The sequence below is a fragment of the Cellulomonas fimi ATCC 484 genome, from assembly GCF_000212695.1.
GTDB lineage: Bacteria > Actinomycetota > Actinomycetes > Actinomycetales > Cellulomonadaceae > Cellulomonas > Cellulomonas fimi.
In genome coordinates this window covers 2174939-2405624 of record NC_015514.1, presented here as the reverse complement: position 1 = coordinate 2405624, position 230686 = coordinate 2174939, and the positions used below count along the sequence as shown (strand labels likewise).

Annotated in this window: 199 protein-coding genes, 4 tRNA genes and 2 riboswitches (2 of these 205 cut by a window edge); of the genes, 131 read left to right on the top strand and 72 right to left on the bottom strand. The window is 74.6% G+C overall.

Annotated features, from left to right (window positions below):
* A protein-coding gene (locus CELF_RS10950) for an Rv2175c family DNA-binding protein (protein WP_013771321.1) crosses the window boundary here: on the top strand, nucleotides 1–271 show its 3' portion. It extends 143 nt beyond the left edge of the window; 271 of the gene's 414 nt are visible here — the last part of the coding sequence; the start codon falls outside the window, past its left edge; it ends in the stop codon at nucleotides 269–271.
* 60 nt (nucleotides 272–331) lie between these two features.
* Here CELF_RS10950 and CELF_RS10945 read toward each other — a convergent pair whose 3' ends face one another.
* Nucleotides 332–1450, bottom strand: coding sequence for a polyprenyl synthetase family protein (locus tag CELF_RS10945; RefSeq protein WP_013771320.1), 1119 nt, complete (start codon nucleotides 1448–1450; stop codon nucleotides 332–334).
* A 9-nt stretch (nucleotides 1451–1459) separates the two neighbouring features.
* The gene (locus tag CELF_RS10940; protein ID WP_126297747.1) at nucleotides 1460–1984 is read right to left on the bottom strand and encodes a hypothetical protein; all 525 of its coding nucleotides are present in this window, start codon (nucleotides 1982–1984) and stop codon (nucleotides 1460–1462) included.
* Between the two features lie 156 nt (nucleotides 1985–2140).
* Here CELF_RS10940 and CELF_RS10935 point away from each other — a divergent pair, with 156 nt between their 5' ends.
* From CELF_RS10935 to CELF_RS10925, 3 genes are all read left to right on the top strand, one after another.
* Nucleotides 2141–3370: a DUF4192 domain-containing protein gene (locus CELF_RS10935; RefSeq protein WP_013771318.1), complete on the top strand. Its 1230-nt coding sequence runs from the start codon at nucleotides 2141–2143 to the stop codon at nucleotides 3368–3370.
* A gap of 135 nt (nucleotides 3371–3505) precedes the next feature.
* A complete protein-coding gene (locus CELF_RS10930; RefSeq protein WP_013771317.1) occupies nucleotides 3506–3904 on the top strand; it encodes a universal stress protein in 399 nt (132 codons plus the stop codon).
* 215 nt (nucleotides 3905–4119) lie between these two features.
* Nucleotides 4120–5736 carry an RNA polymerase sigma factor gene (locus tag CELF_RS10925; RefSeq protein ID WP_013771316.1) on the top strand — a complete coding sequence of 539 codons (1617 nt, stop codon included), beginning with the start codon at nucleotides 4120–4122 and terminating at the stop codon, nucleotides 5734–5736.
* Between the two features lie 306 nt (nucleotides 5737–6042).
* Here CELF_RS10925 and CELF_RS10920 read toward each other — a convergent pair whose 3' ends face one another.
* Nucleotides 6043–6252, bottom strand: coding sequence for a DUF7455 domain-containing protein (locus tag CELF_RS10920; protein WP_049791452.1), 210 nt, complete (start codon nucleotides 6250–6252; stop codon nucleotides 6043–6045).
* Between the two features lie 164 nt (nucleotides 6253–6416).
* Here CELF_RS10920 and CELF_RS10915 point away from each other — a divergent pair, with 164 nt between their 5' ends.
* The 3 genes from CELF_RS10915 (at nucleotide 6417) to CELF_RS10905 (ending at nucleotide 10596) form a co-directional block, all read left to right on the top strand.
* Nucleotides 6417–8555 carry a DNA gyrase/topoisomerase IV subunit B gene (locus CELF_RS10915; protein ID WP_013771314.1) on the top strand — a complete coding sequence of 713 codons (2139 nt, stop codon included), beginning with the start codon at nucleotides 6417–6419 and terminating at the stop codon, nucleotides 8553–8555.
* Nucleotides 8556–8696: 141 nt separating this feature from the next.
* Nucleotides 8697–9725, top strand: a complete 1029-nt coding sequence (locus CELF_RS10910; protein ID WP_013771313.1) for a GNAT family N-acetyltransferase — start codon at nucleotides 8697–8699, stop codon at nucleotides 9723–9725.
* 127 nt (nucleotides 9726–9852) lie between these two features.
* The gene (locus tag CELF_RS10905) at nucleotides 9853–10596 is read left to right on the top strand and encodes a lysoplasmalogenase (protein ID WP_013771312.1); all 744 of its coding nucleotides are present in this window, start codon (nucleotides 9853–9855) and stop codon (nucleotides 10594–10596) included.
* Nucleotides 10597–10670: 74 nt separating this feature from the next.
* Here the strand turns inward: CELF_RS10905 and CELF_RS10900 are convergent, their stop codons facing one another.
* Entirely contained in the window at nucleotides 10671–13145 is a 2475-nt protein-coding gene (locus tag CELF_RS10900; RefSeq protein ID WP_013771311.1) for a DNA gyrase/topoisomerase IV subunit A, read from the bottom strand.
* Nucleotides 13146–13265: 120 nt separating this feature from the next.
* Between CELF_RS10900 and CELF_RS10895 the strand changes: the two genes are divergently transcribed.
* From CELF_RS10895 to CELF_RS10880, 4 genes are all read left to right on the top strand, one after another.
* Nucleotides 13266–16010 carry a bifunctional acetate--CoA ligase family protein/GNAT family N-acetyltransferase gene (locus CELF_RS10895; protein WP_013771310.1) on the top strand — a complete coding sequence of 915 codons (2745 nt, stop codon included), beginning with the start codon at nucleotides 13266–13268 and terminating at the stop codon, nucleotides 16008–16010.
* 68 nt (nucleotides 16011–16078) lie between these two features.
* On the top strand, nucleotides 16079–16663 hold the full coding sequence (locus CELF_RS10890; protein WP_013771309.1) for a DUF5998 family protein: 585 nt from the start codon (nucleotides 16079–16081) through the stop codon (nucleotides 16661–16663).
* A complete protein-coding gene (locus CELF_RS10885) occupies nucleotides 16660–17847 on the top strand; it encodes an alkaline phosphatase family protein (protein WP_013771308.1) in 1188 nt (395 codons plus the stop codon). The genes CELF_RS10890 and CELF_RS10885 overlap by 4 nt, the downstream gene beginning before the upstream one ends.
* A gap of 2 nt (nucleotides 17848–17849) precedes the next feature.
* The gene (locus CELF_RS10880) at nucleotides 17850–18521 is read left to right on the top strand and encodes a thymidine kinase (RefSeq protein WP_013771307.1); all 672 of its coding nucleotides are present in this window, start codon (nucleotides 17850–17852) and stop codon (nucleotides 18519–18521) included.
* Here the strand turns inward: CELF_RS10880 and sepH are convergent, their stop codons facing one another.
* Nucleotides 18522–19583: a septation protein SepH gene (sepH, locus tag CELF_RS10875; protein ID WP_013771306.1), complete on the bottom strand. Its 1062-nt coding sequence runs from the start codon at nucleotides 19581–19583 to the stop codon at nucleotides 18522–18524.
* 122 nt (nucleotides 19584–19705) lie between these two features.
* Between sepH and CELF_RS10870 the strand changes: the two genes are divergently transcribed.
* The gene (locus CELF_RS10870) at nucleotides 19706–20569 is read left to right on the top strand and encodes an inositol monophosphatase family protein (RefSeq protein ID WP_049791451.1); all 864 of its coding nucleotides are present in this window, start codon (nucleotides 19706–19708) and stop codon (nucleotides 20567–20569) included.
* Between the two features lie 161 nt (nucleotides 20570–20730).
* Nucleotides 20731–21030 carry a DUF4193 domain-containing protein gene (locus CELF_RS10865; RefSeq protein WP_013771304.1) on the top strand — a complete coding sequence of 100 codons (300 nt, stop codon included), beginning with the start codon at nucleotides 20731–20733 and terminating at the stop codon, nucleotides 21028–21030.
* A gap of 62 nt (nucleotides 21031–21092) precedes the next feature.
* Here the strand turns inward: CELF_RS10865 and CELF_RS10860 are convergent, their stop codons facing one another.
* Nucleotides 21093–21575, bottom strand: coding sequence for a DUF3093 domain-containing protein (locus tag CELF_RS10860; RefSeq protein ID WP_013771303.1), 483 nt, complete (start codon nucleotides 21573–21575; stop codon nucleotides 21093–21095).
* Here CELF_RS10860 and dut point away from each other — a divergent pair.
* The 4 genes from dut to CELF_RS10840 all read left to right on the top strand — a co-directional run bounded on the left by dut (nucleotide 21574) and on the right by CELF_RS10840 (nucleotide 24027).
* The gene (gene dut, locus CELF_RS10855) at nucleotides 21574–22083 is read left to right on the top strand and encodes a dUTP diphosphatase (protein WP_049791450.1); all 510 of its coding nucleotides are present in this window, start codon (nucleotides 21574–21576) and stop codon (nucleotides 22081–22083) included. The genes CELF_RS10860 and dut overlap by 2 nt on opposite strands.
* 93 nt (nucleotides 22084–22176) lie before the next feature.
* Nucleotides 22177–22899 carry a DUF3710 domain-containing protein gene (locus CELF_RS10850; RefSeq protein ID WP_013771301.1) on the top strand — a complete coding sequence of 241 codons (723 nt, stop codon included), beginning with the start codon at nucleotides 22177–22179 and terminating at the stop codon, nucleotides 22897–22899.
* On the top strand, nucleotides 22896–23264 hold the full coding sequence (locus tag CELF_RS10845; RefSeq protein ID WP_013771300.1) for an OB-fold nucleic acid binding domain-containing protein: 369 nt from the start codon (nucleotides 22896–22898) through the stop codon (nucleotides 23262–23264). The genes CELF_RS10850 and CELF_RS10845 overlap by 4 nt, the downstream gene beginning before the upstream one ends.
* A gap of 1 nt (nucleotide 23265) precedes the next feature.
* A complete protein-coding gene (locus CELF_RS10840) occupies nucleotides 23266–24027 on the top strand; it encodes a DUF3159 domain-containing protein (RefSeq protein ID WP_013771299.1) in 762 nt (253 codons plus the stop codon).
* On the opposite strand, the gene CELF_RS10835 is transcribed toward CELF_RS10840, so the two are convergent.
* Both CELF_RS10835 and CELF_RS10830 read right to left on the bottom strand, forming a co-directional pair.
* A complete protein-coding gene (locus CELF_RS10835) occupies nucleotides 23960–24634 on the bottom strand; it encodes a potassium channel family protein (protein WP_013771298.1) in 675 nt (224 codons plus the stop codon). The two genes, CELF_RS10840 and CELF_RS10835, sit on opposite strands and share 68 nt — an antisense overlap.
* Nucleotides 24631–25281 carry a potassium channel family protein gene (locus CELF_RS10830; protein WP_013771297.1) on the bottom strand — a complete coding sequence of 217 codons (651 nt, stop codon included), beginning with the start codon at nucleotides 25279–25281 and terminating at the stop codon, nucleotides 24631–24633. The genes CELF_RS10835 and CELF_RS10830 overlap by 4 nt, the downstream gene beginning before the upstream one ends.
* Before the next feature lie 120 nt (nucleotides 25282–25401).
* On the opposite strand from CELF_RS10830, the gene CELF_RS10825 reads away from it, so the two are divergent.
* The 4 genes from CELF_RS10825 to CELF_RS10810 all read left to right on the top strand — a co-directional run bounded on the left by CELF_RS10825 (nucleotide 25402) and on the right by CELF_RS10810 (nucleotide 32039).
* Nucleotides 25402–27405 carry an APC family permease gene (locus CELF_RS10825; RefSeq protein ID WP_013771296.1) on the top strand — a complete coding sequence of 668 codons (2004 nt, stop codon included), beginning with the start codon at nucleotides 25402–25404 and terminating at the stop codon, nucleotides 27403–27405.
* Nucleotides 27395–28684, top strand: a complete 1290-nt coding sequence (locus tag CELF_RS10820; protein WP_013771295.1) for a class I SAM-dependent RNA methyltransferase — start codon at nucleotides 27395–27397, stop codon at nucleotides 28682–28684. The genes CELF_RS10825 and CELF_RS10820 overlap by 11 nt, the downstream gene beginning before the upstream one ends.
* Nucleotides 28685–28784: 100 nt before the next feature.
* Complete coding sequence (locus CELF_RS10815) at nucleotides 28785–28961, top strand: hypothetical protein (RefSeq protein ID WP_013771294.1); 177 nt, start codon at nucleotides 28785–28787, stop codon at nucleotides 28959–28961.
* Nucleotides 28962–29228: 267 nt separating this feature from the next.
* Nucleotides 29229–32039 carry an aconitate hydratase gene (locus CELF_RS10810; RefSeq protein WP_013771293.1) on the top strand — a complete coding sequence of 937 codons (2811 nt, stop codon included), beginning with the start codon at nucleotides 29229–29231 and terminating at the stop codon, nucleotides 32037–32039.
* Between the two features lie 103 nt (nucleotides 32040–32142).
* Here the strand turns inward: CELF_RS10810 and CELF_RS10805 are convergent, their stop codons facing one another.
* The 6 genes from CELF_RS10805 to CELF_RS10780 all read right to left on the bottom strand — a co-directional run bounded on the left by CELF_RS10805 (nucleotide 32143) and on the right by CELF_RS10780 (nucleotide 37349).
* Entirely contained in the window at nucleotides 32143–32571 is a 429-nt protein-coding gene (locus CELF_RS10805) for a DUF1801 domain-containing protein (RefSeq protein ID WP_013771292.1), read from the bottom strand.
* A gap of 31 nt (nucleotides 32572–32602) precedes the next feature.
* Nucleotides 32603–33499: an arginase family protein gene (locus CELF_RS10800; protein WP_013771291.1), complete on the bottom strand. Its 897-nt coding sequence runs from the start codon at nucleotides 33497–33499 to the stop codon at nucleotides 32603–32605.
* Nucleotides 33500–33582: 83 nt separating this feature from the next.
* Nucleotides 33583–34467, bottom strand: a complete 885-nt coding sequence (locus tag CELF_RS10795) for an aminoglycoside phosphotransferase family protein (protein WP_013771290.1) — start codon at nucleotides 34465–34467, stop codon at nucleotides 33583–33585.
* A gap of 58 nt (nucleotides 34468–34525) precedes the next feature.
* Nucleotides 34526–35206 carry an NUDIX hydrolase gene (locus tag CELF_RS10790; protein WP_013771289.1) on the bottom strand — a complete coding sequence of 227 codons (681 nt, stop codon included), beginning with the start codon at nucleotides 35204–35206 and terminating at the stop codon, nucleotides 34526–34528.
* A complete protein-coding gene (locus tag CELF_RS10785) occupies nucleotides 35203–35898 on the bottom strand; it encodes a type 1 glutamine amidotransferase (protein WP_232014227.1) in 696 nt (231 codons plus the stop codon). Before CELF_RS10785 ends, CELF_RS10790 begins: the two co-directional genes overlap by 4 nt.
* The gene (locus tag CELF_RS10780) at nucleotides 35895–37349 is read right to left on the bottom strand and encodes a GuaB1 family IMP dehydrogenase-related protein (protein ID WP_013771287.1); all 1455 of its coding nucleotides are present in this window, start codon (nucleotides 37347–37349) and stop codon (nucleotides 35895–35897) included. The genes CELF_RS10785 and CELF_RS10780 overlap by 4 nt, the downstream gene beginning before the upstream one ends.
* Nucleotides 37350–37581: 232 nt before the next feature.
* On the opposite strand from CELF_RS10780, the gene dxs reads away from it, so the two are divergent.
* The 3 genes from dxs to pflA all read left to right on the top strand — a co-directional run bounded on the left by dxs (nucleotide 37582) and on the right by pflA (nucleotide 42774).
* The gene (gene dxs / locus CELF_RS10775; RefSeq protein ID WP_013771286.1) at nucleotides 37582–39465 is read left to right on the top strand and encodes a 1-deoxy-D-xylulose-5-phosphate synthase; all 1884 of its coding nucleotides are present in this window, start codon (nucleotides 37582–37584) and stop codon (nucleotides 39463–39465) included.
* Nucleotides 39466–39565: 100 nt separating this feature from the next.
* Entirely contained in the window at nucleotides 39566–41839 is a 2274-nt protein-coding gene (gene pflB, locus CELF_RS10770; RefSeq protein WP_013771285.1) for a formate C-acetyltransferase, read from the top strand.
* A 47-nt stretch (nucleotides 41840–41886) separates the two neighbouring features.
* The gene (gene pflA, locus CELF_RS10765; RefSeq protein WP_013771284.1) at nucleotides 41887–42774 is read left to right on the top strand and encodes a pyruvate formate-lyase-activating protein; all 888 of its coding nucleotides are present in this window, start codon (nucleotides 41887–41889) and stop codon (nucleotides 42772–42774) included.
* 259 nt (nucleotides 42775–43033) lie between these two features.
* On the opposite strand, the gene CELF_RS10755 is transcribed toward pflA, so the two are convergent.
* The 6 genes from CELF_RS10755 to CELF_RS10730 form a co-directional block, all read right to left on the bottom strand.
* Complete coding sequence (locus CELF_RS10755; RefSeq protein ID WP_013771282.1) at nucleotides 43034–43699, bottom strand: maleylpyruvate isomerase N-terminal domain-containing protein; 666 nt, start codon at nucleotides 43697–43699, stop codon at nucleotides 43034–43036.
* A 109-nt stretch (nucleotides 43700–43808) separates the two neighbouring features.
* Nucleotides 43809–45938 carry a 3-hydroxyacyl-CoA dehydrogenase NAD-binding domain-containing protein gene (locus CELF_RS10750; RefSeq protein ID WP_013771281.1) on the bottom strand — a complete coding sequence of 710 codons (2130 nt, stop codon included), beginning with the start codon at nucleotides 45936–45938 and terminating at the stop codon, nucleotides 43809–43811.
* Complete coding sequence (locus CELF_RS10745) at nucleotides 45935–47173, bottom strand: thiolase family protein (protein WP_013771280.1); 1239 nt, start codon at nucleotides 47171–47173, stop codon at nucleotides 45935–45937. The genes CELF_RS10750 and CELF_RS10745 overlap by 4 nt, the downstream gene beginning before the upstream one ends.
* Nucleotides 47174–47308: 135 nt before the next feature.
* Nucleotides 47309–48583 carry an HRDC domain-containing protein gene (locus CELF_RS10740; RefSeq protein WP_013771279.1) on the bottom strand — a complete coding sequence of 425 codons (1275 nt, stop codon included), beginning with the start codon at nucleotides 48581–48583 and terminating at the stop codon, nucleotides 47309–47311.
* Nucleotides 48584–48670: 87 nt separating this feature from the next.
* Nucleotides 48671–49183 carry a helix-turn-helix transcriptional regulator gene (locus tag CELF_RS10735; protein WP_232014226.1) on the bottom strand — a complete coding sequence of 171 codons (513 nt, stop codon included), beginning with the start codon at nucleotides 49181–49183 and terminating at the stop codon, nucleotides 48671–48673.
* A 98-nt stretch (nucleotides 49184–49281) separates the two neighbouring features.
* Entirely contained in the window at nucleotides 49282–49866 is a 585-nt protein-coding gene (locus CELF_RS10730) for a DUF3000 domain-containing protein (protein ID WP_013771277.1), read from the bottom strand.
* A gap of 175 nt (nucleotides 49867–50041) precedes the next feature.
* Between CELF_RS10730 and gndA the strand changes: the two genes are divergently transcribed.
* Together gndA and CELF_RS10720 are read left to right on the top strand one after the other, a co-directional pair.
* Nucleotides 50042–51496 (top strand): NADP-dependent phosphogluconate dehydrogenase, encoded by a 1455-nt coding sequence (gene gndA / locus CELF_RS10725; RefSeq protein WP_013771276.1) that lies wholly within the window; start codon nucleotides 50042–50044, stop codon nucleotides 51494–51496.
* Nucleotides 51493–52782 carry a carboxylate--amine ligase gene (locus tag CELF_RS10720; protein ID WP_013771275.1) on the top strand — a complete coding sequence of 430 codons (1290 nt, stop codon included), beginning with the start codon at nucleotides 51493–51495 and terminating at the stop codon, nucleotides 52780–52782. Before gndA ends, CELF_RS10720 begins: the two co-directional genes overlap by 4 nt.
* A gap of 79 nt (nucleotides 52783–52861) precedes the next feature.
* Here CELF_RS10720 and CELF_RS10715 read toward each other — a convergent pair whose 3' ends face one another.
* The 7 genes from CELF_RS10715 to CELF_RS10685 all read right to left on the bottom strand — a co-directional run bounded on the left by CELF_RS10715 (nucleotide 52862) and on the right by CELF_RS10685 (nucleotide 60350).
* Nucleotides 52862–53347, bottom strand: a complete 486-nt coding sequence (locus tag CELF_RS10715; RefSeq protein ID WP_013771274.1) for a hypothetical protein — start codon at nucleotides 53345–53347, stop codon at nucleotides 52862–52864.
* Complete coding sequence (locus tag CELF_RS10710) at nucleotides 53344–54159, bottom strand: dihydrofolate reductase family protein (protein WP_126297738.1); 816 nt, start codon at nucleotides 54157–54159, stop codon at nucleotides 53344–53346. Before CELF_RS10710 ends, CELF_RS10715 begins: the two co-directional genes overlap by 4 nt.
* Nucleotides 54160–54231: 72 nt before the next feature.
* Nucleotides 54232–55512: a uroporphyrinogen-III C-methyltransferase gene (cobA, locus tag CELF_RS10705; protein WP_126297736.1), complete on the bottom strand. Its 1281-nt coding sequence runs from the start codon at nucleotides 55510–55512 to the stop codon at nucleotides 54232–54234.
* A gap of 35 nt (nucleotides 55513–55547) precedes the next feature.
* Nucleotides 55548–57023, bottom strand: coding sequence for a sulfate adenylyltransferase subunit 1 (locus tag CELF_RS10700; protein WP_013771271.1), 1476 nt, complete (start codon nucleotides 57021–57023; stop codon nucleotides 55548–55550).
* Complete coding sequence (gene cysD, locus CELF_RS10695) at nucleotides 57023–57979, bottom strand: sulfate adenylyltransferase subunit CysD (protein ID WP_013771270.1); 957 nt, start codon at nucleotides 57977–57979, stop codon at nucleotides 57023–57025. Before cysD ends, CELF_RS10700 begins: the two co-directional genes overlap by 1 nt.
* Nucleotides 57976–58695, bottom strand: a complete 720-nt coding sequence (locus tag CELF_RS10690; RefSeq protein ID WP_013771269.1) for a phosphoadenylyl-sulfate reductase — start codon at nucleotides 58693–58695, stop codon at nucleotides 57976–57978. The genes cysD and CELF_RS10690 overlap by 4 nt, the downstream gene beginning before the upstream one ends.
* The gene (locus CELF_RS10685) at nucleotides 58692–60350 is read right to left on the bottom strand and encodes a nitrite/sulfite reductase (protein ID WP_013771268.1); all 1659 of its coding nucleotides are present in this window, start codon (nucleotides 60348–60350) and stop codon (nucleotides 58692–58694) included. The genes CELF_RS10690 and CELF_RS10685 overlap by 4 nt, the downstream gene beginning before the upstream one ends.
* A gap of 380 nt (nucleotides 60351–60730) precedes the next feature.
* Between CELF_RS10685 and zapE the strand changes: the two genes are divergently transcribed.
* Nucleotides 60731–61807: a cell division protein ZapE gene (gene zapE / locus CELF_RS10680; RefSeq protein WP_013771267.1), complete on the top strand. Its 1077-nt coding sequence runs from the start codon at nucleotides 60731–60733 to the stop codon at nucleotides 61805–61807.
* Nucleotides 61808–61840: 33 nt separating this feature from the next.
* Here the strand turns inward: zapE and treZ are convergent, their stop codons facing one another.
* Genes treZ through glgX form a run of 3 tightly spaced genes read right to left on the bottom strand, consistent with a single transcriptional unit; the run spans nucleotide 61841 to nucleotide 68407 of the window.
* Nucleotides 61841–63634, bottom strand: a complete 1794-nt coding sequence (treZ, locus tag CELF_RS10675; protein ID WP_013771266.1) for a malto-oligosyltrehalose trehalohydrolase — start codon at nucleotides 63632–63634, stop codon at nucleotides 61841–61843.
* 1 nt (nucleotide 63635) lies between these two features.
* Nucleotides 63636–66158, bottom strand: coding sequence for a malto-oligosyltrehalose synthase (gene treY, locus CELF_RS10670; protein WP_013771265.1), 2523 nt, complete (start codon nucleotides 66156–66158; stop codon nucleotides 63636–63638).
* Nucleotides 66155–68407 (bottom strand): glycogen debranching protein GlgX, encoded by a 2253-nt coding sequence (gene glgX, locus CELF_RS10665; protein ID WP_013771264.1) that lies wholly within the window; start codon nucleotides 68405–68407, stop codon nucleotides 66155–66157. The genes treY and glgX overlap by 4 nt, the downstream gene beginning before the upstream one ends.
* A 196-nt stretch (nucleotides 68408–68603) precedes the next feature.
* Here glgX and CELF_RS10660 point away from each other — a divergent pair, with 196 nt between their 5' ends.
* Both CELF_RS10660 and CELF_RS10655 read left to right on the top strand, forming a co-directional pair.
* Entirely contained in the window at nucleotides 68604–69842 is a 1239-nt protein-coding gene (locus tag CELF_RS10660; RefSeq protein WP_013771263.1) for an NAD(P)/FAD-dependent oxidoreductase, read from the top strand.
* 51 nt (nucleotides 69843–69893) lie between these two features.
* Nucleotides 69894–70655, top strand: a complete 762-nt coding sequence (locus CELF_RS10655; RefSeq protein ID WP_013771262.1) for a deoxyribonuclease IV — start codon at nucleotides 69894–69896, stop codon at nucleotides 70653–70655.
* 76 nt (nucleotides 70656–70731) lie between these two features.
* Here the strand turns inward: CELF_RS10655 and CELF_RS10650 are convergent, their stop codons facing one another.
* Entirely contained in the window at nucleotides 70732–71280 is a 549-nt protein-coding gene (locus tag CELF_RS10650; RefSeq protein WP_013771261.1) for a hypothetical protein, read from the bottom strand.
* A 3-nt stretch (nucleotides 71281–71283) separates the two neighbouring features.
* The gene (locus tag CELF_RS10645; protein WP_232014224.1) at nucleotides 71284–71595 is read right to left on the bottom strand and encodes a hypothetical protein; all 312 of its coding nucleotides are present in this window, start codon (nucleotides 71593–71595) and stop codon (nucleotides 71284–71286) included.
* A gap of 95 nt (nucleotides 71596–71690) precedes the next feature.
* Here CELF_RS10645 and CELF_RS10640 point away from each other — a divergent pair, with 95 nt between their 5' ends.
* Nucleotides 71691–71846: a hypothetical protein gene (locus tag CELF_RS10640; protein WP_013771259.1), complete on the top strand. Its 156-nt coding sequence runs from the start codon at nucleotides 71691–71693 to the stop codon at nucleotides 71844–71846.
* Between the two features lie 7 nt (nucleotides 71847–71853).
* On the opposite strand, the gene CELF_RS10635 is transcribed toward CELF_RS10640, so the two are convergent.
* From CELF_RS10635 to CELF_RS10625, 3 genes are all read right to left on the bottom strand, one after another.
* Complete coding sequence (locus tag CELF_RS10635; RefSeq protein WP_232014223.1) at nucleotides 71854–72567, bottom strand: potassium channel family protein; 714 nt, start codon at nucleotides 72565–72567, stop codon at nucleotides 71854–71856.
* A gap of 59 nt (nucleotides 72568–72626) precedes the next feature.
* Nucleotides 72627–73004 (bottom strand): SHOCT domain-containing protein, encoded by a 378-nt coding sequence (locus tag CELF_RS10630; protein WP_013771257.1) that lies wholly within the window; start codon nucleotides 73002–73004, stop codon nucleotides 72627–72629.
* A gap of 104 nt (nucleotides 73005–73108) precedes the next feature.
* Complete coding sequence (locus CELF_RS10625) at nucleotides 73109–74008, bottom strand: alpha/beta fold hydrolase (protein WP_013771256.1); 900 nt, start codon at nucleotides 74006–74008, stop codon at nucleotides 73109–73111.
* 120 nt (nucleotides 74009–74128) lie between these two features.
* Here CELF_RS10625 and CELF_RS10620 point away from each other — a divergent pair, with 120 nt between their 5' ends.
* Nucleotides 74129–75721, top strand: a complete 1593-nt coding sequence (locus CELF_RS10620) for an MFS transporter (protein WP_013771255.1) — start codon at nucleotides 74129–74131, stop codon at nucleotides 75719–75721.
* 237 nt (nucleotides 75722–75958) lie between these two features.
* Here the strand turns inward: CELF_RS10620 and CELF_RS10615 are convergent, their stop codons facing one another.
* Nucleotides 75959–76279, bottom strand: a complete 321-nt coding sequence (locus CELF_RS10615; protein WP_013771254.1) for an SHOCT domain-containing protein — start codon at nucleotides 76277–76279, stop codon at nucleotides 75959–75961.
* 76 nt (nucleotides 76280–76355) lie between these two features.
* Nucleotides 76356–77321, bottom strand: a complete 966-nt coding sequence (locus tag CELF_RS21175; protein WP_013771253.1) for a DUF6325 family protein — start codon at nucleotides 77319–77321, stop codon at nucleotides 76356–76358.
* A 207-nt stretch (nucleotides 77322–77528) separates the two neighbouring features.
* Here CELF_RS21175 and CELF_RS10605 point away from each other — a divergent pair, with 207 nt between their 5' ends.
* Entirely contained in the window at nucleotides 77529–80174 is a 2646-nt protein-coding gene (locus tag CELF_RS10605) for a winged helix-turn-helix domain-containing protein (protein ID WP_041553444.1), read from the top strand.
* Nucleotides 80175–80216: 42 nt separating this feature from the next.
* Here the strand turns inward: CELF_RS10605 and CELF_RS10600 are convergent, their stop codons facing one another.
* The gene (locus CELF_RS10600; protein WP_126297733.1) at nucleotides 80217–80744 is read right to left on the bottom strand and encodes a hypothetical protein; all 528 of its coding nucleotides are present in this window, start codon (nucleotides 80742–80744) and stop codon (nucleotides 80217–80219) included.
* A 136-nt stretch (nucleotides 80745–80880) separates the two neighbouring features.
* Here CELF_RS10600 and CELF_RS10595 point away from each other — a divergent pair, with 136 nt between their 5' ends.
* On the top strand, nucleotides 80881–83721 hold the full coding sequence (locus CELF_RS10595) for a cation-translocating P-type ATPase (protein WP_013771250.1): 2841 nt from the start codon (nucleotides 80881–80883) through the stop codon (nucleotides 83719–83721).
* 6 nt (nucleotides 83722–83727) lie between these two features.
* On the opposite strand, the gene CELF_RS10590 is transcribed toward CELF_RS10595, so the two are convergent.
* A complete protein-coding gene (locus tag CELF_RS10590; RefSeq protein WP_269471689.1) occupies nucleotides 83728–84813 on the bottom strand; it encodes a carboxylate-amine ligase in 1086 nt (361 codons plus the stop codon).
* Between the two features lie 200 nt (nucleotides 84814–85013).
* Here CELF_RS10590 and CELF_RS10585 point away from each other — a divergent pair, with 200 nt between their 5' ends.
* Both CELF_RS10585 and CELF_RS20440 read left to right on the top strand, forming a co-directional pair.
* Nucleotides 85014–86039, top strand: a complete 1026-nt coding sequence (locus CELF_RS10585; RefSeq protein ID WP_013771248.1) for an iron-containing redox enzyme family protein — start codon at nucleotides 85014–85016, stop codon at nucleotides 86037–86039.
* Nucleotides 86036–86257, top strand: coding sequence for a CDGSH iron-sulfur domain-containing protein (locus tag CELF_RS20440; RefSeq protein ID WP_013771247.1), 222 nt, complete (start codon nucleotides 86036–86038; stop codon nucleotides 86255–86257). Before CELF_RS10585 ends, CELF_RS20440 begins: the two co-directional genes overlap by 4 nt.
* 93 nt (nucleotides 86258–86350) lie before the next feature.
* Here CELF_RS20440 and CELF_RS10575 read toward each other — a convergent pair whose 3' ends face one another.
* From CELF_RS10575 to CELF_RS10560, 4 genes are all read right to left on the bottom strand, one after another.
* Nucleotides 86351–87334, bottom strand: coding sequence for a glycosyltransferase family 2 protein (locus CELF_RS10575; protein ID WP_013771246.1), 984 nt, complete (start codon nucleotides 87332–87334; stop codon nucleotides 86351–86353).
* Nucleotides 87335–87450: 116 nt separating this feature from the next.
* Nucleotides 87451–89400: a PKD domain-containing protein gene (locus CELF_RS10570; protein WP_013771245.1), complete on the bottom strand. Its 1950-nt coding sequence runs from the start codon at nucleotides 89398–89400 to the stop codon at nucleotides 87451–87453.
* Between the two features lie 15 nt (nucleotides 89401–89415).
* Nucleotides 89416–89490: riboswitch (cyclic di-GMP riboswitch) on the bottom strand.
* A gap of 103 nt (nucleotides 89491–89593) precedes the next feature.
* Entirely contained in the window at nucleotides 89594–90532 is a 939-nt protein-coding gene (locus CELF_RS10565) for a hypothetical protein (protein WP_013771244.1), read from the bottom strand.
* Nucleotides 90533–90541: 9 nt separating this feature from the next.
* Entirely contained in the window at nucleotides 90542–91303 is a 762-nt protein-coding gene (locus CELF_RS10560) for a YqjF family protein (protein ID WP_013771243.1), read from the bottom strand.
* A 174-nt stretch (nucleotides 91304–91477) separates the two neighbouring features.
* Here CELF_RS10560 and CELF_RS10555 point away from each other — a divergent pair, with 174 nt between their 5' ends.
* Both CELF_RS10555 and CELF_RS10550 read left to right on the top strand, forming a co-directional pair.
* Nucleotides 91478–91909 carry a nuclear transport factor 2-like protein gene (locus tag CELF_RS10555; protein ID WP_013771242.1) on the top strand — a complete coding sequence of 144 codons (432 nt, stop codon included), beginning with the start codon at nucleotides 91478–91480 and terminating at the stop codon, nucleotides 91907–91909.
* Between the two features lie 82 nt (nucleotides 91910–91991).
* Nucleotides 91992–92678: a DUF6766 family protein gene (locus CELF_RS10550; protein ID WP_013771241.1), complete on the top strand. Its 687-nt coding sequence runs from the start codon at nucleotides 91992–91994 to the stop codon at nucleotides 92676–92678.
* A gap of 18 nt (nucleotides 92679–92696) precedes the next feature.
* Here CELF_RS10550 and CELF_RS10545 read toward each other — a convergent pair whose 3' ends face one another.
* Nucleotides 92697–93560: an NAD(P)H-hydrate dehydratase gene (locus CELF_RS10545; protein WP_013771240.1), complete on the bottom strand. Its 864-nt coding sequence runs from the start codon at nucleotides 93558–93560 to the stop codon at nucleotides 92697–92699.
* Complete coding sequence (locus CELF_RS10540) at nucleotides 93544–94290, bottom strand: histidine phosphatase family protein (RefSeq protein WP_041553441.1); 747 nt, start codon at nucleotides 94288–94290, stop codon at nucleotides 93544–93546. The genes CELF_RS10545 and CELF_RS10540 overlap by 17 nt, the downstream gene beginning before the upstream one ends.
* 184 nt (nucleotides 94291–94474) lie before the next feature.
* Between CELF_RS10540 and CELF_RS20435 the strand changes: the two genes are divergently transcribed.
* Both CELF_RS20435 and CELF_RS10530 read left to right on the top strand, forming a co-directional pair.
* Nucleotides 94475–95473: a hypothetical protein gene (locus CELF_RS20435; protein ID WP_013771238.1), complete on the top strand. Its 999-nt coding sequence runs from the start codon at nucleotides 94475–94477 to the stop codon at nucleotides 95471–95473.
* A 104-nt stretch (nucleotides 95474–95577) separates the two neighbouring features.
* A complete protein-coding gene (locus CELF_RS10530) occupies nucleotides 95578–96546 on the top strand; it encodes an aldo/keto reductase (protein ID WP_013771237.1) in 969 nt (322 codons plus the stop codon).
* A gap of 49 nt (nucleotides 96547–96595) precedes the next feature.
* Here CELF_RS10530 and CELF_RS10525 read toward each other — a convergent pair whose 3' ends face one another.
* Together CELF_RS10525 and CELF_RS10520 are read right to left on the bottom strand one after the other, a co-directional pair.
* The gene (locus tag CELF_RS10525; RefSeq protein ID WP_013771236.1) at nucleotides 96596–97885 is read right to left on the bottom strand and encodes an arginine deiminase; all 1290 of its coding nucleotides are present in this window, start codon (nucleotides 97883–97885) and stop codon (nucleotides 96596–96598) included.
* 89 nt (nucleotides 97886–97974) lie between these two features.
* On the bottom strand, nucleotides 97975–99459 hold the full coding sequence (locus CELF_RS10520) for a basic amino acid/polyamine antiporter (RefSeq protein ID WP_013771235.1): 1485 nt from the start codon (nucleotides 99457–99459) through the stop codon (nucleotides 97975–97977).
* A 178-nt stretch (nucleotides 99460–99637) separates the two neighbouring features.
* Between CELF_RS10520 and CELF_RS10515 the strand changes: the two genes are divergently transcribed.
* Both CELF_RS10515 and CELF_RS10510 read left to right on the top strand, forming a co-directional pair.
* Nucleotides 99638–100321: a response regulator transcription factor gene (locus CELF_RS10515; protein ID WP_013771234.1), complete on the top strand. Its 684-nt coding sequence runs from the start codon at nucleotides 99638–99640 to the stop codon at nucleotides 100319–100321.
* Nucleotides 100321–101472, top strand: a complete 1152-nt coding sequence (locus tag CELF_RS10510) for a sensor histidine kinase (RefSeq protein WP_013771233.1) — start codon at nucleotides 100321–100323, stop codon at nucleotides 101470–101472. The genes CELF_RS10515 and CELF_RS10510 overlap by 1 nt, the downstream gene beginning before the upstream one ends.
* A gap of 26 nt (nucleotides 101473–101498) precedes the next feature.
* Here the strand turns inward: CELF_RS10510 and CELF_RS10505 are convergent, their stop codons facing one another.
* The 8 genes from CELF_RS10505 to CELF_RS10470 all read right to left on the bottom strand — a co-directional run bounded on the left by CELF_RS10505 (nucleotide 101499) and on the right by CELF_RS10470 (nucleotide 110366).
* Nucleotides 101499–101930 carry an META domain-containing protein gene (locus CELF_RS10505; protein WP_013771232.1) on the bottom strand — a complete coding sequence of 144 codons (432 nt, stop codon included), beginning with the start codon at nucleotides 101928–101930 and terminating at the stop codon, nucleotides 101499–101501.
* Between the two features lie 98 nt (nucleotides 101931–102028).
* On the bottom strand, nucleotides 102029–102853 hold the full coding sequence (locus tag CELF_RS10500) for an HpcH/HpaI aldolase family protein (protein ID WP_013771231.1): 825 nt from the start codon (nucleotides 102851–102853) through the stop codon (nucleotides 102029–102031).
* Nucleotides 102838–103623 (bottom strand): fumarylacetoacetate hydrolase family protein, encoded by a 786-nt coding sequence (locus tag CELF_RS10495; protein ID WP_013771230.1) that lies wholly within the window; start codon nucleotides 103621–103623, stop codon nucleotides 102838–102840. Before CELF_RS10495 ends, CELF_RS10500 begins: the two co-directional genes overlap by 16 nt.
* 45 nt (nucleotides 103624–103668) lie before the next feature.
* On the bottom strand, nucleotides 103669–104775 hold the full coding sequence (gene hpaD, locus CELF_RS10490; RefSeq protein ID WP_013771229.1) for a 3,4-dihydroxyphenylacetate 2,3-dioxygenase: 1107 nt from the start codon (nucleotides 104773–104775) through the stop codon (nucleotides 103669–103671).
* A 1-nt stretch (nucleotide 104776) separates the two neighbouring features.
* Nucleotides 104777–106333 (bottom strand): aldehyde dehydrogenase, encoded by a 1557-nt coding sequence (locus CELF_RS10485; protein ID WP_013771228.1) that lies wholly within the window; start codon nucleotides 106331–106333, stop codon nucleotides 104777–104779.
* Between the two features lie 2 nt (nucleotides 106334–106335).
* Nucleotides 106336–107061 carry a GntR family transcriptional regulator gene (locus CELF_RS10480; RefSeq protein ID WP_013771227.1) on the bottom strand — a complete coding sequence of 242 codons (726 nt, stop codon included), beginning with the start codon at nucleotides 107059–107061 and terminating at the stop codon, nucleotides 106336–106338.
* On the bottom strand, nucleotides 107058–108557 hold the full coding sequence (locus CELF_RS10475) for a fumarylacetoacetate hydrolase family protein (protein WP_013771226.1): 1500 nt from the start codon (nucleotides 108555–108557) through the stop codon (nucleotides 107058–107060). Before CELF_RS10475 ends, CELF_RS10480 begins: the two co-directional genes overlap by 4 nt.
* 72 nt (nucleotides 108558–108629) lie before the next feature.
* The gene (locus CELF_RS10470) at nucleotides 108630–110366 is read right to left on the bottom strand and encodes a thiamine pyrophosphate-binding protein (RefSeq protein WP_013771225.1); all 1737 of its coding nucleotides are present in this window, start codon (nucleotides 110364–110366) and stop codon (nucleotides 108630–108632) included.
* A gap of 199 nt (nucleotides 110367–110565) precedes the next feature.
* On the opposite strand from CELF_RS10470, the gene CELF_RS10465 reads away from it, so the two are divergent.
* Nucleotides 110566–112467 (top strand): FAD-binding monooxygenase, encoded by a 1902-nt coding sequence (locus tag CELF_RS10465; RefSeq protein WP_013771224.1) that lies wholly within the window; start codon nucleotides 110566–110568, stop codon nucleotides 112465–112467.
* A 14-nt stretch (nucleotides 112468–112481) separates the two neighbouring features.
* Here the strand turns inward: CELF_RS10465 and CELF_RS10460 are convergent, their stop codons facing one another.
* Nucleotides 112482–113369, bottom strand: coding sequence for a phenylalanine 4-monooxygenase (locus CELF_RS10460; protein ID WP_013771223.1), 888 nt, complete (start codon nucleotides 113367–113369; stop codon nucleotides 112482–112484).
* A 91-nt stretch (nucleotides 113370–113460) separates the two neighbouring features.
* On the opposite strand from CELF_RS10460, the gene CELF_RS10455 reads away from it, so the two are divergent.
* From CELF_RS10455 to CELF_RS10440, 4 genes are all read left to right on the top strand, one after another.
* Nucleotides 113461–115170, top strand: coding sequence for a DUF885 domain-containing protein (locus tag CELF_RS10455; protein ID WP_041554136.1), 1710 nt, complete (start codon nucleotides 113461–113463; stop codon nucleotides 115168–115170).
* Nucleotides 115171–115230: 60 nt separating this feature from the next.
* The gene (locus tag CELF_RS10450; RefSeq protein WP_013771221.1) at nucleotides 115231–115749 is read left to right on the top strand and encodes a flavodoxin/nitric oxide synthase; all 519 of its coding nucleotides are present in this window, start codon (nucleotides 115231–115233) and stop codon (nucleotides 115747–115749) included.
* A 2354-nt stretch (nucleotides 115750–118103) separates the two neighbouring features.
* Nucleotides 118104–121676, top strand: a complete 3573-nt coding sequence (locus CELF_RS10445; protein WP_169317634.1) for a hypothetical protein — start codon at nucleotides 118104–118106, stop codon at nucleotides 121674–121676.
* Nucleotides 121677–121680: 4 nt separating this feature from the next.
* A complete protein-coding gene (locus CELF_RS10440; protein ID WP_013771218.1) occupies nucleotides 121681–122253 on the top strand; it encodes a hypothetical protein in 573 nt (190 codons plus the stop codon).
* A gap of 81 nt (nucleotides 122254–122334) precedes the next feature.
* On the opposite strand, the gene CELF_RS10435 is transcribed toward CELF_RS10440, so the two are convergent.
* Nucleotides 122335–123438, bottom strand: coding sequence for a HAMP domain-containing sensor histidine kinase (locus CELF_RS10435; RefSeq protein ID WP_013771217.1), 1104 nt, complete (start codon nucleotides 123436–123438; stop codon nucleotides 122335–122337).
* The gene (locus CELF_RS10430; protein WP_013771216.1) at nucleotides 123435–124157 is read right to left on the bottom strand and encodes a response regulator transcription factor; all 723 of its coding nucleotides are present in this window, start codon (nucleotides 124155–124157) and stop codon (nucleotides 123435–123437) included. The genes CELF_RS10435 and CELF_RS10430 overlap by 4 nt, the downstream gene beginning before the upstream one ends.
* Before the next feature lie 124 nt (nucleotides 124158–124281).
* Here CELF_RS10430 and CELF_RS10425 point away from each other — a divergent pair, with 124 nt between their 5' ends.
* Nucleotides 124282–124899 carry a DUF305 domain-containing protein gene (locus CELF_RS10425; protein WP_013771215.1) on the top strand — a complete coding sequence of 206 codons (618 nt, stop codon included), beginning with the start codon at nucleotides 124282–124284 and terminating at the stop codon, nucleotides 124897–124899.
* A gap of 73 nt (nucleotides 124900–124972) precedes the next feature.
* Here the strand turns inward: CELF_RS10425 and CELF_RS10420 are convergent, their stop codons facing one another.
* Nucleotides 124973–125764 carry a C40 family peptidase gene (locus tag CELF_RS10420; protein ID WP_013771214.1) on the bottom strand — a complete coding sequence of 264 codons (792 nt, stop codon included), beginning with the start codon at nucleotides 125762–125764 and terminating at the stop codon, nucleotides 124973–124975.
* Nucleotide 125765: 1 nt separating this feature from the next.
* A riboswitch (cyclic di-AMP (ydaO/yuaA leader) is annotated at nucleotides 125766–125924 on the bottom strand.
* A gap of 670 nt (nucleotides 125925–126594) precedes the next feature.
* On the opposite strand from CELF_RS10420, the gene CELF_RS10415 reads away from it, so the two are divergent.
* The 9 genes from CELF_RS10415 (at nucleotide 126595) to CELF_RS10375 (ending at nucleotide 138182) form a co-directional block, all read left to right on the top strand.
* Nucleotides 126595–127176 (top strand): TetR/AcrR family transcriptional regulator, encoded by a 582-nt coding sequence (locus CELF_RS10415; RefSeq protein ID WP_013771213.1) that lies wholly within the window; start codon nucleotides 126595–126597, stop codon nucleotides 127174–127176.
* Nucleotides 127177–127180: 4 nt separating this feature from the next.
* On the top strand, nucleotides 127181–127975 hold the full coding sequence (locus CELF_RS10410; RefSeq protein WP_013771212.1) for an ABC transporter ATP-binding protein: 795 nt from the start codon (nucleotides 127181–127183) through the stop codon (nucleotides 127973–127975).
* Nucleotides 127972–128739 (top strand): ABC transporter permease, encoded by a 768-nt coding sequence (locus tag CELF_RS10405; RefSeq protein WP_013771211.1) that lies wholly within the window; start codon nucleotides 127972–127974, stop codon nucleotides 128737–128739. Before CELF_RS10410 ends, CELF_RS10405 begins: the two co-directional genes overlap by 4 nt.
* Before the next feature lie 107 nt (nucleotides 128740–128846).
* Complete coding sequence (locus tag CELF_RS10400) at nucleotides 128847–130235, top strand: TrkH family potassium uptake protein (RefSeq protein WP_013771210.1); 1389 nt, start codon at nucleotides 128847–128849, stop codon at nucleotides 130233–130235.
* Nucleotides 130236–130358: 123 nt separating this feature from the next.
* Nucleotides 130359–131246 (top strand): NmrA family NAD(P)-binding protein, encoded by an 888-nt coding sequence (locus CELF_RS10395; protein WP_197722513.1) that lies wholly within the window; start codon nucleotides 130359–130361, stop codon nucleotides 131244–131246.
* A gap of 38 nt (nucleotides 131247–131284) precedes the next feature.
* Nucleotides 131285–131836 carry a TetR/AcrR family transcriptional regulator gene (locus tag CELF_RS10390; protein WP_197722512.1) on the top strand — a complete coding sequence of 184 codons (552 nt, stop codon included), beginning with the start codon at nucleotides 131285–131287 and terminating at the stop codon, nucleotides 131834–131836.
* A 251-nt stretch (nucleotides 131837–132087) separates the two neighbouring features.
* A complete protein-coding gene (locus CELF_RS10385) occupies nucleotides 132088–134835 on the top strand; it encodes a beta-glucosidase (protein WP_013771207.1) in 2748 nt (915 codons plus the stop codon).
* A gap of 414 nt (nucleotides 134836–135249) precedes the next feature.
* Nucleotides 135250–135675 carry a hypothetical protein gene (locus CELF_RS10380; protein WP_126297724.1) on the top strand — a complete coding sequence of 142 codons (426 nt, stop codon included), beginning with the start codon at nucleotides 135250–135252 and terminating at the stop codon, nucleotides 135673–135675.
* 95 nt (nucleotides 135676–135770) lie between these two features.
* Nucleotides 135771–138182, top strand: a complete 2412-nt coding sequence (locus CELF_RS10375) for a heavy metal translocating P-type ATPase (RefSeq protein WP_013771206.1) — start codon at nucleotides 135771–135773, stop codon at nucleotides 138180–138182.
* Between the two features lie 63 nt (nucleotides 138183–138245).
* On the opposite strand, the gene CELF_RS10370 is transcribed toward CELF_RS10375, so the two are convergent.
* From CELF_RS10370 to CELF_RS10355, 4 genes are all read right to left on the bottom strand, one after another.
* Entirely contained in the window at nucleotides 138246–138632 is a 387-nt protein-coding gene (locus CELF_RS10370; protein WP_013771205.1) for a four-helix bundle copper-binding protein, read from the bottom strand.
* A gap of 143 nt (nucleotides 138633–138775) precedes the next feature.
* Complete coding sequence (locus CELF_RS10365) at nucleotides 138776–139591, bottom strand: F510_1955 family glycosylhydrolase (RefSeq protein WP_232014220.1); 816 nt, start codon at nucleotides 139589–139591, stop codon at nucleotides 138776–138778.
* A 482-nt stretch (nucleotides 139592–140073) separates the two neighbouring features.
* Entirely contained in the window at nucleotides 140074–141510 is a 1437-nt protein-coding gene (locus tag CELF_RS10360) for a 4Fe-4S binding protein (RefSeq protein ID WP_013771203.1), read from the bottom strand.
* Nucleotides 141511–141534: 24 nt separating this feature from the next.
* Nucleotides 141535–141852: a hypothetical protein gene (locus CELF_RS10355; RefSeq protein WP_126297722.1), complete on the bottom strand. Its 318-nt coding sequence runs from the start codon at nucleotides 141850–141852 to the stop codon at nucleotides 141535–141537.
* A 985-nt stretch (nucleotides 141853–142837) separates the two neighbouring features.
* Here CELF_RS10355 and CELF_RS20645 point away from each other — a divergent pair.
* Nucleotides 142838–142981, top strand: a complete 144-nt coding sequence (locus CELF_RS20645; RefSeq protein WP_169317633.1) for a hypothetical protein — start codon at nucleotides 142838–142840, stop codon at nucleotides 142979–142981.
* Between the two features lie 175 nt (nucleotides 142982–143156).
* On the opposite strand, the gene CELF_RS10350 is transcribed toward CELF_RS20645, so the two are convergent.
* The 3 genes from CELF_RS10350 to CELF_RS10340 form a co-directional block, all read right to left on the bottom strand.
* Nucleotides 143157–143231 (bottom strand) — tRNA-Val (locus CELF_RS10350).
* A 16-nt stretch (nucleotides 143232–143247) separates the two neighbouring features.
* Nucleotides 143248–143318, bottom strand: a tRNA-Cys gene (locus CELF_RS10345).
* Nucleotides 143319–143373: 55 nt separating this feature from the next.
* Nucleotides 143374–143445 (bottom strand) — tRNA-Gly (locus CELF_RS10340).
* Between the two features lie 100 nt (nucleotides 143446–143545).
* On the opposite strand from CELF_RS10340, the gene CELF_RS10335 reads away from it, so the two are divergent.
* Both CELF_RS10335 and CELF_RS10330 read left to right on the top strand, forming a co-directional pair.
* Entirely contained in the window at nucleotides 143546–144712 is a 1167-nt protein-coding gene (locus CELF_RS10335) for a chorismate-binding protein (RefSeq protein ID WP_013771201.1), read from the top strand.
* A gap of 4 nt (nucleotides 144713–144716) precedes the next feature.
* The gene (locus CELF_RS10330) at nucleotides 144717–145580 is read left to right on the top strand and encodes an aminotransferase class IV (RefSeq protein ID WP_013771200.1); all 864 of its coding nucleotides are present in this window, start codon (nucleotides 144717–144719) and stop codon (nucleotides 145578–145580) included.
* Between the two features lie 87 nt (nucleotides 145581–145667).
* Here the strand turns inward: CELF_RS10330 and CELF_RS10325 are convergent, their stop codons facing one another.
* Complete coding sequence (locus CELF_RS10325) at nucleotides 145668–146096, bottom strand: SsgA family sporulation/cell division regulator (RefSeq protein ID WP_013771199.1); 429 nt, start codon at nucleotides 146094–146096, stop codon at nucleotides 145668–145670.
* A gap of 236 nt (nucleotides 146097–146332) precedes the next feature.
* On the opposite strand from CELF_RS10325, the gene CELF_RS10320 reads away from it, so the two are divergent.
* The 20 genes from CELF_RS10320 (at nucleotide 146333) to CELF_RS10225 (ending at nucleotide 166385) form a co-directional block, all read left to right on the top strand.
* Nucleotides 146333–146404 (top strand) — tRNA-Val (locus tag CELF_RS10320).
* Nucleotides 146405–146597: 193 nt separating this feature from the next.
* Entirely contained in the window at nucleotides 146598–148610 is a 2013-nt protein-coding gene (thrS, locus tag CELF_RS10315) for a threonine--tRNA ligase (RefSeq protein WP_013771198.1), read from the top strand.
* A 48-nt stretch (nucleotides 148611–148658) separates the two neighbouring features.
* On the top strand, nucleotides 148659–149270 hold the full coding sequence (locus CELF_RS10310) for an HIT family protein (RefSeq protein ID WP_049791561.1): 612 nt from the start codon (nucleotides 148659–148661) through the stop codon (nucleotides 149268–149270).
* Between the two features lie 7 nt (nucleotides 149271–149277).
* Nucleotides 149278–149889 carry a phosphatidylinositol phosphate synthase gene (gene pgsA, locus CELF_RS10305; protein WP_013771196.1) on the top strand — a complete coding sequence of 204 codons (612 nt, stop codon included), beginning with the start codon at nucleotides 149278–149280 and terminating at the stop codon, nucleotides 149887–149889.
* Nucleotides 149886–150851, top strand: coding sequence for a phosphatidylinositol mannoside acyltransferase (locus CELF_RS10300; RefSeq protein WP_013771195.1), 966 nt, complete (start codon nucleotides 149886–149888; stop codon nucleotides 150849–150851). The genes pgsA and CELF_RS10300 overlap by 4 nt, the downstream gene beginning before the upstream one ends.
* A 32-nt stretch (nucleotides 150852–150883) precedes the next feature.
* Nucleotides 150884–152077 (top strand): glycosyltransferase family 4 protein, encoded by a 1194-nt coding sequence (locus CELF_RS10295; protein ID WP_126298125.1) that lies wholly within the window; start codon nucleotides 150884–150886, stop codon nucleotides 152075–152077.
* Complete coding sequence (locus CELF_RS10290; RefSeq protein ID WP_013771193.1) at nucleotides 152074–152781, top strand: hypothetical protein; 708 nt, start codon at nucleotides 152074–152076, stop codon at nucleotides 152779–152781. Before CELF_RS10295 ends, CELF_RS10290 begins: the two co-directional genes overlap by 4 nt.
* A gap of 91 nt (nucleotides 152782–152872) precedes the next feature.
* The gene (pdxS, locus tag CELF_RS10285; protein WP_013771192.1) at nucleotides 152873–153805 is read left to right on the top strand and encodes a pyridoxal 5'-phosphate synthase lyase subunit PdxS; all 933 of its coding nucleotides are present in this window, start codon (nucleotides 152873–152875) and stop codon (nucleotides 153803–153805) included.
* Nucleotides 153802–154458 (top strand): NUDIX hydrolase, encoded by a 657-nt coding sequence (locus tag CELF_RS10280; RefSeq protein WP_013771191.1) that lies wholly within the window; start codon nucleotides 153802–153804, stop codon nucleotides 154456–154458. Before pdxS ends, CELF_RS10280 begins: the two co-directional genes overlap by 4 nt.
* Nucleotides 154459–154516: 58 nt before the next feature.
* Nucleotides 154517–155731: a pyridoxal phosphate-dependent aminotransferase gene (locus CELF_RS10275; protein ID WP_013771190.1), complete on the top strand. Its 1215-nt coding sequence runs from the start codon at nucleotides 154517–154519 to the stop codon at nucleotides 155729–155731.
* 11 nt (nucleotides 155732–155742) lie between these two features.
* Nucleotides 155743–156348 carry a pyridoxal 5'-phosphate synthase glutaminase subunit PdxT gene (pdxT, locus tag CELF_RS10270; RefSeq protein WP_013771189.1) on the top strand — a complete coding sequence of 202 codons (606 nt, stop codon included), beginning with the start codon at nucleotides 155743–155745 and terminating at the stop codon, nucleotides 156346–156348.
* 9 nt (nucleotides 156349–156357) lie between these two features.
* Nucleotides 156358–157113: a YebC/PmpR family DNA-binding transcriptional regulator gene (locus CELF_RS10265; RefSeq protein ID WP_013771188.1), complete on the top strand. Its 756-nt coding sequence runs from the start codon at nucleotides 156358–156360 to the stop codon at nucleotides 157111–157113.
* A 54-nt stretch (nucleotides 157114–157167) separates the two neighbouring features.
* On the top strand, nucleotides 157168–157734 hold the full coding sequence (ruvC, locus tag CELF_RS10260; protein ID WP_013771187.1) for a crossover junction endodeoxyribonuclease RuvC: 567 nt from the start codon (nucleotides 157168–157170) through the stop codon (nucleotides 157732–157734).
* Nucleotides 157735–157888: 154 nt separating this feature from the next.
* The gene (gene ruvA / locus CELF_RS10255) at nucleotides 157889–158503 is read left to right on the top strand and encodes a Holliday junction branch migration protein RuvA (protein WP_013771186.1); all 615 of its coding nucleotides are present in this window, start codon (nucleotides 157889–157891) and stop codon (nucleotides 158501–158503) included.
* Complete coding sequence (gene ruvB / locus CELF_RS10250) at nucleotides 158496–159563, top strand: Holliday junction branch migration DNA helicase RuvB (RefSeq protein WP_013771185.1); 1068 nt, start codon at nucleotides 158496–158498, stop codon at nucleotides 159561–159563. Before ruvA ends, ruvB begins: the two co-directional genes overlap by 8 nt.
* 177 nt (nucleotides 159564–159740) lie before the next feature.
* Entirely contained in the window at nucleotides 159741–160160 is a 420-nt protein-coding gene (yajC, locus tag CELF_RS10245) for a preprotein translocase subunit YajC (protein ID WP_013771184.1), read from the top strand.
* A gap of 84 nt (nucleotides 160161–160244) precedes the next feature.
* Nucleotides 160245–162188, top strand: coding sequence for a protein translocase subunit SecD (secD, locus tag CELF_RS10240; protein WP_013771183.1), 1944 nt, complete (start codon nucleotides 160245–160247; stop codon nucleotides 162186–162188).
* Nucleotides 162188–163282, top strand: a complete 1095-nt coding sequence (secF, locus tag CELF_RS10235; protein WP_013771182.1) for a protein translocase subunit SecF — start codon at nucleotides 162188–162190, stop codon at nucleotides 163280–163282. The genes secD and secF overlap by 1 nt, the downstream gene beginning before the upstream one ends.
* Complete coding sequence (locus tag CELF_RS10230) at nucleotides 163279–163866, top strand: adenine phosphoribosyltransferase (RefSeq protein WP_013771181.1); 588 nt, start codon at nucleotides 163279–163281, stop codon at nucleotides 163864–163866. The genes secF and CELF_RS10230 overlap by 4 nt, the downstream gene beginning before the upstream one ends.
* A gap of 185 nt (nucleotides 163867–164051) precedes the next feature.
* Nucleotides 164052–166385 (top strand): RelA/SpoT family protein, encoded by a 2334-nt coding sequence (locus CELF_RS10225; RefSeq protein WP_013771180.1) that lies wholly within the window; start codon nucleotides 164052–164054, stop codon nucleotides 166383–166385.
* 681 nt (nucleotides 166386–167066) lie between these two features.
* Here the strand turns inward: CELF_RS10225 and CELF_RS10220 are convergent.
* Together CELF_RS10220 and CELF_RS10215 are read right to left on the bottom strand one after the other, a co-directional pair.
* A complete protein-coding gene (locus tag CELF_RS10220) occupies nucleotides 167067–169001 on the bottom strand; it encodes a DUF349 domain-containing protein (RefSeq protein WP_013771179.1) in 1935 nt (644 codons plus the stop codon).
* Nucleotides 168998–169771 carry a peptidylprolyl isomerase gene (locus CELF_RS10215; protein WP_013771178.1) on the bottom strand — a complete coding sequence of 258 codons (774 nt, stop codon included), beginning with the start codon at nucleotides 169769–169771 and terminating at the stop codon, nucleotides 168998–169000. The genes CELF_RS10220 and CELF_RS10215 overlap by 4 nt, the downstream gene beginning before the upstream one ends.
* Nucleotides 169772–169923: 152 nt before the next feature.
* Here CELF_RS10215 and CELF_RS10210 point away from each other — a divergent pair, with 152 nt between their 5' ends.
* The 5 genes from CELF_RS10210 (at nucleotide 169924) to CELF_RS10190 (ending at nucleotide 175930) form a co-directional block, all read left to right on the top strand.
* Nucleotides 169924–170652, top strand: coding sequence for an MBL fold metallo-hydrolase (locus CELF_RS10210; protein WP_013771177.1), 729 nt, complete (start codon nucleotides 169924–169926; stop codon nucleotides 170650–170652).
* 96 nt (nucleotides 170653–170748) lie between these two features.
* Nucleotides 170749–172128, top strand: coding sequence for a histidine--tRNA ligase (gene hisS, locus CELF_RS10205; protein WP_013771176.1), 1380 nt, complete (start codon nucleotides 170749–170751; stop codon nucleotides 172126–172128).
* A gap of 63 nt (nucleotides 172129–172191) precedes the next feature.
* Nucleotides 172192–173259 carry an Rv2578c family radical SAM protein gene (locus CELF_RS10200; RefSeq protein ID WP_013771175.1) on the top strand — a complete coding sequence of 356 codons (1068 nt, stop codon included), beginning with the start codon at nucleotides 172192–172194 and terminating at the stop codon, nucleotides 173257–173259.
* Nucleotides 173260–173354: 95 nt separating this feature from the next.
* Entirely contained in the window at nucleotides 173355–175130 is a 1776-nt protein-coding gene (gene aspS, locus CELF_RS10195) for an aspartate--tRNA ligase (protein ID WP_013771174.1), read from the top strand.
* Entirely contained in the window at nucleotides 175127–175930 is an 804-nt protein-coding gene (locus CELF_RS10190; protein ID WP_013771173.1) for a GNAT family N-acetyltransferase, read from the top strand. Before aspS ends, CELF_RS10190 begins: the two co-directional genes overlap by 4 nt.
* A gap of 9 nt (nucleotides 175931–175939) precedes the next feature.
* On the opposite strand, the gene CELF_RS10185 is transcribed toward CELF_RS10190, so the two are convergent.
* Entirely contained in the window at nucleotides 175940–178177 is a 2238-nt protein-coding gene (locus CELF_RS10185) for an MMPL family transporter (protein WP_013771172.1), read from the bottom strand.
* Nucleotides 178178–178292: 115 nt separating this feature from the next.
* Here CELF_RS10185 and CELF_RS10180 point away from each other — a divergent pair, with 115 nt between their 5' ends.
* From CELF_RS10180 to nusB, 30 genes are all read left to right on the top strand, one after another.
* Complete coding sequence (locus CELF_RS10180; RefSeq protein WP_013771171.1) at nucleotides 178293–179669, top strand: replication-associated recombination protein A; 1377 nt, start codon at nucleotides 178293–178295, stop codon at nucleotides 179667–179669.
* A 230-nt stretch (nucleotides 179670–179899) separates the two neighbouring features.
* Complete coding sequence (gene rpsD, locus CELF_RS10175) at nucleotides 179900–180526, top strand: 30S ribosomal protein S4 (RefSeq protein WP_013771170.1); 627 nt, start codon at nucleotides 179900–179902, stop codon at nucleotides 180524–180526.
* Nucleotides 180527–180695: 169 nt separating this feature from the next.
* On the top strand, nucleotides 180696–181064 hold the full coding sequence (locus CELF_RS10170) for a DUF948 domain-containing protein (protein WP_013771169.1): 369 nt from the start codon (nucleotides 180696–180698) through the stop codon (nucleotides 181062–181064).
* Entirely contained in the window at nucleotides 181064–181441 is a 378-nt protein-coding gene (locus CELF_RS10165) for a hypothetical protein (RefSeq protein ID WP_013771168.1), read from the top strand. Before CELF_RS10170 ends, CELF_RS10165 begins: the two co-directional genes overlap by 1 nt.
* A gap of 102 nt (nucleotides 181442–181543) precedes the next feature.
* Nucleotides 181544–184222, top strand: coding sequence for an alanine--tRNA ligase (gene alaS, locus CELF_RS10160; protein ID WP_013771167.1), 2679 nt, complete (start codon nucleotides 181544–181546; stop codon nucleotides 184220–184222).
* A 1-nt stretch (nucleotide 184223) separates the two neighbouring features.
* Nucleotides 184224–184784 carry a Holliday junction resolvase RuvX gene (gene ruvX, locus CELF_RS10155; protein ID WP_013771166.1) on the top strand — a complete coding sequence of 187 codons (561 nt, stop codon included), beginning with the start codon at nucleotides 184224–184226 and terminating at the stop codon, nucleotides 184782–184784.
* Nucleotides 184785–184791: 7 nt separating this feature from the next.
* Nucleotides 184792–186000, top strand: coding sequence for an endolytic transglycosylase MltG (mltG, locus tag CELF_RS10150; protein WP_013771165.1), 1209 nt, complete (start codon nucleotides 184792–184794; stop codon nucleotides 185998–186000).
* Entirely contained in the window at nucleotides 185993–186856 is an 864-nt protein-coding gene (locus tag CELF_RS10145) for a shikimate dehydrogenase (protein WP_013771164.1), read from the top strand. Before mltG ends, CELF_RS10145 begins: the two co-directional genes overlap by 8 nt.
* Before the next feature lie 107 nt (nucleotides 186857–186963).
* Nucleotides 186964–188637, top strand: a complete 1674-nt coding sequence (locus CELF_RS10140) for a GspE/PulE family protein (protein WP_013771163.1) — start codon at nucleotides 186964–186966, stop codon at nucleotides 188635–188637.
* A gap of 214 nt (nucleotides 188638–188851) precedes the next feature.
* A complete protein-coding gene (locus CELF_RS10135; RefSeq protein ID WP_269471688.1) occupies nucleotides 188852–190495 on the top strand; it encodes a type IV pilus twitching motility protein PilT in 1644 nt (547 codons plus the stop codon).
* Nucleotides 190495–191727 carry a type II secretion system F family protein gene (locus CELF_RS10130; protein WP_013771161.1) on the top strand — a complete coding sequence of 411 codons (1233 nt, stop codon included), beginning with the start codon at nucleotides 190495–190497 and terminating at the stop codon, nucleotides 191725–191727. Before CELF_RS10135 ends, CELF_RS10130 begins: the two co-directional genes overlap by 1 nt.
* Before the next feature lie 155 nt (nucleotides 191728–191882).
* Entirely contained in the window at nucleotides 191883–192344 is a 462-nt protein-coding gene (locus tag CELF_RS10125; RefSeq protein WP_013771160.1) for a type II secretion system protein, read from the top strand.
* Nucleotides 192345–192457: 113 nt separating this feature from the next.
* On the top strand, nucleotides 192458–193537 hold the full coding sequence (locus tag CELF_RS10120; RefSeq protein ID WP_013771159.1) for a type II secretion system protein: 1080 nt from the start codon (nucleotides 192458–192460) through the stop codon (nucleotides 193535–193537).
* Nucleotides 193534–194274 carry a PulJ/GspJ family protein gene (locus CELF_RS10115; RefSeq protein WP_013771158.1) on the top strand — a complete coding sequence of 247 codons (741 nt, stop codon included), beginning with the start codon at nucleotides 193534–193536 and terminating at the stop codon, nucleotides 194272–194274. Before CELF_RS10120 ends, CELF_RS10115 begins: the two co-directional genes overlap by 4 nt.
* Nucleotides 194271–196217 carry a pilus assembly PilX family protein gene (locus CELF_RS10110; protein WP_013771157.1) on the top strand — a complete coding sequence of 649 codons (1947 nt, stop codon included), beginning with the start codon at nucleotides 194271–194273 and terminating at the stop codon, nucleotides 196215–196217. The genes CELF_RS10115 and CELF_RS10110 overlap by 4 nt, the downstream gene beginning before the upstream one ends.
* A 131-nt stretch (nucleotides 196218–196348) precedes the next feature.
* The gene (locus tag CELF_RS10105; RefSeq protein WP_013771156.1) at nucleotides 196349–198211 is read left to right on the top strand and encodes a prepilin-type N-terminal cleavage/methylation domain-containing protein; all 1863 of its coding nucleotides are present in this window, start codon (nucleotides 196349–196351) and stop codon (nucleotides 198209–198211) included.
* Nucleotides 198204–198866 carry a PulJ/GspJ family protein gene (locus CELF_RS10100; protein ID WP_013771155.1) on the top strand — a complete coding sequence of 221 codons (663 nt, stop codon included), beginning with the start codon at nucleotides 198204–198206 and terminating at the stop codon, nucleotides 198864–198866. The genes CELF_RS10105 and CELF_RS10100 overlap by 8 nt, the downstream gene beginning before the upstream one ends.
* 11 nt (nucleotides 198867–198877) lie before the next feature.
* Entirely contained in the window at nucleotides 198878–200416 is a 1539-nt protein-coding gene (locus tag CELF_RS10095; RefSeq protein ID WP_013771154.1) for a hypothetical protein, read from the top strand.
* A gap of 15 nt (nucleotides 200417–200431) precedes the next feature.
* Nucleotides 200432–201241: a prepilin peptidase gene (locus CELF_RS10090; protein WP_013771153.1), complete on the top strand. Its 810-nt coding sequence runs from the start codon at nucleotides 200432–200434 to the stop codon at nucleotides 201239–201241.
* A gap of 97 nt (nucleotides 201242–201338) precedes the next feature.
* On the top strand, nucleotides 201339–202403 hold the full coding sequence (gene pilM, locus CELF_RS10085; protein ID WP_013771152.1) for a type IV pilus assembly protein PilM: 1065 nt from the start codon (nucleotides 201339–201341) through the stop codon (nucleotides 202401–202403).
* Nucleotides 202400–203107: a PilN domain-containing protein gene (locus tag CELF_RS10080; RefSeq protein ID WP_013771151.1), complete on the top strand. Its 708-nt coding sequence runs from the start codon at nucleotides 202400–202402 to the stop codon at nucleotides 203105–203107. The genes pilM and CELF_RS10080 overlap by 4 nt, the downstream gene beginning before the upstream one ends.
* 1 nt (nucleotide 203108) lies before the next feature.
* Nucleotides 203109–203909 carry a hypothetical protein gene (locus CELF_RS10075; RefSeq protein ID WP_013771150.1) on the top strand — a complete coding sequence of 267 codons (801 nt, stop codon included), beginning with the start codon at nucleotides 203109–203111 and terminating at the stop codon, nucleotides 203907–203909.
* 87 nt (nucleotides 203910–203996) lie between these two features.
* Complete coding sequence (gene aroC, locus CELF_RS10070) at nucleotides 203997–205187, top strand: chorismate synthase (RefSeq protein WP_013771149.1); 1191 nt, start codon at nucleotides 203997–203999, stop codon at nucleotides 205185–205187.
* Nucleotides 205188–205193: 6 nt separating this feature from the next.
* Nucleotides 205194–205781, top strand: coding sequence for a shikimate kinase (locus tag CELF_RS10065; RefSeq protein WP_013771148.1), 588 nt, complete (start codon nucleotides 205194–205196; stop codon nucleotides 205779–205781).
* A 2-nt stretch (nucleotides 205782–205783) separates the two neighbouring features.
* Nucleotides 205784–206902: a 3-dehydroquinate synthase gene (gene aroB, locus CELF_RS10060; RefSeq protein ID WP_013771147.1), complete on the top strand. Its 1119-nt coding sequence runs from the start codon at nucleotides 205784–205786 to the stop codon at nucleotides 206900–206902.
* Nucleotides 206903–206951: 49 nt separating this feature from the next.
* Nucleotides 206952–207392, top strand: coding sequence for a type II 3-dehydroquinate dehydratase (locus CELF_RS10055; RefSeq protein WP_013771146.1), 441 nt, complete (start codon nucleotides 206952–206954; stop codon nucleotides 207390–207392).
* Between the two features lie 55 nt (nucleotides 207393–207447).
* Nucleotides 207448–208080 carry a hypothetical protein gene (locus tag CELF_RS10050; protein ID WP_013771145.1) on the top strand — a complete coding sequence of 211 codons (633 nt, stop codon included), beginning with the start codon at nucleotides 207448–207450 and terminating at the stop codon, nucleotides 208078–208080.
* Nucleotides 208081–208111: 31 nt separating this feature from the next.
* A complete protein-coding gene (locus tag CELF_RS20720) occupies nucleotides 208112–208633 on the top strand; it encodes a hypothetical protein (protein WP_013771144.1) in 522 nt (173 codons plus the stop codon).
* A 147-nt stretch (nucleotides 208634–208780) separates the two neighbouring features.
* Nucleotides 208781–209344, top strand: a complete 564-nt coding sequence (gene efp, locus CELF_RS10040; protein ID WP_013771143.1) for an elongation factor P — start codon at nucleotides 208781–208783, stop codon at nucleotides 209342–209344.
* 1 nt (nucleotide 209345) lies between these two features.
* Nucleotides 209346–209762: a transcription antitermination factor NusB gene (nusB, locus tag CELF_RS10035; RefSeq protein ID WP_013771142.1), complete on the top strand. Its 417-nt coding sequence runs from the start codon at nucleotides 209346–209348 to the stop codon at nucleotides 209760–209762.
* Nucleotides 209763–209855: 93 nt separating this feature from the next.
* Here nusB and CELF_RS10030 read toward each other — a convergent pair whose 3' ends face one another.
* The gene (locus tag CELF_RS10030; RefSeq protein WP_126297718.1) at nucleotides 209856–212102 is read right to left on the bottom strand and encodes a putative bifunctional diguanylate cyclase/phosphodiesterase; all 2247 of its coding nucleotides are present in this window, start codon (nucleotides 212100–212102) and stop codon (nucleotides 209856–209858) included.
* A gap of 126 nt (nucleotides 212103–212228) precedes the next feature.
* Entirely contained in the window at nucleotides 212229–213113 is an 885-nt protein-coding gene (legP, locus tag CELF_RS10025; RefSeq protein ID WP_013771140.1) for a Dot/Icm T4SS effector Zinc-dependent metalloprotease LegP, read from the bottom strand.
* Between the two features lie 99 nt (nucleotides 213114–213212).
* On the opposite strand from legP, the gene CELF_RS10020 reads away from it, so the two are divergent.
* The 17 genes from CELF_RS10020 to CELF_RS09940 form a co-directional block, all read left to right on the top strand.
* On the top strand, nucleotides 213213–213572 hold the full coding sequence (locus tag CELF_RS10020) for a hypothetical protein (protein WP_013771139.1): 360 nt from the start codon (nucleotides 213213–213215) through the stop codon (nucleotides 213570–213572).
* Between the two features lie 122 nt (nucleotides 213573–213694).
* Entirely contained in the window at nucleotides 213695–214276 is a 582-nt protein-coding gene (pyrR, locus tag CELF_RS10015; protein WP_013771138.1) for a bifunctional pyr operon transcriptional regulator/uracil phosphoribosyltransferase PyrR, read from the top strand.
* A complete protein-coding gene (locus CELF_RS10010) occupies nucleotides 214273–215268 on the top strand; it encodes an aspartate carbamoyltransferase catalytic subunit (RefSeq protein ID WP_013771137.1) in 996 nt (331 codons plus the stop codon). Before pyrR ends, CELF_RS10010 begins: the two co-directional genes overlap by 4 nt.
* Nucleotides 215265–216575 (top strand): dihydroorotase, encoded by a 1311-nt coding sequence (locus CELF_RS10005; protein ID WP_013771136.1) that lies wholly within the window; start codon nucleotides 215265–215267, stop codon nucleotides 216573–216575. The genes CELF_RS10010 and CELF_RS10005 overlap by 4 nt, the downstream gene beginning before the upstream one ends.
* Nucleotides 216575–217159 carry a PH-like domain-containing protein gene (locus CELF_RS10000; RefSeq protein WP_013771135.1) on the top strand — a complete coding sequence of 195 codons (585 nt, stop codon included), beginning with the start codon at nucleotides 216575–216577 and terminating at the stop codon, nucleotides 217157–217159. The genes CELF_RS10005 and CELF_RS10000 overlap by 1 nt, the downstream gene beginning before the upstream one ends.
* A complete protein-coding gene (carA, locus tag CELF_RS09995; protein WP_013771134.1) occupies nucleotides 217156–218349 on the top strand; it encodes a glutamine-hydrolyzing carbamoyl-phosphate synthase small subunit in 1194 nt (397 codons plus the stop codon). Before CELF_RS10000 ends, carA begins: the two co-directional genes overlap by 4 nt.
* Nucleotides 218349–221693 (top strand): carbamoyl-phosphate synthase large subunit, encoded by a 3345-nt coding sequence (gene carB / locus CELF_RS09990; protein ID WP_013771133.1) that lies wholly within the window; start codon nucleotides 218349–218351, stop codon nucleotides 221691–221693. The genes carA and carB overlap by 1 nt, the downstream gene beginning before the upstream one ends.
* Nucleotides 221690–222568 (top strand): orotidine-5'-phosphate decarboxylase, encoded by an 879-nt coding sequence (pyrF, locus tag CELF_RS09985; RefSeq protein ID WP_013771132.1) that lies wholly within the window; start codon nucleotides 221690–221692, stop codon nucleotides 222566–222568. The genes carB and pyrF overlap by 4 nt, the downstream gene beginning before the upstream one ends.
* A gap of 271 nt (nucleotides 222569–222839) precedes the next feature.
* Nucleotides 222840–223151 (top strand): integration host factor, actinobacterial type, encoded by a 312-nt coding sequence (gene mihF / locus CELF_RS09980; RefSeq protein WP_013771131.1) that lies wholly within the window; start codon nucleotides 222840–222842, stop codon nucleotides 223149–223151.
* 42 nt (nucleotides 223152–223193) lie between these two features.
* On the top strand, nucleotides 223194–223769 hold the full coding sequence (gmk, locus tag CELF_RS09975) for a guanylate kinase (RefSeq protein WP_013771130.1): 576 nt from the start codon (nucleotides 223194–223196) through the stop codon (nucleotides 223767–223769).
* A gap of 46 nt (nucleotides 223770–223815) precedes the next feature.
* On the top strand, nucleotides 223816–224079 hold the full coding sequence (gene rpoZ / locus CELF_RS09970; protein WP_013771129.1) for a DNA-directed RNA polymerase subunit omega: 264 nt from the start codon (nucleotides 223816–223818) through the stop codon (nucleotides 224077–224079).
* A gap of 11 nt (nucleotides 224080–224090) precedes the next feature.
* On the top strand, nucleotides 224091–225281 hold the full coding sequence (coaBC, locus tag CELF_RS09965; RefSeq protein WP_013771128.1) for a bifunctional phosphopantothenoylcysteine decarboxylase/phosphopantothenate--cysteine ligase CoaBC: 1191 nt from the start codon (nucleotides 224091–224093) through the stop codon (nucleotides 225279–225281).
* 43 nt (nucleotides 225282–225324) lie between these two features.
* Nucleotides 225325–226527, top strand: a complete 1203-nt coding sequence (gene metK / locus CELF_RS09960; protein ID WP_013771127.1) for a methionine adenosyltransferase — start codon at nucleotides 225325–225327, stop codon at nucleotides 226525–226527.
* A 51-nt stretch (nucleotides 226528–226578) separates the two neighbouring features.
* Nucleotides 226579–228678: a primosomal protein N' family DNA-binding protein gene (locus tag CELF_RS09955; RefSeq protein ID WP_013771126.1), complete on the top strand. Its 2100-nt coding sequence runs from the start codon at nucleotides 226579–226581 to the stop codon at nucleotides 228676–228678.
* Nucleotides 228675–229319, top strand: a complete 645-nt coding sequence (locus tag CELF_RS09950) for an HAD family hydrolase (RefSeq protein ID WP_013771125.1) — start codon at nucleotides 228675–228677, stop codon at nucleotides 229317–229319. The genes CELF_RS09955 and CELF_RS09950 overlap by 4 nt, the downstream gene beginning before the upstream one ends.
* Nucleotides 229320–229329: 10 nt before the next feature.
* The gene (gene fmt, locus CELF_RS09945; protein WP_013771124.1) at nucleotides 229330–230268 is read left to right on the top strand and encodes a methionyl-tRNA formyltransferase; all 939 of its coding nucleotides are present in this window, start codon (nucleotides 229330–229332) and stop codon (nucleotides 230266–230268) included.
* Nucleotides 230265–230686: the beginning of an RsmB/NOP family class I SAM-dependent RNA methyltransferase gene (locus tag CELF_RS09940; RefSeq protein ID WP_013771123.1), read on the top strand. 1285 nt of this gene lie beyond the right edge of the window; the window shows 422 of its 1707 coding nt (coding positions 1–422); it begins with the start codon at nucleotides 230265–230267; its stop codon lies beyond the right edge, outside the window. The genes fmt and CELF_RS09940 overlap by 4 nt, the downstream gene beginning before the upstream one ends.

Sequence of the window (230686 nt, the reverse complement as noted above, 5' to 3'; positions counted from 1 at the left end):
GCCGCCCGTCCTGTCGGTGCCCGCCCGCTTCCTCGTCCCCGCGCACCTCGCCGAGCCGTCGCAGGCGACGACCCCGCGTGAGGACGGCACGTCGACCGTGCTCGCGTCGCTGCACGGCACGCTCACCGTGCTCGCGGACGCCGGCTTCTCCGACGCCGAGGCGATCGCCTGGCTCTTCACGCCCGACGACTCGCTGCCCGGTGCGCCGGTGGACGCGCTGCGCGAGGGCCGCAAGACCGAGGTGCGCCGCCGGGCCCAGGCCGAGCTCTGAGCAGCGGCGTCGACGGCTGGACGGGCCGCTCTCGCGACGTCGCGTCCCGGCCCGACGCCGTCAGGCCCGGCGGTCGACCGCCGCGTGCGCGAGCTGCGCCAGCCGCCCGGCGGCGGGCTCCTGCCAGTCGAGCTCGGCCATGCGGGTGAACGCGCGGTCGGACAGCTCCGCGATGGTCTGCTCGACGTCCTCGACGGCCCCGGACGACGCGATCGCCCCGGCGAGGCGGTCGATCGTGCCCGCGCTCATGCCGCGGTCACCCAGGTTCTCGCGCAGGAGCCGCACCGTGGCGTCGTCGCCCGCGGCGCGCGCCCGGCGCAGCGTGCGCGCGACGAGGACCGTCCGCTTGCCCTCGCGCAGGTCGTCGCCGGCAGGCTTGCCGGTCGCGCCCGGGTCGCCGAACACGCCCAGCAGGTCGTCGCGCAGCTGGAACGCCTCGCCGAGCGGGAGCCCGACCTGCCGGCACGCGGCGAGGCTCTCGTCGTCGGCGTCCGCGAGCGCCGCGCCCAGGGTCAGCGGGTGCTCGACGCTGTAGCGGGCGGACTTCGCGCGGATCACCGCACGGGCACGGCTCTCGTCCGCGTCCGGGTCGTCGCCCCACGGCAGCGACTGGGCGAGCACGTCGAGGTACTGCCCGACCGTGACCTCGGTGCGCATGAGGTCGTAGACCGCGCGGGACCGTCGTGCCCGTGACGTGGGGGCGTCGGCGAGCGCGGACGCGAACTCCTGCTCGCTCGCGACCAGCGCGAGGTCGCCGAGGAGGATCGCGGCGGACATGCCGAACTGGCGCACGTCGCCGGAGAGCCCGCGCTCGACGTGCATGGCCTCGAACGCGCGGTGCGCCGACGGCATGCCGCGTCGCGTGTCGGACTCGTCCATGACGTCGTCGTGGAACAGCGCCGCGGCCTGGAACAGCTCGAGCGCGGCGCCGACGCGCACGACCGTCCCGGCCTCGGGCGTGCCGGGCACGCCCCCGTGCGCACGCCACGACCACCAGCAGAACGCCGCGCGCAGCCGCTTGCCGCCCGACAGCATCCGTGCGACCGCGTCGACGAGGGGGAGGGTGTCGTCGCCGGTGGGCTCGAGCTCCCTGCGGAGCCGCTCGACGTGGTCGGCGAGCACCGCGTCGACCTGGGTCCGGACGTCCTCGAGGTCGACGAGAGCGGGCTCGGCGGTCATGTCCGCAGCCTAGGCGGTCGCCGGGCGGACCCGACCGCCGAGGGTGAGCGTGCGCACCTCGTCGCGGTCCAGCACGCCGACGACGAGCAGCTCGCTGCCGTCACCGCGCGAGAACGTCGTCTGCGCGGCGAGGCCCGCCTCGGGGGCCGGTGGGGCGGCCTCGGCGAAGCCCGCCGCGAGCAGCGGCGCGCGCACCGCCTCCAGGAGGCCGGCGGCGTCCTGGGCCGTGCGCAGGTTGAGGCTGATCTCAAGCAGGTCGGTGCCCTCGACGGGGCGCGCGGACGAGACGAGCACCTCGGCGCCCGCGGGCAGCGGCACGAGGTCGGTCGGGAAGCCGTCGGCGAGCGCGCCGACCGCCGAGCCCGTGACCTCCTGCTCCGGCAGCAGGGACTCGGTCGGGGACGGCTGGGCCGACACCGACGCGGTGGCGGCGTCGGTCGGGTCGAGCGTCGCGGGTGCGCTCGTCGAGCAGGCGGTCGCGGCGCCGGTCACGGCGAGGGCGAGCAGCAGGGCGGACGTCGACGGGCGGGGCACCGGGCCAGGGTAGTCGGGGCGCCCCGGGGCGGGAGGGGGCACGCGCAGCGGGGGCGGCGACGCCGAGCCGTCCACATCCCCGCCCGGCGCGTGCGGCGCGCACAGCCCTCGGGTGCGGCCCGCCGGGCGGGGCGCTCCGTGCGGTGGGGTCCTCGCATGGACACCACCACCCTGCGCGTCAGCGAACCGCGCGAGCTGCTCGCCCTCGTCCCGCACCGGCTCGGGTTCCGGCCCCGGGAGAGCGTCGTGGCCGTCTCGCTGCGTCCGCCCCGCGGCACGGTCGGCCTCGTCGTGCGCGCGGACGTGGACGCCCTCGCCGACCCCGTCGAGGGCGGTGCGCGGGCGCGTGCGCTGGTCGCCCTCCTCGACGACGACGGGGCGCGGCGCGCGCTGCTCGTCGTCTACACGGACCACGACCCGCGGCTGGGCCCGGCGGCCGCAGGTGCGGCCGTGCACCGGGCGGTCGACGTCTTCCGTGAGGCCGCCGCCGTCGCCCTGGGCGAGGTGCACGTGTGGGTCGTCTGCGCGACGGGCTACCTCGCCCTGGACTGCGCGCAGGACTGCTGCCCGCCGGGTGGGCGTCCCCTGCGCGAGCTCGACGCCACGCAGACGGGCGCGCGCCTCGTCCTGGCCGGCTCCGCGGTGGCCGAGTCGCGCGACGCGCTCGCCCGGATCCCCCCGGCGGACGCCGAGCGGCGCCGCGGCACGGCCCGGTCACGGCGTCGGTGGGAGGGCAGGCACGCCGAGGCGCTCGCGGCCGGGCCCGAGGACGTCGCGCGCTGGCGCGCGGGCTGCGTGTCCGCCTGGCGGCGCGCGGTCGCGACCCAGGAGGCCGTGATCGCCCGTGAGGGCGCGACCGACGGTCGCGACGGGGACGCCGACGTGCCCGCCCCCGTGGGCGGCGAGAACGCGCGTGCGGCCGGACGGGGCGGTGCCGGCGCGGTCGTCGCCGCGCCCTGGGGGCACCTGGAGGCCGGGCTGCGCGACCGCCGCGTGCGCGACGCGGTGCTCGTCTCGTTCGTCGGGGGCGACGACGACCTCCCCGAGCGCAGCGTGCAGGTCGAGCCGCTCGCGCCCGCCGTGCACGCCGAGGTGGGTGCCGCCGTCGCCGCGATCGTCGACCCCGCGCGCTCGACGCCCCCGCCGCCGTCGCCGTGCGCAGGGGAGCGTGCGCTCGAGCAGGTCGTCGCGCACGGACGCACCGGTCACCAGGCGCCCGCCCTGACGCTGCTCGCCGTGCTGGCCTGGTGGCGCGGCGACGGTGCCCGTGCCGCGGTGCTGCTCGACCGCGCCCTCGAGGACGAGCCGCAGCACACGCTCGCCCTCCTCGTGCACGCCCTGCTCGCGGCAGCGGTCGCGCCGGGCTGGCTCCGTCGTGCGGGGTGAGGGCGCGTGTGCCCCGCGCACCGGCGAAACGGCAGGTGGGCGACGCGTGACCTCGTACGCGGGCCGGACCTCGGGTAGCGTCACCGCCACGGCGGATCACGACGGCGGGACCGCTGCGGACGAGGGAGGGGCCCCATGGGCGGCATCGTGGTCGGGTACCTGGCGACCCCCGAGGGTCGGGCGGCGCTGGACGCCGCGCTCGAGGAGGCGCGACGCCACGACACCCGGGTCGTCGTGGTCGTCAGCGCGCGCCCCGACGAGGCGGAGCAGGAGCGTGCCGCGACGCGTGACGCGCTCGCCCAGGTGGAGTCTGACCTCGCGGCCGAGGGCATCTCGCACGAGGTGCGGCTGCTCGAGGGCGGCGACGTCGCCGAGGACCTCATCGGGACCGCGGAGGAGACGGGCGCTCAGCTCGTGGTCATCGGTCTGCGGCGGCGCAGCCCGGTCGGCAAGCTCATCCTCGGCGCCAACGCGCAGCGCGTGCTGTTCGACGCGCCGTGCCCCGTCCTGACGGTGAAGCCCGCCGCGCTCTGACCGGCCTCGCGGGACGCCCGCACCCGGACCGCGCAGACCGCCGCCCCGGCGGGAATCCTCGACCCCTCTCGCGCGTTGGGTACGTGTCAGCCCCCCGTGCACGCGCCCACGACGGCGCCACACCCGCGCGGGCACCGCTCTCGTCGGTGTCCGCCGGTACAATATGGGTCTACCTCCCGGCTCGCTCCGGGTGTCTTGCTGCCGAAAGGTCGTTCGTGTCGTCCCAGACTCCGCACCCCGCGCTTCCGCGCGAGTTCGAGCACCCCGCCCTCCAGGACCTCGTCCTGCGTGGGCGGACACATGGCACCGTCGGTGCCGAGGAGCTGCGTTCGGCCTGCGAGCAGGCGGACGTGCAGGACGCCAAGCGTCTGCGGGCCGTCGTCCGCGGGCTCGCGACCGCCGGCATCGGCGTGCGTGAGCCGGCCGTCGCCGCGCCCACCCGGGCCGTCGCCGCGACGAGTGCCAAGCCGCGCACCTCCGCCAAGGCCGTCGTCGCCCGCGACGAGGCCGATGGCGACGCTCCCGCCGCGAAGAAGACGACGTCCGCGCGTGCGGCCGCCAAGCCGGCGGCGAAGGCCGCGGCGGGCACCAAGGCCACCGCGACCAAGGCTGCGCCGAAGGCCGCCGCGAAGGCCGCGCCCGCCAAGGCGTCGAAGGCGACCGCCAAGGACGAGGACGGCGGCGACGAGGACATCGAGGACGTCGACATCGAGGACGTCGAGATCGACGAGGCCGACGCCATCGAGGACGTCGAGGTCGAGGCCACGGCCGAGACCCCCGAGGAGTCCGAGGACGGCGACGAGGAGACCACCGAGGCCGCTCCCGCCGCGAAGGCGGAGGAGGAGTCCGAGGACTCCGGCGGCTTCGTCTACTCCGACGCGGACGACGACGACGCACCCGCGCAGCAGGTCGTCACGGCCGGCGCCACCGCCGACCCCGTCAAGGACTACCTCAAGCAGATCGGCAAGGTCGCGCTCCTCAACGCCGAGCAGGAGGTCGAGCTCGCCAAGCGGATCGAGGCCGGCCTGTTCGCCGAGGAGCGGCTCAACGCGGGCGTCGCGATGGAGCCCAAGCTGCGTCGTGAGCTCGAGTGGATCGCCGGTGACGGCCGGCGCGCGAAGAACCACCTGCTCGAGGCGAACCTCCGGCTGGTCGTGTCGCTCGCCAAGCGCTACACGGGCCGCGGGATGCTGTTCCTCGACCTGATCCAGGAGGGCAACCTCGGCCTGATCCGTGCGGTCGAGAAGTTCGACTACACCAAGGGCTACAAGTTCTCGACGTACGCCACCTGGTGGATCCGCCAGGCGATCACGCGCGCGATGGCCGACCAGGCCCGCACCATCCGCATCCCGGTGCACATGGTCGAGGTCATCAACAAGCTCGCCCGCGTCCAGCGGCAGATGCTCCAGGACCTGGGCCGTGAGCCCACGCCGGAGGAGCTCGCCAAGGAGCTCGACATGACCCCCGAGAAGGTCGTCGAGGTCCAGAAGTACGGCCGCGAGCCCATCTCGCTGCACACGCCGCTCGGTGAGGACGGCGACAGCGAGTTCGGCGACCTCATCGAGGACTCCGAGGCCGTCGTGCCCGCCGACGCGGTGAGCTTCACGCTCCTGCAGGAGCAGCTGCACCAGGTCCTCGACACGCTGTCCGAGCGGGAGGCGGGCGTCGTCTCGATGCGCTTCGGTCTCACCGACGGTCAGCCGAAGACGCTCGACGAGATCGGCAAGGTCTACGGCGTGACGCGCGAGCGCATCCGGCAGATCGAGTCCAAGACGATGTCGAAGCTGCGGCACCCGTCCCGCTCGCAGGTGCTGCGCGACTACCTCGACTGAGTCGCCCACGCACGGAGTCGCCCACGACGGAGCCCCGCCCGCGCTCGCAGCGCCGGCGGGGCTCCGTCGTCTCCGGGAGCGCGCGGCCGGGGGCCGGGGGCCGGTGCTGCCGGGGGCCGCGACGCCGCCGGCCGGCCGAGGATCGCGACGCCGCCCGGGCCACGACGCAGCGCCCGCACCCGCGCACGTGCCACGGACGCCGTCGGCACCCGCGCATGGTCGGCACCCGCGCACGTACGACGGACGCCGACGGGGCCCGGACCGTGATGGTCCGGGCCCCGTCGGGTCAGTCGGTGGGACGGCGGCTCAGCGAGCGGCACCGGTCCCGGCGCCGTGCTCGGCGAGGAGGCGGTCCGTCTCGTCGTGGACGTGCGTGGCGACGTCCGAGAACTTCGGTGCGTGCTCCCGGGCGTGGTGCGCGCAGAAGAGCAGCTCGCCCACGGGAAGCACCACGCGGACGTAGGCCTGCGCGCCGCATCGGTCGCAACGGTCGGCTGCGGTCAACGGCTCGGTCATGGTCCCTGTCACGTCTCCATACAACCATCCCCGCCCCGGATCCTTCCCACCGGGAGCGGGTGGTTCGCTCCCGGCGTACCGATACCGCCCGCCGGGGGCGCCGCCAGGGGCGCGTCCTGCGTGGTGCCGCAGACCTGTCAGGCGCCCCGGATACGATCCTCGGCGTGACGACGACTTCCCCGCAGTCCGGGTACACCGCCCGGCACCTGTCCGTGCTGGAGGGGCTCGAGGCCGTCCGCAAGCGCCCGGGCATGTACATCGGGACCACGGACAGCCGTGGCCTCATGCACTGCCTCTGGGAGATCATCGACAACTCCGTCGACGAGGCGCTCGCGGGCCACGGCGACCGCATCGACATCGTGCTGCACGCCGACACCTCGGTCGAGGTGCGCGACAACGGGCGCGGCATCCCGGTCGACGTCGAGCCCAAGACGGGCCTGACGGGCGTCGAGGTCGTGTTCACCAAGCTGCACGCCGGCGGCAAGTTCGGCGGCGGCTCCTACGGCGCGTCGGGCGGTCTGCACGGCGTCGGCGCCTCCGTCGTCAACGCGCTGTCGTCGCGGCTGGACGTCGAGGTCGACCGCAACGGCCGCACGCACCGCATGACCTTCCACCGCGGCGAGCCGGGCGTGTTCGACGACGCGGGCGGCGTGAGCCCGGAGGCGCCGTTCGAGCCGTTCGTGTCGGGCTCCGAGCTCGCGGTCGTCGGCAAGGTCGCCCGCGGGCGCACCGGCACGCGCGTGCGGTACTGGGCGGACCGGCAGATCTTCCCCAAGACGGCGGTGTTCTCCTACGACGAGCTGGTCACGCGCGCCCGTCAGACGAGCTTCCTGGTGCCCGGGCTGACGCTCACCGTGCGCGACGAGCGCGGGATCCCGGGCACCCCGGGCGCCGACGGTCCGCACGAGGAGACGTTCCACCACAGCGGCGGCGTCGTCGACTTCGTCGACCACCTCTCGCCCGACCCGGCGGTGACCGACACCTGGCACCTGACGGGCACGGGCACGTTCACCGAGACGGTGCCCGTGCTCGACGACCGCGGGCACATGACGCCGCAGGAGGTCGCCCGGACCTGCGAGGTCGACGTCGCGCTCCGCTGGGGCACCGGGTACGAGACCGAGGTGCGCAGCTTCGTCAACATCATCGCGACGCCCAAGGGCGGCACCCACCTCGCCGGGTTCGAGACGGGCCTGCTGCGCACGGTGCGCAAGGCCGTCGAGGCGAACGCACGAAGGCTCAAGATCAGCGCCAAGGACGCGGCGACGGAGCGGATCGAGAAGGAGGACGTGCTCGCGGGCCTGACCGCGGTCGTCACCGTCCGCCTCGCCGAGCCGCAGTTCGAGGGCCAGACCAAGGAGGTCCTCGGTACGGCGCCGGTCCGGGCGATCGTCGCCAAGGTGCTCGACACCGAGCTGGGCGGGATCTTCACGTCGACGAAGCGGGAGCACAAGGCGCACGCGGCGCTGCTGCTCGACAAGGTCGTGGGCGAGATGCGGGCGCGGCTGTCGGCGCGCAAGCAGAAGGAGATCTCGCGCCGCAAGAACGCGCTCGAGTCGTCCTCGCTGCCCGCCAAGCTCGCGGACTGCCGGATCGACGACGTCGACCGCAGCGAGCTGTTCATCGTCGAGGGGGACAGTGCGCTCGGCACCGCGAAGCTCGCGCGGAGCTCGGACTTCCAGGCGCTGCTGCCGATCCGCGGCAAGATCCTCAACGTCCAGAAGGCATCCGTCACGGACATGCTGAAGAACGTCGAGTGCGCGTCGATCATCCAGGTCATCGGTGCGGGGTCGGGGCGCACGTTCGAGCTCGAGGCCGCCCGCTACGGCAAGATCGTCATGATGACGGACGCCGACGTCGACGGCGCCCACATCCGGACCCTGCTGCTGACGCTGTTCTTCCGGTACATGCGCCCGCTCGTCGAGGCCGGCCGGGTGTACGCGGCCGTCCCACCCCTGCACCGCATCGAGCTGCTCGGCGGCAGCCGCAAGGGCGGCCCCGACGACCGGTACATCTACACGTACTCCGAGGCGGAGCTCGCGGCGACGCTCAAGCGGCTCGACCGCTCCGGCAAGCGGTACAAGGACGACATCCAGCGGTACAAGGGCCTCGGCGAGATGGATGCCGACCAGCTCGCGGAGACGACGATGGACCCGCGGCACCGCACCCTGCGCCGCGTCACGGTCGAGGCGGCCGCGCGGGCGGAGCAGATCTTCGAGCTGCTCATGGGCTCGGACGTCGCGCCGCGCAAGGACTTCATCGTCGCGGGCGCGCAGGCGCTCGACCGGTCCCGCATCGACGCCTGAGTCGGGCCGACAGGCTCGGCCGCTCCGCAGGTGCTCCCGTGGCACCGAGCGGAGACGCGTGCCGCGGCCGGCCCGTCGCCGCGGCACGCCGACGCCGGAATCGGCTTGCCGCGCCGGCCGGTGGGCGGTGAGGGTGGGCCGGTGACCGCCACCGACCTGCTCCCCATCGCCGTGCGCGCCGCCGCTCCGGCCCACGCCCCGCTGCCCGACCCCGCCCTCGGTCTGGCGTGGCGACCGCTCACCCGGTCCGACGCACCCGCGCTCGCCGAGCTCCTGAGCCGGACCGAGACGGCGGACGCGGTGCCGTACCGGACCGTTCTGGACGAGGTCGAGGAACGCCTCGACGCCGACTGGAAGGACCTCGCGCACAACTCGCTCGTCGGGCTCGACCCGCAGGGCGTCCCGCGCGCGTGGGTCGAGATCGACCAGCCCCCCGGCGACACGCGGACCGTGCGGGCGATGGTCGAGGGCGGTGTCGACCCGCAGTGGCGCGGGCGGGGGATCGGCCGGGCGGTCGTCGCGTGGTCGCACGCGCGGGCACGGCAGGTGCTCGCCGCCTCGGGCAAGGAGCTGCCGGCGCGCATCTCGACGTACCTGGCGGACCAGGTGGTCGACGGTGCGCGCCTCATGGCGCGCGCCGGCATGCGGCCCGCGCGGTACTACGCCGAGATGCGCCGCCCGCTCGACGCGCCGCTCCCCGACGCCCCGGCGCCGCAGGGGGTCCGGGTCGTCCCGTGGTCGGCCGAGCTCGACGAGGGCGCCCGGCTCGCGCACAACGCCGCCTTCGCCGACCACTGGGGCAGCGAGCCCCGCACGCCGCAGCAGTGGACGCACGGGCGCAGCATGTTCGCCCCGACGTGGAGCCTTCTGGCGCTCGACGACGACGACCGCGTCGTGGGGTACCTGCTGTCCGGGCGGTACGAGGCGGACTGGGAGGTCGTCGGCCACACCGCGGGGTACACCGAGCTGCTCGGCGTGGTGCGCGAGTGGCGCGGGCAGGGGCTCGCGTCGGCGCTGCTCGCCGCCGCGATGGCCGTGTACCGCGCGGACGGCATGCAGTTCGCGGAGCTCGGGGTGGACACGGCCAACCCGACGGGTGCGCACCGCCTGTACACGCAGCTGGGGTACGAGGTGTACGACAGCTCGACGATGTACGCGATCGACCTCTGACACGGACGGGGGAGGCGTCCGCGGGCGGCTCCCGCCGACGGCCCCTCGGCGGTTAGCATCGGCGCGGCCGGACGACGAGGTCCGGCGAGCGTCCCGGGCGCGCGGCACCCGGTCCGAGGAGGTGGCCGTGCACCGGTCGTTGTCCGCCCCAGCCCGTGCGTGGTGGGGCGGGTTCGTCGTCGTCGCGCTCGTCCTGCTGGTCGCGCTGGTCGTGGGCGCAGACCGCGTGGCGGACGTCGCGCAGTGGTGCGCGATGCCGGTGCTCGCCGCCGCGCTGCTCACCTCGACCCGGTGGCCGCGGGGCCGGCGGGTCACCTGGGCGCTGGTCGCGCTCGCCTGCTCGTGGCTCGGGGACACGCTGCCCGCGACGTCGCACGGCGACACCGCGTTCCTGCTCATGGTCGGCGGGTTCCTGCTCGCCCAGGTCGCCTACGCCGTCGCCTTCGCGCCCGACGTGCGCCGGTCGGTCGTGCACCGGCGTCCCGCGCTGCTCGTGCCGTACGGCGTCGCGCTGGTCGTCCTCGTCGGGCTCTGCGCACCGTCGGCGGGTGCGCTGCTCGTCCCCGTCGCCGTGTACGGGGGCGTCCTCGTCGCCATGGCCGTCCTGGCGACGGGGGTCAGCCGGCTCGCCGGCGCGGCGGGTGTCGTCTTCGTCGTGTCCGACGGGCTCATCGCGCTGGAGGCGTTCGTCCCCACCTGGCAGCTGCCCGGGCAGGACGTCGCGGTCATGACGACGTACCTCGTCGCACAGGCGCTGCTCGCGGTGGCGCTCGTCCGGCGCAACCGCGACGAGCGCCTGTCGCCGCCGCCGCCGGCGGTCGTCCGGTCGCCCGGCGCGCTGCCCGACAACGTGGTGGCGCTCGTCGTCTGACCCGCGCCGGCGCCTGGGCCGGGCACGCGTCGCACGACGCGGCGCGTGCCCGCGACCGGCGTGTGAGCCGACCGTCAGCCGACGGTGTGCACCGGCGCGGCCAGCGGGGTGCCCGAGCCGTCGCGGCGCGGGTCCGGCGTCGGCAGGTCGATCGGCTGCCCGCCCGACCCCGCCGCCCACGCGGGGCCGGCCCCGACCCAGGCGAGCAGGAGGGTGTCCTCGCCCTTGAGGAACCGGTGCGAGCGGACGCCGCCCGTCGCGCGGCCCTTGCCGGGGTAGGTCTCGAACGGGCTGACCTTCGCGTTGCCGGCCTGGGTCCCGGGCAGCGCGCTCGACGACCCCGAGACGGTGACGACCACCGCGTCGGCGACGGCGTCGGGCCGCACCGCCGCGAAGGCGACGACCCGCTGCCCGGCGGCGAGCTTGATCCCCGCCATGCCGCCCGCGGCGCGACCCTGGGGGCGCACGGCGGACGCGGGGAAGTGCAGCAGCGAGGAGTCGGAGCTCACGAGCACGAGCTCGTCGTCGTCCGCGACCGCGACGGCCCCGACGACGCTGTCGTCGTCCCGCAGCGCGATGACGACCCACTCGTCCCTGTTGCCCGGTGCGTCGCCGGGAGCGACGCGCTTCACGGTGCCCTGCGCGGTGGCCAGCGCGAGGGTCGGCGCGTCGTCCGCCAGCGACGCGAGCGCGACGACCCGCTCGCCGGGCTGCAGCGAGACGACCTCGCCGAGCGGTACGCCGCCGGACAGCGACGGGGGCCCGTCCGTGGGCGGCAGCGCGGGCAGGTCCAGCACCGACAGGCGCACCATGCGGCCGCGCGAGGTGACGGCACCGATGTCGGCGCGTGCCGTCGTCGCGACCGCCGACGCGAGGACGTCGTGCTTCGCCCGGCGCGCGTCGGCCGTCCGGCGCGGGGCGTCCCCGTCGGCGGTCCGGGCGAGCAGGCCCGTGCCGGACAGCAAGGCCCAGCACGGCGAGTCCTCGATCTCGAGCGGCGTCGCGGACGCGCGCGCCGCCGGGGCACCCGTGACCGACGAGCCCCCCGCCGACTCCAGCAGGATCGTGCGGCGCGGCGTGCCGTAGGTCGCGGCGACCTCCGCCATCTCGTCGGACACCAGGGTCCGCAGGCGGCGGTCGTCGGCGAGGATCGCCTCGAGCTCCGCGATCTCGGCGAGCAGCTGCTCCTTCTCGCGCTCGAGCTCGAGGCGGGAGAACTTGGTCAGGCGGCGCAGGCGCAGCTCGAGGATGTACTCGGCCTGCAGCTCGGACAGGTCGAACACGGTCTGCAGCCGCGTGCGGGCGCTCTCCGCGTCGTCCGACGTGCGGATGACCTGGATGACCTCGTCGATGTCGAGGATCGCGACCAGCAGGCCCTCGACGAGGTGCAGGCGTTCCTGGCGCTTGGTGAGGCGGTGCTGCGAGCGGCGGCGCACCACGGCGACGCGGTGGTCGACCCAGACCTGCAGCAGCTCGCGCAGGCCCAGGGTGCGCGGCTGGCCGTCGACGAGCGCGACGTTGTTGATCGAGAACGAGTCCTCGAGCGGCGTGTACCGGTAGAGCTGCTCGAGCACGGCCTCCGGGTGGAAGCCCGTCTTGACCTCGATGACGAGGCGCAGGCCGTGCTGGCGGTCGGTCAGGTCGACCGCGTCGGAGATGCCCGAGAGCTTCTTGCTCTGCACGCCCTCCTTGATCTTCTCGATGACCTTCTCGGGGCCGACCATGTACGGCAGCTCGGTGATGACGATGCCCTTGCGGCGCGGCGTCACGTTCTCGACGACCGCGGTCGCGCGCGTCTTGAACGCGCCGCGGCCCGTCCGGTAGGCGTCGCGCACGCCGTCGAGGCCGACGATCTTGCCGCCCGTCGGCAGGTCTGGGCCCGGCACGAACCGCATGAGCTCGTCGAGCGTCGCCTCCGGGTGCAGCACCAGGTGCCGCGCGGCCGCGACCACCTCGACGAGGTTGTGCGGCGCCATGTTGGTCGCCATGCCGACCGCGATGCCCGCGGCGCCGTTGACCAGCAGGTTCGGGATCGCGGCGGGCAGCACCTCGGGCTGGGTGAGCTTGTTGTCGTAGTTCGGGACGAAGTCGACGACGTCCTCGTCGAGGCCTGTCGTCATCGCGGTCGCCGACGGCGCAAGGCGGGCCTCGGTGTACCGCGGGGCGGCGGGCCCGTCGTCCAGCGAGCCGAAGTTGCCGTGCCCGTCGACGAGCGGCAGCCGCAGCGCGAACGACTGCGCGAGCCGGACCATCGCGTCGTAGATCGGCGCGTCGCCGTGGGGGTGCAGCTTGCCCATGACCTCGCCGACGACGCGCGCCGACTTCACGTACGGGCGGTCCGGACGCAGGCCCATGTCGGCCATCTGGAACAGGATGCGCCGCTGCACGGGCTTGAGGCCGTCGCGTGCGTCGGGCAGCGCGCGCGAGTAGATCACCGAGTACGCGTACTCGAGGAACGAGCCCTCCATCTCGGAGGCGACGTCGATGTCGACGATCTTCTCGACGAGGTCCTCGGGGGGTAGGTCGGGGGTCGCGGGGCGACGCGCCATGCGTTGGTGCTCCTCGGTCCGGTGGTGTGCGCCGACCATTGTCGCCCCTCGCGCGGGTCCCGACGGCCGCGGCGCGCGGACGAGCCCGGCGGCCGCGCGCACGGCGCTAGCCTGGCCCGCATGGCAGACGTCGACGAGGACGGCGCACCCGCCCGGGAGGCCCACGGCTACCCGGCCGCGTGGGAGGCCGACGTCGTCCTCGCCGACGGGTCGACCACGCACGTGCGCCCCATCCGCCCATCCGACGCCGGCGCGCTCCAGGCGTTCCACGTCGCGCAGTCGGAGCGGTCCACCTACCTGCGCTTCTTCGCGCACATGGAGCGGCTCCCGGAGCGCGAGCTGCACCGGCTGGTCACGGTCGACCACGTCGACCGGGTCGCGCTCGTGGCGGTCGCCGACGACCAGGACGGCGTCGAGCACATCATCGGCGTCGCGCGCTACGACCGGCTCGTCGGCGAGGCGCCCGAGGAGGCGGAGGTCGCGTTCAACGTGTCCGACGCGCACCAGGGCCGCGGCATCGGGTCGGTGCTGCTCGAGCACCTCGCCGCGGCTGCGCGCGAGCGGGGCGTCCGCCGCTTCGTCGCGGACGTCCTGCCGCAGAACGGCCGGATGATCGCGGTGTTCCGCGAGGCGGGGTACGCCGTGACGCAGCAGACCGAGGACGGCGTCGTCAGCGTCGGCTTCGACATCGACCCGACCGACCGGTCCCTGGCCGTCATGGCGGACCGCGAGCACCGCGCGGAGGCGCGGTCCGTGCAGGACCTGCTCGCGGCGCGCGACGTCCTGGTCGTCGGGCCGGGCCCGCAGGCGGCGGGCACGCTCGACGGGCGCCTGGCGGCACGCGTGACGGCCAACCTCGTCGCGGGCGGCGGCGTGCGGGTGCACGCGGTCGACGTCGACGTCGACCGCGCGCTGGGCGTCGACGTGCACGAGCGCCTCGCGCAGGTGCCCGGGCCCGTGCCGCTCGCGGTCGTCGCGGTGCCCGCGGCGCGCGCCGTGGACGTCGTGCGTGCGCTCGCCCCGCTCGGTGTGCGCGGCGTGGTGCTGCTCTCGACCGGGTTCGCGGAGACCGGCGAGGACGGGCTGGCGCGGCAGCGCGCCCTGCTGCGCACCGCGCACGCGGCAGGCATCCGGGTCGTCGGCCCGGCGTCGTTCGGCGTGCTCGCGTCCCTCGACGACGGGATGCTCAACGCGACGCTCGACGCCGACCCGCCGCCGCCCGGTCGCGTCGGCCTGTTCTGCCAGTCCGCGCCGCTCGCGGTCGCGCTGCTGCGGGCCGTGCAGCGCCGCGGGCTGGGGCTCGCGGAGTTCGTGTCCGCAGGGCACCGCGCCGACGTGTCGGGCAACGACCTCATGCAGTTCTGGGGCGAGGACGACGGCACCGACGTCGTCGGGCTGTACCTGGAGTCGATCGGCAACCCGCGCAAGTTCTCCCGCGTCGCGCGGCGCCTGGCGGCGGTCAAGCCCGTGGTCGTCGTGACCGCCGGGCGCTCCGGTCAGGTCGTGCCGCCCGGCCACGCGGTCCGGCCGACCCTCGCGCCGCCCCGCACGCTCGCGGAGGTCATGCGGCAGGCCGGCGTGATCCGCGTCGACAACACCCACCAGATGCTCGACGTCGTGCAGCTGCTCGCGCACCAGCCGCTGCCGTCCGGCCGGCGCGTGGCGATCCTCGCGTCGTCGGCGTCCGTCGCGGCGCTCGTCGCGGAGGCGGCGTCCGCGAGCGGCCTGGTGCTGTCCGGTCACGTCGCGCTGCTGGCGGAGGACGCGCCCGACGACGAGATCCGCGCGGTCGTGGACGCGGTCTACGGCGACCCGGAGACGGACGTCGTCGTCGTGGTGCGCATCCCGACGCTCGGCGCGGTGGGGGAGACGCTGCCGCGGGAGGTCGCGCTCGCCGCGGCCCGCACGGGCCGCACGACGGTCGCCTCGGTGCTGGGGCTGCACGGCGTCACCCCGGAGCTCACCGCGCACGACGACGCGGGGCGCGCGTGGACCGTGCCGGCGTACAGCACGCCCGAGGACGCCGCGCTCGCGCTCGGGCACGCGGCCCGCTACGCCCGCTGGCGCGCCGCGGACCGGGGCACGCCGCTGCACCCGTCGGGCGCCGACACGCGCGCGGCGCGCCGCCTGGTGACGGCGTGGCTCGCGGAGGCCGACGGGGAGGGCCGGGCCGCGGGCGTCGAGCTGGACCCGGGCCGCACCGCCGCCCTGCTCGCGGCGGTGGGGGTCGACGTGCTCCCGTCGTACCGCGTGCACGACGCCGACGAGGCGGTCGCCGTGGCGGACCGGATCGGGTGGCCCGTCGCGCTCAAGACGACGGTGCCCGCGCTGCGGCACCGCGCCGACCTGGGCGGCGTGCGGCTGGACGTCGCCGACGAGACGGAGCTGCGGGCCGACGTCGCGCAGGTCCTCGAGCTCGCGGCGGCGCACCACGGCGGCGACGGCGAGCCGCTGGAGGTCCAGGCGATGGCGCCGCACGGGTCGGCCTGCGTGATCCGGTCGAGCGAGGACCCGCTGTTCGGCCCGATCATCAGCTTCGGCCTCGCGGGCGACGCGTCGGACCTGCTCGGCGACGTGTCCTACGGCGTGCCGCCGCTGACGGACGTCGACGTCGCGGACCTCGTCCGCTCCGCGCGGGCCGCGCCGCGCCTGTTCGGCTACCGGGGCCTGCCGGCGCTCGACGTCGCGGCGCTCGAGGACGTCATCGCGCGCCTCGCGGTGCTCGCCGACGACCTGCCGGAGCTGCGGGCGCTCGAGCTCAACCCGGTCGTGGTGTCCGAGCGCGGCGCGGTGGTCCTCGGTGCTCGGGCGACGCTGGCGACCGCGAACCGCGCCGACGCGACCCGTCGCCTGCAGCGCACGTGAGCCTCGGGCGGCGCAGTCCCCGCCGGTCGGGGGAGGACGGCCGCACGCACGTGCGCGTCGGTGGGAAGATGGGGGCCGTGCCTGCAGTCTCTGACGACCTGCGCGACGACCTGCACCGCGCCGGCTACTACCCGGACCTCGTCGCTGACGTCCTCGACGTCGCGCTCGCCGACGAGCCCGTCCTCGCCCACCTCGTGCACCCCGAGACGACGTTCGACGCCTCCGAGGTGCGCCGTCACGTCACGGTCCTCGCGCTGACGCCGACGCGCCTCGTGGTCGCGCACGTCGACGACCAGGCCGCCGACTCCGAGAACCCGTCGCCCAGCGCGCAGGCGACCACCGAGGCCGTCCCGCTCGGCGAGCTCCGCTCGGTCGCCCTCACGCACGTGGTGCCACGCCCGCAGGAGCACCGGCCCGGCCGGCCCCCGGTCGAGCTCACGCTCGCGATCGGCTGGGGTGCCGTCTCGCGCGTCGACCTCGAGCCCGCGACGTGCGGCGACCCGCAGTGCGACGCCGACCACGGGCTCACCGGCACCCTCACGCCGGACGACGTGGTCGTGCGCGTGAGCGCCGCTGCCGAGGGCGAAGACTCGGTCCGGGCCGCGGCCGCGTTCGCGCGGCGCCTGTCCGCGGCGAGCGTGCGCGGACGATGACGGACGACGCGACGGGCGCGGGCGTCGCGCAGGTCGAGGCGCCCGCCGACGGCCTCGTCCTGCCGTGCGGCGGGCAGCCGTCGCTGACGTCGCTGCTGCCGGGGGTGGCCGGTGCGCTCGGCGCCCGCGAGCACGGCGAGGCGGCCCGTGCGCTGCTGGGCCTGCCGCGGGTCGAGCGCGCGTGCGTCGTCCTCGTCGACGGTCTCGGTCACCTCAACCTGTCGGAGCGGGCCGGGCACGCGCCGTTCCTGCGGGGGCTCGTGCGCGAGTCCGCCCCGCTCACGACGACGTTCCCGTCGACGACCGCGACCGCGCTCGGCAGCTTCGGCACGGGCCGCCCGCCCGGTGCGACGGCGATGCTCGGCTACACGGTGCGCGACCCCGCGAGCGGTCGGCTCGGCAACCTCGTGTCCTGGACGGACCTGCCGTCCGCGCGCGCGTGGCAGCCCGGCCCGACGGTCTTCGAGTCCCTCGTCGGCGAGGGCGTGCGCGTGACGAGCGTCGGCCCGGCGCGGTTCGCCGGCTCGGGACTGACGGAGGCCGCGCTGCGCGGTGCCTCCTACCGCGTGGCGGAGTCGCTCGGCGACCGGGTCGACGCGACCCTCGACTCCCTGCGCCGGCCCGGCCTGACCTACCTGTACTGGGGCGACGTGGACAAGGCGGGCCACCACCACGGCTGGGGGTCGCGGCAGTGGGGCGACGCGCTCGAGGCGCTCGACGCGGAGCTGTCCCGGCTGGCCCGGCGGCTGCCGCGCGGCACCCTGCTCGTCGTGACCGCGGACCACGGCATGGTCGACGTCGACCGGGCCGCGCGCTGGGACGTCGCGACCCACCCGGAGCTCCGGCGTGACGTGGCGCTCGTCGCGGGGGAGCCGCGCGCGTCGCACCTGCACCTGGACGACGGCGCCGACGCGGCCGCGGTGGCCGACCGGTGGCGGGCCGTGCTCGGCGACGCGGCGGTCGTCGCCACGCGTGACGACGCGGTCGCCCGCGGGTGGTTCGGCGACGTCGGCGACCACGCGGCGCGCGTGATCGGCGACGTGGTCGTCGCCATGACGGGCCGGGCGACGGTCGTGGACTCGGCGACCCAGACGCCCGCCTCGATGGACCTCGTGGGCGTGCACGGCTCGCTCACGCGGCACGAGATGCTCGTGCCCTTCCTCGTCGTGCTGGGAGGCGACTGACCGTGGCGGAGCTCGTCTTCTTCTCGGGCACGATGGACTGCGGCAAGTCCACGCTCGCGCTGCAGATGCACCACAACCACGCCGCGCGCGGCCGCGACGGCGTGCTGTTCACGCGCAACGACCGGGCCGGGGCGGCGACGATCTCCTCACGGCTCGGCCTCGTGCAGCAGGCGGCCGAGGTCGGCGACCGGACGGACTTCTGGTCCGAGGTCATCGAGCGCCGCACGCACGGGCGCCCGGTCGACTACCTCATCGGTGACGAGGCGCAGTTCTACACCGCCGCGCAGGTCGAGCAGCTCGCGCGCGTCGTCGACGAGCTCGAGGTCGACGTGTACGCGTTCGGCATCTCGACCGACTTCCGCGCCCGCCTGTTCCCGGGCTCGGCGCGGCTGGTCGAGCTCGCCGACCGGGTCGAGATCCTGCAGGTCAAGGCGCTGTGCTGGTGCGGTGCCCGCGCCACGCACAACGCGCGCACGGTCGGCGGCGTCATGGTCGTCGAGGGTGCGCAGGTGGTCGTGGGCGACGTCGAGGCCGGTGCCGACGAGGTCGGCTACGAGGTGCTGTGCCGCCGGCACCACATGCGCCGCATGACCGCCGCCACGGCGCGCGCGGCGTCCCCGACGGCCGCGACCCTGACGACGGCCGTGCAGGGCACGCTCGGCGTGCGCGCCTGACTACTCGGGCTTCGCGCCGAAGACGATCTCGTCCCAGCTCGGCACCTTCGCGCGGCCCTTGCGCGACCGTGGCCGCTCGGCCGCGGGCTCGTGCACGGGCTCGGCGGGGTCCGCCTGCTCGACCACGGGTTCCAGGGCCGGCTCGGGCACGACGTCCACGGACGCGCGCGCCGGAACGTGCTGCGGCCGGAGCACGACCGCCTCCGCCGCGGGGTCGGCGTCGAGCGGGTGCGCACCCGGCACGTCGTCGTCCGCGCGGCCGAAGTCGAAGGCGTGCGGCGGCCCGAAGCCCTCGAACTCCTCGTCGTCGCCCTCGAGGTCGAGGCTCTGCCGGACCCCGCGGCGCGTGCGCAGCTCGTCGAGGAGGTCGTGCGTCTGCTGCTGCGGGTCGGGCTCGGGCTCGGCGGGCTCCGCGCTCGCGGTCAGGTCGCCGTCGCGGAAGTCGAAGACCACGTCCCGCACGGCGGCGAGGTGGCGTCGCGCGACCGGCTCGTCGGGGAGCTCCGTCTCGGACAGCCAGCGGGCCTCGTCGTCGTCGGCGACGACCGTGCGCCGCGACGCGTCGAACGTCCAGCGCGCCTCCTGCGGCTGGTCGCCGACCGTGAAGCGGGCCAGCACGACCCACGGTCCGGACGCCTCCCGTGCGGAGTCCCACGCGAGCGAGGCCAGGTCCACGCCGCGCGCGGCCAGGCGGTCGGTCACGAGGTCGCCGAGCGTCGGCGCACCCGCGTCCCGGCCGACGCGCGTCGCGCGCGCCTGCTCGGCGACGTACTCGCGCTCGGCGAGCACGGGTCCCTCGTAGCGGCGCACGTGCTCCACGGGCAGCCCGGACGACTCCGCGACCTCCTGCGTCGTCGCACCCGCACGGATCCGTGCCTGGATCTCGCGCGGGCTCAGCGTCCCCGCGCTCTCGGCGCGCAGCTGCTCGAGCTGCGGCCGGTCCCTGCGCACGGCCGCGCGCAGCGGCTCGTCGATGCGCAGACGGAACCGTTCGCCCCCGGGTCCGACGAGGACGAGGTGCTCGCCGTCGTCGTGCAGACCCTCCAGCTCGAGCTCACCCATTCGACCTCCCGGTACCTCGGGAAGAGAGCCTGCCACCTCCGGGCGCCGGACGGGCGCATCCCGGTCGGTGAGCCGCGGCACGTCGTGGGCGGCGGGCGCGTCGCGCGGCGCGGCGGGGGAGGATGTCCTCCGTGGAGAACGCACCGGGCACGCCGCTGACCACCGCCGACGTCGAGACGCTCGTGGAGGTCGCCGAGCGGGCCGCCCGCGAGGCCGGCCGGCTCGTGCACGAGGGCCGCCCCGAGCGGGTCGCCGTGGCGGCCACGAAGACCAGCCCCGAGGACGTCGTCACCGCGATGGACCTCGCGTCGGAGGAGCTGCTGCGCCGGCGCCTCGCCGAGCTGCGGCCGCACGACGGGGTGCTCGGCGAGGAGGAGGGGTACGTCCCGGGGACGTCGGGCGTCACGTGGGTCGTGGATCCCATCGACGGCACGGTCAACTACCTGTACGGCAGGCCCGCGTACGCGGTCTCGGTCGCCGCGGTCGTCGGCCCCGCGGGCGCGCCGGACCCGGCGACGTGGACCGTCGTGGCGGGGTGCGTGCACGCGCCCGCCGACGGTCGGACGTTCCGCGCCGGGCGGGGGCTTGGCGCGACGCTGGACGGCCGCGCGCTGCAGATGGAGGAACCGCGTCCGCTTCCCGGTTGTCTGGTCGGTACCGGCTTCGGATACCGGGCCGAGCGACGCCGCGCGCAGGCACGTGTGCTCGCCGACCTGTTGCCCCGAGTACGTGATATCCGTCGCACCGGTTCGGCGGCCCTCGACCTGTGCAATCTGGCGGCCGGGCAGCTCGACCTCTACTACGAGCGAGGGCTGGGGGCGTGGGACCTCGCGGCGGGCCTGCTCGTCGCGCAGGAGGCGGGCGCGCTGGTCACCGGCCTGCGGGGCGCGGCACCCGGGACGGCCATGACGGTGGCCGGGTGGCCCGCCCGCGCGGCGGAGCTGGTGCGCCTCCTCGAGGACCTCGACGCCGACCAGGACGGGTGAAAACGCTCCCGCAAATGGCCTCCTCGAATGTGGGCACGTGTCCGTGTTCGCACTCGGGTCGGATGTGGTGCACAATCCTCCGCGCGTGGGAACAAAAAACCGCACCGGTGCATTGATCCCGCGTACGCGAATCCCACTGACGACGGAGTGTGACGCCACTCATGGCTACCGACTACGACGCCCCGCGCAAGACCGAGGAGGACCTGAGCGAGGACTCGCTCCAGGAGCTCCAGGCCCGGCGCTCCGACAAGAACTCGGGCGTGGTGGACGAGGACGAGACCGAGGCCGCGGAAGGCTTCGAGCTCCCGGGAGCGGACCTGTCCGGCGAAGAGCTCTCCGTCCGGGTGCTTCCCCGGCAGGCGGACGAGTTCACGTGCTCCCGCTGCTTCCTGGTGCACCACCGCAGCCAGCTCGCCTACGAGCGCGACGGGGCACCGGTGTGCTCCGAGTGCGCCGCCTGAGCCTGGTCTGACGAGACGACGGCCGGCCCCCTGCCCGCGGGCGGGAGGCCGGCCGACGTGCGTCAGCGGACGGTCGCGCCGGCCCGGATCGCCTGCGCGAGCTCGTGCGGCCGGCGGGTCGACACCAACCAGTAGGGCGTCGGGTCCTGCGGGTCGAGCAGCTCGACGCGGACCGCCGAGCGGATCCACCCGCGCAGGCACACGTGCGCCCGGGCGTCGAGGTCCGGTCCGAGCTCGCGGCGCAGCGCGTCGGCGTCGAGCTCGGTCACCGTGCCCAGCAGGGACAGGGGGATCCGGGCGGACCCGGCCCGCAGCGACCCGTCCGCGACGCGGACCGTCGGCGTGAGCGCGACCGTCACCGCCAGGCCCGCCCCGAGCGCCACGAGTCCCACGACCGCCGCCAGCGTCGCGTCGACCGGCAGCAGCACGACGCCCAGCATCAGGGTGAACACGACGAGCAGGACCCACCCCCACGGGCCGGGCCACAGGCGCTCGGACCAGCTCGACGCGGGCAGGACGGCCGGCGGGACGGCGGAGTCGGGCATGCCTCCAGCATCCCACCCGCCCGGGGTAGGGTCGGGCCCCGTGACCGCCGAACCCGTCGAGGTGCTCCTGCTCCGGCTCGACCCCGACCTGCCTGCCCCGGCGTACGCCCACCCGGGGGACGCCGGCGCCGACCTCGTCACGCGCGTCGACGTCGTCGTCCCGCCCCAGGGCCGCGTCACCGTCCCGACGGGCGTCGCGATCGCGCTCCCGGACGGCTACGCCGCGTTCGTGCACCCGCGCTCCGGGCTCGCCGCGCGGCACGGGCTGACGATCGTCAACGCGCCCGGCACGGTCGACGCCGGGTACCGGGGCGAGATCGCGGTGACGCTGCTCAACACCGACGTCGAGCACCCCGTCGAGCTGCACCGGGGGGACCGGGTCGCGCAGCTCGTGGTCCAGCGCGTCGAGCGCGCGCGGTTCGTCGAGGTCGCGACGCTGCCCGGCTCGCACCGGGGCGACGGCGGGTTCGGCTCCAGCGGCGGCTGGAAGGCGGCGCGCGAGGGCTGACGCCCGGCGACGCCGGCGACTAGGTCGCCGATCCGACGCAGGACTACTGTCGACAGGTACGGCGCGCACGGGCGCGTCGAGAGGGAGTGTGTCGTGGCTCTGTTCCGACGCGGCGGCAAGGACAGCGCCGCCGACGACGTCGTCGACGTCGAGGTCGCACCGCAGGAGGCCGCCGCGGCCTCCCCGTCCGCGGGCTCCTCGCGCAGCACCGGGCCGTGGGACGCCGAGGAGGTCACCGACGACATCCCGCGCGTGGACCTCGGCGCGATCCGCCTGCCCGGCCTGCCCGGCATGGAGCTGCGGATGGAGATCGACAAGTCGACCAACGTCGTGTCGGCGGCGTCCGTCCTGCTCGACGGGTCGTCGCTGCAGGTGCAGGCGTTCGCGGCGCCCCGCACGGAGGGCATCTGGGACGAGATCCGCGGCGAGATCGCGGAGTCGGTCACCGCGCAGGGCGGGTCCGTCGACGAGGTGCCCGGGCCGTTCGGCCGCGAGCTGCTCGCCCGGCTGCCCGTCCGCACGCCCGAGGGGCGCAGCGGCCACCGGCCCGCGCGCTTCATCGGCACCGACGGCCCGCGCTGGTTCCTGCGCGGCGTCATCACGGGCAAGGGTGCCGTCGAGCCGGCCGCGGCCGAGGCGCTCGAGCAGCTCTACGCGCGCATCGTCGTCGTGCGCGGCACCGAGGCCCGCCCGCCGCGCGACCTGCTCGCGCTGCGCCTGCCCGGACCCGCCCAGGCGCCCGCCGCCGCCCCTGCGCAGGAGACGCCGTCGTTCGACCCGCTGACCCGCGGACCGGAGATCACGGAGATCCGATGAGCATCAAGGAGCGGATGCGCAAGGTCGTCGCGTCCCAGGCGGAGATCGAGGCCGACGAGGAGCGCGCCGACGCGCTGCGGTCCGTCGGCTGCACGCCCGTCGAGAGCCTGGCGAACCGGTCGCGTGCGAGCGTGTCCGGCGTCATCCGGTCGGTCGTGCTGCGGCCCCGCGAGGGCGTGCCCGCGCTCGAGGCCGAGCTGTACGACGGCAGCGGGACGCTGGACCTCGTCTGGCTCGGTCGCCGCGAGATCGCCGGGATCGCGCCCGGACGTCGTCTGCGCATCGAGGGTCTCGTGTGCCTCGTCGACGGGCGCCGCACCGTGTTCAACCCCAAGTACGAGCTGCGGCCTCGTCCGGGGGAGTGACGTGACGGACGAGCCGCGGCGCGCGCCGCACCCCGAGCGACCCCTGGAAGCGATCGACGAGCTGGTCCCGCCCGAGGAGGGCGGCGCGCGCGGCATGCGGGCGATCGCGGCGGAGGAGTTCTCGGCGCTCGACGCGGTCGGCGGCGTGCGCGGGATCGTCGAGTCGATCGCGCCCGGCCTGCTCTTCGTCGTGGTCTACCTGGTCGCGGGGCAGCAGCTCGTGCCGGCGCTCGTCGCCGCGTCCGCGGCCGCACTGGTCGCGGTCGTCGCGCGGCTCGTCCAGCGCACGCCCGTCACGCAGGCGCTGTCCGGGGTCCTGGGCGTCGGGATCGGCGTGTTCTGGGCGTGGCGCACCGGCCAGGCGGAGGACTACTTCGCCTACGGGCTGTGGACAAACGTCGCGTACCTGGTCGGCACGCTCGCGTCGATCGTCGTCGGCTGGCCGGTCGTCGGCCTGCTCGTCGGGATGTTCGACAAGGACGGGCCCATCACCGGAGGGTCGTGGAGCGTCGTGACGGCGTGGCGCTCCGACCCGGCGCTGCGCCGCGTCTACGCGCTCGCCACGTGGCCGTGGGTCGCCGTGTTCGCACTGCGCCTCGCCGTGCAGGTGCCGCTGTACCTGTCCTCGGAGGTCGCGTGGCTGGGCACCGCCAAGCTCGTGATGGGCGTGCCGCTGTTCGCGGTCGCGCTGTGGGTCAGCTGGCTGACCGTCCGCGGGTCAGCAGCGTCTCGAGCGCCTTCTCGTCCGCGTCACGACCCGTGACGAACAGCAGCTCGTCGAGACCCTCGAGGGTGTCGTCCGGGCTGGGGGCGATCGGGCGCGCGTCGCGCACGATGCAGGCCAGGACCGTGTCGGCCGGCCAGTCGATCTGACCGACGCGCACGCCCGCGAGCGGGGAGCCCTCGGGCAGCGTGATCTCGAGGATGTCGGCGCGCGACTGGTGGAAGGTGAAGATCCGCACGAGGTCGCCGACCGTGACGGCCTCCTCGACCATGGCGGTCATGATGCGCGGCGTCGAGACGGCGACGTCCACGCCCCACGCCTCGTCGAACATCCACTCGTTCTTCGGGTTGTTCACGCGTGCGACGGTGCGCGGCACGCCGAACTCCGTCTTCGCGAGCAGCGAGATCACGAGGTTGGCCTTGTCGTCGCCCGTGGCGGCCACCACGACGTCGCACTCGTCGGCGCGCACCTCGCGCAGCGTGGGCAGCTCGCACGCGTCCGCGAGCAGCCAGTCCGCGTCGGCGACCTGCGCCACCCGCATGGCGGACGGCTGGCGGTCGATGAGCGTGACCTCGTGGTCGTGCCCGAGCAGCTCGCGGGCGATCGAGCGGCCGACCGAGCCGGCGCCGGCGATGACGACCCTCACTCGGTCACCACCGGTGCGTGCGTGAGGGTCCGCTCGACGAAGGCCGCGTCGTCGGCCCGGAACAGCGCGTGCACGATGTCGTTCTCCTGCAGGACGGTGTCGGACGTCGGCAGGACGCCGTCGCCGTAGCGGGTGAGGAAGGCGACGCGGACGCCCGCGGCCTCCTCGAGGGCGCGCAGGGGCTTGCCGAACCAGCCGGCGTGCACGTCGACCTGCGCGAGCTGGATCTGGCCCGAGGAGTCGCGGTACTCGTCCGTCGCGCCCATGGGCAGCAGGCGGCGCAGCACCTGGTGCGCGGTCCACCGCACGGTGGCGACGGTCGGGATGCCGAGGCGCTGGTAGATCTCGGCGCGGTGCGGGTCGTAGATCCGGGCGACGACGTTCTCGATCCCGAACGTCTCGCGCACGACGCGCGCCGCGAGGATGTTCGAGTTGTCGCCGTCGGACACCGCGGCGAACCCGAACGCGTCCTCGATGCCGGCCTGCGTCAGGGTGTCCCGGTCGAAGCCCATGCCGGTCACCTTGTTGCCGCCGAAGTCGGCGTCGAGCCGACGGAAGGCGTCGGCGTTCTGGTCGATGACGGCCACCGAGTGGCCGTGGCTCTCGAGGGACTGGGCGAGCGAGGCCCCGACCCGTCCGCAGCCCATGATCACGAAGTGCACAGGGCGTCACGCTATACCTGCCCGGGGCCTCGTGTGACGCGCCACGGGCGGCCCGGGACCTCCGAGTGGTGCCGCTCCCCGATCGCAGGCCTACGATCGACTCTCGTGTCGGACCTCGCGGATGCCGCCAAGCGACTCGTTCTCGGACGTCCCGTCCGGAGCGACCGGCTCGGCCACACGCTCCTGCCCAAGCGGATCGCCCTGCCGGTGTTCGCCTCGGACGCTCTGTCGTCCGTCGCGTACGCCCCCGACGAGATCCTCCTGACCCTGTCGCTCGCGGGTCTGTCGGCCCTCGTCATCTCGCCGTGGGTCGGCATCGCGGTCGTCGTCGTGATGATCACGGTCGTCGCCTCGTACCGGCAGAACGTGCACGCGTACCCCTCGGGCGGCGGTGGCTACGAGGTGGCGAACGTCAACCTCGGGCCGAACGCCGGGGTCACCGTGGCGAGCGCGCTGCTCGTCGACTACGTGCTCACGGTCGCCGTCTCGATCTCGTCGGGCGCGCAGTACGCGGCGACCGCCTTCCCGCCGCTGCGTGGCCACGAGGCCGCCTTCGCGATCGGGCTGGTCGTCCTGCTGACGGTGGCGAACCTGCGCGGGGTCAAGGAGTCGGGCCGCGCGTTCGCGGTCCCCGTGTACCTGTTCATGTTCGCGATCGGCTCGCTCGCGGTGGTCGGCGCCATCCGCTACTTCGCGGGCACGCTCCCGCTGTCCGAGAGCGCGGGCTTCGACGTCGCGGCCGAGGCGGGCTTCGACCAGGGGCTCACCGGCCTCGCCGGGTTCTTCCTCATCCTGCGCGCCTTCGCGTCGGGCTGTGCCGCCCTCACCGGCGTCGAGGCCATCAGCAACGGCGTGCCGGCGTTCAAGAAGCCGAAGTCGCGCAACGCGGCCACGACGCTCGCGCTGCTCGGTGGACTGTCGATCACGATGATCATGGGCATCCTGCTGCTCGCGCAGGCCACGCAGGTGCGCTTCGCGGAGGAGCCCGCGACGCAGCTCCTCGAGAACGGCGTGCCCGTCGGCGAGGACTACGTGCAGCACCCCGTGATCAGCCAGCTCGCCGACTCGGTGTTCCAGGGCGTGCCGGTGATGTTCGTCCTGGTGTCCGTCGTCACCGGTCTGATCCTGGTGCTCGCCGCCAACACGGCGTTCAACGGGTTCCCGGTGCTCGGCTCGATCCTCGCGCGCGACGGGTACCTGCCGCGCCAGCTGCACACGCGCGGCGACCGGCTCGCGTTCTCCAACGGCATCGTCACGCTCGCGGCCGCGGCCGTCGCGCTCATCTGGGCGTTCGACGCCGAGGTCACGCGGCTCATCCAGCTGTACATCGTCGGCGTCTTCGTGTCGTTCACCATCAGCCAGACGGGCATGGTGCGGCACTGGACGCGCGCGCTGCGCACCGAGCCGAACCCAGCGGCGCGGGCCCGGATGAAGCGCTCGCGGGTGATCAACACGATCGGCCTGGCGATGACGGCGACGGTGCTCGTCATCGTGCTCATCACGAAGTTCACGCACGGCGCGTGGATCGCGATCCTCGCGATGGTCGCCGTCTTCGTGCTCATGAAGGGCATCAGCCGGCACTACCAGCACGTGCGCGCCGAGCTCGCGCTCGGCGACGACGCCGAGGCCGCCCGTGCGCTGCCGAGCCGCGTGCACGCGATCGTGCTCGTCTCGCACCTGCACCGTCCGACGATGCGTGCGCTCGCGTACGCCCGCGCGTCGCGCCCGCAGCTGCTCGAGGCCGTCACCGTCGGCGTGGACCCGGAGGACGTCGACCGCCTGCGCGAGCAGTGGGAGGCGCTCAACCTGCCCGTGCCGCTGCGCGTGCTCGACTCGCCGTTCCGTGAGATCACCCGTCCGGTGCTCACCTACGTGCGCTCGATCCGCCGCGAGAGCCCGCGCGACCTCGTGGTCGTCTACATCCCGGAGTACGTCGTGGGCCACTGGTGGGAGCAGCTGCTGCACAACCAGAGCGCCCTGCGCCTCAAGGGACGCCTGCTGTTCACGCCGGGCGTCGTCGTCGCCTCGGTGCCGTGGCAGCTCGCGTCGTCGGAGGGGCAGACGGGCCTCGAGGAGCCGGTCCGGGGTACCGTGCCGCGTGGTTACTGAGCCCCCCGCGACGCCTCCTGCCCCTGCCGACCGTCCCGACCCGGACGCCCTCGTCGAGCTCGAGGTGGGTCCGGTGGCGCACGGCGGGCACTGCGTCGCGCGGCACGAGGGCCGTGTCGTGTTCGTGCGGCACACCCTGCCCGGCGAGCGTGTGCGGGCGCGGCTGACCGACGCGGGGGAGAGTGCCTCGTTCTGGCGTGCCGACGCCGTCGAGGTCCTCGAGGCGTCGCCCGACCGGGTCGCGTCGGCGTGGCCCGAGGCCGGCGCCGGTGGCGTCGGCGGCGGCGAGCTCGCGCACGTCGCCCTGCCCGCGCAGCGCCGGTGGAAGGAGGCGGTGCTCGCCGAGCAGCTCCGGCGGCTCGCACGCGACGAGCGTGCCGTCACGGTGCACGCCGCGCCCGGCGACGACGACCGGGGAGGCCTGCACTGGCGCACCCGGATCGACCTGGTCGCGGACGCCCGGGGCCGCGCGGGGATGCGCGGTCACCGCTCGCACGACGTGCGGGCGCTCGACGCGATGCCCCTGGCGACCGAGGCGATCGAGGCGCTGGGGCTCTTCGAGCGCCGCTGGTCCGGGGGTGCGCGGATCGAGGCCGTCGCGCCCGCCGCCGGCGACACCCCGCTCGTGCTCCAGGACGGCGCCCCGTTCGACCTGGGCCGCGGACGCACCGACAAGCGCCCGAACGCGCGCACGTCGGTGCGCGAGGAGGTGCGACGCGGCGACGTGACGTACACCTACCGGGTCGCCGCGGCCGGGTTCTGGCAGGTGCACCGCGAGGCGCCCGGGCTGCTGGTGGGTGCCGTGCTCGACGCGCTGGGCGACGTGGACGGAGCGGTCGTGCTCGACCTGTACGCGGGCGCGGGGCTCTTCACGCTGCCGCTCGCGGACGCGGTCGGCGACGGCGAGGTCGTGTCCGTGGAGGGCGACGCGCGCGCGGTGCGCGACGCCCGGCGCAACGTGCACGACCGCCCGAACGTCGAGCTGCACGCCGGTGACGTGGCGCGTGTGCTGACGGGCCGGCAGGACGCCGACTCGGACGTCGTGCACGCCGACGCCGTCGTGCTCGACCCGCCCCGCACGGGCGCCGGCCGGCGCGTGGTCGACGCGGTCGCTGCGCTGCGGCCCGAGCGGGTCGTCTACGTGGCGTGCGACCCCGCGGCGCTGGCCCGGGACGTCGCGCTGCTGGGCGAGGCGGGGTACGCGCTGGACGACGTGCAGGGGTACGACCTGTTCCCGCACACGCACCACCTGGAGGCGGTCGCGGTCTTCACCCGCTGACCGCCTCGCGCAGGCCGTGGCAGCGCGCGACGTGCGCCCTGACCAGCGTTAGCGTGGGTGGCAGCCGCACCGAGGGCGGGGCGGCGGAGGGGAGCGGACCGTGAGCGAGAAGGACGCGGCGCACCGGCTGGCCGAGGCGAGCAGGCTGGCGACGCAGGAGCTGCACAAGCAGGGCACGCCGGACTACGACCCGCGCGCGCACGAGCGTGCCGTGGAGGCCGAGCGCAAGGCGCTCGAGGCCCTCGAGGCGGAGAAGAAGGCGTCCGGGCCGAGCTGACCGGTCCCGGGCCGGGCCGCGCGTCCGGTACCGCCCACGACCCCCGCAGCCCCGCCGGGCGCGGGGGTCGTGCTGTGCCCGGCGGCTCTGCCGGGACGCGTGCCCGCCGGGACGCGTGCGCGGACGAGGGTGCGCGCACCGGTATCGAGCATGTATCTTGATGTCGAGATAATTTGCGACCCGGGCCGCCGTAGGCTGGGAGGTCGCACGTCCTGCGTCCGGGTGACCCCCATCCCCGGGCAGACTCGCCCAGCGAAGGAGCCCCACGTGAGCAGCGTCGACAGCTTCGGTTCGAAGGGAACGCTCGAGGTCGGTGACGCCTCGTACGAGGTGTTCCGGCTCTCGGCCGTCCCCGGGCTGGACCGCCTGCCGTTCAGCCTCAAGATCCTCGCGGAGAACCTGCTGCGCACCGAGGACGGTGCCAACATCACCGCGGACCACGTGCGCGCGCTCGCCGGCTGGGACCCGGCCGCGCAGCCCGACACCGAGATCCAGTTCACGCCCGCGCGCGTGATCATGCAGGACTTCACCGGCGTGCCGTGCGTCGTCGACCTCGCGACCATGCGCGAGGCCGTCGCCGAGCTCGGCGGCGACCCGTCCCGCATCAACCCGCTCGCCCCCGCCGAGATGGTCATCGACCACTCGGTGCAGATCGACGTCGCGGGCCGCCCCGACGCGTTCGAGCGCAACGTCGAGCTGGAGTACCAGCGCAACCGCGAGCGCTACCAGTTCCTGCGCTGGGGCCAGACCGCGTTCGACGACTTCAAGGTCGTCCCGCCCGGCACCGGGATCGTGCACCAGGTCAACATCGAGTACCTCGCCCGCGGCGTCATGGTGCGCGACGGCCGCGCGTACCCCGACACGTGCGTGGGCACCGACTCGCACACCACGATGGTCAACGGCCTCGGGGTGCTCGGCTGGGGCGTCGGCGGCATCGAGGCGGAGGCGGCCATGCTGGGCCAGCCGGTGTCGATGCTCATCCCGCGCGTCGTCGGCTTCAAGCTCACCGGGCAGATCCCGGCGGGCGTGACCGCGACCGACGTCGTGCTCACGATCACGCAGCAGCTGCGCCAGCACGGCGTCGTCGGCAAGTTCGTCGAGTTCTACGGCGAGGGCGTCGCGGCCGTGCCGCTCGCCAACCGCGCCACGATCGGCAACATGAGCCCCGAGTTCGGCTCGACCGTCGCGATCTTCCCGATCGACGGCGTGACCCTCGAGTACCTGCGCCTGACCGGCCGTTCGCAGGAGCAGCTCGCGCTCGTCGAGGCGTACGCCAAGGAGCAGGGCCTCTGGCACGACCCGTCGGCCGAGGGCTACACCGAGCCGGTGTACTCGGAGTACCTCGAGCTCGACCTGTCGACGGTCGTCCCGTCGATCGCGGGCCCCAAGCGCCCCCAGGACCGCATCGAGCTGTCCGAGGCCAAGGAGTCGTTCGCGGCGTCGATCCTCGACTACGTCGACCCGCACGAGGCCGCCGCGTTCACCGGGCTCGACGAGTCGGTCGAGGAGACGTTCCCGGCGTCCGACCCGATCGCGGCCAGCGCACACACCGACTCGTCCGACGCGCCCGCGGGCGCGCTGCACGGCGACTCGGCCCACCGCCCGCACAAGCGCGTCCCCGTGACGCTCGCGGACGGCACCCAGACCGAGCTCGACCACGGGCACGTCGTCATCGCGTCGATCACGTCCTGCACCAACACGTCGAACCCGTCGGTCATGCTCGCCGCGGCGCTGCTCGCGCGGAACGCGGTCGAGAAGGGCCTGTCGGCCAAGCCGTGGGTCAAGACGTCGATGGCGCCGGGCTCGCAGGTCGTCACGAACTACTACGAGAAGGCCGGGCTGTGGCCCGCGCTCGAGAAGCTCGGCTTCCACCTCGTCGGCTACGGCTGCGCGACGTGCATCGGCAACTCGGGCCCGCTGCCCGACGAGGTGTCCGCCACGGTCAACGAGCACGACCTGTCGGTCGTGTCGGTGCTGTCCGGCAACCGGAACTTCGAGGGGCGCATCAACCCCGACGTGAAGATGAACTACCTGGCCTCGCCGCCGCTGGTCATCGCCTACGCGCTCGCCGGGACGATGGACTTCGACTTCGAGAACGAGCCGCTGGGCACGACCGAGGCCGGCGAGCCGGTGTTCCTCGCGGACATCTGGCCCTCCCCGGCGGACGTGCAGGCCACGATCGACGCGTCGATCGACCGCCAGATGTTCACCGACGACTACGCGGACGTGTTCACGGGCGACGAGCGGTGGCGCTCGCTGCCCACCCCCGAGGGGAACACCTTCGAGTGGGACGCCGAGTCGACCTACGTGCGCAAGCCCCCGTACTTCGAGGGCATGGGCGCGACGCCCGAGCCCGTCACGGACATCACGGGTGCGCGCGTCCTCGCCAAGCTCGGCGACTCGGTCACGACCGACCACATCAGCCCTGCGGGCTCGATCAAGGCGGACAGCCCGGCCGGGAAGTACCTCGCGGAGCACGGCGTCGACCGTCGTGACTTCAACTCCTACGGCTCGCGCCGCGGGAACCACGAGGTCATGATCCGCGGCACCTTCGCCAACATCCGCCTGCGCAACCAGCTCGTGCCCGGAACCGAGGGCGGGTTCACCAAGAACCTGCTCACGGGCGAGGACACGACGATCTACGACGCGTCGGTCGCCTACCAGGAGGCCGGCGTCCCGCTCGTCGTGCTCGGCGGCAAGGAGTACGGCTCGGGCTCGTCGCGCGACTGGGCCGCGAAGGGCACGCGCCTGCTCGGCGTGCGCGCGGTCATCACCGAGTCCTTCGAGCGGATCCACCGCTCCAACCTCATCGGGATGGGCGTCCTGCCCCTGCAGTTCCCCGAGGGCGAGAACGCGGACTCGCTCGGGCTCGACGGCACCGAGACGTTCGACGTCGCGGGTGTCACGGAGCTCAACGAGGGCCGCACGCCCCGCACCGTGCACGTCACAGCGACCAAGGGCGACGGCTCGACGGTGGAGTTCGACGCGGTCGTGCGCATCGACACCCCCGGCGAGGCGGACTACTACCGCAACGGCGGCATCCTGCAGTACGTCCTGCGGCAGGTCGCGGGCGCCTGACGTCCCGCACGCACGACCGCGCCCGGCCCTCCTCGGGAGGCCGGGCGCGGTCGTCCGCGGACCGCCGTGCTGGGCCCGCTCGCGTCCCCCTGCGACGTCGGGGTCAGACCTGGCCGAAGCCGGGAGCGGTCACCGTCGCCCAGGACCGTCGCAGGATGCGCTCGAGGACCGCCAGGTCCACGCGGTCGAGGTCCTTGAGGTACAGGCAGCTGACGCTCGTGGTGTGCGGGCCGAGCGCCGCAAGGTCCTCGGCGTGCGCGTCGAAACCGTCGGCCAGGTAGACGGTCGTCGAGGCCGTGCGCGGCGAGAAGCCCGCGGCGGCCGCATCGCCCTCGCGTCCGCTCGCGTAGCGGTAGTGGTAGCTGCCGTAGCCGACGATGGACGGGCCCCACATCCGCGGCTGCTCACCCGTCACGCGGCCCAGCAGGTCGAGCAGGCGCTGCGCGTCGCGGCGACGGACCGCGTGCGGGACCGCGTCGACGAACGCGCGGACGTCGGCGTCGGTGGGCACCGTGCGCGGCTGGTCGGCCATGGCGTCAGTATCGCGGGGTCGCGTCGTCGTGTCAGCGGCCGGTGGTGAGGGCGTCGGCGATCAGCCGGACGAGCAGCGCGAGGTGCTCGCCGTCGGCGTCCCGGTCGGGGTTCGCCTCGGTCACGACGAGCCCCGCGAACCCCTCGCTGCGGACGAGGGCCGCGAGCAGGGTGCCGAGCGTGGCCGGGACGAGGCCACGGCCGTAGGTGGGGACGTCGGCGAGCGGCAACGCGAAGAAGTCGAGCACGTCGACGTCGAGGTGCACGAGGTACCCGTCGCGCCCCGCGACGGCGAGCGCCCGGGCGGCCGCCGCGACCGGGTCCGCGGTGACGGCGTCCGCCCGGACGCGCAGGGACGGCACGAGCCCGTGCACGTCCTCCTCGTCGTCGGACTGCCCGACGAACGCGAGGCGGTCCGCGGTGAGCAGCGGGCGGCGCGGGCCGAACCCGGCGAGCGCGGGGTGCACGCCGGGCAGGTCGAGCAGGTGCGCGACACCCGTCGAGTCCGCGATCGGCTCGTCCGCGGGGCCGGTCGGGACGTGCAGGTCCTGGCCACCGTCCACGTACACGAGCCCGAGGTCCCGCCCGGCGTCGACGGCCGCCGCGAGCACCGCCAGCGTGACCGTGCACTCACCCCCGACGACGACCGGCACGTGCCCCGCGTCGAGCACCGCCCGCGTCGCGGCGCGCGCCTCCTGCAGCACCTCGACGACGCGGTGCACGTCGTGCGGGACGGTGCGTCCCGGCGGGTCGTGCCGCCAGCGGGCGACCGCGGTGTCGCCGTGGTCCACGACGTCGCGACCCGCGGCGCGCAGCGTCGCGACGAGCCCGGCACGGCGCAGGGCCGCGGGGCCGCGCTCGAGACCGGGCGCGTGCGCGGCGACGCTCGACGGGACGCCGAGGAGGCCGAGGGGTGCGGTGGTCGGCATGCGCGCCACCGTACGGGTGGCGTCCGACACGCAGCCCCGCGACCCGGGCCCGCGCGCCCGCACGCGCGGACCGGTCGGCCGCGTCAGTCGCCGTCGAGCGCCTCGCTGACGGCGTGGCGGCCCACGGCCGCCAGGTGCGGGTGGTCCACCGGGTGCATCTGCAGGACGACACCCAGGTGCAGCGCCCATGCCCGCGCCCGCCGCCACACGGCGTCGTCCCACCCGCGCGCACGGTCGAGCCGGTCCCGCAGGTCGGCCCGCCCGTCGGCGTCGAACGTCAGCCACGCCGTCGCGAGGTCCGACGCCGGGTCGCCCGACGTCACGTCACCGAAGTCGATGACGGCGCGCAGCCGCCCGTCGTGGACGAGCAGGTTCGCGGGGTGCGGGTCGCCGTGCAGCCACAGCGCCGGCCCGTCCCACGCGGGGGCTGCGGCCAGCTCGGCGCGCAGCGCGAGCACCCGGTCCGCGTCGGGCAGCGCGAGGCGGTCGAGGCGCTCGCGCAGGACGGTCGCGTCGGGTGCCAGCGGGACGCCGCGGAAGGGGTTGTGGGGCGCGTCGGGGGGCGCCGGGCGGTGCAGCGCCACCAGGACGTCGGCGAGCTCCGGCACCCACGCGGCGCGCTCGCGCACGGGCGTGCGCCACGCCGGCGCGGCGTCGAACCACGGGACGACGCTCCACGCCCACGGGTAGCGCGTGGACGGGACGCCCGTGCGCACCGGCACGGGGGTCGCCACCGGCAGCAGCGGCGCGAGGACGGGCAGCCAGCGCTGCTCGTGCTCGACCAGCGGCGCGGACGCCGCGCGCACCGGGAACCGCAGGGCGAGGTCGTCACCGAGCCGCCACAGCACGTTGTCCCAGCCGGTGCCGGCCCACGTCAGGGGCAGGTCCGCGAGGTCCGGGTGCTGGTCGCGCACGAGCGTGCGGGCGAGGTGCTCGTCGACGTCGATCTCGGGGACGGGGTGGACCACGGGTGTCCTCTCGGCCGGCACGGGCAAGGGCTCGGAGCGGGCAGGCGGCTCGCGCCGGTCAGCGTGGCGGCTGGACCGTCCGGCGGTCGTCCCACGGGAGGCTCCAGCCGAGCGCGTCGAACATGCGGCCCAGGACGATACCGGTGAACCCCCAGACCACGAGGTCTCCGACGACGAACGCGGGCGTGCGCACGCGCACCCCGCCGCGCTCGTGGGCGACGCTCGCACGGTTCGCCGGGTCCAGCAGGTCGACGACCGGCACGCGCAGCACCTCGACCGTCTCCCGGTGGTCGACGGCCGCGACGTCGGACGGGCGCGTCCACCACGCGGGCACGGGAGTGACCAGGTGGTTGCTGACCGGGACCGCGAGCGGCGGCAGCGTGCCGAGCACCTCGACGCCCGTGGGGTCGAGCCCGGTCTCCTCGACCGCCTCGCGCACCGCGGCCGCCGCGGGGGAGACGTCGGACGGCTCGGTCCGGCCCCCGGGGAACGACACCTGCCCGGCGTGGTGCCCGAGCGTCGCCGCGCGGCGCTGGAGCAGCACGTCGAGGTCGGCGGCGACCGCGGGACGGCCCGTGCGTGCGGGTGCCGCGTCCAGCTCGCCGAACAGCACCAGCACGGCCGCCGGGCGTGCGTCGGCGACCGACGGCAGGACCCGCGACGGGTCGACCCGCCAGTCCAGCCCCGCGGCGCACAGCGCGCGCAGCGCCTCGCGTACGCCGTCCGCCGCGGACGTCATCCGCGGGCCCGCGCGAGCTCCCCGAAGGCCGCGAGCGCCTTCTCCGCGGCCGGCACGAGCGTCGGCAGGTGCCGCGCCCCGTCGGCGCGCACCGCCACGACCTCGTCCTCCGCGAGCCCGGCGGTCATGTCCGGCGTCGTGAGCCACAGCTCGAGCATCGACGCCGTGACCTCGGGGTGGAACTGGAGCCCGAGCGCGCTGCCCGCGCGGAACGCCTGCACGGGCGTCGCGGGCGTGGAGGCGAGCAGCGTCGCCCCCGACGGCAGGTCCACCGCGTCCGAGTGCCAGTGCAGGACCGTCGGGCGGGTGCCGAGCGGGCCGAGCACGGGGTCGTCGGCCACCACGTCGACCGGGGCGAAGCCGATCTCCGTGCCGTGCCGCCGGTGCAGCCGTGCCCCGAGCGCGAGCCCGAGCAGCTGCATGCCGAGGCACACGCCGAGGACCGGCACGTCGGCGTCGACCGCGTCCGCGAGCAGCCGCCGCTCCGCCGCGAGGCCGGGATGCCGCTCGTCGTCCGCGTCCATCGGCCCGCCCATGACGACGACGCCCGCGACGTCGTCGAGCGACGGCAGCCGCGGCTCGGCGACGTCGAGCACGGTGCGGACCTGCAGCGGCCCGTCGATCGCCGGCCCGATCAGCCCGGGGCCCTCGTGGGACGCGTGCGTCAGGACCAGGACGGGGCGCACCGTCACCACCCGTCCGGGAGCGGCCGACCCTCTTCGTAGCCGGCGGCGGACTGGATGCCGACGACCGCGCGCTCGGTGAGCTCCTCGAGGGAGGTCGCGCCCACGTACGTCGCGGCGGAGCGCACGCCCGCGGTGACGTGGTCGATGAGGTCCTCGACGCCCGGCCGGCGCGGGTCCAGGTACATGCGCGAGGAGGAGATGCCCTCCTCGTACAGGCCCTTGCGCGCACGCTCGAACGCCGAGCCGCCGCGGGTGCGGGCCGCGACCGCGCGGGCGGACGCCATGCCGAAGCTCTCCTTGTACAGGCGGCCCTCGCCGTCGGCGTGCAGGTCGCCGGGCGACTCGTGCGTCCCGGCGAACCAGGAGCCGATCATCACCTGCGTCGCGCCCGCGGCCAGCGCGAGCGCGACGTCGCGCGGGTGGCGCACGCCGCCGTCGGCCCACACGTGCCCGCCCAGGCGACGCGCCTCGGCGGCGCACTCGAGCACCGCGGAGAACTGCGGGCGTCCGACGGCGGTCATCATGCGCGTCGTGCACATGGCGCCGGGCCCGACGCCGACCTTGACGATGTCCGCGCCCGCCTCGATGAGGTCTCGCGTGCCCTCGGCCGTGACGACGTTGCCGGCGACGACGGGCACCTGCGGGTCGAGCGACCGGACGGCGCCGAGCGCGTCGAGCATCTTGCGCTGGTGGCCGTGCGCGGTGTCGACGACGAGCACGTCGACGCCCGCCTCGAGCAGCTCCGCGGTCTTGGCCTTGACGTCGCCGTTGATGCCCACGGCCGCGGCGACCCGCAGCCGGCCGGCCGCGTCGAGCGCGGGGGAGTAGATGGACGAGCGCAGGGCGCCGACGCGCGTGAGCACGCCGACGAGCAGGCCGTCGCGCACGACCGGGGAGAACCGGCGGCGCGACGCGTGCAGCTGCTCGAACGCGGCCTCGAGGCCGCGCGTGCCGCTCTGCTCGAGGACGGACAGGTCGACCGTCGTCGGGTGCGGCGTCATGACGTCCTCGACCTGCGTGAACCGGTCGACGCCCTGGCAGTCGGCCTCGGTCACGACGCCCACGGGGCGGCCGTCGGCGACGACCACGGCGGCGCCGTGCGACCGCTTGCCGATGAGCGTGAGGGCCGTGTGCACGGTGTCGTGCGGGGACACCTCGACGGCGCTCTCGACGACGGTGTGGCGCGCCTTGACGGAGGCGACGACGTCCGCGACCACGTCGGTCGGGATGTCCTGGGGGATGACGGCGATGCCGCCGCGACGGGCGACGGTCTCCGCCATCCGGCGGCCCGCGACGGCGGTCATGTTCGCCACGACGAGCGGGATGGTGGTGCCGGTGCCGTCGACGGGCGTGAGGTCGACGTCGAAGCGGGAGGTGACCTCGGAACGCGACGGGACGAGGAAGACGTCGCCGTAGGTGAGGTCGGAGGCCGGAGTCTGGCCGGGCAGGAAGCGCATGGGAGTTCCCCTTTCCGATCGATGGTACCGGGTGGGGCCCGGGCGGCCGGGTGCGGGCCCGGCACCTGCGAGGACGGGCCGCCGCTTCTTCACCGACCCTCCACGGCACCGCCCGCGCTCCACCCGGTCCGGAAGGGCACGTACCGGGCGCCTGGACCTAGAGTGTGCTGGCGAAGCCTTCGGCGTCCGCAGCGTGCGGCATCGTCGCCGCACCGGGAGGAGAGGCCGTTCCATGGCACTGCTGGACTCGATCACGTCCCCTGCGGACGTCCGGCGCCTGAGCCGCGCGCAGGTGGCCCGCCTCGCCGACGAGGTCCGCGCGTTCCTCGTCGAGTCGGTGTCCCGCACGGGCGGTCACCTGGGTCCGAACCTCGGCGTGGTCGAGCTCACCATCGCGCTGCACCGCGTGTTCGACTCGCCGCGCGACACGCTCGTGTTCGACACCGGGCACCAGTCCTACGTGCACAAGCTCCTCACGGGCCGCACGGACTTCACGCAGCTGCGCCGCCGCGGCGGCCTGTCCGGCTACCCGAGCCGTGCCGAGTCGGAGCACGACGTCGTCGAGAACTCGCACGCGTCGACCGCGCTGTCGTGGGCGGACGGCATCGCGAAGGCCAACCAGCTGCACGGCCGGGGCCACCGCACCGTCGTGGCGGTCATCGGCGACGGCGCCCTCACGGGTGGCATGGCGTGGGAGGCCCTCAACAACATCGCGGCGGGCCAGGACCGCCGTCTGGTCGTGGTCGTCAACGACAACGGCCGCTCGTACGCGCCGACCATCGGCGGCCTGGCGCGGCACCTGGACACGCTGCGCACGACGCAGGGCTACGAGAACGTCCTGTCCTGGGGCAAGCGCACGCTGCGCCGCAGCGGCCCGCCCGGGCGGTTCGCGTACGACGCGTTGCACGGCCTGAAGAAGGGCATCAAGGACGTCGTCGCGCCGCAGGGCATGTTCGAGGACCTGGGCCTGAAGTACGTCGGGCCGGTCGACGGGCACGACGAGCAGGCCGTCGAGCACGCGCTGCGCCGCGCCAAGGCGTTCGGCGGGCCCGTGATCGTGCACGTCATCACCGAGAAGGGCCGTGGGTACACCCCCGCGGAGCAGGACGTCGCCGACCGGTTCCACGCGGTCGGCCAGATCCACCCGGAGACGGGCCTGCCGCTCGCGCCGTCGCGGTTCGGCTGGACGAGCGTGTTCGCCGACGAGATCGTCCGGATCGGCCGGCGTCGCCAGGACGTCGTCGCGATCACCGCGGCGATGCTGCAGCCCGTGGGGCTCGCGCCGTTCGCCGCCGAGTTCCCCGAGCGCGTGTTCGACGTCGGGATCGCGGAGCAGCACGCGGCGACCTCCGCCGCGGGCATGGCGTACGGCGGGCTGCACCCCGTCGTCGCCGTCTACGCGACGTTCCTCAACCGCGCGTTCGACCAGGTGCTCATGGACGTCGCGCTGCACAAGGCGGGCGTGACGTTCGTGCTCGACCGCGCGGGTCTCACGGGCGACGACGGCGCGAGCCACAACGGCATGTGGGACATGGCGATGCTCGGCATCGTGCCGGGGCTGCGGCTGGCGGCGCCGCGCGACGAGCCGACGCTGCGCGAGGCGCTGCGGCAGGCCGTCGACGTCGACGACGCGCCCACGGTGGTGCGCTACCCCAAGGGTGCGATGGGGGACCCGGTCCCGGCGGTCGACGAGGTCGACGGCGTCGACGTGCTGGCCCGGCACGCGGGCCCGGACGACGCGCCGTCCGTGCTCGTGGTCGGCGTGGGGGCGATGGCCGGCACGGCGCTGGAGACCGCGGAGCTGCTCGCGGCGCACCGTCTGCGCGTCACGGTCGTCGACCCGCGCTGGGTCCTGCCCGTGCCCGCCGCGCTGACGAAGCTCGCGGGGGAGCACGACCACGTCGTCACGCTCGAGGACGGCCTCGTCGACGGCGGGATCGGCGCGCTCGTGGGGCAGCGGTGCGGCGAGGTGGGCGTGCACACGCCCGTGCAGTCGTTCGGCATCCCGCGCCGGTTCCTCGACCACGCGTCGCGCGACCAGCTCGTGGGGGAGCTGCGGCTGCGCCCGAACGACGTCGCGCGGGACGTCCTGACGGCGCTCGGCCGGGCAGGGTAGCGCACGTCACAACGGGGTCCGGGACCCCCAGGGCCAAGGTCCCAAGACATCCCATCACTGCCTCCGTAGGTTCGAAGTACCGACCCCCGGAGGAGCGAAGATGTCCACCACCGCAGTCCCCCCCACCTCCCACGACGAGGCCACCACCCCGGCCGCGTGGACAGGCTTCGTCACCGGTCCCTGGGCGGACCGGGTCGACGTGCGGGACTTCATCCAGCGCAACTACACGCCCTACGAGGGCGACAGCAGCTTCCTCGCGGGTGCGACGGCCCGCACCACCGGCATCTGGGACCGCCTGAGCGCGATGTTCCCCGAGGAGCGCGAGAAGGGCGTCTACGACGTCGACGCCAAGACGCCCTCGACGATCACGTCGCACGCGCCCGGCTACATCTCCCAGGACGACGAGCTCATCGTCGGCCTGCAGACCGACGCCCCGCTCAAGCGCGCGATCATGCCCAACGGCGGCTACCGGATGGTCGAGAAGTCCCTCGAGACCTACGGGTACGAGCCGGACCCGGTCGTCTCCGAGATCTTCAGCAAGTACCGCAAGACGCACAACGACGGCGTCTTCGACGTGTACCCGCCGGCCGTGCGCGCCGCGCGCAGCAGCCACATCATCACGGGCCTGCCGGACGCCTACGGCCGCGGCCGGATCATCGGCGACTACCGCCGCGTCGCCCTGTACGGCGTCGACGCGCTGATCGCCGCGAAGAAGCTCGAGCGTGCCGAGCTCGACATGGAGCGCTCCGTCGAGGACGTCATCCGCGACCGCGAGGAGCTCGCGGAGCAGATCCGCGCGCTCGGCGAGCTCAAGCAGATGGCCGCGTCCTACGGCTACGACATCTCCGGCCCGGCGACCAACGGCCGCGAGGCCGTGCAGTGGCTGTACTTCGGCTACCTCGCCGCGGTGAAGGAGCAGAACGGCGCGGCGATGTCCCTGGGCCGCACCTCGACGTTCCTCGACATCTACCTCGAGCGCGACCTCGCTGCCGGTGCGATCACCGAGGAGCAGGCGCAGGAGGTCATCGACGACTTCGTCATCAAGCTGCGGATCGTGCGCTTCCTGCGCACCCCGGAGTACGACGCCCTCTTCTCGGGCGACCCGACGTGGGTCACCGAGTCGATCGGCGGCATGGGCGAGGACGGCCGCACGCTCGTCACCAAGACGTCGTTCCGCTACCTGCAGACGCTCTACAACCTGGGCCCGGCGCCCGAGCCGAACATGACCGTGTTCTGGAGCGACAAGCTGCCCGAGGGCTTCAAGGCCTTCTGCGCGCAGGTGTCGATCGACACCTCGGCCGTGCAGTACGAGTCCGACGACCTCATCCGGGCCGACTGGGGCGACGACGCGGCCATCGCGTGCTGCGTGTCCCCGATGCGCGTCGGCAAGCAGATGCAGTTCTTCGGGGCCCGCGTGAACCTCGCCAAGGCCCTGCTCTACGCGATCAACGGCGGCCGCGACGAGGTCTCCGGCAAGCAGGTCGCGCCGGTCGCCGCGCCGGTCGAGGGCGAGTACCTCGACTACGACGACGTCATGGCGAAGTTCGACAAGACGATGGACTGGCTGGCCCAGACGTACGTCGACGCGCTGAACTGCGTGCACTACATGCACGACAAGTACGCGTACGAGCGCATCGAGATGGCGCTGCACGACCGCGAGATCCTGCGGACGCTGGCCTGCGGCATCGCCGGCCTGTCGGTCGTCGCGGACTCGCTGTCGGCGATCAAGTACGCCAAGGTCAAGGCGCTGCGCACGACGGACGGCCTCGTGACCGAGTACGCGATCGAGGGCGACTACCCGAGCTACGGCAACGACGACGACCGCGCCGACGACATCGCCGTGTGGATCGTCAACACGTTCATGGAGAAGATCCGCCAGTACCCGACGTACCGCAAGGCGCTGCACACGCAGTCCGTCCTGACGATCACGTCGAACGTCGTCTACGGCAAGGCCACGGGCTCGACCCCCGACGGCCGTCGTGCCGGCGAGCCGTTCGCCCCGGGCGCCAACCCGATGAACGGGCGCGACTCGCACGGCATGCTCGCCTCCGCGCTGTCGGTCGCGAAGCTGCCGTACGCGGAGGCGCAGGACGGCATCTCCCTCACCTCGTCGGTCGTGCCCTCGGGCCTGGGCCGCACGCGGGAGGAGCAGGTGACGAACCTGGTCGGTCTGCTCGACGCGTACACGCTGTCGAACGGCTACCACATGAACGTCAACGTCCTGAACCGGGAGACGCTGCTCGACGCGATGGAGCACCCGGAGAACTACCCGCAGCTCACCATCCGCGTCTCGGGCTACGCCGTGAACTTCGTGCGGCTGACCCGTGAGCAGCAGCTCGACGTCCTGTCCCGGACGTTCCACGGCGCGGTCTGACCGACGCCGCACCGACCAGACCGTCCCGGCACCGAAGGAGCACGACGATGACGACCCAGGCCGACGAGCGGACCGGCGCCCCCGTGGTGGCGCTCGGCACGCCGCTCGTCGGCGGGTCGCACGAGCGGGCCCACGGTGCCGGGACGGCCGGTCTGACCGAGGTGGAGGCGGAGCGGTCCGCGCGGCTCGCCGCCGTCCGGGCCGGCGACGTCGGCTCGGTCCACTCCTGGGAGCTCGTCACCGCGGTGGACGGTCCCGGGACGCGGCTCACGGTGTTCCTGTCGGGGTGCCCGCTGCGCTGCCTGTACTGCCACAACCCCGACACCATGGAGATGCGCCGCGGCACCGACGTGGCCGCCGACGACCTGCTCCGGCGCATCCAGCGCTACCGCGGCGTCATGAAGGCGACCGGCGGCGGCCTGACGATCTCCGGCGGCGAGCCCCTCATGCAGCCCGCGTACGTGCGGCGGCTGCTGCGCGGCGCCAAGGCGATGGATGTGCACACCGCGATCGACACGTCCGGCTTCCTCGGGGCGCAGCTCTCCGACGAGATGCTCGAGGACGTCGACCTCGTCCTGCTCGACGTGAAGTCGGGCATCCCCGAGACCTACAAGAAGGTCACCGGCCAGGACCTCGCGCCGACGCTCGCGTTCGGCCGCCGGCTCGCCGAGCACGGCACGCGCACCTGGATCCGGTTCGTGCTCGTCCCCGGCCTGACCGACGCGGTCGAGAACGTCGACGCCGTCGCCGACTACGTCGCCTCGCTGGGCGCGTGCGTCGAGCGCGTCGAGGTCCTGCCGTTCCACCAGATGGGCCAGGACAAGTGGGCCGAGCTGGGGATGCGCTACGAGCTCGACGGTGTCGAGCCGCCGTCGGCCGAGCTCGTCGAGCGGGTCCGCGGCCAGTTCCGCGACCGGGGCCTCACGACGTTCTGACGGGGGCCGTCGGGTCGTCCGGGAGGCGGGCACCCGCGAGGCGCGCGAGCAGGTGCGTGAGCTGCGCGCGCCCGTCGGACGTGAGCGCGGCGAGGAGGTCGTCCTGCGCCGCGAGGACCACCGGGTCCGGGAGCGTCGACCGGCTCGCCGCACGACGCCCGCCTGACGGGTGGCGCACCAGCGACCTCGTCGTGCCCGTCTGGCGCGTGGGCGCCGCCCCGGTGCCGGTGGCCGCGGCCCGTCGGTCCGCCACGCCGTCTCAGAAGGCGGCGATCGACTCCGGTGCGCGCTGCGGGCGCGACAGCGTGCGCACGACGGCGTCCTGGCCGTGCCGGCGCAGCGCGAGGTCGGTGAGCAGCCGGACGACGGGCGAGAGCGCCTCGGGGGCGAACTGCGGCGTCGTCAAGCCCACGCTCGACGCGAGGTCGTCGCTGTGCACGACGATCTCGAGCAGGCGGGTCACGACGAAGTCGTCGGCGCTCAGGGCGGCGCCCGTCCACGGCAGCACGACGGCGTCAGGGGCCGCCCCGAGGACGTCGTCGAGCCGGGTCAGCACGTCGCGCGCCGCGGCCGCTGCCGCCGTCGCGCCCGCGGCCGCCTCCTGCTCGGAGCGGTCGCGGACCCCGGTGTTCGCCGGCCCGTCGAGGTCCTGCTGGATCCACGCCGCACGCGCGTAGTGCTCGTCGACGGTGATCGGCGCGACGTCGGCCGCCGGTCCGGACAGCACCTCGACCAGCCGCCGCGGCTGGTTGACCAGGTGCCACGCGAGCGCGCCCACGCTCATGCCCGCGCAGGACGACTCGGCGTCCCAGGCGGCGGCGACCTCGGGTCGCTCGACGAGGTCGGCGAGCAGCCGGGTCGCGGGGACGACGGCGGACCGGTCGAGGGAGCCGGTGAAGGTCAGGGGCGGCAGCGTGAGCGTCACGTCGTCACCCTCCCGCATCGGCGTGACCAGGCGCAACGCGCCGGACCCGGGCCAGGGACGCGCGCGTGGTCGGCCGCCGGGGACGGGCGGCCGACCACGCGCGGGGGCGTCAGCGGGTCGGGACGTTCGCGACGCCGTCCGGCAGGAGCCGGCGGCCCAGGACCCTCTCGCTGTAGCCGGTGCGGTCCAGGTACGGGGTGAGGCCGCCCAGGTGGAAGCCCCAGCCCGCGCCGAGGATCATGCACAGGTCGATCTGCTGCGGCGTGGTGACGACGCCCTCGTCGAGCATGTGCCCGACCTCGACCGTGAGCGCGGTGAGCACCGCGTCGAGCACGCCCGCATCGTCGAGCGGCTGCGCCGCGACCTCGACCTCGCGGGCCGCGTCGAAGACCGCCTGGATGGCCGGGTCGACGGGCTTCGGGAGCCCCTTGGCGGGGGCGTCGAGCACGACCCGGGTGCCGTCCGCGACGAGCTTCTCGAGGCCCGGGGAGTGCGGGAACCGGTCGCCCAGGTCCTCGCGGAGCGAGGTGAGCACGTGCAGACCCACCGCCGGGCCGACGAGGTCGAAGAGCTCGAACGGCGGCATCGGCAGCCCGAGCGGGCGCAGGGCGCGGTCGGCCACCTCGACGGGCGTGCCGTGCTCGACGGCGTCGACGATCACGCCGAGCAGCAGCACGAGCAGCCGGTTGACGACGAAGCCGGGCCGGTCGGCGACGAGCACGGCGGTCTTGCGAAGCTTCGCGGCGACCGCGAACCCGGTGGCGAGCGGCTCGGCCGACGTGCGCTGCGCCTGGACGACCTCCACCAGCGGCATCGCCGCCACGGGGTTGAAGAAGTGCAGCCCGACGACCCGCTCGGGGTGCTGCAGGTCCGCGGCCATCGCGGTGACCGACAGCGCCGAGGTGTTGGTCGCGAGGACCGTGGTGGGGGACACGACGCCCTCGAGCTCGGCGAAGACGCGCTTCTTGAGGTCGAGGATCTCCGTGACGGCCTCGATGACGAGGTCGCACGACGCGAGGTCGCCGAGGTCCGTCGTGCCGGTGACCGAGCCGAGCAGGCGCGCGCCCGCAGGCTCGCTCATCCGGCCCGTGGACACCAGCCGCTCGACGGTCGAGCGGACCGCCGCGAGCCCCTTGCCCACGCGCTCGTCGTCGAGGTCCCGCATGACGACGGGCACCCCGAGCCGCTGCGCGAACAGCAGCGCGATCTGCGCCGCCATGAGCCCTGCACCCACGATCCCGACCCGGGTCACGGGCTGGGCGAGCGAGGCGTCGGGCGCACCGACGGGCTTCTTGCCGCCGGACACGAGCCCGAACGCGTAGACGCTGGCCCGCATCTCGTCGCTCATGATGAGGTCGGCGAGCGCCTCGTCCTCCGCGGCGAACGCCTCGTCGCGGGTCGCGGTGCGCGCGGCGGCGACGAGATCGAGCGCCCGGTAGGGCGCGGGCCGCGAGCCGTGCACGACCGCGTCGAGCCGCTGCCGCGCGGCGGCGACGACGCCCTCCCACACGGGCTGCGGGTCGAGCGGGCGGCGCTCCACGACCAGATCGCCGGACACGACGCGCGCGGCCCACCGGATCGACTCCTCCAGGAAGTCCGCCGGGTCGAGCACGACGTCCACGAGGCCGATCGCGGCGGCCTCCGCGGCGGCGTACGGCTTGTTCGCCGCGGGCCGCGTGAGGATGACGTCGAGCGCCTTCTCGACGCCGACGAGGCGCGGCACGACGTAGGCGCCGCCCCACCCCGGGACCAGCCCGAGCCCGGTCTCGGGCAGCGCGAGCGCGCGCACGTCGGACGCGACGGTGCGGTAGTCGCAGTTGAGCGCGAGCTCCAGGCCCCCGCCGAGCGCGACGCCGTTGACGAACGCGAACGTCGGCACGCCCATGTCGTGCAGCAGCACGTAGGCCGCGTGCCCGCCGCGCCCGAGGCCGAGAGCCGTGTCGCGGTCGGCGACGGTCGTCACCTGGGTCAGGTCGGCACCCGCCGCGAGGAAGTAGGGCTTGCCCGTGACGGCGACGGCCTGGACCTCGCCCGCCCGCACGCGCTCGCGGACGGTGCTGAGCGCGGCCGTCAGCTCGGCGATGCCGAGCGGCCCGAACGTGGTCGGCTTGGTGTGGTCGAGCCCGTTGTCGACCGTGACGAGCGCGAGCGTGCCCGCACGGCCCGGCAGGGCGACGTCACGGACGTGCGCGTGCGTGACGCGCTCCGGGCGGGGCTGCGGGGTGTCGGACGTGCTCACTGCTGGCTCCCGTCGGTCGTGCAGTCGGCGTGGTGCGGGTTCTCCCAGATCACGGTGCCGCCCTGGCCGAGCCCGACGCACATGGTCGTGACGCCGTAGCGGACCTCGGGGTGCTCCTCGAACTGGCGCGCGAGCTGCGTCATGAGGCGCACGCCCGACGACGCGAGCGGGTGGCCGACGGCGATCGCGCCGCCGTACGGGTTGACCCGCGGGTCGTCGTCGGCGATGCCGAACGCGTCGAGGAACGCGAGCACCTGGACCGCGAACGCCTCGTTGATCTCGAACAGCCCGATGTCGTCGATCGTCAGGCCGGCGCGGTCGAGCGCCTTGCGCGTGGCGGGCACGGGCCCGACGCCCATGATCTCGGGCTCGACGCCCGCGTAGGCGAAGGAGACGAGGCGCATGCGCACCGGCAGGCCGAGCTCGGCGGCGGTCTCCTCGGCGGCGAGCACGCACGACGCGGCGCCGTCCGTGAGCGGCGCGGACGTCGCGGCGGTGACGCGGCCACCCGGCCGGAACGGCGTCGGCAGGTCGGCGACGGCGTCGAGCGTGGTACCGGGTCGCGGTGGCTCGTCGGCGGTCGCGAGACCCCAGCCGCGCTCGGGGTCGCGCAGCGCGACGGGCACGAGGTCGGGGTCGATCCGCCCGGCGGCGAGGGCCGCGGCGTACTTCGCCTGGCTCGCGACGCCGTACGCGTCGGCGCGCTCGCGGGTCAGGGCGGGGAACCGGTCGTGCAGGTTCTCGGCCGTGACGCCCATGTTGAGCGCGTCGGGTGCGACGAGCCGCTCGGACAGGAACCGCGGGTTCGGGTCGGCCTCGAAGCCCATGGGGTGGTGGCCCATGTGCTCGACGCCGCCCGCGATCGCGACGTCCTGCGCGCCGACGCCGATGGTCGCGGCGACGTTGGTCACCGCCGTCATGGCGCCCGCGCACATCCGGTCGACGGCGTAGCCGGGCACGGTGCGGGGCAGGCCCGCGAGGACGCCCACGGTGCGGCCGAGCGTCAGGCCCTGGTCGCCCTGCTGGGTGGTCGCGGCGATCGCGACCTCGTCGACCCGCTCGGGCGACAGGTCGGGGTGGCGGCGCAGGAGCTCGCGGACGGTCTTGACGACGAGGTCGTCGGCGCGGGTGTGGGCGTAGAGCCCGTCCTTGCGCGCACGGCCGAACGGGGTGCGGACCCCGTCGACGAAGACGACGCGACGGGCGACGGGCGGTCGGGCGGATGCGGTCGGCATCGGGCCTCCAGGCAGGGACGACGGTGTCCGGTGTGGGGCCCACCGGTGCGGGCCCGCTCCAGCCGACCGTACCGGGACCAAGGTCCTACGTCAGCCGAAGTTACCGAACAGTAACACCGGCGCGTCGGGCCGACCTCAGCTGCGCGACAGCCCCGCGAACGCCGTCGCAAGCCGCTCCGCGAGAAGCCCGACCTGCCACTCGCGCGCGGCGCCCGCGGCGAGGAACTCGGCGATCCCGGCGGCGTCGAGGCGTGCCGGGGGAGCCCAGCAGAGGCGACGCAGCAGGTCCGGCTGCAGCAGGTTCTCCGCCGGGACGTCGTGCGTCGCCGAGAGCTCGGCGACCACGTCGCGCGCCGCCGCGAGACGGGCCGCGGCCGCCGGGTCCTTGTCCGCCCACGCGCGCGGCGGGGGAGGTGCGTCGCTGCGCGGGCCGCGCACCGAGGGCAGCTCCGCGTCCGGCAGCGCGAGCCCCCGGTCGATCGCCTGCTGCCACAGCGTCGCGCGGCGGCGGGTGCCCTTGCCCGAGAACGCCGGCAGGGCCGTGAGCTGCGGCACCGAGCGCGGCAGCGCCTGCGCGGCGGCGACGATCGCGGCGTCGGGCAGCACACGGCCGGGGGAGATGTCGCGCTGGCGGGCGTTCTGGTCGCGCGTCAGCCAGAGCTCGCGCACGACGGCGAGCCGGCGCGCGTCCTTGACCTGGTGCAAGCCCGAGACGCGGCGCCACGGGTCGACGCGCGGAGGCGGCGTGGGTGCGGTGCGCACCGCCTCGAACTCCTGCGCCGCCCACTCGGCCTTGCCGGCGACGGCGAGCCGCTCCGCGAGCACCTCGCGCAGCGGGACCAGGACCTCGACGTCGAGCGCCGCGTACCGCAGCCACTCCTGCGGCAGGGGGCGGGTCGACCAGTCGACGGCCGAGTGCTCCTTGGCCAGGCCAAGGCCGAGCGCATCCGCGACGACCGCGGCCAGGCCCACGCGCTCCATGCCCAGCAGCCGCGCCCCGAGCTCGGTGTCGAAGATGCGCGTCGGGCGCATGCCCTGCTCCGTGAGCCCCGGCAGGTCCTGCGACGCGGCGTGCAGCACCCACTCGACGCCGACGAGTGCCTCCGACAGCGCCGACAGGTCCGGCAGCGCCACCGGGTCGATCAGCGCGGTCCCCGCGCCCTCGCGGCGCAGCTGCACGAGGTAGGTGCGCTGGCCGTAGCGGTAGCCCGACGCGCGCTCGGCGTCGACGGCGACGGGACCCGTGCCGGCCCCGAAGGCGGCCACCACGCGCGCGAGCTCCTCGGGCGTGTCGACGACGTGCGGCACGCCGTCGGCCGGCTCGACCAGCGGCACGACGTCGGGGACCACCGGGGTCGGCGTGACGTCGTCCCCGGTGTCACGGGCGTCGTCGGCAACCTCGGAGTGCATGAGGTCAACCGTATGCGACGGCGTCCGTGCGGCCGTGCAGGCCGCGCGGGGTGCGGCGCACGTCACCCGGGCGGAGCCGGGGGTCGCTCAGTCGAGCACGCCGCCGCGGAACGAGATCGCCACGAGCTCCGCGCGGTCGCCGGTGCCGAGCTTGCGCGAGATGCGCGCGAGGTGGCTCTTGACGGTCAGCGCCGAGAGCCCGAGCTCCTCGCCGATGAGCCGGTTGCTGCGGCCGTCGGCCACGAGCTTGAGCACGCTGATCTCGCGCGCGGTGAGCTCGGGCAGCGTCGGCGGGGCGGGCGCCGGCGCCGGCTGGCGCGCCACGCTCGCGGCGGTCGTGCTCGCGACCGCGCCGCGCAGACCGCCCTGCAGGAGGACCGACAGCTCGCCGCGGCTCGCGCGGCGGGTCAGGACGACGACCCGCGGGGCGCCACGACGGCGCAGGTTCTGCACGAGGGCCACCCCGTCGCCGTCGGCGATCTCCGAGACGACGACGCACATCTGCTGGGTCGGGCTGGACAACCGCCGGGTCGCGGGCGCTGCCGTCCGCACGGCCGGCCGGCGGAGGGCGACGTCACGACGCAGGGGCTCGATGCTCACATGCCTTCCATCGGCAGGCGCCGTGGTGTTCTTGAGAGTCCCGGGCGTCCCGATCGTGTCGGACGTCCATCAAGGAGGGGGTGCGGCGAGCTCCCTGGTCAGCGGCGCGGGCCGAGCGGCACGACGCCCTCGGGCAGCGGCGGCAGGCCCGCCGCGGTGCACAGCAGCGTCGCCCACGCCCGCAGGTGCGGGCCCAGGTCCTCGCCCGCCGACGTCCACGACGCGCGGATCTCGAGCTCGGTCTGCTCCGCGCGGCGCTCCAGGGCGCCGAAGCTCTGCGACAGCACGCGCGTGACCGTGCCGCCCGCCGCGTGCGGCTCCAGGCCGGCCTGCTCGAGGGCGTCGGAGAACCACGACCACGCGACCTCTGCGAGCAGCGGGTCGGCGCCGACCTCGCTCTCCAGCGACGCCCGCACGAGCGTCACGAGGCGGAACGTGCCGTCCCACGCCTCCTGGCCCTCGGGGTCGTAGAGCACGACGAAACGCCCCGACGCGAGCTCTGCGGCCGCGACCGAGCGGCGAGCGCTGCGCACCTCGGCCGTCAGGGCCGCGGAGAACGGGGCGATCCGGGCGGGGCCGGGGACCTCGTCGAGCACGACCTCGGGCCGGACGGTCACGGTGCGCAGCGAGCGCAGCGCGCGGACGAACTCGGCCGGGACGTCCTCGGGGCCTGCGGGGGTCACGATCGGGAGCGTACGTGCGGGGGCGCCGTCTTGACGTCCGGCACGCCGCTCCCGGGTGAGCACTACGCCGCTAGGCTGACCGGGCACTCCCACCCGGACGTCGCGCCCCCGCTCCGCACCTCGTGCACCGGTCGTCGGCGCGGTCCGGCCGTCGACGACAAGGAGCACCTCACGCATGGCCGCGAACACCACGGCACCCGGCACGGCGGAGATCGGCGTCACCGGGCTGGCGGTGATGGGCAGGAACCTCGCGCGCAACTTCGCGCGGAACGGGTTCACGGTGGCGATCCACAACCGGTCGTTCGCCAAGACGCAGTCGTTGCTGGACGACCACGGCGACGAGGGCACGTTCGTCGCCTCCGAGTCGGTCGAGGACTTCGTGGCCTCGCTGGCGCGGCCGCGCAAGGTCGTGGTGATGGTCAAGGCCGGTGCGGCCACCGACGCGGTGATCGACGAGCTCGTGCCGCTGCTCGACGAGGGCGACATCGTCGTCGACGCGGGCAACGCCCACTTCCCCGACACGGTGCGCCGCGAGGCGGCGCTGCGCGCGAAGGGTCTGCACTTCGTCGGCACGGGCGTCTCGGGCGGCGAGGAGGGCGCGCTGCTGGGCCCGTCGATCATGCCGGGTGGGACCGCGGAGTCCTACGAGTGGCTGGGGCCGATCCTCGAGAAGATCTCGGCGAAGGTGGACGGGGTGCCGTGCTGCACCTACGTGGGTCCCGGGGGTGCGGGGCACTTCGTCAAGATGGTGCACAACGGCATCGAGTACGCCGACATGCAGCTCATCGCCGAGGCGTACGACCTGCTCAAGCAGGGGCTCGGGGCCTCCGCGGCCGAGATCGGGCAGATCTTCGCGGAGTGGAACACGGGCGACCTCGAGTCGTTCCTCATCGAGATCACCGCGGACGTGCTGCAGCACGTCGACGCGGCCACGGGCGCGGCGTTCGTCGACGTCGTCCTGGACCAGGCCGAGCAGAAGGGCACCGGCCGCTGGACGGTGCAGAACGCCCTCGACCTCGGTGTGCCGATCACGGGGATCGCGGAGGCGACGTTCGCCCGCGCCCTGTCGGGGTCGGTCCCGCAGCGCACGGCCGCGCTGGGCACGCTGCCCGCGCACACCACGCCGTGGGCGGTCGAGGACCGCGACGCGTTCGTCGAGGACGTCCGCCTGGCGCTGTACGCGTCGAAGGTCGTGGCGTACTCCCAGGGGTTCGACCAGATCGCCGCCGCGTCCGAGCAGTTCGGCTGGGACATCGACCGGGGCGCGATGGCGCGCATCTGGCGCGGTGGCTGCATCATCCGCGCGCGGTTCCTCAACCGGATCACGGAGGCGTACGAGCGCAACGCCGACCTGCCCCTGCTGCTGGCCGACGAGTACTTCACCGGCGCGGTCGGCAACGGCGTGCAGGCCTGGCGTCGCGTCGTGTCGGGAGCCGCGCTGCACGGGGTGCCGACCCCTGCGTTCGCCTCCTCGCTCGCCTACTACGACGGGGTCCGCGCCGAGCGGCTGCCCGCCGCGCTCATCCAGGCGCAGCGTGACTTCTTCGGTGCGCACACCTACCGGCGCACCGACCGCGAGGGCACGTTCCACACGACGTGGTCCACCGACCGCACCGAGCAGGACGCGTGAGCGACACCGCCCCGGCCCCCGCCGCCCCGGTCGCCCCCCGGGCCGGCGGGGTGGCCCCGCTCCAGCCCGTCATCCTCGGCGCCGACATCGGCGTCTACGCGCTCGCCCGCTCGTTCCACGAGGCCTACGGCGTGCGCTCGGTCGTCGTCGCCGGCGCCGCACTCGGACCCGTCGCGCACTCCCGGATCGTCGACCACGAGATCGTCGCCGACGGGCACGACCCCCGTCAGCTCGTCGACCGGCTGCTCGACGTCGCCCGGCGCATGCCCGACCGTCGCCTGCTGCTCATGGCGAACTCGGACTGGCTCGTCCGCGTCGTGGTGCAGCACCGCGCCGAGCTCGAGCCGTACTACGTCGTGCCCTTCCTGTCGGAGGGGCTGCTCGACCAGATCTCCGACAAGGCGACGTTCGCGGAGATCTGCGAGCGGCTCGACATCTCCGTCCCGCGCACGATCGTGCAGGACTTCACCGCGGCCCACGAGCCCGGCTGGGCGCCCGCCGCGGTCGACCTGGACTACCCGCTCATCGCCAAGGCGGCGAGCAGCGCGGACTACCAGGACGTCGAGTTCGAGGGCAAGAAGAAGGTCTTCGAGATCGCGACGCCCGACGAGCTCACGTGGCTGTGGTCCGCGCTGCGCGCAGCCGGCTTCCGCGGCCGGTTCGTCGTGCAGGAGCTCGTGCCCGGCGACGACACGCAGATGCGCTCCATCACCGCGTACGTCGACAGCCGCGGCGAGATCACGCTGCTGTGCAGCGCACACGTCCTGCTCGAGGAGCACACGCCCTCCGGCCTGGGCAACCCCGCAGCGATGATCACGTACCGCGACGACGCCATGCTCGAGCAGGCGCGCCGCTTCCTCACCTCGACGGGCTACCGCGGGTTCGCGAACTTCGACGTCAAGGTCGACCCGCGCACCGACCGGTTCCGGTTCTTCGAGGTCAACCCCCGGATCGGGCGCAACAACTACTACGTCACCGCGGCGGGCGCGAACCCCATGCGGTTCGTCGTGGAGGACCAGGTCGAGGGCCGGGCCGTCGAGCCCGTCGTCGTCGACCGTGAGGTGCTGTACTCGATCGTGCCGCACCGTCTGCTGCTGCGGTACGTCCGCGACCCGCAGCTCGCGCAGCGCGTCCGGCGGCTCGTGCGCGCCCGCGCCACGGCGCACCCGCTCGCGTACGGCAAGGACCTGTCGCCGCGGCGGCGGGCCTACGTGTGGGCCGCGAAGCTCAACCAGGTGCGCAAGTTCCGGCGCTGGTACCCCGCCGTCACCGAGACGGGGTTCTGACCCGGCGCGAGCCGCGCCGACGACGAGGGCCGGACCCCCAGCGGGGTCCGGCCCTCGTCGTGCGACGCGTGAAGGGCGCTCAGCCGAGCTCGCTCGTGCCGGCGTACAGGTGCAGCACCGGGACCCGCAGCTCGTCGCGCGCCCGCGACGCCCAGTCGCGGTGGAACGTGTCCTCGAGCGCGTGCGGGTAGGTCACGACGGCGACCTCGCGCACGCCGCCCGCGGCGACCGCCGACCGCAGCGCCGGGATCGGGTCGTCCTGCGTGACCTCGCCCGTGGCGCTGCGCCCGGCCGCCGTGAACTGCGCCAGGCTGCCCGTGAGCTGCTCGGCCGCGGTGGCCCGCGCCTCGTGCTCCGACGGCTCCTTGCCGCGCGCGCGGTCGAACGCCTGCCGCAGCTCGCCCATGCTGAGGTCGTCGATGATCGTCGACAGCAGCGGCCGCTCGGTGTCCGCCGGGACGAGGACGCGGTACGCGAGCTCCTCGTCGGGGTGCAGGGAGAGCAGGTGCTGGACGTCGGACGCGGTGAGGGTGTCCTCGACGAGGACCAGGATCGTGTCGGTCACGCGCCGAGCCTAACGACCTGCCAGCGGCCCAGCAGCACGCCGTCGGAGTGCAGGAGGTGCAGGGGTCGGACGGCACGCGCCGGGTCGAGCCAGTCGTGCCGGGCGACGATCCGGGGCGCGGGGCCGCCGACGAGCACCGGGCTCGACGTCGCGCACAGCTCGTCCACGAGGTCCGCCTCCAGGAGCTGGCCGAGCAGCGACGGGCCGCCCTCGGCGAGCACGTGCGACAGCCCGCGGGCGCCCAGGGCGGCGAGCGCGACGCGCAGGTCCACGACCCCCGGGGTGTCGGACTCGGTGACGATGACGCGCTCGGGGCCGACCCGGTCCCGGACCTGGTCGAGGCCGGGGGACTGCGACGTCGTGATCACGATCGGCGGTCGGGGTCCGTCGAGCAGCGCGCCGGGGAGGTCCGCACCCGCGGTCACGACGGCGAGCTCGATCTCCGGCGAACGACCCAGCGCGCGGCGTGCCTCCTCCAGGCCCGCGGGGACCTCCAGCGCGCTGTAGTGCTCGGCGCGCACCGTGCCGCCGCCCACGAGGACGACGTCGGCGAGCGCGCGCAGCACGCGGAACACGCGGTGGTCGGCAGGGTCGTTGATGCTGCCGCTGCGCCGGTCCGCACCGGTGGCGGCGCCGTCGAGCGAGCTCACCATGTTGGCGCGCACGTGCACGCCGCGCGGCGGGTCGACGGGCATCCGGTCGGTGAACAGGCCGAGCAGCTCGGCCTCGTCGGGACGGGGGTCGAGGCGCTCGCCGGCGTGCTCCACGGGCAGCAGGACGTCGAGCGGGGGCAGGTCGTCGGTCGTGGGCACGGCCCTCACGCTAGGCCACGTCGCCCGGCCGGGCGCGCCGGGGCGGTGTGGGGAACGGCACGTCGCTGCACGTCACGGCGTCGCGTCGGGTGCCTCCGCGGCTGCGGTGCCGGCGCGTGCGGGCGTGGCGGCGGGCTCGGCGGCCGGGCCGGTCCCGTGCGGGCCGAGGACGTCGGCGAGTGCCGCGACCTCGCCGACGACGACCACGGCCGGGTTGCCGACGCCGCGCTCGGCCGCGCGCTGCGCGATCGTCGCGAGCGTCGCCACCGTCGTGCGCTGCCCGGGCAGCGTGCCGTTCTCCACGACCGCGACCGGCGTCGCCGGGTCCTTGCCGTGCGCGACGAGCGCGGCGGCGTGCTCCGCGAGCCGCCCGACGCCCATGAGCAGCACGAGCGTGCCCTCGACCGCGGCGAGGCTCGACCAGTCGGGGGCGCTGTCGTGCGCCGACAGGATCGTCACCTGGCGGGACACGCCGCGCTGCGTGACGGGGATGCCCGCGACGCCCGGGACGGCGATCGCGCTGGTCACGCCGGGCACGACCTCGACGGGGACGCCGGCCTCGAGGCACGCGAGCACCTCTTCGCCGCCGCGGCCGAGCACGAAGGGGTCGCCACCCTTGAGACGCACGACGCGCAGGCCGCGCAGCGCACGCTCGACGAGCACCTCGTTGATCTGCTCCTGGGTGAGCGTGTGCGCGTGCGGCTGCTTGCCCGCCTCGACCACCTCCACGTCGGGGTCGAGCTCGTCGAGCAGGGTGCGTGGTGCGAGCCGGTCCACGACGACGACGTCGGCCTCGGCGAGCGCGCGGCGGCCGCGGGTCGTGACGAGCCCCGGGTCGCCCGGCCCGCCGCCGACGAGGGTCACGGTCCCGACCGCGGCGCGGCGGTGCCGGCGCAGCGGCAGGGCGCCGGTGTCGAGCAGCAGCGCGACGGCGTCCCGGACCGCCGTCGCGCGGCGCGGGTCGCCGCCCGCGGTCACGGCGACGGTCACGTCGTCGACGCGCGCGACCGCGGGCGTCCACGCGGTCGACCGTGCGCCGTCGCCCGCGTGCACGCACCACACGCGCAGCGCGTCCGCGTCCGCGGCGACGGCCGCGTCGACGTCGCGCTCGCCGGTGGCGGTGTGCACGAGCCAGGCGCCGTCGAGGTCGGTCGCGAGGTACTCCCTCGGCGCCCACCGCACGGCGTCCCGCGCGACCAGCTCCGCGAGGTCCTCGCACAGCCGCGGCGCCACGACCAGCACGTCCGCGCCGTCGGCGACGAGGCGGGCCGTCCGGCGGGCCGCGACGGGACCGCCGCCGACGACGACCACCCGTCGTCCCGTGAGGTCGAGGAGCAGCGGATGGCGAGGCATGGCGTCCAGTGTGCCCGTCCCGGTGGACGGTCCCGTCATATGCCGGCCCCGGCGAGCCAGTCGTCGTCGGCGGCGCTCGGCGGCGGGGTCGGCGTGAGCCGGTCCAGCAGCGTCGGACCGACCATGCCCGCGGCGAGCGTCGTGCCGTCGGCCGGGTCGACGACGAGGAAGCCGCCCGTGCTGCGGTGCGTCGCGTAGTCGTCGAGCGCGACCGGCTCCGCCAGGCGCAGCCGCACGCGGCCGATCGCGTTGAGCGTCAGGGCCCGGGGCGGGGTGTCGGACGACGTGTCGGTCGCGTCCACCGTGTGCAGCGTGTCGACGCCCTCCCACACCTCGACGGTCTGGGTGTCGACGTCGAGGCGCGCGTTGACCTCCCGCAGCAGCGCGCGCACGGTGCGCGTGCCGATGCGGACGAGGACCCGGGCCCCGAGCACGGACCGCCGCTCGGCGAGCCAGCAGACGGTGCCCTCGAGGTCGGCTCCGACGGTCACCTGCTCGCCCGTCGGCACCAGGACGTCGCCCCGGGCCACGTCGACGTCGTCCGCGAGCCGCAGGGTCACGGACTGCGGGGCGTGCGCCTCGGCGAGCGGCCCGTCGAACGTGTCGATCCCCGTGACGGTGCTCGTCTTGCCCGACGGCAGCACGGTGACCTGGTCGCCGACCCGCACGACCCCGGACGCGACCCGTCCCGCGTAGCCGCGGTAGTCGGGGTGCTCCGCGGTGCGCGGGCGGATGACGACCTGGACGGGGAAGCGGAACGACTCGGCGCGCGCGTCACGCCCCACGGGCACCTGCTCGAGGTGCTCGAGCAGCGTCGGCCCGTCGTACCACGGCGTGCGCCCCGAGCGGTCCACCACGTTGTCGCCGGCGAGCGCCGACAGCGGCACGGCCTGGACGTCGGGCAGCCCGATCGCGTCCGCGTACCGCGCGAAGTCGTCCGCGATGGTGCGGAACACGGTCTCGTCGAAGTCGACGAGGTCCATCTTGTTCACGGCGAGGACGACGTGCGGCACGCCGAGCAGCGCCGTGATCGTCGCGTGCCGGCGGGTCTGCTCGAGGACGCCCTTGCGCGCGTCGACCAGCACGATCGCGAGCTCGGCGGTCGAGGCGCCCGTGACCATGTTGCGCGTGTACTGCACGTGGCCGGGGGTGTCCGCGAGCACGAACGCCCGGCGTGCCGTCGAGAAGTACCGGTACGCGACGTCGATCGTGATGCCCTGCTCGCGCTCGGCACGCAGGCCGTCGGTGAGCAGCGCGAGGTCGACCGCGCCGACCTCGGACCCGCCGCGCGCGGCGGTGGCGCGCTCGACGGCGCTGAGCTGGTCGGCGAGGACCGACTTGGTGTCGTAGAGCAGGCGGCCGATGAGGGTGCTCTTGCCGTCGTCGACGGAGCCGGCGGTGGCCAGGCGCAGCAGCTCGCGCTGCGCGTGGTCGGTGTCGAGCGGGGCCTGGTCGGCCCGGGAGCCGGAGTCGGGGTCGGCGGGCAGGTCGGTGGTGGGGGTCGTCGTCATCAGAAGTAGCCCTCGCGCTTGCGGTCCTCCATGGCGGCCTCCGAGGCCCGGTCGTCCGCGCGGGTCGCCCCGCGCTCGGTGAGGCGGCTCACGGCCACCTCGGCGATGACGTCGGCGACCGTCGAGGCCGTCGACTCCACCGCGCCGGTGCAGCTCATGTCGCCGACCGTCCGGTAGCGCACGGTCCGTCGCTCGACGTGCTCCGCGTCGCGCGGGCCGCCCCAGTCGCCGGGGGCGAGCCACATGCCGTCGCGCAGGAACACCTCGCGCTCGTGCGCGTAGTAGATCGACGGCAGCTCGATGCGCTCGCGCTCGATGTAGCGCCACACGTCGAGCTCGGTCCAGTTGGACAGCGGGAACACGCGCACGTGCTCACCGGGCTTGTGCCGGCCGTTGTACAGGTCCCACAGCTCGGGGCGCTGGCGGCGCGGGTCCCACTGCCCGAACTCGTCGCGCAGGGAGAACATCCGCTCCTTCGCGCGCGCCTTCTCCTCGTCGCGCCGCCCGCCGCCGAACACGGCGTCGAACCGGTGCGCGGTGATCGCGTCGAGCAGGGGGATCGTCTGCAGCGGGTTGCGCGAGCCGTCGGGACGCTCGGCGACGCGGCCGTCGTCGATCGCGTCCTGCACGCTCGCCACGACGAGCCGCAGCCCGTGCCGCGCGACCGTCTCGTCACGGTAGGCGAGGACCTCGGGGAAGTTGTGCCCGGTGTCGACGTGCATGACCGTGAACGGCACCGGCGACGGCCAGAACGCCTTGCGCGCGAGGTGCAGCATGACGATCGAGTCCTTGCCGCCGGAGAACAGCAGCACGGGCCGCTCGAACTCGCCGGCGACCTCGCGCATCACGTGGATCGCCTCGGACTCCAGCGCGTCGAGCTGGGTGAGCCGCGGGCCGTCGGGGGTGGAAGGGGCAGGGTGCGTCGCCGCGGTGGGGGCCGTGGCCTGAGTCGTCATGTGTGCAGACCGCATTCCGTCTTGGAGGTACCGGACCAGCGTCCGGCCCGCGGGTCCTCGCCCGGGGCCGTCGCACGCGTGCAGGGGGCGCAGCCGATCGAGGTGTAGCCGATCTGCCGCAGGGGGTTGAGCACGACGTGGTGCTCGGCGACGTACGCCTCGAGGTCGTCCTGCGTCCACGCCGCGAGCGGGTTGAGCTTGACCTTGGACCGCCTGGCGTCCCACCCGACGACGGTGATGTCGGTGCGGGTCGGGGCGTCCTCGCGCCGCATGCCCGTGACCCAGGCGGTGTACGGCGCGAGGCCGCGCTCGAGCGGCTCGACCTTGCGCAGCGCGCAGCACAGGTTGGGGTCCCGCTCGTGCGGCCGCGGACCGTGCTCGGCGTCCTGCTCGGCGACCGTGCGCAGCGGCAGGACCGTGCGCAGCCGGATGTCGGTGAACTCGGCGTAGTAGTCGCGCGTGCCGAGCGTCTCGGCGAAGTGGTACCCGGTGTCGAGGAAGATCACCTCGACGCCGGGCACGGCCTTCGCGGCGAGGTCGACGAGCACCTCGTCGCCCATCGACGACGCGACGACGAGGTCGGTGCCGAACGTGCGGCCCGCCCACGCGAGGATCTCGGCCGGGTGCGCACCCTCGAGCTCCGCACCGGCGCGCTCCGCGAAGGCGCGCAGCTCGTCGGGGGAGAGGTCCGCGACCGCGGGGGTGGACGTGCTCATCGCAGGTCCTCCTCGGCCGCGCGGTGCACCCACTCGGCGAACAGCTCGCCCTCGAGACGCTGCTCGTCGAACCGGCGCGTCACGCGCTCCAGGTAGTCGGGCAGCTCGGAGGACGGCACGCGCAGGCCGCGCAGCGTCTTGCCCAGCCCGCTGGTGAGGCCGAGGCCGCCGCCGAGGTGGACCTGGTAGCCCTCCTCGCCCTGCGCGAGCGCGCCCTTGAGGCCGATGTCGGCGGTCTGGATGCGCGCGCACGAGTTGGGGCACCCGTTGACGTTGATCGTGATCGGCTGGTCGAACGTCGGCAGCCGGCGCTCGAGCTCGTCGACGATGTGCGCGGCGCGGGCCTTGGTCTCGACGATCGCGAGCTTGCAGAACTCGATGCCGGTGCAGGCGATGGTGCCGCGGCGGAACGGCGTGGCGGTGCGCACGCGCAGGCCCAGGGCCTCCAGGCCGTCGACGAGCGCGTCGACGCGGTCGGCGGGCACGTCCAGGACGACGAGCTTCTGCTCCGTGGTGAGCTGCAGCCGGTCGGAGCCCGCGGCCTCGACCAGGTCGGCGACGGCGTCGAGCATCGGACCCGAGACGCGGCCCACGGTCGGGGCCGCGCCGACGTAGAACCGGCCGTCCTTCTGCGGGTGCACGCCCACGTGGTCGCGCTGCCCGGTGGGCGGCGGGGGCGGCGCGGGGCCGTCGGCGAGCGCGTAGCCGAGGTACTCCTGCTCCAGGACCTGCCGGAACAGCTCGGTGCCCCAGTCGGCGAGCAGGAACTTCAGGCGCGCGCGGGTCCGCAGCCGCCGGTAGCCGTAGTCGCGGAAGATGCTGACGACGCCGACCCACACGTCCGGCACCTGCTCGAGCGTGACGAACGCGCCGAGCCGCTTGCCGAGCATGGGGTTGGTGGACAGCGCGCCGCCGACCCACAGGTCGAAGCCGGGCCCGAGCTCGGGGTGCTGCACGCCGACGAACGCGACGTCGTTGATCTCGTGCGCGACGTCCTGGTGCGGGGACCCGCTGACGGCGGTCTTGAACTTGCGCGGCAGGTTCGAGAACGACGGGTCGCCGATGTAGCGGCGGCGGATCTCCTCGATCGCCGGCGTGCCGTCGATGATCTCGTCGGCCGCGACGCCCGCGACGGGGGATCCGAGGATGACGCGCGGGACGTCGCCGCACGCCTCCTGCGTGGTGAGGCCGACGGACTCCAGCCGCCGCCAGATCTCGGGGACGTCCTCGATGCGGACCCAGTGCAGCTGGATGTTCTGGCGGTCGGTGATGTCGGCGGTGTCGCGCCCGAACTCGCGCGAGACGCCGGCGACGGTCCGCAGCTGCTCGAGCGTCAGGGTGCCGCCGTCGCAGCGCACGCGGAGCATGAAGTACGCGTCCTCGAGCTCGTGCGGCTCGAGGGTGGCGGTCCGGCCGCCGTCGATCCCCGGCTTGCGCTGCGTGTACAGGCCCCACCAGCGCATGCGTCCGCGCAGGTCGTCGCCGGGGATGGAGTCGAAGCCCTGCTGGGCGTAGATCGTCTCGATGCGGTGGCGGACGTTGAGGCCGTCGTCCTCCTGCTTGAGCTGCTCGTTGCCGTTCAGCGGCTCACGCTGGTCGAACGCCCACTGGCCCTCGAGGCGGGCGGCGGGCGGGGCGATCCTGGTCTGCGCCATCGGGCGCTACCTCCGGGGGATCATGGACGTGCGCTGCACCCACCGCCTGCGAGGGCGGGACCCGGGCGCAGACCGCGCGCCCGAGGTGGGGGGACGTGGGCGGGGTCAGTCGGTCCGCGGACAGCAGCAGCACATGCGCAGGTCCGCGACGGCGCACGAGCACCGACACCGGGAGGAGGACCACGCGATCACCCGACGAGGCTGTCAGACGTTCGGGTGACGCGGGAGAGCGCATCCGGATGATGAGACGCGTGCTCGCCATGTGGGACGGACGTCCAGTCCGGGTGTAGAGGGGCCGCCCAGGGCCTGCCCGCGCGGCCTCGCGTGACCGCGGTCACCCCGGGACGTACGTCCCGGGCCCCGGACGTAGGCTGCCCACCGTGACAGCCCCCGACCCCCGGCCCGCAGGGTCCGGCGACGCGCTGCCCGCACAGGCGCCCGGCTCGCTCACGGGGCGCCAGCCCGCCGTCCCGCCCGAGCGGCTGCTCGCGGAGCTCGTCCCGCCGCGGCACTTCGCCGGCGAGTCGTTCGACACCTACGTGCCCGACGCCGCGCACCCGTCGCAGCGCGCCGCGGTCGAGCGGCTGCGTGCCGTCGCGCGGGCCGTCACGTCCGGCGGCGCCCCCCGCGGGATCTTCCGCCGCTCCCGCCCGACGCCCGCGGCCGTGTACCTCGACGGCGGCTTCGGCGTCGGCAAGACCCACCTGCTCGCCTCGCTCGCGCACGCGGTCGGCACGCACGACGCCGCGTTCGGCACGTTCGTCGAGTACACCAACCTCGTCGGCGCCCTCGGGTTCCTGCCCACGGTGGAGGCGCTCGCCGCCAAGAAGCTCGTCTGCATCGACGAGTTCGAGCTCGACGACCCCGGCGACACCGTGCTCATGTCCCGCCTGCTGCGCGAGCTCGCCGACCGGGGCGTCGCTCTCGCGGCCACCTCCAACACGCTGCCCGAGTCGCTCGGCGAGGGACGGTTCGCCGCCGACGACTTCCTGCGGGAGATCCAGGCGCTCGCCGCCCGGTTCGAGGTCCTGCGCGTCGACGGCGACGACTACCGGCACCGCGCCGTCGTGACCGACGCCGAGGGCCTCGCCGACGCCGCCGTGCGGGCCGCGGTCGCGGGGGTGCGGGGCGCGACGCTCGACGCGTTCCCCGACCTGCTGGACCACCTCGCGCGCGTCCACCCCAGCCGGTACGGCGCGTTGCTCGACGGCGTCGAGCTGGTCGGCCTCACGGGCGTCGTGCCCGTGCCGACGCAGGACGTGGCGCTGCGGCTCGTCGTGCTCGTCGACCGGCTCTACGACCGCGACGTCCCCGTGCTGCTCGGCGGCGGGGGAGAGCACGACCTGTTCTCCGCCGACATGCTCACCGGCGGGTACCGCAAGAAGTACTACCGCGCGCTGTCGCGGCTGGGCGCGCTGGCCGCCGACGGCGCCGCGCGGGTCGTCGCCGCCGGCTGACCGCCGGGCCGGCCACCGGCCCGGACCCTGGCCTCAGGCGTCGGCGGACGCCGGCACCAGCGCGACGGTCGCGCCCGGACCGAGCACGACCCGCGGCTCCGCACCGGGCTCGACCCGCGCCGACCCCCACGCGGCGGCGACGTCGAGCGGTGCGCCCGCGGGCAGCGACGCCGAGCGCTCCTCGGCCGTGAGGTTGACGACGACGCGCGCCGCACCGCGGTGCAGCACGAGGACGCCGTGCCACGGTCCGTCGGCCTCGTCCGGGCCGTCCCACTCCAGGTCGGTGACCGCGAGGTCGCCCGACCCCAGGTCCGGCACGGAGCGGCGCAGCGCGACGAGCTCGCGGTACCAGGCGAGCAGCCGGGCGTGCCCGGGCGCCTCCCGCTCGGCCCGGTCCAGGACGGACCGGCGGAACGTCGCCTCGTCCTGCGGGTCGGGGACGTCGACGGGACCGCCGTACAGCTCGGTCCAGCCGTGCCCGCCGAACTCGCCGCGGCGCCCCTCGCTCACGGCCCGGCCCAGGTCCGGGTCCGGGAAGGACGTGAAGAACTGGAACGGCGTGCGGGTGCCCCACTCCTCGCCCTGGAAGAGCATCGGCGTGAACGGCGACAGCAGCAGCAGCGCCGCCTCGGCCGCGAGCGTGTCGGCGTCGAGGCGCTCCGACGGGCGGTCGCCGAGCGCACGGTTGCCGACCTGGTCGTGGTTCTGCGCGCACACGACGAAGCGGTGGCCGTCCGTGCCGCTCGGCACCGGCCGCCCCCACGTGCGGCCGCGGAACGTCGAGTACGTGCCGGCGTGCACGAACACGCCCGTGAACGCCTGCCGCAGCGTCGGGGCCGCGCCGAAGTCGACGTAGTAGCCGTGCCGCTCGCCGGTCACGAGCGCGTGCAGGGCGTGGTGGACGTCGTCGGCCCACTGGCCCGTCACGCCCCACCCGCCGACGTGCGTCGGGGCGACGCTCACGACGTCGTTGAGATCGGTCTCCGCGACGAGAGACAGCGGCCGGCCCAGCGTGGCGGACAGGTCCGCGACCTCGTCGGAGAGCTGCGCGAGCACGTGACGGCCCGAGTCGTCCCGCAGCTCGTGCACCGCGTCGAGCCGCAGCGCGTCCACATGGAAGTCGCGCAGCCAGCGCAGCGCGCTGTCGACGATCCAGCGCCGCACGACCGACGAGCCCGGCTGGTCCAGGTTGATCGCCGAGCCCCACGGCGTGTGGTGCGCGTCCGTCGCGTACGGGCCGAACGACCCCGTGTAGTTGCCGGACGGGCCGAGGTGGTTGTGCACGACGTCCAGGCACACCGCGAGCCCGAGGCCGTGCGCGACGTCGACGAACCGCGCGAGCGCGGCCGGTCCGCCGTAGGGCTCGTGCACCGCGTACAGCCCGACGCCGTCGTAGCCCCAGCCGCGCGGCCCGTCGAACGGCGCGACCGGCATGAGCTCGACGACGTCGACCCCCAGCGAGACCAGGTCGGGCAGCGCGGCGGCGGCCGCGTCGAGCGTGCCCTCGGGCGTGAACGTCCCGACGTGCAGCTCGTACAGGACACGTCCGCGGACGTCGAGGCCCGCCCAGCCCTGGTCGGTCCACGCGAACGCGTCCGTGTCGAGCACGCGGCTGGGCCCGTGCACCCCGTCCGGCTGCCACGCGCTGCGCGGGTCCGGCAGCGGGGGACCGTCGTCGAGGGCGAACGCGTAGTCCGTGCCGTGCGGCAGGTCGGTGTCGCCGGACCACCAGCCGTCGTCGTCGGGGCTCAGCGGGACGCGCGCGCCCGTCGACGGCAGGACCAGGTCGACGCGGCCCGCGTCCGGCGCCCACACGCGCGGCTGCACGTCAGCCCTCCGCCCGGACGAGCAGCGCGACCGGCAGCCGGTCGAGCAGCGGGCCGACCTCGCGCACGCCGCCGGTCACCGCGCGGTCCGTCAGCACGTCGTGCCAGTCGCCCTCGGGGAGCGCGACGGTGTGCTCGCCCCACCCCCCGAGCCGGTCGACCGCCGCCTGCAGGCGGGTCGCGACGACCGCGACACGCGGCTCACCGGCCACGGTGCGCGCGTACGTGAGGCTGTGCCCCGAGGAGTGCGCGAGCGGCACGTACCCCGCGTCGGGCCCCACGAACGCCTCCGGCACGTCGCGCCGGGTGCGCAGCGCCCGGGACGTCACGAGCAGCTTCTCGTCGTCCAGGTCGCGCGGGCCCGCGCCGTCGTCGAGCCGCGCGAGCCGGGCCGCGATCGCGTCGTGGTCCACGGGCCGCCGGTTGTCCGGGTCGACGAGCGTCGGCGCGACGACCTCGGTGCCCTGGTACACGTCGGGCACCCCGGGCAGCGTGAGCTGCACGAGCTTCATGCCGAGCGTCGCCGCCCGGACCGCGCCGCGCGTGCGTGCGTCCCACGCCTCCAGCAGGTCGAGCACGGCCCGGTCGGTCAGCGCCTGCCGGGCGGTGCCGAGCACGGCCCGCTCGTACGCCTCGTCGGGCGCGGTCCACGTCGTGCGCGACTTCGCCTCGCGCACCGCCTTCGTCAGGTACTCCTCCAGCCGGTCGGGCGCGATCGGCCCCCCGGGCGTCCACGTGCCGACCAGCGTCTGCCACAGCAGGTACTCGGTGCGGCCGTCGACCAGCGTCGGGCGGTACGGCGCCGACGCGGCGCGGAGCCCGTCGACGAGCTCCGCCCACTCGAGCGGCAGCTCCGCGAGCACACCCAGCCGGGCGCGCGTGTCCTCGCCGCGCTTGGTGTCGTGCGTCGACAGCGTCGTCATGCCGAGCGGCGTCGCGACCTGCTGCTCCGCGGCCCATGCCGCGAGGTCCGTGGGGGTGAGCGCGAACCGCTCGGGCTCGCCGCCGACCTCGCACAGCGCGACGAGGTGCGTCCAGCGGTAGAACGCGGTGTCCTCGACGCCCTTCGCGGTGACCGCGCCGCACGTCTGCTGGAACCGCACCACGAGCTCGTCGCGCCGGCGCCCGCGGGTCCGGCCCGCGCTGCCGACCTCGCGGCCCAGCAGCAGGTCCACCAGCACGTCCATGGTCTCGCCCCGCTCGGGCGACAGGCGCGCGCGGGCGGTCCGGGCCGCCGCCTCGACGACCTCGACCGACTCCGGGTGCACGGGCTCGCCCGGGACGACGTACGCGCGGTAGCGGTCGAAGGCCACGAGCAGCTCGACGAGGCACTCCTCGAGCGCGCGCCACGTGTGGTCGCGCAGCCGCAGGTCCTCGGTGCAGATGTCCGCGGCGAGCGCCGTGAGCCGGTGCACCTCGGCGTACAGCGGGCCGTCGACGATCTCGCGCTTGGCCTGCTCCGCGATGGCCGCGAACGCGTCGGACGTGTCCCCGGTCAGGCGGTGCATCGTCGCGCCCAGCAGCGCCGCGCCGCCCGGGTCGACGAACGTCTGCTGGATGCGCCACAGCGCCTCGTAGCCCGTCGTCCCGGCGGTGTCCCAGTCGGCGGGCAGCCGCTCCTCGCCCTGCAGGATCTTCTCCACGACGACCCACGCGCCGCCCGACGCCTCGCGCAGCCGCGCGAGGTACCCCGTGGGGTCCGCGAGGCCGTCGGGGTGGTCGATCCGCAGCCCGTCGAGCGTCCCGTCGGCGACCAGGTCGAGCACGAGCCGGTGCGTCGCGTCGAACACCTCGGGGTCCTCGACGCGGACCGCGACGAGCGTGCCGACGTCGAAGAAGCGCCGGTAGTTGAGCTCCTCGTCGGCCACCCGCCAGTACGCGAGCCGGTAGTGCTGGCGCTCCAGCAGCTCGGCGAGCGGCAGGGCCTGCGTGCCCTCCCGGACGGGGAACACGTGGTCGTAGTAGCGCAGCACGGTCCGCACGCCCTCGCCGGGCACGTCGACCTCGTCGAGCCGCAGCTCGTCGCGCGCGAGCACCGCCCCGATCCGGTCGCCCAGCACGGGCATGAGGACGTCGCCGCCGCCCGCCGACCAGTCGACGTCGAACCACGACGCGAACGGCGAGTCCGCGCCCTTGTCGAGCACGGACCACAGCGGCCGGTTGTGCCACACGGGCGTCGGGACCGCCATGTGGTTGGGCACGATGTCGAGCACCAGCCCGAGGCCCGCCTCGTGCGCCACGGCCGACAGCCGCCGCAGCGCCGCGACCCCGCCGAGCACGGGAGAGACCTCGTCGTGCGCGACGACGTCGTAGCCGTGCGTCGAGCCCGGGGCCGCGGTCAGCACGGGGGACAGGTACACGTGCGTCACGCCGAGCGACGCCAGGTAGGGGACGCGCTCCGCGACGTCGTCGAGCGTCAGGTCCGCGCCGAGCTGCACGCGGTACGTCGAGACCGGGACGGGCCGCCCCGGCGCGGGCAGCCGGCGGGCCGGCGTCGGGCGCGACCCCGTGCGGGCGTCCGTCACGCGCTCGGCCCCGTCCGCGTCGCCCGACGCCGCGGCGAGGACTCGGACGAGCGTCCGCTCGCGCCCTCCCGCGTCGCCTTCGCCGCCTCGCTCGACGCGGCCGCGGCCGCACCGATCCCCGACGCCGACGGCGTCTGCGCCAGCGGCGGACGGGTCAGGACCACGACCGAGTGGTGCGCGAGCGCGACGTCCTGTCCCGCCTCGAGCACCGCGCCCGGCGCGACCTGGGAGTCGGTGTCGAGCACGACGGTCCACGACGCGCCGTACCGGTCGGACGGGACGACGAACGTCGCCGGCTCCGGCTGCCCGTTGAACAGCACGAGGAACGAGTCGTCGACGATCTCCTCGCCCCGCGAGTCGGGCTCGACGATGGCGTCCCCGTTGAGGAACACCATGACGGCGCGCGCCATGTCGCTGTTCCACGCCTCCTGGCTCATGTGCTCGCCCGTCGGCGCGAGCCACTCGAGGTCCTTGAGGTCGGAGGCGTCCGCCACGTCCGGCTTCCCGGCGAAGAACCGGCGGCGTCGGAACACGGGGTGGTCCTGCCGCAGGCGCACGAGGCGCCGCGTGAACTCGAGCAGGTGGTTCTGCCGCTCGTCGAGGTCCCAGTCCAGCCACGAGATCGGGCCGTCCTGGCAGTACACGTTGTTGTTGCCCTGCTGCGTGCGGCCCAGCTCGTCGCCGTGCAGCAGCATGGGGATGCCCTGCGACAGCAGCAGCGTCGTGAGGAAGTTGCGCTGCTGGCGCGCGCGCAGGTTGAGCACGTGCTCGTCGTCCGTCGGGCCCTCGGCGCCGCAGTTCCACGACCGGTTGTGGCTCTCGCCGTCGGCGTTGCCCTCGCCGTTCGCGTCGTTGTGCTTCTCGTTGTAGGAGACGAGGTCGGCCAGCGTGAAGCCGTCGTGCGCGGTGACGAAGTTGACGCTCGCGATCGGGCGGCGGCCCGTGTGCTCGTACAGGTCCGACGAACCGGAGATGCGGCTCGCGAACTCGCCCAGCGTCGACGGCTCGCTGCGCCAGAAGTCGCGCACGGTGTCCCGGTACTTGCCGTTCCACTCCGACCACAGCGGCGGGAACCCGCCCACCTGGTAGCCGCCCTCTCCGACGTCCCACGGCTCGGCGATGAGCTTGACCTGCGAGATCACCGGGTCCTGGTGCACCAGGTCGAAGAACGCGGACAGGCGGTCGACCTCGTGGAACTGGCGGGCGAGCGTCGCGGCCAGGTCGAAGCGGAAACCGTCGACGTGCATCTCCGTGACCCAGTACCGCAGCGAGTCCATGATGAGCTGCAGCACGTGCGGCGAGCGCATGAGCAGCGAGTTGCCCGTGCCCGTGGTGTCGAAGTAGTGCGCCGGGTCGTCGTCGACCAGCCGGTAGTAGTTCGCGTTGTCGATCCCGCGGAAGCTCAGCGTCGGGCCGAGGTGGTTGCCCTCGGCCGTGTGGTTGTAGACGACGTCGAGGATGACCTCGATGTCCGCCTCGTGCAGGGCCTTGACCATGGCCTTGAACTCCTGCACCTGCTGCCCCGAGCCCCCGTACGCGGAGTACTCGTTGTGCGGCGCGAAGAAGCCGATCGTGTTGTAGCCCCAGTAGTTCGACAGCCCCTTGTCCTGCAGCACCGGGTCGTTGACGAACTGGTGCACGGGCATGAGCTCGACGGCCGTCACGCCGAGCGACGACAGGTGCTCGACGACCGCCGGGTGCGCGAGGCCCGAGTACGTGCCGCGCAGCTCCTCCGGCACGGCCGGGTGCTGCTGCGTCAGGCCGCGCACGTGCGCCTCGTAGATCACGGACTCGTGGTACTGGTGCTGCGGCGGACGGTCGTGCCCCCAGTCGAAGTACGGGTTCACGACGACGGACTTCATGGTGTGCGCCGCGGAGTCGGCGTCGTTCGTCGCGGTCGGGTCGTCGAACCGGTACGTGTACAGCGACGGGTCGTTGTCCACCTGGCCGTCGATCGCCTTCGCGTACGGGTCGAGCAGCAGCTTCGAGGGGTGGCAGCGCAGGCCGCGCGACGGGTCGTACGGTCCGTGCACGCGGTAGCCGTACCGCTGCCCGGGCCCGACCGCGGGCAGGAACCCGTGCCACACGAACGCGTCGACCTCGGTCAGGTCGACCCGCGTCTCGGCGCCGTCCTCGTCGAACAGGCACAGCTCGACCCGTTCGGCGACCTCGGAGAACAGCGCGAAGTTCGTCCCGGTCCCGTCGTACGTCGCGCCCAGGGGGTAGGGGCGTCCCGGCCAGATCAACATCCGCCCAATGTGCCAGGCCAGCGGCGAACCGGCGCGGGGGAGGAGTACCCGCGCGGGGTGGACTTCGCCACACGTCGGGGGACCCCGCAGCCGTTGCGCGGGACGGCGTGACCTGCTGCGCTGGCCCCGTGGTGTGCGCGGCGCACGCACCCCACCGCCCGGACGTCGCCGGGCGCGGTCGCGCCGGGAGGTGGCCGTGGACGGTCGGGTGGTCGTCGTCGGGGCGGGGCTGGCCGGGGCCAGGACCGTCGAGGCGCTGCGCACGGGCGGGTATGCCGGGCCGGTCGCGCTGATCGGCACCGAGACCGAGCGGCCCTACGAGCGCCCGCCGCTGTCCAAGGGGTATCTCCAGGGCTCCGACGAGCGCGACGCCGCGTTCGTGCACGCGCCGGCCTGGTACGCGGAGCACGACGTCGACCTGCGCACCGGGACGACCGTCACCGCCCTCGACCTCGCCGCGGGCGAGGTGCTGGACGCGACGGGCGTGCGCACCCCGTTCACGCACGTCGTGCTCGCCACCGGCTCCGAGCCGCGCCGCCTGCACGTCCCGGGTGCCCACCTCGACGGCATCGCCTACCTGCGCACGCTGCCCGACAGCGACCGGCTCCGCGCGGCGCTGACCGCCGGGCGGCGGGTCGTGGTCGTGGGCGGCGGGTGGATCGGGCTCGAGGTCGCGGCCGCCGCACGTGCCGCCGGCTGCGAGGTGGCCGTGCTGGTCCGTGACGTGCTGCCCTTGCTGGCGGTCCTCGGTCCGGAGCTCGCCGCCCTGTTCGCCGACCTGCACCGCGAGCACGGGGTCGACCTGCGCACGCGGGCCGAGGTCGCCGAGATCCTGCCCGCCGCCGACGGCGCGCACGTCGGCGCGGTCGCGCTCACGGACGGCACACGGCTGCCCGCCGACCTCGTCGTCGTGGGCATCGGCGCGTCCCCGCGCACCGCGCTCGCGGAGTCCGCCGGCCTGCGGGTCGACGACGGCGTCGTCGTCGACGCGCACCTGCGCGCGTCCGACCCGCGCGTGCTCGCCGTGGGCGACATCGCGCGCGCCGCGCACCCGTTCCTCGGCACGCACGTGCGCGTCGAGCACTGGGCCACGGCCCTGCACCAGCCCGAGACGGCCGCCGCGACGATCCTCGGCCGCGACGAGCCGTACGACCGGCTGCCGTACTTCTTCACCGACCAGTACGACCTCGGCATGGAGATGGTCGGGCACGTGACGCGCGGCGGGTACGACGAGGTCGTCGTGCGGGGCGACCTCGCCGCGCGCGAGCTCGTCGCGTTCTGGCGGCGCGACGGCCGCGTCGTCGGCGGCATGAACGTCAACGTGTGGGACGTCGTCGACGACGTGCAGGCGCTCGTCCGCTCGCGCGCGGTCGTGGACCGCGACCGGCTCGCCGACCCCGACGTGCCGCTCGCGTCGCTCGTCGCGGACGCGTGACGTCGGTGCCCGCGGCTAGCCTGACGGCCAGCCCGAACGAAGGAGTGCCCCGTGGTGCTGATCGGCGCCCATGTCCGTGACGACGACCCGGTGGCGGCCGCAGCCGCCGTCGGGGCGCAGAGCGTCCAGATCTTCCTGGCCGACCCGCAGGGCTGGAAGAAGCCCGTGCCGCGCGACGACGCCGACGCGCTCGTCGCGAGCGGCCTCGGGATCTACGCGCACGCGCCGTACCTCGTCAACGTCGCGTCGACCAACAACCGGATCCGCATCCCGAGCCGGAACATGATCGCGCAGCACGCCGCGGCCGCCGCGACCCTGGGCGCCCGCGGGCTCGTCGTGCACGGCGGGCACGTGGGGGAAGGCGACGACGTCGCGGTCGGGATCGACAACTGGCGCAAGACGTTCGAGCGGGCCACCTTCCCGGTCCGGGTGCTCGTGGAGAACACCGCCGGCGGGGAGAACGCGTGCGCCCGCACGCTCGACCGCTGGGCGATGCTCTGGGACGCGATCGGCGGCTACGACGTCGGGGTCTGCCTCGACACGTGCCACGCGTGGGCCGCCGGCGAGGACCTGGAGACGGTCGTCGACCGGCTGCGCGCGATCACGGGCCGCATCGACCTGGTCCACGCGAACAGCTCGCGCGACGAGGCCGGGTCCAGCCGGGACCGGCACGCGAACTTCGCCACGGGCACGATCCCGCCCGAGCTCATCGCGCACGTCGTCCGGGAGGCGGGCTGCGACGCGCTCGTCGAGACGCCCGCCGAGCGGCAGGCGGAGGACGTCGCGTTCCTGCAGGCGACGCTCGCGGGCTGACCGTCCCCGTGTCCCGGGTGCACCACCGGCGCACCCGGGACACGACGACCCGCTAGGGCGCGACGCGGTCGTCGGGTCAGACGGGCGAGGGGTCCTCGGTCACGTCCGGCACGACCTCGTCGGGCGCGAAGGCCACCGTGCGCACCCGCTCGGCGAGCGCGTCGACGGACGCGACCTGCGCGTCGGCCTGGCGGCGCAGCGCGACGAACCGGCCCGCGTCCAGGCCGAGCGGCCCCGACCACACCTCGAGCGTGGCCCACAGCGACCGCTTGCCCGCGACGCCCGAGCGGATCGCCTCCAGCTCGAGGTGCAGCGACAGCGGCGACCGCGACACCGCCCGGCCGTTCGGCTTGAGCCGCCCGACGCGCTCCGCGACCGCCGCCGCCGTGGGCTTCCACGGCGACAGCGTGATGTCGAGGTGCTCCGCCAGGCCCCGCAGCACGCGCCGCTCCTGGTGCAGCTCGTCGCGCAGCCGCTCCAGGACCGGCGCCGCGCTGGTGCCGGCGTAGCGCTCGGTCATCCACTCGACGCGGGAGATGACGCCCGTCGCGCCCATCAGGTGGTCGCTCAGGTAGGTGCGCACCAGGCGCAGGTCGGGCGTGCCGACCGGGACGCTCGCCGCCACGGCTCAGCGCAGCCGCGCCGCGAGGAGCTGCTTGCCCTGCTCGGCGCCCTTGCGGCTCTCGCCCTGGGCCCGGCGGAAGAACTCCGCGAGCTCGGTGTCGCCGTCGCGCTCGGCGTCCTGCGCGTACGTCTCCAGGCGCAGCACGTTGTCGAGGCACGCCTGGACGAACCACAGGATGTTGTAGTCCTTGTCCTTCGTGCCGGTCAGGTGGCCGGTCTCCTGCTCGAAGCTCATGACGTGCACCTCCAGCGCCCCGGCGGGGGCTGTGCGCGGTGACGGGCGGCCGGCGGCCGCCCACGCGGGCTGCTGCTTCACCCGTCGTCCATCGTCGGCCCGGACGCGCGTGCCCGCATGCCGAGCCGTGCCGCGCCCCGCGTGCGCGGGGCGTCCGCCGGTGTGACCGTGGTGGCATGAGCGAGAGCATCCCCGACAGCTTCGACCCGCAGCAGCCCGACGTCCCGTCCCTCGGCGTCGACCCCGACCCCGTGCCCGAGGGTCACCAGGGCGAGGCGCCCACGACCGAGCCGTTCGACGAGGACGACGACGCGAAGGGCACCCCGGGCTGAGCGTCGCTCACGCGGACGTGCCCGGCGGACCCGGAGCGGTCGCCGGGCCCGGTGCGACGCCCGGTCCCTGCTCCGGCGGTGCGCCGGGGCGGCGGAACGACGCCACCAGGCGGGCGACCAGGGTCGCCAGGAACACCTGGGCGACGAGCGCCTCGAAGGTCGCGACGCCGCGGCCCGGGTAGCTCGCGGCGGTGTAGTCGCCGTAGCCGACGGTCGTCAGCGTCGTGAACGAGAAGTACTGCAGCGACTGCTGGTCGGCCTCCTGCCCGCCGGCGAAGAACGGCTCGGGCATGACCCACGCGAGCACCCCGAAGACGTTCGCGAACAGCAGGCCGATGACGAGGTACGCGCTGAGCGCGCCGGCGATCGCACTCAACGTCACGTCGCGCCCCGACAGCACCCGGCCCAGGATGATCGCCAGGGTCGTACCCAGCAGCACGATGAGGACCGCGTCGAGCACCCCGATCGCGGCGTCGCGCGGCAGGAGCGCCAGGGCCCCGGCGACCACGACGGCCGACACCGCGAGCAGCACCCGCACGAGACGGCGCACCCGGGGGCCGGGGCGCGAGGTCCGCACGGCGAACGACAGGGCCGCGAGGTACACGGCCGGGACCACCCAGTGCGCCCACGGCGCGGCGGTCAGGGCGTAGACGAGGTAGCCCACGCACAGCAGCACGAGCACCACGCCGAACTTGTCGGGTGGCGCCTGCGCGGGCCGCACCACGCGTCGGGTGCGGCCCGCGCGCCCGCCTGCCCCCTCGGCGGCGGGTGTCGCGGCGATCAGGCCAGTGCCTTCGCCTTGAGCGTCGCGAACTCGTCGGCGCTGATGACGCCCTGGTCGTACAGCTGCTTCGCGTCCGCGATCGCGCTCGCGGGCGACGTGTTCGCCGTCTCCCGGATGTATGCGTCGGTCGCGGCACGCGTCTGCCGCGCCTGCTCGACCTGCCGCTCCGCCATGCCGTTGCCGCGCGCGATCAGGTAGATCAGCGCGGTCAGGAACGGCAGCAGGATCAGGCCCGCCACCCAGAGCGCCTTCGCGAAGCCGCCCGTCGTGCGGTCGCGGAACAGGTCGGCGCAGATCTGGAACAGCAGGACCAGGTACATGAAGAACACGAACCACCACACCATCAGCCAGAACCAGTCCCAGAAGCTGTCCACGGGGTTCCTCCTCGGTCGGTGCCGGCGTGCTCCGGCCTCGGTTCCCACCCTGGCCGCGGCGCCGCCCGTCCCCCTCACCCGCGCCGGGTGATCGGGTGCGCTGGTCAGGGACCTGCGCGCCGCGGCGCAGGACCCGGCCCGGGCTCGGCGACGCTGCGGTCGACGGGCGGCGGGGCGCCGTCGCGGGGGAGCTGCAGCACGCGGGACTCGCCGGGCTCGTCGGGGTCGTCCACGATCGGCACGCCGTCGAGCCACGAGCCGACCACGTGCGCGAGCTCTCCCGGGTGGCTGAAGTTGATCGCGTGCGCGGCGCCCACGACGACGGCGAGCGTCACGTGGTCGGGAGCGAGCCGTGCGATCTCCCGGACCCGCCAGGGCGGCGGCATCATCGGGTCACGGCTGCCGATCACCGCGAGCGTCGGCACGGGCATGCGCAGCAGCCGCTCCTGCGACGGGAAGCGGACCAGCTCGTCGAACAGCCGCAGCGTGTTCACCGGGCCGAACCGCAGGTAGTCGGGCACCGCGGTGCGGGCCATCGCCGGGCTCTCCCGCGTGGCGTCCTTCGCGAGCTGCCACAGACCGCGGACGAACGGCTGGTTGTACATGCCGCCCGCGGGCGACGCGAGCACGGCACGGTGCACGCGCTCGGGCGCCCAGTGCGCGACCTCGAGCACCACCGGGCAGCCCATGGAGTTGCCCACGAGCACCACCTCCGGCAGCTCGAGCGCGTCGAGGACCGTCAGCACGGCGTCGGCGAGCCCGGGGATGCCCAGCGTCGCGGGCGGGCTCTCGCTGCGCCCGTACCCGGGCAGGTCCGGCACCACGTTGCGCGCGCGGCCCGTGAGGCGCTCGGCCGTGGGCAGCAGCGACGTGCCGGAGATCGCGAAGCCGTGCACGTGCAGGATCGGCACCGCGTCGTCGACGGGCGCGCTGCACCGCACGAGCACGCGCCGCCCGTCGACCCGGACGGTGCGCTCGGTCCACCCGGGCGCGAGCCGCACCATCGCCCGATCGTCGCGGCTGGTCCGCCCGGGAGAGACCACCCGCGGCGGGTGACGTGGCGGCCCTGCCGTGACCGTGACGCTGCCGTCGACGGACGCCGCCGACGGACGGGTGGGACGACGATGGGCGCACCGGCCGGACCTGCCGCAGCCGCGGGCCTCGACCGCCGGCTGGCGGTGCTGCTGGCCATGGCGATGTTCGTGCTGGTCGTGGACACCTCGCTGATGAACGTGTCGATCTCGGCGGTCGTGCGCGACCTGGGCACGACGGTCAGCGGCGTGCAGTCCGCGATCGCGCTCGAGGCGCTGGTGTCCGCGGCGTTCATCCTCGTCGGCAGCAAGGTCGGCGACCTCGTCGGGCGCAAGCGTGCGTACGTCCTCGGGCTGCTCGGCTACGCGACGGGCGCGCTCGCGATGACGTTCGCGCAGAGCCTGACGGCGATCGTCGTGCTGTGGGCCGTCGTCGGGGGGCTCGGCGCGTCGCTGCTGCTGCCCTCGATGCAGTCGCTCGTGCACGGCAACTTCACCGGCCCCGCGCAGAAGAAGGTGTACGCGCTCGTCGGGGCGTCGGCGTCGATCGCCGCCGCGGTCGGTCCCCTCATCGGCGGGTTCCTCACGACCTACCTGTCGTGGCGGGTCGCGTTCGCGCTCGAGGCGGTCGTCATCGCCGTCGTGCTGTCGGGCATCCGGCGGGTCCGGGACGTCCCGTACACCGGCGACCGGTCCGTCGACGTCGTGGGCGCGGTGCTGTCCGCGCTCGCGATGGGCGGCATCGTGCTGGGCGTGCTCGTCTGGCAGGAGGGCGGCGAGGCGGTCGGCGCGCTGCTCGCCGTCGGCGCCGTCGCGCTCGTGGCCCTCGTGCGCTGGCTGCTGCGCCGCGAGCGCACGGACAGGCCCGTCCTGATCGACCCCGGGCTGTTCCGCTCGCCGCTGTTCCGCGTCGGCGTCTCGCAGCAGATGCTCCAGCAGATCGCCCTCGGCGGCGCCATGATCGCGCTGCCGATCTTCCTGCAGATGGTGCTCGAGTACGACGCGATGGCGGCGGGCCTGTCGCTCGCGCCGCTCTCGCTCAGCATGTTCGCCGTCGCACTCCTCGCGGGGCGGCGCGCCGGGACCCGGCGGCCCGCGGACCTCGTCCTGGCGGGCTTCGCGCTGCTCGTCGTCGGGATCGCCGCGCTGCTGCCCGTCGTGCCGCGGGCGACCTCCGGGTGGGCGCTCGCGCTGCCGCTCGTCGTCGCCGGCTCCGGGCTGGGCCTGCTCGTGTCGCAGCTCAACAACTACACGCTGTCGCCCGTGAGCGAGGAGCGCGTGAGCGAGGCCGCGGGCGTGAACTCGGCAGCCGGGTCGTTCGGGCTGTCGTTCGGGCTCGCCGTCGCGGGTGCGCTCATGCTCGGCGCGCTCGCCGTCGGGTTCACGTCGCAGGCGTCCGCGAGCTCCGTGCTCGACCCCGAGCAGCAGCAGCAGGTCGCCCGCGCGCTCGAGGACGACGCGCAGCTCATGAGCAACACCCAGCTCGCCGAGCTGCTCGCCGACGAGCCGCCCGACGTGCAGGACGAGATCGTGCGGATCAACACCGAGGTGCGGCCGCGCGCCCTGCAGGTCGCGCTGCTCGTGCCGCTGGCCGTCGGCCTCGCGGGCGTCGTCGGGGCGCTGCGCATGCGCCGCCTGCCGGACCCGCGCCCGGGCAGCGCCGCCGAGGGCGCCGCCTTCGGCTGAGCGTCGTCGCCGGGCGTCCGGACGGCTGAGCGTCGTCGCCGGGCGTCCGGACGGCTGAGCGTCGTCGCCGGGCGTCCGGACGGCTGAGCGTCACGGCCGGGCGTCCGGACGGAGGAGCGTCGTCGCCCGGCGTCCGCACGGACGGGTCACGCCATGGCGGTGACGGGTGCCGCCGACCGCCGCCCGCGCACACGCGACGGCCCCGGGGAACCGTGCCCCGGGGCCGTCGCCGTCCGCTCAGAAGCCCAGCAGCTTCGCCTTCTGCACCTCGAACTCCGCGGGGGACAGCACCCCCTGGTCGCGGAGCTCCGCGAGCTGCTTGAGCTGCGCGATCTTGGCGTCCATGTCGGGCGACGGCGCAGCGGCGGCCGGAGGCGGGGGAGGCGGCGGGGCGTAGGCGACGGGAGCCGCGTACGCCTCCTGCGGCGCCGGCTCGTACCCGGGCCCCGCCTGGTCCGCCCACCTCTGCTGCTGCCGGTGGTGCACCCGGCCGGACACCGCGCTCGCGGTCCCGGCGACCACCGCCGTGCGGGCCACCCCGCGGATCAGTCCAGGCATCGTCCCCTCCTTCGTCCCGCTTCCGTCGCGCGCCTCGCCGGCCGGCGTGGCCGCGGGCGCCTTCCCCGGGGCTGCGTCAGGCAGCGTCCAGGTCGTCGAGCGCCGCGAGGATCGCCTGCACGGGGATCCGCCCGCTCGCCACCAGCTGACCGCCGCCGCGTCGCAGCGCCGCCGCGAACGGTGCGGCCCAGCGGTTCTCGAAGACGAGGATCCCGGCCGCGGAGCCGTTCTCCAGCGCCTGCGCCGCCTCCGCGATGTCGTCGTCGCCGAGCAGCCCCGACGACGCCCCCTCGAAGAACGAGAGGTCGACCTCGCCCGACGCCGCCTCGTGCAGCTCGATCGCGTGCACCTGGCCGTCGGCGTCCTTCTCGACGAACGCCAGGTCGAGCACGCGGATGATCCCGCGGTCGACCAGGTCGACGAGCAGCGGGAACGCCGTGCCGTCCAGCTTGTTCTGCGGGAACTCGACGACCAGGTAGTCGATCGGCCCGAGCTCCTCGGTCACGTCCACGTCAGCCTCCACGTCCGCCTCCTCGTCCGGGCCGTGCTCGTCACCGGTGCCCCACCCGTGCGGCGGGTCCACCGCGACGCCACCCTGCGCGCCCGCCGGTGCGCGGGCATCACCCGCCTCGGGTGGTAGGGGGTGCACGGTGCCGAGCACGACGCGGCCGTGCTCGGTCAGCCAGCGCGCGACGTCGTCGACGGCACCGGTGCGCACGGCCAGCGTCGTGCACGGGACACGGTCGCCGTCGCGGAGCTGGTCGAGCATCGACAGCAGGACGTCCCCGACGCCGCCGTCCACGACGAGCCGCACCGCGACGCCGCCGGAGGTGTCGCGGCGGCTCTCCTGCCACAGCACCGACACCCCGAGCCCGAGGTCGTGCGCCTGCTCCAGCAGCGTGGGCAGCGCGGCGCCGTCGGGCACCGAGCCCTGCAGGACGGTCTGCCGGCGCATCGCGCGCACGCCGCGCGCCCGCAGCCAGGGCCGCCACGGCACCGGGAGCGCCCCGGCCACCGTGATCTCCGCGAGCCCCGTAGCCATCCGACCTCCCGCGCCGCTCCGTGCGCCCAGCGTGGTGGAAAAAGGACGATCTACCCCTCACCCCGGACGGGTGAACGTCGCTACGGTGTCCCCATGGCCACCACCGGGCCGGCTCGACGCCAGGAACCGGAGGGGATAGCGGCTCGGGGAGGGGTCCGCGACGCCCTGGCCTCGGTCGCGCCCGTCGCCTCCTCCCAGGCGTCCGTCGTGCGCCCCGTCGCCCCGCCCCCCGTCGTCCCGCACGCCGTCCCGCGCGAGCGGGTGTGGGCGCTCCTCGACGGGGCGCGGCACCGGCGTCTGACCGCGGTCGTCGGTGGCGCCGGGTGGGGGAAGTCGACCGCGGTGGCCGGCTGGTGCGCGGACCGGGGCCTGCGCCCGGCGTGGGTGACCCTCGAGGCGCGCGACGACGTGCTGCCCGTGTTCTGGCACCGGGTCGTCGCCGCGGTCGCGTCCACGCCCGTCCCGCGCCACCACGAGGTGCACCGGCTGCAGGTCCCGCCGGCGATCACCGACGCGTTCACGACGCACCTGCTGCACACGCTCGGCACGCTGCCCGGCGACGTGGTGCTCGTGCTCGACGACGCCCAGCACCTGCGCTCGCCCGAGGTCGTGGAGGCCGTCGGCGACCTGGTCCGCTACGCGCCTGCCGTGCACGTCGTGCTCATCAGCCGCACCGACCCGCCCCTGCCGCTGCGCCGCCTCGCGCTCGACGGCCGCGTCGGCCACGTCCGGGCCGAGCACCTGGCGTTCGACGCGACCGACGTCGGGGCGCTCGCCGGCACCGAGGGCGTGGACGTCGAGCCCGAGGACGTCGAGCACCTGCTCGAGCGCACGGAGGGGTGGCCCGTCGGCGTGCGGCTCGGGCTGCAGCAGCTCGCCGAGCCGGGCCGCGCCGTGCTCGTCGACTTCGGCGACGGCGACCGGGCGGTCGCGGAGTACCTCGTCGAGGAGGTGCTCGCGCGGCAGGAGCCCGCGGTGCGGGACTTCCTGCTGCGGACGTCGGTGGCGTCGCCGCTGACGATCGACCTCGCCGCGGCGCTCGTGCCGGGAGCGCCCGCGGGTCGCTACCTGGAGGAGCGCGTCGCCGCGCACGACTTCGTCTCGGTCGTCACCGGGCACGGCTGGGGCGTCGACGACACGCGGCGCGACGGCGGCACGGGCGCCGTCCAGTACCGGTTCCACCCGCTGCTGCGGGACATGCTGCGCGGCACGCTGCGGTTCGAGGACCCTGCGGCCTACCGGCTGACGCACGCGCGCGCGGCACGGTGGCACGTCGAGCACGGCGACCCGCTGCGCGCGCTCGAGCACGCCGCGGCCGCGGAGGAGCTCGAGCTGTTCGCCCAGGTGTTCGTCGAGTCGGCGGCGCTGCTGCTGCCCGGGCCGGACCGCACGGCGGTGCTGGCGGCGGCGCACGCCGTGCCGCTCGAGGAGCAGACGCAGTCCGTGTGGTGCGCGCTGTGCGCCGGTGCCGTGGCGGGCGTCGAGGGCCGGATCCCGGCGTGCCGGCACCACGTCGCGCGCGCCCGGGCGCTGCTGGACGACCTCGACGACGCGCACCGCGGTGCGGCCGAGGTGCTCGTCGAGATCCTCGACGCGCACGCCGCCCGGGGGCGCGGCGACGTGACCGCGACGACGACCGCCGCGACCGCCGCGCACCACGTCCTCGCGCGGACCCCCGTGCCGTTCCCCGCGTTCGCGACGTACCGCAGCTGGGCCCACGACCTGCGCGCCACCGGGCTGTTCTGGTCCGGCCGGGTCGACGCGGCACGCACCGAGCTCGAGCGGCTCGTGCGCGACGACCCGGCGCCGCTGAGCCTCATGGCGCTCAACGGGCGTGCGTACCTCGCCCTGTGCGACGCGGTGCAGGGCCGGTACGAGGCCGCGCTCGAGCGCGTGACGACGATCCTCGTGCTCGCCGAGCAGGCCGGCTGGACGTCGTACGAGCAGCTGCGCCCCGCGTACGCGGCGGCGGCCGTGGTCGGGCTGGTCCGGGGGGACTGGCGCGGGGCCGAGCGGGCGCTCGCGTACGGCTGGGCGGCCGACGTCGGGGGCGACGAGCCGGTGCTCGTGGTCGCCATGCACGCCCTGCAGGCGCAGGTCGCGCTAGCCGCGGGTCGGACCCGGGCCGCGACGGCCGCACTGGCCGACGCCGCGCGCGCCGCCGAGGGCATCGACGTGCCGCCGGTCGCCGCGGACATGGTCGCCCGCGCGGCCACCGACCTGCGCGTGCGCGCTGCCCTGCGCGACGAGCCCTTCGCCGGTCTGGCGATCCCCGGCCGGCCGAGCGCGGACGTGCGGCGCGTCTGCCGCGCGCGCACCGACCTGGCCCGGCACCAGACGCCGGCGGCGGCCGAGGAGGTGCAGGAGGTCCTCGCCGACGACGCGGACCTCGACCTGCTCACCCGGGTCGAGGCGCTGCTCGTGGCGTCCGGCGTGGCGGAGGCCGCGCGCGAGCCGCGCCGGGCGGACGCGCTCGCCCGCGCCGCGTTCGACGAGGCCGCCGCGGAGGGAGTCGTGCTGCCGTTCGTCCGGCCCGCGCCGCCCTCGGTGCGCCAGCCCGTGGCCCGTGTCGCCGGTGCGCGCACCGACGCGCTCGCCGCGAGCGTGCGCGAGCTCATCGGCCCGCAGGCGCCCGTCGCCGAGCCCGCACCGCTCGCGGGCGCGCTCACCGACCGCGAGCTCGCGGTCCTCACCGCGCTGGCGACCATGCAGAGCAACGCCGAGATCGCGGACGACCTGTTCGTCTCGGTCAACACCGTCAAGGCGCACCTGAAGTCGCTGTTCCGCAAGCTCGAGGTCGGCAGCCGCCGCGCCGCCGTCCGCCGGGGGCGCGAGCTGGGCCTGCTGCCCTGACGGGCCGGGCCGGGCCGTCAGGGCGCGGCCCGCGACGTCGCGTCAGTGGTGCAGGCCGAGCTTGAGCACCACCATCGCGAGGCCCAGCGCCCCCGTCAGCGCGCTCGCGCCGACGCGCCGCCAGCCGGAGATGCCGCCCTCCCCGGCCATGTTCCACCCCACCACGACCAGCAGCGCGGCGTTGATGGCGAGCGCGACCCGCACGCCGAGCCCCGGCTCGACGCCGAGCGCCGCCTCGACCACCAGCACCGTCACGGGGACCGCGCAGGCGGCCACGAGCGGGAGACCGTCGAGGAAGACCTCGCGGCGCTCGTGCGGCGTCAGGGGACGGCCCTGCAGCGCGCGCAGCGCCGTCCAGTGCGCGTACGACTCCGCGAGCCAGTAGACGAGGAGCGTCCCGACCACCGCGGAGCCGAGCCGGACGAGCCCGAAGTCGTCGGGCGCGGCCGCGAGGACCGAGCCCGAGATCACGAGACCGTACAGGTGCGACGCGCGGCGGCGGTGCTCGGCCGCGTGCGTGCGTACCCGCACCGACCGCGGGGCTCCGGTGGCGGGGGAGTCGTCGGTCACCCGGGCAGTGTCGCCCCGCACCCGGGGGCGCTCGCATCACCTGCCGCGAGTGATGTGCCGCGCGCGCAGCCGCCCTAGCGTCCGACGTCCAGGTCCATGCGCCCGGTACGTCCGGGCCGACCCAGGGGAGGCGGTCGTGGCCCAGACGACGAGCGTGCCGGCCGTGCAGGGCGCGACCGGGAGCGAGACCCGGTGGTGGGCGCTCAGCACCGACGAGGCGGCGCGGGCACTCGGCACCGCACCGGCGACAGGGCTGACGGCCGCCGAGGCCGGGCTGCGGCAGCGGCAGTACGGTCCGAACACGCTGACGGCGCAGGCCCCGCCGTCCGTGTGGTCGGTGCTGCTGAGCCAGGTCCGCGACCCGATGAACCTCATGCTGGTCGCGGTCGCGGTCGTGAGCATCGCGATCGGGCAGGGGTCCACGGCGGCGATCGTCGGGTTCCTCGTGCTGCTCAACGTCGTGATCGGCACGCGCCAGGAGATGCAGGCGCGCAAGAGCGTCGACGCGCTCGCGACGATGCAGGAGCCGACGAGCAAGGTCCGCCGCGACGGTGCCGTCTCGCTCGTCCCCGCCAGCCAGCTCGTCCCCGGGGACGTCGTCGAGCTTGAGGCGGGGGACATCGTGCCCGCCGACGGCCGGCTCGCCCGGACGGCGACCATGGAGACGCAGGAGGCCGCGCTGACCGGCGAGAGCGCACCGATCGGCAAGTCCACCGAGGCGCTCGCCGACGAGGACGTGCCGCTCGGCGACCGCACCAACATGGCGTTCCAGAACACCGCGGTGACGCGCGGCACGGGCACGCTGCTCGTGACGTCGACCGGGATGACGACGCAGATCGGCCACATCGCGACGCTCCTGTCGTCCGTCGAGAAGACGCGCTCGCCGCTGCAGCGCGAGCTCGACGCGCTGACCAAGGTGCTCGGCGCGATCGCGTGGTCCGCCGTCGCGCTCATCGTCGTCATCGGCGTGGTGCGCGGCGACCCGATCGCCGACCTGCTGTTCCTCGCGACGGCCGTCGCGATCTCCGCGATCCCGACGGGCCTGCCGACGTTCGTGCAGGCCATGCTCGCGTACGGCGCGAAGCAGCTCGCCGCCGCGAAGGCGATCGTCGCGAACCTCTCCGACGTCGAGACGCTCGGGGCGACGAGCGCGATCAACTCCGACAAGACCGGCACGCTCACGCTCAACGAGATGACGGTCACCGCCCTGTGGCTCGGCGGCCGGCACTACACCGTCGAGGGTGCGGGCTACACCAAGACCGGTCGCGTGCTCGCGGCCGCGGGCGCCGAGGTCCCGGACCTCACGCCGCTGGCGTACGGGCTGTGCCTCGCGAGCGACGCGCTCGTCTCCGACGCGGGTGATGTCGTCGGCGACCCGACCGAGGCCGCGCTCGTCGTGCTCGCCGCGAAGCTCGGCGTCGACGCCGAGGAGAGCCGCCGCGAGTACCCGCGGGTCGCCGAGGTGCCGTTCGACTCGGCGTACAAGTTCATGGCGACCGCGCACTGGATGCCGTGGCGCGGGCAGCGCTCGCTGGTCGAGGTCGTCAAGGGCGGCCCCGACGTCGTGCTGGACCGGTGCACCCACGCGCTCGCAGCCCCCGGCGAGTTCGTCGACCTGGCGGTGCTGCGCGAGCAGATCGACGCCGAGCAGGACCGGCTGGCCCACGCCGGGCTGCGCACCCTCGCGTTCGCGGTGCGGGTCCTGACGCCCGCCGACGAGCCGGGCCTCGTCGCGGACCCGATGGCCTACGTCGAGCGGCTCGTGTTCGTCGGCATGGTGGGGATCGTCGACCCGCTGCGGCCCTCGGCGAAGGTGTCCGTCGAGATCGCGCACCGAGCCGGCATCGACGTCCGGATGATCACGGGCGACCACGCGGTCACGGCGTCCGCGATCGGGTCCGACCTGGGCCTGCCGCCCGGCGCGATCAGCGGCGCCGAGCTGGCCCGCCTCACCGACGACGAGCTGCTCGCGCGGCTGCCCGACCTGCACGTGTTCGGGCGCGTCACCCCGGAGGACAAGCTCCGCCTGGTGCAGCTCATGCAGCGCCAGGGGCTCGTCGTCGCGATGACGGGCGACGCGGTCAACGACGCCGCGGCGATCAAGCAGGCGGACATCGGCGTCGCCATGGGCTCGGGGAGCGAGGTCACCAAGCAGGCCGCGCGGCTCGTCCTCACCGACGACAACTTCTCGACGCTCGTGCACGCCGTCGAGCTCGGCCGCAGCATCTACCAGAAGATCACCGCGTACATCCGGTTCCAGATGAGCCAGCTCATCGGGCTCGTGCTGCTGTTCCTGCTCGCGACGATCGCCGACCTGAACGACGGCGTCGCGCTCACGCCCATGATGGTGCTGTTCCTCAACTTCTTCGTGTGCGTCGCACCCGTCGTCGCGATCATGCTCGACCCGGTCGGCCCCGAGATCATGAGCCGGCCGCCACGCGACCCGAAGCAGGGGATCGGGAACCGGCACGCGATCAGCCGCTGGGTGCTGTACGGCGTGGTGCTGTGCGCGGCGACGGCCGTGCCGCTCGTCGCGGGCCCCGACGCGCTGTCCACGACCGAGCCGAGCGCGTCCATGACGATGGCGTTCGTCGTCATGGGCCTCGGGTCGACGCTCTCGGGCCTCGTGCTGCGGCGCGAGCCGGAGTCCGGGCTGCTGCCGCCCGTGCTGTCGGCGGTCAAGGTGCTGTCGATCCCCGTGGTGCTCGTCGTGCTCGCCACCGAGCTCGACTTCCTGCAGCGCTGGCTCACGACGCAGTCGCTGTCCGGCGAGCAGTGGCTCGCCGCGATCGGCCTCGCGCTGGTCCTGCCGGTCGTCGCCGAGCTCGACAAGGTGCTCATGCGTCGCCGGCGGGCGACGCCGTCCGCGCAGCTCTCGCCGCAGGAGGCGGTCAGCCCGGTGCGCGGACGCGCGACGGTGCCGGAGGTCGCGGTTCCGGACGGGTCGACCGGTGCCGGCCCGGCGGCGGCCGCATGAGGGCTCTCAGAGCTGCGTGACGTCGACGGCGCGCCGCACCAGCGCGTCGTCGTCGGCGCCCTGCGCGCGCCACGCGAGCTGCTGCACCGCACCGTTGCCGCGGCGCAGGACGTGCCCGAGCTGCCGCTCCGTCCACTCCAGGTCGCCCGCCTCGGCGAGCGCGTCGCGCACGTGGTCGAGGAGCTCGCCGACGACGTCCGCCGCGGGGCGCGGCTCGCCGGTCGACGGGCTCACGAGGTCCCCCGTCACGCCCGAGCGCGCGGCCCGCCACGTCCACGTCCGCAGCACCTCGGCGCGCACCGGGGCCACGGCCGGCTCCGTCCGCACCGCGGTCTCGGCCAGCGCGCGCACGAGCACGGCCTGCAGCACGGCGTCCGCGGCGTCGAGGCACACGTCGGCCACGCGGACCTCGACGGTCGGGTAGTGCGCGGACAGCCGCGCGTCGAAGTAGACCATCCCGTCGTCCAGCACCGTGCCCGTGCGCAGCAGGTCGGCGATCACGTGCCGGTAGGTCGCGCCGTCGCCGAACGGCGCGGTCGGGCCCGACGTCGGCCAGCGGCCCCACACCTGCGAGCGGTAGCTCGCGTAGCCGGTGCTCGACCCGGACCAGGACGGGCTGTTCGCGCTGAGGGCCAGGAGCACCGCGTTCCACGGGCGCAGGTGGTCGAGGACGCGCACGCCCTCGTCGTCGTCCTGCACCGCGACGTGCACGTGGCACCCGCACGTCAGCTGCTCGCGTGCCGTCTGCCCGAAGCGGGCACGGATCTCGTGCGCGCGCCGGTCGGGGATCACGGTCGACTCGACGTCCTGGGGCGGCGCGCCGAGCGCGGCGACGCGGGCGCCGGCGGCCTGCGCGAGCGCGTCCGCGCGGGCGCGGCCGTCGCGCACCTGCGCGAGCAGGTCGTCGCGGTCGGTGCACGGGTGCGTCGAGGTCTCGACCTGCTCCTGCTTGAACTCCTTCTCGACGTCGCCGCCCGGGCGCGGGTCGGACGGCTCCGCGGCCGCGAGCCGCAGCACCGCCGGCGCGACCGCCGTCGGTACGCCGTCAGGCGTGACCAGCAGGAACTCCTCCTCGACACCCATGGTTCGCACGCGGACAGTCTGGGGGAGCGGGCGCCAGGGCGCGCGCGGAGGCGCGCTCGCGCCCGGTCGCGGCCCGCGGCGTGAGGCGGCGGGGCTCCCACCTGCGACGGGTGCGGGTGCCGCCGTGCGGGCCCGGCGGAGCCGTGTGACGCTGGTGCTGCTCGTCGGCTTCGGAGTCGTGGCCGAGCCGCGCCCGGACGGAGGACCTGATGAAGCCGCCCCAGCCCCGCGGACCGCTGGGCACGCTGCTCGCCGACACGCTGGCCGCCGCCCCGGGCCGCCTCGACGCGCCCCCCGACGACCGGCTGCTCGACGCGGCCCGTGCCGCCGTGGACGCGTCCGACGACCTGCTCCTCGACGACGACGTGCAGCTCGCGCTGTTCGTGCTGTACGAGCTGCACTACGGCGGCATCGAGGGCGTCGACGACGCGTGGGAGTGGCACCCCGACGTGCTGCGCGCCCGCGGGCTGCTCGAGGACGCGCTCGAGCGCACCCTGCGCGAGCGCGTCCAGGTGCCCGCGGACGTGCCCCCGGACCGCCGGGCCGTGGCGGACACGCTGTTCACGCTGACCGCGCCGGGACCCGGGCCGAGCCTGTCGCGGTACGTGGGCAAGCAGGCGACACGCGACCAGCTCCGCGAGCTGCTCGTCCAGCGCTCGGTGTACCAGCTCAAGGAGGCCGACCCGCACACGTGGGCGGTGCCCCGGCTGCAGGGCCCGGCGAAGGCCGCGCTCGTGGAGATCCAGGCGGACGAGTACGGCGGCGGCGCCCCGGACCGGATGCACGCCGAGCTGTTCGCGCGCACCATGCGCGGGGCCGGGCTCGAGTCGACGTTCGGACGCTACGTCGACGAGGTGCCCGCCGTGACGCTCGCCGCCGTCAACACGATGTCGCTGTTCGGGCTGCACCGCCGGTTGCGCGGCGCGACCGCGGGCCACCTCGCGGCGTTCGAGATGACGTCGTCGCTGCCGAACCGGCGCTACGGCGACGGGTTCCGCCGGCACGGGTACGGCGCCGACGTGACCGAGTACTTCGACGAGCACGTGGAGGCGGACGCGGTGCACGAGCAGATCGCCGGACGGGACCTGGCCGGGGGCCTCGCCGAGCAGGAACCCGACCTCGTGCCGGACATCCTGTTCGGGGCGTGCGCGTGCCTCTACCTCGACGAGCTCGTCGGCGAGCACCTCGTCGCGGCCTGGGAACGCGGCGCGACCTCGCTCCGGGTGCCCGCGTGAGCCCCGCCGGACCCCACGAGGGCGCCGTGCCGCGCGGCTCGATCGTCGCGTGCCCCGACGGCCCGCTGCTCGTGCGCGGGGACGTGCCCGTGGTCGACGACCGCGGCAACCCCGTCGAGAAGCACAGGGCGACCGTCGCGCTGTGCCGGTGCGGGGCGTCCGCGATCAAGCCGTGGTGCGACGGCAGCCACAAGGCGATCGGCTTCGAGGCGCCCTGAGGTTCGGGGCTCCGGAGGTTCGGGGCGCCCGGCGCCGCCGTCGCGGCTCCGCGGGTCGCTCCGGGCCGGTCTCCGCAGGTCGCCCCGGGCCGGTCAGAGCGTCACGCGCGTGCGCAGGCGCCGGCCGGGCGTCCCCGCCCGCAGCAGCCGACCGCCCGCGTAGGGCACCCCGCCGCGGGCGCGCAGCGCGAGCGCGGCCCAGACGCACACCGCGCGCTCGGCGACCCACAGCGGCGCGAGGGCCACGTCTCCCGCGGGGAACACGGCACGGCCCCCGCCGAGCCGTCGACCCCGCCACGCGAGGCCCACGGACGCGCCCGCGACGACCAGCGCCGGTCCGGCGCGGCGCGTGACGGCCGCGGCCACGAGCGTCGGGAGCACCGCCGCCTCGACCGTCAGCCGCAGCGGCTCCGCGAGGTCGTCGTAGGCCTGCCGCACGCGCTGCGACCAGAAGGTCCGGGTCCGCGGCGGGCGCCGCGGCACGTAGAGGTCGTCCGCCCGGAGCACCCGGCCACCGTGCGCCGCGACGGTGCGGACGAGCTCGTGGTTCTCGAACAGGACGTCGCCGTCGTAGCCGCCCCAGTCGAGGAGCCGTGAGCGGCGCACGACGAGCGTGCCCGGCCAGTCGCCGCCGCACGCGCGGTTCACCAGCGTGCGCGCGGTGTCCCACCGGGCGTGCCACGGCGCAGGCTCGAACACGTTCTGCGGCACGACGACGTCGGCGTCCTCCAGGAGCCGCAGCGCACGGCGCAGCTGCGCGGGACGCCACCGAACGTCGTCGTCGGCCAGGACGACCGCATCGGCCCACGCGAGGTGCAGCCCCGTCATGACGCCGCGCACCTTGCCGTTCGCCCCTGGCCAGGGCTCGGGGCGGACGTGGCGGACGACCCCGGCCCAGGCGCGCCGGTGGGCGGCGAACAGCGGCTCCGGCGAGCCGTCGACGACCATGACGGGGACCGCCGCGGACAGCGCCCGCAGGTACGCGGTCAGCTCGGGCAGGTCCTCGTCCGTGGTCCACCGCAGCGGCAGGACGTACTCGACGCGACCGGGGTCGCGCACGGCGGGCGTACCGGTCATCGCGCCTCCGTCGGCCTCTCCACGAGGCGGCGGCTGCTGCACCGCGTCCCACGCTAGCCGCGCGCGGCCGGCCCCGCCGCTCCACGCGAGCACGGGCCTGCCGGGCGGTCCCGCGGTCAGCGGCTCGTCGTGACCGTGCGGACGGGACCGGCGACGGAGCCGTGCGCGTTCCGGGCGACGAGCCGGTAGTGGTACGTCGTGCCGGGGGCGAGTCCTGCCACGGCGGTCGTGAGGGTCGTGTCGTACCCGACGGCGGACAGCGCGACGGGAGCCGTCCCCGCGCCGAGCGCCGCCGTGGGACCCCACTCGAACCAGGCGCTCGTGGCGGCGAGACGCGGGTTCACGGTGGCGCCGAGCGTGGTGGACGTGCGCGCGGTGCCCGACGCCCACGTGGTGGACGTCGTCGGCGCGCCCGCGGTGCTGAAGGTCGTGCTGCGGGTCGTGGTGCCGGCCGCCGTGGCCGCCGTGACCCGCACCGCGTACGTGGTCGACGGCGCGAGGCCGGTGGCGACGACGGGCGTGGTCGCCGCGTAGGTCACGGCAGGCACGGACGCGGTGGCGGTCGCGCCGTAGGCCGTGGACGTGCCCCACTCGAACCGGACCATGCCGGTCAGCCCGTCCGGGTCGACCCACGCGACGAGCTCGGCACCGGTCGTGGTCACGGCGCGCGCGGCGACTTCGAGCGTGGGCGCCGCGGCCACCGTCACCGTCCGCTGGTCCGTGGCCGTGCCGCCCGCGGCGTCGGTGACGTCGAGCCGCGCCCGGAACGTGCCGGCCGTCCGGTACGTGTGCGCCAGGACGGCCGGTGGTGTGCCCGTGCCGGTCGTGGGTGGCGTGCCGTCGCCGGGGTCGAGCCGCCACGTCGTCACGCCGCTGCCGGTCGCCGTGCCGGCGCCCGCGCTGCGGGACGCGTCGAACGCGACGGCGAGGGGTGCACCGCCGAGCACCGTGGAGGCGCGCAGCCACGCGCTCGTGCGCCCGTGCGCGGTGGGGGAGTTCGCGATCTCGGTGAACGCGGCCGCCGTCGTCGCCGTGGAGTCCGTCCACCACGGGCACGTGCCGTGCTGGTGGAAGTACAGCGCGCCCTCGACCTCGGGCCACGACGCGAGCGTCGCGAGCGACTCGCGCAGCCACGCCGCCTTGCGGCCCGGGTCCGCCGCGTCCTCGACCGAGCCCCACTCCGCGAGGAGCAGCGGCTTGCCGTGCGCGCGGGCGAAGTCGCGGGCCGGTCCCGCGATCGTCGCCATCGAGCGCCACGCGGTCGGCACTCCCGGTGCGCAGCCCGCCCAGTTGTAGGCGTCGAGCCCCACGCGGTCGACGACGTCGTCGCCCGGGTACAGGTCGGTCGCCGTGGGACCCGTCGTGCCGCCGAGCACCGTGGGCGTCACGATCCACGTCCACAGCACGTTCGTGACGCCCGCTGCCCGGAAGACCTCGACGTAGCGCCGCCACGCCGCGCGGAACTCGGCGGGGGTGCCGTGCGTGCCCGCGAGCTCGGGCTCGTGGTGGAACGCGAGCAGCACGGGGACGCCGAGCGACGCGACGCCCGTGGCCTGCGCCCGGATGCGTGCGTCGTGGTCCCCGCGTGCGACGGACGCCCAGGACAGCCGGGTGCCCGCGAGCGTGCGCGGCTCGATCGACAGGACCGGCGTGCGTCCCGCGGCGACCGACGCGCGCAGCCCGGATGGCGGCATCGTCTCGTCCCAGCGGCTGTACCAGCGGTGCAGCTCGAGGCGACGGCCGACCCGCTCCTCGAACGCCGCGGTGGCCGCCTCGACGCTCGGTGCCGAGCGCTGCGCGACGTAGGCACCGAACAGCAGGCCGGACGGCGCGAGGTCCGGCTCTGCCGCCGCCGCGGGCGCGGGGACGAGCGGGACGAGCACCGCCGTGGTGGCGAGCAGCAGCGCGACGAGCCCAACCCGGCCCGCGCGACGGGGCCGCGGGGTCGCGTGGGCGGTTCGGCTGCGCCCCGTGCCGGCGCCGGTGCGGATTCGGGTGCGGGTGTGGGTGCGGGTGCGGGTGCGGACGAGCGTGCGCGCGGGCGCGCGCCAGTGCATGGCGTGCATGTGGAAGGCCCCCTGGTCGGCAGCCCGGCTGACCGCGTGGGTCCCGTGGCTTTGCGGCCCCGCCTCGCGACGGGTGTGCCCTTGTCTGACCTCTCGAGGCTACGAACGCCGCTGCCGCGCCGACAAGGGTCGAGGGGCCGCCGAGGGGACGTGTCACCCGCGGTTTCACCCGGCGGCGACCGGCCCGCCGGCGTCAGGCTGAGGCCGCGTCCCACCACCGCAGGACGCGCATCGCCCGCAGCGTGCTCCACCGGCTCGGCGCACCCACGGGACCCTCGATCTCGAGGTGGACCCGACCCGGGTGCACGCGGTCGAGCGCCCAGCGGCCGTCGGCCCGGCGCCGGCTGCGCACGAGCTCGACGGCCTCCGTCATCCGGGGGTCCGGCGGGTCGCCCGCGGCCCGGACGTGGTCGAGCGCGCGCAGCACGTCGTAGTGCCAGTAGTACGGGAACGCGAGCTCGAGGTATGCCGGGTCCACGACCTGCCCGGTGCTGGCGCGGCGGAACAGCCGCCGCTCCAGCAGGTACTCCAGCCCGCGCAGCCGCGCCGCCCGCACCGTCGGGTCGCCGTGCGCCCGTTCGACGGCGAGCAGGCCGTCCAGCACGCACATCGTCGTGTCGAAGGAGGAGCGGACCGAGCCGAGCTCCGCCTCGCAGTTCCAGCCGCCGTCGGCGAGCTGCTCGTCGAGCACGCGTTCCACGAGGGGACGCACGTCCACCCCGGCCCACACGCCGGCCTCGATCGTCCGCCCGTTGATGCACGGCTCGACCTCGCCGTCGAAGTAGCGCTGGCCGTCGTGCTCCCACCGGCAGCTCTCGGCGACGAGCGCCGCGGTGCGCCGCGCGGACGCCGATCCGGGGTCCAGCCCCAGCAGGATCAGCGTCTGCAGGACGTGCATGGTCGCCGTCCAGGGCTGGCCCGGCTCGTCGCCCGCGTACCCGGCGGGGAAGCAGGCACCGCCCGCCCACCGGCCGTCGGGGTCCTGCGCGGCGAGCAGCGCGGCGCCCCACCCCTCGTGCTCGACACGCGCCCGCTCGGCCGCGACCGCGTCGGCGGGTGCGTCGGTCAGGTCGCGCAGGACCTGCCACCGGATCGCCGGGTCACCGTCGAGGAGCCACGCCGTCGCGTCCATGGCCCGACGCTAGCCACCGGGTCCGACAGCCGCCGCACGTCCACGTCGGTGCGGGACGTGCACGAGGGCCACGGGACGCGGGGCGCCCACCCGCACGTCCACGCCGGGCGACCACGACACCCGGGGCGCGCCGGACGGGGTCGGCAGCCCGCAGGCCTCCAGCAGGTCGGTCCGCAGACGTGGCGCGGCGGCGTCGTGCAGCGGCCAGGGCGCGTGCTCGACGGGGACCCGCCACAGCGTCCCCGCGCGTCGGGTGAAGGCGTTCCAGCGGCCGGTCACCGCGTCGGACCACGCGTCGGGGAACCGGACCGCGTCGCCCGGCTCGACGACCACGCGCAGCCGTCGCCCCCGGTCCGTGGCGGCCGCGTACTCGACCGCGCCGGTCGTGCGGACGACCGCCCCCGCCGCGTGCACGTACGGCAGCCCGAGGACCCGCATCGCGGCGACGAACGCCCGACGCGGGCACAGGAGGGTGAGGAACCACAGGCCGTCCGTGCCGCTCGCCGGGTGCCGCACGTACGTGCGCACGTTCACCTCGAGGAACTGCGACCAGCGGGGGAGCGCGGGCAGGCCGGGGACCCGCACGTCGCGCATCGCGAACGGCGTGAGCCCCACCCACGCCGCGCCGTCGAGCACGTCGACCACGAGCCCGGGCGGCAGCAGGGCGCCGACGACCGCGGGCGGGTACGGCCAGTGCAGGAACGTGATCCCGTCCCACCGCTGGTACGACGCGGGCGCACGGACGGGCGCGTCGGGGCTGCGGCCGCTCACGTCTCGGGCCCTCCTCCCCCCGAACCGTGCGGGCGCTGCCGGCCCGCCCGCCCATCGTCGCCCTGCGGGGCGCGGCCGTCGCGCGGGCCGGCGCCGTCGCTGCAGGTCGCGGGGCGGTGGGCGCGCCGTGCGCCGACGAGCGGCGCGGGTGCAGCGGTGCCAGCATCGTCAGCCATGAGGACGACGACGGCACGGGGCGCGGCCCTGCTGCTCGCGACGCTGCTGGTCACGCCATGTGCGGCGTGCGCGGGCACCGCCCGGACGGCCGACGCGCGGGACGTGGTGCGCGACTTCTACGACGCGGTGGACGCCGGTGACGGCGCGCGCGCGTGCGCGCTGCTCACCCCGGGGGTCGTGGAGACCGTCGAGGAGGACGAGGGCGTCGCGTGCGCCGAGGCCCTCGTCGACGGCGACCTCGCGGACTTGCTGCGCTCCCGGGCGCCCGCCACCGACGCGCAGGTGACGCGTGCGGGCGGCGAGGCGCAGGTCCGCACCGCCCTGGACACCGTGTTCCTCACCGCGTCGGGCACCTCCTGGCTGGTCAGCGCGGCGTCGTGCGACCCCCGCCCGCCGCGACCCTACGACTGCGACCTGGAGGCGGCGTGACGCAGCGTGTGCTCTTCGTCGTGACGCTGGGCGGTGCCCTGCTGGGCCTGCTCGCCGTCGTGGCCGTCGCGGCGGCGCGGCTGTGAGCGGGCGCGCGGGCCGGGTCGTCCGGGAGAACTCGCTCAGCCTGTTCTTCGCGGCGATCTTCCTGGCGTCCCTCGTGGGGCAGGCGGTCAGCGGGGTCGCGGTGCTCAACCGCGAGCAGCTCGAGGCGGGGCTCGAGCCCGTGACGCTCGCGCGGTACGTCGTGTCGTCCGCGTTCGCCGTCGACGTCGCCGAGAACTGGCAGTCGGAGTTCCTCCAGTTCCTGCTCTACATCGTGGCGACCGTGTGGCTCCTGCAGAAGGGGTCGCCCGAGTCGAAGAGCCTCGACCAGCCCGGACGGGAGAGCGACGAGGACCAGAAGGTCGCCGAGCACGCGACGCAGGAGTCCCCGGCCTGGGCACGCGTGCGCGGCTGGCGCCTGTCGCTGTACTCGCACTCGCTCGGCCTCGTCATGGGCCTGCTGTTCGTGCTGAGCTGGTTCGCCCAGTCGCTCGCCGGTGCGGTCGCGTACTCCGAGGACCAGCTGCGCGAGCACGCCGACCCCGTGACGTACGGGGAGTACCTGCTGCTCCCCGAGTTCTGGAACCGCACGCTCCAGAACTGGCAGTCGGAGTTCCTCGCCGTCCTCAGCATGGTCGTGCTGTCGATCTACCTGCGCGAGCGCGGGTCACCCGAGTCGAAGCCGGTCGGCGCCTCGCACATGGCGACGGGCGTCGAGGGCTGATCGCGGCGGCGGCCGCGCTCAGGGCGCGAGCTCGGCGAGGAGCGCGGGCAGCTCGTCGGGCAGCTCGCGTGCCAGGTAGCCGAGCCGGCCCACGCGCGTGGCCAGCCGGTCGCCCGCGGCCGCGTGCAGGTGCGTCGCCCAGCAGACGGCCTGCGCGAGGTCCGCGCCGCGCGCGACCACGCCGAGCGTCGCCCCCGCGAGCACGTCGCCGCTGCCGGACGTCGCGAGTCCCGACATGCCGGTCGACACCGCCCACTGCGACCCGTCGGGAGCGGACACGCGGCCCTGGCAGGTCACGACGGCGCCGTACTGCCGCGCGATGCGTGCGCCGGCGCCCTCGTCGGCCTCGTCGACGCCGAGCAGCAGCGCGGCCTCGGTGAGGTTGGGCGTCAGGACGAGCCGCCCGGCGAGCCGCTGCGCGACGTCGTCGACGCGCGGCAGGACGCCGAGCGCGAACGCGTCGAGCACGACCGGGGTGCGGCGGGGGAGCACCGGGGCGACGGCGCGCAGCAGGTCGACCGTGCGGTCCGCGTCGTCGAGGCCCGGGCCGACGAGCACCGCGTCGGCGCCGCGCAGGTCGGCCTCGAGCCGGTCCAGCCCGGTGCCGTCGGGGCAGCCGTCCTCCGTCTCGGGCAGCTCGACGACACCCGCCTCGGGCACGCGCACGGCGAGCGGGACGGCGACCGACCGGGCGACGCCGAGCGTCAGGCGGCCGGCCCCGACCCGCAGGGCCGCGACGCCGGCCAGCAGCGCCGCGCCGGGCGTGCGACGCGCGCCCCCGACGACGACCACCTGGCCGCGGCTGTACTTCGACGACGCGGGCGTCGGCAGCGGCCACCCCCGCAGGAGCGCCGGCGTGATCGGCTCAGTGCGGGAGGGCATCGCGGTCTCCGGGGTGCGTCGTCACGGGGGCGCCCTCGCGGGCCAGGTGGCCGTCGTCGTTGAAGGCCGCGACGGTCCAGGCCGCCGCGCCGGTGCGCACGAGCCGGGTGACGGCGGCGTTGCGCACGGGGGTGCGCCGGCCCAGGTCGAGCACCTCGTGCTCGGTGAGCCCCTCGCACACGTACCGCACGACCATGATGACCGCGTCGTGCGCGACGAGCAGCACCCGGCGCCCGTCCTCGGCGCGGTCCAGGTCGCCGAGGAACGCCCGCACCCGCAGCACGAGGTCCGCCCACGACTCCCCGCCCGGCGGCCGGTAGTAGAACTTGCCCAGGTGGCGGCGGCGTGCGGCCTCGGCGGGGTACCGGGCCTCGACGCCGCGCGTGGTGAGCAGGTCGAGGATCCCGAGCTCGCGGTCGCGCAGGCGTTCGTCGAGGTGCGGCGCGAGGTCCCGGCCGCCGGCCCGCAGCGCGATCGTCGCGGTCTGCACCGCGCGGACGTACGGCGAGCACCACACCGACTGCGGCGCCGACCCGTCGGGCTGCTCGCGCAGCCACGTCCCGAGCGCCTCGGCCTGCTCCTCGCCGCGACGGGACAAGGGGGTGTCGGCGTCCCGCGTCGCGAGGTCGATGACCTCGGCGCCCGCCCGCTCCGCCCGCGTCGCGGCGACGTTGCCGACACTCTCGCCGTGCCGTACCAGCACCAGCTCGGCCACTGCGTTCCTGCTCACACGCCCGCTCCCGCTCGTCGTCCCGTGGTGCTCCACTGTCGTGCGTGCGCCCGGTGCGTGCATCCGGGACGGCACCCGGGCCGGCGTCGCGCGTCGCTGCCGTAGGGTGCGACGCATCGGCGTGGCGTCGGGGCCGCGCCCGCGGGGCCGCGTGGCGGCCGGGCGACAGGACGGGGACCGGCACGTGGCGTCGACGGAGACCAGCACCGCAGGGACCAGCGAGTACGACCGGTTCGGGCCGTGGATCGACGAGGTGCGCGAGCCGCGCGACGTGCCGCGCCTGTACCGCGACCACCCGCTCGACCTCGACGCCGCACGGCTCGTGCTCAAGGTGCCGCGCAACGTCGCGCGCCGGGACGCGACCCCCGACATGGACCTGTACGACCACCTGCTCGTCGTCGCGGACGACACGCTGACGGTGCTGTCCCGGCGGACCAGCCCGCGCGCCAAGGCGCCGGGCGGCTACGACGTGCGGCACGTCCGGCTGGCCGACGTCGTCGCGGTCCGGGACGTCGTGAACCTGCTCGACGCGCGGCTCACGGTCCACACCCGCGACGGCGCGCACGTGACCGTGCGCTACAACGGCTCGGCGGCGGACGCGGTGCACGGCCTCGTCGAGGAGCTGCGCGCGGGAGCCGCCGCCGTCCCGGCGACCCCCGCGGGCCTTGCGCTGCTGCGGGCGGGCACCGCGCACGCGGACCCGGACGCCCTCCGGCTCGGACCGGCCGACTTGTCGCTGCGCGCGGACGTCCGCGAGGCCGTGCGCCGCCGGCCGTCCCTGGTCCCGTGGGCGGGGCACCCCCGTCGCCTCGTCACGCCCAGCGCGACCGGGTCGCAGGGTGTCGTCGCGCGCGTCGCGCACGCGCTGTCGCCCGCCGTGCTGCACGGCTGCGTGCTCGCGGGCGACGACACCGCGTTCGAGGTCGTCGGACGGCACGCGTGGCTGCTGCGCGGCCGGGCGCCCGTGCACTCCGCGTCGCGGCTCGTCGTCCCGCTGGGCGCGGTCGACCGCGTCGAGCTCGCGTGGCACCCGGACTACGCGCACGTCGTCGTCGCGGTCCTCTCGTGCGGGGCGACGACGGTCCGCGTGCTGGTGCCCGCCGGGACCGCCGCGCACGGGGTGCTCGCGGTCGCGGCGGGCGCCGGGCCGGCCGGTGCGGCGGGTCCGCACGACGGCGCCTGAGGGGCCGCCCGCGGTCGCGCCGTCGACGGCGCGGGGAGAGGCTGGGCGGCGGGTCGCGACGACGGCCCGCCGCGCGACGCGGCCGACCGTGACGAGGAGCTGGCATGGAGTACCGACCGCTCGGCCGCACCGGGCTGACCGTGTCCGAGATCGGCTACGGCGCCTGGGGCATCGGGGCGTCGCAGTGGGTCGGCGCGCGCGAGGACGAGTCCGTCGCGGCGCTGCACCGGGCGATCGAGCTGGGCGTGAACCTGGTCGACACCGCACGCGGGTACGGCGAGAGCGAGCGGATCGTGGGCCGGGTCCTGCGCGACCACCCCGACGTGCACGTCGCCACCAAGGTGCCGCCGAAGAACGGCGTGTGGCCCGCGCCCGCCGGCCTGCACCCCGACGAGACGTTCCCGGGCTCGCACATCCGCCAGAGCCTCGAGACGAGCCTGGCGGCGTCGGGCCTCGAGGCGTTCGACGTGCTGCAGCTCCACGTGTGGAGCGACGAGTGGGTCGGCAAGGGCGACTGGCTCGAGACGGTCGACGACCTGCGGCGCGAGGGCAAGATCCGGTTCTTCGGGGTGTCGGTCAACGACTACCAGCCCCAGAACGTCCTCGCGCTCGTGCGCAGCGGCACGGTCGACACCGTGCAGGTCATCGCCAACGTCTGGCACCAGGAGCCGCAGGAGCAGCTTCTGCCCGCGTGCGCCGAGCACGGCGTCGGCGTGATCGTGCGCGTCGCGCTCGACGAGGGCGGCCTGACCGGGCGGATCACCGCCGCCTCGACGTTCCCCGAGGGGGACTTCCGGAACACGTACTTCGGCGGCGACCGGCCTGCACAGGTCGAGGAGCACGTCGCCGCGCTCGTGCGGGACCTCGGCATCGACACCGACGCGCTGCCGGACCTCGCGCTGCGCTACGTGCTCGACCAGCCCGCGGTGTCCACGGTGATCGCGGGGATGCGCACGGTGCGCAACGTCGAGCGCAACGCGGCCACGAGCGACGGCCGCCGTCTGACGCCGGAGCAGCACGAGGTCGTCCGGCGGCACCGTTGGGAGCGCAACTTCTACCAGCCGGCGGCCTGACGCCGGACGGCACGCCCCCGACCCGGGGGCGTGCCGTCCGTGGCGTCGGTCAGACCGCGTCGCGCACCAGCGGCGCCGTCAGGCAGTGCGCGCCGCCGCGCCCGCGCCCGAGCTCGCCGCCCGCGATCTCGACCGTCTCGATGCCGGCCGCCCGCAGCAGCCGGTTGGTCGTGGTGTTCCGGTCGTAGGTCACGACGACGCCCGGCTCGAGCGCGACCGCGTTGTTGCCGCTGTCCCACTGCTGCCGCTCGGCCTCGTAGTCGTCGCCGCCCGTCTCGATGACGTGGATCCCGCGCAGGCCCATCGCGGCGGCGACGACGTCGAGGAACGGCGTGCTGCCCTCGTCCGTGACGTGCACGGGCCGGGCCGCCGTGCCGGGGCGCAGCGTGAAGGCGTGCACGTCGTCGACGACGGCCGGGTAGGCGGTCACGACGTCGTGGTCGACGAACGTCATGACGGTGTCGAGGTGCATCGCGGAGCGCATCTGCGGCATGCCCGCGACGACGACCTGCTCGGCGGCGCCGGCCGCGAAGAGCGCGTCCGCGAGCTGCGTGATCGCGTGGTGCGACGTGCGCTCGCTCATCCCGACGAGCACGACGCCGCCGCCCACGGGCATGACGTCGCCGCCCTCGAGCGTCGCCCGGCCCTGGTCGGTCTCCGGGTCGCCCCACCACACGTGCGCACCCGTGAACGCCGGGTGGAACAGGTAGACGGCCTTCATGAGCAGCGTCTCGTCGTGCCGCGCGGGCCAGTACAGCGGGTTGAGGGTGACGCCCCCGTACAGCCAGGACGTCGTGTCGCGCGTGTAGAGCATGTTCGGCAGCGGGCGCAGCAGGTACTCGCGGCCGTGGTGCGCGGTGCGCACGAGCGCGAGGTGGTCGGCGTCGCTGACCTCGGCGAGGTCCGCCGCCGACAGGCCGCCGAAGAGGCGGGTGGCCAGCGCACGGGCGTCGAGCGTCTCGAGGTAGGCCCGGGCCGGGTCCACCAGGCCGAGGCCGACGGTGTCCGGCGTCAGGACACGGTCCAGGACCCAGTCCCGCGCGCCCGGCACCCGCAGCGTCGCGGTGAGGACGTCGTGCAGCTCGAGCACGTCGACGCCGCGCGCCGTCATGGTGTCGACGAAGTGGCGGTGGTCCTCCTGCGCGCGCTCCACCCAGAGCACGTCGTCGAACAGCAGGTCGTCGGCCGTGGCGGGGGTGAGGCGGCGGTGCGCGAGGCCCGGCTCGCACGTCAGGACGGTGCGCAGGCGCCCGACCTCGGAGTGGACGCCGAACGGGATCGGGGTGCTCACGGTGCTCGGCTCGACGGCCGCGGGACGGGGGGTGGTGGTGACGGACACGGGGGTCTCCTCTCGGGGGGACAGGTCGGTGGTGCGGTGGACGGTCAGCGGATGGACGGTCAACGGACGGACGGTCAGCGGATGGACGGTCAGAGCGTGAGGGCGCCCGTGGCGAGCGCGACGACGGCGGCGATGGCGCCCGCGACGCACACGGCGAGCACGGCGAGGTCGACCCGGCGGAAGGCGCGCAGGCCCTGCTCACGGCGGGCACGGACGTACAGCAGGGTCGCGGGGGCGTAGACGAGGAAGGACAGCAGGGCGAACCGCCAGCCGGCCGCGACGACGAGCAGCGTCGTGTAGGCGGTGGCCAGCACCGCGACGACGAGCTCCCCTCGCGCGCCCGTCCGCAGCCCGACGCGCACGGCGAACGCGGCGGCCAGAAGCAGGGGGACGAGCGAGAGCGCTGCGGTCAGCTCGAGCGCGAACGAGAACGAGTCGTACGAGAGCGTCGTGACGACGAGCATGACCTGGACGAGCACCGCGGACAGCAGCAGCGCCGGGGTCGGCACGCCGCGGCGGCCCGTGCGGGCGAGGAAGCGCGGCATGTCTCCGGCCTTCGCGGCGACGTGCAGGACCTCCGCGGCCATGAGCGACCACGCGAGGTAGGCGCCGAGCACCGACACGATCAGACCGACGCTGACCAGCACCCGGCCCCACGGCCCGACGGCCGCCTCCAGCACGCCCGCCATGGACGGCTGGGCGAGCGAGGCGATCTCCTCGCGCGGCAGGATGCCGTACGCGACGAGCGTGACCGACGCGAACACCGCGAGCACGCCCAGGAAGCCCAGGACGGTCGCGCGGCCCACGTCCTCGCGGCGGCGGGCGTGGCGGGAGTACACGCTCGCACCCTCGACCCCGAGGAACACGAACACCGTCGCGAGCATCGTGCCGCGCACCTGGGTGGTGAGCGGGCCCGCGTCCAGGCCGCCGCCGAGGTTGCCGGCCAGCACGTCGAGGTCGAGCACCGTGGCGCACAGCACGACGAACACGAGGATCGGCACGACCTTCGCGATCGTCACGACCCGGTTCACCGACGTCGCCTCTCGCACGCCGCGGCGCACGAGCAGGAAGAACGCCCACACGCCGACGCTCGACGCGACCAGCGCAGGCAGCGTGCTGCCGTCGCCCAGGGCCGGCAGCAGCGCGCCCAGCGTCGACATGATGAGGATCCAGTAGGTGACGTTCCCGACGCACGCGCTGGCCCAGTACCCGAACGCCGACAGGAACCCGGGGTACGGCCCGAACCCGGCGCGCGCGTAGCTGTAGACCCCCGCGTCGAGCCGCGGCTCGCGCACCGCGAGGTGCTGGAAGACCAGCGCGAGCATGAGCATCCCGAGGCCCGCGACACCCCACGCGACCAGTGCGCCCCACACGCCCGTGTGCGCGGCGAACTGCCGGGGCAGGGAGAACACGCCCGCGCCGACCATCGAGCCGACGACCATCGCCGTCAGCGCCGGCAGCCCGATGGTGGCGACGCGGGCGGCCGCCCCGGGCCGTGCCGGGGCGTCCGGCGGCGCGACGGCGCCCGTCGCGGGGGAGGTGGCGCTCGGCGCCGTGACGGTCGAGGTGCTCACGATCGGCCTTCCGGTGGGTGCCGCGTCGGACGCGGCGTGCGGCTGGGTACGACGTCGATGCTGCGCCGCGCGCACCACCGGCCGGGCGGCGGCGTGAGTGCTGCCACTCACGCGCACCGCGGACGCGCCGACGGCGGCAGCGATTGACGGCGTCCCGGCCGGGCGGGAAGGTCGGGGGGTGGCCACGACGACTGGTCCCCGCAGCGCCGGGCAGCTCGCCCTGCGCGTCGCCGTGGTCGAGGACGAGACCCTCATGCGGACGTTCGTCGGCCGGATCCTCGACGCCCAGCAGGACATGCGGCTCGTCGCCGAGGCCGCGGACTACGCCGAGGGACGTGATCGCCTGACGCCCGGCACGGTCGACGTCGTCGTCATGGACGTGGACCTGGGCACCGGCAACGGCATCGCGCTCGCCACCGCGGTGCAGCGCGCCGACCCGCACGTCGCGATCCTGCTGCTGTCGGCGCAGGACGTCCTCGACCTGGTGCTGGCGGCCCGCGCGGGGAACGCGCGCCCCTGGAGCTACCTGTCGAAGAAGTCCTCGCTCGACGCCGCGACCCTCGTGCGCGCCGTGCGTGGCGCCGCCCGCGGTGACGTGGTCATCGACCCCGAGCTCGTCGAACGCGCGCAGACGCGCGCCGGGACGCCGCTCGCGGGACTCACGGCGGGGCAGGTCAAGGTGCTGCGTCTCGCGGCCGAGGGGTTCTCCAACGCCTACATCGCGGAGAGCCTCGGGATCTCGCCGCGCTCCGTGGAGAACCACCTGTACGCGATCTACCGGGCGCTCGACGTGCCCGCCGACACCATGAACCCCCGCGTCGCGGCCGTGCTCGCCTACGTCCAGCAGACGAGCCGGTACTGATGGACCCCGACGAGCCGGTCCGTCGCGCGCTCGTCCTCGGCACGGCGAACGTCGTCCTCGTCGGGCTCGCGTCCCTCGCGCAGTGGGTCGCCTGGCTCGGGGAGAACGCGGCCGGCCTGCAGCCCACGCCGCCCGATGCCTGGCGTGCGCTCGGCGTCGTCGTCGCGTCCGTCGGTCCGGGTCTCGTCGCCGTGGGGGTGTGCCTGGGGGCGCTGCGGATCACCGAACGCGGCTGGCCCTTCCGGCTCACGGCGGCAGCGGTCGCCTCCGTCGTCGCGGGGACCGCCCGCCTGGTCGTGCTCCTGGAGCTGCGCCGCACGCCTGGCGACGTCTGGTTCGTCGCGGCGGAGGCCGGGTTCGGCGTGCTCGTCGTCCTCGCCGCGCTGCTCGTCCCCGTCTACGACCACGACGTCACGGCGCGCGCCCGCCGCGAGGAGGCTCGACGCATCGAGGAGGAGCGCCGGGCCGCCGAGGCCCGGCACCAGGCGGAGGTCGCCGAGCTCGAGGTGCGTCGCGACGTGTCGCGTCGGCTGCACGGCACCGTGCAGCAGCGCCTCGTCCTGGCGTCGGTCGAGCTCGAGGCGCTCGCGGACACCGTGCAGCCGGCGGCGACCGCGGACCGGGTGCGCGCGGTCGCGGGGGAGCTCGACGAGGTGCGTGAGCAGGACGTGCGCGAGATCAGCCGGTCGCTCCTGCCCGCGGGCGTGGACATCGGTCTGCGCGAGGCGCTGTACGTCGCGCTCGGCCGGCTGCCCGCGAGCGTCGCGACGAGCGTGACGTTCACGGACCTCGTCGCCGCGCACCTGGACGACCCGGACCGTCCGCACCTGTCCGTCGTGGACCGGCTGCTGGTGCTCGACGTCGTCGAGGAGGCCGTGACGAACGCCGTCCGGCACGGCGGCGCGGGGTCCGTCGCGGTCGCGCTGGACGTGGACCTGCCCACCGGCCCCGGTGAGGGCCCGGCACTGGTCGTCACCGTGGACGACGACGGGTCCGGCCCGGCGGCCGGCGTGCAGCTCAGCGGGCTGGCCCGACTGGACGAGCGTGCGCGCGGGCGTGGGGGAGCGGTGACCCTCGGTCCGGGGACGCACGGCGGCGGGCGGGTGCAGGTGCGGCTGCCCGTCGGCCCCTCCGCCGACGCCCGCACCTGACGACCCGCCCGCCGCCTCGTGGACCCTCAGACGTCGGCGCCCTCCAGCACCAGCGTGGTCCCGCCCGAGCGCACCTCGAGCGTGGTCCCCGTGAGGGTCAGCGTCGGCCGCTCCGTGAGGAGCGCGCCGAGCCAGTCGTCCTGCGCCGCGAGGTCGGGCGGGCAGGCCATCATCGACGTCGCCAGCGACTGCGTGACGAGCGTCCCGTCGTCCCACGTCGCGGGACCCAGCAGGTGGTTGCACCCCGCCGTCGCGGCCAGGTGGTCGTCCTGGAACGCCAGCACGACGTACGTGCCGTCCACGAGCTCGTGCCCGTCGACGTGCGTGCTGACGAACGAGAGCCCTGCGAGGTCCGGCCCGTCGACGGGGCGGGACGTGAGGGTCGCTGCGGTCGCCACGCCGGCGGCGAGCACGGCGGCGGAGCCGATGACGACGGGGCGCAGGAGACGCGTGCGCATGGGGGTGTCCTTCCGGTCCTGCGCGGGCCTCTCCCACGCGACGGACCCAGTGGACCCGGTGCGCAGCGCACCGCGTCCGGCCGCGTGAGTGGTGCTACCTACGGTGACCCGGCGGGTGCACCGGACGGCGACCTCCCGTCGGGCGTGCCGTCCACGGCGAGGCGGCGCGCGAGGTCCTCGGACCCGCGCGCCAGGAGCGTGACGTCGGCGCCCACGAGGACGAAGCGCGCGCCCGCGTCGACGTAGGTGCGCGCGAGCGCGGCGTCGAACGCGTTGACCCCGACGGGCGTGCCCGTGGACCGCACGGCGTCGAACGTGCGGCGCACCGCGGCGACGACGTCGGGGTGGGTCTGCCGGCCGAGCAGCCCCAGGGACGCCGCCAGGTCGGACGGGCCGACGAAGACGCCGTCGACGCCGTCGACGGACGCGATGTCGGCAGCGGCGTCCACGCCTTCGGCGGTCTCGACCTGCACGAGGAGCGACACGTGGTCGTCGGCGTGCGTGAGGTAGCCCTCGACGCGGTCCCAGCGCGCCGAGCGCGACAGCGCGGAACCCACCCCGCGGCGCCCGCGGGGCGGGTAGCGCACGGCCTCGACCGCCGCTCGCGCGGCGTCCGCGGTCGACACCATCGGCACGAGGAGGGTGCGTGCGCCGAGGTCCAGCACCTGCTTGATCGTCACCGGGTCGTCGTCCGGCACGCGGACGACGGGCGTGACGGGGTAGGCCGCGACCGCCTGGAGCTGCGCGAGCACCGACTCCAGCCCGTTGGGCGCGTGCTCCATGTCGAGCAGCAGCCAGTCGAGACCGGCCCCGGCGCAGATCTCGGCGACGAGCGGGCTGCCGGTGCACACCCACATGCCGACGAGCGGGCGGTCGGCGGCGGCGAGCGCGTCGCGGAGCGTGGGCGTCAGACGAAGCGGCACGTGATCGTCCCCAGGTCGCGGTAGTCGGCGTGCACGGTGTCGCCGGGGTGCACCCACACGGGTCGGGTGAAGGAGCCGGCGAGCACGACCTCCCCGGCGTCGAGGCGGTCGCCGTGCCGCGCGAGCGCGTTGGCGAGCCACGCGACGCCGCGCGCCGGGTGCCCGAGGACCGCGGCGGCGACGCCGGACTCCTCGATGCTCTCGTTGCGGTGCAGCGTCGCGGCGACCCAGCGCAGGTCGACGGCGTCGGGTGCGACGGGCCGGCCGCCGAGCACCATCGCGCCCATCGCGGCGTTGTCGCTGATGGTGTCGACGATCGTGCGTCCCGCGAGCTCGACCCGCGACGACAGGACCTCGAGCGCGGGCACGACGTAGTCGGTCGCACGCAGCACGTCGAGCAGGGTCGCGTGCGGCCCGTCGACGGGCGCGGCGAGCACGAAGGCCAGCTCGACCTCGACGCGCACGTTCGAGAACCTGCCGTGCTCGAGGACGGCGCCGTCCTCGTGGACCATGTCGGCGAGGATCGCGCCGTAGTCGGGCTCGTCGATCCCGGTCGCCGCCTGCATGACCTTCGACGTGAGGCCGATCTTGCGGCCCACCGGGCGCCGACCCGCCGCGACGGCGCGGCGCCGCCACTCGCGCTGCACGGCGTAGGCGTCCTCGACCGTCATGCCGGGGTGCCGCGCGGTGAGCAGCGGCACGGTGGTGCGGCCGCGCTCCGCGGCGGCGAGCTCGTCGGCGATCGCGGCGACGACGTCAGCGCCGAGCACGGGCACCTCCGAGCGACGCGACGCGCACCGGGCCCCGGACGCCGCTCACAGCTGGTGCCCCAGCTTGTACTCGCCCTGCTTCCAGCTCGGCAGTGCCTCGGGCGCGTCGCCGGGCCGGGTGTAGGAGAACCCGTCCGCGCCGATGGTCACCGCCATCTCGCTCGAGTCGGTGCGGGCGACCACGGGCTGCGGGACGCCGTCGAGGTCGAGCACCAGCGACGCCTCGGTGTACCAGGACGGGACCACGGGGTTGCCCCACCAGTCGCGGCGCTGGTTGTCGTGCACGTCCCACGTGACCACGGGGTTGTCGGGGTCGCCGGTCCAGTAGTCCTGCGTGTAGATCTCGACGCGGTGCCCGTCGGGGTCGCGCAGGTAGAGGTAGAACGCGTTGGACACGCCGTGCCGGCCGGGCCCCCGCTCGATGCGGTCGGACATCCGCAGCGCCCCGAGCCGGTCGCAGATCGCGAGGACGTTGTGCTTCTCGTAGGTCGCGAAGGCGACGTGGTGCAGCCGCGGCCCGTCCCCACCGGTCATCGCGGTGTCGTGCACGGTCGGCTTGCGGCGCATCCAGGCGGCGTACGTCGTCCCGGCCGCGTCCTGGATGTCCTCGGTGACGCGGAAGCCGAGGTCCTCCAGGTGCCGCACCGCGCGGGGGACGTCCGGCGTCACCTGGTTGAAGTGGTCGAGTCGCGCGAGCACGCCCGGCGGGTGCAGGTCGTACCGCCACGCGAGCCGCTCGACGTGCTCCACCTCGTGGAAGAACTCGTACGGGAACCCGAGCGGGTCCTGCACGCGCACCGCGTCGCGGACCCCGCGCGTGAACCCGTCCGCGCGCCGCGCGACCCGGCAGCCCAGCTCCTCGTAGAAGGCGACGGCCCGGTCGACGTCCTGCGGGGAGCGCACACGGAACGAGAACGCCGCAGCCGCCGCGACGGGCCCCTGCCGCAGCACCAGGTTGTGGTGCACGAACTCCTCGTAGGTGCGCAGGTAGACGCACGTCTCGTCCTCCTCGGTCACGACCAGGCCGAGCACGTCGACGTAGAAGTGCCGCGACGCCGCGAGGTCGGTCACGACCAGCTCCATCGCGACGCACCGCACGACGTCGGGGGGCGGGGACGCCGGTGTCGGGATCCGGTCCGGGGTCGCGTCCACGTCAGCGTCCCTCCCTCTCGTCGTGCGTGCCGTGCGGGGTCGCCCGGCCGAACGTGGGCTGGTGCGCGTCGCCGAGCGCGACGTGCACGGCCTGCTGGTGGGTGTAGAAGTCGATCGAGCGGTACCCGCCCTCGTGCCCGAGGCCGGACGCCTTGACGCCGCCGAACGGGGTGCGCAGGTCGCGCACGTTGTTGCTGTTCAGCCAGACCATCCCGGCCTCGACGGACTGCGCGAACGTGTGCGCGCGGCGCAGGTCGTTCGTCCACACGTACGCCGCGAGCCCGTACCGGACCCCGTTGGCGAGGGCGAGCGCGTCGGCGTCGGTGTCGAACGGCGTGATCGCGACGACCGGTCCGAAGATCTCCTCCTGGAAGATGCGCGCGTCGGGCGGCACGTCCACGAAGACCGTCGGTGCCACGTAGCTGCCGCCCGGCAGGTGGTCCGGCGGTCCACCACCCGCGACGAGCCGGCCCTCCGTGCGGCCGATCTCGATGTAGCGGAGCACCTTCTCGACGTGCTCGGGGTGGACGAGCGCGCCGACCTCGGTCGCCGGGTCGTGCGGCGGGCCGACGACGACGCGCCGCGCCTGCTCGGCGAACCGCCCGACGAACTCGTCGTACACCTCGCGCTGCACGAGGATCCGGCTGCCGGCCGTGCACCGCTCCCCGTTGAGCGAGAACACCCCGAAGACGGTCGCGTCGACGGCCGCGTCGAGGTCGGCGTCCGCGAAGACCACCGCGGGCGACTTGCCGCCGAGCTCCATCGACAGTCCCTTGAGGTGCGGTGCGGCGTTGGCGAAGATCAGCTGCCCCGTGCGGCTCTCGCCCGTGAAGGAGACGAGCGGCACCCCCGGATGCCGCACGAGCGCGTCCCCCGCCTCCTCGCCCAGGCCGTGAACCAGGTTGAACACCCCCGTCGGGACGCCCGCCTCCTCGAAGATGCCCGCCCACAGCGACGCCGACAGGGGCGTGAACTCGGCCGGCTTGAGCACGACGGTGTTGCCCGTCGCGAGCGCGGGCGCGAGCTTCCAGGACTCGAGCATGAACGGCGTGTTCCACGGCGTGATGAGGCCCGCGACGCCGATCGGCCGGCGGTTGACGTAGTTGAGCTGCCGCCCCGGCACCTTGTACGCGTCGTCGACCTGCGCGACCACGAGGTCGGCGAAGAAGCGGAAGTTCTCGGCCGCGCGCCGCGCCTGCCCGAGGGCCTGCGTGATCGGCAGCCCCGAGTCGAAGCTCTCGAGCTCCGCCAGCCGGGCGTCGCGGGACTCCACGAGGTCCGCGACGCGGTGGAGCACGCGCGAGCGGTCGCGCGGCAGCATCCGCGGCCAGGGTCCCTCCTCGAACGCGCGCCGGGCCGACGCCACGGCCCGCTCGACGTCCGCCGCCTTCCCCGCCGCCGCCTGCACGTACGGGGTGCGCCACACCGGGTCGAGGACGTCGAACGTCGCGCCGTCCACCGAGTCGACGTGCTCGCCCCCGACGTAGTGCCGGATCCGGTCCGGCAGGTCCGCGGGCACCGGCCCGCGTGCCGTCACCGCGCCGCTGCTGTCGTCCATGCTCAAGGCCTCCTCGCGCCGGTCACCGCCGGCGACTCGTCGGGGTGCTCGTGGCTCAGGTAGGCGACGAGCGTGGCCGAGCGGTGGCCGCGCGCCGCGCGCTCGACGTCCGCCGGCGGTGCGCCGGCCTCGATCAGGTCGACGAGCGCGTCGTGCTCGCGCACCGACTCCTGCGCGCGGCCCGGGACGAAGCTGAACGTCGAGTCACGCAGGTGCGCGAGCCGGACCCACTCGGCGTCGACGAGCGCGCGCAGGCGCAGGTTGGGGCACGCACCGAACAGCACCGCGTGGAAGCGCTGGTTGAGCGCCGTGAAGACGCGCGGGTCGAAGTCGTCGAGCTGCTCCACGAGCCGCTGGTTGAGCTCGCGCGCGAGGCGTAGGTCGTCGGCCGTGAGGTGCGGGGCCGCGAGCGCCGTCGCCGCCCCCTCCAGGAGCGCGAGGGTCTGCATGCTCTGCCGGTACTGCGAGTCGTCGATCATCGAGACCCGCGCGCCCACGTTCCGCTCGAACGTCACGAGCCCCTCGGCCTCGAGCCGGCGGACCGCCTCGCGCACCGGCACGACGCTCATGCCGAGGTCGTGCGCCACCGTCGCGAGGACGATGCGGTACCCGGGCGCGAGCTCGGCGGACGCGATCCGATCCCGCAGCCACAGGTACGCGACCTGCGACTTGCTCGACGCGCCCGCACCCGCACCCGCCGGGTCGCCGCCGTGCTCGTGCGGGGTCACCGGCCGGCCCGCCACGCCTCGTACCGGGCACGCCAGGCCGGGCCCATCGGGAACAGCCCCTCGACCGCGTGCCCCGCGGCGACCTGCTCGGCGACCCACGCGTCCTCCTCCTCCTGCGCGAGCGCCGCGTCGACCACCTCCCCCACCAGGCCGGGCGGGATCACGACCACGCCGTCCGCGTCGCCCACGACGACGTCCCCCGGCTCGACCGTCGTCCCGCCGCACGCGACGGCGACGTCGACGTCCCACGGCACGTGCCGGCGGCCCACGACCGCGGGGTGCGCCGCAGTCGCGAAGACGGGCAGCCCGACCGCCGCGACGGCCTCGCGGTCCCGCACGGCCCCGTCCGTCACCACGCCGGCCGCGCCGCGCTCGCGGGCGCGCAGCGCGAGGACGTCGCCGAGCGTGCCGGCGCCGGTCTCGCCGCGGGCCTCGATCACGAGCACCTCGCCCTCGCCGAGGGTGTCGAACGCGCGCTTCTGCGCGTTGTACCCGCCGCCGTGGCGCGCGAACAGGTCCTCGCGCCCGGGCACGAGACGCAGCGTGCGGGCGGTGCCGACCATCCGCGCGCCGGGGTGCAGCGGTGCGACGCCGTCGACCGTCACCGCGTCCAGGCCGCGCTTGCGCAGCTGCGCGCACAGTCCCGCGACGGGCGCGCGGGCGAGCCGGTCGCGCAGGTCGTCCGTGAGGTGGAACCGTTCCGGCTCGGGTGCCAGCCCGGCGGCGGCCCGCGAGCCCCACGCGTCCGCGCGCTGCATGTCGTCGACGGTGGGCAGCGCGCCGAGCGTCGCGTCGAAGGGGTGCTCGCCCTGCACGACGGTCGTGACCAGCCGTCCCGTCGTGGGGGAGCCCAGGACGTCCGGGGCGTCGACCTCGACCTCGACGACGTCGCCGGGGACGAGCACGGACGCGCCCGCGGGCGTGCCCGTGAGGACGACGTCGCCGGGTTCGAGCGTGAGGTGCTGCGACAGGTCGGCGACGACCGCGGCGAGCGGGAAGAGCAGGCCGCGGGTCGTGTCGTCCTGGCGCAGCTCGCCGTTCACCCAGGTCCGCAGGCGCAGACCGCCGGGGTCGACGGTGCGTGCGTCGAGCAGCGCGGGGCCCAGCGGCGTGAACCCGTCGCGCCCCTTGGACCGCAGGTTCGAGCCGCGGTCGGCGGCGCGCAGGTCGTAGACGCCGAGGTCGTTCGCGGCGGTGACCCACGCGACGTGCTCCCACGCCCGGTCCGCGCGGACCCGGTGCGCGGTGGTCCCGACGACGAGCGCGATCTCGCCCTCGAACGCGAGCAGCTCGGTCCCCGCGGGACGCTCGACGGTGCCGCCCGACGGCGCCACCGAGCTCGACGGCTTGAGGAAGTACGACGGGTGGGCGGGTCGCCGGCCCCTCTGGTCGGCGCGCGAGGCGTAGCCCACGTGCACGGCGACGACCTTCCCGGGGCGGCCGGGCAGCGCCGCGAACCTCGGGTCCGCTCCGTCGCGGGCCGGTGCGTCGGGCATCCGTCCTCCTGCTCCTCGTGCTCGTGCCGGTCGGTGGTCGGTGGGGTCGGTCGGTGGCCGGCGGGCGGTCGTTCACCGGCCGGGCGCGGCTGGGACGGGGACGGCGCGTGCCGCGTCGAGGGCGTTCGCGGTGCTCGCCGCGTGCCCGAGGTGCGCGGCGTTCGCCGCGTTCGCCCGCACGATCTCCTCCTGGTACGGCGCGACGACCGCGGGGGAGACCTGCAGGTCGAGCAGCAGGAAGGGACGCTGCGCGGGCGGTCGCGCGGACCAGCGCGCGAGCACGTCGAGGTCCGCCAGGGACCGCACGGTCACGCCCTGCGCACCGGCGGCGGTCGCGAGGCCCGCGAAGTCGACGCCCGGGATGAGCATGGGCTCGCGGGCGAGCCCCTGGCGCCCGTAGACGTGGATCTCGGCGCCGTAGGCCGCGTCGTTCCACACGACGGCCATGCCGCGTCCGCCCGCGACGCGCACCGCCGACTCCAGGTCGGCGAGCGCCATGAGCCCGCCGCCGTCACCCGTCGTCAGGACCACGGTCGCGTCGGGCCGCGCGAGCGCCGCCCCCGGCACCGAGGCGAAGCCGAGCCCGATCGCCTGGTACGCGGTCCCGACCATGAGCAGCCGGTCCGGCGCGGCGACCGGCCAGTACATGTTCGCCCAGGCCAGGAAATGGCCACCGTCGGACACCACGACGCGGTCGGCGGGCAGCAGCTCCGCGAGCCGCGCGGCGGCCGAGCGCGGGTCGAGCCGCCCGTCGGGCGCGACCGGCTCGCCAGGGTCGTACCGGCGCGCGGCGGCGACGTCGACGGACTCGCGCCACCCGCTCGGGTGCGCGCCGTCGAGCGCGGCCAGGACGTCCGCGGCGACGCCGGCCGCGTCCCCACGCACGTAGCCGCCGACGTGCGGGTGCGTCGCCGCCGGGGCGACGTCCACCTGCAGCACGCGCGTCCCGGGCGCGAACAGCTCGCCGAACCGCATCGTGAACTGGTTGAGGGACGCCCCGACGACGAGTGCGACGTCCGCCTGCCGCACGAGCTCCATCGCGCCCTGCGCACCGAACCCGCCCGCGACCCCGAGGTCGAACTCCGGACGCGGGAACACCCCGCGCCCGAGCGCCGTCGTGACCGTGAGCGCCCCCGTCGCGTCCGCGACGGCCCCGAGCGTCGCGCCCGCGCCGGACAGCCACGCACCGCGGCCCGCGAGCAGCAGCGGCCGGCGTGCGGACGCGAGCGCGTCGGCGATCTCCCGCACCGCGGCGCGGGCGAACCCACCCTGGGCGGGCAGCGGCGCCGGCAGCCGGGGGCCGGCCACGTCGGGCACCGGCCCGGCGTCGGCGGCGGCGACGTCGTAGGGGATCGCGAGGACCGTCGGGACCCGGTAGGTGAGCGCGTGCTCGACCGCGATGAGGGTCGTGGCGGCCGCGTCGGCGCGCCCGACCGTGTACGTGCGCGCACCTACCGCGGACGCGAGCGCGATCTGGTCCACGTCCCACGGCCGCGGGCCCGACGTCGGCTCGTCGCCCACCACCAGGACGAGCGGGACGTGCGCCTGCACGGCCTCGGCGAGGGCCGTGAGCGTGTTCGTGAACCCCGCCCCGTAGGTCGCGGTCGCCGCGGCGAGCCGGCCCGACGCGCGGTGGTAGGCGTCGGCCGCGACGACGGCGCCGGCCTCGTGGCGGACGGCCGTGAACGTCGCGCTGGTCTGGCGGGCGAGCGCGTCGAGGAAGTAGGCGTTGCCGTTGCCCATGAGCCCGAAGACGTGGTCGACGTGCGCGGCGAGCGTGACCGCGGCGTGGGCGGAGACCGTGGGCATCGATGACCTTCCCGGTGCGTCGGGCGGTGGTGCCGCGTCCCGTCGCCGCGCCCCGGCGGCGCTGCCGGGTGCGGGCGCCACGTCGGGCCGCGCACTCGGCAGCCTAGCCACAGGCGTATACGATCCGCACGAGGGCACGTCGCCGCACGCGGCGCGCACCTCCAGCACCGCCTCGACAACGACGTCCGAGGAGTCCGCGATGCAGTTCCACCACCACGGCTACGTCTCGGGCGACCCGCGGGTCCAGCCCGCCGCCGGGGTCGGCCTCGACCGGCCCGAGGAGCTGCCCGACGAGGTCGACGTCCTCGTCGTCGGCACGGGGCCCGCGGGCATGATCACCGCCGCGCAGCTCTCGCAGTTCCCCGACGTCGTCACGCGCATCGTCGACCGCCGGCCCGAGCGGCTCGCGATCGGGCAGGCCGACGGCATCCAGGCGCGCAGCGTCGAGACGTTCCAGGCGTTCGGCTTCGCGGGGCGCATCGCCGAGGAGGCGTACCGCATCACCGAGATGTGCTTCTGGCACCCGGACCCCGACGACCCTGCGCGCATCGTGCGCGGCGAGCGCCCGCCCGACGACCCGTCCGGCATCAGCGAGTTCCCGCACCTCATCGTCAACCAGGCGCGCGTGCTCGACTACTTCGCCGAGTTCATGGCGTTCGCACCGACCCGCATGCGTCCCGACTACGGCTACGAGTTCCGCGACCTCGAGGTCGCCGACCAGGGCGGGCACCCCGTCACGGTGCGCCTCGTGCGCACGAGCGGCGCCGACGCGGGGAGCGAGAAGGTCGTGCGGGCGCGGTACGTGGTCGGCGCGGACGGCGCGCACAGCGGCGTGCGGCGCGCGATCGGCTGCACCCAGACCGGCGACAGCGCGTTCCACGCGTGGGGCGTCATGGACGTGCTCGCCGTGACCGACTTCCCCGACATCCGGCTCAAGTGCGCGATCCAGTCCGGCGCGGGCGGCAGCATCCTGCTCATCCCGCGCGAGGGCGGGCACCTGTTCCGCATGTACGTCGACCTCGGCGACGTGCGCCCCGAGACCCGTGACGCCGTGCGCGCCACGACGATCGAGCAGATCGTCGACCACGCGCAGGCAATCCTGCGGCCCTACTCCCTCGACGTGAAGGACGTCGCGTGGCACAGCGTCTACGAGGTCGGCCACCGCGTCACCGACCGGTTCGACGACGTGCCCCTCGACGAGGTCGGCACCCGCACGCCGCGCGTGTTCATCGCGGGCGACGCGTGCCACACGCACAGCGCCAAGGCCGGTCAGGGCATGAACGTCTCGATGCAGGACGGCTTCAACCTCGCCTGGAAGCTCGGCTACGTCCTGTCGGGACGCAGCCCGGACAGCCTGCTCGCGACGTACTCGCAGGAACGGCAGGTCATCGCGCAGGACCTCATCGACTTCGACCGGCAGTGGTCCTCGCTCATGGCCAAGAAGCCCGACGAGCTCGCCGACCCGGCCGAGCTCGCCGCGTTCTACGTCCGCACGACCGAGTTCCTGTTCGGCTTCATGACGCAGTACCCGCCGTCGATGGTCGTCGCCGAGCCCGTGCACCAGGGGCTCGCGACCGGCTTCCCGGTCGGCAAGCGGTTCAAGTCGGCGCCGGTCGTGCGCGTCGCCGACGCCAACCCGCTGCACCTCGGGCACCAGCACCGCGCCGACGGCCGCTGGCGCGTGTACGCGTTCGCCGACCGCCCCGCCGCGGGGCGGCCGTCCGCGCTGGCCGCCTGGGCGCGCTGGATGGCCGGTGCGGCCGACTCGCCCGTCCACGCGCACACCCCGGCGGGCGCGCAGCGCGACAGCGTGCTGGACGTCAAGGTGGTCTACCAGCAGCGGCACACCGACGTGGACCTCGCGGCGGTGCCCGCCGTGTTCCTGCCCCGCACAGGCCCGTTCGCGCTCGTCGACCACGAGAAGGTGTTCGCCGTCGACCCCGAGCACGACGTCTTCGCCGAGCGCGGCGTCGACCGCGACGGGTGCGTGGTCGTCGTGCGCCCCGACCAGTACGTCGCCGCCGTGCTGCCGCTCGACGCGACCGACGAGCTCGCCGCGTTCCTGCGCCGGCACCTGCTCGTCCAGGTGCCGGTGCACTGACCCGGGGACGCCCGTCAGGCGGTCGCGTGCGCGAGGCGCGCGGGCGTCTCGTCGTCGAACTCGGCGAAGAACCCCGCGACGCGGTCCGTGAGCTCGCCCATGCCGTCGCACGCGAACAGCACGGGCTGGTAGTGGCTGATGTCGTAGGCGAGCGTCGCCATCTGGTGGAAGTCGACCGGCCGGATGTCCGCGCCGCGGAACTCCTCGATCTCGCCGTACGACGAGAGCAGCCCGGCGCCGTAGGCACGCAGCTCGCCGTCCTCGTACATCACGCCGAACTCGATCGTGAACCAGAAGACGTCGGCCACGTACTGCAGCCCCTCGGCCGTCTCGCACCGCCGCGCCGCCTCGCCCGCGCGCCGCTTGACCTCCGCGATCGCCGGGTTCGCGAGCAGGTTCCCGTGGCCGACCACCTCGTGGATGATGTCCGGCTCGGGCGTGTACAGCGGCTGCGACGGGTGCCGCAGGTACTGCGTCGAGTGGAACACCCCGTCGGCGAGCGAGCCGTAGAAGACGTCGAGCGGCACGAGCCCCGCGGCCGGGTGCAGCCGGAACCCGCTGAGCGGCTCGAGGCCCGCGCTCACCTCGTCGAGCTGCGGCACGTGGTCCGTCGGCAGGCCGAGGGCCTCCTTGCCCTCGAGGTAGCCGCGGATCGCCAGCCGCTCGTGCTTGGGTGCGAGCTCGCGACACACCGTGCGCCAGATGTCGTTCTCGCTGTCGGTGTACGCGACGCGGGGCACGGGCTCGCCGGGCCGCCACGCGAGCGCGGGACCGGCGATCTCGTCGCGCCGCCGCCGGTACTCCTCGTCGTTCGCGCCCGGGTGGTCGTCCGCGAGGTGCACCCGGGCCCTGCCCTCCTCGTCCGCGGTGACGGGGGCGTAGAGCTGACCCTCTTCGAACATGCGACCCGTTCTACGCCCGATGCGCGCCCGACGCATCCCCCGTGCGGGAGTGCCGCACGGCCCCGTGGGCGGCGCGGGCTACCGTGCGGTCATGGTCCCCGCGCTGCCGCCCTCGTCCGTGCCCACCGCCCGTCAGGTCGCCGACCGCTGGGTCGACACGCTCGCCGACCTGGACCCGTCGGTCGGCACCGCGCTCGGCACCCGGCCCGACGACCGCCGCATGCCGGACCTGTCGCCGCAGGCCGCGGACGAGAAGGCGGACGCCTCGCGGCGCGTGCTGGCCGACCTCGACGCCGCCGCGGTGCGCGACGACGACGACCGGCGCTGCGCGACGCTCCTGCGTGAGCGCCTCACCGCGCAGCTCGCGGTGCACGACGCGGGCGAGCACCTCGCGGCGTTGCGCCCGATCGCGTCGCCGGTGCACGCGCTGCAGTCGATCTTCCTGCTCATGCCGACGGCGACCGAGCACGACTGGGACGTGGTGGCCGACCGCATGGCGCAGGTCCCGGCCGCGGCCGAGGGCTTCCGCGCCTCGCTCGCGGAGGGCCTGCGCCGCGGTGTGCGCAGCGCGCCGCGGCAGGCGCGGGCCGTCGTCGGCCAGCTCGACGAGTGGCTCGCCGCCGCCGACGGGCGCGGCTGGCACGCGGGCTTCGTCGCGGGTGCCGACGAGGCGGTCCTGCCGGGTGCGCTGCGCACGCGCCTCGACGAGGCCGCCCGCACGGCGGCGTCCGGCGTCGCCGACCTGCGGGAGTGGGTCGCCGCGCAGTACCTCCCCGCCGTCGCCGACGAGCCCGACGCCGTGGGCACCGAGCGCTACCTGCTCGCGGCCCGTCTGCACACCGGCGCCGACCTGGACCCGCACGAGGCCTACGCCTGGGGCTGGGACGAGCTCGCCCGGATCGAGGCCGACATGGCCGCCGAGGCGGACCGCGTGCTGCCCGGTGCGGCCCCGCAGGAGGCGCTCGCGCACCTCGACGTGCACGGGGAGGTGGTCGAGGGCGTCGAGGAGGTCCGCGCGTGGCTGCAGCGGATGATGGACACCGCGATCGCCGAGCTCGACGGCACGGTCGTCGACGTCGCGGAGCCGGTCCGCCGTGTCGAGGCGATGATCGCGCCGCCCGGCGCCGCGGCCGCGCCGTACTACACGCGCCCGTCGCTCGACTTCGCGCGCCCGGGCCGCACGTGGCTGCCGACGCTCGGCCGCGACCGGTTCCCGACCTGGGACCTCGTGAGCACCTGGTACCACGAGGGCGTCCCCGGCCACCACCTGCAGCTCGGCCAGTGGGCGCACCGCTCGGGCGACCTGTCCGTCTACCAGACGTCCGTCGGGTCCATCCCCGCCACGACCGAGGGCTGGGCGCTGTACGCCGAGCGGCTCATGGACGAGCTCGGGTACCTGCGCACCCCGGGCGAGCGGCTCGGGTACCTCGACGGGCAGCGCATGCGGGCGGTGCGCGTGGTCATCGACATCGGGATGCACCTCGGCCTGCCGATCCCCGCGGCCCGCGGGTTCCACCCGGGGGAGCGGTGGACCGCCGACCTCGGCGAGGAGTTCTTCGCCGCGCGCAGCGGCTCGCCCGCCGCGTTCGTGCACAGCGAGGTCGAGCGCTACCTCGGCTGGCCGGGCCAGGCCATCAGCTACAAGCTCGGCGAGCGGGCCTGGCTGTCCGGCCGGCGCCGGGCGCGCGAGCGCCGCGAGGCGTCCGGCGAGACGTTCGACCTGCGCGCCTGGCACACCGCCGCGCTCGGGCTGGGCTCGCTCGGCCTCGACGACCTGGAGCGTGAGCTCGCCGCGCTGTGACGTCGTGACCAGGGACGAACGTCTCCGGCGCGGCGCCCGTGCCCGGAGGACGGTGGGGTCATGACAGCGATGGTGGTGTTCGAGTCCATGTTCGGCGGCACCCAGGCGGTGGCGGAGGCGATCGGCGCGGGTATCGCCTCGTGCGGGCTGCCCGTCGACGTCGTCGAGGTCGGGCGCATGGTCGGCGCCGGCGAGCACGAGGCGTGGCCTGTCGAGGACGCGCTGCTGCTCGCGGTCGGCGGCCCGACGCACCTGCGGACGCTCAGCTCGGAACGCACGCGTGCCACCGCCCGCTCGCACGGCACCGTGGTGTCCGCGCTCACGGGCCTCGACCACTGGCTGACGGTCGCGGGCCCGGTCGTGCGGGGCCGCCCGGTCGCCGCGTTCGACACGTCGTGGGGCACGCAGGACGCCGGCTCGGCCGCCGCGGTCATCGCGCGCCGTCTCGAGGAGCTCGAGGGCCGGCTCGTCGCACCGGCCCGCACATTCCTCGTGACGGGCGAGTCGACGGGCCCGTCGCCCGCCGAGCTCGAGCAGGCCTGGGAGTGGGGCCGGGGCCTCGTCGCCCGTCTCGCCTGACCCCCGCCTCGCCCGCCGCGCGCCACGTCTCCCCCCGGTCGTGACCGACGGCCTAGCTGCGGCCGGTGCGGGAGGACGTCGCGTCGGACGTCACGCGCTCGCCGACGACCTGGCCGCCCGGCTGCCGACGGCTGCGCTAGGCGCACGGCTTCGCCGAGAACGTCGACGCCGTGCACGGCACCGGCCTGCGCGACCGCGCGGACACCTGGGCCGCCGCGGCCCACCTTGCGCTGGCCCGCGACGCCGCCACCCTCGCGGGCACCGGGCACGCGCCGGCGAGCCCCGCCTGACGCCCGGCCGTCCGTCGTCCGGGCGCCGGCCCCGCGCGTTGCCCTTCCAGGCAGCCGCACTGCCTCGTCGGCCGCCCAGGCGTCGGCCGACGGTGCGGCGGCCGGTCCGAGACTGGGGAAGATCCCTGCTGCCGGAGGCGCCGTGCCGCACACCCACGAGACCGGCTCGACCGCCGACGCCGTCGACCGTGGCAGGCGGGGCGCGTCCACGGTCGAGCGCGACGGTCACCACGACGCGACCGTCCCGCTGGTCGCCGTCCCCACGCAGGCGCGCGGCGGGGTGCCGCGCGCGCTCGTGCTGCGCCTGCAGCAGCAGGCGGGCAACGCAGCTGTGTCCCGGCTCGTGCGGCTCCCCGAGCGGCGAGACGTCCTTCCGGAACCCGCCGCGGCCGCGGCCGGCGCGCTGAGCGAGACGGAGGCCGCGCTCGTCGAGACCCCGGGCGCGGTGACCGCCGACGCGCAGCCCGCGGGCGCCGCCGGTGCGGCCGCGGGAGGTCAGGGCGGGCCGGACGCGGGTGCGGACCAGGGGTCCGGTCCTCCCGCGCCGGACGCGGCCGTGGCGCCGGCCGTGCCCGCACCCCCCGCCACGGTCACCGCCGACGTGCCCGCGTCCTCCGGCCCGGTCAGCACCGACGCCGACGCGGCCGTGACCGACGTGCCCGCGTCAGCCACGGCGACCACCGACGCGAGCGTGACCGACGTGCCCGCGTCCGCCACGGTCACCACCGACGCGACCGTGACCGACGTGCCCGGTGCTCCCGCCACGACCGGGGCGGCCGCGGGAAGCGCCGGTCAGGCCGGTGCTCCCGCCACGAGCGGCACCGCCGTGGGAACCGCTGATCCGGCTGGCCCGGCCACACCTCCCGGCGCCGGCACGGAACCGGTCGAGGCAGCAGGGCCGCCCGGTGGCCGTCCCGAGGCGGTCACCTCGTCGGGGCAGGAGTCACGTGCCGGATCCACGGCCGTGCCGCCGACCGCCGCCGGCGCGGACCGCGCGGCGGTCCCGCTGGACCAGCGCCCCGCCCCGCGGCCGGCGCCTGTCACGGCGCCCGCCGGGTCGGCCAGCACCGTGACGTCCGGCGCGCCGGCTCCCGTGGCGGAGGCCGCCCCCGCGGTCGAGGCCGGACCAACGACGACCGGTGGTGCGGCGCCGTCCGTCGACGTCGGCGGGGGCGCGGGTGGGGGCGACGAGGGCGGTGGGCCGCCGCCCCCGCCGCCGGGTCTGAGCGACGAGGAGCTGGCCTCGCTCGACGGTCAGGCGGGAGGCGGGATCGCCGAGCCGCAGGCAGGTGCCGGGCCGTCGTCCGACGGCGACGTCGCGCCGGCCACGGGCACGCCGGCGCCCCCCGGGGGAGTCGCCGGTGCGGCCGGGGCGCAGGACGTGGACGCCGCGGAGACCGCGGAGCCGGAGGCTGGTGGGTCGGACGCCGCGACGCCCGACGCGGCCGGGCACACGGCGGCGCAGGACGCCGCGACCGCCGACGTGGCACCCGCCGAGGTCCCCGGTCCGGACGCCGGCACGCCCGCGCCTGTCGAGGAGCCGGAGGCGTCGACCGGGGCCTCTGGCCCGACGGAGACCGAGCAGCCGCCTGCTCCCGACGGTGCCGGGGCAGGCGTGGCCGAGAGCCTGGACGTGGGCTCGGTCGCGGGGGACGAGGGCGCGGCCGCGGCGCCCGACGCAGCCGAGGCTGTCGACGAGGCCGAGAGCGCCCCGGAGGTCGATGCCTCGACCGCGCAGGAGGCCGTGGCGGCCGGTGCGCAGGCCGAGGTCGAGGAGGGCTCGGCGCCCGGTCCGGAGCCCGCCGAGTCCGGCGGCGGCGGGGGCGGCGGCGCGGCCGTCGAGGATCCGCCCGCCGCGCCGCCGCCGGACGTCTCGGGGGCGCCGCCCGAGCAGGCGCTGGCGACGGTCGCCGCCCTGCGTCCGACGCAGATGGCCGCGACGCTGGCAGGCGTCGACTCCGCCGCCGGCGCGGCGGTCGCACGCGAGCAGGCCCGGCTGGGCGCCGCGCCGCCCGGCACACCCCGCTCGCGGGAGCGACGCAGGCGGCACCCGCGTCTGCGCAGGTGCCGAGTGGCGGGGCGGGCTCGACCGCGCGGGTGCGGGCGGTCGAGCCGGGGGCGGCGCGCCCCACCCCGCAGCCGCGCCCGCTGCCGACCCCGGGGCCGGCACCCGTCGCGCGCGTCGCCCCGCCACCGCTGCCCGCGAGCCCGGAGGGCGGCCTGACGGAGGAGTCCGCCCGGAACCTGTCGGCGACGATCGACCGGCTGCCGGTGCGCGACCCGGGCGCGGCCCTCACCCCCGGCCCCGCGCCGCAGCTCCAGCTCGCGGGCGACGCGGACCCCGGCCAGGTGAGCGCGCAGCAGGCCCAGCTCGCCGAGGGGACCGCGCACGCGCAGGCCGAGGGCGCTCGGGACGCGGCCGAGCCGATGGGCGAGGACGCGGTCCGGCCGACTGTCGCCGTCGAGACGTTCGAGGCGGACGTCGGCGCGGGCGGTGCGGCAGGCGGCGCGGCGGGTTCGGCGGGACCGGCCGCGGCGACGGCCGGCGCGGGCGGCGGTCCCGGCGGCGACGGCGCGGCCGGCGAGGACGCCGCGGTCGACGCCGTCGTCGAGGAGCAGCAGGGCCCGGCCCTGCGTGCGGCGGCCGCCGCCGGCTCGGCACGGATGACGGCGGCCCGCCAGCAGCACGCGGACCAGGAGCAGGCGCAGCGCGCGCAGTCCGCGCAGCAGGTCGCGGCGCTCGAGGCGCAGCACGCCGAGGCGGAGGCGACCCAGCGCGCCGACGTGCGCGCCGAGGTCACCGGCCAGCGGACGGCGTGGCGTGCCGAGCAGGACGCGCTCGCGGCGGGCGCCCATGCGGAGGCGCGCGTGGTCTCCGCGGACGCGGGCGCGACCGTCGCGGGGGAGCGTGCGCGTGCGCAGACCGAGGCGGCGCAGGCGCACGCGCAGGGCCAGGAGGAGGCGGCGCAGGCCCGGCAGGAGGGCGAGCAGGAGGCCGCACGGGCGCGCGCGTCGGCGAAGGAGGAGAGCAGCGGCGGCTTCTTCGGGTGGCTCGCGTCGAAGGCGACCGCGCTGTTCGACAAGGTCAAGGCGGGCATCTCGGCCGCGTTCGAGAAGGCCCGGCAGGCCGTGAAGGCCGCGGTCGAGAAGGCGCAGGCGCTCGCCACCGCGGTCATCGAGAAGGCGCGGCAGGCCGTCGTCGCCGCGATCCGGCTCGCCGGGGCCGCGCTCACCGCCATCGGCGACCGGCTGCTCGCCGCGTTCCCGGCCGTCCGCGAGCGCTTCCGGAACGCGATCCGCGCGGCCGTCCAGCGCGCCGAGGCCGCGGTGAACCGTCTAGCGGAGGGCCTCAAGGCCGGCGTGCGCGCGGCGCTCGGGCTGCTGGGCCGCGCGCTCACCGCGCTGCTCGACGGGCTCGAGGCAGGCCTCAAGGCCGCCGTGAACGCCGTGGCCGCGACCGTGACCGCCGCCATCAACGCGGCCAAGGCCGCCCTCGCCGCGATCGGCGCGTTCCTCGCGGTCGCGAAGGACGTCGCCGCGAACCCCGGCGCATGGCTGCGCAACCTGGGTGCGGCCGTCGTCGACGGCATCCGCAACCACCTCTGGAAGGCGCTCAAGACCGCCGTCCAGCAGTGGTTCAACGACAAGGTCGAGCAGGTCCTCGGCCTCGGGCGGGCCGTGTGGAACCTGCTCACCAAGGGCGGCATCTCGCTCGCCAAGATCGGGGCGATGGCGTGGGAGGGCCTCAAGGCGGCGATCCCGCCCGCGCTCATCGGCCTGCTCGTCGAGAAGCTCGTCTCGATGATCGTCCCCGCCGCGGGCGCGGTGCTCGCGATCGTCCAGGGGCTGCAGGCGGCCTGGGGCACCGTCAGCCGGATCCTGCAGGCGATCGACAAGTTCATCACGTTCCTCAAGGCCGTGAAGAGCGGCTCGGGCGGTCCCGCGTTCGCGGACGTCCTCGCCGCCGCCGCCATCACGGTCGTCGACTTCGTCTCGAACTGGCTGCTCGCCCGGCTCGCCAAGGGCGCCAGCACGGTAGCCGGCAAGATCCGCGACATCGCCCGGAAGATCGGCGCCGCCCTCAAGAAGGTCGCGACGAAGGTCGGTGGCGCGCTCAAGAAGCTGGGCAGGAAGATCGGCGCCCGCCTCAAGGGCCTTCGCGACCGGTTCCGGTCCTGGCGCGACCGTCGCCGCGTACGCCGGGGCGCGGACAAGGGCGCGGGGACGAAGGCCGACGAGCAGGCAAGGAAGCAGCAGCGCCTCGACCGCGCGGTCGCGGCGATCAAGCCCGCGGCGACGCAGATGCTCACCAAGGGCGTCTCACCGCTGCGGTTCCGCGCCGCCCTGGCGTACTGGAGGATCCGCTACCGGCTCACGTCCCTGACGCTGAGCGGCGACGGGAGCATCGTCGCGACGGTCAACCCGACGACGACGCTCGACGACCCGAAGGGCAAGCAGGTGCCCGACGCCGAGCTGGCCGCGCTGCTCCTGCCCGTCTTCGTCAAGGCCGAGCAGCAGTACCGCGAGCAGCTCGCGGCGGCGCCGACCGCCAACGCGCAGCTCGAGTTCGACTTCGCCCGGGCCAGCGCGCAGGGCTACGCCGACCCCGGCAGCCCCGGCAGCCTCGAGGGCCTCAACCGCTTCCAGCAGGCCGATGTCCTGGCGAACCAACGCCCGGGCTCCAACAAGCGGCAGGTCGAGCGGGGGGTCTCGATCTGGACGCCCACCGCGGCCTACGACGACTGGTCCCCGGCCACCGAGGGCGGCGCCGCGCTCGTCGGGTTCGTCGACCCCTCCGGCGGCCGGTACAACCCGCCGCCGAAGATCAAGCGCGGGAAGAAGCTCACGGACAAGCTGCTCGAGCAGCTCAAGACGAAGCGCGAGAAGGGCATGACGGCACGCCTGCGCCGCGAGGCCGCGGCACTCGGCCTGTCCGAGGCCGACGTCGCGGGTGCGCTCGCCGGGAGCCGTCGCTCCGACGTCGAGAGCCTGCGCAGTCGCATGACACCTGCCACCACCAAGGCGGGCGCCAAGAAGCGCGAGAGCTTCATCGCCAAGCTCCACGGGCAGAACGTCTTGTCGCACAGCGTCGAGACCGGCCGGCGCGAAGGCATGCGCACGACGATCGCCATGGGCATGACCTTGCTCGGCATGCCGCGCGTCGACGCCGACGGCAACCCGCTCCTGGGACCGGAGGGCCGCCCGCAGACGGTCGCGAGCCTCCACGACGTGCTCCAGGGCCGGATGGCGCCCATGGCGCCCGAGGGCTCCGCGTCGCGGGCCAAGAAGCCGGAGAAGCGGGTCCTGCCGAGGCTGGAACCGATCCCGGCGACGGAACCCGGCGGCAAGCCGAAGCGCCGCAAGGCGAAGACGCAGTACGCGACGGTGCCCGAGCTGGCCGAGCGGCAGCGCCTGCGCGCAGTCGGCCGGATCTTCGCCACGCTGCTCGAGACGGCGAAGAGCCGGCCGGTCCTGGCCTCGCCTCGCGGGCACGACCTCAAGGCGCTCGCGACGGCGATCGAGATGTTCCTCGGCGCGCGGCTGCGGCGGCACCCCTCGCCCGACGAGCTCGCGGCCGCGCAGGCGCTGTTGCAGGGTGAGCTCGTGGCATTCCTGGCCAACTTCCACGGGAGGTGACGACATGCGACGTCATCGGGTGCTCGCCGCCGCCGGCGGCGGCACGGTCCGCGCGCTTGTCGAGGACGCGCTCGACGCGATCGACGTCGACGTCGACCCGCGGGGCGACGCGGGGTCGTCTCCCGGCCACGTGGGCCATGTCTACCTGCTGCGTCGTGGCACGGTCCGGGTGACGGCGGTGGACGACCACGAGGCGCGCTGCTGGTACCTGGTCGTCGAGTCCCCGGACGACGGTGCGGGGCGCGAGGTGGACGACGCGCTCGCCGCGGTGCTTCCGACCCGGACCTTCCCCGAGCTGCTCGACGACGCGGAACAGCACCCGACCGAGCACGCCGGGGCGGCGGTGCGGCGCATGGCGCTCGGCGCTCCTGACGGCGCGGACCCACGGGCGCTGCGGGTGCTCGGGGAGCTCCTGACCGACCCGGACGTCGGCCTGCGCACCGTGGGCGTCGAGGCGGCGACGCTGACGGGGTGGCGGGAGGCCGTGCCGCTCCTCGAGCGCGTGCGCGACACGGATGCGGACCACGAGATGCGACGGTTCGCGCAGGTCGGCCTCGACCTCCTCGCGAGCCCGTGACGGGTGCCGGCGCCGTCGAGTCGGCGGTGCGGTCGAGCACGCGCCTCGTGCCGCGGTCGTGACCGAGCGCGTCCAGGCCGGTCAGGCGGCGGGGAGCGTCACCGTGAAGGTCGCACCCCGGCCGGGCCCGGCGCTCGCCGCGCGGATCGAGCCGCCGTGCGCCTCGACCAGGGCCTTGCTGATCGCCAGCCCGATCCCCGACCCGCCGCTCGCGCGGTCGCGCGCGGTGCCCACGCGGTAGAACCGGTCGAACACGTGCGGGAGGTGCTCGGCGGCGATGCCCTCGCCGGTGTCGGTGACGACCAGCCGCACGCCGCCGTCGCCGCGCGCGGCGCTGACGGTGATCTGCCCTCCGCTCGGTGTGTGCCGCAGCGCGTTGGCCAGGAGGTTGTCCAGCACCTGCGACATCCGGTGCCGGTCGGCGCGCACCGACGGCAGCCCGGGCTCCGCCGCGCCGCTCAGCGCGATCCCGCGGGCGAGGGCGCGTTCCTGGGCCGCCAGGACCGCCGCCTCGACGATGTCGGCGGGACGCGTCGGGGCCGTGTCGAGCACGACGTCCCCGGCCTCCGCATGCGTCACGGCCGCCAGGTCCTGCGCGAGCCGGGTCAGCCGGTCGGCCTGCTCGCGCAGCACCGCGAGGGTCGTCGCGTCGAGCGGCTGCACGCCGTCCTCCACCGCCTCGAGGTACCCCGTGATCGTCGCGACGGGGGTCCGGACCTCGTGCGCGAGGTCCGCCAGGAGCCGCCCGCGCAGCCGCTGCGCCTCCTCGAGCCGGTCCGCGAGCCGGTTGAACGACTCCGACAGGTCGTCGAACTCGGCGCCGAGACCGGGCGACGGCACGCGCACCTCGTAGTGCCCCGCGCCGAGGGACGTCGCTGCCGTCGACACCGCGGCGAGGGAGCCGCCGATCCGCCGGGTCAGCACCAGGCTCACGGCCGTCGCCGCGATCGCCGCGGCGACCAGCGCGATCGCCGACGCCACCGTCGTCGCCGACCGGAACGCCTCCTCGGCGTGCATGTCGGCCGCGGCGTGGTCGTCGATCCCGGCACGCATGAGGTGCTCGTGGAACACGGCGGGCCCGACGGCCGAGACGACGACCCACGCGGTCGCGGCTGCCGTCGCCAGCACGATCGCGATCGCGAGCAGCAGCCGCGTGGCCAGCCCGAACCGGGCCGCAGGCCTCACTCGCCGGGACCGATCCGGTAACCCACCCCGCGCACCGTCCGCACGAACCGCTGCTCCTTGGCGGTGTCGCCCAGCTTCTGGCGCACGTGCAGCACGTGCACGTCGACGAGGTGGTCGTCGCCGACCCAGCCCGGTCCCCACACGGCGTCGATCAGGGCCCGGCGGGAGAGCACCACGCCCGGCCGCGACGCGAGCGCGGCGAGGATGTCGAACTCGGTCCGCGTCAGCTCGACGCGGCGCCCGTCGAGGTGCGTCTCGCGGGCACCCACGTCGACGCGCAGCGCCCCGACCTGCAACGGGGGAGGACCGGCCGGCGGTACCGCGGTGGACTGCCGCGGACGGCGCAGGAGCACCCCGACGCGCGCCATGAGCTCGCGCGGGCTGAACGGCTTCGTGACGTAGTCGTCGGCGCCCACCGAGAGTCCGATGAGCGTGTCCACCTCCTCCGCGCGCGCGGTCAGCATGACGACGTAGCAGTCGGTGAACGTGCGCAGCCGCCGGCACACCTCGACGCCGTCCACCCCGGGCAGCCCGAGGTCGAGCACGACCACGTCCGGCCGGACCTCGCGGACGACGTCCACGGCCTGCGCGCCGTCGTGGCACAGCGTCACCGCGAACCCGTCCCGCTCGAGGTACCCGCCGACGAGCGTGGCCAGGGCGACCTCGTCGTCGACGACGACGGCCCGTCGGGCGGCGGCCGGTGCGGGTGCGGGTGTCATGGCTCCATCTTCCGGGACCGGTCGGCGGTCCTCGCGGACTTCATGAAACCTTGATCGAACGGCGAGCCCCGCTGCGCGGCACCGGGGTGAGGGTGGATGCCGTCCCGACCGTCAGGAGATCCCCATGACCACGACCGCACGTCGCCGCCTGGTCGCCGCGGCGTCCGCCGCGACCCTCGCCCTCACCCTCGCCGCGTGCTCGGGCGCCGACCCCGCGACCGGCACCGGTTCCGGGGAGACGGCGACGTCCGAGGCGGCCGCGGCGGAGCAGCACAACGACGCCGACGCGCAGTTCGCGCAGATGATGATCGTGCACCACGAGGGCGCGATCGAGATGTCCGAGCTCGCGGTCGAGCGCGCCGAGAGCCCCGAGGTCGTGGCGCTGGCCGAGCGGATCTCCGCCGCGCAGGGACCCGAGATCGAGCAGATGTCCGCGTGGCTCGAGGCGTGGGGCGAGCCCCAGCCCGACGACATGGGCCACGGCGGCATGGACCACGGCGGCATGGACATGGACGGCATGGACCAGGCCGGCGCCATGAGCGACCTGGACTCGCTGTCGGGTGCGGAGTTCGACCGGCGTTTCCTCGAGCTCATGACCGCGCACCACGAGGGCGCCATCGAGATGTCGGAGCAGGAGCTCGAGGACGGCGAGAACACCGACGCGCTGGCTTTGGCCCGCACGATCATCGACGCCCAGACGGCCGAGATCACCGAGATGGACACCCTGCTCGGCACGTCGTGAGCCCGCACGACGGACGGGCCGGGGTCGCCTCCGCGACCACCGGCCCGTCCGTCGTCTCAGCCTCGCGCCGTCCTCACGACAGGCGGATGAACACCGGGCTGGACTGCCAGATCTCCCGCAGCTGGATCGTCTTGCCGGGCCGCGGCGCGTCCACCTGCATGTCTCCACCCGCGTAGATCGCGACGTGGCCGGGCGACCAGATCAGGTCGCCGGGCTGGGCGTCGGCCCGGGAGACGACCGTGCCGGCGTAGCGCTGCTGGCTCGACGTGCGCGGAAGGGTGATCCCGACCTGGGCGTACACGTACGAGGTGAACCCGGAGCAGTCGAAGCCGTCGGGCGTCGTCCCGCCGGACAGGTACGGCACGCCGATGTACCGCATCGCGATCTCCACGACCGCGCTCCCGGCGGCGCTCGCGGGCACCTCGACGGCGGGGGCGGGCTCGGCCGCCTGCGCCGCGGCAGGTGCGGTCGCCCTGCGCTCCTGGGTGCGGGACGCGGCCGGCGCGGAGCGGACCTCCACGGGCGGCGGGGGCGGGGGCGGGGCGACCGCGGTCACGACGGGGGAGTCGAACGTCCAGGTCGCGTCGGCCGGGGCGGTGACGACGCGCGCGTCGATGACGGCACGTGCGGCCGCCGTCGCCGCGTCGGTGTCGACCCCGCCGATCGACCCGGCGGAGTCGCGCGGGTGGTCGGCGAACGAGGGCGCCGCGGCGAGGCCGAGGGCGAGCCCCGACGCCGCGGCCACGGCGAACGAGCGCCGACCGGCCTGGCTCACGCCGTCGGCCGAGAGGGTGACGAGGTCGTCGAGGGCGGTGCGTGGTCGACGCGCGGATCTGTGACGGGAACTCGCGGAGCGAGCGGGCATGACAAGACCTCCCGTACGCCTGCGAGGTTAGCTGTCGGGTTCGGGCGGAAGTCTCCCGGCCACGTCGTGGCTTCACCCCGAGGGCACCGTGGTGCCCGCACTCCTGGGTCCCCCGTCCCTGCCTCTCGTGCTCGAGGTGCGCCCTCGGCGGTCGGCAGGGTTCGGCGCCCACCGAGGACGTGCCGGCGGTGCACCGACGACGTCGAGGCTAGACGACGCCTCGTCGGATCCCGGCACCGCTGCCGGAAAGTCAACGCGATCTTCATGAAGCGCCGACGGCGGGCCTGACCGTCCGCGTCCGCCGGGGACGGTCCCGCTCGGGACGCCGGCACCGCGGGGACCGCGTCGCCCGCAGCGACGTCGCCGACCACCGCGGGCGACGGGCACGCGCACACGCACGCCGACGGCGCCGGCTCGTCGCTCCCCGGCGAGCACGGGCACGGCGTCGCGATGGACCCCGCGGACGGGCGCGTGCACCTGGCCACGCACGAGGGTCTCGACCGGTTCGGGGACGACGCCTCCCGTTCGGGCGTGCTCGCGCTCGACGGTGCCGCGCTGCGGGCCACGGACGACGGCTCGACGTGGCGCCCTCTCGACGTGCCCGTGCCGCCGTTCACGCTCGACGTCTCCCGGGACGGCCGCACGGCGGTCCTGGAGTCGGTCGACCTGCAGGCGGGCTTCGTGCCCGTCAGCGGGCCTGAGGGCGACGCCCTGCGAGGTCGACGGATCCTTCATGGGACGTCCGGGCTCCCTGCGGCGGCGCCCCGACAGCGGGGGCCTGGTCGCGCGACCTCTGGCCACGGCCGGATGTTAGTGACTAACATCGAGCCATGCCCGGCCCGTCGACGCGCGACCGCCTGCGAGCCGTCGCGCTCCGGCTCTTCCTCGACCACGGGTTCGACGCCACCACCGTCAACCAGGTCGCGGCCGAGGCGGGCGTCTCGCACATGACGTTCTTCCGGTACTTCGCCACCAAGGAGGACGTCGTGATGGACGACCCGTACGACGACGTCATCGTCGACGCCGTCCGAGCCCAGGACCCGGCGATGCGCGCCGTCGACCGTGTCAGGCTCGGCATCACGACCGCGTGGGCCGCGCTGCCGGAGCCGACCGCGGACGAGACGCGCGCACGCGTCCGCCTCATCGCGGGTCACCGCGGCCTCATGGCCCGCGCCGCGGAGAACAACCGACGGACGGGCGAGCTCGTCGCCGACGCCCTCGTCGCCGACGGCGTCGACGCCCTCGAGGCGCGCGTGGCCTCCGCTGCGTGCCTCGCGGCGCTCACCGAGGGGCTGCTGCAGTGGGGCGCCGCCTCGACCGGTCCGACCCTCGGCTCGCTCATCACTCGGTCGCTCGAGGTGCTGGGTCCCGAACCCGTCCCGGCCGCGTCCGCGCCCGACGGGGGACGGTGATCGCATGTCGGCGACGGCAGCGGCGACGGCGACCGACCCGCTCCTGCGGCTCACGCAGGTGCGGCGCAGCTTCGGCGACGAGCGTGCGCTCGACGGCCTCGACCTCACCGTGGCCCCGGGGGAGATCCACGCCGTCGTCGGTCTCAACGGTGCGGGCAAGTCGACGCTCATGCGCGTCGCCCTCGGGATGCTGCGCCCCGACGCCGGCACCGCGCACCTGCGGCTGCCCGGCACCGGGGACGTCCCGGCGTGGCGCGCCCCGGCGGGCGTCTGGGCGCACGTCGGGCACCTCGTCGAGGCGCCGTTCGCGTACCCCGAGCTCACCGTGCGGGAGACCGTCGTCGCAGCCGCCCGGCTCCACGGGATGCCACGTGACCCGGCCCGGTCCGCCGCGCAGCGCGTCGTGCACGACCTGGAGCTCGACCACTGGGCCGACCGCGGCGCCCGGACCCTCTCGATGGGCAACCGTCAGCGGCTGGGCCTGGCCTGCGCCGCCGTGCACGAACCGCTGCTGCTCGTCCTCGACGAGCCCACCACGGCCCTCGACCCGGCGGGCGTGGTCCTCGTGCGCACCTGGCTGCGTGAGCGGCGCTCCGCCGGGACGGGCGTGCTCGTGTCCAGCCACCACCTCGACGAGGTCGCCCGGATCGCCGACCGCATCACGGTCGTCCACCGCGGACGCGCCGTCGGCCACCTCGCCCCCGACGGGACGGACCTCGAGCGGCAGTTCTTCGCGATGGTGTACGCCACCGAGCAGGCGCGGACCCGGCGCCCCGCACCCTCCGGGAGGAGCGCATGAGCAGCGCCGCCTGGGACGTCGAGCAGCTCAAGCTCAGGCGCTCCGCCGTCGCCCGGACCGCCGCTCTCGTCCTCGTCGTCGGGAGCTGCCTGCTGGCCGCGGCGTTCACGGCCGTCGGGCTCGGCGGCGGCGACAGCCAGATGGCCGTCAAGGTCCGTCCGATGGTCCACGGCACCGGCTGGGAGGCCTACCTGGGCATGCTCGCCCAGATCCTGTCCGTGGCCACGCTGCTCGCCGTCGGGATCCTCGTCGCGTGGGTGCTCGGCCGCGAGTTCACCGACGGCACGGTCCACGGCCTGCAGGCGCTACCGACGCCGCTGCCCGCGATCGTGCGGGCCAAGCTCGCCGCCGTCTTGCTGACGGCCGTCGCCTGCGCGGCGGGGGCGATCGTGCTCGCCGTCCCCGCCGGCCTGGCCATCGGGCTCGGCGCGCCCGACGAGGCGGCGCTGCGCGCCGCTGTGCGCCCGCTCGTCGTCGTCGTCCTGTCGGCCCTGCTCGCCCTTCCCGTGGGGCTCGTCGCCAGTGCACGACGCGGCTACCTGCCGGGGATCGCCGCCCTGCTCGGCATCGTCGTGCTCACGCAGGTCGCGACGGTGGCCGGCGCCGGAGCGTGGTTCCCGTGGGCCGTACCGGGACTGTGGGCCGGCATGGGCGGTGCGGCGGCGGCCGCGGACGTCACGCTCCTGCAGCTGCTGCTGGCCGTCCCGGTCGGTGGACTGGGCGCGTTCGCGACGGTGCGGTGGTGGTCGACGGCGGAGCTGTGACGGCACGGCGCCCGGCGCCGGCTGGGCCGTGCAGCGCGTCCGGCGTCCTAGGCTCGGTCCTCGTCCGGACCGCCGGCGCGACCACGCCACCGTCTCGAGGGGTACGCATGTCCGCAGGCTTCGGCGAGGCCCTCACCGCTGACTCCGGCGCCGGGCCCCACCGACCGTGGCGCGGCCTGCACCACCCGGTGCGGATGGTCGTCGTCGGCTTCGGCCTCGGGGTCCTCGTGGGCACGGCGGTCCTCGCCCTGCCGCTCTCCCGGACGGGCCCGGGCGGCGCCGACCTGCTCACCGCGCTCTTCACCGCGACGTCGGCGCTGTGCGTGACCGGCCTGGTCGTGGTCGACACCGCCACGTACTGGTCCCCGTTCGGCCAGGCGACGATCCTCGCGCTCATCCAGGTCGGCGGGTTCGGGATCATGACGCTCGCCTCCCTGCTCGGCCTGCTCATCTCGCGCCGCCTGGGGCTGAGCACCCGCATGGCGGCGGCGACCGAGACGAAGAGCGTCGGCCTGGGCGACGTGCGACGCGTCCTGCTGGGCGTCGCGCGGATCACCCTCACCGTGGAGGCCGCCACCGCGCTCGTCCTCACCGTCCGCTTCGCGACCACCTACCGGCACCCGCTCGCCGAGAGCGTGTGGCTCGGGGTCTTCCACTCCGTCTCCGCGTTCAACAACGCCGGCTTCGCCCTCTTCGCCGACAACCTCGTCGGCTTCGCCGGCGACCCCTGGGTCTGCCTGCCCGTGGTCGGTGCCGTGATCGTCGGCGGCCTGGGCTTCCCGGTGGTCCTCGAGGTGCTCCGCGAGCACCGCCACGCCCGCCGGTGGAGCGTCCACACCCGCCTGACCCTGCTCATGACCGCCGTCCTGCTGGTGGGCGGCACGCTGTTCATGCTCGCCGCCGAGTGGACCAACCCGCACACCCTCGGGGCGCTCGACCCACCCGCCCGCGTGCTCGCGGGGTTCTTCCAGGCCGTCATGCCGCGCACCGCCGGGTTCAACAGCGTCGATCCCGGCGCCATGAACGCCGGCACCCTGCTCGCCTCCGACGTCCTGATGTTCATCGGTGGCGGCAGCGCAGGCACGGCCGGCGGGATCAAGGTCGGCACGTTCGCCGTGCTGCTCCTCGCGATCCTCGCCGAGCTCCGCGGCGCCCCCGACGTCGAGCTGTTCGACCGGCGGCTGAGCCCGGCGACGATCCGCCAGGCGCTCGCGGTGTCGCTCCTCGGCGTCGCGGCCGTCGTGTCGGCGACCCTGCTCATCGCGACGACCAGCCGGTACTCGCTCGACCAGGTGCTCTACGAGGTCGTGTCCGCGTTCGCGACCGTCGGCCTGTCGACCGGCATCACCGACGACCTGGCGCCCGGGCACCAGCTCGTCCTCGTCGTGCTCATGTTCGCGGGCCGCCTCGGACCCGTGACGTTCGCGTCGGCACTCGTGCTGCGCGAGAGCGGGCGGCTCTTCCGCAGACCTGAGGGGCGTCCGCTGATCGGCTGACCCGGCCCCGGCGGGGGAGCCGTGCACAGGCGATGCCGCCCCGTGGGCCGCCGGGACGGCACCGGGCGCGCAGCCGTTCGCGCGCAAGACGTTCGCTACACGCGCGTAGCGTATCCTCGCCGTGTGCAGACGCAGCGGCAGGTGGCGGGGAGCGGGCGGGTGGTCGTCGTCGGCGCCGGCGGGAACGTCGGCGGCGCGGCGGTGCGATCGCTCGCCCGCGCCGGGATCCCGGTGCGGGCGGCTGGTACCCGCCCCGCACGACTCCGCGTGCCTGCGGACGTCGAGACCGTGAAGCTGGACCTCCTCGACCCCACCACGTTCGTCGAGGCGGTCCGGGGCGCCGCCGCGGTGTTCCTCGTACGGCCTCCCGCGATCTCGAAGGTCGGCCCCACCCTGAACGCGTTCCTCGACGTGGCCTGGGAGAACGGCGTCGAGCACGTGGTGTTCTCGTCGGTGACCGGCGCGGACACCAACAAGGTCGTTCCGCACCACCGTGTCGAGACCCACCTGCGCGCGTCGGGGCGGTCCTGGACGATCCTGCGCCCGGGCTTCTTCGCCCAGAACCTGGCCGACGCCTACCGCGACGACGTCGTGACGCGTGACCGCATCGTGCTGCCTGCCGGGCAGGGGCGGGCGGCGTTCATCGACGTGCGCGACGTCGGTGACGTCGCCGCACACGTGCTCGCCGACCCGGCGGCGCACCGCGGCGCCGCGTACACCCTCACCGGGCCGCAGGCGCTGCGGTTCACCGAGGTCGCGGCGATCCTCAGCGACGAGCTGGGACGCACGATCACCTACGAGCCGACCTCCGCGCTGCGGTACCTGCGGCACGTGCGGCGCCAGGGACGCCCGAGCGCGCAGGCGCTCGTGCAGACCGTGCTGCATGCGGGGCTGCGACGAGGCCAGGCCGAGACGGTCGACCCGACGCTCGAGCGCCTGCTGGGCCGGTCCGGTCGCACCCTGACGGAGTACGTCCACGAGCACCGGGACCTGTGGGCGGCTCGCGCATGAGCGATGCGCAGCCGCCGACGTCGCTCGACCCTCGGGTCGTGCGCTCACGCGACCGGGTCCTGGCGGGAACCGTCGAGCTGGTGATCGAGCGCGGGATCGCCGGCACGACGATCGAGGCCGTGAGCGAGCGCACCGGCGTGGCCAGGACGACGATCTACCGGCACTGGCCGAGCCAGTCCGCCCTCGTCCTCGCGGCGTTCGGGAGCGTGCTGCAGGTGCCATCGGCACCCGACAGCGGGTCCCTGCGCGACGACCTCCTGGTGCTCGTCGAGGGACTGGCGGCGGCGCTCGCCGGTCCCGCGGCACGGCTCATGCCCGCGCTGATCGATGCCGCCGAACGGGATCCGCGGTTCGCCGCGCTGCACCGCGAGGAGGCGACGACGCGCCACGCGCCCGTGCTGCTCGTGATCCGCCGCGGGATCGCCCGCGGCGAGCTGCCGCCCGAGACCGACCCGGTCGACGTGCTGGACCTCGTCACGGGTCCGCTGTTCTACCGCCGGTGGGTCGGAGCCGGTCGGGTCGACGCCGACTACGTCCGCACGGTGGTCGACACGGTCCTCACCGCCTACGGGACCCCACGCCCGTCCTGACGCCACGACCTCGACCTCTGCGCGACCGAGCCGCTTGCCCCGCGTGGCGACGTGCCCACCGCCACCGACCGCGGGCCCGTGTCGGGTCCCGGGCGACACGCCGGGCCCCGCGACGCGTGACCTGCGTGTGTGCCGGGATGTCTTGACGGCTGTCAGAAGCGGGTGCACTACTGAGGGCTCGGCCGCACGGCACCCCGGGGGCAAAGAAGCCGCCTTTCATCGCCGCGGCCGGGAGTGCAGGGGAGCATCCGATGTCCTCACGTCCACCTCGGCGCGCCCGCACGCGCCTCGCGGTCGCGCTCGCCACGACCGCGGTCGTCGCCACGGCGGTCCCCGCGGCCGCCGCCGAACCGGATCTCGACCGCGAGGCCGAGATCGCCGCCGAGCTCCGGCCCCAGTCCTTCCCGCCGGTGTGGTGGTGGGACGAGTCGGAGGACGACACCGAGCGCGCGCGCGACCTCCTGCGTCGGATGACCCTCGACGAGAAGGTCGACATGATGCACGGCGAGCTCAACAACTACTACGGGTTCTACAACGGCCCCATCCCACGCCTGGGCATCCCGGCCCTGACCATGGCCGACGGCCCCGCGGGCGTGCGCATCGCCAACCCCGACGTCAACGAGCAGCAGGCCACGCAGCTGCCGGCGCCCATCGCCCTCGCGGCGACGTGGGACCGTGCGCTCGCGCAGCAGTACGGCGACGTCGCCGGCGACGAGGCGTTCCGCACGGGGCACAACGTGCTCCTCGCTCCCGCGGTGGACATCGCGCGCGTGGCCCAGGCCGGACGCGCGTTCGAGGCGCTCGGGGAGGACCCGCTGCTGTCGGGGACGATGGGCGCCGGGGTGATCCGCGGCATCCAGCAGCACCCGGTCGTGGCGGACATCAAGCACTACAACGTCTACACGCAGGAGACGAACCGGCTCTCCGGCGGCAACGCCGTCGTCGACGAGCGCACGCTGCAGGAGGTCTACACCCGCCCGTTCGCGATCGGTGTCGAGGAGGGGCGCCCGGGCTCGGCGATGTGCGCGTTCAACAAGGTCAACGGCGTGTACGCGTGCGAGAGCGACGAGCTGCTCAACCAGGTCCTCAAGACGCAGCTCGACTTCGAGGGCTGGGTCATGAGCGACTACGGCGCGACGCACAGCACGGTGCCCGCGGTGCTCGGCGGGCTGGACCAGGAGATGCCCGGCAACCTCACGCCCGAGGTGGGCCCGGGGACGTGCTTCTTCTGCGGCCCGCTGCTCGACGCGGTGCGGTCCGGCCAGGTGCCGGTCTCGCGGATCGACGACGCCGTCCTGCGCATCCTGCGGCCGATGTTCGGCCTGGGGCTGTTCGACCACCCGCCCGTGATCCAGCCGCTGCCCGAGCAGGAGCACGGGGAGTTCGCGCGGGCCGTGGCCGAGCGGGCGATCGTCCTGCTGAAGAACGACGACGCCGCGCTGCCCCTGACCGGCGCCGTGGGGTCGATCGCCGTGATCGGCGCCGACGCCGACGTCGTGGTCGCCGGGGGCGGCAGCTCGCTCGTCCGGCCGACCGCCACCGTCAGCCCGCTGCAGGGCATCCAGGAGCGCGTCGGCGCCGGGGTGCAGGTGACGCACGTCGCGGGCTCCGACCCGGTGACGTCGGCCGCGCTGGTGCCGGGCCCCGACCCGATCCCGTCGGACTTCCTCACGTCCGCGCTCGGCGACGGAGCCGGGCTGCGCGCCGAGTACTTCGCGACGGACGACTTCACCGGCGACACCATCGCCGACCGCACCGACCCGTACGCGGCGATCAACGCGGGGTTCTTCCTGTTCGAGGGCTTCAACGCCCAGTCCCCGCACTTCCCGCCGCAGACCCGCGACATGGGCGCCTCGATCCGCTGGACCGGGCAGCTCACCGCCCCCGTCACGGGGAGCTACGAGCTCGCGGTGACCACGACGGGCACCGCGGTCGTCTACCTGGACGGCGAGCCTGTCCTGACGACCCCGCTGGGCGGCGCGGCGACGCCAACCACGACCACGGCCTCCGTCGACCTGGTCGCGGGAGTCGCGCGTGACCTGCGCGTCGAGTTCGTCAACGCCGGGCCTGGTGGCACGGACGCGGGGGCCGTCTTCCAGCTGGGCTGGACGACCCCGGACGGCGTGGTCGCACCGCAGGCGTCGGCGGCGGCCGACGCGGCACGCAGCGCGCAGGCGGCGGTCGTCGTCGTGCGTGACTACTCCTCGGAGGGTGGCGACAAGCCCGACCTCGACCTGCCGAACGGCCAGGTCGAGCTCATCCGGCAGGTCGCCGCGGCCAACCCGCGGACCGTCGTCGTGCTGACCACCGGCGGTGCCGTCCAGACGTCCGAGTGGGAGGACGGCGTCCCGGCCGTCGTGCAGTCCTGGTTCGGCGGGCAGGAGCAGGGGAGGGCCATCGCACGGGTCCTCTTCGGCGACGCGAACCCCTCCGGGCGGCTGCCCGTGACGTTCCCCGTCGACGAGGAGAGCACGCCCCTCAGCAGCGAGGCGCAGTACCCCGGCGCCGGCCTGGACCAGCAGTTCTCCGAGGGCATCTACGTCGGCTACCGCGGCTACGAGGAGCTCGGCATCGAGCCGCAGTACCCGTTCGGGCACGGGCTGTCCTACACGACGTTCGACTACCGGAACCTGCGCACGACGATCACCAACGGCGCCGGCTCCGGGGACGGCCCGCGGCTGGAGGTGAGGGTCGCCGTCCGCAACACCGGCGCCGTCGCCGGCACGGAGACCGTCCAGGTGTACGTCGGGAACCTGCCGACCCGCCGGGTCGAGACCGCGCCGCGGGTGCTCGCCGGGTGGGAGACGGTGTCGCTGGCGCCCGGTGAGCGCAAGCAGGTCACCGTGACGCTCAGCCCGGAGTCGGTGTCGTACTGGGACGTCGACCGCGACCGCTGGCAGACGCCCACGGGCAACGTCCCGGTGTACGTCGGCTCGTCGTCCGGTGACATCCGGCTCCAGGGGACCCTGCGGCTCGGCGGCAACGCGCTGCTCCGCTGAGCCCGTCACCGACGGCACACGGGGTGGTCGCCGCGCGAGCGACGGCCACCCCACGGTGCACACGGAGGAGTGCCCGCGGCGCACACGACTGAGGGCCGCCCCAGCTTCCTGGTGACGGCCCTCGGACGTTCGAGGCGGAGCGATCGGACCATCGGCGAGTGCGACGAAGCGGCCACGACCGCGCTGTGGTGCGTGGGGTTGAGCGTGACGACGGCCATCCGCAGTCGAGACCGCAAGCCCACTCGGACGTCGCCCACTGGAGCGCGCGAGAGTAGGAGGCCAGGGCGGACGCCCACTCGGCCCTCTCCCACACGAAGGCCGCGCGCTACCCGGTCGTTCCCGCAGTCGCCGCGGCCCACCACTGCCCTGCCACGGGCTGCCGGGGTCGCCGTCCGCCTCGGCGGGAGCGTGCAGGTGCCGCTCGAGCTGCGCATGCGTCGGGACCCGGGGCGAGGTTCGGACGAGGTCGAACTGCTCGGTCAGGTCGCTCTTCGTCACGATCGGCAGGGCGTCGAGCGGCGCTCTCTCGAGGCCCCGGTGAATGCGTGCGTAGTGCGCGGAGTGGCCGACGGCGTACCGACGAAGCTCCACGAGGCGCTGCGAGCGGTAGCGGCTCAGCCGCTGTTCGCTCCACGTGTCGTGCCTGGCGAGCTCGGCGCGTCGTCTGAGCGTCTCGACCAGGAGGAGTGCGTCCATCGTGCGCCCCGAGTCTGGCTCGTGAACGAGGGCCGCCGCCTGGCGGTCGTCTCCACCTTCGTCCCCGGCCGAGACCCGCGGGAGCGTCTTGATCGGAACTTCGTCGCGACATCAGACGGAGGAGAGCAAAGCGATGTGGACTGAGTCCGGGCATACCGTGGGGGGGTATCCCGTTGTCGCGATCGACGGGGCTGGTGCGCGAAGTTGGAGAGCGCCGGCCGGAGAGGAAAGGGGAGGTCATGGCAACGGGAGCGCCTCGAACCACAGTCCTGGACGTGCGCGGCCTGCACTGGGCGACGTCCGAACCGATCCTCGAGAAGGCTCTGACGAGCCGCCCGGGGGTCCTGGACGCCCGAGCGAGCGCGATCGCCCAGACGGTAACCGTGACGTATGACGACGAGCTGACGTCGGACGCGGAGCTCGCGGCGTGGATCACCGAGTGCGGCTACCACTGCAGCGGCCGGTCCGTGCCGGACCACATCTGCCCGCCGACCCCGGAGCCGACACCCGGGGAAGAGCACCATCACGCGCACCAGCACGCGCCGGCGCCCGTCGATCATGCGCACGAGCACGCGCCTCGTGACGCCCAGGAGGTCATGGGGCACGGCGGCCACCACGGTGGCGGCTCGATGCAGGACATGGTCCGTGACATGCGCAACCGCTTCCTGGTGGCGCTCGCGTTCTCCATCCCGATCACGCTGTGGTCGCCCATCGGCCGCGAGCTCATCGGGTTCGGCGTGCCGGCGCCCTTCGGCCTCCGGGACGACGTCTTCGCGCTGATCCTGTCGCTGCCCGTCATCTTCTACTCGGCCTGGATCTTCGTCGACGGCGCGTACCGGGCGTTGCGCGCTCGCACCCTCGACATGATGGTGCTCGTCGCCGTCGCCATCGGGACCGGTTGGCTGTACAGCCTGGGGATCACGCTCACCGGCGGGGGAGAGGTCTTCTACGAGGCCGCGACCGTCCTGGCGTCGTTCGTGCTGCTCGGACACTGGTTCGAGATGCGCGCCCGCGGGGGCGCGAACGAGGCCGTCCGCACCCTGCTCGAGCTCGCGCCCCCACGCGCTGTGGTGATCCGTGACGGTGTCGAGCTCGAGGTTCCGACCGCGGACGTCGTCGTGGGTGATCTCCTGCTGGTCCGCCCGGGCGCGAAGGTCCCGGTCGACGGTGTCGTGGCCGAGGGCGAGTCGGAGATCGACGAGTCGATGGTGACAGGCGAGTCGATGCCGGTGGCCAAGCGGCCCGGCGACGAGGTGATCGGCGCGTCGATCAACGTCTCCGGCACGCTCCGTGTCACCGCGAGCAAGGTCGGCGAGGACACGGCGCTCGCGCAGATCGTCGCCATGGTGCAGGAGGCGCAGAACTCGAAGGCGCCCGGGCAGAGGCTCGCCGACCGCGCTGCCTTCTGGCTCGTCCTAGTCGCGCTGGTGGCCGGGAGCCTGACGTTCGCCGTCTGGTCGCTGAGCGGCGCCGGTGTCCCCACGGCGTTGCTCTACGCCATCACGGTCGTGGTCATCACCTGCCCCGACGCACTCGGGCTCGCCACCCCCACCGCGGTCATGGTGGGAACCGGGCTCGGGGCTCGACGTGGGGTCCTGTTCAAGAACGCGACCGCGCTCGAGACCTCCGCGCGGATCGACACCGTCGTGATGGACAAGACCGGGACTCTGACCAAGGGCGAGCCCGAGGTCACGGATGTCGTCGTGAACGGCATGGCGGAGGCGGACCTGCTCGCGCTCGTCGCGGCGGTCGAGCGTGAGTCCGAGCATCCCCTCGCTCGAGCGATCGTCGACCGCGCCGCGGCCCTCGGGGTGAGCGTGCCGAACGCTTCTGGGTTCCGCAACATCGCGGGGCACGGTGCGAGCGCGACGGTCGACGGCCACCGCGTCCTCGTCGGCAGCCCGCGTCTCATGGCCCGCGAGGACATTCCGCTCGGTGATCTCGCGAGCAGCCACGAAGCGCTCGCGGCGGCGGGACGCACAGCCGTCCTGGCGGCCGTCGACGGACGGGTCGCGGGCGTGATCGCCGTGGCCGACGCTCCCCGTGAGACGTCCGCGGCAGCCGTGCAGGCGCTCCACGAGCTTGGCGTCGAGGTCGTCATGCTGACCGGCGACAACGACGCGACCGCCCGGCGCATCGCCGACGAGCTCGGCATCGACACGGTGATCTCCGAGGTGCTGCCCGGCGACAAGGCCGCCAAGGTCGCCGAGCTCCAGGCCGCTGGCCGGCGGGTGGCGATGGTCGGGGACGGGGTCAACGACGCGCCGGCGCTCGCGACCGCTGACATCGGGGTTGCGATCGGAGCGGGCACCGATGTCGCCATCTCGACGGCAGACGTGGTCCTCATGCGCTCCGACCCCCTGGATGTCCCGGTCGCGCTCCGCATCGGGAGGGGGACGCTGCGCAAGATGCGGCAGAACCTGGGCTGGGCCGTGGGCTACAACGCGCTCGCACTCCCCGTCGCGGCAGGCGCGCTGCAGCCGTCGCTGGGCATCTCGCTCAGCCCGGAGATCGCCGCGCTGACGATGTCGGGCTCGTCGGTGATCGTCGCCGTGAACGCGATCCTGCTCAAGCGCTTGCGGCTCCCGGCGCCCGTGCCCGCCGCCGGGGCCGACGACAGGCGGCAGGTGGTGACAGCTTCGCGCGGCTAGGGGGTCGTGACGGGCTCCTCCGGGGAGCCCGTCACCCGCGGGACCGGCGGTCGGGCGGTGAGCTCAGCGGATCGCGTCCGCAAGCTCGGAGCACGCTGCCTCGCAGGCCCGGCACGCCTCGGTCCAGATCCTGCAGTGCTCGTGCATCTCCGCGTGCCGCTCGCACTCGTCGCCGCAGGCTTGACACGCGGTGATGCACGCGTCGAGCTGGGCGCGCGTCACCTGCGTGTCGACACTGGTGAGGCGGGAGAGCACGCGGGCTGTGGCGTCGCAGATGTCGGCGCAGTCGAGGTCGGAGCGGATGCACCGGCGCCGGTCGGCGACCATCTCCTCGCTGAGACTGGCGTCGGCGCACGCCGTGCACGTCTGGGCACAGGTCGTGACGGTCTCGATGACACGGGCCAGGGGGTCCGGGTCGAGCGAGGTCGAACCGAGGTGTGCGTGGATCATGGGCCGCCGTGGTGGCGTTCTCGTCCCTGTCGACGCTAGGAAGCCGACCACGGGGGTGCATCCCCGGACGCACCCGCGCGCCATGAGGGGTCGATCAAGGTCCGAGAAGTCATCCGGAGTGGCCACGGCACGCACGCTGGTGGTCAGTCAGACGGGACGGGGATCACGGCGCGCACGAAGTGCCCCCCGGCGTCGGTCGAGCGCCACAGCGCGTCGTCGGCGACCGCTACGATCTCGCTCCCGCCGCCCGACGCCGCGAACGCGGTGAGTGCCACGGCACTGCCCGGCAGGGCCGAGCCCTTCTGCCAGGTGACACCGGCGTCTGCGCTCGTCCAGACGTCGCCGTCGGGCGTGATGCCGACGACCTCGTCGCCACCGACCCAGTCGACGAGGTGCAGCAGCGGGGCCGCGGGCATCTCCTCCCAGGTGGCGCCGGCGTCCGCGGACCGCAGCGGACCCTCAGGGGTGGTCGCGATGATCACCTCACCGGATGCCGACACCGTCAGGTTGAAGGGGTCGCGAGGGATCTCGAGCTCGCTCCAGTCCTGGCCGTCCTGCGTGCTCCAGGTCGTTCCGTCGAACCCGAGCACGCCTCGCTCCGCGGCGGCGAGAGTGTGGAAGTCGGACTCGCCCTGCCGGGACAGCGGCGTCCAGGTCGCGCCCCCGTCCCGCGACTCGATGAGGCCGACGGGGTCGGGCAGGTCCGTCCCCGCACCGGGATGCCCGGAGGCGTAGAAGTGGTCGGGCCCCGCAGCGACGAGCCCCATGAGGTCGATCTGCGGGCCGACCCAGGTTGACTCGTCTCCGTCGATGCGCAGCAGGCCGCCGTGGGTGCCGAGGTAGGTCAGGCCGTCGGCGGGGTTGATGACGACCGTGTGGACATGGCCCGCGTCGCGCTGGGGCACGGTCGGGCTCTCGGCGGCTGCGTCGGCGTCGGCACCGCAGGCGGTCAGTGCCACCAGTGTTCCGGCAGCGAGCGCAACGACGACCCCTCGTCTTGGACGGCGGGGAGTCCGGTTGCTCATCACGGTTCCTTCCAGGCTGTGCGGGCGCGCGCGTGCGGCGGCGCGAGGTCGAGCACCCTGATCGTCTCCCGGGCCGTTGGTGCCCCGGTGCGCGGAACGATGGAGAAACGATGAAGCCCGCCGACGTGCCCACGGACCGGACGTCCTCCCGCGGCCCGGCGCGCCTTCAGGGACGCTTCATGGTCCGTGCGCCGTGACCGGCCCTGCGCCTGTCCGAGCGAGCGCTCGTGCCCGTCGAGGCGGATCCATCCGTCCCAGCTCACCGGACGGATGCCGCGTGCGTCGACGAACGCCAGGACGGCGCGCGGGTCCCGCTGCGGTGCGACGAACGCGTCGGCCGAGCCTCTCGACGTCGTCGCAGAGGTTCCTGACCGTCTCGGACGCGTCCGACTTCGTGTGCCCGATGAGGCCGACAGTCACATGCGGTGAGCCATGGGCAGCAGGAACATCCAGACGTTGACCGCGGCCAGGATCCCGATCACGGCGTACATCGGGGTGAGCGTCGCCCGACGGCGCGCGGCGGTCTGGTAGCGGCGGTGGGCGATGCGGCGCGCGGTGTAGAGCGAGGCGACCAGGCCCAGAGTCAGGAGGACGAACTGCAGGACCTGGATGGTCCCGGTGCCGACGAGCGCCGGGTCGCCCTCGACGCCGGCACCGACCATGTTCGCGACCGTGTAGTACACCGACCCGCCCTCGGCGAGGAGGTGAAACAGGTTGTGCGCGAGGTGCCCGGCGACGTCGAGCGGGATGAGCGCGTACCCGAACCGAGCGAAGTTCTGCGTCGTCGACTCGAGGTTCTTCGTTGACGCCACCTTCGCGGCGAGCGCCAGCAGGCCGACCGGGACGCTGACACCGACCGCGAACGCGGCGGTGAAGATCACCGGATAGCTCGTGACGCCGGTGGTCGCGGTGATGGCGTCCAGGATGTCCTGCCAGACCTCGAGCATGGTGATGTTCTGGATCAGGACGATGCCCATGATCGCCATGGCGAGGGCGGACTGCTCGATCCGCGGCTTCGTGATGAACCACAGCTCGGAGGTCGGCTTGCGCAGCCGCACCTGGATCGCGTCGTTCGGACAGGCCTTGATGCAGTTGGCGCACAGGTTGCAGTTGGCGCTGTCGTCCATCGTGCGCGGGAACGTGAACAGGGGGCACGCCGGGACGGTGGCGGTGCCGTTGTAGCAGGCGGCGCGTGCCTTGCACGTGCGGCAGATGCCCTGGTCCGCGCGCAGTTCCACCATGCCCGTCCGGGCGTAGTTGCCTGCCAGGCCGCCGAGGAAGCACAGGTACCGGCAGAACGTGCGGCGCTGGAACAGGGCGCCGGAGGCGATGACAGCGGTCGTGAGCAGGAGCAGCAGGATCCCCGAGCCCCAGGGGGACTCGACGATGCCCCAGACGTGGTCCGCCCACGTGATCGCGAGGAACGAGGCGTCGATGATCCAGATGCCGTACTTCTTGAGGAACGCCGGCACGGGTCTGTTGACGCCGACCAGCTTCTGCACGGTGTCCGAGATGAGCCCGAACGGGCAGACGGCGCACCAGAAGCGACCGAGCAGCACGAAGACGATCGGGATCACCGGCCACCACAGCACCCACATCAGCGCGGTGCCGGCGTTGTCGTGTGCGCGGTCCGGGCCGGCCAGCAGCTGGTAGGCGATCAGCCCGAAGACCGCGGCCGCGGGGATCTGCAGCACCTTCGGGTACCACCCGGAGCGCAGCGTGCGCGCGACCCAGGGGATCGTCATGAGATTGCGGCCGACCGGGGGCGGGCTGACGTCCGCCGCCTCGTCGGGGTCGGTGCGGACGTTGGGGGAGTCCGGGCTCGGGGGCTGTGTCGCGGTGGGGGCACTCATCGTCGGGCTCCAGCTGTCGTCGGGTCAGGCGGCCGGGGTGGGCCGGCGAGGGCGGTGTGGGGGACGTGCCCGGTCCCGGCGGCGGAGCAGGCCGGCGGCGACGAGGACCGCGCCGTTCACGCCCGCGAACGTGCCCAGGACCGCGCCGCGGGGCCGCGACGGGGCGGCAGCCGTCTCGCCGTGGTCGTCGTGGCCCGGCGCGTCCGTTTCCGTCTCGGCCATCTCGTCGTCGGCGATGTCGTGCTTGTCGTGCGACTGCGTGCCGTCGTCCATCTCGGCCATCTCGTCCTCGTCGTGCGACGGCGCGCTGTCGCCCATCTCGGCCATCTCGTCGTCGGTCATCTCGGTCGTGTCGTGCTCGTGCGTCGCGTGGCCCCACACGTCCGGACTCGCCGGGGGGGCTGGAGCCTGCGTGTCGTGACCGCCGTGGACCGCGTGGTCGTCGTCGGTGGAGGCCCACGCAGCGGACGGGCCGAGAACGAGTGCCAGCGTGGCGGCCGCGGTCGCGGCCGCGCGGCGGGGTGGGCGGGGACGAGTGCGCATCGATGGACTCCTTCGGGAGGTGACGCGCTCAATCTCGGCGCGCGGGCGCCGCCCCACCTGGGACTTCCTGGTCCCTCGGCCGAACCTCCATCACAACTTCATCGTTGGGAGCGACGTGGTCCCTCGCGGCAAGCCGTCCGCGCGACGTCGCCACCGAGGTCGTGTTGTCGGCTGCCACCCGCCTGCGGGCGAGACGGGCTCCTCGCCCGGAATCCGCCCGCGCGGTCCAGCAGCGGGCGGCTGCGGCACCTGAAGCGCGCGTCCTCCGACCCCATGATGTCGGCGCCATCCTGAGATCCGCGGCGGAGCTAGACCGACTGCGACTTGAGCGCGGCGGCTATCGAACACACCTCACGCTGTTCGCCCTGATCGCCGCAACAGGGATCCGTCGCGGCGAGGCACTGGCCTTGCGGTGGGACGACGTCGACGTCACGACGGGCACCCTCGCGATCCGCGGCACCCTTGTCACGGGCGGACGGTCGCTGGACCGTGACGCAGCCGAAGACGCGCGCCTCGCGCCGCGTGCTCTCGCCGGCGGCACGTCTCCTCGGGCTGCTCGAACAGCACCGCGACGCGCAGGAGCTCGACCGTGTCGCCGCCGGCTCGCAGTGGCTGGAGCCCGGTCACGTCTTCACCACCGCGACAGGACGAGCGATCGATCCACCTTCGGCACTCCGGGCGTTCCAGAAGGCAGCCGCTCGCGCCGGGATCGCCGACGTCTCCATCCACACGCTGCGGCCTTCGGCGGCGACCGGTGCTCGACGGCGGCGTCCACCTCCGAGCGGTGTCGGAGCTGCTGGGCCATGCCGGCACCCAGATCACGGAGGAGGTGTACGCGCACCCGACGACGCCGACGGCGAGCCGCGCGATGGAGCTTCTCAGCGGGGTGTACCAGCTCGGCAGAGACGACGATGTGACGGCAGCGTGACCAAATCGCGGAGACGGAAGAGACCTCCGTCCGCCCATGTCCTCGGTCGATCGCGAGGGCCCGCCGAGGCCCCGCGTACGCCATCCGACGAGCCGGTTGGCGTACGGCGTTGGCGTACACACGACTGAGGGCCGCCCCAGTCTCCTGGTGACGGCCCTCGGACGTGCTGTGATGCTGGTGGGCGATACTGGGATCGAACCAGTGACCTCTTCCGTGTCAGGGAAGCGCGCTACCGCTGCGCCAATCGCCCATGGGGGAGTGCTGCGAGGTGGAGATGGGATTCGAACCCACGTATACGGCTTTGCAGGCCGCTGCCTCGCCTCTCGGCCACTCCACCCTGAGACCGCAGTCCAGAGCGGCTGGGTCCAGCCGATCAGGAGTGTCTGCCTCCGAGCGGACGACGGGATTCGAACCCGCGACCCTCACCTTGGCAAGGTGATGCTCTACCACTGAGCCACGTCCGCGCTGCACTTCCCGCCCGTTCTCACCGGCGTTCCGTGTGCGTCCCAGACTCTAACCGAGTCTTCGGGCCAGAGTCCAACTGGCTCCCGCTGCCGCGTGATCATGCGGATCTGCGGCGTGTCGACGGCGCGTCGCTACCGTGAGCGGGTGCCTGAGCAGCCCTGGTCGACCGGTGTCGCGTGGTTCGGCGACGTCGTCGCGTCGCAGGTCGTCGAGGTGGTGGACGTGCGTGCCGAGCCCGAACGCCTCTCCGCGCCGGGCTGGTGGGCCGTCGTGGGGGAGTTCGAGGGTGCGGTGCGTGCGTGGCGCTTCGGTGTGGTGGAACGCACGCCGGGCGGGCGCGGGGCGGGTGCGACCCCCGGGTGGCGGGGTCCGGCACCCGACGCGTGGGAGTCGTCGCTCGACCAGGCGCAGTACGTCGCCGCGGTGGAGCGCGTCCGGCACGCGGTCGCGGAGGGAGACGTCTACCAGGCGAACCTCTGCCGGGTGCTGCAGGCGCCGCTGCCGACCGCCGACGGCCACGAGCCGGACGCGCGGGCCCTTGCGGGCGTCCTCGCGGGCGGCAACCCCGCACCCTTCGCCGGGGGCGTGCACGTGCCCGGCGGGCAGGGCGTCGAGCCGGTGTGGGTCGTGAGCGCGTCGCCGGAGCTGTTCCTGCGCGTCGAGGACGGCGTCGTGACGTCGGCGCCGATCAAGGGCACCGCGGTGAGCGTGGACGGCCTCACGGACAAGGACCGGGCCGAGAACGTCATGATCACCGACCTCGTCCGCAACGACCTGCAGCGCGTCTGCGAGCCCGGCACGGTCGAGGTGACGACGCTCCTCGGCGTCGAGGAGCACCCGGGCCTGGTGCACCTGGTCTCGACCGTCCAGGGGCGGCTCACGCGGCACGTGCAGGCCGCGCCCGACCTGTGGGGCCGCCTGCTCGACGCGACGTACCCGCCCGGGTCGGTCTCGGGGGCGCCCAAGCTGTCGGCGCTCGACCTCATCGCGGCGCTCGAGACGCAGCCGCGCGGCCCGTACTGCGGCGCGGTCGGCTGGGTCGAGGTCGGTGCCGACGGCACGGTCCGCGCGGAGCTCGCGGTCGGCATCCGGACGTTCTGGTGGCGCGACGGGGTCCTGCGCTTCGGCACGGGCGCCGGCATCACGTGGGGGAGCGACCCCGACGCGGAGTGGGCGGAGACAGCGCTCAAGGCGCGCCGGCTCGTCGGCCTCGCGTCCACGTCCGCGGACGTCGCCGCCGGGCGCACGGACGGGGTGCGAGACTGACGCGATGAGCGTCGTGATCTGGTCCGACGGTGCGCTGCGCGAGCCCACCGACCCGCTCGTCACCGGCGTCGACCACGGCCTGACGGTCGGCGACGGCGTGTTCGAGACGTGCGCCGTGTACGACGGCCAGGCGTTCGCGCTGAGCCGGCACCTGCGCCGGCTGCGGCGCTCGGCCCTCGGGCTCGGGCTGGGCGAGCCGGACGACGCCGAGGTGCGCACGGCCGTGCGCGCCGTCCTGGACGCGGCCGGGCCCGACACGGGGCGGCTGCGCATCACGCTCACCGGCGGCCCGGGGCCGCTCGGCTCGCACCGGTTCGCCCCCGACGAGCAGCGCCAGACCCTCGTCGTCCTCGCCGGCCCGGCGACGCGCGCCGAGGTGTCGCGCGTCGTGCGCGTGCCGTGGGTGCGCAACGAGCGCTCGGCCGTCGCCGGGCTCAAGACGACGTCCTACGCGGAGAACGTGGTGGCCCTGGCCGAGGCGTACCGGCAGGGCGCCGACGAGGCGGTCCTCGCCAACACGGTCGGCGAGCTCTGCGAGGGGACGGGGTCGAACGTGTTCGTCGAGCGCGACGGGGAGCTCGTGACCCCGCCGCTGTCCAGCGGCTGCCTGGCCGGCATCACGCGCGAGCTGCTGCTCGAGTGGGGCGCCCAGGACGGCCTGCCCGTGCGCGAGGCCGAGCCGGGCGAGCTGCCGTACACGGTGCTCGACGACGTCGCGTCCGGGCGGGCGCAGCTGCTGCTCAGTGGCTCCATCCGCAACGTGTCGCCGACGGTGCGCCTGGACGACGTCGACGTCGTGCCGGGTCCGCTGTCCCTGCAGGCGCAGCGCCTGTTCCAGGAGCACGTGGGGCGCGACCTCGACCCGTGACCCGTCGCCGGACGCACCGCGCGCCCGTCCCCGGACACAGCACGACCGGCCCCGCCCGTCAGGGCGGAACCGGTCGGTCGGTGCGGGTCAGGCGGTGAGCAGCGCGGCGATCAGGGCCGTGATCTCGCTCTCCATGCGGGCGCTCTCGGCACCCAGCGGGACGAGGGCCTCCGTCGAGGCGAGGAAGCGCGTGATCGGCTCGGTCGGGGCGGCGAGCAGCGCGCTGCCCTCGACACCGTTGAGCGAGACGAGCGTGTAGTCGGGGTCTTCGTCGCGCCACACCTGCACGTCGCCGGTCCCGGCGGGCGCGTCGGCGGAGGCGAGCATCCCGAGGGACAGCAGCTCGCGGCCGAGGAGCCACGTGGACATCGTGTGCGGGCCCGTGAAGACCGCACGCACCGTGTACGGGTCCGACGTCCGGAACGACAGCTCGGCGCTGACCGGGATGACGCTCGCGTCCGATCCGATCAGCTGCATGGCGACGACCTCGACGACGTCGTACGACGACTGCGTCATCGGGTCCTCCTTCTCGCAAGGGCTGGAGGTCCCATCATGGCAGGACACATGCCCGAATGGACCGGTCCGCCCGACGAGTTCACCCGGAGGGACCTGTGCGATCACCCCTGCTGAGCCACCCTGCCGCGCCGCAGGCTCCCACCGTACGCCCGACGGGGTGTCGCCGGTGCCCGGTTCGGAATCTGGCCGCAGGTTGGGTAGCATCCTCTTCGACGTCGCCCCCGGGTGATCGTCGCGGGCGATTGGCTCAGTGGTAGAGCGCCTCGTTCACACCGAGGAGGTCACTGGTTCGAACCCAGTATCGCCCACCCGTGAAGGCCCCGGACCGGACTCGTCCCGGTACGGGGCCTTCGTCGTTCTCCGGCATCACCCGAACGGCCCAACGACGGTCCGCCGGGCGCGAGCGGCCGCGTCGCCCGCGCTGCCCCGGACGGAGGACCTGCGCCGGTAGCATCGAGGGGCCCGCCGCCCGGCCGGCACCCACCCAAGGAGGCAGCACCCGTGCCCGAGCTCATCACCCTCACCGTCGACGGGACCACCACGACCGCCGAGCAGGGGACGACGGGCACGCAGGTCTTCGCCGACCGCCGCGACGTGATCGTCGCGCGCGTCGACGGCGAGCTCCGCGACCTGCACCTGCCGCTGCCCGACGGCGCGGTCGTCGAGGGAGTCACGGTGCAGGACCCGGAGGGTCTCGCCGTGCTGCGCCACTCGGCCGCGCACGTGCTCGCGCAGGCGGTGCAGGAGGTCAACCCGAAGGCGAAGCTCGGCATCGGCCCGCCGATCACCGACGGCTTCTACTACGACTTCGACGTCGACACCCCGTTCACCCCGGACGACCTGCGCGCGATCGAGAAGGTCATGGGGCGCATCGTCAAGGAGGGGCAGACCTTCCGGCGGTGGGACGTCACGGAGGAGCAGGCGCGCGAGGAGCTGAGGGACGAGCCGTACAAGCTCGAGCTCATCGGCCTCAAGGGCGACCCCGCGGCGGCGGACGGCGCGTCGGTGGAGGTCGGCCTCGGCGGCCTGAGCATCTACCAGAACGTGCGGGGCGCCGGTCGCGAGAGCGAGCAGGTCGTCTGGCAGGACCTGTGCCGCGGCCCGCACGTGCCCTCGACCAAGGTGCTCGGCAACGGGTTCCAGCTCACGCGGTCCGCCGCGGCGTACTGGCGGGGGAGCGAGAAGAACCCGCAGCTGCAGCGCGTGTACGGCACCGCGTGGCCGTCGAAGGACGAGCTCAAGGCGTACCTGGAGCGTGTGGCCGAGGCCGAGCGCCGCGACCACCGCCGTCTGGGCAGCGAGCTCGACCTGTTCTCCTTCCCCGACGAGATCGGCTCGGGGCTGGCGGTGTTCCACCCCAAGGGCGGGCTCATCCGCATGGAGATGGAGGCGTACTCGCGCAAGCGCCACGTCGAGGCGGGGTACTCGTTCGTCAACACCCCGCACATCACCAAGGAGCGGCTGTTCCAGCTCTCGGGGCACCTCGACTGGTACGCGGACGGCATGTACCCCCCGATGCACCTCGACGAGGAGCTCGACGACGAGGGCAACGTCAAGCGGCAGGGGCAGAACTACTACCTCAAGCCGATGAACTGCCCGATGCACAACCTCGTCTACCGCTCGCGCGGGCGCTCCTACCGCGAGCTGCCGCTGCGGCTGTTCGAGTTCGGCACCGTGTACCGGTACGAGAAGTCGGGCGTCGTGCACGGCATGACCCGTGCGCGCGGGTTCACCCAGGACGACGCGCACATCTACTGCACGCTCGACCAGATGAAGGACGAGCTGACCCGTCTGCTCACCTTCGTGCTGGACCTGCTCAAGGACTACGGTCTCGACGACTTCTACCTCGAGCTGTCGACGAAGAACCCGGAGAAGTTCGTCGGCGACGACGACGTGTGGGAGCGGGCCACCGAGACGCTGCGGGAGGTCGCGCAGTCGTCGGGCCTCGAGCTCGTGCCCGACCCGGGCGGCGCCGCGTTCTACGGCCCGAAGATCTCGGTCCAGGCCAAGGACGCGATCGGGCGCACCTGGCAGATGTCGACGATCCAGCTCGACTTCAACCTGCCCGAGCTGTTCGAGCTCGAGTACACCGCGCCTGACGGCTCGCGCCAGCGTCCCGTCATGATCCACCGCGCGCTGTTCGGCTCGATCGAGCGGTTCTTCGCGGTGCTCACCGAGCACTACGCGGGCGCCTTCCCGGCGTGGCTCGCGCCCGTGCAGGTGCTCGCCGTGCCCGTCGCCGAGCCGTTCGAGCCGTACCTCGAGGACGTCGTCGCGCAGCTGCGGGCCGAGGGCATCCGGGCCGAGATCGACCGCTCCGACGACCGGTTCGGCAAGAAGATCCGCAACGCCTCGACGCAGAAGATCCCGTTCGTGCTCATCGTCGGCGGCGAGGACGCGGACGCCGGCGCGGTGTCCTTCCGGTACCGCGACGGGCGTCAGGACAACGGCGTGCCGGTCGCCGAGGCCGTGCAGCGCATCGTCACGGCCGTGCGCGAGCGCGCGCAGGTCTGAGCCGTGAGCACACCCGACCCCGGTGCCGGGGCCGCGCACGACGACGTCGTGACCGGCCCCGGCACCACCGGCGGAGCGGCCGGCGCCGAGACGCCCGACGGCCTGCCCGGCGTCCCCGACGGCTTCGAGCGCCTGTGGACCCCGCACCGGATGGCGTACATCGGGGGCCAGGACAAGCCGACCGACGCGCACGCCGGGCCGGGCTGCCCGTTCTGCCGCATCCCGACGCTGCCCGACGCCGAGGGGCTCGTCGTCGCGCGGGGCCGCACCGCGTTCGTCTGCCTCAACCTCTACCCGTACAACTCCGGGCACCTGCTCGTCTGCCCGTACCGGCACGTCGCCGACTACACCGACCTCACGACCGACGAGGTCACCGAGGTCGCGGAGCTCACGCGCACCGCCATGCGGGTCCTGCGCGCCGTGTCCGGGCCGCACGGGTTCAACCTCGGCATGAACCAGGGCGACGTCGCGGGGGCCGGCATCGCGGCGCACCTGCACCAGCACGTCGTCCCGCGCTGGGGCGGCGACTCGAACTTCCTGCCCATCGTCGGCCGCAGCCGCGCGCTGCCCGAGCTGCTCGGCGACACGCGCGACCGCCTCGCCGCGGCCTGGCCGCCGCCGGGTGCGACCCCGGCCACCGACGCGGACCTGAAGGGATGATCGGCACGTGCTGAACCGACTGCGGGGCGTGATGCAACGCGTCCTGACCCCGCTCGCCGGTGCGCTCCTGCGCGCGGGCGTCTCCCCGGACGCCGTGACCGTCGTCGGGACGCTCGTCGTGGTCGTCACCGCCCTGTGGGCGTTCCCCACCGGCCACCTGTTCCTCGGTGCGCTGCTCATCGCGCTGTTCGCGCTCACCGACTCGCTCGACGGCGTCATGGCGCGCCGGTCGGGCCGGTCCGGGCCGTGGGGCGCGTTCCTCGACTCGACCCTCGACCGGTTCGGCGACGGCGCGATCTTCGCGGGCCTGGTCCTGTGGTTCGTCGGTGGAGGCGACTCCCACGTCACGGCCGTGCTCGCGCTCGCGTGCCTCGTCCTGGGCTCCGTCGTGCCCTACGCCCGCGCGCGCGCCGAGGGCCTCGGCATGACCGCGTCGGGCGGGATCGCCGAGCGCGCCGACCGGCTCGTCGTCGTGCTGCTCGCCACCGGCGCCGTCGGGCTCGGGGCACCCACCGCGGTCCTCACCGTCGTCCTCGCGCTGCTCGCCGTCGCGTCCGCCGTGACCGTCGTGCAGCGGATGGCCAAGGTGCACCGCCAGGCCGTCGGAGCGGTCGAGTGAAGGTCGACGTCGCCCGCCTCTACGCGATCGCCTGGCGCGTCGCGGGCAAGGTGCCCGGTCCGCTGCTGCGCGGTGCCGCCCGGCTCGCCGCCGACGTCACGTGGCTGCGCCACGGCGAGGGCGTCCGGCGCCTCGAGAAGAACCTCGGCCGGGTCCGCCCCGAGCTCGACCACCGCGCGCTGCGCCGCCTGAGCCGCGCGGGCATGCGGTCCTACATGCGGTACTTCACCGAGGCGTTCGCGCTCGTCGCCGTGCCCCGCGAGCAGGTGGACCACCGCGTCCGCGCCGTGCACCGGGAACGGGTCCAGCCCTACCTCGACGAGGGGCGGCCGATCCTGCTCGCGCTCGCGCACGTCGGCAACTGGGACCTCGCCGGCGCGTGGGCCACCCGGCACCTGGCCCCCGTCACCACGGTCGCCGAGCGGCTCGAGCCCGAGGAGCTGTTCCAGGAGTTCGTCGCGTTCCGCGAGAGCATCGGCCTGAGCATCATCCCGCTGTCCGGCGGCGGCGACGTGTTCCGCGACCTCGTGCGCGCGGCCCGGGCGCCGGCCGCGGGGGTGGTCCCGCTGCTCGCGGACCGCGACCTGACCGCGCGGGGCGTCGAGGTCGACCTGTTCGGCCACCGTGCCCGCGTCGCGGCCGGGCCCGCCGCGCTCGCGATCTCCACGGGCGCGCCGCTGTTCCCGACGCTCGTGCGCTACGAGCGCCTGCGCGGTGCGCGCCGTCGTGCCGCCGGGACGCCGTGGGGCGTGACGATCGAGTTCAGCCCGCGCGTCGAGGTGCCCGCCGACGTGCCACGCTCCGAGCAGGTGCGCGCCGTCACGCAGGCGTGGGTCGACGAGGTGGCCGCGGGCATCCACCGTCACCCCGAGGACTGGCACATGCTGCAGCGCGTGTTCGTCGACGACCTCGACCCGGCGCGGTACGCCGCGACCGTGCAGGCGTCCGGGGCGTCGTCGTGAGGCTCGGGCGCGTCCGCAGCGACGGGCGCCCGCTGCGGGTCGGCATCGTCTGCCCGTACTCCTTCGACGTCCCCGGCGGCGTCCAGTTCCACGTCCGCGACCTCGCGGAGGCGCTCATGGCGCGCGGCCACCAGGTCTCGGTGCTGGCGCCCGCCGACGACGACACCCCCGTGCCGGACTACCTGACGGCGGCGGGCAAGGCGGTCCCCGTCCGCTACAACGGCTCCGTCGCCCGGCTCACGTTCGGGCCCATGACGGCCGCGCGCGTGCGCAAGTGGCTCGCGCAGGGGCAGTTCGACGTGCTGCACCTGCACGAGCCGGTCACGCCGAGCCTGTCCATGCTCGCCCTGTGGATCGCCGACGGCCCGGTCGTCGCGACGTTCCACACGGCGCAGGTGCGCTCGCGGTCCATGCAGGTGGCGTACCCCCTGGTGCGGCAGTCCCTCGAGAAGATCTCCGCGCGCATCGCGGTGTCCGAGGACGCGCGGCGCACGCTCGTCGAGCACCTCGGCGGCGACGCCGTCGTCATCCCGAACGGCGTCTACGTCGACACGTTCGCGGCCGCGAGGCCCGACGCGCGCTGGACCGGCACGCCGACCGCGCCGACGGTCGCGTTCCTCGGCCGGCTCGACGAGTCGCGCAAGGGGCTGCCCGTGCTGCTGGGCGCCGTCGGGCGCGTGCTCGACGAGGTGCCGGGCGCGCGGTTCCTGGTCGCGGGCCGCGGCGACACGGGCGCCGACCAGGCGCGCGAGGTCCTGGGGGAGCGCGCGGGCGCCGTCGAGTTCCTCGGGGGCGTGTCCGACGAGGACAAGGCCCGGCTGCTCGCGTCGGTCGACGTCTACTGCGCACCCCAGACGGGGGGCGAGAGCTTCGGGATCGTCCTCGTCGAGGCGATGAGCGCCGGCACGGCCGTGGTCGCGAGCGACCTGGGCGCGTTCTCGCGCGTGCTCGACGACGGCGCCGCGGGCGTGCTGTTCCGCGTGGGCGACAGCGAGGACCTGGCGCGCACGCTCGTGCGCGTGCTGCGTGACCCCGACCTGCGCGCGCGTGTGAGGGCGACCGCGAGCGAGTCGGTCCGCCGCTACGACTGGTCGGTCGTCACCGACCAGGTGCAGGCCGTGTACGAGATGGCGGTCGCCGGTCGCGACGCGCCCGTCGGGGAGGACCCGTCGTCGGTGCGCGGGGCCCGGCTCCTGGAGCTGCGCCGGTCACGGGGTGAGCGATGAGCTGGTCGGAGGTCGCGGTCCTCGTCACGCTCGTCGTGGCGCTCGGGGTGTGGTGGCTCTGGGTCACGGCGTCCCGGCTCGACCGGCTGCACCGCAAGGTCGCCGCGTCCCGGTCGGTCGTCGAGGCGCAGCTGCTGCGGCGCGCGAGCGTCGCGGCCGGGCTGGCGACGTCCGGACAGCTCGACCCCGTGAGCTCCGTGCTCGTCGCGGAGGCCGCGTGGGCGTCGCTCAGCGCGGGCGCGGCCGCGGCGGACGTCGCAAGCCTGCCGGCCGGGGTGCGCGAGCTGCTGAGCGCCGAGGAGGCCGCGGTCGCGACGGACGTCGACGAGCGCGGCCGGGTCGAGAGCGAGCTCTCCGCGACGCTGCGCGAGGCGCTCGGCGACCCAGAGGACGTCGCGGCCCTGCGCGCCGACCCGACGGGCGACGAGCTGCTCGGCTCGCTCGGCTCCGCCTGGTACCGCGTGCAGCTCGCCCGCCGGTTCCACAACGAGGCCGTCGCGCAGACGCAGCGCGCCCGGCGTGGACGCCTGGTCCGGCTGCTGCGCCTCGCGGGCCACGCACCGGCCCCGCGGACACTCGAGCTGGACGACGAGTGGCCCGCGGCGCTGGGCCGGCCGGGCGCGCGCGCGAGCGACGACGCGGCCCGTCCGGGCCCCTCGGCGCGCGGCACGGACGCGGCCGGCGACGCCCGCCGGGACGGCTGAGACGGCCGACGGGGCCGCACGGACGACGGACTACCATGGCGGGACGGGCCGCGCCCGGCCCCCCACCCCCACGACTTCTGTGAGGCTCGACGTGACCAGCGAGAACAGCCAGCCGACCACCACGACGCACGAGCCCGCCGCCGGCACCGTCGGCACCGCGCGCGTGAAGCGCGGCATGGCGGAGATGCTCAAGGGCGGCGTCATCATGGACGTCGTCACCGCGGAGCAGGCGAAGATCGCCGAGGACGCCGGCGCGGTCGCCGTCATGGCGCTCGAGCGCGTCCCGGCCGACATCCGCGCGCAGGGCGGCGTCGCGCGCATGAGCGACCCGGACCTCATCGACGGCATCATCGAGGCCGTCTCGATCCCCGTCATGGCGAAGGCCCGCATCGGCCACTTCGTCGAGGCGCAGGTGCTGCAGTCGCTCGGCGTCGACTACGTCGACGAGTCCGAGGTGCTCACCCCGGCCGACTACGCGCACCACATCGACAAGTGGGCGTTCACCGTCCCGTTCGTGTGCGGCGCGACCAACCTGGGCGAGGCGCTGCGCCGGATCACCGAGGGCGCCGCGATGATCCGCTCGAAGGGCGAGGCCGGCACGGGTGACGTGTCGAACGCCACGACGCACATGCGCACGCTGCGCGACGAGATCCGCCGCCTCACCTCGCTGCCGGAGGACGAGCTGTACCTCGCGGCGAAGGAGCTGCAGGCGCCGTACGAGCTCGTCAAGGAGGTCGCGACCGCCGGCAAGCTCCCGGTCGTGCTGTTCACCGCGGGGGGCATCGCGACCCCGGCGGACGCCGCGATGATGATGCAGCTGGGCGCCGAAGGGGTGTTCGTCGGCTCGGGCATCTTCAAGTCGGGCAACCCTGCCGAGCGTGCCGCCGCGATCGTCAAGGCCACGACGTTCTTCGACGACCCCGACGTGATCGCGAAGGTGTCGCGCGGCCTCGGCGAGGCCATGGTCGGCATCAACGTCGACGACGTCCCGGTGCCGCACCGTCTCGCCGAGCGGGGCTGGTGAGCGGGCCGGACCGCGCAGCCGGGGCCGCGGACGCGTCGTCGTCCGCGGCCCTCGGCGTGCCGGGGACGACGGGCGTGCCGCCCGCACGTGGGCACGCCGACGGCGGGGGACCGGTCCACGGGCTCGGGCCCGAGTGGCGGCCGGGTCCCGACGGCCTGCTGTTCCGGCGGGCCGCGCGGGTGATCCTGCTCGACGAGCACGACCGCGTCCTGCTCATGCGCGGGCACGACGTCGACCAGCCGGAACGGAGCTGGTGGTTCACCGTCGGCGGCGGCATCGACGACGGCGAGGACTCCCGGACCGCGGCGCTGCGCGAGCTGCGCGAGGAGACGGGCATCGTCCTGGACCCGGCGGCGCTGCAGGGGCCGGTGCTCACCCGGTCGGCGATCTTCGACTTCTTCGCGCAGCACTGCCGCCAGGACGAGGACCTGTACCTGGCGCGTGTGCGCTCGGGCGACGTCGGCGAGCTCAGCCGCGACGGCTGGACGGAGCTCGAGGCGGGCGTGCTCGACGAGCTGCGCTGGTGGCCGCTCGACGAGCTCGAGGCGGTGGACATCGAGGTGTTCCCCGCGGGGCTGCCGGCGCTCGTGCGGGACCTCGCGGCCGGCTGGGACGGCACGGTGCGGCACCTGGGGCTCGCGCGCGAGTCGTGACCGGTCGACCCCGACCGGGTGGTACTGGTCGGTAACGTCGGTGTGTACCGTCGACGGCATGCCCACCCTCGCGCCCACCTCGCCGACGCTGCACATCCCCCGCAGCGGCATCCGCACCCTCATGGAGCTCGCCAACCGCGACCCGGAGGCGCTCCACCTCGAGATCGGCGAGCCCGACGCCACGACCGCGCCCCACGTCGTCGACGCGGCCGCCCGCGCGGCGCACGACGGCCTCGCGGGCTACACCGCGAGCACCGGCATCCCGGCCCTGCGCGCCGCCGCCGCCGAGCGGGTCACGCGCGTCTCGGGCCGAAAGACGGCCGCCGACGACGTCGTCGTCACGCACGGCGCGATGCACGGGCTGACCATGACCATGGCCGCGCTGCTCGGGCCGGGCGACGAGGTGCTGCTGCCCGACCCGATGTTCCCGAACTGGGCCATGGCGGCCGTGTCGGTCGGTGCCACGGTGGGCACCTACCGCACCGCCCCCGAGGCGGGCTACGTCCCGGACCCCGCGGACGTCGAGGCCGCGATCGGGCCGCGCACGCGCGCGGTCGTCGTGTGCTCGCCGAACAACCCCACGGGTGCCGTGTACCCGGCCGAGGTCGTCGCCGCGCTCGTCGACGTCGCCCGGCGGCACGACCTGTGGGTGCTGTCCGACGAGTGCTACGAGGCCGTGACGTTCGGCGCGCCGCACGTGAGCCCCGCGGCGTTCGACACCGACGGACGGGTCGTCGTCCAGCACAGCCTGTCCAAGACGTACGCGATGACCGGCTGGCGCCTGGGGTATCTCGCGACCCCCCGGCACGACGTGGTGGAGACGCTCGGGCACCTCGCCGAGGCGACCGTCGCGTGCCCGTCGGCGGTCGGCCAGCACGCGGCGCTCGCCGCGCTCACGGGCTCGCAGGACTACGTCGCGCTCGCCGTGGCGTCCTACCGCGCGCGTCGCGACGCCGCGGTCGCGCAGCTCGACGCCGCCGGGATCGGCTACGTGCGTCCCGAGGGCGCGTTCTACCTCATGGTCGACGTGGGTGTCGCCGACACCGACGCGTTCGCGCTGCGGCTCCTCGCGGAGCGGCACGTCGCGGTCGCGCCGGGGGCGACGTTCGGGGCCGCGGCGCACGGGCGCGTGCGCGTGAGCCTCGCGGCGGCGCCCGACGTGCTGCGGACGGGGCTGGCGCGGCTCGTCGAGGCGGTCGAGGAGGTGCGCGCGGGCGACGGTGCGGCGGCCGACCGCCGGGCGCAGGCGGAGCCGCTCCTCGCCGCGAACTAGGATCCCCCGTCGTGACCGTGACCGTCGGAGTCCTCGCCCTGCAGGGAGACGTGCGCGAGCACGTGCACGCGCTGACCGTCGAGGGCGCGCACGCCGTGCCCGTGCGCCGCGTGCGCGAGCTCGACGCCGTCGACGCCCTCGTGATCCCCGGCGGCGAGTCGACGACCATCGACAAGCTGCTGCGGGCGTTCGACCTGTTCGCACCCGTCCAGGAGCGCCTGCGCGCCGGGATGCCCGCCTACGGGTCCTGCGCGGGCATGATCCTGCTGGCCGACCGGGTGCTGGGCGGCATCGAGGGGCAGCAGACCCTCGGTGGCGTCGACGTCACCGTGCGCCGCAACGCGTTCGGCCGCCAGGTCGACTCGTTCGAGACGGACCTCGCGGTCGAGGGCGTCGAGGACGGCCCGCTGCACGCGGTGTTCATCCGTGCGCCCTGGGTCGAGGAGGTCGGTCCGGCCGCCCGGGTCGTCGGTCGCGTCGAGTCGGGTCCCGCCGCCGGTAGGATCGTCGCGGTCCGCCAGGGACCGCTCCTCGTCACCTCCTTCCATCCGGAGGTCACGGGCGACACCCGGGTGCACCGTCTGTTCGTCGAGATCGTCCGCGAGAGCCAGGGGTAGGCAGAGCCGATGTCGGGTCATTCCAAGTGGGCCACCACCAAGCACAAGAAGGCCGTCGTCGACGCGAAGCGCGGCAAGCTCTTCGCGAAGCTGGTCAAGAACATCGAGGTGGCCGCCCGCACGGGCGGTGGTGACCCCGCGGGCAACCCGACGCTGTTCGACGCCATCCAGAAGGCGAAGAAGTCGTCGGTCCCGAACGACAACATCGACCGCGCCCTCAAGCGCGGGTCCGGCCAGGAGGCCGGCGGCGCCGACTACCAGACGATCATGTACGAGGGCTACGGCCCCGGCGGCGTCGCGGTCCTGGTCGAGTGCCTCACCGACAACCGCAACCGCGCCGCGTCCGACGTGCGCGTCGCGTTCACGCGCAACGGCGGCCAGATGGCCGACCCCGGCTCGGTGTCGTACATCTTCAGCCGCAAGGGCGTCGTCATCGTGCCCAAGGAGGGCACCGACGAGGACGCGGTCATGGAGGCGGTGCTCGACGCGGGCGGCGAGGAGGTCAACGACCTCGGCGAGTCGTTCGAGGTGCTGAGCGAGGCCACCGACCTCGTCCCGGTCCGCACGTCGCTGCAGGAGGCCGGCATCGAGTACGACTCCGCCGACGTCGTGTTCTGGCCGTCGACGCAGATCGAGGTCGACGCCGAGGGTGCGCGCAAGATCCTGCGCCTCATCGACGCGCTCGAGGACTCCGACGACGTGCAGAACGTCTACGCGAACTTCGACGCGTCCGACGAGGTCATGGCGGAGCTCGAGGACGACTGACGACAGGCGCGCAGCCTCCCGGGGAACGACCCGGGAGGCTGCGACCATACGAGCGTGCGCGTCCTCGGAGTCGATCCCGGCCTGACCCGGTGCGGTCTCGGCGTCGTCGACGGCCTGCCCGGGCGCCGCGCGCGGCTCGTCGCGGTCGGTGTCGCGCGCTCGCCGGTCGACGACGAGGTCGACCAGCGGCTGCTCACGATCGAGGCGCAGCTCGAGGAGTGGCTCGAGGAGCACGCGCCCGACGCGGTCGCCGTCGAGCGGGTGTTCGCGCAGCACAACGTGCGCACCGTGATGGGGACCGCGCAGGTCGCGGGGCTCGCGATGGTCGCGGCAGCACGGCGTCGCATCCCCGTCGCGCTGCACACCCCCAGCGAGGTCAAGGCCGCTGTCACGGGCAACGGCCGCGCCGAGAAGGCGCAGGTGCAGACCATGGTCCAGCGGCTGCTCGGCCTGGAGGAGCTGCCGCGTCCCGCGGACGCCGCGGACGCGCTCGCGCTCGCGATCTGCCACCTGTGGCGGCCGGCGGGTGCGCTGGGCGCGCCGCAGCGCGCGCCGGGCTCGATGACCGCGGCGCAGCGCGCGTGGGCCGCGGCCGAGCAGGCGGCGAAGCGGCGCGCCTGAGCCCGCGTCGACGGCGGGCACGGCCACTGCCCGGTCGGAGGCGACGGCGGGCCCCGGGGGAGCGCCGACCACGGCGGGCGTGTCCGTCGTACAGGTGTTCGGGCGTGTGCGAGAGTAGCGCCGTGACGGACGGGACGACGGAAGGGGCGCGGGCGTGATCGCGTCGGTGCGGGGCACGGTCCTGGCGGTGCGGCTGGACTCGGCCGTGGTCGAGGTCGGTGGTGTCGGGATGCTCGTGCAGGCCACGCCCGCGACGCTCGCCGGGCTGCGCGTGGGTGCGCAGGCCACGCTCGCGACGTCGCTCGTCGTCCGGGAGGACTCGCTCACGCTGTTCGGCTTCGCCGACGCCGACGAGCGCGAGGTGTTCGAGGTCGTGCAGACGGTGTCGGGCGTCGGCCCGCGCCTCGCGCTGGCGATGCTCGCGGTGCACACGCCCGACGGCCTGCGCCGGGCGGTCGCGGGGGAGGACCTGGCCGCGCTCATGCGGGTGCCCGGCATCGGCCGCAAGGGTGCGCAGCGCATCGTCCTCGAGCTCGGGGACCGCCTCGGCGCACCCTCCGGCGCGGGTGCGCCCGCCACGTCGTCGGCGGCGTCGGACGACCGGCGCGACCAGGTCGTCGAGGCGCTCGTCGGGCTCGGCTGGAACGCGAAGGCGGCGGGGGACGCCGTGTCGGCCGTCCTGCAGGACGCGCCCGGCCCGGTCGCCGCCGACGAGGTCGCGGGCGTGCTGCGCGCCGCGCTGCGCACGCTCGGCGGCGGTCATGGCTGACGGCGACGACCTCGATCTCGACGTCGCGACCGAGCGGCTGCCGGCGGAGTCGCTGGTCCGCTCCGGTGCCGACGACGTCGAGCGGGCCGCGGAGGCGGCGCTGCGACCGCGCACCCTGGACGAGTTCGTGGGGCAGCGCGTCGTGCGCGACCAGCTCTCGCTCGTGCTGCAGGCCGCGCGCCGGCGCGGCCGCGCACCCGACCACGTCCTGCTGTCCGGGCCGCCCGGGCTGGGCAAGACGACGCTCGCGATGATCATCGCCGCCGAGCTCGGCACGTCGCTGCGCGTCACGAGCGGCCCGGCGATCCAGCACGCGGGCGACCTGGCCGCCGTGCTGTCCTCGCTCGAGGAGGGCGAGGTGCTGTTCCTCGACGAGATCCACCGCCTCGCGCGTCCCGCGGAGGAGCTGCTGTACGTGGCGATGGAGGACTTCCGGGTCGACGTCGTCGTGGGCAAGGGCGCGGGCGCGAGCGCGATCCCGCTCGCGCTGCCGCCGTTCACCGTGGTCGGCGCGACGACGCGCGCGGGCCTGCTGCCGGCACCGCTGCGCGACCGGTTCGGCTTCACCGGGCACCTCGACTTCTACGAGACGCACGAGCTCGAGCGGGTCCTGCTGCGCTCGGCCGGCCTCCTGGGGGTGCCGCTGGACGGCGACGCCGCGGCCGAGATCGCGTCGCGCTCGCGCGGCACGCCCCGCATCGCGAACCGCCTGCTGCGCCGCGTGCGCGACTGGGCCGAGGTCCGCGGCGACGGGATGCTGAGCCTCGCGGCCGCACGCGCCGCGCTCGAGGTCTACGAGGTGGACGCGCGTGGGCTCGACCGGCTGGACCGGGCGGTCCTGTCGGCGCTGTGCACGCGGTTCGGCGGCGGGCCGGTCGGCCTGACGACGCTCGCCGTGGCCGTCGGCGAGGAGCCCGAGACGGTCGAGACCGTCGCCGAGCCGTTCCTCGTGCGCGAGGGGCTCATCGGCCGGACGCCGCGCGGGCGCGTCGCGCTGCCCGGCGCGTGGGAGCACCTGGGCCTCGACCCGCTCCCCGGGCCGGGCACGCTGTTCGGCTGACGACGCGCAGGTCCTCGTGGGGGCGGCCCGGGGCGTGCCGTGGAGGGTGCGCCGGTCGCGGTCGACGCCGACGGGGGAGTGCGATCGGGAACCTCGCGGTGCCACGGGACGTTGGAGCGGCGAGCCGCTGCGCCTAGACTGCGGCGGACACATCACTCGATCGGAGCCGTACCAGTCGTGGACCCCACCTTCCTCGTCATCCTCCTCCTCGCCTTCGGCGCGTTCTGGCTCATGTCCAGCCGGACCCGCAAGCAGCAGCGCGAGGCCCAGGACTTCCGGAACAACCTGGCGCCGGGGGACGAGATCATGACCGGCTCGGGCCTGTTCGGCACCGTGGTCGAGGTCGAGGGTGACGTCATCACCGTCGAGTCGACCCCGGGGTCGCGCACCCGCTGGATCCGCGCCGCGATCGCCAAGCGTGTCGACCCGCCGGCGGACACCGCCGCCGACGAGGACGAGGACGAGGAGACCTTCGACGACGACGCCACGGACGCCGACCGCGACCGTGCCGCCGACGAGGTCATCGACGTCCCGGACGACCTGTCCTCGCTCCCGCCCGTCCTGCGCAAGAAGGACGACGAGCCGGACACCAAGTAACCGCACACGGCCCGGGTGACGACGCCCGGGCCTGGACCCCACCGGTCGCCTGGGTGACCGGTGCGCGCACGAGAGAAGACTCCGTTGGCCCCTCCTGCCCGCCGTCACCGGCCGGTCCGTACGCTCCTGTGGCTCGGGCTGCTGGTCGTCGCCCTCTTCGGCACGATCTTCGCCGGCACCGAGCGCTCCACCGCGACGTGGACGCCGAACCTCGCCCTCGACCTCGAAGGGGGCACGCAGGTCATCCTGAAGCCCGTCTCCGACGACCCGGGCGCCATCACGTCCGAGACGATCTCGCAGGCGATCGAGGTCATCCGGCAGCGCGTCGACTCCTCGGGTGTCGCCGAGGCGGAGATCACGAGCCAGAGCGGCAACAACATCGTGGTCGCGCTCCCGGGCACGCCCAGCGAGGAGACGCTCGAGCTCGTCCGGACGTCCGCGCAGATGGAGTTCCGTCCCGTGCTGACCTTCGGCGCGCCCACGCCGGTCGGCGAGGACGACGCGGCCGCGCCGGAGCCGACGGAGTCCGCCGCGGCGACCGACCCGGAGGCGGCCGACCCGGCCGCGACGCAGGAGCCCGCGGCAGACGCTGCGGCGACGCCCGAGCCGACGCCCAGCGCGTCGGCGCCCGCGTCGGACACGCCCGCGAAGGCCGCCCCTGACACCCCGAGCGACGCGGCGTACTACGTCACGCCCGCGGTGCAGGAGCGTTTCGACACCCTCGACTGCACGGACCCGAGCAACCTCACGGGCGGCGCCCCGGGTGACCCGGACGCGGCGTTCGTCACGTGCGACCCGGCCGGCACGGCCAAGTACATCCTCGGCCCGGTCGAGATCGAGGGCGGCGAGATCTCGGGCGCGAGCTCGGGCCTGCGCCAGACGCAGACCGGCGGCGTCACCAACGAGTGGGTCGTCAACCTCGAGTTCACGTCGAAGGGCACGACGCAGTTCACCGACGTCACGACCCGGCTGCAGGGGCTCACGAGCCCGCAGAACCAGTTCGCGGTCGTGCTCGACGGGCTCGTCATCTCGGCGCCGGGGCTGGACCCCGGCACGATCATCTCCAACGGCAAGGCCGAGATCTCGGGCACGTTCACGCGGGAGTCGGCGGCCACGCTCGCCAACCAGCTGAACTTTGGCTCGCTGCCGCTGACGTTCGAGGTGCAGAGCGAGGAGCAGATCTCCGCGACACTCGGCTCGGAGCAGCTGCAGAAGGGTCTCGTCGCGGGCCTCATCGGCCTCGTCCTCGTCGTCATCTACTCGCTGTTCCAGTACCGCGCGCTCGGGCTGCTCACGGTGTCGTCGCTCATCGTGGCGGCCGTGATCACCTACGGCGTCATCACGCTGCTGTCGTGGACGCAGGGCTACCGCCTGTCGCTGCCGGGCGTCGCGGGCCTGATCGTCGCGATCGGCATCACGGCGGACTCGTTCATCGTGTACTTCGAACGCATCCGTGACGAGCTGCGCGAGGGCCGCACGCTGCAGGCCGCCGTCGAGCGCGGCTGGGAGCGGGCGCGACGCACCATCCTGGCGTCCGACGCGGTGAACTTCATCGCCGCGGCGGTGCTCTACGTGCTCGCCGTGGGCGGCGTCCGCGGCTTCGCGTTCACCCTCGGTCTCACGACGATCATCGACGTGATCGTGGTGTTCCTGTTCACACACCCGGTCATGACGCTCATCGCCCGCACGAAGTTCTGGGGCGAGGGCCACCCGTGGTCCGGCCTCGACCCGCGCCGGCTCGGCGTGGACGTGCCGCGCTACGCCGGCCGTGGCCGCGTCGTCGCGCCGACGCCCGGCAAGACCGCGAAGGGCGACGCCGACCGTGTCCCGGTGGGCGTCGGCACGGGCACGTCCGGCGACGCCACGGCGCCGACCGGCGGGACCATCGCCGAGCGGCGGGCGGCCGCGCGGGCCGCCGCCGCGCGTGAGGCCCAGGGTGCACCGCCTCCCGAGCCGGCGGACCGGGGACCCGACCCGACGGGGACGAACGAGCCCGCGACCGGGCGCACCGAGGGGAGCGAGCTCTGATGGCCGCCGGATTCGCCCAGTGGGGCAACGACCTCTACACCGGCCGCCGGTCGTACGACATCGTCGGGCGCCGCAAGGTCTGGTACACGATCTCCGCGATCCTCGTCGCCGTCTCCGCGGTGCTGCTCGTCAAGCCGGGCCTCAACCCCGGCATCGAGTTCCGTGGCGGCTCCGAGTTCGTGGTGTCCGGGGTCACGGACCTCGACCAGCAGCTCGCGATCGACACGGTCCAGGCCAACGCGCCCGGCGAGTCGCCCAAGGTCACGACGATCGGCACGGAGAGCCTGCGGATCCAGACCGCCGAGCTGTCCAACACCGAGGTCGAGGAGATGCAGGGGGCGCTGGCCGAGGCCTACGGCGTGCCCGAGGAGAACGTCACCTCGTCGTTCATCGGCCCGTCGTGGGGTGCCGACATCTCCCGCAAGGCGATCACGGGCATCGTCGTCTTCCTGCTGTTCGTCGCGGTCGTCATGACGATCTACTTCCGCAACTGGCGGATGGCGGTCGCCGCGCTCATCGCGCTGTTCCACGACCTGATCATCACCGCGGGCGTGTACGCGGGCGTCGGCTGGGAGGTCACGCCGGCCACCGTCATCGGCTTCCTGACGATCCTCGGGTACTCCATCTACGACACCGTCGTGGTGTTCGACAAGGTCCGCGAGAACACCGCGGACACCCTCGAGCAGACCCGCTTCACGTACGCCGAGAAGGCGAACCTCGCCGTCAACCAGACGCTCGTGCGGTCGATCAACACCTCGGTCGTCGCGCTCCTGCCGGTCGCCTCGATCCTGTTCGTCGGCGCGTTCGTGCTCGGGGCCGGGACGCTGCGCGACATCGCGCTCGCGCTCTTCGTCGGCATGCTCATCGGCACGTTCTCCTCGGTCTTCCTCGCGACCCCCGCCGAGGTGTCGCTGCGCGAGCGGGAGTCGGCGATCCGCGAGCACACCCGCAAGGTGCTGGCGTCCCGCGGGGCGCGGGGCGCTGCCGAGTCCGGCGAGCCGGTGACGGCGGGCGCGGCGGGGGTGCGCTCGGCCGGTCAGCTGCGACCGGGCGGGCACCAGGGCGTCGCCGCACAGCCGAAGCGCCGCCGGTGACCGGCCTGCCCGCCGGACAGCCGGCCGTGGGGGTGCCGTCGGGCGCCCCCACGGACCGCGCGCGGCTGCTCACGCGCGTCGACGAGCTCGTGCGCCTCGTGCCGGACTACCCCAAGCCCGGCGTCCTGTTCCGCGACATCACCCCGTTGCTCGCCGACGGCCCGGCGTTCGCCGGGGTCGTCGACGCCATCGCGCAGGCCGCGCCCGAGGGCGTCGACCTCGTCGCCGGCATGGAGGCGCGCGGGTTCCTGCTCGCCTCCCCGGTCGCGGTGGCCCTCGGCGCGGGTGTCCTGCCCGTGCGCAAGGCCGGCAAGCTGCCCGGCCCGACGGCCGTCGAGCACTACGAGCTCGAGTACGGGCACGCGTCGGTCGAGATCCACCCGTTCACCGTCCCCGACGGGGCGCGCGTGCTCGTCATCGACGACGTCCTCGCCACGGGCGGCACCGCCGCGGCGACCGTCGCGCTGCTCGAGCAGTGCGGCGCGCACGTCGTCGGCCTGTCGTTCCTCGTCGAGCTCGAGGGGCTTGCGGGGCGCGACCGGCTCGGGGACCACCCGATCGACGTGCTGGTCCGCATCCCCTGACGCCCTGTCCGGCGACCGCCCCCGCGCGACCGGGGCGGCGTCGGGCGGGAGCCGGACCTTTCCGGCACGTGTCGGACCATGCGTGCGCACGGACGTAGACTGCTGCGATCCGGTCCCTACGGCTCGGACGTCCCGCCGCAGGTCGCCGCGACGTCCCGGGGACCTCGACGGCGGGAGGGGGTGCGATGAGCGACGACGTCCGCACCTCCGAGGCTGCCGTCGGCGACGTCCCGGCCGACACCGGCGCGACCGCGGCCAACCGCGTGCGGCAGCGCCTCGTCCGGTTCGGGCAGCGCTCCGGCCCCGCGTTCCCCGCGCTCGAGCCCGTCCTGCAGGCCGCGCGGACCAACCACCCCAAGGCCGACCTCGCGGTCGTAGAGCAGGCGTACGTCGTCGCCGAGAAGGCGCACCGCGGGCAGCTGCGCAAGAGCGGCGACCCGTACATCACGCACCCGGTCGCCGTCGCGACGATCCTCGCCGAGCTCGGCATGACCCCGTCGACGCTCGCGGCCGCGCTGCTGCACGACACGGTCGAGGACACCGAGTACTCCCTCGACCAGCTCCGCCGCGAGTTCGGGCCCGAGGTCGCGATGCTCGTCGACGGCGTGACCAAGCTCGACAAGGTCACCTACGGCGACGCCGCGCAGGCCGAGACCGTGCGCAAGATGGTCGTCGCAATGTCACGCGACATCCGCGTGCTCGTCATCAAGCTCGCCGACCGGCTCCACAACGCGCGCACCTGGAAGTTCGTCGCGTCCACGTCCGCCGAGAAGAAGGCGCGCGAGACGCTCGAGATCTACGCACCGCTCGCGCACCGCCTCGGCATGAACACCATCAAGTGGGAGCTCGAGGACCTGTCGTTCGCGACGCTGTACCCCAAGCTCTACGACGAGATCGTGCACCTCGTCGCCGAGCGGGCCCCCGCGCGCGAGGAGTACCTCGCGGTCGTCCGCGACCAGGTCGGTGCGGACCTGCGCTCCGCGAAGATCAAGGCCACGGTCACGGGGCGGCCCAAGCACTACTACTCGATCTACCAGAAGATGATCGTGCGAGGCCGCGACTTCGCCGACATCTACGACCTCGTGGGCGTGCGCGTCCTGGTCGACACGGTGCGCGACTGCTACGCGGCGCTCGGCGCCCTGCACGCGCGGTGGAACCCGGTCCCCGGCCGGTTCAAGGACTACATCGCGATGCCGAAGTTCAACCTCTACCAGTCGCTGCACACGACCGTGATCGGCCCCGGCGGCAAGCCCGTCGAGATCCAGATCCGTACGCACGACATGCACCGCCGGGCGGAGTACGGCGTCGCGGCGCACTGGAAGTACAAGGAGTCCGCGAAGAGCGCGCCGGGGCAGACCGGTGACGCGGCCGGCAACGACATGGTGTGGCTGCGCCAGCTCGTCGATTGGCAGAAGGAGACCGCCGACCCGACCGAGTTCCTCGACTCGCTGCGGTTCGAGATCGCCGGCTCCGAGGTCTACGTGTTCACGCCCAAGGGCGACGTCATCGGCCTGCCGTCGGGGTCGACCCCGGTCGACTTCGCGTACGCCGTGCACACCGAGGTCGGCCACCGCACCATGGGCGCCCGCGTCAACGGTCGCCTGGTCCCGCTCGACTCCGCGCTCGAGAACGGCGACGTGGTCGACGTCTTCACGTCCAAGTCCGAGACGGCGGGGCCGTCACGGGACTGGCTCGGTTTCGTCAAGAGCCCGCGTGCCCGCAACAAGATCCGGCAGTGGTTCTCCAAGGAGCGCCGCGAGGAGGCGATCGAGCACGGCAAGGACGCGATCGCGAAGGCGATGCGCAAGCAGAACCTGCCGATCCAGCGCCTGCTGTCCCACGAGTCGCTCGTCGCCCTCGCGAACGAGATGCGCTACCAGGACGTGTCCGCGCTCTACGCCGCGATCGGCGAGGGCCAGGTGTCGGCCGCGACCGTCGTGCAGCGCCTCGTGCACTCGCTCGGTGGTGAGCCCGCCGCCGAGGAGGACCTCGCCGAGACCGCACGTCCCGGCCCGACGGCACGCCGTGTGCGCACGGGCGATCCCGGCGTGGTCGTCAAGGGCGTCGACGACGTGTGGGTCAAGCTCGCGAAGTGCTGCACGCCGGTGCCGGGAGACGACATCGTCGGGTTCGTGACCCGCGGCGCCGGCGTCAGCGTGCACCGCTCGGACTGCATCAACGTCGACGCGCTGCGCTCACAGCCGGAGCGGATGGTCGACGTGCTCTGGAGCCACAGCAGCTCCTCGATGTTCCTGGTCCAGATCCAGGTCGAGGCGCTCGACCGCAGCCGTCTGCTGTCCGACGTGACGCGTGTGCTGTCCGACCACCACGTCAACATCCTGTCCGCGTCGGTCTCGACGTCGCGCGACCGTGTCGCGCTGTCCCGGTTCGTCTTCGAGATGGCCGAGCCGTCGCACCTCGCGTCCGTCCTGGCCGCCGTGCGCAAGGTCGAGGGCGTGTTCGACGTGTACCGGATCACCGGCGCGAAGGCCGCCGAGGAGCCCGTGATCCGCGCCTGAGCACGCCAGGACGCGCAGCCGGGCCCGCGCCCGGGCGACCCCGCGGGCGCCCGGCATCGCGTCCAGCGAGCGCAACGCGCGCGGCACGTCGAGCCCCAGCGGCAGCAGCTGCGCGAGCAGCCGGTGCACGTCGTCGTCGCGCGCGAACCGCGCCACGTCCAGCCCGGTGCGCGCGACCGTCGTGACCCGCAGAGGCCCGACCAGCTGGACGTCGGCCGGCGTCAGGTGCGCCTCCCAGGACGCGCGCGGGCCCGTGCGACGCCCCCGCCCGGGCGGCACGAGGACGTCGACGTGCGCCGGTGCGCCGCCGCCCGCGTGCACCCAGACGGCGGCCGCGCGCCCGACCACGCCGTGCGCCGGGACGACGTCGAGGAGCGCCGCACCGCGCAACGCGGCCGTCACCGGCGCGTCCGCGACCACGGCGACGTCGCCCCACAGGGGACGCAGGACACGGTCGCGGCGCAGCGCGAACCACGCCGGAGCCCCGACGTCCGTGCGCCGCACCAGGGCCGCAGGAGCGGTGCGTCGGGGCCGGTAGGTCCGCAGGTCGGCCGCAGGTGGCGTCGTCACCGGGCCAGCCTCGCCCACGCGCGGCACCCGCGACGGCGCTCCACCGGGCCTGTGGACGACGACGCCCACCGCGCCGGTCGGCGGGTGGGCGTCGTCGGGGCGGGACCGGCGTCAGCCGCGGGCGTCCTGCGCGGCCCGCTGGACCTGCTCGAGCCACGCGCGGCGGGCGTCCAGCGCGGCCTGCGCGTCGGCGATGCGGCGCGCGTCCCCGGCGGACTTGGCCCGCTCGAGGTCGGCCTCGAGCCCGGCGATCGCCTGCTCGAGCTGCGCGGCCGCGCCCTCCGCCCGCGCGCGCGTCTCGGGGTTGGTCCGTCGCCACTGCGCCTGGTCGGCGTCACGGACGGCGGACTCGACCGCGCGCAGGCGACCCTCGACCCGCTGCACGTCGGCGCGCGGCACCTTGCCCGCGGCCTCCCAGCGGTCCTGGATCGACCGCAGCGCCTGCTTGGCCGACGCGAGGTCGCGCACCGGGAGGATCGCCTCGGCCTCCGCGAGCAGCGCCTCCTTGACCTCGAGGTTCGCGCGGAACTCGGTGTCCGTCGCGGCGGAGTGCGCGTCGCGCGCCGCGAAGAACGTGTCCTGCGCGGCCCGGAAGCGGCTCCACAGCGCGTCGTCGTCCGCGCGGCTCGCCCGGCCGGCGGCCTTCCAGCGCGCCATCAGGTCGCGGAAGGCACCCGCGGTCGGGCCCCACTCGGTGCTGTGCTGGAGCTTCTCCGCCTCGGCGACGAGCTGCTCCTTGGCCGCCTTGGCGCCCGCGTTGCGCGACTCGAGCTCGGCGAAGAAGTGCCGCCGCTCCCGGTCGAACGTCGTGCGCGCGTGGCTGAACCGCTTCCAGAGGGACTCCTCCGTCGGGCGGTCCAGGCGCGGGCCCGAGCGCTGCGCCTCCTTCCACTGCTCCAGCAGGACGCGCAGCTGCTCGCCGGCGGGCCGCCACTGGATGCGCGACGGGTCGGTCGACGCGATCTTCTCGGCCTGCTCGACGATCGCGGTGCGCGACACGAGCGCGGCCTCCCGGGCCGCCGCCCGCTCGGCCTCCGCGGCCGCCCGGCGCTCCGCGGCGACGCCGCGCAGCGACTCGAGCCGCGCGCGCAGCGCGTCGAGGTCGCCCACGGCGGCCGGCTCAGCGAGCTCCTCGGTCAGGCGCGCGAGCGTCTGGTCGATCTCCTTGACCGACAGGTCCGTCGCGGTCAGGCGCGCCTCGAACACCGCGACCTTGGCCTGCAGGTCGAGGAAGCGGCGCACGTACAGCGCGAGAGCCTCCTCGCGGGACGCGCCGGGGAACTGGCCGACGACCCGCTCGCCCGCGGCCTCGCGGACCGAGACGGTGCCCTCGTCGTCCACCGAGCCGAACGTCGCGGCGTGCGCGGCCTCCGCGCTGTCGTCCGGCACCGGCACGACCGGCGCGGCGGGCGTCACCGCGGCGGGGGAGGCGGGCGGGTGCGGGACCGGGCGCGGGCGCGGTGTGGGTCGCGCACCGGCGGGCGTGACGGTCGCGGGCGTCGGGCGAGGGGCCACGGTGCCCGCGGACGCGGTCGTGCCCTCGGCACCCGCCGGTGCGTCCGGGGTGGCGGTCTCGTCCTGCGCCGGTGCGTCCGGGGTGGCGGTCTCGTCCTGCGCCGGTGCGTCCGGGGTGGCGGTCTCGTCCTGCGCCGGTGCGTCCGGGGTGGCGGTCTCGTCCTGCGCCGGTGCGTCCGGGGTCGCGGTCTCGTCCTGCGCCGGTGCGTCCGCGGTGGCGGTCTCGTCCCGCGCCGGTGCGTCCGGGACCACGTCCTCGTCCTGCACGGGCTCGGGTGCGTCCTCGTCCTGCGCGGGTGCGGTCTCGTCCGAGGGCGCGGCGTCGGACGTCGGCTCGCCGGCGGTGACGTCGGCGTCCGTGTCGGCGGCCGGAGCGTCGTCGGGGGCTGCCGCGTCCGCGACGTCGGTCGTGACGTCGCCGGCCGTCGGCTCGGTGGCCTCCTCGGCCGGGACGGGCGCGGCGGGTTCGACGGACGGGGGAGTGGTCGTCGGCTCGTCCGGCGTGGACGGCGAAGCGGGGGTCTCGGTCACTGGGTCTCCACTCCCTCGATGATGACGTCGTCCACCGGGGTCTCGGACCCCTCCACGGTGCCCGCGTCAGCGATGGCCTGCACGACGTCCAACCCGGACGTGATGCGGCCGAACACGGTGTAGCCACCCGCCGAGTCCGACGGGATCTGCGAATCCTCGTACACGAGGAAGAACTGGCTGCCCATCGAGCTGCCGTCGCCGCCGACGCGCGCCATCGCGATCGTCCCGGCGGGGTAGACGTCGTCCGACGGTGCGTTCTCGACCGGGCCCCACGAGTACCCCGGGCCGCCCTGGCCGGTCGCGGTCGGGTCCCCGCACTGCAGCACGTGGATGCCCCCGGTGACGAGGCGGTGGCAGCTCGTGCCGTCGAAGTAGCCCTCCCGGGCGAGGGTCACGAAGTTGGCGACGGCCTGCGGCGCCGCGGCGCCGTCGAGCTCGATGGCGACGTCGCCCTGCGACAGCGCGAGCGTGCCGGTCCAGGTGCGGCCCTCGGCGAGCGCGGCCTCGGGCACCACGCCGCCGTTGCCCGTGCGTGCGGGCTGCGCGGTCGCCTGGGGCTGGTCCGACACGACGGGCGAGGGCAGCGCGACCGGGGTGTCGTCGCGGGTCAGGGCCACGGCGGCACCGATGCCGACCGCGAGCACCAGGGCTCCGACGACGGCGCCGGCGACGACGCGCTGACGCCGCTGACGCGCGCGGGCCTGGACCTGGCGCTGCTGCCACTTCTCGTACCGGCGGCGCTCGTACTCACGCTCGCGCTTGCTGGACACGCACACTCCTCGTGACGTCGGTGCGGGGCAGCAGGCGCTCGACCTGCCGCACCGCACGAAGGGACCCCGGACAGTCTAGGCAGCCCGGACCCCTGTCGAGCCAACGACCGGCGCGACGACGCGCCGTCGGGGCCCCGGCTAGCGTGCGGGGCATGGAGCTCCTGACCCTCGTCTCGCCCGTGCTCGGGGCCCGCTGCACCGTCGTCGTCGCGTCGGACGGCGCGTGCGTCGTCGTCGACCCGGGCGCCGGGGTCACCGACGCGGTCGTCGCCGCGGTGGCCGAGCGGGGCCTGCGTCCTGCGGCCGTGCTGGTGACGCACGGGCACGCCGACCACGCGTGGGACGCCGGTCCGCTGTCCGCCGCGCTCGACGTGCCGGTCCGCGTGCACGCGGCCGACGCCTACCGCCTGGAGGACCCCTTCGGGACGCTCGGGGTGCTCGGCGGGGCCGCCCCGCACGACCCGACGGGACCGCTCGCGTCGGCGCTCGCGCAGGTGGGTGTCGACCCCCGCGGCTACCGGCCGCCCGAGCACGTCGAGACGTTCGGCGACGCGGGCCCCGGCCGCAGCGAGGACGTCACGTGGGCGGTGGGTGACGTCACGGTCGTCGCACGGCACGCGCCCGGGCACACGGAGGGCTCGACCCTGTACCTGCTCCACGACGGCGCGGCCCGGCCGGTCGCGCTCACGGGCGACGTGCTGTTCGCGGGCACGATCGGTCGCACGGACCTGCCCGGAGGCGACGGCCCGACGATGGAGCGGACGCTGCGCGAGGTGGTGGCGGTGCTGGACCCGCGGACGGTCGTCCTGCCCGGGCACGGCCCCGGCAGCGACGTCGCGACCGAGCTGGCCACCAACCCGTACCTGGCACCGGCGCGCTGACCTGCGGGCTCGTGCTCGGCGTGGCCCGGACGAGCGGGCGGGCGCCGGTGGCCGCGCGACGCGGCGGGGCGCCGTCGTCTGCCAGACTCGGGCCTCATGGCACGTCCCACACCCCTGTCCGGCTTTCCCGAGTGGCTCCCCGAGGGGCGCGTCGTCGAGCAGCACGTGCTCGACGTGCTGCGCCGCACGTTCGAGCTGCACGGGTTCGTGGGGATCGAGACGCGGGCCGTGGAGCCGCTCGACCAGCTGCTGCGCAAGGGCGAGACCTCGAAGGAGGTCTACGTGCTCTCGCGGCTCCAGGAGGACCCCGAGAGCCCGGACCGCGGGGGCCGGCTCGGCCTGCACTTCGACCTGACGGTGCCGTTCGCGCGGTACGTGCTGGAGCACGCGGGCCACCTCGCGTTCCCGTTCCGCCGCTACCAGATCCAGAAGGTGTGGCGCGGCGAGCGCCCCCAGGACGGCCGGTTCCGCGAGTTCGTCCAGGCGGACATCGACGTCGTCGGCGCGGGCGAGCTGCCCTACCACTACGAGGTCGAGCTGCCCCTGGTCATGGCGGAGGCGCTCGGCGCGCTGCGCGACGTCGGGCTGCCCCCGGTGCGGATCCTCGTGAACAACCGCAAGGTCGCCGAGGGCTTCTACCGCGGCATCGGCCTGACGGACGTCGAGGCGGTGCTGCGCAGCATCGACAAGCTCGACAAGGTCGGCGGCCCTGCGGTGGCCGAGCTGCTCGTCGCGGAGGCCGGTGCGAGCGCAGATCAGGCGCAGGCGTGCCTCGAGCTGGCCGCCGTGGCGGGCGACGACGAGTCGGTCGTCGACGCCGTGCGTGCCGTGGCCGACCGGCACGGCGCCACGCACCCGCTGCTCGACGAAGGGCTCGCCGAGCTCGGTGCCCTCGTGCGCGCGGCGGCGGTGCGGGCCCCGGGCGTGGTCCGGGCCGAGCTCAAGATCGCGCGCGGCCTCGACTATTACACCGGCTCGGTGTACGAGACGCTGCTCGTCGGGCACGAGCAGCTCGGCTCCATCTGCTCGGGCGGCCGGTACGACACCCTCGCGTCCGACGGGTCGAGCACCTACCCGGGTGTGGGCCTGTCGATCGGGGTCTCCCGGCTCGTCTCCCGGCTGCTCGGTGCGGGGCTCGTGCGCGCGACGCGTGCGGTGCCCTCCGCCGTGCTCGTCGCGGTGGCGAACGAGGACGACCGCGGCCGCTCGCAGGACGTCGCCATCGCGCTGCGGGCCCGCGGCATCCCGGTGGAGGTCGCGCCGTCGGCGGCGAAGTTCGGCAAGCAGATCCGGCACGCCGACCGGCGTGGCATCCCCTTCGTGTGGTTCCCCGGGGACCCGGCCGCCGAGGACCCGGCGCGGGTCGCGGACCAGGTCAAGGACATCCGTTCGGGCGAGCAGGTGCCCGCGGACGCCGCGACGTGGCAGCCTCCGGCCGAGGACCTGTGGCCGCGCGTGGTCCCCGCGGAGGGCTGACGCCGGACCCGCCCCGCCGCGCGACCGCTTGACACCCGTTCGAACGGGTGTTCGACTCGGTACGTGCGGTGGGACGGGCAGAGCGTGACGACGGCGGGCGGCGACGCCCTGCCGGGGCTCGCGCTCGCGAACCTCGTGCGCAGCGTCCGCACCCCCGAGTTCGCGGGGGTCACGTTCCACGAGGTGCTGTGCCGCAGCGCGCTGAACAAGGTCCCCGCGGCCTCGCAGATGCCCTTCCGCTGGACCGTCAACGCCGTGCGCGGCTGCCTGCACGCGTGCACGTACTGCTTCGCGCGCCCGACCCACGAGTACCTCGACCTCGGCGCCGGACGGGACTTCGAGACCCAGCTCGTCGTCAAGACGAACGTCGTGGACGTCCTGCGCGCCGAGCTCGCGCGGCCGTCGTGGCGGCGCGAGCACGTCGCGATGGGCACCAACACGGACCCGTACCAGCGCGTCGAGGGCCGCTACCAGTTCATGCCGGGCATCGTCGACGCGCTCGTCCGGCACCGCACACCGCTGTCGATCCTCACCAAGGGGACGCTGCTGCGGCGCGACCTGCCGCTGCTCGCCGAGGCCGCGCGTGAGGTCCGCGTCGGCATCGGCGTCTCCCTCGCGGTCGTCGACCCCGAGCTCCAGGCCGAGCTCGAACCCGGCACCCCCGCTCCGCGAGCCCGGCTCGAGCTCATCCGCGCGGTGCGTGACGCCGGACTGCCGTGCGGCGTCATGGTCGCGCCCGTCCTGCCCTGGCTCACCGACGGCCGCGAGCACCTCGACGCGCTGCTGCGCGCGCTCGCGGACGCCGGCGCGACCGGTGTGACCGTCCTGCCGCTGCACCTGCGCGGCTCGGTCAAGCCCCTGTTCCTCGGCTGGCTCGCGCGCTACCGCCCGGACCTCGTGCCGCGGTACCAGGACCTGTACGGCACCGGCGCGTACGCCCCCGCGGCGTACGGCCGCTGGCTGCACGACCGGGTTACGCCGCTCCTGCAGCGCCACGGCTTCGCCGACCCCTCCGGCCACCGTGCCGGGCGCGGCGCGGCACCGGGGGAGGGCGCGTACCCGGTCGGGTCGCTCCCTGCACCCGGGCCCGAGGTCACCGTGCCGGGCGTCGCGCAGCCGACGCTGTTCTGACCCGGGAATGTCCGGGCGGCCGGGCGGCGTGCGACCACTAAGATCGTGCGGGCGTCCGTCGGACGCGACACCCGTCTCCGAGCGAAGGAATCCCCGTGCTCCGCACCCACCACGCCGGCTCCCTGCGAGCCGAGCACGTCGGCACCACCGTCACCCTCACGGGCTGGGTGGACCGGCGCCGCGATCACGGCGGGGTGGCGTTCGTGGACCTGCGGGACGCGTCGGGGATCGCCCAGGTGGTCATCCGCGACGAGGCCGTCGCGCACGGGCTGCGCGCCGAGTACGTGCTGCAGGTGACCGGCGAGGTGGGCCGTCGCCCCGAGGGCAACGAGAACCCGCAGCTCGCCACGGGCGAGGTCGAGGTCGTCGCGCACGAGGTCGTCGTGCTCAACGAGTCCGCGCCCCTGCCGTTCCAGGTCTCGTCGTCGCTCGACGAGACCGTCGGCGAGGAGGCCCGGCTCAAGCACCGCTACCTCGACCTGCGTCGCCCCGCCCCCGCGCGTGCGCTGCGGCTGCGTGCCAAGGCGAGCCAGGCCGCGCGCGCGGTGCTCGACGCGCAGGACTTCGTCGAGGTCGAGACGCCGACGCTCACGCGCTCCACGCCCGAGGGCGCCCGTGACTTCCTCGTGCCGGCGCGCCTGTCGCCCGGCTCCTGGTACGCCCTGCCGCAGTCGCCGCAGCTCTTCAAGCAGCTGCTCATGGTCGCGGGCCTCGAGCGGTACTACCAGATCGCCCGCTGCTACCGCGACGAGGACTTCCGCGCGGACCGGCAGCCCGAGTTCACGCAGCTCGACGTCGAGATGAGCTTCGTCGAGCAGGACGACGTCATCGCGCTGGGCGAGCAGATCCTCGTCGCGCTGTGGCGCCTCGTCGACGTCGAGATCCCCACCCCGATCCGCCGCATGACGTTCGCGGACGCGATGGCGCGCTACGGCTCGGACAAGCCGGACCTGCGGTTCGGCCTCGAGCTCGTCGAGCTCACCGACTACTTCCGCGAGACGCCCTTCCGCGTCTTCCAGGCGCCGTACGTCGGCGCCGTCGTCCAGCCGGGCGGCGCGAGCACGCCGAGGCGCGGTTTCGACGCGTGGCAGGAGTGGGCCAAGCAGCGCGGCGCGAAGGGCCTCGCGTACGTCACGGTCGGCGAGGACGGCGAGCTCGGCGGCCCCGTCGCCAAGAACATCACCGAGGCCGAGCGGGCCGGGCTCGTCGCCGCGACCGGCGCGTCCCCGGGCGACGCGATCTTCTTCGCCGCCGGCCCGACGTCCGAGGCGCGCGCGCTGCTCGGCGCCGCACGCCTGGAGATCGGCCGCCGCGGCGGGTTGATCGACGAGAAGGCGTGGGAGTTCGTCTGGGTCGTCGACGCGCCGCTGTTCAAGCCGACCGGCGAGGACGACGACGTCGCGGTCGGCGGCGGCGCCTGGACGGCCGTGCACCACGCGTTCACGTCGCCGACCCCGCAGTGGATCGACACGTTCGAGCAGGACCCGGGCAACGCCCTCGCGTACGCGTACGACATCGTCTGCAACGGCAACGAGATCGGCGGGGGCTCGATCCGTATCCACCGCCGCGACGTGCAGGAGCGCGTCTTCGAGGTCATGGGCATCGGCCCCGAGGAGGCGCAGGAGAAGTTCGGCTTCCTGCTCGACGCGTTCCAGTTCGGCGCCCCGCCGCACGGCGGCATCGCGTTCGGCTGGGACCGGATCGTCGCGCTGCTCACCGGTGCCGAGTCGATCCGCGAGGTCATCGCGTTCCCCAAGTCGGGTGGCGGCTACGACCCGCTCACCGCCGCTCCCGCGCCGATCACGCCCGAGCAGCGGCGTGAGGCCGGCGTCGACGCGAAGCCGAAGCCGAAGACCCAGCCGGAGGCGTGACCGCCGTCCTCGACCGGCTCCCCGCCCGGTGGCGCGCCGCACGCGTGCTGCTGGGCGGGGACCCGCGCTGGTACGACGCGCACGTCGTCGGCGACGACGACGCCGTGCTCCTCGCCGCGCCCTCCGGCACGGGTCCGAGCCTGTTCGGCCTCGGCGACCGGCGCGGCGTGGAGCGGCTGGTCGCCGCCGCCGTCCGCGACCGCGCGCACCCGGACTCCCTGCTCGGCCGCGCCGGCTTCGTCGACCGCGCGCGCTGGATGACCGTCGCGCGTGACGCGGTGCCCGGGCCGGCCGTGCTCGGGCCGCTGGGTCTGCAGCCGTTCTCCACGTGGGACTGGATGGCGGCCGACGCGCTGCCGCCCCGCCACCCCGCCGAGGTCCTGGTCCGGCCGCTCGACCGGCACGCCGAGGCCGACGCGATCCGGGCGTGCCTGGCCGTCGCGAACCCGCGCACGAGCGCCGGTCCGGACGGTCCCGACGAGGCGGGCTGGTGGGGCGTCGACGGTCCGGACGGCCTGCACGGCGTCGTCGGCGCGACCGTGCGCGGCGGTGGTCGCGCACCGACGTCGTGGCACGTGCACGGCCTGGCCGTGCTGCCGCAGGAGTCCGGGCGGGGGCTCGGGACCGCGCTCACGGCCACGGTCGTGCGGTCCGCGCTCGCGGCCGGGGCGGAGTTCGTGTCGCTCGGCCTGTACGCGGACAACGAGCGGGCACGCCGCGTCTACGAGCGCCTCGGGTTCCGCACGGAGCTGCGCGCGGCGTCGTACGGACCGCCCGAGGCCGACCGCCCCGCGCCCTGACCCCGGGGGTCAGTGGTCGAGCGGGATCCGCTCGTGCACGCGCCGCAGGAACCGCGGGGCCCACCAGTTCGCACGCCCGAGGACCGTCATCGTCGCCGGGACGAGGAACAGGCGCACGAGCGTCGCGTCGACGAGCACGGCGACCGCCAGCGCGAAGCCGACCTCCTTGATGACGAGCAGCTTGCCGCTGACGAACCCGGCGAACACGACGATGACGATCGCCGCGGCCGACGTGATGATCCGCCCCGAGCGCTGCAGGCCCAGGCGCACGGCTTCGTCGTTGTCGTGCCCGGCGTCCCACAGCTCCTTGATCCGCGAGAGCAGGAAGACCTCGTAGTCCATCGCGAGACCGAACGCGAACGCGACGACGAGCGCGACCACGTACGTCTCGATCCCGCCCACGGGCGCGAAGTCGAGCACGTCCGTCAGGTGGCCGTCCTGGAACACCCAGACGAGCACCCCGAGCGACGCGGCCAGCGACAGCGTGTTGGTGAGCAGCGCCTTGACGGGCACGACCACCGAACCGGTCATGAGGAACAGCAGGACCAGGGTGGCGACGGCGACGATCACGGCCGCGACGAGCGCGCGGTCCGCGACGGCCGCGGTGAAGTCGATCTGCCCGGCGGCCTGGCCTGTGACCCACGTCGGGAAGCCCGGGTCGAGGTCACGCACGGACTCGACGACGGCGCGCGCGGTCGCGTCGCCGGGGTCGTCGGTGTCGGGCCGCACGCCGACGACGACGTACGGGCCGACGGGCGTCGGCGGGTCGACGCTCGCGACGCCCTCGAGCTCGGCGACCTGCTCCGCCCACGCGGCGGCGTCCTCGAGCGTCGTCTCGGCGACGACCGTGACGCCCGGGGTGCTCGCCGCGGGGTAGTCCTCCCGCAGCACCTGGACGTACTCGCGCTGCGTCGAGCCGAGCGGCAGCAGCTCGGTGGTGGAGTTGCGCAGCTCGACGTGCGCGAGCGGCACCGCGAGCAGCCCGAGCACCGCGAGCGAGCCGAGCATGACCCACCACGGGTGCCGCTGGACGCGCCCGGCGAGCGCCGCGAAGCGGCCCTCCTCGGTCTGCACGTCGGCCGTGCGGCGCAGCACCGACCGCACGCCCGGGACGCGCGCGAGCAGGCCGGGGCGTGCGAGCCGTCGGCCCGTGAGCGTGAGCAGCGCCGGCACGAGGGTCAGCGCGGTGAGCACCGCCACGACGACGACCGCGACCCCCGCGGCGCCGAACGCGCGCAGGATCGGCGGGCGGAACACGAGCAGGCCGGAGATCGCGATGCCGACGATGACCGCGGAGAACGTGACCGTGCGCCCGGCGGTCGACATCGTGCGCTCGACGGCCACGAGCACCGCGCCGTCGCCGCGGCGCCGCCGGTTCGCCTCGCCGCCGTCGTCGTCGACGAGGTGGTGCAGCTCCTCGCGGAACCGCGACACGATGAGGAGCCCGTAGTCGATCGACAGGCCCAGGCCGAGGACCGTGACGACGTTGACGACGGAGGAGTCCATGTCGAGCACGTAGGAGAACCCGAGCAGCGCGGCCAGGCCCCCGGCGATCGACGCGACCGCACCGGCCATGGGCATCGCGGCGGCGACGAACCCGCCGAACACCAGCACCATGACCAGCAGCGCGACCGGCAGCGCGACGGTCTCGCCCGTGCGCAGGTCGGTCTCGACCTGGTCGGTGATGGCCTCGACGATGAGCGACGTGCTGCCGACGATCCCGCGCGCGTCGGGGGCGGCGTCCCCGAGCCCGGCGGGCACGGCACGCAGCGCGGCCACGACCTCGTCGTGCACGCCGCCCTCGTCGGGCAGGTCGGGCTCGAGCTCGACCACGACGAGGAACCCGTCGCCGTCGCGCGCGACGAGCGGGGCCGCCGCGGGGTTCGCGACGCCCTCGGGCAGCGCGAGCGGGTCGATGACGGTCGCGACGCCGCCGATCGCCGCGAGGTCCTCCCGCAGGGGTGCGAGGGCCTCGGCGACGGCGGGGTCCGCGGGGTCGACGCCGCTCACGGCCAGGGTGACGGACGGGCCGCCCGTGGACGACTCCTCGAGGATGTCCTGCCCCTGCGCGCTCTCCGAGCCGGGTACGGCGGGCGCCCCGGTCGAGAGGCGGTCGAACAGGCTCTCGCCGTGCACGCCCACGACGGCGAGCGCGTACCCGGCGACGGCCAGGACCAGCCACAGGGCGACGGTCAGGCGCGGGTGGTGGGCGACGAGGCGACCCAGTCGGGCGAACACGCGGGTCATCGTCGCAGGTGCTGCCGCGTGCGCGCACCCGGCCGGACCGCGGTGGGTGCGGCCGCGGCCGCCGGGACGTCGCCGCGGTGCGGTCGCCGTCGGTGACCGCACGTACCCTGCCCGCATGGACCTGTTCGACGCGACCACCGCGACCGCGGCGGGCGTGCCCGTCGTCGCACCGGGCGCGCCGCTCGCCGTCCGGATGCGCCCGCGCTCGCTCGACGAGGTCGCCGGCCAGGAGCACCTGCTCGTCGCGGGGTCGCCGCTGCGCCGCCTCGTCGAGCCCGCGACCGAGGCCGCCCGCCGCGCCGCGCCGTCGTCGGTCGTGCTGTGGGGCCCGCCCGGCACGGGCAAGACGACGCTCGCGTATCTCGTGGCGACCACGTCGGGCCGCCGTTTCGTCGAGCTGTCCGCCGTCACCGCGGGCGTCAAGGACGTGCGCGCGGTCATCGACGACGCCCGCCGCCGGCTCGCGACGGACGGCGGCGAGACGGTGCTGTTCGTCGACGAGGTGCACCGCTTCACCAAGGCCCAGCAGGACGCCCTCCTGCCGAGCGTCGAGAACCGCTGGGTGACGCTCGTCGCGGCGACCACCGAGAACCCGTCGTTCTCGGTGAACTCGCCGCTGCTGTCGCGTTCGCTCCTGCTCACGCTGCAGCCGCTGTCGACGCAGGACGTGCGGCGGCTCGTGCGGCGCGCCGTCGAGGACGACCGCGGCCTGGACGGCTCGGTGACGCTCGCCGAGGACGCCGAGGAGCACCTGCTGCGACTCGCGGGCGGCGACGCGCGCAAGGCGCTGACGATCCTCGAGGCGGCGGCGGGTGCGGCGCTGTCCGGACCGGTCCCGGAGGACGGTGACGGGCCGGTGCTCGTGGACCTTGAGACCGTCGAGCGCGCGATCGACACCGCCGCGGTGCGCTACGACCGCGACGGGGACCAGCACTACGACGTCATCAGCGCGTTCATCAAGTCGATGCGCGGCTCCGACGTCGACGCCGCGCTGCACTACCTGGCGCGCATGGTCGCGGCGGGGGAAGACCCCCGCTTCATCGCACGCCGCATCGTCATCGCGGCCGCCGAGGACGTCGGCATGGCGGACCCGAGCGCGCTGCAGACGGCCGTGGCCGCCGCGCAGGCCGTCCAGATGATCGGCATGCCCGAGGGGCGGATCGTGCTCGCGGAGGCCGTGGTCCACGTCGCGACCGCGCCGAAGTCGAACGCGTCGTACAACGGCATCAACGCGGCCCTGGCCGACGTGCAGGCGGGCCGCATCGGCAGCGTCCCGACGCACCTGCGCGACGCGCACTACCCGGGGGCGCGCAGCCTCGGGCACGGGAAGGGGTACGTCTACTCCCACGACGAGCCGCACGGTGTCGCCGCGCAGCGCTACCTGCCCGACGAGCTCGACGGCGCGCGCTACTACCGGCCGACGGACCGCGGGTACGAGCGGACGGTGTCCGAGCGGCTCGACCGCATCCGCGCGATCCTCGACGAGAGCTGAGCCGATGGCGCAGCGTCAGCAGGTCGCGATTTGGGGGCACCTGCGCGAGCAGGTAGTCTTGACGGGCTCGTCACCGAGCGGTCGGCTCGCGCCGTCACCACGGTGACAATCCTGGGGCCTCAGCCACCACGACACCGGGTCAGCCCGGTCTCGGCACACAGGTCGGCCCCACCCCGCCGGAACACCTTCCGCATGCGGGTGTGATCGAGACAACGACAGGAAGTACCTCTGTGAGCAGTGTGACCCGTTCGCGCCGCCAGGTCCGCCTGAGCCGCGCCCTCGGCCTGGCCCTGACGCCCAAGGCCGTCAAGCACTTCGAGAAGCGCCCCTACCCGCCCGGTGAGCACGGCCGCGCGCGTCGCCGCACCGAGTCGGACTACGCCGTCCGTCTGCGCGAGAAGCAGCGTCTGCGCGCCCAGTACGCGCTGCGCGAGAAGCAGCTCGCCCGCGCCTACGAGGACGCCCGCAAGGCCCCGGGCCTGACCGGTGAGGCCCTCGTCGAGAACCTCGAGACCCGTCTCGACGCGCTCGTCCTGCGCTCGGGCTTCGCCCGCACCATCCTGCAGGCCCGCCAGGTCGTGGTGCACCGCCACATCCTCGTGGACGGCAAGATCGTCGACCGCCCCTCCTTCCGCGTGAAGCCGGGCCAGACGCTCCAGGTCAAGCCGAAGAGCCAGGCCACGACGCCGTTCCAGGTCGCCGCCGCCGGCGCGCACCGCGACGTCCTGCCGGCCGTCCCGGGCTACCTCGACGTCCAGCTCGAGAAGCTGAGCGCCGTCCTCGTCCGCGCCCCCAAGCGCGCCGAGGTCCCGGTGACCTGCGAGGTCCAGCTCGTCGTCGAGTACTACGCGCGCTGACCCACGCCACGCCGAACGCCCCGCTGCGCACCCCGCGCTCGCGGGGCGTTCGCGTTCCCCGGGCCGGCACGGCGCGGGCGGGCGACGGCGCGTCGGCGGTGCAGGTACCGGCCGTGTTCCTGGGTAGGGTTTCCGCGGGGTCGTCCGGGCCTCGGACTGGAGGGGTGGCATGTCGGCTGGTGACGTCGCGGGGCTCATCGCGGCCGCCGCGTTCGTGGGTCTCGTCGTGTTCCTCGGGATGGTGCTGATCAAGCTCGGGCGGACCATCGACGGGGCGACCGCGTCGATCAAGGAGCTCACGGACCACGCCGTGCCGATCCTCGACGAGACCGCGACGCTGGTCGCGTCGTCGAACGTGCAGCTCGAGCACATCGACACCGTGACGACCGCGGCCGCACAGGTCTCGGAGAACGTCTCGGCGCTCACGTCCCTCTTCGCCGCGACCGTCGGCGGACCGATGATCAAGGTCGCCGCGTTCTCCTACGGCGTCCGGCGCGCGCTCACGGGTCTGTCCGCGGCCGCCCGCAAGGGTCGCTGATGCGCCGCCTCGTCTGGGTCGGCGTCGGTGTCGTCGTGACCGTGGTCGTGCTGCGGCAGGGCAGGCGGCTCGTCGACGCGTACGTGCCGGCCGGTGCGACCGAGGTCGTCGACGGTGTGACCCGGGCTCGCCGCGCGTGGGACACCGCACGGCGTGAGTTCGCAGCCGGACTCGCCGAGCGCGAGGAGCAGCTACGGCACGACCTCGTCGGTGACGTCGACGTCGAGCGGCTGCGCTCCGAGCGGCCGCAGCGTGTCGACGCGCTGCGGCAGGCCTGGTCGTCGCGGGGCACGTCCGCACGGGGCGCGGCGCCGAAGGGCTGGGCCGACGGTCCGACCGACGACCCCGACGACGACGACGGCTACGCCTTCTTCTGACGGACACTGGTCCGGGCACCTGGAACACGCGCGGCGCCACGGGCGCTGCACCCACCATCTCGTCCCGTCCGGGACGGGCACGACGCGACTCACGAGGACACCATGCGCACCGCCGAGATCCGCCAGCGTTGGCTCGACTACTTCGAGGGCCGAGGCCACGCCGTGGTGCCGTCGGCACCCCTGATCTCGCCCGACCCGTCGACGCTGTTCGTCATCGCGGGCATGGTGCCGTTCATCCCGTACATGCTCGGCGAGCAGACGCCGCCGTGGCCGCGCGCGACCAGCGTGCAGAAGTGCGTGCGCACCCTCGACATCGAGGAGGTCGGCAAGACCACCCGGCACGGCACGTTCTTCCAGATGAACGGCAACTTCTCCTTCGGCGACTACTTCAAGGAGGGGGCGATCACCTACGCCTGGGAGCTCGTGACGGGCTCGCAGGCCGACGGCGGGTACGGCTTCGACCCCGAGAAGATCTGGGTCACCGTCTTCCACGACGACGACGAGGCGGCCGCGCTCTGGAAGAAGATCGCCGGGCTGCCCGACGAGCGCATCCAGCGCCGCGGCATGAAGGACAACTTCTGGTCGACCGGGGCGCGCGGCCCGGCGGGCCCGTGCTCCGAGATCTACGTCGACCGCGGGCCGGAGTTCGGCGCCGAGGGGGGACCCGTCGTCGACGAGGACCGCTACCTCGAGATCTGGAACCTCGTCTTCATGCAGTACGAGCGCGGGGACGGCGGGGGCAAGGAGGACTTCCCGATCCTCGGCGACCTCAAGCAGAAGAACATCGACACCGGCATGGGCCTCGAGCGTGTGGCGTACCTGCTGCAGGGCGTCGACAACATGTACGAGATCGACGAGGTCCGCCCCGTCATCGACGGCGCGGTGCAGATGTCGGGCCGCCGCTACGGCGCGAACCACGACGACGACGTGCGGATGCGCGTCGTGGCCGACCACGTGCGCTCGGGCCTCATGCTCATGGGCGACGGCGTGACGCCGTCGAACGAGGGCCGGGGGTACGTCCTGCGCCGGCTGCTGCGCCGCTCGATCCGCGCGATGCGGCTGCTCGGTGTCGACGACCCGGCGCTGCCCGTCCTGCTCCCGATGAGCCGCGACGCGATGAGCGCGTCGTACCCGGAGCTCGCGCGCGACTTCGACCGGATCAGCCAGGTCGCGTACGCCGAGGAGGAGACGTTCCGGCGCACCCTCGCGGCGGGCACGACGATCCTCGACACCGCGGTGCAGGCGGTGCGCACGAGCCCCACGCCCGTGCTCTCGGGCGACAAGGCGTTCCAGCTGCACGACACCTACGGCTTCCCGATCGACCTCACGCTCGAGATGGCGGCCGAGCAGGGCGTGTCCGTCGACGAGCAGGCGTTCCGCACGCTCATGCAGGCGCAGCGGGAGCGCGCGCGTGCCGACGCCCTCGCCAAGCGCGCGGGCCGCGCGGACACCGCCGCGTACCAGGAGCTGCACTCGACGCTCAGCGAGCAGACGGCCAAGCCCGTGCAGTTCGTCGGCTACACCGACGCCGAGGCGCGCGCGAAGGTCGTCGGGCTGCTGGTCGACGGCGTCCCCGCCCCCGCGGCGACCGCGCCCGCGGACGTCGAGGTCGTGCTCGACGTCACGCCGTTCTACGCCGAGTCCGGCGGTCAGCAGGCCGACACGGGCGTGATCGTGCTCGACGGCGGCGCGCGGATCGAGGTCGACGACGTGCAGGCGCCGGTCAAGGGACTGTCCGTGCACCACGGCCGGCTCGTCGACGGGACCGTCGGCTTCGGGGAGTCCGGGGTGGCCCGCATCGACGTCGCCCGCCGCCGCGCGATCGCGCGCGCCCACACCGCGACCCACCTCGTGCACAAGGCGCTGCACGAGTCGATCGGGGAGAACGCGACGCAGGCGGGCTCGCTCAACGCGCCCAGCCGGCTGCGGTTCGACTTCCGCTCGCCGTCCGCGACGCCGTCGCAGGTCGTCGCCGAGATCGAGGCACGCGTCAACGACCGGCTCCAGGACGACCTCGAGGTCACCGACGCGGTCATGCCGATCGACGAGGCCCGCGGCCGCGGTGCCATGGCGCTGTTCGGCGAGAAGTACGGCAACGAGGTCCGCGTCGTCGACATCGGCGAGGGCTGGTCCCTCGAGCTGTGCGGCGGGACGCACGTGAAGCGCTCGGGCGAGCTCGGCCTGGTGACCCTGCTCTCGGAGTCCGCGATCGGCTCGGGCGTGCGTCGCGTCGACGCGCTCGTCGGCGCGGGCGCCTACGGGTACCAGGCGAAGGAGCGCGCGCTCGTCAGCCAGCTCTCGGGGCTGCTCGGCGCGCGCCCCGAGGAGCTGTCCGACCGCGTGTCCTCCCTGCTCACCAAGCTCAAGGACTCCGAGAAGGAGCTCGCGGGGCTGCGCCAGGCGCAGGTGCTGGCGCAGGCGGGCAGCATCGCGGACGGCGCGCAGACCGTCGGTGCGACCCGGGTCGTGACGTACGACGCGGGCGAGGCGTCGGCGGACGACGTGCGCACGCTCGTGCTCGACGTGCGCTCGCGGCTCGGCGAGTCGGCGCCGGCCGTCGTGGCCGTCGGCGCGGTGACCAAGGGCCGGCCCGTGGTCGTCGTCGCGACCAACGCGGCCGCACGCGGCGCGGGGATCCGTGCGGGCGCGCTCGTGCGGACCGCGTCGGGCGTCCTCGGCGGCGGTGGCGGCGGCAAGGACGACCTCGCGCAGGGCGGCGGCACGGACGCCGCGCGGCTCGGCGACGCGCTCGCGTCGGTCGTCGACGGCGTGCGGGTCTGACGTGCCGCACGACGAGGTCGTGCGGGGCGCGCGGCTCGCGGTCGACGTCGGCTCCGTCCGGGTCGGTCTCGCCGCGAGCGACCCGGACGGCCTCGTCGCGACGCCCGTGGCGACGCTCGCGCGCGACACGCCCGGTCGCAAGGAGCGGCGCGTCCCGACGGACGTCGCCGCGATCGTGCACGAGGCGGGCGAGCGTGGTGCCGCGGTCGTGTACGTGGGGCTGCCCCGGCACCTGTCGGGGGCCGAAGGTGCCGCATCCGCCGCCGCGCGCGCGTACTCTGTGGGTCTGGCGCAGGCTGTCGCACCCGTCCCGGTGCGTCTGGTCGATGAGCGGATGAGCACGGTGACCGCACATCAGGCGCTGCAGGCGTCCGGCCGATCCGGGCGCCGCCACCGGCAGGTCGTCGACCAGGCGGCCGCGGTGGTGATCCTGCAGTACGCGTTGGACGCGGAGCGTGCGACGGGGCGTCGTCCCGGGGAGCTGGTCGACGTCGACCGATCCCAGCACGGCCGCGGGGCGCACGGGGGGCCTGCAGGCGACGGACGAGCGACGGTGGAGTGACGCGTACGTGAGCAACAGCCAGACCGAGTGGTGGGCGCCCGTGGAGCGCGGTGACCAGGTCTCCGACCTGTTCGGCGGCGACCCCTCCGCGCGACGTGGTGCGCCCGCACCCGAGTCCCGGCGGTCCCGTCAGCGTGGCAAGGCCAAGGCCGAGCGCGAGCGCAAGCGCCGGCGCCGCCGGTCCTTCGGGGTGCTGGTCGTCGCGCTCGTGCTGTTCGGGGGAGCCGCGTACGTGGTCTCCGAGCTCATGGGCGGCTTCTTCGGCGGCGGGCAGGCCGAGTCCGTCGAGGACTACCCGGGCCCGGGCAGCGGCACCGCCGAGATCACGATCGAGGCCGGCGACGCCGGTGGCGTGATCGGGCAGAAGCTCGTCGACGCGGGCGTCATCGCGTCCGTCAAGCCGTTCACCGCCGCGTGGACGGCCGAGCCGCAGGCGAACTCGATCCAGCCGGGCACGTACCGGCTGCTGCAGGAGATGCGTGCCGCGGACGCGCTCGCCGCGCTGCTGGCGCCGTCCAGCCGGGCGAGCTTCCGGCTCACGATCCCTGAGGGTCTCAACGCCGAGCAGATCTACACCAAGATCAACGAGAAGACCGTCACGATCACCGTCGACCAGCTGCGCGCCGCCGCCGCCGACCCGGCCGCGATCGGGCTCCCGGCCGAGGCCGGCGGCAAGATCGAGGGCTGGCTGTTCCCGACGACGTACGACATCCCGCCGGACGCGACCGCCACGAGCGTGCTGCAGATGATGGTCGCGAAGATGGTCGAGGTGCTCACCGCCAAGGGCGTCCCGCAGGACCAGTGGCAGACCGTGCTGACCAAGGCGTCGATCGTCGAGCGCGAGGGCAAGCTTCCCGAGGACCGCGCGAAGGTCGCCCGCGGCATCCAGAACCGGCTCGACCAGGAGATGCGGCTCCAGGTCGACGCGACGACGTCGTACGGGCTGGGCGTCACGCGCGCCCCGACGTCCGCCGAGAACCAGGACCCGAACAACCCGTACTCGACGTACGTGCGCATCGGCCTGCCGCCGGGCCCGATCGCGTCGCCCGGCGACGTGTCTCTCGAGGCGGTCCTGCACCCCGCCGACGGTCCGTGGCTGTTCTGGGTGACCGTCAACCCGGAGACCGGCGAGACGCTGTTCACCGACGACTTCGCGGAGCACAACGCGAACATCAAGAAGCTCAACGACTGGCTGGCGGAGCACGGGAGTGAGTGACGCGCCGCGGCGTCGGGCCGCGGTGCTCGGTCACCCCGTCGCGCACTCGCTGTCGCCGGTGCTGCACCGGGCCGCGTACGCCGAGCTCGGGCTCGACGGGTGGAGCTACGACGCGGTCGACGTCACCGAGGAGGCGCTGCCCGGGTTCGTGCGCGCGCTCGACGGGACCTGGGCGGGGCTGAGCCTGACCATGCCGCTCAAGCAGGCGGTGATCCCGCTGCTCGACCACCTGGAGCCGCTCGCGCAGGTCGTCGGCGCCGTCAACACCGTCCTGCTGCACGGGTCGGGGCCGTCACGGATGCTCACGGGCGCGAACACGGACGTCTACGGGCTCGTCACGGCGCTGCGCGAGGGCCTCGGCCCGGACGTGCGGGTCACGACGGCCGCGGTCCTCGGTGCGGGTGCGACCGCGGCGTCGACGCTCGCGGCCCTCGCCGAGCTCGGCTGCGCGACCCCGGTCGTCTACGTTCGCGCGGTCGCACGCGCGGGAGGGCTCATGCGTGCCGCGCACCGGATGGGCGTCGAGCCGGTGTTCCGCTCGCTCGACGACGCGCCCGCGCAGGTCGGCCGTGCCGACGTCGTCGTCTCGACGCTGCCGCCCCGGGCGGCGGACCCGGTCGCGGAGGCCCTCGCCGGCCGCCCGGCCGGGGGAGTGCTGCTCGACGCGGCGTACGACCCGCGCCCGACCGCGCTCTCGGTGGCGTGGTCCGCGGCCGGGGGGATCGCCGTCCCGGGGGAGCGGATGCTGCTGCACCAGGCCGTCGAGCAGGTGCGCCTCATGACGGGGCACCCGGGGCCGGTCGAGGCCATGTCGCACGCGCTCGCCGAGCGCCTCGACGCCGCACCGCCGGCATGACCGCGACGCAGCCGGGGGTGCCCGAGTCCTCAGGACCGGTCAGCGAGGTGCCGATGAGACGGTCGAGAGGGCCTGCGCCGGGCGGGCCCGACCAGGAGGTGCGTCGCGTGAAGCAGCTGGGCGAGATCCTGCTCGACGAGGGACTGGTCACCGAGGCGCAGCTGCTCATGGCGCTCGACGAGACCATGACGCGCGGGCAGTCGCTCGGGCGCACGCTCGTCGAGCTGGGCGTGCTCAGCGAGGGGCAGCTCGTCAAGGCGCTCGCGTCGCAGGTCGGCATGGAGTACGTCGACCTCGACGAGTACCCCGTGGACCGCGCCGCCGTCTCGCTCGTGCCCGGCGCGCTGTGCCGGCGGTACGTGGTGCTCCCGGTCGCGATCAAGGACGGCGCGATCGTGCTGGCCACCGCCGACCCTGGCAACGTCATGGCGGTGGACGACGTCCGCACGGTCGCCGGCATGCCCGTCGTCCCGGTGATCGCGACGTACGACAACCTCTCCCGCGCGATCGACCGGTTCTGCCGTGCCGACGACGAGATGGAGGACCTGTCGTCGGCGTTCGAGGACGAGGCTGCCGTCCCCGAGGCCGACCTGTCGAAGATGGGCGACTTCGTCGACGACGACGCGCCGATCGTCCGCTACGTGAACCTGCTCGTGACGCAGGGCATCACGGACCGCGCGTCCGACATCCACATCGAGCCGTCCGAGCACGACCTGCGCGTGCGGTACCGCATCGACGGCGTGCTGCACGAGGTCCAGCGCTCGCCCAAGCAGATCCAGGGCGGCGTCATCAGCCGCGTGAAGATCATGAGCGACATCGACATCGCGGAGAAGCGCAAGCCGCAGGACGGTCGCATGTCGGTCGTGCACAACGGCCGCAAGATCGACCTGCGCGTGGCGACGCTGCCGACGGTGTGGGGCGAGAAGATCGTCATGCGCATCCTCGACAACTCCACGGCGAGCCTGGACCTGCGCGACCTGTCGTTCCTCGAGCACAACTACGCGACGTACCAGGAGTCGTACACCAAGCCGTACGGGATGATCCTCGTCACCGGCCCGACCGGCTCCGGCAAGTCGACCACCCTCTACGCGACCCTCAACGCGGTGTCGAAGCCCGAGATCAACGTCATCACCGTCGAGGACCCGGTCGAGTACCGCCTCGCGGGCATCAACCAGGTCCAGGTGAACCCCAAGGCGGGCCTCACGTTCGCCGCGGCGCTGCGCTCGATCCTGCGCTCCGACCCCGACGTCGTGCTGCTCGGTGAGATCCGCGACCACGAGACCGCGCAGATCGCCGTCGAGGCCGCCCTCACCGGTCACCTCGTGCTCTCGACGCTGCACACCAACGACGCGCCGTCGGCCATCACGCGTCTCACGGAGATGGGCATCGAGCCGTTCCTCGTGGGCTCCGCGCTCGACTGCGTGGTCGCCCAGCGACTCGCCCGGCGCCTGTGCGGCAAGTGCAAGCAGCCGTACACGCCCACGCCGCAGGAGCTCGAGGCCGCGCGGTTCCCGTGGGTGCCGGGGGAGCCGATCCCCGAGCTGTTCCGTCCCGCGGGGTGCGTGACGTGCTCGAAGACCGGCTACAAGGGCCGCCTCGCGCTGCACGAGGTCATGCGCGTCACGGAGGAGATCGAGCGCCACGCCGTCGCGCACTCCTCCGCCGCGGAGATCGCCGCCACCGCGCACAAGCAGGGCATGCTCTCGCTGCGCGACGACGGCTGGCAGAAGGTCGCCCTCGGCCTGACCTCGATCGAGGAGATCCTGCGCGTCGTCGCGTGACGCGTCCGCCTCGTCGTGGTGCCGCGTGCGCCGCGACGACGCGGACCCCTCAAGTCGGGCGGCCCTGCGGCCGATGAACCGACCAGGTGCCGCAAACGGCGCCCGCGTGCCGATGCCGTGCGCCCCACGGTGACCATGTGGAGGCAATGACGTGAGCGAGACCTTCCGCCCGCCCGCAGGGGAGCCGTCGCGGCCGTTGCCGCCCTACCGTCCGGTGGGTCCCCAGGCCGGCCCTCCCGGGGCCGCCCCCGCGGGGCAGCGCGTCTTCTCGCCGATCCCCTCGCAGAGCACGGCCGGGGCACCGCCGGCACCCCACGGCGCGCCGGCCGGCTACGGCGCGCAGCCGCAGCCCGTCACGGCCGCCGAGCTCGCGTCGTTCGCCCAGCCGGCTCCGCTCGCCGCCCCGGGCGCCGCGTACCAGAGCGGGCCCGTGCAGCCCGAGTTCAGCACCCCGGGCGGCGGCGTGCCCGCGCAGGGGCGGCCCGTCGCCTCCGCGGTGCCCGCGGGCGCCGTGCCGTCGGGGGCCGTGCCGCCGCACGGCACCACGACCTTCGTGCCCCAGCCCGCGGGCGCCCCCGTCGTGCCGCCCGCCGCGATGCCGGGCGCCCCCGGCCACGTGCCCGCCACGTCGGCCCCGGCCGCCCCGTCGACGGTCAAGGCCCCGCCCACCCGCGACCGGGCCGCGCGCTCCGGCATGGGCCAGGAGCGCCATGAGGACGACGTCCTCATCGACGACATCCTCACGCAGATGGTCAAGCTCGGTGCGTCCGACGTGCACCTGACCACCGGTGCACCGCCCACCGTCCGCGTGTCCGGCTCGCTGCGCCCGCTCGACGGGTTCGCGCCGCTGTCGCCCGAGCCGCTGCGGCGCGTCCTGTACGCGATCCTCACGCAGAAGCAGCGCGAGACGTTCGAGACGAACCTCGAGCTCGACTTCTCCTACGCCGTGCGCGGCCTCGCCCGCTTCCGCGTGAACATCTACCAGCAGCGCGAGTCGATCGGTGCCGCGTTCCGCGTCATCCCCTACGAGATCAAGCCTCTCGAGGAGCTCGGCGTGCCCGCCGTCGTCGGCACGTTCGCGGGCCTGCCCCGCGGGCTCGTGCTCGTCACGGGCCCCACCGGCTCGGGCAAGTCCACGACGCTCGCGTCGATCGTCGACCTCGCGAACCGCACGCGCGAGGACCACATCATGACCGTCGAGGACCCCATCGAGTTCCTCCACCGGCACAAGAAGTCGCTCGTCAACCAGCGCGAGGTGGGGGAGGACACGCACTCCTTCGCGAACGCCCTCAAGCACGTGCTGCGCCAGGACCCCGACATCATCCTCGTCGGCGAGATGCGTGACCTCGAGACGATCTCGGTCGCGCTCACCGCCGCCGAGACGGGCCACCTCGTCTTCGCGACCCTGCACACGCAGGACGCGGCGCAGACCATCGACCGCGTCATCGACGTGTTCCCCTCGCACCAGCAGGCGCAGGTGCGCACGCAGCTCGCCGGCGCGATCCAGGGCGTCGTCTGCCAGACGCTCTGCAAGCGGTCCGACGCCCCCGGGCGCGCCGTCGCCACCGAGGTCATGGTCGCGACACCCGCCATCCGCAACCTCATCCGCGAGGGCAAGACCCACCAGATCTACTCGGCCATGCAGGCCGGGGCGAAGCAGGGGATGCACACCATGGACCAGCACCTCGCCGAGCTCGTGAAGACCGGCAAGATCTCCTACGAGCTCGGCCTCGAGAAGTGCCACCACGTCGAGGACTGCAACCGGCTGACCGGACGGTTCTCCGGCTCCTCCCAGGGTGCCGCGGGCCTCGGCGACGAGGCCGTCATGGGCGCCGGCGCGTACGGGCAGGCCTTCTGATGGCGGGCGCGAGCAAGACCTTCGAGTACGCGGTCCGGGACCGCTCCGGCAAGATCGTCAAGGGCCGCGTCGAGGCCAACAACCAGGCGGCGGTCGCCAACCGGCTGCGCGAGATGGGCCTTGCGGCCGTCTCCATCTCCGAGATCTCCACGAGCGGGCTCAACAGCGAGATCACCATCCCCGGGTTCGGGGGAAACAAGATCTCGCTCAAGGACCTCGCCGTGATGTCGCGACAGCTCGCGACGATGATCGACTCGGGACTGTCGCTGCTGCGCGCCCTCGCGATCCTGTCGGAGCAGACGGAGTCCAAGCCGCTCGCCAAGGTGCTCGCGCAGGTGCGCAGCGACGTCGAGGTCGGCGTCGCGTTCTCGACCGCGCTCGGCAAGCACCCGACGGTGTTCCCGCCTCTCATGATCAACATGGTCAAGGCGGGCGAGGTCGGCGGGTTCCTCGACGAGACGCTCGTCTCGGTCGCCAACAACTTCGAGGCCGAGGTCAAGCTGCGGGGCAAGATCAAGTCGGCCATGACCTACCCGGTCGTGGTCTTCGTCGTCGCGATCCTCGCGACGACCGGCATGCTGCTGTTCATCGTCCCGATCTTCGCCGGGATGTTCTCGAGCCTCGGCGGCACCTTGCCGCTGCCGACCCGGATCCTCATGTTCCTGTCGCAGGCCCTGAAGATCACGATCATCCCCACGGTCATCGCCCTGATCGTGTTTGCGGTCTGGTGGGGGAAGCACAAGAACGACCGCGGGATCCGGGAGCGCGTCGACCCGTGGAAGCTCAAGGTGCCCGTCTTCGGGGCGCTGTTCAAGAAGATCGCGATCTCCCGCTTCACCCGGAACTTCGGCACGATGATCCACGCGGGAGTCCCGCTGCTGCAGGCGCTCGAGATCGTGGGGGAGACGAGCGGCAACATCGTCATCGAGCGTGCTGCGAAGGCCGTGCAGGAGTCGGTGCGCCGCGGCGAGTCGCTGGCCGGCCCGCTCTCCCAGCACGAGGTGTTCCCGCCGATGGTCGTGCAGATGATGGCCGTCGGTGAGGACACCGGTGCCCTCGACACCATGCTCGCCAAGGTCGCGGACTTCTACGACCAGGAGGTCGAGTCGACGACCGAGCAGCTCACGAGCCTCATCGAGCCGATCATGATCGTCGTCATCGGCGCGATCGTCGGCGCCATGGTCATCGCCATGTACATGCCCATCTTCGGCATCTTCAGCCTGATCGAGTAGGTCTGCTCCGTCCGAGTGATTCTGCAGGTCCGACGGCCCGCCCGGCTCAAGCCGGGGCGGGCCGTCGCCGATTCCCGGGGTGCATGGCTGAACCGGCCCGTGCCGGACCTGAGCTGGACAACGACTCATCCACCTTGACTCACAGGGGAGCAGCAGTGATCGCTCGCATCCGCAAGTCCATCGAGGAGAAGGACCAGGGCTTCACCCTGATCGAGCTCCTCGTCGTCATGATCATCATCGGCATCCTCGCGGCCATCGCGATCCCGGTGTTCCTCAACCAGCGCAAGAAGGCCGAGGACTCCGCGGCGAAGGCCGACGTGTCCACGCTCGGCAAGGAGATCGCGACCTACTTCGTCGACTGGGACGGCACGACGGACCCGGTCGTCTCGCAGACCGCCGCGACGGGCGGCAAGTACCAGCTCGCCGCGGGCGCTGGCGCCGCTGCCGACATCGGCAACGCGTCGAAGAAGGTCGCCCTCGGCGACGGCGTCCAGTTCATCGGCGCCGGCGTGCACGACCAGACGTGGTGCGTCGACGTGACGAACGCGTCCGGCGACAAGTCGGTCGTGGGCTTCAAGTACTCGGCGGCCGGTGGCCTCGAAGAGGGTGCCTGCTGATCGTGCAGTCATGAGCCTGAGGGGGCGGGAGCGCTGCTCCCGCCCCCTCAGGTCGTCCTCCCCAGCCCTCGCGAGTCATCAGGAGCACGACGTCCGCCCAGGAGGCGCTCAGCATGTCCCGCCCACGGCCCCTCGCGAAGCCCGCCGACGACGACGTCGGCTTCTCGCTCGTGGAGCTCGTCATCGCCATGGTGATCCTCGGCGCGATGAGTCTCGCGATCATCGGCGTCGTGCTGCAGAGCCAGGCGCAGAGCGTGATCAACCGCAACCGCGTCGCCGCGGCGAACCTGGCTGCTCGTGAGATCGACATCGTGCGCGACGAGTTCTCGCGCAGCTCGACGGCCCCGGTCACGGTCGCGAACGCGGGCACGGTGCTCAACCCGCACCCGCTGCCGACGCAGGCCTCGGGGCAGCCGCTGAAGGTCGACGGCACCGCGTACACGGTGCGCCGCGACGTCGCGTGGGCTGTCGTCGGCAACGGGGACTCGGCGTGCAACGGCGGCAACCTCGTGACGTACCCCACGCTGCGGGTCACGGTGACCGTCACGTGGCCGGGCATGGGCCAGGTGGACCCGGTCGTGTCGAGCGCGCAGCTCGCGCCGCGCAAGAACGACGGCGTGCAGGGCAACGCCTCGTTCGTCGCGGTCCGGGTGTCCGACGCGGCGGGTGCGCCGAGCGTCGGGCGCACCGTGCAGGTCTTCTCGGCGACCGAGACGCGTTCCGCGCTCACGGACGCGTCGGGCTGTGCGGTGGTGCAGGTGAACCCGGGGGCGTCGGGCACGAGCTACCAGGCGCGGGTGAGCGATCCGGGGTACGTCGACATCTCGGGCGCGACCGCGCCCTCGAAGACCGTCGGTCTGCTCGAGCGCGGCAAGCTCGCGAACGGCGTGATCTTCACCTACGACCGCGCTGTCACGCTGCAGCTGAGGTTCGTGGACGCGAGCGGCGCCCTCGTCCCCGACGCGGCGCTCACGGGTCAGGACGTCACGGTCGTCGCGTCCGAGTACGCGGGTGCTTCGGGTGCGCGCACGCAGCCGGCGACGACCGCGACGATGACGCTCACCGGTCTGTGGCCCACCCAGTACGGCGCCTACCTGGGGACGACACCGCCGAGTGGCGGATACCCGTCGGTGACGGCGGCCGCCGGGTCGACCGTGACGCTCGACGTGCCCGTGGCGGAGGCGACCCCGTGACGCGACGACGCGACGACGACGGGTCGTCCCTGCCTGAGCTGCTCGTCAGCATGCTCATCCTCAGCTTCATCATCGCGGCCACGGCGACGCTGACGATCGGGTTCCAGCGCACGACCGCGCAGAACGTCGCGCGGCAGGACCAGGTCGACACGACCCGCGCGGCCGTCGAACGGATGTCGAAGACGGTCCGGACCGCCGTCAAGCCCAACAAGCTGTCCGCGTGCGTCACGACCACGTGCGACGTCGACGCGTTCGTCTCGGCGGGCGCTTTCGCGATGCAGTTCTACGCGAACCTCGACAACTCGGCGGGTTCGCGCGGGCCGAGCCGCGTCACCTACCAGGTCGCGACGTCGGGCGCGGACAAGGGCGTGCTCGTCGAGAAGGTCCAGCGCCCCGACACCGCGACGCCCGTCGCCGGGTCCGGCTTCACGTACTGCGACGCGGAGGCGCCGAGCGCGGCCGCCGACTGCAAGAAGCGCCTCACGGTGCGCCGCCTCGCGACGGGCGTGCAGACGACCGGGACGCCACTGTTCCAGTACTTCCGTTCCGACGGCACGACCATGACGGTGCCTGCGGGCGGGCTCACCGCGGCCGACATCAGCGAGGTGCTGTCCGTCGAGCTCACGGTGAAGGTCCGCAGCGCGAGCCGGACCAACCCCGGGCCCACCACCGCCATCCAGCGCGTCCTCCTGCCCAACTCGCTGGCCGTCCTGCGGCCGGACAAGGACACCCCGTGATCCTGCGTCGACTGCGCCCCCGAGGCCCCCAGGACGAGGGCGCCGCGCTCGTCCTCGTCGTCGGCTCCATGCTGATCCTGGCGATGTTCGCCTTCGTCGCCCTGTCGTACACCGTGGCGGGGCAGCGACTCGCACGACGCGACCAGGACTACAACGCCGCGATGGCGGCCGCCCAGTCCGGCGTCGAGGACTTCATCAGCCGGCTCAACCGCAGCTCGGCCTACGGCCGCACGATCGACTGCACCAATGCGGCGTGGCGGGGCCCGATGAGCACGACGAACCCGTGCGGCTGGACGTCGACGACGCCGGTCGGCTGGCAGCCGGTGGTGTCGGGCGCGACGGGTGCGAAGGACCCCGCGTTCCACTACACGGTGGGCGCGTACAACGGCCTCAACGGCACGTACCTGCTGACGTCGACAGGGCGCGTGGGCACCACGTACCGGACCGTCGAGGCGTCGGTCGGGCGCGGCGCGTCGACGGACTACGTGTACTACACCGACTTCGAGTCGGCGGACCCGGCGAACGTGCAGGCGTACAACCCGACCGACTATCCGAACGGCGTGCCGTCCGACATCTGCGGCAAGAGTGGCAACACGCTCGCGAAGTACTGGTACAACGGCCGGTCGGCGTTCAACGCCGCCAGCGGCCCGGACTGCAACGAGATCACGTTCATCGGCGGTGACGTTCTCGACGGCGAGGTGTTCACGAACGACACGATCCTCGGCACGGCCCGCAACGGCCTCAAGCCGACGTTCCTCGAGCAGGTGTTCACGGCGGACCCGAAGTGCAAGAACGCGGGCGCGTCGAACGCGTCGTGGGAGGACTACTGCCTGCGACCGAACTCGGTCGCGGACTTCAGCGGCAAGAAGCCGAAGTACGACGACCCGCTCTACCTCAAGGACAACTCGGGTGAGTTCGCGACCGCGCCGGGCTGCCACTACTTCGGAGCCACGCGCATCGTCTTCAAGGCGGGCACCGCGACGACGCCGGGCCGCATGACGGTGTGGAACCGCACGAGCGTGAACAACGGGAAGGCCCCGGTCGCGATCGCCCTGCCGGGCACCAGCACGCTGCCGAGCTGCGGGTCGCTCGCGGACCTCAACTCGCCGAGCGGCGCCACCGTCGACGTCCCCAACGAGATGGTCGTGTACGTCGCGGCCTCCGGCGGCGCGGCGCGGCAGTGCTACAAGGGCGAGATCGGTGGGGCGTCCGGCAGGACGTTGCCGCTCGGCGAGTTCACCGCGGCGAAGACGAACCCCACGGGCAGCGGCGACTTCTACACGGCCGACACCAACATGCTCGAGACCACGAAGTTCTGCGGCGAGGGGAACGTGTACGTCGAGGGCGTCGTGCAGGGCCGTGTCACGGTCGCCGCTGCGCAGTCCGTCGTCGTGACGGGCGACCTCGTGCTCGCCGGCGGGCTGTCCGGCAACGACCGCGACATGCTCGGGCTCGTCGCGACGAACTCCGTGGAGGTGTTCCACCCGCGCGTCGGCCGCGTCGACGCGTACCGGCCGTGCATCGCCTGGTACTCGAACGGCAGCTGCCGCACGCAGTCCTCGACGTGGTCGTGGAACACCGCGGCGCCGACGAACGAGGCGGAGGTCAGCGGCTGGCCGACGCGCTACACCGACCCGTCGACCGGCCTCAAGACCCCGGACGTCGGGATCCAGATCGCCGGTTCCATCCAGACGCTCCTGCACTCGTTCTTCGTGCAGAAGTACAACGTCGGCGGCGACAAGGGCAAGCTGCAGGTGAACGGCTCGATCGCGCAGCGCTGGCGCGGCATCGTTGGGCGGGGCAGCGACGGGTACACCAAGCTCTACAAGTACGACACGCGACTGCAGTACTCGCGGCCGCCGATGTTCCCCGAGTGGGCCAACGCGTCGTGGACGATGCGGTACAGCGGCGAGATCTCCACGCCGCAAGCCGTGCGCCGTTGACGTGGCGTCGGGCGTGCGCCGCGTCCGGCGTCACCTGTCCGGCGCCCGTTTCGCCCGCCGGGGCGTTCAAGTCGGGCGACCGGGGTGCCGTTACGACGGTGAGCTCGGACCCGTCGGCGACGGGCAGCACCATGGGAGGCACCACCATCCGCTCGCACACGCAGGCACTGCTCCGGAGGCGGGCAGCGGCCGACGAGGGGTTCACCCTCGTCGAGGTCATCGTCGCGATGTTCATCACCCTGCTGGTGATGACGTCGCTGCTCGCTCTCGTGGTGTCCAGTCTCAGCACCATCTCGCGCGCCAAGCAGCGGCAGACCGCCACGGGCCTGGCGACGCAGGCCCTCGAGCGGCTGCGTGCGCTGCCCTACGACACCGTGACGCAGCCCGACGGCTCGGCCGTCTCGCCCGGCGTCGAGTTCGTCTCGACCGTCGGTGGCGTGCCGCGCTTCCGGCCCACGCCCGTGCTGCCGGGGTTCGACGAGCCGCTCGTCGTCAACCGCCCCGCCGGCGGCTGGGTCGGGTCCGGCCAGGTCGAAAACCAGGTGGTCGGTGCGGTCACGTACAAGGTCACGACCTACGTGACGAAGGCGCCCCTGACCTCGGCCGGGCAGCAGTCGTTCACCGCGACGGCGATCGTGTCGTGGTCGAGCACCGCGTCGAAGGGTGTGCGACGCGTCGCCGAGCAGTCCGTGCTGTACTCGCCGGCCGGCTGCCTGTCGACCGCGCAGAGCCCGTTCGCGGCGCCCTGCCAGTCGTACTTCACGGCGCAGGCGGGACAGGTCCTCGCAGGCCTGACGGTGACCAACCCCGACGACTCGACCCAGCCCATCGCCGGCTTCGGCGCCGAGCGGGTCGAGCTCAGCCTCCCGAGCAACGCCGCCACGCTGCTCATCGAGCAGACCGCGTCGGCGAACGCGGACGCGCAGACGGTCACCGCGGCGAAGACCGACGGCGCCACGACGACGAGCATGCCTGGCGGCGTGGCGGCCGCATCCGTCGACTCGGATCCGTCGTCGACGCCCGGGCAGTCGCAGTCGCGGACCACGTCCGGGTACACGACGGGCACGGTGCAGACCACCGGCACGGCGGGACGGCTCGGCGCGACCATCGGCGGCGGGAGCTCGGGCACCGCTGCGGCGGCGATCGGCGCGTCCACCGCGGTCTGCACGGGCACGACGGGAACCGGTCTGTCGACGGGCTCGGCGAGCGCGCTGCGCCCCTGCGCGGCATCCTCGCTCAACCCCGGCACGCAGAGCTCCGGCATCACGTACACACCGCTGTGGGGTGCGGGCGGGGACATCTCGGTCGCGACCGTGGACGGCACGACTACGCCGGGTCGTGCCGTCGCCGCCCAGCTGACCTCCGCCAACTCCGAGGCGTGCACCGCAGGCACCGGACCCGGCCTGACCGGGTGCAGCTACGGAGCGTCGACCCGGCGGCTCGGCGACGTCGTCCTCGGTGCGACCTCCGGCGCCAGCGGCGTGCCCGCCGGGTTCGGCGCGGGCCTGGTCCGCGTCACCGGCCTCACCGAGTCCGCCCGCGCGGAGGAGGGCCTCGGCGCCCGGACCCCGTCGTACACGCGAAGCGGCACGCTCGAGGTCTGGAACGGCACCGGGTACACCACGGTCGACCTCGCGACGTTCGCGACGCCCGCGGCGGCGGGCGCCCCCGGCTCGCAGTCGTGGCCCGTGCCCGCCACCACCCTGAGCTACCCCGCCGCCTTCGGCGACGTCACCCTGACCTACGAGGGCGTCGTCACCGTGCAGCGCCCGGTCATCGAACGCACCCAGTCCGGCGCGAGCCGGACGGGGGCGCTCGTCACCGACTGCAAGGCCGCCGCGTGCACCACGAAGATCAGCGGCAGCGGTGCCGTCACGAGCGTCCTGACGGTCGTCGTGCACCGTTCCGGCGTCGAGGTCGGCCGGTTCGGCGTCTCCACGACCCTGGGCGGCCTCGTCGCCCAGGCGACCTACAAGGTGGCCGCCAATGCGTGACGTCCTGCGTCAGGTGCGGGACCCCCGCACGCGTGAGGAGGGCATGACCCTCACCGAGATGCTCGTCTCGATGATCGTGTTCGCGATCGCCATGGTCATGGTCGCGTCCGCCGCGATCCTCGTCATGCGGACCACCGACGAGGCGCGCCAGTCGGCCGCGACGGTCACCGAGCTGCGGCAGGCCGTGGCCGTCATCGACCGTCAGGTGCGCTCGGGGAACGTGCTCTTCAGCCCCGCGAACGAGCCCGGCTTCGTCGCGTCCTGCCAGGCGGTCGGCAGCAACGCCGGGACGTGCATGCGCATCTTCACGCAGTCCAACGGGGACGAGAAGTGCGTGCAGTGGCAGGTCGTCGACGACGGAACGGGCGCGGGCCTCGCGATCCTGCGCATGCGGTCCTGGGAGGTGGACTGGCAGACGGGTGGCGTCGTGTCGGCCTGGTCGACCGTCGCCCGTGACCTGCGTCTGACGTCGTCCGCCCCGCCGTTCACCCTGCTCGGCGCGGCCACGCCGTACAAGGAGCGTGCGCTCCAGCTGCACGTCGTGGCCGTCGACGAGCGCAGCGGCAAGGACGTGGCCGTGGACTCCACGCTCACGGGTCGCAACACCAGCTACGGCTACGACTCCGGTCAGTGCACCCCCGTGCCGCCGGCGTGAGAGGAGACCACGTGTCCGGTCGAGGACTGCACCGCCTGCGTGAGCGCGCGCGGCAGGACGACGGTGTCGCCATCGTCGCCGCCGTGTCCGTCGCGATGCTCGTCGGCATGCTCGCGCTCGCGATCGTCGCGGTCGCGGTCTACGAGACGCGCGCCACAGGGCGCGATCGTGCCCGGTCGGTCGCAGTCGCGGCTGCCGAGGCACGCGTCGACAAGCTCATCGCGTCGATCCAGGCGACCGCGCCCGCGTCGCTGCCGTGCGGGCAGCTCACGGACTCGTTCACGCTCGCGGCCGACTCCGTCGACCGCACCGCGACGGTCACGTACTACGACGCCGCGGGCGCCGAGGTGCCCTGCGGATCGCTCGCCACGACGCGTCTGGCGCAGGCGGCGATCCGCACGACCGCGGACACGGGTCCGATCGTCGGCACGCAGCCCGCAGAGCGGACCGTGGAGACCCTCGTGCGGCTCAACCCGTCGTTCGGCAACGACCTCGACAAGGCGATCTTCGGCAACGCGGGCGTCCGGCTCGCGAACCAGGCGAACATCTACGGCCAGAACGGCCAGCCCGACGCCGACGTCTACACCAACGGTGACGTGTACTGCTCGAACAACCAGCACTTCTTCGGCTCGCTCATCGCGCAGGGACAGATCCGGCTCGAGAACACGTGCACGATCGAGGTGGACGCGCACGCCCGGACGGGGATCACCGCGACCAACCCGGGCGTCACGATCAACGGTCGTGCGCTGGTGTCGAGCGGCAACATCTCGCTCGGCCCGGCGAAGCTCGGTCAGCAGGCCCGCGCGTCGGGCACGGTCTCCGGCAACGTGTGCAGCACCTCCGGCAAGTGCGTCGGCGGGCAGTCCGTCCCGGCACCGGCGACCGCGACGTTCCCGATCCTCAACTGGAACGCGACGACGCAGTCGGAGTGGGCCGCCAACGGCTACACCACGGTGGTCACCTTCCCCCGCACCGGGTTCGCCTGCGGGTGGTACAACGGGCCCAACCTCGTCGGGCGCGACGGCAAGTCGAAGAGCCTCAACGGGAAGGCGGACGGCGTCGGCGCGTGGATGTACGCCAACGCGTGGAAGCTCACGGGACCCACGATCCTCGTCTCGACGTGCACCGACAAGGTGACCCTGCAGGGCGTCGACGTGGCGATCAACGACAACCTCGCGATCTTCGCCAAGGGCGGGATGACGTTCTCCAACCAGACGCAGATCTACGCGACCACCAGCATCCACCGGAACCTCTACCTCATCCAGCCGTACGACTCCGTCTCGGCGCCGGGAAGCTGCGGTGACGGGATCTCGCTCGACAACCAGGTGACCGTGCAGAACACCGTCGACGTCCTCATGTACTCGCCGTGCAGCATCCGCAAGGCGAACAACACCGAGCACTACGGCCAGATCTACGCGGGCGGCACGGCTACGATCGACAACCGCCTCGAGATGTACTACCAGCCGCTCCCGGTGTGGGGCGTGCAGTCGGCGACCTCCTCGGTGGAGTACTACAACCTCGAGATCCTGTACAAGCGTGAGAACGCCTGACGTCGGAGTGCCCGCATGACGGTCGGCGAGCTCGAGATCCTGCGTCCGGCGCTGCCGGTCGTCGTCGGGCTGTTCGGGCTGCTCGTCGGGTCGTTCCTCAACGTCGTCGTCTGGCGCGTGCCGCGCGGCGAGTCGGTGGTGCACCCGCCGAGCGCCTGCCCGCGGTGCGGCCACCGGATCCGTGGTGGCGACAACGTGCCGGTGGTCTCGTGGCTCCTGCTGCGCGGCCGGTGCCGGGACTGCGCAGCGCCCATCTCCGCGCGCTATCCCGCCGTCGAGCTCGCGACGGGTCTGCTGTTCGCGGGCGTGGCCTGGTGGACCGGCCCGGCGTGGGTCCTGCCCGCGCTGCTGTACCTCGTGGCGATCAGCGTGGCGCTCACCCTGATCGACATCGACGTGCGCCGGCTGCCCGACGTCATCGTCCTGCCGTCATACCTGGTGAGCACCGCCCTGCTCGCTCTTGCCGCGGCGAACCCGGGAGGCGACGCCGACTGGGCGTCGTTCGGGCGGGCGCTCGCCGGTGGCGGCATCCTTCTCGCGGGCTACTTCGTCGTCTGGCGGGTGTACCCGCCCGGAACCGGCTTCGGCGACGTCAAGCTCGCCGGTGTGCTCGGTCTCTACCTCGGCTGGTGCGGGTGGGGGTCGGTGGCCGTCGGCTGGTTCTCCGGGTACCTCGTCGGTGGCGTGTTCTCGATCGCCCTGGTGGTGGCCGGCCGCGCCGGCCGCAAGACGCGCATCCCGTACGGGCCGTGGATGATCCTCGGCGCGTGGATCGGCATCATCGCCGGCGAGACGGTGTGGTCGGCCTACCTCGGCGTCTTCTGAGGTCGCACGGCCGAACAGGCCGTGGTCAACCGCTCAAGTCGGGACCTGCCGGGACCGATAGCAGGGAGGAATCGTCGCCTTTCCCGGAAGGACCCTCGTGGCCACCACACGTGTCATCGGGCTCGACATCGGTTCGTCCTGCGTCCGTGCCGCCGAGATCGAGTTCGGCAGCGGTGGCCCGACCGGGAAGAACCCGCCCACGCTCGTCAGGTTCGGACAGGTGCAGCTGCCGCTCGGCGCCGTCCGCGACGGCGAGGTGGTGCACCCCGAGACCGTCTCGACCGCCCTGCGCCAGCTGTGGGCGCAGGCGAAGTTCGAGTCGAAGGACGTCGTCATCGGCGTCGGCAACCAGCGCGTCATCGTCCGTGAGCTCGATCTGCCGTGGATGCCGCTCGCGCAGATCAAGGCGTCGCTGCCCTTCCAGGTGCACGAGATGCTGCCGATGTCGACGGACGACGCGTTGCTCGACTACTACCCGACGGCGGAGTACGACTCGCCACAGGGCCGTCAGGTGCACGGCATGCTCGTCGCCGCCCAGCGCGACACCGTCACCGCGAACGTCCTCGCGGTCGAGGGTGCGGGCCTGCGGCCCACCATGGTCGACCTCAACGCCTTCGCGCTGCACCGGGCCCTGGCCCGTGGGGACCTCGCGCGCTCGACCGCGGCGTTCGTCGACATCGGTGCGACGATCACGACCGTCGTGATCTCCGCGCAGGGCACGCCGCGTCTCGTACGCTCGCTGCCGACCGGCGGGCAGAACATCACCAACGCCGTCGCCAGCGCCATGGGCATCGCCGCCGCCGAGGCCGAGATGGTCAAGCGCGAGGTCGGCGTCGGGTTCGCCGTCGGCCGCGACCGGCAGGAGGCCGCGGACGCGGTCGGGGCCGTGGTGCGGACCCTGGTGGAGTCCGTACGCAACACGTTCGTCTACTACGCGAGCAACAACCAGGGCGCCGGCATCGACGGCGTGGTGCTCTCGGGCGGCGGCGCCCAGCTGGCCGGGCTCGGGCAGTACCTGTCGAGCGCGAGCCGCCTACCCGTCACGATGGGCGACCCGCTGCTGGGGCTGCGGGCCGCGAAGTCCTTCTCCCGCGAGTCGCTCAACGGGCACGAGTCGTTCGTCGCGCTCCCCGTGGGCCTGGCCTATGGAGTTGCCGCATGAGCACCGTCCTCGAGAAGAAGCCGCGCACCCGCTCGGGCGGGAGCGCCCCCACGGCTCTGAGCGGCACGTTGCCCCAGGTGAACCTGCTGCCGCCCGAGGTGCGCGCCGCTCGCGGCCTGCGCACGACGAAGCGGTGGCTCGTCATCAGCCTCGTCCTCACCGTCGTGGCGTGCGTCGGGGGGTTCGGCTTCGCCCTCATCTCCGCGGCGGCGGCCGCGACCGAGCTCGCGGACGCGCAGGCCGAGACGACGCGTCTGGAGCAGGAGCAGGCGAAGTACGCCGAGGTCCCGGAGGTCCTCGATGCGCTCGACCAGGCGACCCTCGCCCGCACCGTCGGCATGGGCGCCGACGTGCTGTGGAAGCCGTACGTCGACGCGCTCGCGGCCGTGCTGCCGGCCGGCGTCAGCATCGACACGTTCACGGTCACCAGCAACGAGCCGACCGCGACGCCCGTCGCGCCCGCCGACCCGCTGCAGGCCCCCAGCGCCGGGCAGATCATGTTCACCGCCCGCTCCGTGACCGTGCCGGACTCGGCCGCGTGGCTCGACGGACTCGAGTCGGTCCCCGGCTTCTCCGACCCGTGGGTCTCCTCGGTGATGGTGACCGACGACGAGTCGGGCACCTACTACACCGTGACGGCGACCGTGCAGTTCACCGAGGCGGCTTTCTCGCACCGCTTCGACGCGACCGAGGGTGAGGGCTGACATGAGTGGCGCCAAGAAGAGCACCTGGATCGGCGGCACCGTCTTCGTCGCGCTCGTCCTCGCCGCGGCCGCCTGGTTCTTCGCGATCTCCCCGACGCTCGCCGCGGCCGCCGAGGTGCGGGACGAGGTCGAGCAGACGAACACGTTCAACGACCTGCTCGAGATGCGGGTCGCCAAGCTCGCGGCCGACTTCGAGAAGCTGCCCGAGTACCGGGCCCAGCTCGAGAGCATCCGCACGCAGATCCCCGCCGACGCCGAGCTCGCCGCCTACGTCCGCGAGCTCGACGCGATCGCAACCGCGCACTCGGTCACGATCACCGCGGTGAGCCCCGGTACCCCCGAGCTCGTGACCGTGGTCGTCCAGCAGCCTGCTGCCCCCGAGCCGACGACGACCGAAGGGGAGGAGCCCACCGGCACGGACGCCGAGCAGGCCGCCGAAGCAGGTGCTGGGACGACGACCGCAGCGCCGGCGACGCCGCCGAGCTTCACGGCCATCCCGTTCTCGATCACGGTCCTCGGCACCTACGACAACGTGCTCGCGTTCGTCGCCGACCTGCAGGCCGGGACGCCGCGACTGATGTACGTCGGCGGGCTGCTCGGCACGTCCCAGAAGGCGGCCGAGGCGGGCGGCGGCAAGCCCGCGACTGCTGACGGCGACCTCGAGCTCGTCATCACCGGGCAGACCTACGTGCTGCCCGACGCGCTCGCCGCCGCACAGCCCGTCGACCCGGCCGCACCGGTCCCGGCCCTGCCGGGTGCCGTTCCCGGCAAGAACCCGCTGGTGCCCGTCCCGGGCCGCTGAGCGACGAGGTACGGCCGAAGGGCCGGGTCCTGCCCACGGGGCGGACCCGGCCCTTCGCCGTCCCACCCGCGTGGGAAGATGCCGCCCATGCTGCGTTGGTTGACCTCCGGTGAGTCCCACGGCCCGGCGCTGGTCGGCATCCTCGAGGGTCTCCCGGCCGACGTCGAGGTGCAGTCCTCCGACATCCAGGCCGCGCTCGCCCGCCGCCGCCTCGGCTACGGCCGCGGCGCGCGCATGAAGTTCGAGCAGGACGAGGTCCGCATCCTCGGCGGCGTGCGGCACGGACGCTCGCAGGGCGGCCCGGTCGCGATCGAGATCGGCAACACCGAGTGGCCCAAGTGGGTCGACGTGATGGCGTCCGACCCGGTCGACGACCCCGAGGTCCTCAACCGCGCGCGCAACGCCCCGCTGACCCGCCCCCGCCCAGGGCACGCGGACCTCGTGGGCATGCGCAAGTACGGCTTCGACGACGCCCGTCCCGTGCTGGAGCGGGCGAGCGCGCGGGAGACCGCGACGCGCGTCGCGCTCGGCACGGTCGCGGCCGCGCTGCTGGAGCAGGCCGCGGGCGTCCGGCTCGTGTCGCACGTCGTCGGCATCGGACCTGTCGCCGTCCCGCAGGACGCACCGGTCCCGTCGCCGGACGACGTCGCCGCGCTCGACGCCGACCCGGTGCGCTGCTTCGACGCGGCCACGTCGGCCGCGATGGTCACGGAGATCGACCAGTGCCACAAGGACGGCGACACGCTCGGCGGCGTCGTCGAGGTGCTCGTCTACGGGCTGCCGTCCGGGCTGGGCTCGTACGTCCACGCGGACCGGCGGCTCGACGCGCGGCTCGCCGCCGCGCTCATGGGCATCCAGGCGATCAAGGGCGTCGAGGTCGGCGACGGCTTCCGCACCGCGACCCGCCGCGGCTCGGCCGCGCACGACGAGATCGAGCGCGACTCCTCGGGGCGCATCGTGCGGCGCACGAACCGCGCGGGCGGCGTCGAGGGCGGCATGTCGAACGGCGAGGTCCTGCGCGTGCGCGCGGCGATGAAGCCGATCTCGACGGTCCCGCGTGCGCTCGCGACGGTCGACACCGCGACGGGCGAGGCCGCCAAGGCCCAGCACCAGCGCTCCGACGTGTGCGCCGTCCCGCCGGCCGCGGTCGTCGCCGAGGCGATGGTCGCGCTCGTCGTCGCCGACGCGCTGCTCGAGAAGACCGGGGGGGACTCCGTGGCCGAGGTGCGGCGCAACCTCGACGCGTACGTCGCGTCCATCCCCGAGCTGCTGGCCTGACCGCCGGTGACCGACGCACCCGCCGCACCGGGCCCCGCAGGCCCGCGCGTCGTCCTCGTGGGCCCGCCCGGGTCGGGCAAGTCGACCGTCGGGCACGCGCTGGGGGAGCGCTGGCAGCTCGCCGTGCGCGACACCGACGCGGACGTGGAACGGACCGCCGGCAAGCCGATCGCGGAGATCTTCGTGGACGACGGCGAGCCGCACTTCCGCGCCCTCGAGCGTGACGCGGTCCTCGCGGCGCTGGCCGAGCACGACGGGGTCCTCGCCCTCGGCGGCGGCGCGGTGCTCGACCTGCAGACGCGTTCGGCGCTGGCCGCGTACCGCGCGGCGGGCGGCGCGGTCGTCTTCCTCGACGTGACGCTCGCCCACGCGGCGCCCCGCGTCGGGTTCAACCAGGCGCGCCCGCTGCTGCTCGGCAACCCGCGCGGCCGCTGGCAGGCACTCATGGAGGAGCGGCGGCCGGTGTACGAGGAGGTCGCGAGCGTGCGCGTCCTCACGGACGGCCTGCGCCCGGCGGACGTCGCCGTGGCGGTGGAGGACGCGCTGGCGGCGCTGCGCGTCGGGGACGGCGCGGTCGCGCCGGAGGGGGAGTGACGATGTCGGCGACGGTGCGCGTGCACGGGGACCAGCCCTACGACGTGGTCATCGGGCGGCACCTGCTCGGGTCGCTGCCGGGGCTGCTGGGCGAGGGCGTGCGGCGGGTGCTGGTCGTGCACCCGGCGGCGCTCGCGGCGTCGGCGGACGCGGTCCGTGAGGACCTGCTGGCGCACGGCTACGAGGCGTTCGCGGCGGAGGTGCCGGACGCGGAGGAGTCGAAGACCGCGCAGGTCGCGGCGTTCCTGTGGGGCGTGCTGGGCCAGGCGGACTTCACGCGCTCGGACGCGGTCGTGGCGCTCGGCGGCGGGGCGACGACGGACCTCGGCGGCTTCGTCGCCGCGACGTGGCTGCGGGGCATCAAGGTCGTGCAGGTGCCGACGACGCTGCTCGCGATGGTCGACGCGGCGGTGGGCGGCAAGACGGGCATCAACACCGCCGAGGGCAAGAACCTCGTCGGGGCGTTCCACCCGCCGGCGGGCGTGCTGTGCGACCTCGCGGCGCTGGAGTCGCTGCCGCGGCACGACTTCGTGGCCGGGCTCGCGGAGGTCGTCAAGTGCGGCTTCATCGCGGACCCGCGCATCCTGGAGCTCGTCGAGGACAACGTCGAGCTCCTGCAGGACCCCGTGGCGGCGGCGTCGTCGCCCGTCCTGGCGGAGCTCGTCGAGCGGTCGGTGGCGGTCAAGGCGCGCGTCGTCGGCGAGGACCTCAAGGAGTCCGGGGTCCGGGAGTTCCTCAACTACGGGCACACGTTCGCGCACGCGATCGAGCAGGTCGAGCGCTACCAGTGGCGGCACGGTGCCGCGGTCTCCGTCGGCATGGTGTACGTCGCGGAGCTCGCGCGGCTCGCGGGGCGGCTGTCGGACGACGTGGTCGCGCGGCACCGGTCGATCCTCACGTCGCTCGGCCTTCCCGTGTCGTACCGGGGCGACCGCTGGGAGCGGCTGCTGACGGCGATGCGCCGGGACAAGAAGACGCGGGGCGACCTGCTGCGGTTCGTCGTGCTGGAGGGTGTCGGGCGGCCGGCGCGCCTCGAGGGTCCGGACCCGACGCTGCTCGTGGCCGCCTACGCCGAGGTCAGCGAGGGGGCTCCCGCCCCGTCGCGTGCGGTGTCGCTGTGAGCGGGCGTCGTTGCCGGGTGCTGCGAGGCCGGTCGCCTAGGCTGGCGGGATGACGCGCGCGCTGGTGCTCAACGGCCCGAACCTGGGCCGGCTGGGGTCGCGCGAGCCCGACGTGTACGGCGCGGCCTCGTTCGACGACCTCGTGACGTCCGTCGAGAAGTGGTGCGCGGACCTGGGCCTGCAGGGCGAGGTGCGGCAGACCGACGACGAGTCGGAGCTCGTCGGCTGGCTGCACGAGGCGGTCGACACGCGCACGCACGTGGTCCTCAACCCGGCAGCGTTCACGCACTACTCGTACGCGGTGCGCGACGCGGCGGCGCAGGTGACGTCGGCGGGCCTGGTGCTGGTCGAGGTGCACCTGACGAACCCGTATGCGCGCGAGGCGTTCCGGCACACGTCGGTCGTGGGGGCGGTGGCCACGGGTACGGTCGCGGGCTTCGGCTTCGACTCCTACCGGCTCGCGCTGCTGGCGGTCGCCGCACGCGTCTGACGTACCACAACGTCTCGACCTTGTTGTATACGCTACAAGACGTCAGACTTGTCGCATGTTCGTCGTGACGATCGACCAGCGCGGCAGCCGCACGCACGGCGACCGCGTGCCGCACCTCCTCGCCGACCTGAGCACCTACCACGGGACCGGGCGGGCGCCCCTGCGCGGCTTCGAGCGGACCGTGGGGGACGAGGTGCAGGCCGTCTACGAGGACGCCGCCGACGTGGTCGACGTCGCGCTGCACGTCCTGCGTGGCGGCGGGTGGACGGTCGGCATCGGGGCCGGTCCCGTCGACGAGCCGCTCCCGTCGTCGCCCCGGGCGGGCAGCGGCGTCGCGTTCGTGCTCGCGCGCGCGGCCGTGGAGGCCGCCAAGAGCCGGTCCCGGTCCGTCCCGCTCGCGGTGCGCGGTCGCGACGACGGTGCCGGGCGCGACGCGGAGGCGGTGCTCGTCCTGGTCGCCGCCGTCGCCGCACGCCGCTCGGAGGCCGGCTGGGCGGTCGCCGACGCGATGAGCAGCGGGAGCGTGCGCCAGGAGGACCTGGCCGACCGCATGGGTGTCACGCAGCAGGCCGTGAGCCAGCGGCTGCGCACCGCGCTGTGGGCCGAGGAGCGCGCGGCACGCCCCGCCGCCGCGCGGCTGCTGGCCTGGGCGCAGGGCGTGGGGGAGGATCGACCGGCCCGCGGCTGACCTGCAGCCCGGCAGGCACCCGGGAGGTCGCATGTCCGCACCGCTCGTCGCGCTGGTCGTCGTCGGCGCCCTCGCGCTGTCCGTCGGCGGCGGGTGGCCCGTCGTGTCGCTCGTGCTGCGGCTGGCGTCCCGCTCGTCCGACGCCGGGCGCCCCCGGCAGGCGACCCGGCACGCGCACGCCGCCGACCCGGCCGGGACCGCCGCCGCGACGACCAGGCCCGCCGCGACCCCCGAGGCAGCCCCGGCCGCGACCGCGCCGGACGGCAGCACGCCGTCGCCCCTGGCCGTGTCCGACGGCCCCGAGGGGGAGGGTGCGCGCGCGGTGCTGCGCGGCGGCACGTGGGTCGGCATCCTCGAGCGGCTCGCCGTGACGGGCTGCCTGCTACTCGGCGACGTCGGCGGCATCGCGGTGATCGTCGCCGTCAAGGGCCTGGGCCGGTACCCGGAGCTGCGCGAGAACCCGGGCGCGTCGGAGCGGTTCGTCATCGGCACGCTCGCGTCACTCGTGTGGGCCGCGGGGGTGGGGTACGGGGCGGTCGCGCTGCTGGCCTGACGCCGCGCGGTAGGATGGTCGGCGGTCTGCGGACCCGTGCCCGCCCGCCGGACGCGCTCCGGCGGGACGTCGGGGTGCTCGGTCCGGGCCGGACGGCTCGCCGGGGCACCGCGCACCTCCACGAACCCACGACAGGAAGCGACGACTGTGGCGACCACGAACGACCTCAAGAACGGCACCGTGCTGCGGATCGACGGGCAGCTGTGGACCGTCGTCGAGTTCCAGCACGTCAAGCCCGGCAAGGGTGGCGCGTTCGTGCGCACCAAGCTCAAGAACGTGCTCTCGGGCAAGGTCGTCGACAAGACGTTCAACGCCGGCATCAAGGTCGAGACGGCGAACGTCGACAAGCGCGACTACCAGTACCTGTACAAGGACGGCGACGACTTCGTGTTCATGGACACGGACACGTACGACCAGATGCACGTCCCGGCCGCCACGGTCGGCGACGCCGCCAACTTCATGCTCGAGAACCAGAGCGCGCTCGTCGCGACCAACGACGGCGTCCCGCTGTACGTCGAGCTGCCCCCGTCGGTCGTCCTCGAGGTGACCTACACCGAGCCGGGCCTGCAGGGCGACCGCTCGTCGGCCGGCACGAAGCCCGCCACGCTCGAGACGGGCTACGAGATCCAGGTGCCGCTGTTCCTCGAGGCGAACACGAAGGTCAAGGTCGACACCCGCGACGGCAGCTACCTGGGTCGCGTGAACGACTGACGTGGGAGCTCGCACCAAGGCCCGCAAGCGGGCCCTCGACGTCCTGTTCGAGGCCGACCAGCGCGGGCTCGACCCGGTGACCCTGCTCGCGCAGCGCGTCGCCGAGCCGGGCACCGAGGCGGCGCTGCCGCAGTACTCGGTCGACCTCGTCGAGGGCGTCATCGCCCGGCGCGAGCGCATCGACGAGCTGCTGGCGACGCACGCGCACGGCTGGACGATCGAGCGGATGCCCGCCGTGGACCGCGCGCTGCTGCGCCTGGGCACGTGGGAGATCCTCTTCAACGACGACGTCCCCGACGCCGTCGCGGTCGACGAGGCCGTCGAGCTGGCCCGCTCGCTGTCGACCGACGAGTCCCCGTCGTTCGTCAACGGGCTCCTGGGCCGGATCGTCGACCTGAAGCCGACGCTCCTCGCCTGACCGGACCCGCCTGACCCGACCCGCCCGACCCGTCGTGCCCGCCCCGACAGGGACGGCCACGACGGCCCGGAACGGCCCCCGGACGGCCCGCGCCTAGCGAACGGCGCGGGCCGTCGGCATGCTGCGCAGGTGCAGCGGCGCGGGCACGACGCGCGGGATCGACTCCGTCACGGGCCGCGGCCCGCGCACCGGCAGCGACGGCGTCGCGCGCCCGAGGAAGTTGCCCTGCACCTGCCGCACGCCCAGGTCGACCAGCGCGGTGAGCTGCGCGGCCGTCTCGACGCCCTCCGCGACGACGTCGAGGCCGTGGTTGTCGGCAAGCGCGATGATCGCCCGCACCGCGCCGCGACCGCGCTCGGTGCCGAGCTCGCGGATGAACGAGCGGTCGATCTTCAGCACGTCGACGGGCAGCCGGCCCAGGCGCGAGATCGAGCTGTACCCGGTCCCGAAGTCGTCGACGGCGACGCGCGCGCCGCGCGCCCGCAGCTCGGACAGCACGGGGACCGCCTGACCGGTCTGCACGAGCGCGCTCTCCGTGATCTCCAGGGTGAGGTGCTCCCAGTACGCGTCGCCCCACGCGGTCTCGAACTGCTCGAGCGCGTCGGGCTCGGTGAGCTGGCGCGCGGCGACGTTGACCGCGACCGGCATCTGGAACCGCTCGAGCGCGCGGCGGGACTCGCGCAGCACGCTGAGCCCGATGGGCACGATGAGGCCCGTCTCCTCGGCCAGCTCGAGCCAGTCGGCCGGCAGCACGAGGTGCCCGTGGTGGTTCCAGCGCGCGAGCGCCTCGACCTGCAGGACCTCGAGGCTGCTGGTGTCGACGACGGGCTGGAAGTGCGCCGTGAACTGGTCGAGCGCGACCGCCTCCTCGAGCGCCACGCGCTGCAGCCGGTCGGCCTCGACGCGGCGGCGCAGCGCCCGGTCGAAGACCCGGAAGCCGGAACCGGTGCGCTTCGCCTCGAGCATCGCGGTGTCCGCGTGCCGCACGAGCGCCTCGGGGTCGACCACGTCGCCCGGCACCCACGTCGCGACGCCGACCGTGAGCCGCGTCGGGCGCCCGCGCGTGGAACGGTCCTCGAAGCCGTCGCGCACCGCACGCGCGAGGGTGACGAGCTCGGCGTCCTCGGGGGCGCGCGCGACGATCGCGACGAACTCGTCCCCGCCGAGGCGGCCCACGAGGATGTCCTCGCCGCGCACGGTGGCGCGCAGGTGGTCGGCCACGCGGGCCAGCAGCGCGTCGCCACGCGCGTGCCCGAGCTCGTCGTTGACCCGCTTGAACCCGTCGACGTCGCAGTACACGACCGCGACGCGCGTGCGCTCGACGTTCGCCTGGTCAAGCACGTCGACCAGGTGCTGCTCGACCGCGCGGCGGTTCGGCAGGTCGGTCAGCGGGTCGGAGAACGCAGTCGCGCGCAGCCGGTCCGTCAGGTGGTAGCGCTCCCCGGCGGCGGCGACGATCTGCGCGAGGTCGACGAGGAAGCTGCGTGCGTGGTGGTCGAGCTCGGTGCCCTCCGCCCCGAACAGCTCGGCCACGAAGCGCCCGCGCGCGATGGGCCGCAGCGACCCCTCGATGGTCGGGTCGCCGAGCACGTCGCGCGCGGAGTCGCGGGCCGCCAGGAGCAGCCGCTCCGCGTCGCGCGCGAACCAGGCGGCGTTGGACAGGCTCGCGACCGCGTCACGCATCCGGTGCTGCCGTGCGGCCGTGTCCTGCGCACGCACCAGCCGGCGCAGCGCGAGCACCTCCAGGCCGACCGCGAGGGGGACCGCCCACAGCGCGGTGAGGACGGGCGCCACGACCGGGTCGGGCAGCAGCACGCCCGTGAGCAGGATCGCGACGGACTCCACGCCCGCGACCACGAGCAGCGTGCCGAGCCGACCCAGCCGGGTCCGACCCAGGGCGACGATCACGTACACGACGACCGTGAGGATCGCCCCCGTCAGCCCCGCCACCTCGACGAGCGACGCGTGGGGGACGGGCACGAACGGAGCGGCGGTCCGCACCACCAGCAGGACCGCGGCGACGGCGACCCACCACCGCACCACCGGGCCGCGTCCGATCGCACGCGTGGCGGGCAGCGCGACGAGCAGGAACGCGGAGACGAGCAGGCCGTGCAGGTGCTCGACCGTGTCGCGCGGCACCCCGGCGGGCACGAGCGGGAACAGCCCGCCCACGAGCAGCAGCATCGCGACGACGCCCGACCAGGCCATCGACCACGCGGCCCCCGTCGGCCCGCCGCCCTCGCCGCGACGCCACAGCCAGTGCAGCACGCAGAAGCCCGCCACCACACCGGAGACGAGCAGCTGCAGCACGGTGACCCACACCGGCACTGGACCGAGCACGTCCTAGGTATCGGCTCGCGACCCCCGCCGGATGACTGGCAATCGGGTGACCGCGGAGCCGTCCGGTGGGCGCACGAACAGGTGACCTGCGGCGACGTGCTGCGGCGGGCGGGTGCCGCGGGTCGCTCACCCCTTGCGCGGGACGCTGCCGTTCTGCTCGCAGTCGTCGCAGCCACCGCCCGTCGCCGCCGCGACCCCCGAGCCCGTCGACGTCGCCGCGCCCGGGTACAGCTCGCGCACCGCGGCCACGTCACCCTCCGACAGCCGCAGCCGCTGGCCGATCGTCACGCCGGGCCGCGCGGGCACGATCGTCGGCTCCCCGTTCACGGAGAACGCGGTGGCCGGGTAGTGCATGATCGAGCCGTAGTCGTACCCGCCGATGTCGTCGCCGTCGGACACGTGCTGGTCGAAGTTGTGCACGTAGCCCGGGTCGACGTTCTCCAGCCGGATCGTCACCCACGCGTCGCGGTCCTCGCGGCTCTGCTCGTGCCACAGCCCGATCGCGTGCCCGATCTCGTGGATCGCGTTGCCCGTCGAGCAGCCGTCACCCAGCGAGATCTCCTGCCGGCCACCGACCATCCCGACCGACGACCAGCACCCGCCGCCCGCGAAGAACCGCACGTAGCTCGGGTACGCGCCCGCGTTCTGCGCCGTGCGCGGCACGAACCGCAGCGGCGTGAGCGCCTCCCAGTGCGCGATCGCGTCGACGACCCGGTGCTGGTCCGGCATCGCCGGGTCCGTCTCGTACGGCACGGTCGCGTCCGGCCAGCGGTACCGGCTGCCCGTGATCGCGACGCCGAACGACTCGTCCGGACGTCGGCGGGCCGCGTCCTGCAGGTCGGCGTGCCGACCCAGCACGATGTCGCCCTCGAAGATCGCCAGGCCGTCCACCTGCGCGTACGTGACCTCCCGCGCCGGCAGCACCACGCCCGTGATCACGGTCGTGCCGGTCGCCGGCGACGACCGCTCCTCGGGGCGCTCCGGCGTCGCGTCCCCGCCCGACGTGACCATCCCGCCACCTCCCCACGGCGCCGGACCCCGGCGGCCCGCGCCCTGACTGCGAGGAGGACGCGCACCCGCGGCAGATACCCGCGTGGCTACCGTGGGGCGATGAGCGGCGGCGACCGGCACGTGCGGGTCGTGCTGCGCGTCCACCCGCCGACCGGCGACGCGCTGCCTGACGTCGTCGTCGCCGTCGACGACGTCACGCGTGCCGACGCACCCGCCCGCCGCGTCGCCGCGACCCGGCTGCGCGACGTCGTCGTCCCGGGCGAGGGGATCGTGGTCCAGGTCACCGTCCCCGCCGGCGCCGGCGCAGCCGTGCGCGGCCGCCGGTACACCGTGCGCGCCCGGGCAGGCGCCGACGCGGACGCCGGAACCTTCGCCCCCGCCGACCTGCTCTCGACGGGCGTGCCCGTCACGCTCGACGGCACCGACGACGTCACCCTCGAGCTGCGCCCCCTCACGTGACGTCCGTCACCCCGAACCCCGCACGTGAGACGCCACCCGGCGGCGCGCGGGCCCCGCGTTAGGATCGAGGCTCGACAGGCCGTCCTTTAAGACCCGTCCCGTGAGGCGGGGAAGGAGTCCGCATGAGTACAGGCACGCCCGTCGACGGCAGCCCCGAGCACGCGAACGTCGTGCTCGGCGCCCCCGAGATCGCCCGGGCCCTCACCCGCATCGCGCACGAGATCCTCGAGCGCAACAAGGGCGGCGACGACGTCGTCCTGCTCGGCATCCCGACCCGAGGGCTGCCCCTCGCCCGCCGCCTCGCCGCGCGCCTCGCCGACGTCGAACCGGGGCTCGACCCCGCGGCGCTCGCGGGCAGCCTCGACGTGACGATGTACCGCGACGACCTCGCGCACCAGCCCACCCGCACGATCGGCGCGACCGACATCCCGGGCGACGGGCTCGACGGCCGCGTCGTCGTGCTCGTCGACGACGTCCTGTACTCGGGCCGCACCATCCGCGCCGCGCTCGACGCGATCAGCGACCTCGGCCGCCCGCGTGCGGTGCAGCTCGCCGCGCTCGTCGACCGGGGGCACCGCGAGCTGCCGATCCGCGCCGACTACGTCGGCAAGAACCTCCCGACGGCCACGACCGAGCGGGTGCGCGTGCTGCTGGCGGAGACCGACGGGCGCGACGCCGTCCTCATCGAGGGAGGCACCCGATGAGGCACCTGCTGTCCGCGGCGGACCTCGACGTCCGCGACGCGGTGCGCATCCTCGACACCGCCGGCCAGATGGCCGCGACGCAGGCGCGCGAGATCAAGAAGCTGCCGACGCTGCGCGGCCGCACGGTCGTCAACCTGTTCTTCGAGGACTCGACGCGCACGCGCATCTCCTTCGAGACGGCGGCGAAGCGGCTGTCCGCCGACGTCATCAACTTCTCGGCCAAGGGGTCGAGCGTCTCCAAGGGCGAGTCGCTCAAGGACACGGCCCTGACGCTGCAGGCGATGGGCGCGGACGCGGTCGTCATCCGGCACCAGGCGTCGGGGGCCCCGCACACGCTCGCGCACGCGGGCTGGACGTCCGGTGCGGTCGTCAACGCGGGCGACGGCACGCACCAGCACCCGACGCAGGCGCTGCTCGACGCCTACACCCTGCGCCGGCACCTCGTCGGCGACGGCGGCCGCGGCGACGTCACCGGTCAGGACCTCGCGGGTCTGCGCGTCGCGATCGTGGGCGACGTGCTGCACAGCCGCGTGGCGCGGTCCAACGTGCAGCTGCTGCACACGCTCGGCGCGCACGTCACGCTCGTCGCGCCGCCCACGCTCGTCCCGGTGGGCGTCGAGGCCTGGCCCGCGCGGGTCTCGTACCACCTGGACGAGGTCCTCGCGGACGACAAGCCCGACGCCGTGATGATGCTGCGCGTCCAGCGCGAGCGGATGTCGAGCGCGGGCGGCGGGTTCTTCCCGAGCCCGCTGGAGTACACCCGCGGCTACGGCCTGGACGCGCGCCGCATCGCCGCACTCCCGGAGCACGCCGTCGTGCTCCACCCGGGCCCCATGAACCGCGGCCTGGAGATCTCCGCCGACGCCGCCGACTCGCCGCGAGCGGTCATCGTCGAGCAGGTGGCCAACGGGGTCGCCGTGCGCATGGCCGTGCTGTACCTCCTGCTCGCGGGCGAGTCGTCGCCCGCCCCGACGACGAAGGTGGACGCGTGAACCCCCGGTACCTGCTGACGTCCGTCGCCCCGCTGGGCGCGGACCCCGTCGACGTGCTGCTCGCGGACGGTGTGATCGCCGCGATCGGCCCCGACGCCCGCGCGCAGGCCGGGGACGCGACCGAGATCCACGGCGCGGGCCTCGTGCTGCTGCCCGGCCTCGTCGACCTGCACACGCACCTGCGCGAGCCGGGCCGCGAGGACGCCGAGACGATCCGCACCGGCACGCGCGCGGCCGCGCTCGGCGGGTTCACCGCGGTCCACGCCATGGCGAACACGTCCCCGACGCAGGACACCGCCGGTGTCGTCGAGCAGGTCTGGCGGCTCGGGCGCGAGGCCGGCTGGGTGGACGTGCACCCGGTGGGGGCGGTCACCGTCGGGCTCGCGGGGTTGCAGCTCGCCGAGCTCGGGGCCATGGCCCAGTCGCAGGCCGAGGTCCGGGTGTTCTCCGACGACGGGAAGTGCGTGCACGACCCGGTGCTCATGCGCCGCGCGCTCGAGTACGTCAAGGCGTTCGACGGCGTCGTCGCGCAGCACGCGCAGGAGCCGCGGCTCACCGAGAACGCGCAGATGCACGAGGGGGTCGTCTCCGCCGAGCTGGGCCTCGCCGGGTGGCCCGCGGTCGCGGAGGAGGCGATCATCGCCCGCGACGTGCTGCTCGCCGAGCACGTCGGCTCGCGCCTGCACGTGTGCCACCTGTCGACCGCCGGCTCCGTCGAGATCGTGCGCTGGGCCAAGTCCCGCGGCATCGACGTCACCGCCGAGGTCACCCCGCACCACCTGCTGCTCACCGACGACCTCGCGCGGGGCTACGACCCGGTGTTCAAGGTCAACCCGCCGCTGCGGACCGAGGCCGACGTCGAGGCGGTCCGCGCGGGGCTCGCCGACGGCACGATCGACATCGTCGCGACCGACCACGCGCCGCACACGCGCGAGGACAAGGACTGCGAGTGGGCCGCCGCCGCGTTCGGCATGACCGGGCTCGAGACCGCGCTGTCCGTCGTGCAGCAGACGATGGTCGACACCGGCCGGCTCACCTGGGCCGACGTCGCCCGCGTGCTGTCGACCACGCCCGCGCGCATCGGCCGCGTCACCGACCACGGGCGGCCGATCGCCGTGGGGGAGCCCGCCAACCTCGTCCTCGTCGACCCCGCCGCACGCCGCACCGTCGACCCCGCGGCCCAGGCCACCAAGAGCGTCAACTCGCCGTACCGCGGGCGCGAGCTGCCCGGGTGCGTCGTCGCGACCTTCCTGCGGGGACGCGCCACGGTCCTCGACGGGACCCCGTGCGACGAGGACGCCCGCTGATGCGCCCGTGGGTGTCCGTCGTCGTCCTCGTCCTCGTCGCCGTCCTCGCCCTGTGGGGCATGCGCGCCGGCTGGCTCGGCCGACGACGACGCACCGAGGGGCTCGTGCCGCAGCTGCCCGTCGCCCCCGACGACCTCGGGCCCGCACGGTTCGGACCCGTCGAGGCCGTGTACGTCTCCACGACGCGCGCGGGCGACTGGCTGGACCGCGTCGCCGCGCACGACCTCGGCGTCCGCAGCCCGGCCCAGGTGTCCGTGCACGACGCGGGCGTGCTCGTCTCGCGCACAGGCGCGACCGACGTGTTCGTGCCCGCCCCGACCCTGCGCGGCGCCGGCACCGCCCCCGGCATCGCCGGCAAGGTCGTCGGCAAGGACGGGCTCGTCGTGCTCACCTGGCAGCCGCACCCCGACGACCCGCGCGGCCTCGACACCGGCCTGCGCACGCGGCACGCCGCCGACCGGCCCCTGCTGGTCGCCGCTGCCGCGGCCCTCGTCGACGCACCCGTCGACACCACCGACCACGCGCCCGGCGCCACCGGGCCGGACGTGACCCCCGGCACCGCCGGGCAGGAGGAGAAGCCATGACCGACGCAGTGCTCGTCCTCGAGGACGGCCGCACGTTCCCCGGGCAGGCGTACGGCGCGACCGGCCGCACGCTCGGCGAGATCGTCTTCAACACCGGCATGACCGGCTACCAGGAGACGCTGACCGACCCCTCGTACCACCGCCAGGTCGTCGTCATGACGGCGCCCCACATCGGCAACACCGGCGTCAACGACGAGGACCCCGAGTCGAGCCGCATCTGGGTCGCCGGCTACGTCGTGCGCGACCCCGCACGCCGCTCCTCCAGCTGGCGTGCCCGCCGCACCCTCGACGACGAGCTCGTCGCCCAGGGGATCGTCGGCATCAGCGGCGTCGACACCCGCGCCCTCACCCGCCACCTGCGCGAACGCGGCGTCATGCGCGCCGGCATCTTCTCCGGCGACGCGCTGCACGGCACCGACGACGAGCGCCGCCACGGCGACGACCTGCTCGCCGAGGTCCTCGCCGCCCCCGCCATGGCCGGCGCCGACCTCGCCGGCGAGGTGTCCACCGACGAGGCCTACGTCGTCGAGGCCCTCGGTCCCGACGGCACGCCGCTCGACGCACCCGTCGCGACCGTCGCCGCCGTCGACCTCGGCATCAAGGCCATGACGCCGCAGCGCCTCGCCGAGCGCGGCGTGCGCGTCCACGTCCTGCCCGCCACCGCGACCATCGACGACGTCCTCGCGACCTCGCCCGACGGCGTGTTCTTCTCCAACGGCCCCGGCGACCCGTCCGCCGCGACCCACGAGGTCGAGCTCCTGCGCGACGTCCTCGACCGCCAGATCCCGTTCTTCGGCATCTGCTACGGCAACCAGCTGCTCGGCCGCGCGCTCGGATACGGCACCTACAAGCTCGGCTACGGCCACCGCGGCGTGAACCAGCCCGTCGTCGACCGCGCCACCGGCAAGGTCGAGATCACCGCCCACAACCACGGGTTCGCCGTCGACGCACCCCTCGACGGCGAGTCCGTCGCCCCCCACGACGGAGGCCGCTACGGGCGCGTCGTCGTCAGCCACGTCGACCTCAACGACGACGTGGTCGAGGGCCTGCGCGCGCTCGACCTGCCCGCGTTCTCCGTCCAGTACCACCCGGAGGCGGCCGCCGGTCCCCACGACGCCGCCTACCTGTTCGACCGCTTCGTCGCGCTCATGACCGGCGCCGACGACCCCACCACGAAGGGTGCCGCCTGATGCCCCGCCGCACCGACATCTCCAGCGTCCTCGTCATCGGGTCCGGCCCGATCGTCATCGGCCAGGCCTGCGAGTTCGACTACTCCGGCACGCAGGCCTGCCGCGTGCTCAAGGAGGAGGGCCTGCGCGTCGTCCTCGTGAACTCCAACCCGGCCACGATCATGACCGACCCGGAGTTCGCCGACGCCACCTACGTCGAGCCCATCACGACCGAGGTCCTCACCAGCATCATCGCCAAGGAGCGCCCCGACGCGATCCTGCCCACCCTCGGCGGCCAGACCGCCCTCAACGCCGCGATCGCCCTCGACGCCGCCGGGGTCCTCGAGGAGTACGGCGTCGAGCTCATCGGCGCGAACATCCCCGCGATCCAGAAGGGCGAGGACCGCGAGCAGTTCAAGCAGGTCGTCGAGGTCTGCGGCGGCGAGTCCGCGCGCTCCGCGATCGTGCACACGATCGACGACGCGCTCGCGGCCGTGCAGGACCTCGGCTACCCGGTCGTGGTCCGCCCGTCGTTCACGATGGGCGGCCTCGGGTCGGGGATCGCGTACGACGAGGACGACCTGCGCCGCATCGTCGGCCAGGGCCTGCACTACTCGCCGACCACCGAGGTGCTCCTGGAGGAGTCGATCCTCGGCTGGAAGGAGTACGAGCTCGAGCTCATGCGCGACAAGCACGACAACGTCGTGGTCGTCTGCTCGATCGAGAACGTCGACCCGGTCGGCGTGCACACGGGCGACTCCGTGACGGTCGCGCCCGCGCTCACGCTCACGGACCGCGAGTACCAGAAGCTGCGCGACATCGGCATCGCGGTCATCCGCGAGGTCGGCGTCGACACCGGCGGCTGCAACATCCAGTTCGCGGTCGAGCCGACGACGGGTCGCGTCGTCGTCATCGAGATGAACCCGCGCGTGTCGCGCTCGTCGGCGCTCGCGTCGAAGGCGACGGGCTTCCCGATCGCGAAGATCGCCGCCAAGCTCGCCGTCGGGTACACGCTCGACGAGATCCCGAACGACATCACCGGCTCCACGCCGGCGTCGTTCGAGCCGACGCTCGACTACGTGGTCGTCAAGGTGCCGCGGTTCGCGTTCGAGAAGTTCCCCGCGGCGGACCCGACGCTCACGACGACCATGAAGTCCGTGGGCGAGGCCATGGCGCTCGGCCGCAACTTCACCGAGGCGCTCGGCAAGGCCATGCGGTCGATCGACAAGAAGGGCTCGGTCTTCCACTGGGAGGGGCAGCCGGCGACGGGGGAGACGCTCGACGCCCTGCTGGGGTCCATCGGCCGGCCCACCGAGGGGCGGCTCGTCGACGTGCAGCAGGTCCTGCGCGCGGGCGTGGACGTCGACGAGGTGTACGCGCGCACCGGCATCGACCCGTGGTTCCTCGACCAGGTGCAGCTCGTCAACGAGGTCGCCGCCGCGACCGCGGCCGCCCCGGCCCTCACGCGCGAGGTGCTCGCGCACGCCAAGCGGCACGGCCTGTCCGACGTGCAGGTCGCGCAGCTGCGCGGCACGACCGAGGACGCCGTGCGCGGCGCCCGGCACGCGGTCGGCCTGCGCCCGGTGTTCAAGACGGTCGACACGTGCGCCGCCGAGTTCGCCGCCCTCACGCCGTACCACTACTCGTCCTACGACGAGGAGACCGAGGTCCGGCCGCGCGAGCGTCCCGCGATCCTCATCCTCGGCTCGGGGCCGAACCGCATCGGGCAGGGCATCGAGTTCGACTACTCGTGCGTGCACGCCGCGCTGGCGCTCAAGGGCGAGTTCGAGACCGTCATGGTCAACTGCAACCCGGAGACCGTCTCGACGGACTACGACACGTCCGACCGCCTGTACTTCGAGCCGCTGACGTTCGAGGACGTCCTCGAGGTCTACCAGGCCGAGCTCGCTGCCGGGCCCGTCGCGGGCCTCATCGTCACGCTCGGCGGCCAGACGCCCCTGTCGCTCGCGCAGCGCCTCGCCGACGCGGGTCTGCCGATCCTCGGCACCCCGCCGCAGGCGATCGACGCGGCCGAGGACCGCGGGGAGTTCGGCAAGGTGCTCGAGGCGGCCGGCCTGCCCGCGCCCGCGTTCGGCACCGCGACGACGCTCGCCGGGGCCAAGGACACGGCGCGCCGCATCGGCTTCCCGGTGCTCGTGCGCCCGTCGTACGTGCTCGGCGGACGCGGCATGGAGATCGTCTACGACGAGCACCAGCTCACCGAGTACGTGCAGCGCGCGCTCGAGGGCGCGACGGAGGGCGGCCGGGCGTACAGCTCGGGCACGCTGCCGCCGCTGCTCATCGACCGCTTCCTCGACGACGCGATCGAGATCGACGTCGACGCCCTGTTCGACGGCCACGAGCTGTTCCTGGGCGGCGTCATGGAGCACATCGAGGAGGCCGGGATCCACTCGGGCGACTCGGCGTGCGCCCTGCCGCCCGTCACGCTGTCGACCGCCGAGCTCGACCGCATCCGCCTGTCGACCGAGGCGATCGCCCGCGGGGTGGGCGTGCGCGGCCTGCTCAACATCCAGTTCGCGCTCGTGTCCGACGTGCTCTACGTGCTCGAGGCGAACCCCCGCGCGTCGCGGACCGTGCCGTTCGTCTCCAAGGCGACGGGCGTCTCGCTCGCGAAGGCCGCCGCGCTCGTCATGGCGGGCCGCTCGATCGCGGACCTGCGCGCCGCGGGCCTGCTGCCCGAGGAGGACGCGAGCGTGCTCGACCTCGACTCGCCCGTCGCGGTCAAGGAGGCCGTGCTGCCGTTCAAGCGGTTCCGCACCGCGCGCGGCGTCGTGGTCGACACCGTCCTGGGGCCGGAGATGCGCTCCACGGGCGAGGTCATGGGCTTCGACGTGGACTTCCCGACGGCGTTCGCGAAGTCGCAGGAGGCGGCGTTCGGCGGCCTGCCGTCGGGCGGCCGCGCGTTCATCTCCGTCGCGGACCGGGACAAGCGCTCGATCGTCTTCCCGGTCAAGCGCCTCGCCGAGCTGGGCTTCGAGATCCTCGCGACCGAGGGCACCGCGGCGGTGCTGCACCGCTCCGGCATCCGCTCGACCGTGGTGCGCAAGTACTCCGCGGGCCGCGGCGCCGACGGGGAGCCGACGATCGTCGACCTCATCACGGCGGGCGAGGTCGACATGGTCGTGAACACGCCCTCGGGCCAGGGCGCGCGCGCCGACGGCTACGAGATCCGCGCCGCGACGATCGCCGCCGACAAGGCGATCGTCACCACGGTGCAGCAGCTCGGCGCCGCGGTGCAGGCCATCGAGGCCGCGCAGGCGGGACCGTTCACGGTCACGAGCCTGCAGGAGCACGACGCGGCCGCCGCCGGCCGTCGCGCGGCGCGTGCGGCGGTGCCGGCGTGACGGGCGACGCGCTGCCCGGCGGCGTGGGCGGTCGCGTGCCGTTCGGCGCCCGCCTGGCCGCCGCGGCGGCCGACCACGGCCCGCTGTGCGTGGGCGTCGACCCGCACCCCGGCCTGCTGCTCGAGTGGGGCCTGACCGACGACGCCGTGGGCCTGCGGACGTTCGCGCGGATCGTGCTCGACGCGGTCGGCGGGCGGGTGGCCGCCGTGAAGCCGCAGTCCGCGCTGTTCGAGCGGCACGGCTCGGCGGGCGTCGCGGTGCTCGAGGAGGTCGTCGCCGCCGGCCGAGAGACGGGCACGCTCGTGGTCGTCGACGCCAAGCGTGGCGACATCGGCTCGACCATGGCGGGCTACGCCGACGCGTACCTGCGCGACGGCTCGCCGCTCGCGGGCGACGCGCTCACGGTGTCGCCGTACCTCGGCTTCGGCTCGCTCGACCCGGCCGTCGACCAGGCGCTCGCGACCGGTCGCGGGCTGTTCGTCCTGTGCCTGACGTCCAACAAGGAGGGCCACGAGGTCCAGCACGCCCGCACCGACGACGGCGTGACCGTCGCCGCGGCGGTCGCCGCGCGGGCCGCCGCGCTCAACGCGGGGGAGGACCCGATGGGCTCGGTCGGCCTGGTCGTGGGCGCGACCGTGGGCGACGCGGCCGAGCGCGCCGGGGTCGACCTCGTGCACGTCAACGGCCCGCTGCTCGCCCCCGGCGTGGGCGCGCAGGGTGCGGGCCCACGCGAGCTGACGCGCGTCTTCGGCAGCGCCCGCGCGCAGGTGCTGGCGTCGTCGTCGCGCGGCGTCCTGGCGGCCGGTCCGGACGTCGCGTCCCTGCGCGCGGCCGCGCGACGGGCTGCCGACGAGGCGGCCGCGGCGCTGTCCTGACGCCACCTCCCGAGGGCGGGCGCGGCGTGCACGCGTCGCCGCGCCCGTCCTCGGGCCGTCGCGTGCTCGTCGGCGCGGCCCCGGCAGGGCCCGCGGGCCCTGCCCGTGCGTCGTCGGGGCGCGTGGTGGGAGCGCGTGGTCGGCACGCGTCGTCGCAGGTGGCTCCGGCGCGTCCGCGTTGCCGACCTGGTGTGGCCTCGCTAGTTTCATATCCACGGTCCTTGCGCACCCGACGAGGAACCGACGGCCCACTGACGAGAAGGTGACGCGCGTGGCTCTTCCTCCGCTGACTCCCGAACAACGAGCCGCAGCGCTCCAGAAGGCCGCCGCAGCCCGGCAGGCCCGTGCCGAGGTGAAGAACCGCCTCAAGTACTCCCAGGGGACCCTCTCGGAGGTCATCGCGCAGGGCCAGAAGGACGAGACCATCGGCAAGCTCAAGGTCCTCGCCCTCCTGGAGTCCCTGCCCGGTGTGGGGAAGGTCAAGGCTCGTGCGATCATCTCCGAGATCGGCATCTCGGAGACGCGGCGCGTCCGCGGTCTGGGACCCCACCAGGTGAAGGCGCTCGTCGACCGCTTCGGGTGACGGACGGGTCGTCACCGCGGCACGAGGAGCACCGCACCACCCATGACGACGACGCCCGCCCGGCTGACCGTTCTCGCCGGACCCACCGCCGTCGGCAAGGGCACGGTCTCCGCCGACGTCCGCACGCGCTACCCCCGGGTCTGGCTCTCGGTGTCCGCGACGACGCGGCCCCCGCGGCCGGGTGAGGTCGAGGGGGTGCACTACCACTTCGTCAGCGCCGACGAGTTCGACCGGATGGTCGAGGACGGCGACCTGCTGGAGTGGGCGGTCGTCCACGGCGTCCACCGCTACGGGACCCCGCGGGAGCCGGTCGAGCGCCGGCTCGCCGCGGGGGAGCCCGCACTCCTCGAGATCGACCTGCAGGGCGCCCGGCAGGTGCGCAGCACCATGCCGGACGCGCGCTTCGTGTTCCTCGCCCCACCGTCGTTCGCGGAGCTCGAGCGGCGGCTGGTGGGGCGGGGCACGGAGAGCGCGGAGGAGCGTGAGCGCCGGCTCGCGACCGCGCGCGTGGAGCTCGCCGCGGAGTCCGAGTTCGACCACGTGATCGTCAACGACGACGTGCACCGTGCGACCGACGAGCTGGTCCGGGTGATGGGGATCGCCGACCGGGTAGGATGACCGCAGGCTCGTCCTCCATCCCCCTCACACGTCACGGGAGACCATCGTGTCCGGAACCGTCGCCGCCCCCACGGGCATCACCGACCCGCCGATCGACCAGCTCCTCGAGCGCGCCGACTCCAAGTACGCCCTCGTGCTGTACTCGGCGCAGCGCGCCCGTCAGATCAACGCCTACTACTCGCAGCTCAACGAGGGCCTGCTCGAGTACGTCGGCCCGCTCGTCGACACGCGTCCGCAGGAGAAGCCGCTGTCGATCGCGATGCGGGAGATCGACGCCGGCCTGCTGACGTCCGAGGCCACGGAGGGCTGAGGCCCGCCCCCATGCGGATCGTCCTGGGTGTCGCGGGCGGCATCGCCGCCTACAAGGCGGTGCTGCTGCTGCGGCTCCTGCGTGAGGCGGGGCACGACGTGCGCGTCGTGCCGACCGCCGCCGCGCTGCAGTTCGTCGGCGCAGCGACCTGGGAGGCCCTGTCCGGGCAGCCGGTCACGACCGACGTGTTCGAGGACGTCGACCAGGTCGCGCACGTCGCGGTCGGCAAGCAGGCCGAGCTGGTCGTCGTCGCCCCCGCCACCGCGGACCTGCTCGCGCGTGCAGCGACGGGTCGCGCGGACGACCTGCTGACCGCGACCCTGCTCGTGGCGCGCTGCCCGGTGCTCATGGCGCCGGCCATGCACACCGAGATGTGGGAGCACCCCGCGACCGTCGCGAACGTCGAGACGCTGCGGCGCCGGGGCGTGCACGTGCTCGACCCCGCGAGCGGACGTCTGACGGGCGCCGACACGGGCCCGGGCCGGCTCCCCGAGCCCGAGGAGATCGCCGCCGCCGCGTTCGCCCTCGCCGGGCCGCGCGACCTGGCCGGGCGGCACGTCGTCGTGTCGGCCGGAGGCACCCGCGAGCCGCTCGACCCCGTGCGCTTCCTCGGCAACCGCAGCTCCGGGCGTCAGGGCGTGGCGCTGGCCCGCGTCGCGGCCGCGCGTGGGGCGCGCGTGACGCTCGTGGCCGCCAACCTGGCGGTGCCGCCGCCCGCGGGCGTCGACGTCGTCCCGGTGGAGACCGCGGCGCAGCTGCGCGACGCCGTGCGCGCCGCGGCGAAGGACGCGGACGTCGTCGTGATGGCGGCCGCCGTCGCGGACTACCGCCCCGCGTCCGTGCAGGGCGCCAAGATCAAGAAGCGCGCCGACCGGTCGGCCCCGGCGATCGAGCTCGTCGAGAACGTCGACGTGCTCGCGGAGCTCGCCGGGGAACGGCTGCGCGAGGGGCAGCTCGTCGTGGGGTTCGCCGCCGAGACCGGCGACGACGACGGCTCGGTGCTCGAGCACGGCCGCGCGAAGGCGCTCCGCAAGGGCGCCGACCTGCTGGTCGTGAACGCCGTCGGCGAGGGCCGCGGGTTCGGCACGGACGTCAACGAGGTCGTCGTCCTCGACGGGGCCGGGCAGGTCGTCGCGACCGCCGGGGGCACCAAGGACGACGTCGCCGGCACCGTCTGGGACGCGGTCCGCGACCGCTGGTGAACGCCCGTCCGGGTCGTCGGCGCAGGCCGTTAGGCTGTGCCGCATGACTGACGCTCCCGTGCGGCTCTTCACGTCCGAATCGGTGACGGAGGGCCACCCGGACAAGATCTGCGACCAGATCTCCGACGCGATCCTCGACGCGATCCTCGACCAGGACCCGGCGGCCCGCGTCGCCGTGGAGACGATGGTCACGACGGGTCTCGTGCACGTGGCGGGCGAGGTCACCACCAGCGCGTACGTCGAGATCCCGCAGGTCGTGCGCGAGGTCGTGCAGGGCATCGGCTACACGTCCTCCCACATCGGCTTCGACGGCGAGTCGTGCGGCGTGTCGGTGTCGATCGGCCAGCAGTCGCCGGACATCGCACAGGGCGTCGACAAGGCGCTCGAGGTCCGCGAGGACTCCTCGGACATGGACCCGCTCGACCTGCAGGGCGCGGGCGACCAGGGCCTGATGTTCGGCTACGCGACGGATGAGACGCCGAGCCTGCTGCCGCTGCCGATCTGGGCGGCGCACCGGCTGGCCGAGCGCCTGACCGAGGTCCGCAAGGCCGGGATCGTGCCGGGCCTGCGCCCGGACGGCAAGACGCAGGTGACGATCGGCTACGAGGGGGACCGTGCGGTCTCGCTCGACACCGTGGTCCTGTCGACCCAGCACGACCCGGACCTGAACCTCGAGAACGACCTCCGGCCCGCGATCGCCGAGCACGTCGTCGCGCCCGTGCTCGCCTCGCTCGAGCTGGACACCGCCGACCACCGCCTGCTCGTGAACCCGACGGGCACGTTCGTCGTGGGCGGCCCGAAGGGCGACGCCGGCCTCACCGGGCGCAAGATCATCGTCGACACCTACGGCGGGTTCGCCCGGCACGGCGGCGGCGCCTTCTCGGGCAAGGACCCGTCGAAGGTCGACCGGTCCGCCGCGTACGCGATGCGGTGGGTCGCCAAGAACGTCGTCGCCGCCGGGCTGGCGCGCCGGTGCGAGGTGCAGGTCGCGTACGCGATCGGCAAGGCGCACCCCGTCGGCCTGTACGTCGAGACGTTCGGCACGGGCACCGTCGCGGACGAGCGGCTGACGCAGGCGATCCGGGAGGTGTTCGACCTGCGCCCGGCCGCGATCATCCGGGACCTCGACCTGCTGCGGCCGATCTACCGCCGGACCGCCGCGTACGGGCACTTCGGGCGTGAGCTGCCCGAGTTCACCTGGGAGCGCACGGACCGCGCGGCCGACCTGCTGTCGGCCGTCGGCTGACCCACCGGTCGTGGCCCGCCCCCGCGGCAGGCGTGTGACGGGCGGCACGGCGTGACGTCGGGCGAGCAGCTCGTGCTCGACGGCGTCCCCGGCCCACGTCGGCGCGCCCGCCCCCGGCTCGGCGCCGCCGCGCTGGAGCCGGCCGAGCACCTGCCCGTCGCGCGCGTGCTGGTGGACGTGTCGCCCGCCCACCTCGACCGGCCGTTCGAGTACCTCGTCCCCGCCCGGGCGGACGACGCGGCCGCGCCCGGTGTGCGCGTCAAGGTGCGGTTCGGCGGCCAGGACGTCGACGGGTACCTCCTCGAGCGTGCGGAGCAGGCCGAGCACGTCGGACAGCTCGCGCCGCTGCGCCGCGTCGTCTCGCCCGAGCCGGTGCTCACGCCGGACGTGCTCACGCTCGCCCGGGCGGTCGCCGACCGGTGGGCCGGGACGCTGTCCGACGTGCTGCGCCTGGCGGTGCCGGCCCGGCACGCCCGCACCGAGGCGGAGCGGTTCGCGGGCCGGGGCGACGGCGAGGCCGTCGGGCCTCCCGCGGCGGGAGCGCCCGCGTGGGCGCCGTACCGCGGCGGGCCCGCGTTCGTGCAGCACGTCCTGGCGGGCGGCGCGCCGCGCGCCGTGTGGACGGCCCTGCCCGGGGCGCCGGGGGAGCGGTGGGACGACGCGGTCGCCCAGGCCGTCGCGGCGTGCGTGCTCGGCGGACGCGGTGCGCTCGTCGTCGTGCCGGACGCGCGGGACGTCGCGCGCGTCCTGGACGCCCTCGCGCGCGCCGGGGTGCCCGCGTGGTCGCCCGAGCGGGCGGGCGGGGCGGTCCGGCTCGCGGCGGACGACGGGCCGGCCGCCCGCTACCGGGCGTTCCTGGCCGCCCTGCGGGGCTCGGCGGACGTGGTCGTCGGCACGCGCGCGTCCGCGTTCGCGCCCGTGCACGACCTGGGGCTCGTCGTGTGCTGGGACGACGGCGACGCGCTGCACGCCGAGCCGCGGGCGCCGTACCCGCACGTGCGGGAGGTCCTCGCGCTGCGGTCGGACCTCGCCGGGTGCGCGCTGCTGGTCGGCGGCCACGGGCGCACGGTCGAGGCGCAGGCGCTCGTCGAGTCCGGCTGGGCGAAGGAGGTCGCCGCGGACCGTGCCACGACGCGCGCGCGCACGCCGCGGGTGCGCGCCCTGACCTCCGTCGAGCTCGCGCGCGAGGGCCCGGCCGCCGCGGCGCGGCTGCCCTCCCCGGCGTGGCGGACGCTGCGCGACCGGCTCGCGGACGGCCCCGTGCTCGTGCAGGTGCCGCGCGCGGGGTACGTGCCCGTCGTCGCGTGCGGGCGGTGCCGTGCCGACGCGCGGTGCGGCACGTGCCACGGGCCGCTCGGGATCACCGGCCAGGACGGCGTGCCGACGTGCGGCTGGTGCGGGCGGCTCGCGACCGGGTGGCGCTGCGGCGAGTGCGGCGGCACGGCCCTGCGGTCGGTGCGCGTCGGGTCCGAACGCACCGCCGAGGAGCTCGGCCGGGCGTTCCCGGGAGTCCCGGTCCGGGTGTCCGGCGCGCGCGCGTCGGGCGGCGTGCTCGCGTCCGTGCCGGACGTCCCCGCCGTCGTCGTGGCGACGCCCGGCGCGGAGCCGGTGGCGCCGTCCGGGTACGCCGCCGCGCTGCTGCTCGACGCCGCCGTCGGGGCGTCCGGCGCGGGCCTCGGGGCGACCGTCGGCGTGCTGCGCCGGTGGCTCACCGCCGCCGCGCTCGTGCGGCCGGCCGACGACGGCGGGCAGGTCCTGCTCGTCGGCGACGCCCCGGAGCGCCCCACGCAGGCCCTCGTCCGCTGGGACCCCGCGGGGCTCGCGGCGCGCGAGTCGGCGGAGCGGGCCGAGCTGGGCCTGCCGCCCGCGGTCCGCGTCGCGGCCGTGACCGGGCCGCGCGACGCCGTCGAGGCCCTGCTCGCGCGTGTCGACGTCGAGGGGGCGGAGGTGCTGGGGCCCGTGCCCGTGCCGACGGCGCCCGCACCGGGCGAGCTCGCGGTCCTCGAGCCCGACGTGCGCGCCCTCGTCCGCGTCCCGCGCGCCCGCGGTGCCGCGCTCGCGCGGGCCGTCGCCGCGTCGCTGGCCGTGCGCAGCGCGCGCCGCGAGGGCGGCTCGCTGCGGGTCCAGGTCGACCCGGCGGACCTCACGTGAGCGCCGTCGCGGGGCGTGCGGTCGTCCTCGACCTCGGCAACGTGCTGGTGCGCTGGGACCCCTACCGCGCGTACGAGGGTCGGATGCCCCGCGACGCGGTCGACCGGTTCTTCGCCGACGTCGACTTCGCGACGTTCAACCACGCGCAGGACGCGGGACGCAGCTGGGCGGACGCGCGGGCGGTCCTCGCGCGCTCGCACCCCCAGCACGTCGGCGCGCTCGACCTGTACGTCCGGCACTTCGCCGACACGCTCACGGGGCCGGTGCCGGGCAGCGCCGAGCTCGTCGAGGACCTGCGCGCCGCCGGGGTCCGGCTGCTCGGCCTGACCAACTGGTCCGCGGAGACGTTCCACCACGCGCAGCCTGCGGCCCCGGCGATCGGCCTGCTGGAGGACGTGCTCGTCTCCGGGGACGTCGGCCTCGCCAAGCCCGACCCCGCCGTGTTCCGGCTCCTAGCCGCCCGGTACGCCCTCGACCCGGCCCGCACGGTGTTCGTCGACGACTCGCCCGTCAACGTCGACGGGGCCCGCTCGGTGGGTTTCGACGGCGTGGTGTTCACCGACGCGACCACGCTGCGCGCCGACCTCACCGCCCGGGGCCTGCTGCCACCCGCGGCAGGGACGGGACCCTCCGCCACCTAGGATCGGGTCCATGCGACTGCTCTTCGCCGGAACCCCTGCGGCCGCGGTGCCGTCGCTCGAGGCGCTCCTCGCCTCCCGTCACGAGGTCGTCGCGGTCCTCACGCGTCCCGACGCCCGTGCGGGCCGCGGCCGGACCCTCGCGCCCAGCCCCGTCAAGGCGCGCGCGCTCGAGGCCGGCATCGAGGTGCTCACGCCGGCGCGCCCGCGTGGCGAGGAGTTCGTCGCCCGGCTCGCCGAGCTCGACGTCGACGCCGCGCCCGTCGTCGCGTACGGCGCGCTCCTGCCCGCGGAGGTCCTCGACGTCCCCCGGCACGGCTGGGTCAACCTGCACTTCTCGGTCCTGCCCGCGTGGCGCGGCGCCGCACCCGTGCAGCACGCGCTCATCGCCGGCGACGAGGTCACCGGCGCGACCACCTTCCGCATCGAGCAGGGTCTCGACACCGGCCCCGTCCTCGGCACGCTGACCGAGACGGTCCGCCCCCGCGACACCGCGGGCGACCTGCTCACGCGGCTGGCCACGTCCGGTGCCGGACTGCTCGTCGCGACGCTCGACGCCCTCGAGGACGGGGAGCTGGTCGCCGTCCCGCAGCCCGCCGACGGCGTGAGCCACGCCCCGAAGATCGAGGCGGAGGACGCGCGCGTGCGCTGGTCGCACCCCGTGCACGCCGTCGACCGGCGCATCCGGGGCTGCACGCCCGCACCCGGCGCCTGGACCACGCTGCCGGACGGCGCGCGCCTCGGCCTCGGCCCCGTGCTGCCCCGACCCGACGTCACCGAGCTGGCGCCCGGCGAGCTGCGTGCCGGCCGGCGCGAGGTCCTCGTCGGCGCGGGCGGTGGTGCCGTCCAGCTCGGCGACGTCACCCCGCCCGGGAAGCGCGCCATGCCCGCCGCGGACTGGGCGCGTGGCGCACGACCCGCCGACGGCACCGTCCTGGGCGGCGCCGCGTGACCCCGCCGTCGGACGGCGACCGCGCGCACCGGGGCGAGCGGCCGGGACGCGACGGCCGGTCAGGCCGGGACGACGCCGGCGGCCGGGACGCCCGCGGACGACAGCGCGGCGCCGCACGCCGCGAGGGCCGGGGCACCCGGACCTCCGCGGCCCCCGCCCAGCGGCGCCGATCGGGCGACGCCGCGCGCCGCGCCGCGTTCGACACGCTGCGGGCCGTCGCCGAGGGCGACGCCTACGCCAACCTCGTGCTGCCGCCGATGCTGCGCGAGCGCGGCGTGCAGGGCCGGGACGCCGCCTTCGCGACCGAGCTCGCCTACGGCACCCTGCGGCTGCGGGGCCGGTACGACGCCGTCGTCGAGCTCGCCGCGGCCCGACCCGTGGACCGGATCGACGCACCCGTCCTCGACCTCCTGCGGCT

Bases quoted from the DNA above. Each gene is read 5' to 3' on its own strand.
- CELF_RS10945 (WP_013771320.1), bottom strand. From the start codon at position 1,450: ATGACCGCCGAGCCCGCTCTCGTCGACCTCGAGGACGTCCGGACCCAG.
- CELF_RS10935 (WP_013771318.1), top strand. From the start codon at position 2,141: ATGGACACCACCACCCTGCGCGTCAGCGAACCGCGCGAGCTGCTCGCC.
- CELF_RS10930 (WP_013771317.1), top strand. From the start codon at position 3,506: ATGGGCGGCATCGTGGTCGGGTACCTGGCGACCCCCGAGGGTCGGGCG.
- CELF_RS10920 (WP_049791452.1), bottom strand. From the start codon at position 6,252: ATGACCGAGCCGTTGACCGCAGCCGACCGTTGCGACCGATGCGGCGCG.
- CELF_RS10900 (WP_013771311.1), bottom strand. From the start codon at position 13,145: ATGGCGCGTCGCCCCGCGACCCCCGACCTACCCCCCGAGGACCTCGTC.
- CELF_RS10895 (WP_013771310.1), top strand. From the start codon at position 13,266: ATGGCAGACGTCGACGAGGACGGCGCACCCGCCCGGGAGGCCCACGGC.
- CELF_RS10890 (WP_013771309.1), top strand. From the start codon at position 16,079: ATGGGGGCCGTGCCTGCAGTCTCTGACGACCTGCGCGACGACCTGCAC.
- CELF_RS10885 (WP_013771308.1), top strand. From the start codon at position 16,660: ATGACGGACGACGCGACGGGCGCGGGCGTCGCGCAGGTCGAGGCGCCC.
- sepH (WP_013771306.1), bottom strand. From the start codon at position 19,583: ATGGGTGAGCTCGAGCTGGAGGGTCTGCACGACGACGGCGAGCACCTC.
- CELF_RS10870 (WP_049791451.1), top strand. From the start codon at position 19,706: ATGTCCTCCGTGGAGAACGCACCGGGCACGCCGCTGACCACCGCCGAC.
- CELF_RS10865 (WP_013771304.1), top strand. From the start codon at position 20,731: ATGGCTACCGACTACGACGCCCCGCGCAAGACCGAGGAGGACCTGAGC.
- dut (WP_049791450.1), top strand. From the start codon at position 21,574: ATGCCTCCAGCATCCCACCCGCCCGGGGTAGGGTCGGGCCCCGTGACC.
- CELF_RS10860 (WP_013771303.1), bottom strand. From the start codon at position 21,575: ATGCCCGACTCCGCCGTCCCGCCGGCCGTCCTGCCCGCGTCGAGCTGG.
- CELF_RS10845 (WP_013771300.1), top strand. From the start codon at position 22,896: ATGAGCATCAAGGAGCGGATGCGCAAGGTCGTCGCGTCCCAGGCGGAG.
- CELF_RS10830 (WP_013771297.1), bottom strand. From the start codon at position 25,281: ATGGGCTGCGGACGGGTCGGGGCCTCGCTCGCCCAGTCCCTCGAGAGC.
- CELF_RS10805 (WP_013771292.1), bottom strand. From the start codon at position 32,571: ATGGCCGACCAGCCGCGCACGGTGCCCACCGACGCCGACGTCCGCGCG.
- CELF_RS10800 (WP_013771291.1), bottom strand. From the start codon at position 33,499: ATGCCGACCACCGCACCCCTCGGCCTCCTCGGCGTCCCGTCGAGCGTC.
- CELF_RS10790 (WP_013771289.1), bottom strand. From the start codon at position 35,206: ATGACGTCCGCGGCGGACGGCGTACGCGAGGCGCTGCGCGCGCTGTGC.
- CELF_RS10780 (WP_013771287.1), bottom strand. From the start codon at position 37,349: ATGCGCTTCCTGCCCGGCCAGACTCCGGCCTCCGACCTCACCTACGGC.
- dxs (WP_013771286.1), top strand. From the start codon at position 37,582: ATGGCACTGCTGGACTCGATCACGTCCCCTGCGGACGTCCGGCGCCTG.
- pflB (WP_013771285.1), top strand. From the start codon at position 39,566: ATGTCCACCACCGCAGTCCCCCCCACCTCCCACGACGAGGCCACCACC.
- pflA (WP_013771284.1), top strand. From the start codon at position 41,887: ATGACGACCCAGGCCGACGAGCGGACCGGCGCCCCCGTGGTGGCGCTC.
- CELF_RS10745 (WP_013771280.1), bottom strand. From the start codon at position 47,173: ATGCCGACCGCATCCGCCCGACCGCCCGTCGCCCGTCGCGTCGTCTTC.
- CELF_RS10740 (WP_013771279.1), bottom strand. From the start codon at position 48,583: ATGCACTCCGAGGTTGCCGACGACGCCCGTGACACCGGGGACGACGTC.
- gndA (WP_013771276.1), top strand. From the start codon at position 50,042: ATGGCCGCGAACACCACGGCACCCGGCACGGCGGAGATCGGCGTCACC.
- cobA (WP_126297736.1), bottom strand. From the start codon at position 55,512: ATGCCTCGCCATCCGCTGCTCCTCGACCTCACGGGACGACGGGTGGTC.
- CELF_RS10700 (WP_013771271.1), bottom strand. From the start codon at position 57,023: ATGACGACGACCCCCACCACCGACCTGCCCGCCGACCCCGACTCCGGC.
- cysD (WP_013771270.1), bottom strand. From the start codon at position 57,979: ATGACGACTCAGGCCACGGCCCCCACCGCGGCGACGCACCCTGCCCCT.
- CELF_RS10690 (WP_013771269.1), bottom strand. From the start codon at position 58,695: ATGAGCACGTCCACCCCCGCGGTCGCGGACCTCTCCCCCGACGAGCTG.
- CELF_RS10685 (WP_013771268.1), bottom strand. From the start codon at position 60,350: ATGGCGCAGACCAGGATCGCCCCGCCCGCCGCCCGCCTCGAGGGCCAG.
- glgX (WP_013771264.1), bottom strand. From the start codon at position 68,407: ATGTTGATCTGGCCGGGACGCCCCTACCCCCTGGGCGCGACGTACGAC.
- CELF_RS10640 (WP_013771259.1), top strand. From the start codon at position 71,691: ATGAGCGAGAGCATCCCCGACAGCTTCGACCCGCAGCAGCCCGACGTC.
- CELF_RS10625 (WP_013771256.1), bottom strand. From the start codon at position 74,008: ATGGTGCGGCTCGCGCCCGGGTGGACCGAGCGCACCGTCCGGGTCGAC.
- CELF_RS10620 (WP_013771255.1), top strand. From the start codon at position 74,129: ATGGGCGCACCGGCCGGACCTGCCGCAGCCGCGGGCCTCGACCGCCGG.
- CELF_RS10615 (WP_013771254.1), bottom strand. From the start codon at position 76,279: ATGCCTGGACTGATCCGCGGGGTGGCCCGCACGGCGGTGGTCGCCGGG.
- CELF_RS21175 (WP_013771253.1), bottom strand. From the start codon at position 77,321: ATGGCTACGGGGCTCGCGGAGATCACGGTGGCCGGGGCGCTCCCGGTG.
- CELF_RS10585 (WP_013771248.1), top strand. From the start codon at position 85,014: ATGAAGCCGCCCCAGCCCCGCGGACCGCTGGGCACGCTGCTCGCCGAC.
- CELF_RS10575 (WP_013771246.1), bottom strand. From the start codon at position 87,334: ATGACCGGTACGCCCGCCGTGCGCGACCCCGGTCGCGTCGAGTACGTC.
- CELF_RS10570 (WP_013771245.1), bottom strand. From the start codon at position 89,400: ATGCACGCCATGCACTGGCGCGCGCCCGCGCGCACGCTCGTCCGCACC.
- CELF_RS10565 (WP_013771244.1), bottom strand. From the start codon at position 90,532: ATGGACGCGACGGCGTGGCTCCTCGACGGTGACCCGGCGATCCGGTGG.
- CELF_RS10555 (WP_013771242.1), top strand. From the start codon at position 91,478: ATGAGGACGACGACGGCACGGGGCGCGGCCCTGCTGCTCGCGACGCTG.
- CELF_RS10545 (WP_013771240.1), bottom strand. From the start codon at position 93,560: ATGCCCTCCCGCACTGAGCCGATCACGCCGGCGCTCCTGCGGGGGTGG.
- CELF_RS10530 (WP_013771237.1), top strand. From the start codon at position 95,578: ATGGAGTACCGACCGCTCGGCCGCACCGGGCTGACCGTGTCCGAGATC.
- CELF_RS10510 (WP_013771233.1), top strand. From the start codon at position 100,321: ATGGACCCCGACGAGCCGGTCCGTCGCGCGCTCGTCCTCGGCACGGCG.
- CELF_RS10505 (WP_013771232.1), bottom strand. From the start codon at position 101,930: ATGCGCACGCGTCTCCTGCGCCCCGTCGTCATCGGCTCCGCCGCCGTG.
- CELF_RS10485 (WP_013771228.1), bottom strand. From the start codon at position 106,333: ATGGACGACAGCAGCGGCGCGGTGACGGCACGCGGGCCGGTGCCCGCG.
- CELF_RS10475 (WP_013771226.1), bottom strand. From the start codon at position 108,557: ATGCCCGACGCACCGGCCCGCGACGGAGCGGACCCGAGGTTCGCGGCG.
- CELF_RS10470 (WP_013771225.1), bottom strand. From the start codon at position 110,366: ATGCCCACGGTCTCCGCCCACGCCGCGGTCACGCTCGCCGCGCACGTC.
- CELF_RS10465 (WP_013771224.1), top strand. From the start codon at position 110,566: ATGCAGTTCCACCACCACGGCTACGTCTCGGGCGACCCGCGGGTCCAG.
- CELF_RS10460 (WP_013771223.1), bottom strand. From the start codon at position 113,369: ATGTTCGAAGAGGGTCAGCTCTACGCCCCCGTCACCGCGGACGAGGAG.
- CELF_RS10455 (WP_041554136.1), top strand. From the start codon at position 113,461: ATGGTCCCCGCGCTGCCGCCCTCGTCCGTGCCCACCGCCCGTCAGGTC.
- CELF_RS10450 (WP_013771221.1), top strand. From the start codon at position 115,231: ATGACAGCGATGGTGGTGTTCGAGTCCATGTTCGGCGGCACCCAGGCG.
- CELF_RS10440 (WP_013771218.1), top strand. From the start codon at position 121,681: ATGCGACGTCATCGGGTGCTCGCCGCCGCCGGCGGCGGCACGGTCCGC.
- CELF_RS10430 (WP_013771216.1), bottom strand. From the start codon at position 124,157: ATGACACCCGCACCCGCACCGGCCGCCGCCCGACGGGCCGTCGTCGTC.
- CELF_RS10425 (WP_013771215.1), top strand. From the start codon at position 124,282: ATGACCACGACCGCACGTCGCCGCCTGGTCGCCGCGGCGTCCGCCGCG.
- CELF_RS10420 (WP_013771214.1), bottom strand. From the start codon at position 125,764: ATGCCCGCTCGCTCCGCGAGTTCCCGTCACAGATCCGCGCGTCGACCA.
- CELF_RS10415 (WP_013771213.1), top strand. From the start codon at position 126,595: ATGCCCGGCCCGTCGACGCGCGACCGCCTGCGAGCCGTCGCGCTCCGG.
- CELF_RS10410 (WP_013771212.1), top strand. From the start codon at position 127,181: ATGTCGGCGACGGCAGCGGCGACGGCGACCGACCCGCTCCTGCGGCTC.
- CELF_RS10405 (WP_013771211.1), top strand. From the start codon at position 127,972: ATGAGCAGCGCCGCCTGGGACGTCGAGCAGCTCAAGCTCAGGCGCTCC.
- CELF_RS10400 (WP_013771210.1), top strand. From the start codon at position 128,847: ATGTCCGCAGGCTTCGGCGAGGCCCTCACCGCTGACTCCGGCGCCGGG.
- CELF_RS10385 (WP_013771207.1), top strand. From the start codon at position 132,088: ATGTCCTCACGTCCACCTCGGCGCGCCCGCACGCGCCTCGCGGTCGCG.
- CELF_RS10375 (WP_013771206.1), top strand. From the start codon at position 135,771: ATGGCAACGGGAGCGCCTCGAACCACAGTCCTGGACGTGCGCGGCCTG.
- CELF_RS10370 (WP_013771205.1), bottom strand. From the start codon at position 138,632: ATGATCCACGCACACCTCGGTTCGACCTCGCTCGACCCGGACCCCCTG.
- CELF_RS10360 (WP_013771203.1), bottom strand. From the start codon at position 141,510: ATGAGTGCCCCCACCGCGACACAGCCCCCGAGCCCGGACTCCCCCAAC.
- CELF_RS10355 (WP_126297722.1), bottom strand. From the start codon at position 141,852: ATGACCGACGACGAGATGGCCGAGATGGGCGACAGCGCGCCGTCGCAC.
- CELF_RS10335 (WP_013771201.1), top strand. From the start codon at position 143,546: ATGCGGATCTGCGGCGTGTCGACGGCGCGTCGCTACCGTGAGCGGGTG.
- CELF_RS10330 (WP_013771200.1), top strand. From the start codon at position 144,717: ATGAGCGTCGTGATCTGGTCCGACGGTGCGCTGCGCGAGCCCACCGAC.
- CELF_RS10325 (WP_013771199.1), bottom strand. From the start codon at position 146,096: ATGACGCAGTCGTCGTACGACGTCGTCGAGGTCGTCGCCATGCAGCTG.
- CELF_RS10290 (WP_013771193.1), top strand. From the start codon at position 152,074: ATGAGCTGGTCGGAGGTCGCGGTCCTCGTCACGCTCGTCGTGGCGCTC.
- CELF_RS10275 (WP_013771190.1), top strand. From the start codon at position 154,517: ATGCCCACCCTCGCGCCCACCTCGCCGACGCTGCACATCCCCCGCAGC.
- CELF_RS10265 (WP_013771188.1), top strand. From the start codon at position 156,358: ATGTCGGGTCATTCCAAGTGGGCCACCACCAAGCACAAGAAGGCCGTC.
- ruvB (WP_013771185.1), top strand. From the start codon at position 158,496: ATGGCTGACGGCGACGACCTCGATCTCGACGTCGCGACCGAGCGGCTG.
- secF (WP_013771182.1), top strand. From the start codon at position 162,188: ATGGCCGCCGGATTCGCCCAGTGGGGCAACGACCTCTACACCGGCCGC.
- CELF_RS10225 (WP_013771180.1), top strand. From the start codon at position 164,052: ATGAGCGACGACGTCCGCACCTCCGAGGCTGCCGTCGGCGACGTCCCG.
- CELF_RS10210 (WP_013771177.1), top strand. From the start codon at position 169,924: ATGGAGCTCCTGACCCTCGTCTCGCCCGTGCTCGGGGCCCGCTGCACC.
- hisS (WP_013771176.1), top strand. From the start codon at position 170,749: ATGGCACGTCCCACACCCCTGTCCGGCTTTCCCGAGTGGCTCCCCGAG.
- CELF_RS10185 (WP_013771172.1), bottom strand. From the start codon at position 178,177: ATGACCCGCGTGTTCGCCCGACTGGGTCGCCTCGTCGCCCACCACCCG.
- CELF_RS10180 (WP_013771171.1), top strand. From the start codon at position 178,293: ATGGACCTGTTCGACGCGACCACCGCGACCGCGGCGGGCGTGCCCGTC.
- CELF_RS10170 (WP_013771169.1), top strand. From the start codon at position 180,696: ATGTCGGCTGGTGACGTCGCGGGGCTCATCGCGGCCGCCGCGTTCGTG.
- CELF_RS10165 (WP_013771168.1), top strand. From the start codon at position 181,064: ATGCGCCGCCTCGTCTGGGTCGGCGTCGGTGTCGTCGTGACCGTGGTC.
- alaS (WP_013771167.1), top strand. From the start codon at position 181,544: ATGCGCACCGCCGAGATCCGCCAGCGTTGGCTCGACTACTTCGAGGGC.
- CELF_RS10130 (WP_013771161.1), top strand. From the start codon at position 190,495: ATGGCGGGCGCGAGCAAGACCTTCGAGTACGCGGTCCGGGACCGCTCC.
- CELF_RS10120 (WP_013771159.1), top strand. From the start codon at position 192,458: ATGTCCCGCCCACGGCCCCTCGCGAAGCCCGCCGACGACGACGTCGGC.
- CELF_RS10105 (WP_013771156.1), top strand. From the start codon at position 196,349: ATGGGAGGCACCACCATCCGCTCGCACACGCAGGCACTGCTCCGGAGG.
- CELF_RS10100 (WP_013771155.1), top strand. From the start codon at position 198,204: ATGCGTGACGTCCTGCGTCAGGTGCGGGACCCCCGCACGCGTGAGGAG.
- CELF_RS10090 (WP_013771153.1), top strand. From the start codon at position 200,432: ATGACGGTCGGCGAGCTCGAGATCCTGCGTCCGGCGCTGCCGGTCGTC.
- CELF_RS10080 (WP_013771151.1), top strand. From the start codon at position 202,400: ATGAGCACCGTCCTCGAGAAGAAGCCGCGCACCCGCTCGGGCGGGAGC.
- CELF_RS10075 (WP_013771150.1), top strand. From the start codon at position 203,109: ATGAGTGGCGCCAAGAAGAGCACCTGGATCGGCGGCACCGTCTTCGTC.
- aroC (WP_013771149.1), top strand. From the start codon at position 203,997: ATGCTGCGTTGGTTGACCTCCGGTGAGTCCCACGGCCCGGCGCTGGTC.
- aroB (WP_013771147.1), top strand. From the start codon at position 205,784: ATGTCGGCGACGGTGCGCGTGCACGGGGACCAGCCCTACGACGTGGTC.
- CELF_RS10055 (WP_013771146.1), top strand. From the start codon at position 206,952: ATGACGCGCGCGCTGGTGCTCAACGGCCCGAACCTGGGCCGGCTGGGG.
- CELF_RS10050 (WP_013771145.1), top strand. From the start codon at position 207,448: ATGTTCGTCGTGACGATCGACCAGCGCGGCAGCCGCACGCACGGCGAC.
- CELF_RS20720 (WP_013771144.1), top strand. From the start codon at position 208,112: ATGTCCGCACCGCTCGTCGCGCTGGTCGTCGTCGGCGCCCTCGCGCTG.
- legP (WP_013771140.1), bottom strand. From the start codon at position 213,113: ATGGTCACGTCGGGCGGGGACGCGACGCCGGAGCGCCCCGAGGAGCGG.
- CELF_RS10020 (WP_013771139.1), top strand. From the start codon at position 213,213: ATGAGCGGCGGCGACCGGCACGTGCGGGTCGTGCTGCGCGTCCACCCG.
- pyrR (WP_013771138.1), top strand. From the start codon at position 213,695: ATGAGTACAGGCACGCCCGTCGACGGCAGCCCCGAGCACGCGAACGTC.
- CELF_RS10010 (WP_013771137.1), top strand. From the start codon at position 214,273: ATGAGGCACCTGCTGTCCGCGGCGGACCTCGACGTCCGCGACGCGGTG.
- CELF_RS10000 (WP_013771135.1), top strand. From the start codon at position 216,575: ATGCGCCCGTGGGTGTCCGTCGTCGTCCTCGTCCTCGTCGCCGTCCTC.
- carA (WP_013771134.1), top strand. From the start codon at position 217,156: ATGACCGACGCAGTGCTCGTCCTCGAGGACGGCCGCACGTTCCCCGGG.
- carB (WP_013771133.1), top strand. From the start codon at position 218,349: ATGCCCCGCCGCACCGACATCTCCAGCGTCCTCGTCATCGGGTCCGGC.
- gmk (WP_013771130.1), top strand. From the start codon at position 223,194: ATGACGACGACGCCCGCCCGGCTGACCGTTCTCGCCGGACCCACCGCC.
- coaBC (WP_013771128.1), top strand. From the start codon at position 224,091: ATGCGGATCGTCCTGGGTGTCGCGGGCGGCATCGCCGCCTACAAGGCG.
- metK (WP_013771127.1), top strand. From the start codon at position 225,325: ATGACTGACGCTCCCGTGCGGCTCTTCACGTCCGAATCGGTGACGGAG.
- fmt (WP_013771124.1), top strand. From the start codon at position 229,330: ATGCGACTGCTCTTCGCCGGAACCCCTGCGGCCGCGGTGCCGTCGCTC.